The sequence below is a fragment of the Streptomyces sp. NPDC042346 genome, assembly GCF_055581845.1.
This window is the reverse complement of record NZ_JBVJEH010000014.1, coordinates 57,327-219,305: the sequence shown is the minus strand read 5'-3', so window position 1 is coordinate 219,305 and position 161,979 is coordinate 57,327. Positions and strand designations below refer to the sequence as shown.

Sequence of the window (161,979 nt, the reverse complement as noted above, 5' to 3'; positions counted from 1 at the left end):
CCGAGGCCGCGCCCCCCCCCCTGACGTCCACCGCCCCGGCCCCCGCTGGATACCCCGGCGGGGCGCCCCCCCCCCCCCCCCCGCCCCGGCCCCCCCCCCCCCCCCCCGGGGGGGGGGGGGGGCCCCCCCCCCCCCCGCGCCAGGGGGTTCGCCGTCAGGTCGCTTCGTTCAGAGAGTGGCCCGTACGACGACGAGCGAGCCCTCGTACGCGGGCTCGGAGCGCAGGTGGCCGAAGTGCCGGTCCCAGGCCCCGGATTCCAGGTCGCCGCGGAGGGTTCGGTCGAAGCGTTCGCGTACGCCGTCGTCGACGAAACTCCAGGCGGAGCACGCCTGGCGGGCACGGGGGTCGAGGAGCAACTCGGGGCGTCCGTAGTACGCCTCGTTGAAGCCGTCGGTGCAGTCGAGGGGGATGGGGACGGGGTCGACGGTGACCGTTCCGCCGAGGGCGGCGGCGATCCGGTCGACGGGCGGGTACCGGCGGGCCTCCGTGTCGAGGACCTCGGGGGCGTAGTCGTACAGCCAGAAGTGGCGTACGAGGGCCGGGTCGCAGGTGAGGACCACGACGGGGCCGCGGGTCACGCGCCGCATCTCCCGCAGGCCGGCGCTCACATCGCTCCACTGGTGCACGCTGAACAGCGTCATCGCGGCGTCGAACTCGCCGTCGGGGAAGGGCAGGTCCTCGGCGACGGCGTCGATCGCGCGGGGGAGTCGGTCCGACCGCTGGGCCCGCATCGAGGCGGACGGTTCGACGGCGGTCACCGCGCCGGCGACGCCCTCGTACGATCCGGCGCCGGCGCCGACGTTGAGGACGGTGCGCGCCTGCCCCAGGCTCTTGGCGAGGAGCCGGGCGATGCGTCCGTCCGGACGGCGGTAGGCGGAGTAGCCGGAGCTGATCGCGCCGTGGTCGACGTCGCCGGCGCTGCCGTCGTGCGTACGTGTCGTCATCTGCCTTACCTCGCCTCGTGAGCAGGAGCAGCGGAAGCGGACGCAGGGCTCACGCGGAGGAGCCTCGCTCGGCAGTCTCCGCTCGGACGGCCGCGACTCCCATCTTGCATCTGCTGATCTGATCTCACAATTGCCTCACGAATGCTTGGTTGATCACCTATGTGGGCAGGCAGATGTGGTTCATAGCTTTGGGGGTTCGGGTGCCCGGAGTGGTGGGGGCGGCGGGCTGTCAGCCGCGCAGCTCGGCGCGTGCCAGGAAGTGGCCGGCAGCGTCCTCGTACGCGTCCAGGTGCCAGCCCGTCGCCTCCAGCGCGGGGCGGAGGTTGTTCTCGTCGGCGCGATGCGTGAAGAAGGCCCGGGTCGCGGTGTGCTCGGACCGGGCCGCCACGAGCGCGGCGAACCGGTGGAGCAGACGTTCTCCCCAGGGCCCGAGCGGAGTGCCCGTCAGGAACCGCACGCCCCAGGCGCTGGATCCCCGGCGGAACGCCTGCTGTCCGTACCCGTCGCACGTCGCCAGGGCGACGCCGTCGGCGGAGGGTGTGAACGGTTCGTCGGCCGGGCGCAGCTCCGGAGGCAGCGGCCCGCTGCCCGCGAACAGAGGGTCGGCGTCGGCCGCCGGGGTGAGGGCGACCGCTCCGCGCGTCGCCGGCCTCTCGGAGACCGCCTCCACGGTCACGGTGTCGGCTCCCGCCAGCAGCCGGCCGGCCGGGCCCAGTGCCAGGACGGGAACCTCCGCCGCCAGGGCGTCCTGGAGCAGGGCGTGCGCGGCAGGGGCGGCGGACCGGGGCGTGGCCAGGAGGACCAGGCCCTCGACGCCGCTCAGGCCGGGGGAGAGAACCCCGTCGACCGTGGCGGACCGGACGGTCAGGCCGGCTCGGGCGAGGGCCTCGCTCACGGCGGCCGGAGTCTCCGTCGCCGGGTTCCGCACCACGACCACCGCCATTGCGTACTCCTCACGTTCCGGCCGCGTCGGGCCGGGGTAGGGCGGGGGCCCCTGCGCACCGAACACCGCGAGCGGTGCGCAGGGGCCTCTGGCAGGTCGTCCCGTCGCGGCGAGAGCCACTCCTCCGCCCCGGGCCGGTACCTGCCGGTCAGACAGCCCTCACCCCACCGGGGCGAGGGGGCTCGGACACAGAAGGCCTACGGCTTCTGGAAGCCGGCGTCCTGGAGGATCTTCTGGCCCTCGGGCGAGGACAGCCAGGCCACGAACGCGGCCGCGGCCTCGGCGTTCTTGGAGTCCTTGAGGGCCGCGGCCGGGTACTTCGCGATGGCGTTCTGCGCGTCGGGGATCTCGACGGCGTCGACCTTGTCGGCGGCGGAGGCGGCGTCCGTCTTGTAGACGAGACCGGCGTCGGCCTCGCCGAGCTCGACCTTGCTGAGCACGGCGCGGACGTTCGGCTCCTGGGAGACCGGCTTCACCGTGATCTTCTGGGCGTCCAGGACCTGCTTGCTGTACTTGCCCGCGGGCACCTCGGGGGCGGCGAGGACGACCTTGAGCTTGGTGTCGGCAAGGTCCTTCAGCTCGTCGACCTTGAAGGGGTTGCCCTCGCCGGTGGCGATGACGAGCCGGTTCTTCGCGATGATCGCCGGGGTGCCGGTCTCGGCCTTGACCTTGTCCATGCTCTTGGTGTCGGCGGTGACCAGGACGTCGGCGGGCGAGCCCTGCGACACCTGGGCGACGAGCTCCTGCGAGCCCGCGAACGAGAAGGTGACCTTCGTGCCCGGGTGGGACTTCTCGTAGGCGGCGCCGGCCGTCTTGAACACGTTGGTGAGGGACGCCGCCGCGAGGACCGTCAGGTTCGCCTGGGGCGCGGCGCTCGCGGAGCCGGAGGGCGTGGCCCCCGCGGCGTCGTTCTTCGTGTCGTCGTTGCCACCACAGGCGGCGAGGGGGACCAGCAGGGCCGCGGTGAGGGCGGCAGCGGCGGCACGACGTCTGGTGAACGTGAGGGTGTGGGTCATGAGGGTCTGAACTCCTTGGGGACGAACGGAGAGTACGGGGGAGGGCAGGCCGCGCCGGCTGCCTGGGTTTTGCGGTGTCGCGGTGCTGCTGTGCTGCGTGAGGGGTGGTCAGGTGCGGTCGATGTGCACGCTGGTCGACTTCACGCGGGCGGTGGCCTGCATGCCGACTTCCAGTCCCAGCTCTTCCACGGCCTCGCGGGTGAGGAGGGAGACCAGCCGGTGTGGTCCGGCCTGGATCTCCACCTGCGCCGCGATGTCGCCGAGCTTGATCGCGGTGACGATGCCCGGGAAGGCGTTGCGTGCCGAGGTGTACGACACGTCGTCGTCGCCCTGCGACGCGAGCTCCGCGGAGAACGCGGCCAACGACGTCCCGTCGATCACGCGCCTGCCGCTGTCGTCGCGGTGGGTCGCGACCCGGCCCGCGTCGGCCCAGCGCCGTGCGGTGTCGGGGCTGACGCCCAGCAGTCGCGCGGCCCGGCCGATGGTGTAGGACTGCATGTGCGACACCGTAGGGCGCATCTCATCTCATGTGCAACAAAGCTGTGGGACTCTCCATGGCGAATGAGAGGAGGGCTGGAGGAATTGACGAGGGGGTCGTTCGGCGGGTTCAGGCAGGCTCATGTGGCCTCAGGTGGGATCAGGACTCGGAGGGTGCGACTCCCGGGAGCCGGCAGCCGCCGATCCAGATGCCGGTGACCGCGCTGATGTAGCGGGCGCCGCAGCGGTCGGACGGGACGACGAGCTGGGCGCCGGCCGTGTCGAGCTCCTCGCCGTCGAGCCGGGTCGCGAGGAGGACGGGGGAGCCGCCGAAGTCGGGGTCGATCTCCGCCCAGGACAGGACCGCGTGGTGCCCGTCGCCGCCGTTCACGACCAGGAGGAAGCGGGAGCGCTCCTTGCGGCGGGCGGGGTCGAAGCCGGGGTGGGTGCGGTCGAGGACCTCGCGCAACAGGGGTCCGGCGAAGGTGTGGCGCTGCGGCCCCGCCGTGGCGCAGTCGAAGACGACCTCGGCGCGGTGCTGCTCCCAGCCCTGGCGCAGGTCGGAGACGGTGAGCGAAGTGGGGTGGGCCACCTCGCCCCAGACGGAGAGGACTCCGGCGCGTACAGGCATCGCGGGCGGTGCGGTGCTCGGTCGACTCATCGTCGGCCCCTTTCGGACGGTCGGTGCTGCGGCTGCGGCTGCGCGCAGTGATACCCGACCGCCGGGACGGGGAATCGTGTCTGCCACCCGTACTCGCCTTTTCTCGCAGCATTTGTGAGCTTGCTACGAGTCGAGGGCTCCCATCCTCCAGGTCTATGACCCAACACCCCGCCTCGCCCGGTCCAGGGCGAGCCAGACGCGGTCCCGGGTGACCGGCAGTTCGGTGAAGCGGATCCCGGTGGCGTCGCGCAGCGCGTTGGCGAAGGCGGGGGCGACGGGGTTGAAGGGGCTCTCGCTCATGGACTTGGCGCCGAGCGGGCCGATCGCGTCGCTGGTCTCCGTGAAGTGGACCTCGGTCCGGGGGACGTCCGCGTACTGGGGGAGGCGGTAGCGGCGGAACGCGGCCGTGGTGACCTCGCCGCGCCCGTCGATCCGGACCGTCTCGAAGAGGGTGGCCCCCAGGGCTTGGGCGACGCCGCCCTCGACCTGGCCCCGGCACTGCATCGGGTTCATGACCTTGCCGGCGTCGGCGGAGTGGACGCTGCGCAGGATGCGGATCTCGCCGGTGCCGGGGTCGACGGCGATCCGGAACCACTGGGCGTTGAAGGCGACCGAGCGCGGCGAGCCGCCCCAGTGCCCGTCCGCCGCGAGCTCCTCCACGGCGCCGAGGGCGTGCCCGGCCTCGTACAGCTCCTTGAGCGTCACCGTGCGGCCGGCGCAGTCGAAGGCCTCGGCGCCGAGCACGCACAGGTGCCGGGCGACGCCGGTGTGGCGGGCGGCGAGGGTGCGCAGCCGTTCCGCGAGGGACGTCGCGGCGAGCAGGACGGCCTTGCCGGCGACGACGGTGCCGGCGGATCCGAAGGCGCCGGTGTCGTGGCGTACGACGTCGGTGTCGGACTGGCGGATCGCGAGGCGGTCCTCGGTGGTGTTCAGGGCGCCGGCGGTGATCTGCTTGTGGACCGTGGTGGTGCCGTTGCCGAACTCGGCGGTACCGACGGCGATGTCGTACGTGCCGTCCTCGAGGAGCGAGACGCGTGCGTCGGCGTAGTGACCGCCGGGCGGCCCGGTGGCGATCATGGCCATGCCGGTGCCCTGTCCGACGAGCCAGCCTTCGGGAGCCTCCTCCGCGCTGCGGTCCTCCGCGATGGCCCGGCGGACGACCTCCAGGCACTGGTCGAGGCCGTACGAGGCGATGTACAGGTCCTCCTCCTCGCCGATCGGGCTGTGCATGCCTTCGCCCGGGCCGATGATGTTCCGCTCGCGGAAGGCCAGCGGGTCCATGCCGAGGCGGCGGGCCAGTTCGTCCATGACGGACTCGACGGCGAAGGTGACCTGGCCGAGGCCGTATCCCCGGAAGGCGCCGGCCGGAACGACGTTGGTGTACACGGAGTACGCGTCGACCTTCTTGTGCGGGGCGCGGTAGACCGCGAACGACTCGCCGACGCTGTGGAACATGACGGCGGGGCCGTGGTTGCCGTACGCCCCGGTGTTGGACACGACCCGCATCCGCACGGCGGTCAGCGTGCCGTCGGCGCGGGCGCCGACCTTGATGCCGATGGTGAAGGGGTGCCGGGTGGTCGCTCCGTAGAACTGCTCGGCGCGGGTGTACTCCAGCTTCACCGGGCGGCGCAGCTTCAGCGCGGCCAGGGTGACGATGTCCTCGGTGAGCATCTCCTGCTTGCCGCCGAACCCGCCGCCCACCCGGCCGGCGACCACCCGCACCTCGTCCTCGGGCAGCTCGTACAGGGCGCACAGGGCCCGCCGGGTCAGGAACGGCGTCTGGGTGGAGGAGCGGACGGTGAGGCGTTCGCCCGTGCCGTCCTCCTTGGGCTCGAAGTACGCGACGCAGCCGTGGGTTTCGAGGCTCGCGTGCTGCACGCGCTGCGTGCGGAACGTCTCCTCGTACACGACGTGCGCCTCGGCGAAGCCCGCCTCGACGTCACCGATCTCGCCGTGCACCTCGCCCGCCACGTTGTTCTCGACGCGGGCGATGCGCACTTCGGGGCCCTTACCGGCGTGGATGACCGGTGCGCCCGGCCGCATCGCCTCCTCCGGGTCGGTGACGTACGGCAGTTGCTCGTACACGACCTCGATCCGGCGGCAGCCCTCCTCGGCCGCCTGCTCGCTGTCGGCGACGACGGCGGCGACCCGCTGCCCGACGAAGCGGACGACGTCGTCCAGGACGCGCGTGTCGTCGGGGTCTTCGGTGGGGTGCTCGTGGCGGGCGCTGGAGTACAGGGTCGCGGGGGCGTCCTCATGGGTGAGGACGGTGTGCACGCCGGGCACGCGCAGGGCGGCGGCCGTGTCGATCGAGACGATCCGGGCGTGCGGGTGCGGAGAGCGCAGCAGCTTCATGTGGAGGAGGCCCGGGACCTCGACGTCGAAGGTGTAGCGGGCCCTGCCGGTGACCACGTCGGGACCGGCCGGGGCGCCGACGTTCCTGCCGACGGCCTGTCCCGCGCAGGGGCGTTCGGTGTGCTTCACGCCGCGTACGGCGTCCTCGATCGCCCGGTAGCCGGTGCAGCGGCAGATGTTGCCCTTGAACGCCCGCGGCAGGTCGTCGAGTTTGCCGTCGTCGTGCGCGGTGCCCCGCTCGGCCTCCAGGGCGGCCGTCGTCATCAGGAACCCGGCCGTGCACATGCCGCACTGGTAGCCCTGCGCGTCGAGGAACTTCTGCTGTACGGGGTGGAGTTCGCCGTCCCGGGAGGCGAGGCCCTCGACGGTGGTGACGGCGCGGCCCGCCGCCCGTACGGCCGGATACAGACAGCTGTGGACCGGCTCGCCGTCGACATGGACGGTGCAGGCACCGCAGTCCCCGGCGTCACAGCCCTTCTTCACCCCGAACCAGCCGCGCTCGCGGAGGTACGTGCGCAGACACTGGCCGCCGCGCGGCTCGTCGTCGTGGGACCGGTCGTTGACGCGGACGTGGAAGCTCATCGGGCACTCTTCTCCGGGCTGAGGGTCAGTTCGCGGCGGACTTCCTCGGCGAGGCGGAAGCCCATGTGCCGCCGCCACTCGGGCAGTCCGTGGATGTCGTCGAACCAGTCCTCCTCGCCGACGGCCGCCTCGATCGCCCGCCGCAGCTGCTCGGCGTCGGGCGGCAGCGGGAACCAGAACCGGAACGGCCGTACGGTCGCCGCGCTGATCGTCACCGCCAGCGAACCGTCCAACGGATCGAGCGTCCCGATGACCAGCGCACCCGAGCGGCCGAGCCCGTAGAGCGACGCCTGCCGGAACGCCGTACGGCACTCCAGCGCCCGGCCGGGGAGCGTGACGGAGCGCAGCAGCTCGCCCTCCGCGAGGTCCTTGCGACCCGCGCCGGTGATGAAGTCGACGACCTTCACCTCCCGCAGCGAGCCGTCCTGCGCCTGGAGAAGGCAGGACCCGTCGAGCGCGGCGGTCAGCGAGATCATCGGCCCCGCGGGCAGGCCGTTGCACAGGTTCCCGCCGACGGTCGCCATGTTCCAGATCTTGAACGAGGCGAGGAAGGCCCGGCAGCACTGCTCGAAGAGCGGCGCCGCCGGAGCGTCGAGGCTCTGCCTCCCGAAGCGGGACAGCTGGGCGATCGTGCAGGTCGCGGCGATCTCCAGGGAGCCGTCCGCGCGCCGGGTGAGCGGCTCCCACCCGGTCCGGCTCAGGTCGATCAGCCGCCGCAGACGCGGCTGCGGCTCGGAGAACAGATACGTGCCCCCGCCCAGCCACGCGTCGCCCGGGCGCCACGGCTCCCGGAACCGGGCGTCCCTCACATCCGTGATCGTGTTCAGATCCATCCCCACGCCTTCCGACCGTTGCCTTCAGGCCAGTGAAGCCCGGGGGAGGCAGGCGGCACGACTGGTCGCGAAGCCGGAAAAGCACCACCCCGGGACAGTGCGGGCTGGAGGATCAACCAAGAGCTGTTTTCTGCCTGTGCCCATGCATCTACGATGTCTCGACTCGCATTCGCCTCGTGAATGTGGGAAGCGGGCTCGCCCCGTGTTCGCGCAAGGAGCCCCGTATGCACGTCGATCACCTCCTCCGTCTCGACCGTCTCGACCTCTCGCTCGTGTGGGGCGACGAGGCGTTGCTCGGCCAGGAGATCCGCGGTGTGACGGCGACCGACCTGGAGGCTCCGGCGCGGTTTCTCCAGCCGGGGGAGGTCGTGCTCAGCGGACTCGTGTGGTGGAGCAGGGACGGCGGCTCGGACAAGGCCGACCGCTTCGTCTCCGCGTTGCGCGGCGCCGGAGCGGTGGCGCTCCTCGCCGGTGAGGAAACGCACGGCGCGGTGCCCGTGGAGCTGGCCGATGCCTGCCGGAGGCACCGGATCGCGCTGATCGCCGTACCGGCGCACACGAGCTTCCGGGCGATCACCGAAGCCGTCTACCTCCGCCAGTGGGGCGAGCTCAGCCGCCGGCCCGCCGACCACTTCGCACTGCCGGAGAACGTCCGCCTGGACCTCGACCGCGCGCTGGAAGCCGACGCGACGGCAGGCGAGTTGCTCGACCGGGCCTTCGGCCACCTCGGCACGCCGGCCTGTCACCTGCTGACCGGCAGCGGACGGACCGTCGCGCGGACGACCGGCTCGGCCGAACTGCCCGCCCACCGGGCTGCCGAACTCCTGCGCGGTGCGCACGGAACGACGGTGCGGGTCGAGGCGGACGACACGGTCTTCGACGCCTGGCACCTCTACCTGCCCGAGCCGGGGAAGGTCCCTCCGCGGGTCCTTCAGGAGATAGCCGAGCTCCTCGGCCGCCACCGGCGCCGCCAGGACCGCCACCGGGCGGCGCGCCTCGCGGCCTGCGCGGAGCTCATGGACGCCGCGGGTGCCCCGCGCCCCGATGCCCACCGGTTGCACGGCGCGTTGGCGTCCTGCGGTCTGGGCGACCGGGCGGCGTACACCGTGGTCGTCGCGGTCCTCGGGCCGCACGGGGGAGGCGGTGCGGATGCCGTCGCCGCGCTCACCGAGGCGCTGCGACACCTGCCGTCCGTCTCCTTCGCGGTCGCCGAGGGTCTCGGCGGCGAGGCGATGGCGGTCGTCGCGACGCACGAGGGCGCCGGGGACGAGCTGAGGGAAAGGCTCGGTGAGGCATGGCCGTTGGTCCATGCCTGCCGCCCGGTCGCCGCTCCGCGCGCCGGTGTGAGCGAGTCCGTCGCCGCCGAGAGGGGGTTGAACAGCGCACTGGTCCAGGCGCGTTACGCGCTGTCGGCGGCCCGCGCCGCGGCGACGTCGGAGGCCCGTGTCGCCGGCCTCGGCGACCTCGACGGGCTTGAGATGCTGATGGCCGGCATCCCCGTCGACGTACGGAACGCCTACCGCGAGACGGTCCTTGGCCCGCTGCTGGGCTCCGGGCGTGGTTCCCACGCGATGCTCCTGGAGACCCTGGAGACCTTCCTGGCGCACGACTGCTCATGGGCGAGGACCGCGGAGGCCCTGCACGTCCATGTGAACACGGTCCACTACCGCGTCGCCCGCATCGAGGCCCTCACCGGCCGTGACCTGTCCCGTATCGACCACAAGACGGATCTGCGCGCCGCGCTGCTCTGCCGCTGACGCTCCCTCCCGGAGTGGTCAGGGCACGTCGATGTGCACGCTCGTCGACTTCACCCGGGCGGTCACCGTGACGCCGACGTCGAGCCCCAGTTCCTCGACGGCCTCGCGCGTCACGAGCGACACCAGCCGGTGCGGACCGGACTGGACCTCCACCTGTGCGGCCACGTCGTCGACCCGTACGGCCGTCACGATCCCCACGAACGAGTTCCGGACGGAGGTCGGCACGTCGTCCTCCGGAACGGCGTGCAGTCCCGCACCCCGCTCCTTCGCGAAGCGGGCCAGGTCCGCACCCTCGATGATCCGTTTGCCGGCTCCGTCGCGCTCCATGCCCAGCCTGCCGCCGTCCGCCCACCGGCGAACGGTCTCCGAGCTCACTCCGAGCAGCTGCGCGGCCTGCCCAATGCTGTACGACGACACACCTGCACTCTAGGTCACGCGGGTGGTGGCGCTCGCGGTTCGTCGACATCGTCTCCGGCGGGGCTCACTCCGTTTCGGCCGGGGCGGGCATGGCGAGCTCGGAGTCCGCGGTAGGCGCCACCCCGGTGTGGCTGCTGCCGGCGGCGGGTGCGGTGAGCACGGCGGTCATCGGCGGTGCGTGCTGGATGTCGGGGCACGTCCACGCGGACGCCACCCTGCAGACCGGGGCCCGCTTCCTGCATGTGGCCTCGTGTTCGCCGTCACGGTCAACGGCCTGTACGCCCACTGGCTCGGCCGGCGCCTGGAGCGGTACCGCGGCCTGCCGGTTCCGCGCCACCTCCTGGTCCGGTCCGGAGCGGCCGCGACGGTCAGCCAGGCCGGCTGGTGGGGGGCCTCGCTGATCGGCTTCCTCAACAGCCGGACCTGAGGCGCCGGCCGCCGTCGCGGACGCATCGCCCGCATCGCACTGGACGCGGCGTCAGGTCAGCTGCTTGAGGACCTCGGCCGCGAGCGGGGTGGAGGAGGACGGGTTCTGGCCGGTGACGAGGTTGCGGTCGACGACGATGTTCGGGACCCACGGCTCGCCGACCTGTACGTCCACGCCTGCTTCGACGAGGCGGGTCTCCAGGAGCCATTTCGCCTTGTCGGCCAGGCCGGCCTGGGTCTCCTCCGCGTTGGTGAAGGCGGCGACCTTGTAGCCGGCGAAGGCGTTGGTGCCGTCGGCCTTCGTGGCGGCGAGCAGCGCGGCGGGGCCGTGGCAGACGACGGCGAGGGGCTTGCCCGAGGCGAGGGCGTCGACCAGGATCCGGCCCGAGACCGGGTCGACGGCGAGGTCCTCCATGGGGCCGTGGCCGCCGGGGTAGAAGACGGCCGCGTAGTCGTCGAGGCGCACGTCCTCCAGCGAGATCGGGTGCTGGAGCTCGGTGAGCGAGGCGAGGGCGACGGCGACCCTGGCGGCGCCTTCCTGGCCGCCGTTGAACTCGGGGGCGAGGCTGCCCCGGTCGACGGTGGGGACGACACCGCCGGGGGTGGCCACCACGATCTCGTGGCCGGCGGCCGTGAACGCCTCGTACGGCGCCACGGCCTCCTCGGCCCAGAAACCGGTGGGGTGCTCGGTGCCGTCGGCGAGCGTCCAGTGGTCGGCGCCCGTCATCACGAAGAGGATCTTGGACATGGTCGGGAGACTCCGAGGGGGCGGGGGCTGACGCTCCGGGTCCGGGGCGTCAGTGCGGTCATGCCCTCGACGCTACGCCCGCCTCAGGCTGCCGGAGCGGTGAGGCCCGCGAGGGCGAGGGCCCTGGCGACGGCCGGGAGGTCCAGCGGTTCGTGATCCGGGTTGGTGGGGCGCAGTCGTCCCAGCAGCAGGTCCGGATCCAGCCGGTGTGCCTCGGCTTCGGCCAGAAGAGTGTCCGCGCTCGGCCCGGCGGTGGTGCCGTCGAGGTACTCCGACAGGCCGCGCAATGCCTGGTCCCGGCCGACGAGCTCGCTCAAGCCGCAGTCCAGGCCGTCGTCGCCGAGGTCGTCGGGGTACGGGGCACGGGCCCAGGTCCCGTTCTCGTACCAGTAGACGCAGCCCAGCTCGTAGCCCTTGAGCCGGTCGTGCAGCTCGTCGTACGGGAGCCAGTCCGGGCCGCCCGCCAGCATGTCGATCGGCGGCTCGTGCCACTTGACCTCGCTCGCCTCGTCCTCGCCGTAGAGCACGAACCGGCCCTCGCCCATCCGCGACATGGTCCACCAGGTGCAGCCGGAGTCGTCGTGGTGGAGGCCTTCGTCGTCGATCCAGAGGCCGGTGCGGTAGCCGCTCGGGCGCTGCTCGTCGGCGGTGGTCGCGCTCATCGCGGCGAGCAGGGCCCACCGGGCCCACAGCGCCTCGCCGGCCGGAAGGTCCTCCGGCAGTCCCGGACGGTGAATGGTCATCCTTGCCCCCGTGCGTCGTCGTCCCGATGGTGATCGCGACAACCGTACGGCCGGCACCGGCGCCGGGTCCGGGCCGGGGCCGGCCGTACGAGGCCCGCGCCGTCAGTCCGTCGTCGCCGGGGCCGTACGGGCGAAGTGGCGGGCGGTGGGGACCAGCGCCGCCGCGGCCGGTACGAGGAAGCAGGCGGCGGCGCAGGCGCCGAGTACCGGCGTGACCCCGAAGGCGTCGATGGCCGGGGCCATCAGGGCCAGGCCGACGGGCGCGAGGCCGTAGGACACGAGGAAGTCCAGCGAGGAGACGCGGGCCAGCTTGTCCGGCGCGACCTCGCGCTGAGTCGCGGTGAACCAGGGCACGTTGAACAGCTCGATCCCGATCCCGGCGACGGCGTACGCGGCGACGACCACGAGCGGGTGCACGGGCAGCACCAGGCTCAGCGGTGCGACGCCGTACGCGGCGAGACCGGCGAAGGCGGCCCAGCCCTGGGAGCGAGGCCGCAGTCGGGCGATGACCAGCGCTCCGGCGAGCGCGCCCACGGTGTACGCGGTCATGGCCGCGGCCAGCACCCACTGGGTGTCGTACCGGTCCCTGCTGATCAGGGGCAGCGCGACGCTGGTGGCGGAGTAGCCGAGGGCGATGACCGCGACCAGGGCGGCGAGACCGGCGAGGAACCACGGGTGGCGCCGCGCCTCGCGTATGCCCTCCAGGAACTCGGCGCGGAAGCCTGCTCGCGGCGCGGGTGCGGCGGCGGGGTCCGTGGTGGCGGGGTCCGTGGAGGCGGCGGGGTCCGTCGCGGTGGCCGGGTCCGCCTTGGAGGCCCGGGCCTTGCCGGCCGCGCCCTTGCCCGGGACGAGTGCGGCGACCAGCCAGAGCAGGCCGATGCCGAGCAGCAGCGTCCCGATGTCGAGGAAGGCGGCGAGCAGCGCGGTCAGGGCGGGGCCGGCGAGCGTGGAACCGCGTACGGCCATGGTCATGGCGGCGTTGGCCTGTTGGCGGCGGTCGGGGTCGACGGTCTCGGCGGTGAGCGCCTGGAACGCCGGGCGGCAGGCGCCCTGTCCGGCGCCCGCGAGGGCGGCGGCGGCCGTCATCAGGACGAGCGAGCGGCCGAGCCCGGCGGCGAGGAGCGGTGCGGCCGTCGCCGCCGCGAGGCCCGACCAGAGGACGACCGCGCGGCGGGAGTGCCGGTCGGCCAGCACGCCGCCGACGGTGACGGCGGCGAGGAAGCCGACGGTGCGCGCGGCGAGGACCAGGCCGAGTCCGGCGGCGCCGAGGTCGCGGTGCAGGACGGCGAGTCCGAGGACGAACGGCAGGGCCCAGGTCGCGAGCCCGGAGGCGGTGGTGCCCGCCCACAGGCGCAGGAACGCGGTGTCGCGGAGGATCGAACGGGCGGGCGGTGTCGCGGACTTGGTCGTCGTGGGTGGGGGCGTGGTCGCCACGGTGTGGGTGCTCCTTGGGGCTGGGAGGGGGCTGGGAGGGGGGTTGTGAGAGCGCTGGGAGAGGGGGGTGGGTCGGTCGGTGGACCGGGCCCCCGGTGTGGTTAATGAAAATGAATACCATTACAGTACCCTTCGAACGCGGCACTCCTGCCGGGTGCACGACAACACCCACGCCCGTACCCCGCCCTCCCTTCGCAGACCGGAGACCCCATGCGCCACCCCGCCCGCCTCGGCATCGCCCTCACCGTCCTCCTCGCCACCGCGGGCTGCTCATCGGCGAGCGGCGACGGCCCCGCGCCGGACGCCAAGCCCGCCAACAGGTCCTCCGGCGCCGTGAATTCCGTCAGCAGCTGCGGTCGCCAGGTCTCCTTCGCCGAGCCCCCGAAGCGGGCCGTCGCCCTGGACCAGACCTCGACCGAGACCCTGCTCGAACTCGGCCTCCAGGACCGCATGGCGGGAACGGCCAACCTCAAGACGAAGATCCCGGCCCCGTACGCCGCCGCCTACGCCAAGGTCCCGGTGATCGCCCCGAAGATCGCCACCGGCGAGCAACTGCGCGCCGCCACACCCGACTTCGTCGTCGCCGGCTCCACGGACCTGTTCACCAAGGACCGGGTCGGCACCCGGGAGGAGCTGGGCACCCTCAAGGTCCCCACCTTCGTCAGCGCCGTGGACTGCCCGGAGCGGAATCCGGCCGGCACGACCCCCTTCGAGCTGCTCTTCGCCGACTACGAGAACCTCGGCAAGGTCTTCGGGGCCGAGGACCGGGCCGGCAAGCTCGCCGCCCGCCAGCGCGCCGCCGTCGCCAAGGCCGGGGCGAACGCCTCCAAGGTTCCCCAAGGCGCGGACCGGCCGACCGTCGTGTACCTCTACTCGGTCTTCAACGGCATGCCGTACGTGGCGGGCAAGACCGGCCTGCCCAGCGAGATGAGCCGGATCGTCGGCGCGAAGAACGCCTTCGACGACGTCGACGAGGACTGGCCGGAGGTCTCCTGGGAGGAAGTCGCCCGGCGCGACCCGGACTTCATCGTGATCGGCGACCTGTCCGAGCGCGGCCGGCCGGGCGACAGCGCCGCCGAGAAGCGCGCCTCGATGACCGCGCACCCCGTGATCTCCCGGCTGGCCGCGGTCCGCGACGACAGGATCCTCGAAGTGCCGGGCATCGAGCTGGATCCGTCGGTGCGCTCGGTGCACGCCCTGGGGCTGCTGGCGGACGGGATGAAGGAGCTCGGGTATGTCCGCTGACCCGGTCGCCCGGCCGGGGCCGGTGGATCTCCTGCTGCCCGCGGCCCGGGGATCCGCCGCGGGGGTCGCGGGTGCCGTGGGGGTCGCAGGTGCTGTGGGCGCCGCCGGAGCCTCCGGTCCCGCAGGCTCTTCCGGTTCCGCCGGTTCCGCCGGTTCCGCCGGTTCCGTTGAGACGTCCGACCCGTCCGATACGTCCGACCCGTCCGGCCCGCCCGTGGCGGTTCGGTCGGCGGCGGGCCGGGCGGTCCTCTTCCTCCTCGCCGTGGGCGTCCTGGCGGGCTCGGTGGCGGCGGCCGTCCGCCTCGGTACCGCCGACGTGGGCTGGACCGGCCTAGCCCGCGTCCTCGGCGCCCATCTCGGCCTGGACGTCGCTCCGTTGCCCCCGTTGGTGGACTCCCTCGTCTGGGACCTGCGCCTCCCGCGCGTGCTGATGGCCGCCCTCGTCGGCGCCTCGCTCGCCGTGTGCGGCGCGGTGCTCCAGGCGGTCACCCGCAACGCCCTCGCCGACCCCTACCTGCTCGGGGTCTCCTCGGGCGCCTCGACGGGAGCCGTCGCCGTCGTCGTGCTCGGGGTGGGCGCGAGCACGCTCGGGGTCACCGGCGGCGCGCTCGTCGGCGCCCTGGCGTCCTTCGCCCTGCTCCTCCTGCTCCTGCGGCGCAGCGGTCTCGACTCGGTCCGGATCGTGCTCACCGGTGTGGTCGTCGGCCAGCTGTTCACCGCCCTGACCTCGCTCGTCCTGATGGCCTCCGCGGACGCCGACACCACGCGGGCCGTCACCCACTGGCTCCTGGGCTCGATGGCGCCGGCCCGCTGGGACACCGTCGTCGTCTGCGCGATCGTCACCCCGCTGGGGCTCGCGGTGGCGTGGCTCTGCTCCACCGCCCTCGACGGGCTCTCCTTCGGCACCGACACCGCGGCCTCCCTGGGGATCGGTGTGCGGCACACCCGGATGCTGCTCCTCGTGGTCACGGCCGTGCTGACGGCGGTGGCGGTGGCCACGGTCGGAGCCATCGGCTTCGTCGGGCTGATCGTCCCGCACGGGGTGCGGTTCCTCGTCGGGCCGCTGCACCGGGTGCTGCTGCCCTACGCGGCGCTCGCCGGAGCGGTGTTCCTGGTCTGGACGGACGCGCTGGCGCGGATCGCCTTCGCGCCCCGCGAGGTTCCCGTGGGCGTCATCACGGCCCTCCTCGGCGTACCGCTCTTCCTCCTCGTCCTGCGCAGGAGGGGGGAACTGTGAGGATCACCGCCGAAGCGCTCAGCTGGTCGGTGGCCGGCACGACGGTCGTCCGCGAGGTCAGCGCCGACATCGCCCCCGGCGAGACCGTGGGCCTCCTTGGCCCCAACGGCTCCGGCAAGTCGTCGCTGCTGCGCTGCCTGGCCGGACTGCGCGCTCCCGGCGCGGGCGCGGTCCGGTACGACGGGGAGTCCGTACGCGACTGGAACGCGCGCCGGATCGCCCGCCACGTCGCCTTCGTCGAGCAGGACTCGGGAGCGGACAGCGACCTTCGGGTCCGCGACGTCGTGGGCCTGGGGCGGACACCGTTCCGGGACCGCTGGCGCGGACCGGACGCCACCGACCGGGCCGTGGTCGCCGCCGCCCTCGAACGCCTCGGACTCACCGCGCTCGCCGACCGCTCCTGGAAGACCCTGTCGGGCGGCGAGCGGCAGCGCGCACACATCGCCCGCGCGCTCGCCCAGCAGCCGTACGCCCTCCTGCTCGACGAGCCCACCAACCACCTCGACGTCAAACACCGGTTGGAGCTGATGGAGCTGCTGTCCGGCACCGGACAGACGGTCTTGGTCGCGCTCCACGACCTGTCGCTCGCCGCCCGGTACTGCGACCGGCTGCTCCTCCTCCACCACGGCCGGCTGATCGCCGCCGGCCCGCCCGCCGCCGTGCTGACCGCCGAACGGCTCGCCGACGTCTTCGAGGTCGACGCCGAACTCACCGCCGACGCCCTGGGGCACCCCCAGGTGACGTACCGAGGACCGCTCCGCGCGGCGGCACCGCGCCCCCCGGCGGCCCCCGCACCCCCACCCGCCCTGTGAAGAGGAAAACCATGACCCACACGATCCCCACCCCTCCCTCCATCCCCACCCCTTTCTCCATCCCCACCCCCACCCCCGGCGCCCGGGTCGCCGCGACGTCCGTCGACGGCCTCGTCGAGGCCGTCCTGGCCGGGGAACACGGACCCTTTCCCGCCGAGCTCGTCGCGACCAGCGTGTTCTGGATCCACCACGGCACCCGCCTGGCCGGCGGCGACACCACCTACCTCAACCAGTACGTCCTCGTCCGCCTCGGCGGATCGTTCGGCGGCTGCGCCTTCGAGGCCGGCGAGATCGACCCGTCGATCTGCCGCGACTCCTCCGGCACCCCGCTCGACGTGCTCCTGCGCGAGGCCCCGCGACCGCTGCGGATCGCCGCCCTCGACGCCTACCTCTCCGAGGTCCGCCCGCACCGGACGGCCGGCGAGGCGGGCGACGCCGAGCCGGTCACCCTCCCCGCCGGAACCCCGGAGGTCCGCGCCCGGGCCCGCGACGCGGCCATCGCCGGCCTGCTGGACATCGAGGAGGGCGCCGAGGTCGGCCTCATCGGCGTCGTCAACCCGCTCGTCGCCGCCATCCGCGAGCGCGGCGGCCGGCCGCTGCCCTGCGACCTCAACCTCAGGACCACCCAGTGGGGCGACCCCGTCACCGCCGACATGCACGAGGTGCTGGACCGGGCCGAGGCCGTCGTCGCCACCGGAATGACCCTGAGCAACGGCTCGTTCGACAACATCCTCGACCGCTGCCGCTCCCGTGGCATCCCGCTGGTCGTCTACGCGCAGACCGGCAGCGCCGTCGCCCGGGCCTTCCTCGGCTCCGGCGTCACCGCACTGTCCGCGGAACCGTTCCCCTTCTCCCAGTTCAGTGCCGAGGAGACGGTCCTGTACCGCTACCGGACGGTGGGCGGCGCGTGATCCCCGCCGGTACCGGGTACGCCCCCTGTCACCACGGCGAGATCCTCCAGGGCGTCTTCCTCGACGACGACGGGCGCCGATGCGCCGGACTGGTCACCCTTCCGATGGCCGGCCCGGGCAGCCGGGCCGAGTTCGTACGCGGCCCCGGCACGCCGCCCGAGGCCCTCACCGTCGTCCCCTCCGGCCGGAGGAAGGCCGCACAGGCCGCGGTCCTCGCCGTGGCCGCATGCGCGGAGAGAACCCATCAGCCGCCCTGTGGCGGGGAGTTGCGCCTCACCGGGGACATCCCGGTGGGGCTGGGCATGGGCAGCTCCACCAGCGACGTCATCGCCACCGTCCGGGCGGTCGCCGACGCGTACGGCCTGCGCCTGACGCCCGGGACGGTCGCCCGGCTGGCGGTCCGCGCCGAGCTGGCCTGCGATCCGCTGATGCTGGACGGCGGCCCCGTGCTCTTCGCCCAGCGGGAGGGCCGGGTCCTGGAAGCCTTCGGCCCCGCCCTGCCGCCGCTGGTCGTGGTGGGCTGCGTGCTCGGCGGCGGAGCGCCCGTCGACACGCTGGCCCTGCCCGCGTACGAGCCCGACGACAGCGACGTACGGGCCTACGAGCGGCTGCGCACGCTGCTGCGCCGGGCCGTGGCCACCGGCGACGTCGCGCTCCTCGGCGAGGTCGCCACCGCCAGCGCGCGGCGCGGCCAACAGGTGCTCGGACACCCGGAGTTCGACGCCCTGACCGGCATCGCCCACCGGGTCGGGGCGGCGGGCGTGCAGATCGCGCACAGCGGCGCGGTGGCGGGCGTGCTCTTCGACCCGGCCGCGCCCGGGGTGCGGCACCGAGTCCGGCGCTGCCTGCGCGCCCTGGACGCCCACGGCATCCCCGCCACCCGGACCTTCACGACCGCCACCACCACCAAGGAGACCTGGAATGGACCAGCACATCGCGGAGTCGATCGGCCGGCCGGACCTGATACGTCTCGACGACCGGCTCGTCTGCCTGCGCTTTGAGACGATGAAGGTGGTCTCGGCCCTCGCGGCGGTACGCCACCTCCTGGACACCGGAGTCGTACGGCGCGGGGACACCCTCCTCGACAGCTCCAGCGGCATCTACGCCTACGCCCTCGCCCTGGCCTGCCACCGGTACGGCATGTGCTGTCACATCGTCGGCTCGACCACCGTGGACCACACGCTGCGCACGCAACTCGCCGTACTCGGAGCGACGTTGGAGCAGATGGAACCGTGCAGCGACCTCAAGCTCGACCAGAAGCGGCGCGTCGAGCGGATCCACGAGATCCTCGCCGAGCACCCCGAGTACCACTGGATGCGGCAGTACCACGACGACATCCACTACCTCGGCTACCGCGCGATCGCCGACCGGATCCGGGAGGCGACCGGAGCGGACGGACTGACCGTCGTCGGCGGGGTCGGCTCGGGCGCCTCCACCGGCGCCCTGGCCCGCTACCTCCGCGCGGCGGACGACGGCCCGGACGGCGGTCCGGCAGCCGGCCCCGGCGGCCGCCCGGCCGACGTCGCACTCGTCGGCGTCCAGCCGTACGGCAGCGTCACCTTCGGCGCCGAACACGTCTCCGATCCCGAGATCATCATCGCCGGGATCGGCAGCTCGATCCCCTTCGGGAACGTCTCCCACGAGCTGTACGACACCCTGCACTGGATCTCCTTCGACGCGGCGCTGGCCGGCAGCGTCGACCTGCTGCGCCGCCACGCGGTCTTCGCGGGACTCTCGACCGGCGCCGGCTACCTCGCCGCCCGCCACGAACACGAACGCAGCCCCGAGCGCACGGTCCTCTTCCTCGCCGCCGACACCGGCCACCGCTACGTCGACACCGTCTACGCACGCCACCGCGAGGCCGTGCCCGTCGCGGGCCTCGCCCCGCGCGACGTGACCGACCGGAGCCAACTGGCCCTGCCGTGGTCCCGGATGCACTGGAACCGCGCCCGTGCGTGAACATTCGTACGTTCCAGCGAGGTGATCACTCGCTCCTCGGCGGCCTGGAGACCATCGAGGACCGCTCGCCGCTCGGCGCCGCCGACGCGGGGTCCCCGTGCTCCCGCCGGGCCGGCGGGAGCACGGGGACCCTCCTCGTCGCGGCGCGGTCAGGGGGTGGTGAGCTCGGTCCGGACGGTGCGGGCCGCCTCGACCAGGTTCTCCAGTGCGGCTCGGGTCTCGGGCCAGCCGCGGGTCTTCAGGCCGCAGTCGGGATTGACCCACAGCCGCTCGGCGGGGATGGCCCTGAGGCCGGTACGGAGCAGCTCGGCGGCTTCGTGGGCACTCGGGACGCGCGGCGAGTGGATGTCGTAGACACCCGGTCCCGCCTCGCGCGGGTAGCCGTGGGCGGCGAGTTCCCGGGCGACCTGCATGTGCGAGCGGGCGGCCTCCAGGCTGATGACGTCGGCGTCGAGGTCGTCGATGGCCTGGACGACGTCGCCGAACTCGGCGTAGCACATGTGGGTGTGGATCTGGGTCTCCGCGCGCACCCCGGCGGTCGTGAGGCGGAACGCCTCCGTCGCCCAGTCCAGGTAGGCACCGTGGTCGGCCGCGCGGAGCGGCAGGGTCTCGCGGAGGGCCGGCTCGTCCACCTGGATGACCGAAGTGCCCGCCGCCTCCAGGTCGTTCACCTCGTCCCGCAGGGCGAGCGCGACCTGGCGGGCGGTGTCGGCGAGCGGCTGGTCGTCACGGACGAAGGACCAGGCGAGCATGGTGACGGGTCCGGTGAGCATGCCCTTGACGGGCTTGGCGGTGAGGGACCGGGCGTACGCCGTCCAGCGGACCGTCATCGGCGCCGGCCGGGAGATGTCGCCGGCGAGGACCGGCGGCCGGACGTAGCGGGTGCCGTAGGACTGGACCCAGCCGTGCCGCGTGGCGAGGTAGCCCGTGAGCTGTTCGGCGAAGTACTGGACCATGTCGTTGCGTTCGGGCTCGCCGTGGACCAGGACGTCGAGGCCGGTCTTCTCCTGGAAGGAGATCACTTCCTGGATCTCGGACCTGATGCGCTCCTCGTACCCGGCGGTGTCGATCCGGCCGGCTCGCAGGTCGGCCCGGGCGGTCCGCAGCTCCGCGGTCTGCGGGAACGAGCCGATGGTCGTACTGGGGAGCAACGGAAGCCGGAGGGTGGCGTGTTGGGCGGCGGCCCGTTCGGCGTACGGCTGGGGGCGCCGGGTGTCGGAGGCGGTGACGGCGGCGGCGCGGGAACGGACGGCCGGGTCGCGGGTGATGGGGGAGCCGGCCCGCGAGGCGAGGTCGGCGCGGTTGGCGGCGAGCTCGGCGGTGATGGCCCCGGTGCCCTGTGACAGGCCCTTCGTCAGGGTCACGACCTCGGCGGTCTTCTGGCGGGCGAAGGCGAGCCAGCGCAGGATCTGCGGATCGATCTCGCGTTCGGCCGCCGCGTCGAGCGGGACGTGCAGCAGGGAGCAGGAGCCCGCCACGTCGACGCGGTCGGCGAGGCCGAGGAGGGTGCCGAGGGTGGTGAGCGACGCCGCGAGGTCGTTGACCCAGATGTTGCGGCCGTTGACCACACCGGCGACGAGCCGCTTGCCCGGCAGGCCGCCGGCGGCGGCGAGCGCGTCGAGGTTGGCGGCCGCCCGCTCCGTGAAGTCGAGCGCGAGCCCCTCGACCGGCGCCTTGGCCAACACCGGGAGGGCGTCGCCGAGTCGGTCGAAGTAGGAGGCGACCAGGAGCTTGGGCCGGTCCGTGAGCCCGCCGAGGTCGCGGTAGGCGCGGGTGGCGGCGTTCAGTTCCGCCGGGGTGCGGTCCTGGACGAGCGCGGGCTCGTCGAGCTGGATCCAGTCCGCGCCCGCCGCCCGCAGGTCGGCGAGGACCTCGGCGTACACCGGGAGCAGCCGGTCGAGGAGGGTGAGCGGATCGAAGTCGGCGGCCACGCCGGGCGCCGGCTTGGCGAGCAGCAGGTAGGTGACGGGGCCGACCAGGACGGGCCGGGCGGCGAGGCCCAGGGCGAGGGCCTCGCGGAGCGCGGTGACCTGCTGGGAGGAGTCGGTGGAGAAGACCGTGCCGGGCCCCAACTCCGGTACAAGATAGTGGTAGTTGGTGTCGAACCACTTGGTCATCTCCAGCGGTGCGACGTCCTGGGTGCCGCGCGCCATGGCGAAGTACCCGTCGAGCGGATCCGCGGCGACTGCCGCCCGGTGGCGCTCGGGGATCGCGCCCACCATGACGGTGGTGTCGAGGACGTGGTCGTAGTACGAGAAGTCGCCGGTGGGGACCTCGGTGATGCCGGCGGCGGCCAGCTGCCGCCAGGTGGTGGCGCGCAGGTCGGCGGCGGTGCTCCGGAGGGCGTCGGCGGTGACGCGGCCCTTCCAGTACCCCTCGACGGCCTTCTTCAGTTCCCGGTCGGGCCCTTGGCGGGGGTAGCCGTACAGGGTGGACTGCGCTGCCGCGGCTGCGGACTTGGTGGTCACGGAGATCTCCTTCGCGAGATGAATCCCTGAGATCCCGGAGACGGGACGCGGACGCGAAGGGGTGACGGAACGGACGGCGTGACCCGGCGCGGTGCGACGCGGTCGTCCTTCTCGCTCTGTACGCCGACCCGCCCACGAGGTCACCGGAATGTCCGCGCGCGGAATCGTCCGCGTGCGGGCAACGGGCAGGTCTTCGGACTCGCGGGCACGTCCTCACGGGGGAGGACTCCTAGTGGCCGTCGCTTCCCAGACCCGTCCCGGGTCCAGTGCTGATGACGGCGGTCGTTCCCGCTCACCGCTGCGGGGCAGTCCCGGATTCCCACCGGGTTCCCTCTTACGACGCATCCCGTCCGGCTGACGGGGCGAACCAGCTGCACCCGCAGCCTAGCCTGGTCGTCCGGTTGTTCGCACGCGACGGGACTCCGGAGCGCCACCGGGCCCCGGAGTCCGTCATGTCGGGTCGTACGTGCGTGTAGGTGTGCGTGCGTGTCGTGGTCAGGCGCCGCAGAAGGACTCGGTACGGACGAAGCCGCCGAGGTTCTCGTCGTCGGTGCCGAGCAGGGTGTCCGCGGACTCGGGCAGGCACTCCACCGCCTCGACCTTGTACTGGGGGTACGTCCCGAGCGCGGTCGGGGAGGCCGTGAGCGTGACCCGTACCCGGCCCGTCGCCGAGATCGTCACCCGGCCGGCGTCGCTCACCGCGGAGTCGAACGGGCCGTCGTCGCCGGCGTCCGCCGCCGACCCCACGACGAGCCGGCCGGCGGCGGTCACCGCGATGTCGGAGATGTGCCGTGTGCCGTCGTCGGCGGGGTGTGCGGCCCGGTAGGTCCGGTTCGTCACCGCCCCGAACAGCGGCTGCCCCCACGCGGCGAACGTCAGCGGCGCCGCGTACAGGGTGGCGGGACGGCCGGGGCCGGCGCCCCGGTCCGCCCACAGGGCGGCGAGCTTTCCGTTCTGGGCGACGATCGCGAAGCTCTCGAAGTCGTCGCCCTCGCCGATCGCCGGCAGCGGCGTGTAGTCGACGACCGTCGCCGTCGAGCCGGCGACCTTCAGGCGGAACAGGACTCCGCGGCTGGTGAGTGCCAGGTACTCGCCCGGCATCCCCGGGACGGCCTCGATGGCCTCCAGGTCGACCGGCTCCGGCCCGTCCCAGGTGAGCGGCGCGACGGTGTCGGAACCCTCCCGATGGGTGATCCGGGACAGCCGCTGTTGCCCGGACCGCTTGTTGTCATGGACGACCAGGACCCGCACGCCGGTGCCGTCGTCGGTACGGCCCTCGTACGCGAGACCGCTGACACCGCTGCGGACGTCGCCACCGACCTTCTGCCACTCTCCGGCGGCCCCGGCGGGGGCGGAGCCCAGCGTCGTCAGCAGCGCGGTCGCCGCGGTGAGCCAGGCCATGCGCTGCAACATCGAAAGTTTCACGGAGTCGCTTGCCTTCTCTGTCCGACAGACGCGAGATCACGCGCCGGACGTCAGGCTATGGATCTTGGTACGGGCGGCCCCAGCGCCCGTTGCTCCGTTCGCCGGAGCGTGCGGTCGGACAAGGGGCGCGTGGGCGGTAGGTGCGCGCCCCCTCAGTCCCCGAGACCTCTCACCGGGCCGGACGGGCGTCCGTACGAGGTTCGCCCGGCCCGCGGAACGGCAGCGTCCGGCTGAGGACCAGGTTCGTGGTCGTGCTCCCGAACTGCGCCAGCGCGTCGACGAGCTCCTCCAGATGGGACATCGACGTGGCCGCCACCTTCAGGACGTAGCAGTCGTCACCCGTGGTCCGCAGGCACTCCAGGTACTCCGGGCGCTCACCGAGCAGCCGGCGCAGCGGCTCGTGCCGGGTCCCCGGGTACTTCAGCCGCACCACCGCGAGCACCGGATAGCCGGTCCGCTCCAGGTCGACCTCCGCCCGGAACCCCGTGATCACCTCGGCGGCCTCCAGGCGCCGCACCCGCTCCTTGGTCGCCGACGCGCTCAGATTCACCCGCCGCGCCAACTCCGTGTACGCGATCCGGCCGTCCTTCTGGACCTCCGTCAGGATCGCCCAGTCCGTCGCGTCGAGAGTCTCGGTCATCCGGCCAGATTACCGGCGGATCCACGGCCGAAGGGCCCCGGAACAGGCGGGAATCCCTTCAGCGGCCCCCGGGCGCCGGACTAGCCTCGTCCTCGTGAAGATCGGAGTCAACATCCTCAATTTCGGGCCCGGGACCGACCCCGGAGTCCTGCGGGAATGGGCCCGGACCGTGGAAGGCCTGGGGTACGACCTCCTCATGGTCTCGGACCACATCGCCATCACCCCCGACGTCGCCGAGCGCTATCCGGCACCCTTCTACGAACCGTTCACCACCCTCTCCTGGCTCGCGGGCCTCACCACCCGGGTCCGGCTCGGTACGACCGTGCTCATCGCGCCCTACCGGCACCCGCTGCTCACCGCCCGCATGGCGGCCAACCTCGACCGGCTCAGCGGGGGCCGGCTCGTCCTCGGGGTGGGGGTGGGGTGGGCGCGCCAGGAGTTCGCCGCCCTCGGGATCCCCTTCGAGCGCCGCGGCCGGCTCACCGACGAGCACGTGCGCGGCGTCCGCGAGGCCTGGGAGAACACCGCGGACTACGGGGACCGGCGGATCCCGGTGTGGGTCGGCGGCAACAGCGATGCGGGGGTACGCCGTGCCGTACGCCTCGGCGACGCGTGGCATCCGCTGCGCTGCACCATGCCGTGGCTGCGCGAGGGCGTCGACCGGCTGAAGGCCGCCGCCGACGAGCAGCGGCTCCCCGTGCCCGCATTCGCCCCCCGGATCGCGCTCGGGATCACGGCGGCACCGGTCACCGCGGCGGACCGGCTCGCGGGGCACGGCACGCTCGACCAGATCCTGGACGACCTCGACCAACTGCGGCTGCTCGGCGCCGAGTCCGTCGTCCTCGACCCGTACGCCGGGGATCCGAGCGAGACGCTCCACCCGGAGAAGGCCTGGGAGGCACTCGCCGCCGTGGCCGCGCACCTCGACCTGAACGGAGCTCCCGCATGATCACGCCCGACGACCACACCCTCCTCCGCCGCGCCATCGCGCTCGCCGCCAAGGCGAAGGAGGGCGGCGACCCGCCCTACGGTTCGCTGCTCGCGGCACCGGACGGGACGGTCCTCGCGGAGGACCACAACACCACCCTCACGGACCGGGACATCACCGCTCACCCGGAGCTGAAGCTGGCGCGGTGGGCCGCGAAGGAGCTGGACGCGGCGACGGCGGCCGAGACCACGATGTACACCAGCTGCGAACCGTGCGGGATGTGCGAGCCCGTCATCCGGCTCGCGGGGCTGCGCCGGGTCGTCTTCGCCCTGTCCGGCGAGCAGCTCCTGGACATCAGGCCGGCGAGCGGGAAGCCGCCCGTACCCCAGGAAGGCCCCGCGCTCCTCGACGAGGTGCGGGCCGTCGTCGAGGGCTACTACCGCTGACCGGCGGGGCGTTGACCGCCCGGGCCGTCAGCCGTTGACCGCCCCGGCCGTCAGCCGGTGTCCGGGCTCGGCGGAGACGCCGGGAGCGGGATGTCGTAGACGTGGTCCGGGGTCACGATGCCGGTGATGGCCTTCCCGAGGCGGGTGCTGGGCGCGATTCCGCCCTTCGTGACGTCGGTGTTGAGGAGGACGACGAGGGTCGCCTGCGCCTCGGGCAGGTAGATCGTCAGCGACTGGTACCCCGGCAGGGAGCCGTTGTGGCCGATCCAGCCCTGGATGTTGAAGATGCCCAGACCGTAACCGTCGCCGCTGGTGGACGACGGGTAGACCTTGAGGCGTTCGGCCTGGGTCTTGGCGGTGAGCAGTGTGCCCGTGGCGACGGTCTTGGCCCAGGAGCGCATGTCCTGGAGGTTCGAGATCATCGCGCCTGCCGCCCAGCCCCAGGAGGGGTTCCAGTCGGCGGCGTTCTCGATCTCGCCCGACGCGGTCTGCTCGGTGTAGCCCTGGGCGTGCGGCTTGGGGAAGGCGGCGTCCGTGGGGAAGGAGGTGTGCCGCAGGCCCGCGGGCTCCACGACGTTCTTCTGGATGTACTCGTGCAGGGGCATGCCCCCGGCCTTCTCCACGACCAGACCGAGCAGGATCGTGTTCGTGTTGGAGTACTGGAACTCCGCGTCCGGCTGGAACTCCACCGGGTGTTTGAACGAGTAGTCCAGCAGCTGCTGCGGGGTGAAGGGGCGGTCGGGGTTCGAGGTCAGAGCCTTGTAGAAGTCCTCGTCCCCCGTGTAGTTGAACAGCCCGCTGCGCATGGCCGCGAGATTGCGAAGGGTGATCTTGTCGCCGTTCGGCACGCCGTCGACGTAGTCGGAGATGGGGTCGTCGAGGCCGATCTTGCCCTCGTCGACCAGTTCGAGCACGGCCGTCACCGTGAACGTCTTGGTCTCGCTGCCGATGCGCATGAAGAGACCGGGGCTCATGGCCGCGCCGGTCTCGGTGTCCGCCTCCCCGAAGGAGCGGAGGTACGTGCCCTTGCCCGGTGCCGACAGGGCGACCGAGACGCCCGGCACGTCCGCCTCCCGCATGACGTCCTGGATGGCCTTGTCCAGCTCGGCGGCGACCGCCGGGGTCAGCTCGGGGAAGTCGGTCTCCGCATCCGCCGATGGCGCGGCGGCGGAGGACGTCACGAACGCGGCGGGGCCCGGAGGCTCGGTGGCGACGGCGGTGCCCGCACCCAGCGGGGCCGCGAAGATCCCGAGCGCCGCGACACCGGCACAGACGCGCCGCCGACGGCTGAATGAGTACCTCACGGCGGGCCTCCTGCCGGCCGGGGACAACACTCCACCTCTCAGGCTAGGTCCGGCGGGCCGGGCTCGCACGGCGACCCGGGAGCCGTCTGTTAGGTTCCGTTGGCCTGTGAGTTCCGCTTGTCGAGAGGAAGAGACGCACGATGGCCGTCATCCACCGCACCACGATGCAGCCCACCAAACTGGAGCTCCTCGCCGCGTGGCTGCCCACCCGTGCCTGGTACGCCGGCCGGGCGGAGGGGCCGAGCCCGGCCAAGGCCGGTGGGTTCCGGCTCGACGACCCGGCCGGCGAGGTGGGCATCGAGTTCATGGTGGTGACCGACGGGCCGGAGGACGGGGCGACGGCCTATCTGGTGCCCCTCACCTACCGCGGGGCTCCGCTGGAAGGCGCCGAGCACGCCCTCGTCGGCACCTCCGAGCACGGCGTCCTCGGCACGCGCTGGATCTACGACGGCACCCACGACCCCGTTCTCGTCGGGCAGTTGCACGCCCTGCTGCGCGGGCAGGCGGTGGCGCAGGCCCAGTCCGTGAACGACACGCCGGATCCGACGGTCTCCGTCTCCCCGGCCGAGCACGCCGGTGCCGCCGACGCGTCCGGTACGGCCGACGCGTCCGACGCGTCCGACGTGGAACTCGTACGGGTCGCGGACCGGTCCGACCACACCGCCGCGGTGCTGCGGACGGCCGGTGCGGCCGGGGAACTGACGCTGCGTGTACGGCGGGTGCTGCGGGCCGCGGGAGAGGGCACCCTCCCGGAGCCGGGTCAGGTCACGGCCCAGTGGTCGCTGCCGGACGGGAGCACCGCTCGTGGTGCGTTCATCGAGGCGGAGGGCTCCCTCTAGACCCAGTTGACCTCCGCCCGGGCGAGCAGGGGGTCGTCGATCAGCTCCCACAGCGGGACCGCGAGGTTCCCGCTGCGGTAGCGGCCGCCGAAGTGCAGGCCGAGGACGCGATGGTCGTCGAGGTCGAACACGGGGGAGCCGCTGTTGCCGCCCAGCGTCGAGCAGTCGTGCTTCATCACCAGGCTGCCGGGGGTGAACTCGGTGGCCGCGCCCGGCTGGAGACGCTTCACGTTGTACACGTCCATGAAGATCCGGCGCATCGACTCGGGTTCGTTGCGCCGGCCGTCCCAGGCCGGGTAGCCGACCACGTACACCGGGCGGCCGGGCACGCTCGCGGGCGCGTCCGCGGCGACCGCGAGCGGGGTGGGCAGCCCGTCGGGCGACGAGGGTTCGATCCGCAGCAGGGCCATGTCGACGTCCGGGTGGATGCCGATGATCTCCGTGATCTCGTACGGGGCCGAGTACGGCGCGGAGGGTGGCGCCGCGACCGGGTCGCCGTCCACGGGGAGTTCCTCCGCCGGGTCCACCCGTGCCGACATCCCGAAGGTGAGCGTCCAGCGGTCGCGGTCCGCTTCGAAACTGCTGAACTCCGCCGCCACATGACGGTTCGTCATGACCGCGTGCGGGCCGACGAGGAAGGCCGTGCCGATCCAGTCCAGGCTGGGGTGGCCGGTGACCTCGACCCGTCCGACCCGGGCCAGGGACTCCTGGATGGCGGCCCGTTGACCGTCGAGCACCGCCCACTCGTCCCGCTGCGGTGCGAAGTCCTGGCGCTGGACCAGGATCGCCGGACGGCCCTGGAGGAGGACGATCGCCTCCACACCGAAGGACTCGTCATCGTCGATCTCGTCCTCGCGGTGGGCCGCCAGCTTCTCCAGGCCGCTGACCCCGGCCTCCAGGACGCGCGCCCGTTCCTCACGGGCGAAGCGGGAGATCTCGACCGCCGGTGCCACGTCGGCGGGCAGTTCGAGCGACGACTCGGCGATCTCCGCCTCCAGATCCGCCCGGACGCGGGCGGCGACCTCCTTCAGGTCCCCGAAGATCTGCTCGGCGCCGGTCGCGACCGGCGACCCGCCCCGCGCCCCGCCGCGTGCTCCGTTCGGCATGGTCACTCACCTCGGCTGCCCGTGCGTCCGGCCACCGGGGCGGCGGGCCGCCCCGACTGACCGGCCACGATCTCGTCGTACAACTCCGGTCGGGACTCCCGCAGATGGGCCATGATGCTGCTCATCTGGGTGCCGACGTTCACGAACTTCGTCTTTCCGCCCTGGAACTCGACCTCGTCCACCTTCTGCGTGCCGCGGTGCAGTCCCACCACCGTCCAGTCGTCGAGGCAGACGGGGGAGCCGGAGGAGCCGCCGCGCGTGTCGGTGAAGTACAGGATGTCCCGCTCGTCCGCCCGGTAGACCAGGTTGTTGCGCAGGGCGATCCGCTTCGGCAGGCCGCCCGGATGCTGGATGATGTTGACCGGTACGCGCTGGCGCTCCCGGACCAGCAGCGGGCGGGTGGCGACCTTGAGCGTCGGCCGCGGCGCCTGGTCGGCGGCGAGCCGCACGATGGCGTAGTCGAGCGCCTCGTCCCAGGCGGCGAGTTCACCGGCGGTCACCTCGGGCGAGGCCGTCGCGTCCTCGACGAAGTCGAAGCGGGAGCGGGACATCAGCGCCTGGAGCCGCAGGTCCTCGTCGCTCACGAACGGCCGGACGCCCGACTCCCACGAACGGGCCATCACCACATGGTGGTTGGTGATCAGCAGTCCGGGTGCCACCATCCAGCCCGTGCCGCCGTGCGGGTACGACGGGAGGAGCGGGGTCCCCGACTCGTACGGCGGGATCCTCAGCAGGGCGACGGAGGCGCCGGCCCGGATGCCGCCGTGGAGGAACTCGTACGGCACGGTGTCGTCCTGGAGGACGATCTCCTCCTTGAACTCCCCGGGCATCATGTCCGCCGGCAGGGCGGCCTCGCCGGTGATCTCCCGGGCCACGGTGTCGAGCGCGCCCTGGAGGACGGCGCGCGGGCCCTGCTCGTGGGTCTGCTCGATCGCGTTGTGCAGCCAGATCTCCAGCGGGACCAGGCCGTCGATGAGGCGCTCGACCTGGTTCATCGCGTTCAGGTCGGCGTGGGCCTGGTGCAGGGGGTCGCTCAGCGGCTGGAGCGTGGCGGTGAAGTGTGCCGGGATGCCCTTGAGCAGGGTGGGGCGCAGCGCGCGGTCGGCGAGTCCGGCCTCCATCGCGGCGTTGCGGACCCGGACGAGCTCCTCCTGGGCCAGGAACGGCTCCTTGCGGAGCGCGGCCCCCGCGGCGTCGGGAGGCGGCTGCGTCCACAGGCCGACGCTGCCGCGACGGGGGCGCGCGGCCATGAGGGGAGTCGCCCAGGAGCCCGTCGCGGAGTCGGGGAGGGAGCGGCCGGGAGGAAGCGGGCCGGGGGGCGGGTCGAGGGAGGAGGCGCTGTCGGGCGGGGGCGGGACGAGAGTCGTGGGGCCGGTTGGACTCGGGTCGTTCGGCGTCGGGTCGTACGGGGTCGGCTCGTGTGGGAGGGGCTCGTAGCCGCCCGGGTCGCGGGGGACCTGGCCGTACGGGGCCGGGGCCGGGCCCGCGTCCATGGCGGAGGCGACGCCGTGGAGCAGGTCCCCGCTGTCGTCGCGGAGCGTGAGCGCCTGCCGGGCCACGCTGTCCAGCGTGCCGCGCCGCCGGGCCTCCCGCAGGGCCAGCTCGATCCGTTCGCGGCCCATCCGGAGGCGGCCCGTCCCCGGCCCCGTCTCCGTCCCCGTCCCCGGCCCCGCGCGCGGGGGCTCGCCCGACGCCGTGTCCAGGATGCGGGCCAGCGGCTCGCGCAGCCGGGGCTCGTCGGTCATCGTCGTGTCGATCCAGTGGGCGAGCTCGCCCACGACCGCGTCCTCGTCCGCCGGGAGCCCCACGAGCCGCAGCGTGTGCTCCAGGAGCTGGGGATCCGCCCGGCAGGCCGTCGCGGCCGCCGTACGGGCGAGGGACGGCTGCCGGGCCAGCTCCGCGTCGGGCATCCCCCGCAGCGTCCGGGCGAGCCGCGCCTCCGCCGGGGCGGCGTCGCCGTCCGCCAGGGCCGCGAGCCGGGACCGCGCGACCAGGACGCCCAGGGACTCGTACCGCAGACCGAGCCCGGCGGCGATCTCCTCGGCCTCCTGGAGGTCGCGGTCCGCGTCGGCGAAGTCGCCCGCGTCCTGCGCGAGCCGGGCCGACAGCTGGAGCAGTTCGAGCTGGGTCTCCGCGCAGCCCGCCTCCGCCGCCCGGTCGACGGCCCGCTCGGCGCCGTCGCGGGCCTCCTCGCTCCGCCCCGAGCGGGCGAGGGTCTCCGCGAGCAGCGCGTGGAGCCTGCTGCACGGCGTCCACGGCCGCCGCTCGGACAGCCGCTGCGCCGCGGCCTCCACGTATCCCTGGGTGAGCAGGTCCTCGACCTCGCGCGCGGCGATCCGCTCCCAGTCCTCCTGATCGGCCCCGGTCATGACCTGGTCGGGGACGTGCCCGCCGATGAGGCCGAGGAGGAAGGCCGCCGACCGGTCCGGCATCTCGCGGTGGGTCGTCCCGCCCAGGAAGGCGGAGACGCCTCGCTCCCAACGCCCTTCCACCGTGCGGGGGTTATCGCCGAGCCGGAGCAGGTGGTAGATCTCCTCGGCGCGGTTCCTCGGCCCTTCGCGGGCCGAGTAGTACGCGACGGCGCTCTGGTCGACGGCCCGCATCAGGTCGGTGCGCGCGCGGTCCGACAGGCGCAGCATGATGGCCCGCAGGTCGGTCCGGTGCCGGATGGCCTCCGGGCCGGCCGACTCCATCAGGTCGACCCGGGACGTGAGCAGCCCGTAGAGGCGGCGGGCCTCCGCCGGGGTGTCGACCCGCAGCCCCGCCGGTCCGGCCAGGACGTGCCGCACGAGGTCGGGGGTGATGAGGCGGAGCGCGAGGCCCGCCTGGACCAGGGCCCGGACGTCGTCCTCCGCGATGTGCTTGAGGATGCGGTCGTACAGCGTGCCCTGGATGAGCATCTGGTCGACCTGGCGGTCGAAGTAGCGCCGCCGGTGCGGGAGTCCGCGCAGCAGCTCGCCGAGGGACGCGGAGTCGCCGCCCAGGGCGACCGCCGTACGCGCGGCCAGCTTGAGGCTCAGCGGGTGGCCGCCGATCCGGTCGACGAGGCTGTCGGCGACCGTCTCGTCGTCCACTCCTGACGACATCAGCAGCTCGACGGAGGCCTGCTGGTCCAGCTCGGTGAGCTCCATCGTCCGGGGGGTGAGGACGCGCGCCGGATGGTCGACGGGCGCGCGCCCGGCGACGACGAAGCGCAGGCGCGAGTACGCGGCGCGCAGCGCCGTCCAGATCGCCCACATGCGGGCGATCACCGGCGAACCCCGGTACTGGGCCTCCTCGAAGGAGTCCACGACGATGAGGAGCGGCGGGGCGGTCCCGCCCGGCGGGGGCCGGACGGCCTCGGCGACGAGGGCCGCGATCCGGCGGGCGAGCTCCTGCTCGTGGGCGCTGGCCCGGGCGTGGAAGTCCGCCGAGTAGTCGCGGCCGATCGTCGCCCGTGTCGTGGAGAGCTGGTGGAGCTCTTCGAGTTCGTTGCGTTCGCCGCGCTGGACCGCCGCCGTCTGCTCGCACTCGTCCGCGAGGGCGTCGAAGGCGGTGCGGTGTCCGGGGTGCTGGATGCCGAGCTGGCGTGCCATCTCCGCGATCACGGTGGCGGGTTCGTGGATGGAGAGCGTCGGCCGCTCGAAGTCGAGGTAGGCGAAGGGGAATCGGGTGGGGGCGGCCTTCAGTGCGTCGACGAGGAACCGGGCGAGCAGCATGCTCTTGCCGATGCCGCCCACGCCGTGGATGAGGACGGGGGGCTCGGCCGGCTCCTCGGGGAGTGCGAGATAGGTGTGCAGGGAGTCGAGTTCGGCGGTGCGGCCGTGGAAGGTCCCCTGGAGGAGGCGGTGCATGGGCTGGAGCAGCCGGGCCTCCTCCAGGCGCTGCTGGACGTCGTCGACGGCGGGCAGTCCGGTGACGCCGGGGACCCGGCGGAGCCAGAGCACGGCCTGGAGGGTGTCGCAGAGCGCGTCGGCGTCCGCCCCGCCGGGGAGGGCGTCGACGCCGTCGAGGGGGCCCGCGCCCAGGAGCAGGGCGAGGGCGGTGCGTTCCGGGCCGGGGCCGTCGGGGCGCTGGCCGATGTTGGTGCGCAGGGCCCGCAGGGCGGCGGCGGGTCCCGCGAGGCCCGCCAGGGCCGTCTCGCGGATCTCGGGCTTCAACGACCAGACCGTGGCCTCGGGGGAGGGCAGGGCCGCGCAGTCGTCGACGAGCTCCAGGACCGCCCGCCCGGTGGGGAACTCCTCGTCGGGGAGGCGCAGCAGCGCGGGGTCGAACTCCTGGAGGAGACAGGCCGCTTCGCGGTACGACGTGCGCAGGTCGGGCAGGGCCGGCGTGGGGGCGGCGAGGCTCGTGCGCAGGGCGTCGCGCAGCAGATGGCCGGCGTCCCCGGGCGGGGGAGGCTGCGGAGGGAACGCCCGGTGGAGCCGTACGACGTCCTCCACCGCCGTGCACACCCGGCGCATGTAACTGTCCTCGGTCCCGGGCCGGTCGGCGGCGCGCAGGACCTCGGCGACGGACGTCTCGACGAGGTCGCGCACGGCTCCCTCCTTCGCCGTTCCCCCCTCGCCCTCTCCGTCCTCATCGGCGTAGAACTCCCGGAAGAAGGCCCGGAGATCGTCCTCGTCGAGCAGCCGTGTGGTGTCGCGGCACTCGTTCTTGCGGATCTCGTACGGGAGTTGGCGCATCGTCGTCGAGTAGCCGAGGAGGACGAGGCGGGGCGCGGTCTCCTGCCGTACCGGGGTGTGTTCGTAGACCGCCCGGGCGAGGACGCCGATGCAGTCCCACACGTCGGAGTTCGGGTCGAGCCGGTCGCAGTCGTCGAGGACGATCCAGAAGCTGTCCGAGGCGGCGGTCGCCCGACCCACGATCCGGTGCGCGGCGTCCTCGAAGGCCGGCAGTGGATCGTTCAACCGTGTCGGGTCCACGACCAGGTCGTCGGCGTCGGCTCCGGGACCCGCGACGAAGGCGGCGAGGCGCTGCATGAGCCGCGCCGCCGTCGAGGTGCGGGACAGGGTGACCCGTACCGGCCGGAAGCCGCAGTGCTGGCCGAGATGGCGGATGAGCTCGTACGTGTAGGAGCGGCCGCTGTCCGGCGGGCCGTCGACGACCAGGACCGTCTGCTCCGGGTCGGCGAGGAAGCCCCGGAGCTTCTCCCGCAGCTCGGACCGGCCGAGGAACGCCTCCGTGCCGTGCTTCAGGAGCAGGCTGTCGAAGGGGTCCTGCGGGGAGCGGTCGAGCCGCTCGTCGTCCCGGAGCCGGGTGAGGAGGTTCCGGGCCTCCGCGCCCTGCTCGAAGGAGTGCGGATCGTCGATGGAGGCCAGGGCGTCGAGCCCGGCGAGGACCGTGAGCAGCCGGCGCTGGTGGGCGATGTCCCGGCGGGCCGCCCCGACCACCAGCAGGGCGTTTCGGTCGGGATCCGGGGTGAGCGGCAGGTCCTGGACGAGATCGGCGGGCAGTCCCGCGCGAAGGAGGTTCTCCCGCGGTTCGGGTGTGTCCAGGAGATGAGCCCGTACCCAACTGGCGACGAGCCCCCACTCCGTCTCGGTGAGCGGCATGCGACACCTGTCCGGCGAACTGGCTGGTCCTCCTCATCGTTTCACCGGGCCGTACCCGTCGCAATCGCTGGTCGGCGTGGCGGGCCGACGGGCCGACGGTGCGGTGGGCCGGCGGTGCGGCGGCACGGCTCAGGGGTGCAGCACGATGTCCCCGTACGACTCAAGGCGCCGCCAGCGCTCCTCGGGCCCGCGCGCCGGCGGCAGCACGTCCACGTCCGGCAGCGGCCCGAACTCCAGCTCGGTGATCTCCGCGACGTCCGAGACGGGCACCTGGTACGTACGGAAGGGGCCCAGCGGCGGCGGCGCGCCCGCCGTCGCCCCCGCGAGCGCCCGCTCGGCGTCCCGGCTCAGGTCGGGGCTCTGGTCGAGGACGTACGCGGCGGCGGCGAGCGCCCCGTCCTGCACGAACGCCGCCACCTTCCAGAAACGCAGCGGCACCTGGATCCCCCGGTACGGCGGATCGGAGTCCTGGAGCACGGGCCCGGTGAGAACGGTCAGCTTCCGGTCGAACTCGGCGGCATGGTCGAGGAGGTAGTTCTCCAGGCCCTGCCAGAGCTGTTTGCCCTGGTTGAAGACGTCGGCCTGCGGCGCGGCGTTGGTGAAGTGGAAGGTGTCGGTATTGGCCCGGGCCGCCACGGCCGCCGTGCCCCAGACCGGGTCGAGGCGGCGGACGAGATGGCCGCGGTCGAGACTGTTGTTCCGGTAGACCTCGTCGCCGGCCTGCTGCTCCCTGGGCAGCCGCGGGTCGAACTCCCAGACGTCGTCCCTGGGTACGTCCTCCTGGAGCTCGCGCCCGTCGATGCACACGGCGGTCGAGGCGGCGAGCCGCCGGTCCGGCCGGAAGACGACCGTGAAGTGCGTGTACGGCAGGACCACCGTCGCGACCGCGGCCCGGACCGGGAACGGCAGCGGGACGACGGGACCGAGGAAGGCCTCGTCGTAGCCCGTACGGTCGGCGAGCGCCTCGCGACGGGCGCCGGGGGCGGGACCGGGACCGGGCGCGGGACCGGGGGCGGGGGCCGCCGAGGCGGGCGGGGGATCGGAAGGGTTCATACGATGTAAGTACCGCGTGGAGAGGGTCGCGCTCGGCGCCGGACCGCAGGCCACTCGATCAGCCGCCCCCGGAAGCCGCCCCGGCATCCCCTCCCCTCCGTACGAGGAGGCACCCCATGGCCACCGGACTCTCCCTGCACGTCGGACTCAACGAGGTCGACCCAGGCCGCTACGAGGGCTGGTCGGGCACCCTGAACGCCTGCGAGAACGACGCCCACGACATGGCACGGATCGCCCGCACCGCGGGCTTCGAGTCCACCGTCCTGCTCACCCCGGACGGCACCGTCGCCAACGTCACCTCCGTCCTCGGCGAGGCCGCCGGCCGGCTCGGCGCCGGCGACATCCTGCTCTTCACCTACTCGGGCCACGGCGGACAGGTCCCCGACGAGACGGGGACGGACGCCGAGCCGGACGCCCTCGACGAGACCCTGGTCCTCTACGACCGCCAGTTCCTCGACGACGAGGTGCAGCGGGCCTTCCGCGCCTTCGCCGACGACGTACGGATCGTCGCCCTCCTCGACTGCTGCCACAGCGGCAGCAGCATCGAGATCCCCGGCGGCGCGGACGACGACCGGGGCCGCTACCTGCCCGAACCGCGGCAGCGGCAGCTGTACGAACGCGACCGGGTCTTCCTGGACGAGCTGCGCCGCTCGCTCGCCGGGGACGCGGCCGCCGACGGGACGGCCCCCGACGCCCTGCTCGTCTCGGCCTGCCAGGACAACCAGACCGCAGCCGACGGCGACGTCAACGGAGCCTTCACCGAGGCGCTGCTCAAGGTGTGGGACGGGGGTGCCTTCCAGGGCGGCTACCGAGAGTTCCACCGGGCGATCCAGCGCAGACTGCCCCCGAGCCAGAGCCCGAACCTCTACCTGACCGGCTCGCCGGGCCCGGACTTCCTGAACCAGCGGCCGTTCACGGTCTGAGCGCCGTCGCCAGCTGGGCGCGCGAGCGGACGTCGAGCTTCTGGTAGATCCGGGTCAGCCGGGCCTCGACGGTCTTCACGCTCAGATACAGCTTGGCCGCCGCCTCCTGGTTGCTGGCCCCCTGGCCCACCAGCCGGGCGAGCCGCAGCTCCGCCTCCGTGAGCACGGAGAGCGCGGGCGACGCCTCCTCCCCGCCCGAGCCGCCGCCGGGGCTCTCGCCCACCGCGCCCGCCGGGGGCTCGCCCGCCAGGGCCAGCCACGGCGCCGCTCCGGCCCGCTCGAACACCGAGGCGGCCTCGTGCAGGGCGCTCTGCGCCGCCGACCTGCGCCGCCTGCGGCGCTCCACCCGGGCCAGCGCGATCAGCGCCCGGCCCCGCTCCAGCGGCAGCCCGGCGCGACCGAAGCGCTCGGCCGTCCCCGTGAGGAGCTCGGCCGCCGCGTCCGTACGCCCCTCCGCCGCCAGGCAGAGGGCGTGCACCCGGTCGCAGCCGAGCAGCACGGTGCCGCGTCCCAACCGCTCCGCCACCGGCCGTACCTCCGCGAGGAGCGCGAGGGCCTCGTCGCCGGCGTCGTTGGCGAGCAGCGCCTCGGCCAGCTCCTCGTGCCAGCGCAGCATCGACGGATCCACGGTCGACTGGGCCCGCTCGTCGGCCTGGACGCGCCGCAGCGTCTCCAGGGCGGCGGCCACGTCCCCGTTGACGAGCTGGACCCGGCCGAGCGCGTACCGGCTGCGGGAGAGGAAGACCCGGTCGCCCTCCTCCTCCGAGGCCTGGACGCTGCGGCGGGCGTAGCTCGCGGCCCGCGCGAAGCTGCCGCCCGCGGTCTCCGCGAGCGCCAGCGCGTACCAGGCGGGACCGGGGGAGAGGCCCGCCTCCAGGGTGAGCGCGAGCGACTGCCCGGCGTGCGCGAGGGCCGCCTGGCACGGACCGATCCGGGACGCGATCTCGGCGAGGGTGCTGAGGAGTTCGATGGCGTCCTCCACCGAGCCGCGCCGCTGCACCAGCGGGAGAAGGGCGCCCAGTTCGTCACGGGCATCCGTCAACCGGCCGTCGAAGAGTGCGTGTCGGATCGTCAGGATCTGTGCGGCGTTGCGGATGCCGAGCGGGCGCTCGGCCAGCTCCAGGGCGCGGGCCTGGGCGAGGACCGTCTCCGCGTCCGGTGAACCGAGAGCCCGCTCCATCCGCGCCTGCACGGTCAGCGCCTGCGCCGCCGTGCGCGGATCACCCGTCGAGGCGGCCAGCGCGGCGGATTCTGCGGCGGCCTTCCGCGAGCGCTCCGGATCGCCGTCGGCGAGCACGTACTTGACGGCCAGGCGGAGCTGCACGGCGGCCCGCAGGGCGGTGTCCCCCTCCGAGTCCTCCATGGCGTGCACGTACATCTCGTCGAGCCCCGTCAGGCCCTGGCCCGCCGTGTCGAGGACGGCGAGGCGCGCCCTGACCCGGTCGGCCGGCGCCGCGTCCCGGGCGAGGAGGTCGGTGGCGGCCCGGATCGCGAGGTCGGCGCGGGCCGCGCGGGCGGCCTCCTCGGCTGCGTCGACGAGCCGGGCGATCCGCCGCTTCCCGTGCCGGCCGGGCGTCGACTCGGCGGCGAGCAGGGCCAGTTCGGCGGCGAGCGCGCTGTTCCCGCGCCCCCGGGCCAGATCGGCGGCGGCCGCGACCTCGGCGGCGAGCTCCTCGTCGGGGCTGTCGGTCGCGAGCGCCCGGTGGCGTACGGCCTCCACCGGGTCGTCGACGACCTCGGCGAGCGCCGCGTGCCCGGCGCTCCGCTCCGCCCAGCAGGCGTCGTGCACCAGGGTCGAGGGCAGCAGCCCGGCGGTGAACGTCACCGAGCCGTCCTCCGCGAGCGACACCAGATCGGCCCGCTCCGCCGCCGCCAGGTCCGCCTCCGCGGTGGGCCGGCCGGCCCGGCGCACCAGGGTCGCCGAGGGGCGCAGCGCCAGCGCGGCGAGCAGCAGCGTCTCGCGTACGGGAAGGGGCGCGGCGCCCAGGAGCTGGCGGGCCAGGTCGCGGGCGCGCCCGGAGAGCGTGAGCGCCTCCGCGTGGTGCACCGGGGTGCGGGCGTCGGCGAGCGAACGGCCCACGGCGAGCGCGAGCCGCGGATTGCCGCCGCTGGCCCGGTGGATGCGGCCGGCCATCCGGGAGGGCAGCCGGTGGTGGATGAGGAGTTCGGCGATCTCGTCGGCGTGCAGCGGGGGGACGAGCAGCACGTCCGCCTCCGACGGCACCCAGAGGTGGGTGGCGTGCGGGTCCTCGGGGCGGAAGGCCGCCCGATGGCTCTCGCCGTACGGCTCCTTGGCCTCGGCGTACGGTTCCGGCGTCTCGACGGCCACCACCCGCAGCGCGGGGGGCGCCAGATGGAGCGCGAAGCGCAGCAGGTCCGCGCTGTCCGCGTCGACGTGCTGCACCCCGTCGACGACGAGCAGGACGGGGCCGCGGCAGGCGAGGGCGCGCAGGATCCGGGCGATGCCGAGGCGCAGGGCGATCGGGTCCCAGCCGCCCGCGTCGATCGGCGCCTCGCGGCAGAGCATGGCGACGGCGGTGCGCTGGGGGCCGGGCAGTTCGTCGAAGACCCCGGAGGCGAGCACACCCGGCGCGAACTGTCCGGCGGACGACGGCCCGGCGGCGGACGGAGGTCCGGTGCCGGACGAAGGTCTGGTGCCGGACGAAGGCCGAGCGGCGGACGAGGGTCCGGCCGCGGACGGGGTCCTGGTGGCGGACGGCGAAGGACCGGCGGGCGATGCCCCGGCGGGAGACGACGGCGGCCCGGCGGCGTACGGCGGCGCGCCGGGGTGCGGGTCGGCGGCGGACGGATCCGGTACGGGTGTGCCGAGCCCCGGCCAGGTCACCGTCGCCGCCACGGAGGCGACGAGCGCGGCGGCCGCGGCCCCGGGTATCTCCCGGTCGGACGGCAGGGTCGCGAGCCACAGGACGGTCTCGCCGCGCGCCTCCGCACGGGCGGCCTCGGCGAGCGCGAGCTCGGTCTTGCCGACGCCGGCGGGTCCGGTGAGCAGGGCGCGGCCCCGTGCGTGCAGGACGCGTTCGAGGCGGGCGAGGAGTTCCTCCCGGCCGACCGGCGCCGGTGGGCCCCCCACGCCGGCGGGGCGCAGGGGACGGTGCGGTGCTGTCGTCACTGTCCACCACCTCCGGCGCTCGGGCCCCCGGCCCATGAGCCCCGTGGGCAGAGAATACGGAGCCCACACGTGGAGTCCAGGCCCCGTGTCCGGCATACGGACGGGGCCGCCCCTGCGGGTTCCGCCCGAACACGCCAGAACGCGCCCGTGGTGTAGACCACGAGCGCGTCGCTGACCAGCAATGATGCTGATGTGGGGGGTGGTTCAGAAGGGATTCAGCGGTCTATCAGAAGGTGAGGTTCCACGAGTCGATGTAGCCGGTGTCACCCGTGGCCACATCGCGGACCTGAAGCTTCCAGGTGCCGTTCGCGACCTCGCTCGACGCGTCGACCGTGTAGGTCGCCACGACGTTGTCGGCGCTGTCCGAGGAGGAGGACGCCTTCAGGTTGCGCACGGTGCCGTCGGGGGCGACCAGGTCGACGACCAGGTCCCCGCGCCAGGTGTGCTTGATGTCCACGCCGACCTTGAGGGCGGCGGGGGCGTTGCCGGTGCGGCCGGTGACGGCGATCGAGGACGACACGGTGGCGTTGTCGGCGATCGTGACGTCCGTCGCGTTCGTGAAGACGGTGCCGACCGGCGGGGTGGTGGTGACGGCGTCGACCGTCTTCGCGGAGTCGGCGATGCCGGTTCCGCAGCCGCCGGTGCAGGCGCCGGCCGCGAGCGGACGGGCGTTGGCCTTGATCGCGGTCTCGATCTCGGCCGGGGTGAGGGTGCTCTTGGCCGACTTGAGCAGCGCGGCGAGGCCGGCGATGTGCGGCGCGGCCATCGACGTGCCCTGGTAGGGCTTGTACGTCTCGGCGGACTGGGTCGTCGCACCCGAGTTCAGCGTGGAGTAGATCGCGTTCTCGGGGGTGGTGACGGTGCCGGGCGTGTCGGTGGCGTTGCGGGTCTCGCCGCCGGGCGCGGCCACGTCCACGATGGCGCCGTAGTTGGAGTAGTACGACCGGTTGGCCGCGCGGTTGGTCGACGCCACGGTGATGACGTTCGAGCAGTTCGCGGGAGTGAAGCCGGAGGCGTTGGCGTTGCTGTTGCCCGCGGCGACGACGACGGTGGTGCCGCGCGAGACGGCGCCGTTGATGGCGGTCTGGTAGACGCTCGGGCAGGTGGCGCTGGCGCCGCCCAGGCTCATGTTGATGACCTTGGCCGGGTTGGCGTTGACCGGGATGCCCGGCACGGTGCCGCCGGACGCCCAGGTGATGGCGTCGGCGATGTCGGAGGACGAGCCGCCGCACTTGCCGAGCACCCGCACGGGCTGGATCTTCGCGTTGTACGCGATGCCCGCGATGCCCTTGGTGTTGTTCGTGACGGCGCCGATGGTGCCGGCCACGTGGGTGCCGTGCCAGGAGGAGTTGGACGCCGTGGAGCCGGTGCCGCACTCGCCGGCGGTGGCGTTCCAGTCGCCCTCGTCCTTCGGGTCCGCGTCGCGGCCGTTGCCGTCGCGGGCGTCGGCGGACGTGGAGATGAAGTCGTAACCCGAGACGATGTTGGTCGCCAGGTCCGAGTGGGCGGCGTAGCCGGTGTCGATGACGGCGACGGTGACGCCGGAGCCCGTCGTCTTGTCCCAGGCCGCAGGAACGTTCATGCCGCCGGTGGGCTCGAAGAGGTCCCACTGCTTGGCGTAGTCGGTGTCGTTCGGCGCGGCCGCCATCGCGTAGGCGCGGATGTCGGGCTCGACCGAGGCGACGGACGGGTCGGCGCGGAACGCGTCCATGACCTCCGTCAGGTCCTGCTTGCTGGCGCTGTCGCCCAGGTCGACCAGGGCGCCACCGCCAGCGAGGCGGCGCTCGAAGGAGAGCTTCTCGCCCGTCTTCGCGGCCTTCTCGGCCGTGTCGCTCTTCGCGGCGGTGTTGGAACCGGCCTCGGCGGCCTGGCTCTTGTAGGTGACGATGACCTTCTCGACCGGGGCGCTCGGCAGCGCCCGCATCGTCTGCGAAGCCGGAGCCGGCTTCGGGGTGGCAGCGCCCGGGGCGGCGGCGAACGCCCCGGTGGTGGCAGCGGCGCCGAGGATCGCGGCGCTCGCGACCACGGATATGACTCTCCGCCTGGAACCGTTCAAGGTGTGGCCCTTTCGAGTACGACGTAACTGCGGAGCAGTGGCGGCGGCGCGGGACACACGGGGCGAAGTGGGGTCGCTGTCCGCCGGTCCCTGGGCTTGGGGAGCCCGTGCGCCGCCACCGGCGCGACGGCCCGGGTCAAGGCCGTCCCCGGCAGGCACCACCCTCCGCATGCACCTGTCAGGTGCAGCTCGGGGCATGTTATCTGCCGGTGCGGAGGACAATAGGGAACGGGGGAGTGAACCCGATACGGGGAAAACCCTTGTCACCCCTCATAGGGCGGCGGGGGTCCGGGGGAGGTGTGCCGGGGGCCGGCCGGGGAAGACGCGCGACGGGGCGACGTTTCGGCTGGTGGGGGCGGTGCGGGGACGGCGCGGGGGTGTTGCGGTGACAGCGCGAGGGCGTTGCGGTGACAGCGGAGGTAGGGCGTCCGTCTCTGGAGTGGATGTGGAGGCGGGGTGGAGAGGGTGCGGAGCCGCCGGGGAGGCCGTGCGCTGCGGCGGGCCGAAGTCCGAGGGGTGAGGACTTCGGTGGCGCGCGGCCGGACTCCGGCAGCGGTCAGCCGAGTTCGAGCGTCGTGACGCCGAAGACCCGCTCCCGCGCCACCGGCCGGACCGGCCCCGTGTACATCCGGGCCGTCTCGAACGTCGGCTCAAGACCCCGCTCCAGCGCCAGGCGGGCCGCCGCCGGATTCGCCTCCGGCATGTCGACGGCGATCCGCGTCGCGCCGAAGTCCCGTGCCTCGGCGGCGAGTGCGTCGAGCAGGACCGCCGCGTCCGCCGGGGTGTCGGCGAACAGCGGTCCGATACGCGCCTCGTCCCGCGCGGGGCGGACGACCCCGTACCCGGCGGTTCGGCCGTCGACGACCCGGACCAGCGCGCGGTGGCCGGGCGTGGTGAGCCACCTGGCGAGGAAACGCGGCCGGTCGGCGTGGTGGCAGGTGCTGTCGTACGCGACGACGGCCGCCGGGTCGAGCAGCCCGCCGGGCAGCACTCCGGCCACCGGACGGTCGGGCGCCGGGACCTCGCCCACGAAGCGCGCCGTGCGGTACGCCGTGCTGAAGCCGGAGCGCCGGTAGTTGTCCTGCTGCGCCGGCACCCCGTCGAGCCCGACGGACCGGTCACCGGCGTGGGCGAGCGCGGCGCGCCAGGTGGCCAGGCCGTGGCCGAGCCCGCGGAGTTCGGGGCGGACGAGGTAGAAGCCGAGGAAGGCGTACGTCTCGCTGTAGTTGACGACCGAGATGGCGGAGACCGGCTCCCCGTCGACGCGGCCGAGGAAGAAGCCGCCCGGATCCTGCGCGAAGAAGGCGGGGACGTCGGAGAGCCCGGGATTCCACCCCTCCTCGGCGGCCCACGAGCACACGAGCGCCCAGTCCCCGGGCGTGGCGGGGGCGACGGACAGAGAACCGGAGGAGGCGGGGGCCATGGGGTTCCTTCAACAGCCGGAGCCGGGCGTGGTCGGACGTCGGACGGGGCGGAGCGCGCCGAGCATAGTGCCGCCGAACACCTCGCCCACCCCACGCCGATCGATTCCGGCCGCGAGCCCTCGGGGGCCGGGGCCAGGCTCCCGGCTCCTGCCGAGGCTCCCGGCACGGCTGCTCCCGGCACGGCCGCTCCCGGCGGTCGAGGCGCCGCGACGGACGGCGGCCGTCAACCCACCAGACGCAGGCGGGCTTCCGCTGCCGTGAGGCGGATCGTCTGGCCCCACGTCAGGTGCAGGGCGTCCGATTCGACGCCGTCGCCGAAGGCCACCAGCCGGTCCGACTCGACGGTGAGGCGCAGGCTCTGGCCCGCGCCGAGGAGGCCCTCGACGCGGGTGGTGCCGGTCGTCGGCGACGGCCAGGCCTCGCGGACGAACCACGCGAGCCGGGCGTCCGCCGGTGCGGGCAGGGCGAGCGTGCTGGAGCGCTGTTCCCAGAGGGAGCGCAACCACCCCGTGGCCCCCGTGCCGGTGCCGACGAGGACGCCCGACGAGGCCTGCGGCTCGGGCTCCGGCCGGGCGTCACCGCCGTCGAGCCCCAGCGTGTAGCGCGCGGTCTGGTGGCCGGGCGGGCCGACGTAGATCTCGTTGAGGGCGAGGAGCCGCTGCGCGTCGTCGGTGACCGCCTCCACCATCGTCAGCTCGTCGACCGCCGCCCCGTCCCCCGCCGCGTACGGCAGCAGCCGCCGCGCCTGCGCCGCGCGGTGCCGTACGAGGACGCCCGCGTTCCGCCCGGGGTCCGCGTCGATCCCGATCACCGGCTGCCCCGTCAGGTACTTCGCCGCGTTGGCGACCAGACCGTCCTGGCCGACCACGACGACGACGTCCTCGGGGCCGAAGAGGAAGCGGTCCAGGTCGGCGCGCTCCACCCGGGTCTGCCGCCAGGACAGCGGAACCGCGCCCGCCACCTCGGCGAGCGCCTGCCGGACCCGCTCGTGCCGCTCCCGTACCGCCTCGACCGAGCGGCCGCGCGCGGAGAGGAAGAACGCGGCCTGGCCGTGCGTACCGTGCCGGGCGAGCAGCTCCTCGTACTCCGTGGTCCGGTGTACGAGGACCGCGCGCGGCGCGAGGCTCACGACCGGGCCCCGCCCTCGCCGCCCAGCTTCGCGAGGAGCCCGGTCAGCACGTCGGGGGAGAGCGTGAGGTGCTCGATGCGGGGCAGGTTCTCCGCGGCCCGGGTCACCGCCAGGGCGTGCAGCGTCGCCGGCTCCGCCTCCCCGTGCGCCCGCAGCCACGCCGACTGCGCGCCCGCGCGCGCCTCGCCGACCACGCGCGCCGCCTCGGCCTCGGCCCGGGCGAGCCGGACCTTCCGTACGGCCTCGGCCTCGGCCCGTACGGCGTCGGCGGCGGCGCTCTCCTCGGCCTCACGGCGCGCGTTGGTGCCGCGCTGCTCGACGAGCCGCTCCTCCTGGCGGGCCAGCTCGATCTTGCTGGCGAGCTCGTTCTCGGCGATGGCGCGTTCGCGCTCGACCGCGACGGCCCGGCGCTCGTACGTGGCGCGGTCCGCCTCCTGCTGGATCTGCTCGCGGGCGGGGGTGCGCAGGGCGCGCTCGACCTCCGGTTCCGGCCGGATCGCGACCACCCGAACGGCGACCAGTTCGATACCGGTGTCGGGCAGGCGCGGTTCGGCCGCGAGGCCGTCCGAGATCCGGTCGCGGACGGCCGAGACACCGTCGACGAGCGCCGCCGCGAGCGTGGTGCGGGCGAGGACGTCGAGGGCGTGCTGCTGGGCGGTCTCGGTGAGGAGGGTGGCGATCTGCTCCAGCGGCGTACCGCGCCAGGCGCCGGTGTCGGGGTCGATCGAGAAGTCGAGCCGGGTGGCCGCCGCGCCCGGGTCGCCGATCCGGTACGTGACGGTGGACTGCACGCTCACGTCCTGGAAGTCGGCCGTGCGGGCGTGGAACGCCATCGCCAGCTCCCGGTCGTTCACGGGAACCTCGGAGAGGGCGGCGGTACGCGGCCGGAACCAGAAGCTCAGCCCCTCGCCGTCGTGGACGATCTGTCCGCGGCGCTGGTGGCGGATGTGGGCGGTGGGCGCGGAGCGCAGATGGCGCCAGCCGGACCGCCGGGTGATGTCAGCCATGGAACCCCCTTGTCGTCACGCTGACGATAGAGGGTTCCATGGTTTTTCGTCAATATGACGAAAGTGATCGACGGGGATGTCGGCGGGGGGTGCTGGCGGGGATGTCGGTGGGGAAGCCGCCGGGGATGCCGGTGTGGGGATGTCAGCCGGGGATCGACGCGCGAGCCGGCTCCACCTCCGGAACCGAGAGGGGGACGGTGAGAGGGAGGGGTGTGGACAGGGGCGCGGGCAAGGGCGCGGGGAGTTCGGTGGCCCGGGGCGGCGGCACCGGCCGGGAACCCGTCACGACGACGGTGGACGAGGCCGGGTCCGCCTCGGGAGCCGGCGCGCCGCCCTTCGTCAGCAGCACCACGCCCCGCGCCGCGACCAGCGACGCGGCGGCCGCGATCGGCCAGCCCCACGTGCCCGCCCGGAAGGTCTCGCCGAGGAGGGCCACGCCGATGATCGCGGCGGCGGCCGGGTTGGAGAGGTTGACGACGGCCAGCGGCGCCGCGAGACCGCCCCGGTAGGCCGCCTGCGAGAGCAGGAGTCCGCCCACGGCGAAGCCCGAGATGAGGACCGCTAGCAGCGCGGTCTGCCACCAGACGGGTTCCCTGCCGGGCAGTTCGAGCGCGAGCGCGGCCGTCAGGGTCTGGGTCAGGGCGGAGCCGACCCCGGACGCGATGCCGGAGGCCGTCGCGTGCCCGAGCCCACGGGTTCCCGTGTCGCCGCGCCTCCGCGGCGCGCGACCCGATGCCAGCGCCGCGATGAGGAGCCCTGTCGCCGCGGCGACGATCAGTGCCTCGCGCAGGCTGAGGGCCTCGCCGGGCTCGGCGGGGCCGGTCATCGCGACCAGGCCGACGAGCCCGCCCAGTGTCAGGAGCGCTCCGCGCCACTCGGTCCGGGTGACGCGCCGGCGCGCGCAGTACGCGCCCAGCGGCAGCGCCGCCACGAGCGTCAGGGCGCCGAGCGGCTGGACCAGAGTCAGCGGCCCGTAGTGCAGGGCGGCCACGTGGGCGAGCGCCCCGGCGGCGTTCAGACCGACCGCCCACCACCACTGCCCGCGGGCGAGGAGCGCGCGGAGCGCCCCGCGTCCGGCCGGTGCCGCCGAGGCGGCCAGCCGTGCCTGGGCGACGGCGGCGAGCGCGTACCCGGCGGCGGAGACGAGCGAGAGGAGCACCGCGAGGACGGTGCCGGCGACGGGGCTCATCGCAGGGCTCCGGCCGGGAGGGCGGTCGCGCCGCGCTGGTGGGGCACGGTCGGCGGGGCCGTGCTGCTGCGGCCCGGGGCGCGGACGGCGAGCAGCGCGAGGCCGAGGATCGCGGCGGCGGCCAGAGCGTCGAACCAGTAGTGGTTGGCGGTGCCGACGATGACGAGCAGGGTGAGCAGCGGGTGCAGCAGCCACAGCACGCGCCAGCGGGAGCGGGTGGCGACGATCAGGCCGATCGCGACCATCAGGGCCCAGCCGAAGTGCAGGGACGGCATCGCGGCGAACTGGTTCGCCATCGAGTCCGTCTCGGGGGTGGCGCCGTACACGGACGGGCCGTAGACCCGCGCCGTGTCGACGAGGCCGGTGGCGGCGAGCATCCGCGGCGGGGCGAGCGGCATCAGCAGGTGCAGCGCGAGCGCGGCGGCGGTGACGAGCGCGAGGACGCGGCGCGACCACACGTAGTGGGCGGGGCGGCGCCAGTACAGCCAGCAGAGGAAGGCGATGGTGGCCGGGAAGTGCACGGCCGCGTAGTAGGTGTTGGCGGCCCGGATGAGCGGTTCGCCGTGCATGAGCAGCTGCTGGATCGTTCCCTCGCCGGGGAGGTGGAGCGCGCGCTCGGCGTCCCAGACGAGGTCGGCGTTGCGGAAGGCGCGGGCCTCGTGGCCGTTGGCGACGAGCCGGCCGAACTTGTAGACGAGGAAGAGCGCGGTGACGAGCACGAACTCGCGCAGGAGAGGCGGTCTCACGACCTCTTCGTGGCCCTCGGACCGGCCCTCGGACCGGTCACGGGATCCGCCCCCGGATCGGTCACGGGATCCGCCCTCGGGTCGGCCCTCGGGCCGGTCGCCGGACGCGTCGCCGGCCTCCTCGTGGTTTCCGGGCTCACCGGGGCCGGGGGTAGCCGTCGTCCCCGGTCCTGGAGGACGTCGTCCTCGTGTCCCGCGTATCCCGGCAGCCATCGCGCGGCCCCTCTAATCCGTCAAACCGGCAGCAAACGGAGTGAGCCTAGATCCGATTTCATCGAGACGCAAGCGTCTCGATACGTTTGCGTCTCGATTGTGCACCCCCTACTCTCGTATGTGCAGAGGCAGAGGTGTCCGGGAGGATTCGATGTCCACACAGGCCGCGACCGCCGCAGCCCGTCGCAGCAAGATCACGCCGGAGCGTGAGACGGAGCTGTACGACGCGGTGATCTGCCTCCTCAGGGAGGGCGGCTACGACTCGGTCACCATGGAGGGCGTCGCGGCCCGCACCAAGTGCGGCAAGGCCACCCTCTACCGCCAGTGGGGCACGAAGCCGCAGCTCGTCACCGCCGCCCTGGCCCGCCGCCGCTGCACCGTCTTCGCCGGCATCGACACCGGCACCCTCGCCGGCGACCTGCGCGAGGCCGCCCGCGTCGCCGCCTCCCACCGCGAGCGCGACGCCGAGCTGATGGAGGCCGTCGCCCAGGCCTACGTCCAGCACCCCGACCTGCGCGCCGCGCTCCGCGAGACCGTCATCGCCCCCGAGGTCGCGGCCATCGACGCGGTGGTGGCGCGCGCGGTCGAGCGGGGCGAGGTCGCCGCCGACAACCCCGCGATCGCCTTCGTCGCCCCCTGCTTCATGGGCATGCTCCGCATCGAGCGGATCTTCGAGGAGCGGTTCGCCGAGACCTCGACCATGCACGGCTTCGTGGACGCCGTCCTCCTTCCGGCGCTGCGCGCCGGGAGGTGAGCTCCCGGCCCGTCCGGCACCCTGGAGACATGCGCGCGAGCACCCCCGACGTCCGTGTCCGCCGGATCTACGAGACCCCGTCGCCCGACGACGGCGTTCGCGTCCTCGTCGACCGGCTCTGGCCGCGCGGACTCGCCAAGACGGACGCCCGCATCGACGAGTGGCCCAAGGCCCTGACGCCCTCCACCGAGCTGCGCCGCTGGTACCACGGTCCCGAGGGGGAGTACGCGGAGTTCTGCCGGCGGTACGAGGCCGAGCTCGCCGCCCCCGAGGCCGCGGCGGCCCTCGACCGGCTCCGGGAGCTGGCGGGCCGGGAGACCGTCACGCTCCTCACGGCCGCCAAGGACCCCTCGGTCAGCCACACTTCCGTACTGGAGCGCGAACTCGCCCCGCGGGCGGGGGAGTAGCAGGGTTCACGCGCCGGCGCGGCGCAGGCGCGGTGCCTCCGCCGCCGCGTCGACCTCCGTGCGGGACGCTTCGGTACGGTCCGCCAACTCCCGTGCCCACGCCACGAGTCCGCCGACGTCGATCCCGTAGGGACTCTCGGACGAGCTCTCGCGAGGACCCTCGTACGGACCCCCGAGAGAGTGCGCGAGCCGCTCCGCTCCCCGGCGCAACAGCCGCGCCCCGCCCTCCCGGTTCCCGCGCGCGGCGTGCGTCAGGCCGACCGCGAGCTGCGCGAGCCCCTGCCACAGATCGCGTTCCGCCTCCGGACCCGACTTCCAGGCGTCCTCGAAGACCTCGTGGGCGTGGAAGGGCATCCCGGCGTCCAGGAGCCGCTGCGCCTCGCGCAGGGACGCGTCGGGCGTGCGCACGACCCCCTCGGGCTGCCGGGGCACGCCCTCCGCCCCGTACGGCAGCGGTCGGCCGAGCCCGTCACGGGGACGCGCGCTCCGCGCCCGGCCCTCGTCGTCGCGATCCCTCGTCGTACCGTTCACCCGCCCATTGTCGCCCCCGGGACGATCAGGAACGGTAAACTTGTCGGCTCGACGTATCCCCGGTTCGCGTGGGTCGCACGGGCCAGGCGGGGCGTCGTGCCCGTAGCTCTTTTGGGGGAGTGAGTCGCCGGTGCCGTCGGAAGCCGAACAGCCGCTGCCCGTGGGGTCGTTCACGGCCCTCGCCCGCCCCGAGCGGGGTGCCCTGCTCGAACGCGGCCCGGAGCTCGCCGCGGCCTTCCACGCCGTCGACGCACTCGTCGCCGCCGCCGCGGCCGGCGGACCCGCCCGGGGCGGCGTCCTCGTCCTCCGGGGCGAGCCGGGCGTCGGCAAGACGGCGCTCCTCGCCGAGATCCACCGCATGGCCCGCGACCGGTGCACGGTCCTGACCGCCCGCGGCGGCGAGATCCTCACCTCGGTCCCCTTCCACGTCACCCGCCAGCTCCTCCAGCCCGCCCTGGACGGCTACGGCCCCGAGGACGTCCACCGCCTCTTCGGAGACCACTTCGCCCTCGTCGCCCCCGCGCTCGGGCTCGCACCGCCGCCCTCGCCGTCGGCCGCGCCCGCCAACCCGCAGGGCGTACGGGACGGACTCGTACGGCTCCTCGACCGCCTCGCGGACGGCCTGCGCGACCGGCCCCCGGTCCTGCTCGTGGACGACGCCCACTGGGTCGACGCCGAGACCCTGACCTGGCTCGACGCCTTCACCCGCACGCGCGGGGACGGCCGGCTGCCGGTCCTGGTCGTCCTGGCGCACCGCCCGTCGCCGGGCGCGGCGGGCGACGGACAGGCCGACGGAGCCGAGGGCGACGGTACGACGCTGCTCACCGGACTGGCCGACCGCGCCCTCCTGACGCTCGGGCTGCACGCCCTCACCTCCGAGGCCACCGCCGAACTCGCCCGCGAGGCTCTCGGCGCCCACGCGGACGAGCCGTTCTGCCGGGAGCTGTGGACGGTGACCGCCGGCAACCCGTACGAAACGGTCGAACTCCTCGCCAAGGTCCGCGACCGGACGCTCGAACCCGTCGAGGGCACGGCCGACCTCCGGAGCCTCGCCGCGGGCGCCCGCGGCGGCGGCCTCGTGGCGCGCCTCGAAGAGCTCGGCAGCGGCCCGACCCGCCTCGCCTGGGCCGTCGCGGTCCTCGGCGCGGACAGCACGCCGGACCTCCTCCCGAAGCTCACGGGCATGTCCGGGCCGGAGCTCGCCGACCACACGGAACGGCTCCGCCGGGCCAGGATCATCACGCCGCCGCCACGGAACGGGGCCGCGACCCCGCACCTGGAGTTCGCGCACCCGCTCATCGCGACCGCCGTCTACGGCTCGGTGCCGCCGGCCGTCCGTACCGCCCTGCACGGGCGCGCCGCCTGGGCGCTCGCCGAAGCGGGACGCGGACCGGCGGCCGCCTCCCGCCACCTCCTCGAAGTGCACCCGGACGAAGACGAGGACGTCGTCCGCCGGCTACGGGCCGCCGCCGTCGAGCACCTGGCCGTCGGCGCCCCCGACGCGGCCCGTCGCTGTCTGGAACGGGCCCTCGCCGAGCCGCCCGGCCCCGACACGTACGCCAGGGTCCTGTACGAACTCGGCTGCGCGTCCCTCCTCACCGCACCCGCCTCCACCGTCCTGCACCTGCGCTCCGCGCTCGCCCTGCCCGGCCTCGACGACGCCCTGCGCACCGACGCGACCTACCGGCTCGCGCAGGCCCTCGCCCACAACAACCAACTTCCGGAAGCCGCGCGGGCCGTCGCCGTCGAGTCGGCCCGTACCCCGCCCGGCACCGGCCGCCGCCGCCTCCAGGCGGCCCACTTCATGTACGAGGGGTTCCAGGCCACCGAGGAGGACGGACCCGGCCGCTCCGGCCGCCTGGCCGACCTCACCGCCGCCTTCACCGGCGCCGACAACTCCGAACGAGCCCTCCTCACCGTCCGGGGCTTCGACGCGATGCTCCGCGGCGAACCCGCCGACGAGGTCGTACGCCTCTGCGACAGCGCCCTCGTCGCCGGCAGGCCGGCCCGGGGCCTCGGCTGGACGGACCCGACCTGGGGCTTCGAGATCCCGGCCCTCACCGGCATCGCGTACGTGTTCGCCGACCGGCCCGACCGGGCCGAGGCCCTCTTCACCGAGGCGGTCCGGGCCTTCGAGATCTCCGGCTGGAGCGGCGCCCACCTGGCCTTCGCGCACACCCTCCTCGGCCTGGTCCGCCGACGCCGCGGCGACCTGCCGCGCGCCCAGCACCACCTGGAGGAAGGGCTGCGCCTCGCCGACCGGGTCGGCGACGGCCTCCCCGTCCACTGGGACACCGCGTGCCTCCTCGTCGACACCCTCCTCGCCCGGGGCCGTACCGCCGAGGCGCGGAGCGTCGCCGACCGGTACGCCTTCGGCCCGCCCTGGCCCGGCGCGATCGTGCTGCCCGACGGCCCCAGCGTCCTCGGCCGGCTGCTGCTCGCCGAAGGCCGTACCGAGGAGGCCGTACACACCCTCGAAGAGGCCGCCGAGGCGCTGACCACCCGCGCCCGCCACCACGTCGTCTGGGCCCCCTGGCCCTTCGACCTGGCCAGGGCCCTCGCCCCCGTCGACCCGGACCGCGCGGCCGGGATCGCCGCCGAGGCCACGGCCCACGCCGAACGCCTCGGCACCCCCACGGCCCTGGGCGAGGCCCTGCGCTGCGCCGCCCTCTTCGCGCCCCCATCGGAGAAGGCGAGCCTCCTCACCCGGGCCGTCACCCACCTCGCCGCCTCCCCGTCCCGCTACGAGGAGGCCCGGGCCCGCGTGGACCTCGCCCACGCCACGGGCTCCCCCGCGGCCCTGGCCCGAGCGGCCACCCTGGCCGCGACCTGCGGCGCAGACGCCCTCGCCGCGGCAGCGGTGACAGCCCGTGCGTCAGCCCACCCCCGCGAGTGAGGTAGTGTTTCTCCTGCACGCCGACGCGGGGGAAAACCCGCGGGGGACGAGCATCGGGACGTGGCGCAGCTTGGTAGCGCACTTGACTGGGGGTCAAGGGGTCGCAGGTTCAAATCCTGTCGTCCCGACTTTTCGAAGTCGCAGGTCAGGGGCCGTTTCAGAGAAATCTGAAACGGCCCCTGACTCGTTTCCGGGGAAGACGCCACCGTCGGCGTACACGGAAGAAGGGGCCTCCCCGGTGCGCATGGCACCGGGGAGGCCCCCTTCCTCATTCGCTCGCCATCAGTCGACCGGCGTTCCGTTGGCGTACGTGAAGCGCTTCGGGTAGACGCGCACGACGTTGCCCTCCGCGTTGGTCATCCACCACTCGATGGAGTCCCAGGTGCGGTACTCCATCCGGGTGGCCGCACGGAGTTTGGTCATCTCCCATGCGGTTCCGAAGCCACCCTTCTGGATCGCCTCCCAGTCGCCGGGCGTGATTCCTTCCCCTCGCTGCAGAAGCAGGTTCAGCGCCTCGTCGGCGTCCTTGGCGCCCGCGACACCGTCCAGAGACACCGAGATCTTCACGTGGGGATTGATCACTGCTCGCTCTACTCCCACCGTCCACAGGGCACGAGCGCCCATCCCCATGCTGGCCGGCATTTCGGTGCCGTACACCTTGTTGTTGAACGTGTCCGCGCCGCCGGCGATGGCCTTGGCCAGGTCGTCCGAGTACGGGTTGACTCCAAGGACGATGTGATCGCCGTCCTTGACTATGTCCTTGAGGACCTCCTGGCACTTCTTGATGACGTCTTCGTCGGCCGACGCGGCGGAGAACGACGCGGCGGAGAACGAAGCGGTGGAGAACGACGCGAGCTTGAGGGGCGCGGTGTCCGCGAGCTCGCACGCCTCGCCGACCTTGCGGAAGATCCGGCTGATGATGCCCTGGACGGCGGCCTCGGTCAGACCGATGGTGCGGAGCGCCCGGTAGGCGTCCATGAACCCGACGCCCGTCTTGAGGGCCGCGTCCAGCGCGTACACCGCGGCCTTGCCGGCCCGGAAGAGCGGGCCCGCGACGAACCAGCTGGCCGCCCAGGCGCAGTCGCCCCAACTGCCCGACGCGCCTCCCGGCGTGATCTTCTGGGCGCAGCCGATGAAGTCGCCGAGCAGGATGTCGACCGGGTCGATGCTCGAGTTGAACTCGACCATCGTCAGCGTGTAGCTGAGCTGTTCGGTCGTGGGGTCCGTCACCTCGCGGCCGAGGTAGACGGTGTCCGCCTGCGGGCAGCTGCCGAAGTACGTTTCCGGCGGGGCCACGCACATGAACAGGTCGACGTGCGACCTGTAGGTGACGTCGGCCGTGATCGTGCAGTCCCCGAAGTGGATGATCGGGTTGCAGTTGTCCTTCTTGACGTTGTTCGGCTCGCCGATGTACTCGATGTGGTCGAGGACCGCCCACACCCCGCCGACCCCGGTCGTGACGCCCTGTGAGATCTGCTCGTTGTCGCCGGTCGTCTCGGTGCGGTCGGCGGCGGCCTGGGCCTCCTCCGCCGCGTTCCTGGCACCGGCCGCGGCCGTCTCGGCCGCCGTCGCGTCCTCCTCCGCCTTGGTGGCGGTGGCACGGGCGCTTGCCGCGTCCTCCTCGGCCTTGGTGGCCACGGCACGGGCGTTGGCGGCGTCCTTCTCCGCCTCGGTCGCCGCCACGTCCGCCGCCGCCGCGTCGGACTCGGCATGCATCGCCGCCGACCCCGCCGCCATCGCGGCGGTTCCCGCCACCGTGGCGTAGCCGTCGGCACGGCCCGCCGCTGCCTGGGCCTCCTGGGCCTGCTCAGCGGCCTGGGTGGCCGAGGCCTGTGCGCGCTGGTACGCCTTGGCCGCGCGGGACGCGTCCGCAGCAGCGGCCGCGGAGGCCTCCGCCGCGAGCTTCATGTCACCGGCGGCCCGGTCGGCCAGGGCCTGCGCCTCGGCGGAGAACCCTTCGGCCTGGTTCGCCGTGGCCGCCGCTGCGGCGGCCTGCTGCTGTGCGATCGTCAGGGACTGCTGGCCGGTCAGGACCGCGAACGCGGCGGAGCTGTCGACCTCTTGGAAGGGGCCGCCGAGCGCGATCGCCTCGTTCGCCGGCTTGTTCACCGCGGCCGCGGAGTCACGCGCCGCGAGCGAGGACTGCACCGCCGCGAGCGCTCTGCCCGCGGTGGTCGCGGCCCAGGACGCGGTCTGCGTGGCCTCGGAACGGGCGGCAGCCGCCTCCGTCTTGGCGACCTTGGCCGCCGCCGAGGCCTTCTCCGACTGCTCCTCGGCGCTCTTTGCGTCGGCCGCCGCGTCCTCCGAGGCGTCGATGGCGTCGGCCGCGGCCGCGTGTGCCGCGGCGGCGGAACCGGCCGCGACCCAATAGGACGCCCAGGCGCTGTCGGACGCCGCCCTGGCGCGGGCCGCGGAGCCCTGCGCCTTGGTGGCCGCCTCGCGGGCGTTGGTGGCGGCGGTCGTGGCCGCGTTCGCCGACGCACGCGCGTTGGTGGCCGCCGTGGTCGCCGTGTTCGCGGCGGCCCGGGCATCGGTCGCGGCGGTACGGGAGGCCGTGGCCGCGCCCGTACCCTCGTCGGCGTCGGCCTTGGCCTCCATGGCCGCCGCCTTCGCGTTCAGCGAGTCCCGCCGCTGCTCGGCCTCACGGGCGCCGTCGCGGGCGGCGACCGCGTCGCGCTCCGCCTGCTCGGCGACGGCCCGCTTGGACGAGGCCGTGGTTCCCGCCGCCTCGGCCGAGGCGCGGGCCTCGCTCGCGATCCGGCCCTGCGCGACGGCGTCGGCCTCGTGGCCGGCCGCCTTGTCCCGCTCGCTCTCCGCGGTGGCCCGGTAGGCCGCCGCGTTGGCGCGCTCCAGCTCCGCGACGGCACGCGACGCCTGCGCGTCGGCCGCCGCCTTCTTGGCCTCCTGCTCCTCCGCGAGCGCGGTCTCCTTGGCCTTCTTGGCCTTCTCGGCGTTCGCCGCGGCGGAGGCCGCGTAGGCGTCGGCGCTGTCCGCGGCGGCCTTCGCCTGGGCGGCGGCCTCCTGCGCGGCGATCCGGCGGAACTCGGTGTTCACCGCGTGCGCCTCGGTCTGCGCCAGGGCGAGGAGCGCCTCCGACGTCGAGACCGTGGCGTTCGCCGCGTTCAGCGCGGTCTCCGTCGCCTTCGCGGCGGCCGTGGCAGCGGCGCCGGAAGCGCGCGCGACCTGGACCGACTGCTGGGCGTACATCAGGCCACGACCACGCGGGACCTCGGAGGCGTCCGCGATGGCCCAGGCCTGCTGCTGGCCGGTCACCGCGCGCTGCGAGGCGGCGTTGGCGGCGGCGGCCTGGTCCTTGGCGGTGGTGACCAGCGCCTGGACCTTGCCCCGGGCGTTCGCCAGGTCCGCCTTCGCCTTGTCGAAGAGGGCCTGCTCCGGCTTGAAGATGTGGTCCGGGTCCGCCTCCAGAAGGTCGTGCCAGTACTTCTGCCAGCGCAGGATCTGGTCCGCGCGCCACGCCTGGCCGATGGCCTCGATCATCGCCTCGGTGGCGGACCGGGTCGCGGCGGCCGCGTCGGCCTCCGCCTGCATGACGACGGCACGCGGAGCGGCCTGCCCGGCGTACTCCGTCTCCCACTCGGCCGAGGCCTGCGAGACGACCTGGCTCAGGGCGCTGCGCGGGTCGACCGGGTCCGCGTGGTCACACACGGACCAGGCCTGCTTGAGGTTCTCCACCTCGACGCGGAACCCAGGCGTCCCCTCGACGGGCTTCTTGTCGAGGAAGCCACCGTGCCGCAGGTAGGACGCGACGGTGCTGGCCGTGGTGCCGCCCGCGTGCTGGGTCCTGGTCACACTGGAATCCAGCAGCATGAAGTCCGCGGAGAAGTCGCGCCAGAGGTCCTTGCCGCGGTTCTGCTCGGTGATCTCCCGGGCCCTGGCGACCGCCTCGGGGCTCGCGTTGGTGTGACCGTCCCAGCCGAGCTGTGCGGCGACCTTCGGCTGAGTGGAGAGCGTGAACTCGAGGACGTCGGCGCCGAACCGCGGGGCGTGCAGCGTGATCCCGTCGTCGAACGAGCTCATCGCGTACGGCCTGTTGGCGTCCTCCAGAAGGGCCTCACGTGCCGCGAAGGCGTCCCGGTAGGCGTAACCGGCCCGCCGGTCCTGGTCGTAGGCCTGCCCCAAGGGGAAGAACCCGATCCAGTCGACATCGCCGACGACCGCCTGCAGGTCGTCGTTCGTACCCGTCAGGGCCTCGATGGCCCTGGCCTTCATGCTCGCGCCGCCCGCGTGCAGGGCGACACCCGCGAGGCACCGGTTGAGACGCGGGGTGCCGCGCACGTCACGGATGACGGCCGTCAGTTCGTTGAGCCGGCGCAGCGCGTTGTCGGCGTCGCGGAAGATCGTCCGCATGCCGTCGGCGACCTTCTCGATCGCCTGCGCGAGCGCGGGGATGCGCCCCACGATCACGGCGGACGAGGGGATGTCGACGAGCGCCCAGAGGCAGTCGTCGACGTCCTTCGAGGCCAGGCATTCCTTGACCTTCGCCGGGTCGAGCTGCTCGAAGAGGATCTGCCCGCCGTTCGCGGTCGCCCACTCGACGACGTTCACGGAGACGGCCGCGAGGCCCTTCCGGTAGTCGTCGACACAGGTCTGACCGCAGGCGTCAAGGAGGATCTGCTCCTCGCGCTCACCGAGCGCCGGCCAGTTGTCCGCGCCGCCCTCGATGGGCGTGACGCCCTCGGCGAGCGCCTCCTTGTGCGCCGCCTCGTTCCGCGTCTGCTGCGCCTTCTCCGCCTGTGCGGCGGCTTCCTCGGCGGCCGTGCTGTCGCCGGTGGCGTCGGATGCCTTCGACTCGGCGTCCTGGGCGGCGCGTTCCGACCCGGCCGCCTTGTTCGCGGCCTCCTCGGCGGCCTCGCCCGCCCGCCCGGACTTCTCGTTCGCCTCGGCCGCGCGCCGCTCGGAGTCCGTGGCCTCACGGTCCGCTTCGGCGGCGATGCCGCTCGTCGCCTGCGCGATGAGGCCGGCGCTCACCGCGTCGGCCCCTGCCTGTTCGGCGTGGCCCGTGGCGGCTTCGGAGGCGGCGACGGCGCCCTTCCGCGCCTCGGAGGCCTCGGCCGCGGACGACTGGGCGCGCGTCACGGCCTCGGCCGCGCGCACCGAATCGGTCGCCGCCGCGGCTGCGGCCTCGGCGGCGAGCTTCGCGTCACCCGTGGCCCGGGCGGCGGTCTGCTGTGCGGACTCCGCGGCCTCGGCCGCTTCGGTGGCCTTGGCCTCGGCCGCGGTGGCCTGCTGCTCCGCGATCGTCCTCGACGACTGGCCGACCAGCATCGCGAACGCCGCCGAGGAGTCCTTCTCCTTGTACGGGGAACCGATGGCGAGGACCTCGTCGGCGGCGGCGACCGCGCTCGTGGCGGCGTCTCGGGCAGCGAGTGCCGCCTGGCCGGCCGCATGGGCACGGCCCACCACGACGCCCGCCGACTTCACCGCTTCCGTGGCGTCGCTCTCGGCGGCGGCGGCTTCCTGCCGGGCCTTCCTGGCGAGCTCGTCGGCGTTCTTCGATGCCGTGGCGGCGTTGCCCGCACGGATCGCCGCGTCCTGGGACGCGTCGAGCGCGACGGCCGCGGCGGCGTGCGCGGCGGAGGCCGCGCGGATGGAGGCGTAATGCGCCGACCACGCCTTGCTCGCGTCGGCCTCGGCCCGCGCGGCCGCGCCCTCCGCCGTGGTCGCGGCCGAACGGGCGCTGACGGCGGCGGAGGTGGCCTGGTCCGCGGCGGTCTGCGCGGCGGTCGCGGCCTGTGCGGCCTCGGTGGCGGCCGTACGGGCGGCGGTGGCGGCCGCACGGGTCTCCGCGGCGGCTGCCGTGCCCTCGGCAGCCGCGGCAGCGGTCTCCAGCGCCGCCGCACGGGCCGCCGTGGCCTGCTTCGCCTGCGCCGCGGCGACGGCCTTCTCCCGACCGACCTGGGCGGCCTTCGCCTTCTCGTTCGCGAGCTTCCGCTTCGTCGCCGCCTCGGTGGCGGCGGTCCCGGCGGCCGTGTCGGAGCTCTTGGCCGAGGTCTGCTCGGCCGCGGCCCGCTCCTCTGCCTCCTGCGCCTTGGCACGCTCGGTCGCGGCCTTCGCCCGGGCGGCGACGGCCGCGACCTGCTCCGTCTGGGCCTTGGCCCGCTCGGTCGCGGCGGTGCCGGCGGCGGCCTTGGCCTTGTCGCGCTTGTCCTCGGCCGTCGTACGGGCGGCCTTGGCGGTCCGCGCGCTCTCGGCGGCGGCCGTGGCGTTGGCCTCGGCGCTGTCGGCGGCGGCCTTCGCCTGCGCGGCGGCCTCCTGAGCCGCCACCCGCCTGAACTCGGCGCCGACCGCGTGCGACTCGGTCTGCGCCTTGGCGAGCAGCGCGTCACTGGTGGCGACGGACGCGTTGGCCGCGGCGAGCGCGGTCTCGGTCGCCTTCGCGGCGGCCGTGGCGGCGGCCGCGGAAGCGCGGGCGACCTGCACGGACTGCTGGGCGTACATCAGACCGCGGCCACGCGGCACATGGGTCGTGTCAGCGACGGCCCAGGCCTCCTGCTGCGAGGTCACGGCCGTCTGCGCGGCGGTGGCCGCCGTGCCCGCGTGGGCCTGTGCCGACGTGACGAGGGCGGCGATGTTCGACCGGTAGCGCGCGAGGTCGGCGTCGGCCTTGTCGTAGAAGACCTGGTCGGGCTTCACGAAGATCGTGTTCGGGTCCTGGGCGAGCTTGTCCGTCCAGTACTTGCGCCAGGTCAGGATCTGGTCGACCGCCCATGCCTGGCCGATGGCCTCGATCATGTCGTCGGTGGCCTCGCGGGTCGCCGCGGCGGCATCCGCGTCCGCCCGCATGATCTTCGCGCGCTGGCCGGCCTGGCCGGCGTACTCCAGCTCCCACTCGACCATGGCGGTCATCACGGGCTCGTTGAGCACGCGGCGGGGGTCGAACGGGTTCTGGCTGTCACAGGCGGACCAGGCCTGCTTCTGGTCCTCGACCTCGACGCGGTATTCGGCGGAGTCCTTGAGGGGTGCCAGGGCCGGGAAACCGCCGCGCTTCAGGTAGGAGGCGATGTCGGTGGCGGTCGTCCCGTACGCGTAGCCCCTGACGTTGACCTGGTCGTCCGAGAGCATCCAGCCCGACGCCATGTCGTGGAAGGCGTCCGTGCCCTCGTTCTCCTTGGCCACCTGCTTGGCCTTGGCTATCGCCTCCGGGCTGGCGACGCTGTGCTCGTCCGAGCCCAGATTCGACATCCTGGCCTGGGTCTCGAGGGTGAAGTGCGTGACATCGGCGCCGAACGCCGGCGCGTGCCACTCCATGTCGTCGCTCTCCCACGCCGACCGGACGTAGGGGTCATTGGTGCTCTGTAGCGCGAAACGCCGGTCCGAGACCATCTCGCTGTACGCCTGGGCGGCGCGGCCGTCCTCGCCGAAAGCCTGGCCGAGCGGCCCGTACCCGATCGTGTCCGCGCTGATGACGGTCGCGCGGAGCTCCTCCTGCGTGCCGGTCAACCCCTGGATGGCGCGTGCCTTCTGCAGGGGACCGCCGTAGTGCAGCGCCTCGGCGGCCAGGCAGCGGTCGACCCGCCGTTGGTAGCCGACGCTGCTGCGGAACCAGCCGGTGTCCTCCTCCGGCACCGTGTCGGCCGCCGCCGGTACGGCCTGCACCAGGCCGGTCAGTACGGCCGAGGCGGTGAGGAGGGCTGTGGCGCTGGTGGTCCGGGCCACCAGGCTTCTGAAGCGATGTCTGCGTCTGCCGACGCCTCGAACCCATGACACTTCTCTGTCTGCCGATCTCTGCGAATGTTCGGCAGCATCGGGCATGAGGGTCACGGGCCGCATGGAGCATCCGGGCAGGGCAACGCCTGCGTGCTCGGCCCCTCCCCCACGAGACGCGGCTGCCGCTTACGCCGCGACGATGCCACGGCAGGTTCCGCGCGTGAAGATCAAAGAAACTCCGCGAACGCTGCCTTAGACCTCACTGACGAACAAAGTGATCGAATCCTTGATCATCTCTTTGCTGCCGCAGGGGCTGAGGTCTTCGACGTCCGTGTGGTGGTGTCCCGGGCCAACGGCGGCGCGGAACTCGTCCAGGGAGAGGACGACGAGGTCGAGCTCCGGGGTGCGGTGCCCGGTGAACCGGGTGAGGTCCGTCGTCGCGTCATCGGCGAGTACGACGTACAGATCGTGGTCGGAGTGCTCGGTGGTCATGCCCTCGTGAGCCCGGGAGCCCTTGAGGACGAGGCCGACGACAGCGGCGTCGGCGGTGGCGAGGTCGACGAACGCGTCATACGTCATGGGGTTTCGCGTGGTCATTGCGCTGTCTCCGGCGTGGGGTTACGGGCAGGGAAGCCGGGTGCCCCGACCGGTTGTTCAGACGAAGGCGGGAGCGGGAGCGGGAGCCGGCAGGTACGGGGCGATGTTGCGCCAGGCGCGCTCGATGTATTCCTCCTTCTCGCCGACCGGGGCGACATAGTGCAGCGCGCTTTCGGCGGCGTCGGTGTCCCGGAGGCGGGCGATGACCCAGGCGGCGAGGTAGGGCGAAGCCAGGCAGCCGCCGGCGGTGGCGATGTTGTCCTTGGCGTAGAAGGGCTGGTTCAGCACCTCGACGCCGGCGGCGACGACCCAGGGCTTGGTGGTCAGGTCGGTGCAGGCGGGGATGTCGTCGAGCAGGCCGAGCCTGGACAGTACGAGCGCGCCGGAGCACTGCGCCGCGATGAGCTGGCGCGAGGGGTCCAGGCGGCGAAGGACGTCCATGATCGCCGGGTCCTCGACGACCTCCCGGGTGGCGATACCGCTGCCGACGATGACGGCGTCAGCGGCACAGGCCTCCTCAAGGGTGGACATCTGCTCGATGACCACGCCGTTCATCGACGTCACCTTGGGGCCGGGGGTGGCGATGGTGACGCGCCAGTCGTCGGACTTGACGCGGTTGAGCACTCCGAGCGCGATGAGGGAGTCGAGTTCGTTGTAGCCCTCGAAGGTGAGGATGGCGATGTGCACGGCGGCTGTCCTTCCGGCTGGGGGGTGGGGGCTGGGTGGGTCGGTGGATGGATGGGTGGGTGCGTGAGTGGGGACGGTAGGGGCCCGCGAACAGGACAGTCAAAGAATTGTCATGCATACAATCCGTGCATGGCAGCCCCGCGGTACAAGACGCTCGTCGACGCGCTCGCATCCGACATCCGGAGCGGGCGGCTCGCCGCCGGCGTGCGGCTGCCGACACACCGCGGGCTCGCCGCCCGTGAGGGCATCGCCGTGGTGACCGCGACGCGGGTGTACGCCGAGCTGGAAACGATGGGGCTGGTGAGCCGGGAACAGGGCCGCGGCACGTTCGTGCGTGACGTCGCGGTGCCCTCAGGACACGGCATCGATCAGCAGGTCGTCGCCACCGGCGCGGTCGACCTCAACTTCAACTATCCGTCACTGCCCGGGCAGGCAGACCTCCTTCGGCAGGCCCTGCGAGAACTGTCCACCTCCGGTGATCTCGACACGCTCCTGCGCTACCAGCCACATGCGGGGCGGCCCCAGGACAGGGCTTCGATCGCACGGCACCTGAGGCGTCGAGGAATCACCGCCGACGCGGAGCGGATCCTCGTCGTCAACGGTGCGCAGCACGGCCTGGCCGCCACCGTCATGGCCGTGCTCAACGCCGGCGACGTCGTCGCGGTCGACACCCTCACCTACCCGGGGTTCAAGGTGCTCGCGCATGCCTTCCACCTCGACCTGGCGCCCGTCCCCTCGACTGCCGCCGGGCCGGACCTCGATGCCCTCGAGAAGCTGTGCGCGACCCGCCCCGTGCGCGCGATCTACACCATGCCCACCCTGCACAACCCGCTGGGCTGGGTCATGCCGGCAACCGACCGGAACCGCCTGATCGAGATCGCTCGACGGCACGGGTCGCTCGTCATCGAAGACGCCTCCTACGCCTACCTGGTCGAGGACCCGCCGGCGCCGCTGGTCGCCACCGCCCCGGACATCACCGTCTACGTCTCGGGACTGTCCAAGAGCATCGCCACCGGCCTCCGGGTCGGCTTCGTCGTCGCCCCGCCGCCCGTGGTGCCGCTTCTCGAACGAGCGATCCGGGCGACGACCTGGAACACCCCGGCGCTCACCACCGCGATCGCCTGCAGATGGCTCGACGACGGCACGGTGGATCACCTGGAGGCGCAGAAGCGCGACGACGCCAAGGCCCGCCAGGCGCTGGCCGGACGAGAGCTGACAGGTCTCCCTCTCATCGCCCACCCCTCGTCCTACTTCACCTGGCTGCCGCTGCCCGAGGACGCGCGTGCCGATCGCCTGACCGCCACCCTCGCGCGTCGGCACATCTCGGTATCCACAGCGGAGCCGTTCTCCACCTCGATGCACACACCGCAGGCCATCCGCCTCGCTCTGGGCTCGACCGATCTGGACAGCCTCCGGTCGACGCTGCGGACGGTGCGGCACGTCGTCGTCGAGGACGCCGGCGCCTGACGCCGTCGGTCGCTACGCGGTCTCTTCCTTCGACCATTCCGGCGTGCGGAACGTCCCGCCGCCGTACATCGGGAGCCGCACCGACTCGCCGTACCGGGCGAGCTGGCTCCACGGGCGATTCATTCCGGAGGAGCCGTAGCGGCGTACGCGAGTGACGGCGTCGAGGTCGAGGACGTCGACGAGGATCTCCTCGCCTCCTCCTGCCTGCTGACGGATGATCCCTTCGGGATCGACGACGACGCTTCCTCCGAGTCCGGTGGGGTCGGAGGCGTTGATGTTGACGACGTAGACCTGGTTGGTCCAGGCGTTGGCGCGGGCGCAGACGAGTTCCATCTCGCGGTCGCGGGTGGGGGTCAGGGTGGGCTGGATGATGATCTCCGCTCCGAGCCAGGCGAGCTGGCGGGCGGTCTCCGGGAAGGAGCCGTCGTAGCAGATGGCCAGGCCCACCCGGCCGACGCCGGGGATGTCGAAGACGGTGAACTCGTGCCCCGGCGCGGTCTTCTCGTACGGCTGCCAGGGGAAGACCTTGCGGTAGCGGGCGACCGTCTCGCCCTCGGGTGAGACGGCGATGGCGGTGTTGTGGATGCGCCCGTCCTCGGCCTGCTCGTAGAGGCTTCCCGGGATCAGCCACAGCCCGGTCTCCACGGCGAGGGCGCAGATCCGGTCGGTGAGCGGGCCCGGGATCGTGACGGCCGCCCGTTCCATCCAGTCGTCGGCGCTCGGCTGGAGCAGGGCGCCTTCGGCCGCGAGCAGCAGTTCGGGGACGACGACGAGCTGGACGTGGGGGAACGTCGCCCGCACGGCCCGGACCTGGTCGGCGAACCGCTGCCAGCTCGCTTCGAGGTCGTGGGGTACGGGGGTGGTCTGGATCGCGGCGATGGAGAGCGTGCGCATGGGGTGTCAGTCCTCGGTGAGGGTGGGTTCGGCGACCGTGGTGCGGCCGTCGCGGAAGAAGCGGGGGAAACGGGTGCGGGCGACGAGCAGGGCCAGGGCTCCGGCGGCGATGGAGCCGGCGCCGAGGAGGAAGACGCCGCCGACGCCGTGGAAGGAGGTGTTGCCGTAGGCCGGGTCGTACATGTCGTGGGCGCTGCGGGCGAAGGCGGCCAGCATCGTCAGGCCGCCGAGCAGGGGCAGGATCCCGCGCAGCAGGAGGTCGCGCGGGGAGTCGAGGAGCCGTCTGCGGAAGTACCAGACGCAGGCCAGCGCGGTGGTGCCGTAGTAGCAGGCGATGAGCAGTCCGATGCAGAGGATGGCGTCGCCGAGGAAGCGGTCGGAGGCGAGGGTGAGCAGGACGAGCAGGCAGGCCGCCGCCGCGCCGAAGAAGAGGGTTCCGAAGGCGGGGGTGCGGTGGCGGGGGTGGATGCGGGCGAAGGCGCGGGGCAGGGCGCCATGGGCGGCCATGGACAGGGTGCCGCGGGAGGAGCCGACGAGGCAGGTGAGCAGGGCCGCGGTGGCCGAGACGCAGACGGCCAGTTCCATCACCTTGGCCGGCGCCGTGCCGAGTACGGGCGGGGCGAGGGTGGCCAGGATGTCGGCGGCGTTGTCGGGGTTGCCCAGCCCGGTGCCGGTGGCGCCCGTGCCGGCGAAGGCGATCGCCGCGAAGGCGGTGAACAGGTAGGTCCCCAGCAGTACGAGGGTGGAGATGACGGCGGCCTGGCCGGCGACGCGGTCCCCGTCGCGGGTCTCCTCGTTCGCGGTGATCAGCGCGTCCCAGCCCCAGTAGATGAACAGGCACAACAGGACGGCCTCGGCGAACGAGCCGAGATCGGGGAACGCGAAGGGGTCGAGCCACGCCGGAGACGGGGTGGCGGCGCCGTCGCGGGCGAGGGCCGCGGCGCCGAAGCCGAGCAGGGCGACCAGTTGGAGTCCGAGCAGCACGTACTGGACGGCGGCCGCGAGATGCAGTCCCCGGTAGGCGACCGAGGTGACCGCGGCCAGCAGTACGACGGCGGTGATCGTCACGGCGGCGCTGCTGGAGGCGAGGGAGTGCAGGCCGAGCAGGTGGAGCAGGTAGGTGGCGCCGACCTGGGACAGGGCCGTCATCGCGATGAGGGTGGCGATCTGGACGACCCAGCCGCCGGTGAGCCAGCCGGCCGTCGGCCCGAAAGCGCGGGTGGTCCACACGAACGTGGTGCCGCAGTCCGGCATCTCGCGATTGAGCTCGCGGAAGGCGAAGGCGGTGAGCAGGATCGGGACGAAGCCCAGCAGCAGGGCGGCCGGGGCGAGGTCGCCGACGATCAGGGTCACGAAGCCGAGGGTGACGGCGATGCTGTAGGCCGGGGCGACGGAGGACAGCCCGAGGGTGACGGCGGCGAGCAGGCCCACCGAGCCGCCCCGCAGCCCCTTGCCCGCCGGGACGGGCTCGGGCCCGAGCCCGGTTCTCGCCTCGGCGTCTGTCGGGTTGGGCATGATGCCTCCGTAGGGCCGCAGGTTTGTTAAACGCAGATTTAAGACTTGGCTCACTGGCCCGTCAATAGCTGCGTAGCTATTGTTAAATCCGCATGTAACCGAAGAGGTGAGAGGACCGACCGACGTGGCGCCACGGAAGGGCATCGGCAAGGAGGCCCGTCGGGCCGAGCTCGGCAAGGCGGTGGAACGCGCGCTGGTGGCGCGCGGCCTGGAGGGCCTGCGCCTGCGCGACATCGCGGAGGCGGCCGGTGTCACGCCCGCCGCCGTGCTCTACTACGGAGACCTGGACGCCCTCGTCCACGACACGTACCAGCGGGCGATCGAGCGCTACAGCCAAGAACGCGAGCAGACCGCGAACCGCTTCGACGACGCCCGCGACAAGCTCAAGGCCTGCATCGACCAGGGCGTCGCCGGCGGACCCGACGACGCGCTGACCCGACTGCTCTTCGAGTACTGGCCCCGTTGCCTGCGCGACGCCAGGGCCGCCGCGCTCGACAGCGCGCTGACGGAACGGCAGATCGCCGTGTACTCGGCCATCCTGGTACTCGGACAGGCGCAAGGTCATTTCGCCCTTCAGGACCCGCCCCGTCTGCTCGCCGCCAGCTTCGTCGCGATGGAGGACGGCTACCAGATGGAGATCCTCGCCGGCCGACGCACCCGGACCGAAGTGATCACCGCTCTGCACGCCTACGCGCGTGCCGTCACGGGCCACGATCCGGCCGACCGCCCGTGACGATCCGCGCGGTCGCGTGTCGTCTCCTGTCTGCCGGGCCGGGCGCCCAAAACGATGCGCAACCGCTGCGTCTTGAGCCGGAGGCTCCGTTCGCCGGAGCCTGAGGGGGAAAGAGCACCCGTCCGTACACCGGGCGGGACCAGAACCCCACCCGGCGAGGCCTGCGGCGGTGCCGCCGCCGACTTCTCGCGGGCGCCGTGGACGTGCCCGGGGAACCCGTACCCATCCGGACGGCCGACGGCACCGAACCACTCATGGGGAGGCTCCGCACGGCAGGGCCGCGGGCGCCCCGTGACGCGAAGGAGGACGGATGAACCGGCGAAGCATCGCGGTCGTCGGGGCGGGAGTGGCCGGCCTGACAGCCGCTCATGTGCTGTCGCGGACCTGCGACGTGGTGCTCTACGAGGCGGACGCCCGCCTCGGCGGGCACGCCCACACCCACGAGCTGCCGACCCGGGAAGGCGGCACCGTGCGCGTGGACACCGGCTTCATCGTCCACAACGAGCGCACCTACCCGCACCTGCTGCGGCTCTTCCACGAACTCGGCGTCGCCACCCAGGACGCCGAGATGAGCATGTCCGTCCGGTGTGACGGCTGCGGCCTCGCGTACGCGGGAGCTCGCGGCCCGCGTGGTCTGCTCGGCGGCGGCAACCTGCGCCGCGGCCGCCATCTGCGGATGCTCGCCGACGTACCGCGCTTCCACCGGGCGGCCCGCCGGCTGCTCGCGTCCGGGGACGACGACCGGACCTTCGGCTCGTTCCTCGAACGCGGCGGGTTCTCGCCGTACTTCGTCGGTCACTTCGCCGTCCCGCTCGTGTCCGCCGTCTGGTCCTGCGCGCCGGACACCGCGCTGCTGTACCCGGCGGCGTACCTCTTCCGGTTCCTCGACCACCACGGGTTGCTCTCCACCACCGGCTCGCCGCGGTGGCGGACGGTCACGGGAGGCTCCGGCGCCTACGTGGAGAAGGTGGCCAAGGGACTCGCGGCCGTCCGCACCGCCACCCCGGTCCGCGCGATCCGACGCGGCACGGACCAGGTGCGCGTGACCACCGACGACGGGGAGTCCGAGGTCCACGCGGCCGTCGTCGTCGCCGTCCACCCCGACCAGGCGCTGCGGATGCTCGCCGACGCCACCCCCGACGAGCGCCGGGTCCTCGGCGCGTTCACCTACTCCCGCAACCCCACGGTGCTGCACCGGGACAGCACCGTGCTGCCGGCCGCGCCCCATGCCCGCGCCTCGTGGAACTACTGGCTCCCCTCCTGCGACGCGCGCCCCGAGGCCGTCAAGGTCAGCTACGACATGAACCGGCTCCAGCGCCTCCCGGTGGACGAGCCGCACATCGTGACCCTCAACGCGGACGGCCGCGTCGACGAGCGCACGGTGCTCGCCCGCATGGTGTACGAGCACCCGGTCTACACCCCCCGCTCCGTCGCCGCCCAGCGCGAACTGCCGGGCCTCGCCACGTCCGTGACCGCCTTCGCCGGCGCCTATCACGGCTGGGGATTCCACGAGGACGGGTGCCGCTCCGGAGTCGAGGCGGCCCGGGCCCTGGGGGTGACCTGGTGACCGACCGCGCCGCACCCGCCACCTCCGCCATACCGGCCGCACCCGTCTCACCCGTGCCGGCCGATCTGCCCGCGCTCTACCCCTGCGAGGTCGCCCACACCCGCGTCGGGCCGGTGCGCCACACCCTGCGGCAGCGCACGTACCTGTGGCTCGTCGACCTCGACGCCCTGCCCCGGCTGCCCCGCCTCCTGCGGCCGCTGGCCCGCTTCGACGCCCGTGACCACTTCGGCGGGCGGGCCCCCACCCTCCGCGCCGGCCTCGACGCCTACCTCGCCTCCCACGGCGTACGGAACGCCGACGGACGGGTGCTGATGCTCGCCCACGCGCGCGTGCTCGGCCACGTCTTCAACCCGCTCACCCTGTACTGGTGCCACGACCGGACCGGCGGCCCCGTCTGCGTCGTCGCCGAAGTCCACAACACCTACGGCGGCCGGCACTGCTACCTCCTGCGGCCCGACGCCGCCGGACTCGCCGACGTCGCCAAGGACTTCTACGTCTCCCCGTTCCTCGACGTCGAAGGCTCCTACCGGATGCGCCTCCCGCTCCCCGGCGAGCGCCTCGACCTCACCGTCCAACTGCGGCACGGCGACGGGAGCCGGCCGCTGACCGCCACGGTCCGCGGCCGTCGCCGCCCGGCCGACGCGCGCGGCCTGCTCAAGGCGGCGCTGCGACACCCGTGGTCCACCGCCGCCGTCAGCGCCGGCATCCGGTGGCACGGGATCCGCCTGTACCTCAAGGGACTTCCCGTCCGTCCCCGTCCCGTCCCGCCCACCCGAGAAGGCATGCTGTGACCCTCTCCGTCCCGCCGGTCGTCCCCCTCGTCGCGGCGTCCGGCCGTCCGCCCGTCGACCCGGAGCGCTGGCCCGACGTCGCCCGTCTCCCGCGCGCCTCGGGCCTGCGCACGGCCATCGCCCGGCGCGTCCTCGCCCGTGCCTTCGCCCGGCTGCCGCTGCGGACAGGTCCCGGAGGCCCGCCCGGCTCCGTTCCCCGTCCCACCACCGGCGAGGCCGGCCCGCCCACCCTGACCCTGAACGACCCGGCCGCCTTCCACCGGCGGATCGGTGCCGACGGGCTGATCGGCTTCGGTGAGTCGTACATGGCCGGCGAGTGGGACAGCGACGACCTCGTGGGCCTCCTCACCGTGCTCGCCGCCCACGTCGACGACCTCGTACCGGCGCCGCTGCGCCGGCTCCGGGGCGCCTGGGTGCGCCGCCGCCCGGCCCGCGACCGCAACACCCTCGACGGCGCGCGCGACAACATCCACCGCCACTACGACCTGTCGAACGACCTGTTCGCCCGCTTCCTCGACCCGAGCATGACCTACTCCTCGGCCGTGTTCGACACCCTCCCCGCCACACCGGGGGAGTTCACCCCGGCCCAGCACCGCAAGATCGACCGCCTGCTCGACCTGGCCGGGGTCGGCCAGGGGACCCGACTCCTGGAGATCGGCACCGGCTGGGGCGAACTCGCCGTACGTGCCGCCTCGCGAGGCGCCGACGTCCTGACCGTCACGCTCTCCGAGGAGCAGCGCGCGCTCGCCTTGCGCCGGATCGCCGACGCCGGGGTGGCACACCGCGTGAGCGTCGAACTGCTCGACTACCGGCAGGTCCAGGGCCGTTACGACGCGGTGGTCAGCGTCGAGATGATCGAGGCGGTCGGCGCCGAGTACTGGCCCACCTACTTCGCCACCCTGCGCCGCCTGCTCGCGCCCGGCGGGGCCGTCGCCCTCCAGGCCATCACCATGCCGCACGAACGGATGCTCCGCACCGCCCGGACGCACACCTGGATCAGCAAGTACGTCTTCCCCGGCGGCCTCATCCCGTCACGGGACGCCCTCGCCCGCGAGAGCGCGGCCGCCGGCCTCGGCATCACCCACGACACCGGCTTCGGCGCGCACTACGCCGAGACGCTCCGGCTCTGGCGGGAGGCGTTCGTCCAGGAGTCGGCGGCGGTCGGAGCACTCGGCTTCGACCGGGTCTTCCACCGCATGTGGGAGCTGTACCTGGCCTACTCGGAGGCGGGCTTCCGCGCGCACTACCTCGACGTCCGCCAGCTCCGGCTCGTCGCCACGGATTCCCCCGGGGCGACCCGATGACCGCGTCGGCACTGGCGGTCAATCTCGCCGCGTCGGCCGGTGCGGCCCTCGCGGTGATGCTGGTGACCTTCGTGATCGCCTCGGTGAAGGGCGTCCACCGGATCGTCGACGTCGCCTGGGGCCTCGCGTTCGCCGCGGTCGCCGTCGTCACCTGGGTGCTGTCCGCCGGGTACGGGGACGACGGCCGGCGGCTCGTCGTCGCCCTCGCCACCTGCCTGTGGGGGCTGCGACTCGCGTTCCACATCGCCCGCAGGGGCCGCGGCCACGGCGAGGACCCCCGCTACGCGAAGATGCTGGCCCGGGCACCCGGCAACCCGGCGTTCTACGCACTGCGCAAGGTCTATCTGCTCCAGGGCGCGCTGGTCTGGCTCGTCTCCCTGCCCGTCCAGGCGGCGTCGTACCTCCCTGAAGGCGTGGACCCCCTGCTCGTCCTCGGCGTCGTCCTCTGGGCGGCGGGCCTCGCCTTCGAAGCGGTGGGAGACCATCAACTCGCCCGCTTCAAGGCCGACCCCGCGCATCAGGGGCGGATCATGGACCGGGGGCTGTGGAGCTGGACCCGGCACCCCAACTACTTCGGCGACTTCCTGGTCTGGTGGGGGCTTTACCTGACAGCCTGCGCAAGCCGGCAGACGGCTCTCCTCAGCCTGGTGTCGCCCCTGGTGATGAGCGCACTGCTCATCTGGGGGAGCGGCAAGCGGCTGCTGGAGGCCCACATGGCGCACCGGCCCGGTTACGCCGCCTACGCCGCCCGCACGAGCGGCTTCCTGCCTCGACCGCCACGCCGGCGCACGCGCACCGAGGCCCGATGAGGCCCGCCGTCGCCCCCGCCGCCGCCCGTGCGCCCGGCCCGCGACCGAGCCCGAAGGGAACGGCCCCCCACGGCCTCAGCCGACAGGGTTCCGGTCGCCGGAGGGCGCGGCGGTGCAGCGGCGGGTCAGGATGTCGAGGGCTTCGCGCAGCCCCGCGGGCCGCAGCATGCCCGGTGCGACCGGACGGCCGGCCCAGCCGGGGCCCGCAAGGAGTACGAGGGGATGGGTCCGGGCACCCCTGACGCCGAACGAGGTGTCGGCCACGTGCCGGGCCAGAGCGTGGCCGGCGGTCGAGCGGGACTGCGACCAGAGGACCACGGCCGTCGGGCCCAGCCGTCGCACCGCCGCGTCCAGAGCCTCGGCCGGTACCGCCGCACCGAACATGCGGGCCGGCAGGCCTTGTTCGGCGAGGCCGGCGGCCAGGGCCTCCAGCGCGAGGGTGTGCTGCTCGCCCGGGACGCAGGCGAGCAGCACCGGTGTCGTGTAACCCGGATACGACCGGGCGGAGCCCGCCAACTGCCGCAGAGTCGTGGAGATGTGCCAGGACATGAGGTGCTCGACCTCGACGTACCGGTCGCCCGACGACTCCCACTTGCGTCCGACGGCGTGCAGGGTGGGCACGAGCACCTCTTCCCACGAGGTGACGAGCCCGTGTGTCGCGACCAACTCGCGCAGCAGCGTGTCCATGGTGGGGCTGTCGAGGCGTACGGCCGCCCGGGCCAGTCCCCGGAACTCCCGGTGGACCTCGCCCAGAGGCAGCCCGTTGCCGGACCCGGGGGCCCGTGCCGGCACGGAGGCGCCGGGCGGCGCGGACGACGGCACGGGCCGCTGTCCGGCGTGGGCCCTGGCCACCCGGGCCGCCTCGGCCGGTGGCATGCCCGATGTGGTGAGCCGGCACATCTCCTCAAGGACGGCGATGTCCGTCGGCGACCAGCGCCGATGCCGACCGTTCTCCCGGACCGCCGGACCGATCCCATAGCGCTGATCCCACGATCGCAGCGTGGTGGGGGAGACCCCCAGGCGTCGGGCCACGGTCCCCGTCGTGACCCCGACCCCGTGTGTCAGATCGGTCATGCATCCATGGTACGACGCACGAACGACGCGAGTGCGGCGTCATCACACCGGAGGACTCTCAGAGCACCCGTACGAGGTAACCGCTCCACAGTGCTGTCGTTGACACGGGCATGCAGTCGCACGCACGCCTTCCGGACACCGGCATATCCCCCACCGTGTCCACCCGCCCTACCCGCCCCACCCGCAACGACGCCGAGGCCGCCCTCGTCGAGCACTACCCACAGCTCGTCCGGCTCGCCCACCTGATCCTCCCGCCCTCCCTCGGGAGGCACCGCCGCCTGCTCACCGCGCACGCCCTCGCGCAGAAGTCCTTCTCGGCGGCGGCCCCTTCACCCTCGGGCCCGGCCCCCGACCCGACGGTTCCCGCGCAGCGCGGAGAGCCGGACCCGGTCCTCGCCTGGCTGCGGCAACGCGTCGTGTCCGCCGCCCTGCGTGCGGCGGCCCACCCCCTCCGGTCCCGCGGCCGGCACCCGCTCCCCGCCGTCCTCGGGCTCAGGCTCTTCCCACGGGCCGGTGCCGACGACGAAGTCGCGCTGGAATCCGCACTGGCCGCCGCGACCCCGGAGGTGCGGGCCGCCTTCGCCCTGCGCGTCCTCGAAGGACTGGGCGCGCAACCCACCGCCCGCCTTCTCGCCGCCGAGGGCGTCACCGCGCCGGACGACGCCGTCCGCGCCGCCGATCGCCTCCGCGCCGACCTCGGCACCGATGCCGAACTGCTGCTGCACGGCGCCGAGTTCGACCCGTGCACCGTGCAGGCGCGACCGACGGACCTGCTGCGCCGCCGGCACCGTACGCGCCTCGCCGGCCTCGCCGCCGTCGCCGCGCTGCTCGCCGCGTCCACCGTCGCCGTGCTCACCCCGCGGCCGGAGCCGGCGGCACCCGTACCGCCGCCCGCCACGGCCCTCGCCGCCGCGTCCGCCCGCGCGTCCGACCCCGGGCTCCTGGTCCGTACCCCCGGGGACCTGTGGGCCGACACCGGGCGCGTCGACTTCACCGCGTGGCCCGCCCGCGGGGGGCGGACCGGCGACACGGCCCTGCTGTCCCGCGCGCTCGACGCCTGGGCGCGGGGCCCCGGCGACCCGGCCGGGGTCCGGGTGACCGTCACGCCGGGTACGCCGACGACGCCACCCGCCGCCCCCGCCCGACTCCTCTTCGCCGGAACGGTCGACGACTCGGCCGTCGTCCTCCTCCACGACGGCGGCCGGCTCGTCCGGTACGCCGAGCCGCTCGCGGGCCGGGGCCGAGCGCTCCTCGAACTCGCCCGGGCCGACGAAGCGGACGTGACCTCCGGCGCGGCCGTGGCGGTCGGCAGGACGCCGGAGGGCGCGCGGTTCCTGCTGGCCCCCTGGATCGACGAGAGCGCGGTGCGCGACCTCCTGAGGCCCGAGGTGCCGGCCCGGCGGCTGGCCGTCTCCGGGGACGGCGTCACCGACCCCGTACCGAAGGCGTCGGGCGACTGCCGGCGCGTTCCGGCGCTCCAGGTGCGGTCGTCCACCCGGATCGTCGAGGACCACTCCTTCCTGCTGGCGGACCTCGGCGAGCCCGGCCCCGTGCACCTGACGTGGACCCCGGCGCCGGGGACCGGAGCTCCCGCGCGCCAGCCGCGCGAGGCGACGTCGGCGGCGGGGCTCGCCGCTTGGGCCCGGTCGGCGTGCGCGCTGCCGGGTCTTTCGGGGACGGGCGTACGGGCCGTGAACCGGTGGGAGTTCGCCCAGCAGACCCTGCCGGAGCGGGCCGGACGCGCCACCTGGACGTGCACCCGCGCGGAAGGCTGGGACGGGCGCGCCCGTGTGGCGGTGGCTTGGGAGGGTCCGGACGCGCGTACCCGGCCGACGCCGGTACGGGTGCCGGGCCGGACACCCGCGGACACGGCGGCGTGCAGCCGCTTCGGCCAGCACATGCTGGCGGGGACGTACTGGACGGCACCGTCGGGGACGCGCTGGTTCCTCGCCGCCGGCAGCCGTGCCCTGACCGCGGTCACCGCCCGGGGACCCGTCTCCGCCACCGCACGAGGACAGGTCCTGGCCGTCCGGGCGAACGCGGCCGGCCAGGTCCGGCTGACGGGCACGGTGCCCGGCTCCGCCGACCTTCACGGCTGGGGGGAGAACGAGCGGGAATCCGGCGGTTCTTGAGGCGGGCACGTTGACCGGAAAGACGGCGGCCATGAGGGCCGCCGTCGCGCGGGCACTCGCCCGACGTGTCCGCGGGACCGCGAGTCCGGCGGCCAGCGGGGCCGTGACGGCGGACCGCGACGGCGGATCCCGGCGGGCCGCTCATGCGAAGGTGAGGACGTCCGAGGCGGGCCTGCGAGGGGTGGCCCGGCCTTCGGGGCCGTAGCCCAGGCGGATCACCATGTGGACGAAGCCGACCGCCGAGTCGGGATCGCGTGCTTCGGTACGGAGTTCCGGCCATTCGAGCGGCTGCGACATGAGCGAGGTGGCGAGTCCGTCGAGGGTGGCTTGGAGCAGGACCCTCTGCATGGCCTGGCCGGCCTTCAGCCACGCCTCCGGGGTGTCCTCGGCCGTCCCGAGCAGCGCGATCTGCGGCCTCTTCTCGAAGCGCGCCGACGACCGGCCGGGTACCTGCTGCCGGGCGCCGAAGTCCCTGACCGGGGAGGTCACGTCGTACTGCCGCGGGCCGAAGGCGTACGAGGGGATGCCCTCGGTGTCGGGCCCTTCCCCCGCCGCACCCGTGCGGGTCCAGGCGGTGATCTCCGCGCGTACCGCCTCGTCCGCCGCCTCGAACAGTTCGGAGACGTGGACGAGATGCAGGACGGCGTCCGTGTGCCACGCCCCCGGGACGATCAGCCGGCAGCCCTCGAGCACGGCCGCGGCACAGAGCCCGTCGATGACCTCGGAGGGCACGCGCTCCTCGGTGTAGGGGAACCGGCTGGTATGCCGGCGAGCCAGAGCCGCATGGAGCGTGCCCAGGTCGCCGTCCCCGCCGGCGTCGTCGGGGACGTCGGGGCCGTCGAAACGTACGTCGGCGAGCCGCCAGGGGTCGCCGGGGGAGGGCAGCAGCCGGACCACCGGGCGCAGACCCCGGTGGACGGCGGAGACCCGCAGGCCGAACAGCGCGGCACCGCACCCGATGTGGAGGGACCGATGGTCGGGGTCCTGGCGCGGCATGCCGCGCGAGGGGTCGCCGTACAGCTCGATGGTGTCGGTGCCCGTTCGGTGGACGAACCTCCAGGGCTGGGCGTTGTGCATCGACGGGGCCGTGACGGCGTCCTCGATCAGCGAGGTCACGAGCGGCCTGGGCAGCGCGGTGGTGGACACGGGTCGTCCTGTCTGTGCGTGGGGGATCACGGGGAGTAGTCGTAGGCCGTCCGCGTGGACGGGGCGAGGCGCGTGTCGTCCTCACGGACGGACAGCCGGTCCGCGACGGCGACGACGCCGTCCACGCGCTCGGCCAGCCGCAGCAGCATCACGGCCCGGCTCCGCCGCCGGACCCCGCCGGTGAGGGTCACGACACCGTCCAGGACGTGCACGTCCACCGCGTCCTCCGGCAGCCCCATGGCATCCACGAGGACGTCGACCCGTATGCGGTGCCGAATCTCCGGGTCCGGGCGGAGGAAGACACAGAGCAGATCGCGGCGGGTCACGATGCCCACCAGCCGTTCCTCCTCGTCGACCACGGGAAGGCGTTCCACCCCGCGGCGCACCATCAGCCGGGCGGCGTCCGCCACCGGCTCCTCGGCGTGCACCGTGACGGCCGGGACGGTCATCAGATCCCGGGCGACGAGGGCCCGGCGGGCCAGGAGATCGCTCTCGGAGACGACTCCGACCACATGATCGTCCTCGTCCACGACGGGCAGCCCGCTGATGCCGTGCTCGGCGAGCAGCTTCGCCAGCTCCTTGAACGACGTGTCCGGGAGGGCCGTGACCACGTCGTCGGTCATCAGGCCACCGACCTTCAGGTGCTTCATCGCGTGCCTCCCGCTCCGGCCGTCGACGGTGGACCAACCCCCGTGTCACCACCGTCCACCGCCCGGCGGGCGTCCGCGAGGGGCCGAACGGTCCACCGTCGGGCCCGACCGGGCCTCGGCCGGGTGCCTCGCCGCCACCGAGGGGACCTTTGGCCCCACCTGTTTCCCCAGGAGGCCCTCCGGCCTCCCAGGGGGCAGGTGCGAGAGTGGAAGCAGCGCTCATGGACCCGACGAGGAGGAACCATGGCCGGAACGACGGGCCCGGGCCCTCAAGGCCTCGGAAGGGTCGCCGTCGGTGTCGACGGTTCACCGTCCGCGCAGGCGGCGGCTTTGTGGGCCGCGGATGAGGCGGCGCTGCGAGGCTCCGGACTCTCCGTGGTCCACGCGACGGACACGGACGCGCCGGCTCGCCTCCTCGTCCCCGCGGACATCGACCGGAGCCGACGGACCGGCCAGGAGATCCTCGACCGCACCGCCGACGCCGTCACCACGCGCCATCCCGACCTGCCGCTCGTCAAGGAACTCGGCAGGGGCTCGCCTGCCGACAGCCTGCGCCACGCCGCCGCACTGAGCGGCACGATCGTGGTCGGACACCGGGGCCTCGGCGGATTCTCCTCACTCATGCTCGGATCGGTCGGCCTCCGGGTCGCCGCCACCGCGACCACACCGGTGGTCGTGGTGCGCGGGCCCGCGGAGTCCGCCGAGCCCGGAGCCGTACTGACAGGGGTCCGGGACGACGCCGACCTCGGCTGCGCCCGGGCGGCGGCCCGCGAAGCCCTGCTCCGACAGGTGCCCCTGCGGCTCCTGCACGTGTGGAACACGGCCTCTCACCCCGGTACACGGCTGTTGCCGCGCAACGGCGCCGGAGGGAACGCTCAGGAACACGTGCGCGCGCTGACCGATGTCGCCGATCGCCTCCGGGGCGAGTTCCCCGCACTGACGATCGACATCGAGGGCGACAGGAACACCAGCGTGCCCGGAGCGCTCGTCGAAGCGTCCGGTCAGGCCGCCCTCGTCGTCGTCGGCGGCCGACGGGCCCCCGGGTACCTCGGACCGACGCTGGGCCGGACCACGCTCACCCTGCTGCAACACGCCCACTGCCCGGTGATGCTCATCCCCCGGCACGGACCCGGACACGGGAGCACCTCGTGACCGGCACCACGGAGGACCGGCCGCCGCGTGCGCTCGACTTGATCTGCTTGAGCACGTAGCCCGCCGCCCCCGCCGTGATCGCGTCCAGGAGCGCGTCCTCGTCGTCGAACGAGGTCAGCATCAGGCACGCCGGACCGGGCATCCGCGCGCGCAGTTCCCGGCACACGCCGATCCCGTCGCCGTCGGGCAGCCGTACGTCGAGGACGGCGACGTCCGGCCGCAGAGCGGGCCCCCTGGCCAAGGCCTGGTCGGCCGTGGCCGCCTCACCGACCACCTGCATGTCGGGCTCGTCGTCGATCAGATCGCGCAGGCCCCGCCGGACGACCTCGTGATCGTCCACGAGGAAGACCCGCGTGGGTGCGTCGCTTGCCGGCAGATCGGTCATGGCGATCCCTGTGGTCGATGGGCCCGTACAAGCCCTCACAAAGATCGTCTGTCCTCGGTCGCCCCGGCGCGAACGAGCCACGGACGAGACACGGACGAGCCACGGACGAGCCACAGACCAAGGGGCCGTTCCGGAGAGATCCGGAACGGCCCCGTCGAGCTGCTTACTTGGACTGCGTGGAGAGGCTCACTCCGCTGAAGTCCTGCGCGGCGGCGAGGCTGAAGTAGACCCAGCCGGACGGCGGGTTGTCGATCGTCAGGGTCTCGTTGTTGCCGGCGTTCGTGGACTTCGACTGGTAGCTGCCGGTGGTGGCCCAGCTGCCGCCGCCGTAGTACAGGTCGGCGTTGCCGGTGCCGCCGCTGCTGGTGATGGTCAGCTGCTTGGTGCCGGCCGGCAGGTACACGAAGTGGTAGCTGTAGTTGCCGGTGGCGGCAGCGAGGTTGTCCCGGCGGCAGTTCTTGTCGAACTGACGGGGGTCGCTGATGGTGCAGAGCGGGGTGGTCGGGGCGACGACCGAGGCCTCCGGCAGGGGGCCGCAGTCGGCGGTCGCGCAGGTGGTGGCCAGCCAGGTGGCGAAGCCGGCGTCGTAGCTGGTGCCGATGGTCTGCTTCAGGAAGGTGCGGGCACCGTTCCAGTCACCCGTGCGGTACTTGTTGAGGACCGTCTCCATGTCGGCGGGGTGCGCCTGGAGCATGTAGCGGACCGCGAGCCAGCCCCAGCGGTAGACGCGGTTCGAGTTGACCTCGGGGTCCTCGTCCTGGCCGTACACGGTGTCGAACAGGTCGCTCAGCTTGTACGTGTTCTTGCCGGCCTCGGCGATCGCGTCGGCGTTGCGCTCGTTGCGGTAGCCGTACGAGATGTTCTCGGCGATGCCCTCGACCCACCAGATGGTCGGCGTGACGATGCCGGCCTCGAAGTCGCCGTACATGTTGTAGCGGCCGTCGAGGTAGTGGGTGTACTCGTGGTTGAGGTTCCAGATCTGGAAGTCCGGGCGCAGCCAGTGGGCCTCGTGGGCGATGAAGCGGGCCTGGTTGCCGGGGACGGCCGGGTTGCCCTCCTCGTACATGCCGCCGTTGTCGACGTCGATGTTGTAGATCGCCCAGGCGTACAGCGAGTAGTTGGTGTAGTCGTCGAAGACGACGACCTCGAGGTTGGTGTTCACGTCACCGGGGATCGCGCCCTTGTCGCCGATGACCCGGTGGAAGTAGGCGTCCTGGTTGATCAGGCTGGTGCAGGTGCTCGCCAGCTGGTCCGGGGACACGTCCTGGGCGCGGATCTTCAGGCCCGCGTTGCAGGTGTGCTGGATCGGCAGGATCACCGGGAGCACGCGGTCGCCGAGGTCGCAGATGGCGTAGGCCGCGCAGTTGCCGCGGTCGTACTGGCGCGTGTACCAGCCCAGGTTCATGGTGATCGGCGCGGTGGGGCCGACGTTCGGGTAGCGGTTGATCAGGTCCTTCAGCAGCGGCCGGACCCGGTCCTTGAGCTCGGGGATGTCGAGGGCGTAGCCGAGGTAGCGGCCGACGTTGCTGACGACGTCCAGGCGGTTGAGCTGCGCGCCGTTGCGCGTGATGAAGCCGGCCCAGGTGTCGAGGATGGCGGGGTCGGCCTTGAGGGCGGCCCGCCAGCCGCGGTCGTCGTTCTTGGCCTTGAAGCCGTTCTCGACGACCCACTCGACGTGCTGCATCGAGAGGTTCATCTGGCTCGGCCAGGTGCCGTCGTAGCTGCCGAGCAGCCACTTGACGACGCCGGCGTAGCGGCCGGCGGCGTGGGTGCTGTCGATCAGCGTGACGACCTCGTTGAGGATCTCGCCGTTGGCGTCGGTGACGTCCTTGCTGCGCGGGGCGGCGAAGAACGCGTCCAGCGCGCCGCGGGCCGCGGTGTCCAGCGCCGTGCCGTAGTCGCCGACGACGTCCGCGTGGTTGTCCTGCACGTAGTAGCCGGCGCGCAGGAACAGCACCAGCTGGCCGATGTCGGCGTTGTTGTTGCCCGCGTACGTGGCGGAGGCGTCGCGCAGCGCGTTGGCGACGGTCACCATCTGGGGCTCGCGGAAGGCCTTGCGCGCGTCCTCGCCGGTGAGGTTGAACAGCGGGTAGGTACAGGTGATCTGGGGGAGCGCCTTGAGCTGCTGGACCAGCGCGCTGCCCGTGGCGTTGATGACGCCGGAGAGGTCGCCGCACTCGTCCGCGGCGAGGGCCGAGGACAGCCTGCCGGTCTTGTCGGTCTTGCCCGTCCTGGCGGACTTGACGGCCGGGGCGGGTGCCGGCGAGGTCTCCTCGGCGCTGTCCTGCGAGGAGATCCGGAAGCGGGAGCCGTTGCTCATCGCGTCGGGCGACTTGGGGACCGGGATCGACCGCGGTGCCGAGTCCGCGGATCCCTGGGCCTGCGACGGGGCCGGGGCCGTGGCGCCGACGGAGGCGGCCTGGCTCTGTGCCGTGAACAGGCCGAGGGTGAGGAAGACGGCCGCGCCGAGTGCAGGAAGTCTGCGCGCGTTGGCCTTCGATATCCGGAAGGGATGCATCTGTGGGGGCCTCCGGGGCCGTTGTGGCCGCGTGCTGGGACACGAGGCGACTGATGTGTGACGTGTAAAATTTCACATGTCGCATCGCACTGGAAGTCTTTCGGACACATTGGCCGGCTTCCGCAACTGAAACGTTGTCAACTCGGCGAGCCGGAAGCCGCGTCCCCCTCCCCTCCCTCGGCCGTTCTCGACGCCCACGCGTTGGACACGGTCTGGACGCTCGCCCGGTTGTCTGATCGGCTCGGCACGAACACTTCCGGACCGTGCGGGATCCGGAGCCGAGGAAAGCGGGACACAGCGGTGAACGTGAACGAACACATCGAGGCCGTCTACGCGGAGGTCTGCCGACGCAACCCCGGAGAGGTCGAGTTCCACCAGGCGGCGACCGAGGTGCTGGAGTCCCTCGGTCCCGCCCTGGAACGGCATCCCGAGTACGCCGAGACGGGAATCCTGGAACGGCTGGTCGAGCCCGAGCGGCAGCTGCTCTTCCGGGTCCCCTGGGTCGACGACCAGGGTGCGGTGCGGGTCAACCGGGGCTTCCGGGTGGAGTTCAACAGCGCCCTCGGCCCGTACAAGGGAGGCCTGCGGTTCCACCCCAGCGTCAACCTCGGCATCGTGAAGTTCCTCGGCTTCGAGCAGATCTTCAAGAACGCGCTGACCGGGATGGCGATCGGCGGCGGCAAGGGCGGGGCCGACTTCGATCCCAAGGGCCGCTCCGACGGCGAGATCATGCGTTTCTGTCAGTCCTTCATGACCGAGCTCTACCGTCACCTGGGCGAGCACACCGACGTGCCCGCCGGCGACATCGGTGTGGGCGGTCGTGAGATCGGCTACCTCTTCGGCCAGTACAAGCGGATCACCAACCGCTACGAGTCCGGCGTGCTCACCGGCAAGCCGGTCGGCTGGGGCGGCTCCCACGTCCGTACCGAGGCGACGGGCTACGGCGCGGTGTACTTCGCCGAGGAGATGCTCGCCACCCGCGGCGCCGCCTTCGACGGGCGCCGGGTGGTGGTCTCCGGATCCGGGAACGTGGCCGTGTACGCCGCGGAGAAGGTGCACGCCCTGGGCGGCCGCGTGGTGGCCTGCAGCGACTCCTCCGGATACCTCGTCGACGAGGACGGCATCGACCTGGACCTCCTGAAGGACATCAAGGAAGTGCGCCGGGTCCGGATCTCGGCCTACGCGGAGGCGAAGCCGACCGCGCGCTTCTCGGCCCGCGGCACGGTGTACGACGTCCCCTGCGACATCGCCCTGCCCTGCGCGACCCAGAACGAACTGGGTACCGACGATGCCGTCGCCCTGGTCAAGCACGGAGTCCTCGCGGTCGCCGAGGGCGCGAACATGCCCTGCACCCCCGAGGCGGTGAAGGTGTTCCGCGAGGCGGGGGTCCTCTTCGGCCCCGGCAAGGCCGCCAACGCCGGCGGGGTGGCCACCTCGGCGCTGGAGATGCAGCAGAACGCGGCCCGCGACAGCTGGTCCTTCGAGCAGACCGAGGCCCGGCTCGCCGCGGTCATGCGCGGCGTCCACGCCGAGTGCCGCGCCACCGCCGAGTCGTACGGCGGCCGCCCGGACGACTACGTGCTCGGCGCCAACGTGGCGGGCTTCCTGCGGGTGGCGGAGGCCATGGCGGCGCAGGGCGTCATCTGACCGGCCCCGCCCTGGGCTTCATCCGCACGGCCCCGCCGGGATGCCCCCCGGTCCGGTAGTGGGCAGGCTGGTGCCTCCGGACCGGCTCGTCGCCGACACGGCAGGGAGAGGACCCCATGGGCGGAACACGTGTGACGGGCGGCTCCGCCGGGGGTGGGGCGGCGCGACTCCTCGCACGTCTGGCGGTGCTCGCGGCGATCGGTTCGCTGGTCGCGCTCGTGCTCGCGGTGGGGGAGGGCGGTCTCGAGGTCATCGGAGCCGGACTCCTCGGCGTCGTCCTCTGCGCCGTCGGCGTGTGGTGGTTCGTGGCGCACCGCGGCGCGGTACGGCTGCTCGGCGCGGTCCTCGCGGTCGCGGCACCCGTCGGCGTCCTGGTGCTGTTCGCGTACGACGGACTGTGGCTGACGGCCCTGGTCCTGGCCCTGTGCTGGGGTGTGGCGCTGGCCTGCGCCCGCGCGGCGCTGCGCAGGTCACGGCCGGAGCGGTCGGTGCGGACGGTCGCCGCGGCCCGGCCGAGGCGACCGGTCCTGATCATGAACCCGAAGTCCGGGGGCGGGAAGGTCGGCCGCTTCGGTCTCGTCGAGCGGGCGGAGGAGCTCGGCGCGCGGGTGATCCTGCTCGACCCGTCCGCCCCCGCCGACGTCGCCGGGCTGGCCCGCGGGGCCGTGGCCGAGGGCGCGGACCTGCTCGGAGTCGCGGGCGGCGACGGCACCCAGGCCCTCGTCGCGGCGGTCGCCGCCGAGCACGACCTGCCGTTCCTCGTGGTCTCCGCCGGCACCCGCAACCACTTCGCCATGGACCTGGGCCTCGACCGCACCGACCCCTCGCGCTGTCTCGACGCGCTCACCGACGGCGAGGAGCTCCGGGTCGACCTCGGCGACGTCGCCGGCCGGGCCTTCGTCAACACCGTCTCCTTCGGGGTGTACGCCGACGTCGTGCAACGGCCCGAGTACCGCGACGCCAAGGCGGGCACGGCGCTGACCCTCATGCCGGACCTGCTGCTCGGCGAAGGGGTGCAGCGGCTCGACGTGCGGGCCGACGACACCTCCCTCTCCTCCCAGCAGGCCCTCCTCGTCAGCAACAATCCGTACGTCTCACCCGACGAGTTCAGCGGCGGCGGCCGCCGGCCCCGGCTCGACAGCGGCGAGCTGGGCGTGATCGGGATCCGGGTGGAGGACGCCGCGCAGGCCGCCGACCTGGCGGTGCGGGGCTCGCAGTCCACCGGACTCACCGTCACGACCGCACCCCGCGTCGAGGTGACCGCCGACGCGGCCGAGATCCCCGTGGCGGTCGACGGCGAGGCGCTGCGGCTGCCCACCCCGGTCGTCTGCACGCTGCGCGCGGGCGCGCTGCGGGTCCTGGTGCCGCGCGACCGCCCGGGCGTCGCCCTCCCCACGCCGCCGGTGCGGTGGCGACGGATCCTCGACCTCGCGTTCGGCCGCACCGGGTGAACTCCCACCGGCCCGCGCGGCCTCCCGGGCGGAGTCCCGCGCGGCTTCCCGGATGGAGTGCGTGAGAGCGCCGTCAGGAACCCGAGGGCGCCCGCCACGGCCACGGCCGAGGAGAGCTCGGCGCCGCAGCGGGCTTCCGCCGGAGCGCCGCCCCGACACCCACCGCCGCTGCCGCCGCCCCGTACGCGACGGTCGCCGATCCGTAGCCCACCAAGGGGCCCGCGAGGTAGGCGACCGCCCCCGCGAGGGCGACACCCAGCCACTCCCACCGGCCGTCCAAGGCGACCAGGGCGACGACCAGCAGGGCGTACCAGGAGTAGCCGGGGGTGAGGAGCAGGAAGGCCGATCCGGTGGTCACCAGGGCCCCGCTCCAGGGCCGTTCGGGGTCGCCGTACCACCACACGGCCACGGCGACCGCCGCCAGTGCGAGCATCAGGGCCGGTGGGGCCCACGCGTCCGGGAGGACGAGCCTGAGCAGGGCGTACCGGCCGCCCGCGGAGGCGTCGTCGTACCCCTCCTCCCGGGCGTATCCGCCCAGGTAGCCGAGGACGGAGGCGTCCGACAGCAGGACGTACGGCAGGTACAGCAGCAGGACGGTCACCACCGTCGGCACCAGCACCGTCAGGGCCGTCCGCGGCCTCCGCAGGCCGGACAGCGCGCCCGGCAACAGGACCACGGGCAGCAGTTTCGCCGCGACGGCGAGACCGAGGAGGACGCCGCCGGCGGCGCGGCGGCGGGCGACGACGGCGAGGGCGGCGACCGAGAACAGGACGGCGAGGACGTCGGCATGGGCGTTGTCGACGGCCTCTACGGGCACGGCCGGGCACCAGGCCCAGAGGGCCGCCCGCCGGGGATCGCCCCGGCGGCGCAGGACGACGACCAGCAGGCCGGTCACCGCGAGGGACAGGACGGCGGCGCCGCTCTGGAACGCCTTGTGCCGGGCGTCGGCCGGGGACAGGACGTGCACCAGGAAGAACCAGCCCTCGGCGGCCGGCGGGTAGATCGTGTGCACGGTGGGCCGGTTGATCCGCGTGCATCCGCCGTCCGGCAGCGGGGAGACGTCGAGGCCGCGCGCGCAGACGGCCGGCCCGGGGAAGAGCCAGGAGTCGCGCAGCTCCGCCAGCGCCGGGTCGGCGGGGGCGTGGTCGTACGGCGAGATCCCGGCCGCCTGCACCCTGGCGTCCCACGCGTACCGGTAGGAGTCCGTGCTCGTACGCGGCGCGGCGACCAGGCCCGTGGCGGTGACGGCGACCGCTCCCGCGAGGACCAGGGGGACGACCGCCCGGGCAGGGACGCGGCGCAGGGCGACCGCGGCCGCGGCGAACAGGGCCCAGCAGCCCGCGTACCCGGCCAGGAAACGGGCCCCGGGCGTGTCCCCGCGGAGCAGGAGGACCAGCGCGGCGGTCAGGGCCGTGAGGAGGAGCGCGGTGACGACGAGCGGGCGGGCACGGGCGATCATGGGCGCAGCCTGGCACCGGAGTCGCAGGACCGGGTGCCGACCCGTCGGGGCGTTCGTGTTTCGTAAGGTGTCGGACAGCCCGCGCGACCGCTCGCGGCGGTGTCATGGACGGCATGACCTCCCGTATGCCCAAGCTCCCGCGTTCCGTGCTGCCCGCCCTCCGGCTGCCCGCCGTCCGGCCGCCCGCCTTCACCGGCCGTCTGCACGACGCGAGAACGGCGACCTCGGTCGGCCGCTGGCTCGGTGCCGCCTTCGCCGTCTGCTTCGTGACCGGCATCGTCAGCCACTACCTGCAACACCCGCCGGACCGGCTCGCCGACCACCTGCCCACCCGGCCCGTGTGGGGCTACCGGCTCACGCAGGGGCTGCACGTCGCCACCGGTCTCGCGGCGATCGTGCTGCTCCTGGTCAAACTGTGGGCGGTGTACCCACGGCTCTTCGTCTGGCCGCCGGTGCGGTCCGTGCGGCACGCGCTGGAGCGGCTGTCCGTCGCGGTCCTGGTGGCCTCCGCCCTGTTCCAGGTGTTCACCGGGCTGCTCAACATCGCCGAGTGGTATCCGTGGCCGTTCTCCTTCGTACCGGTGCACTTCGCCGTGGCGTGGATCGCCACGGGCTCGATCCTGCTGCACATCGCGGTCAAGGCGCCCGAGATCAGGGCGCACTGGGGAAGGCGCTCGGAAGGGACGCTCGCGCTGCCCGCCGAGGACGCCGTCGACCGCCGGTCCCTCCTCCTCGGCACGGGCGCCGCGGTCGGCCTCGTCACGCTGACGACGGTGGGCCAGTCCTTCACCCCGCTCAAGCGCGTCGACCTGCTCGCCCCCCGGCACCCGGACCACGGCCCGCAAGGGCTGCCGGTGAACAGGACCGCCGCCGCGGCCGGCGTCTCGGAGCGGGGACTGCGGGCCTGGCGGCTCCAGGTCACCGGACCCAGCCCGTACGCGCTCACCCTGGAGCAACTGCGCGGGCTGCCGCAGCGACGGGTCCGGCTGCCGATCGCCTGCGTCGAGGGCTGGAGCGTCGACGCCCACTGGGAAGGGGTACGCGTGCGGGATCTCGTGGAGGCGGCGGGCGGACGGCCGGGCCGGGACGCCGTACGGGTCACCTCCCTGGAGGTGAGCGGCGCCTACCGGGTCATGGAGATGGGCGCGGGGTACGTGGAGGATCCGCTCACCCTCGTCGCCCTCGCCCTCAACGGGCAGGCCCTCTCGCTCGACCACGGCTTCCCGGCCCGGATCATCGCACCCGACCGGCCCGGGGTGCTCCAGACCAAGTGGGTCCACCGCCTGGAGGTGCTGTGAGGACGACGGACGTGGTGCGGTACGCGGCCGGTGCCGTCGGCGTCGCCCTCATCGGCGTCGGCGCGTGGCTCGTGGCGGCCGAGCCCGACCCGGCGGGCGTCCTGGTGTGGCTCGCCGGGGCGCTGGTCCTGCACGACGGGATCCTCGCGCCGCTGGTCCTCGCCGCGGGGCTGCTGCTCGTCGGGCGCCCCGACCGGGGCGTGCTGCGCGGGGCGCTGATCGTGGCGGGGAGCCTGGTGCTGATCACCCTGCCGCTGCTGATGCGGCCCGGCGACCCGCCCAACCCCTCCGCCCTTCCGCTGCCGTACGCGCGGAACCTCGCGATCGTCCTCGCCGCGGTGGCCGCGGCGACGGCGGCGGGGATGCTCCTGAGGCGGTGGCGGGCCCGTCCTCAGCCGAGCGCGGAGGACGACTGACGGGTGAGGGCCGCGAAGTGACGGCCGAGCAGGTCCCACCGCTCGGACACCGTCCAGCCCGCGGCGGCCGCGTGGGCACCCAGCGCGCGCATCCCGACCCGGGCCCACGGGAACGGCTCGCCCCGCCCGCCCCGGCCGTCGTCGACCCGTACCTCGCAGCGCTCGTCGACGTCCGCGGGCGCGCATTCGGCGATGACCTGGCCGGCGAGGGACACGCTCCGGCGCAGTCGGCGCAGCAGCGCGGCGGGATCACCGCCGATCCCGATGTTGCCGTCGATCAGGAGGGCCGTGTCCCAACGCCCCTCGCCGGGCAGGGGGTCGAAGACGGAGCGGCACAGGGCCGTACCGCCGAGCCGGAGGGTACGGGCGACCGCGTCCGGACTGACGTCGATGCCCAGAGCGCGGCGCCCTTCGGCGGCGAGGGCGGCGACGAGCCGCCCCGGACCGCAGCCGATGTCGAGGACGGTGCCGGGGCAGCGGTCCAGGACGGACAGGTCGGCCCGGTCGGGCGCCTCGCACCAGCGCTCGACCTCCAGCGGCAGCAGCCAACCGTCGTCACGGCGCAGGAAGAGCGGGCCCCGCCCGGTGCGCAGGGCGTCGGCGTACGGGTCGGCGCGCCAGGCGGTCGTCGCGGTCACGCGCCGGCTCCCGCCGTCGTCGCGGTCAGCTTGATCGCTCCCGTCGTCGTCGCGGTCACCCTGTTCGCTCCCGCCGCCGTCGTCGTGGTCACCTTGTTCGCTCCGGCCGTCGTTGCGGTCAGCGCGGAGTGCCGGGCGGCGAAGCGGGTGCCGGGCGACTCGGCGGCCACGAGGCGCGCGTCCTCGGCGGTGTCCACGTCCCGGAGGACGGGCAGGCCGCCGATGCGCAGCCCGGCCGCGCGCAGCCGCCGGTACTGGACGGCGCCGGTGTCGGGCGCCGACATGGGGACGCCGAGCAGGAGGGCGGGTGACGGGGAGGCGAGGCCGAGGGCCCAGAAGCCGCCGTCCACGGCCGGGCCGAACCAGGCGTCGTGCGCCTCCCAGCACAGCGCGGGAGCGAGGACGTCCGGTGTCACCTGAGGGGTGTCCATGCCGATGAGCAGGGCCGGCCCCGTACAGGCGGCGAACGCGGCGGCGAGCCGTACGTCGAGTCCCCCCGCCACCTGGGGGAGGACCTCGAAGCCCGACGGGAGCCAGGGCCCGGGCTCCCCGTCGAGTACCAGCACGTGCCGCTCCGCCGGGACGCGCGCGGCGGCGGCCAGGGTGTCGGCGAGGGCCGCCTCGGCGAGGGAAGCGGCCTCCTCGGGGGTGAACGGCGGCGTGAGGCGGGTCTTGACCCGCCCGGGGAGCGGCTGTTTGGCGATGACGAGGAGCGTGGTCACGGGCGGCCACCGCCGCTCGTCGCCGGCTCGTCGAGCACCCGGCGCATGTCGTGCACGGCCTGCCACGTGCCCTTCCAGGTGCCGGTGACCTTGGACCGGCCCGTCCGGGGGAGGTACGGCACGTCGACCTCGCGCACCCGCCAGCCCGCGTCCGCCGCCCGGACGACCATCTGGAGCGGGTAGCCGCTGCGCCGGTCCGACAGCTCAAGGGACAGCAGCGCCTCGCGGCGGGCCACTCGCATCGGTCCGAGATCGCGCAGCCGCAGCCCCGTCCGTCTGCGCAGCAGCCGGGACAGCGCCAGGTTCCCGGCCCGGGCCCGTACCGGCCAGACACCTCGACCGGTCGGGCGGCGGCGGCCCAGGACGAGATCCGCGGAGCCCTCGGACACCGTGCGCAGGAGTCCGGGGAGCAGGCCGGGGTCCAGGGACGCGTCGCAGTCGCAGAAGCAGACGAACTCGGCGTCGGCGGCCGCCAGTCCGGCATGGCAGGCGGCGCCGAAGCCGCGCCGGGGCTCGTGCACGACGGTGGCACCGAGGCCGGCCGCGATGGCGGCCGAGCCGTCGGAGGAGCCGTTGTCGACGACGATTGCCCGCCATCCGGAGGGGATGCGCGCCAGGACCCAGGGCAGGGCCTCGGCCTCGTCGAGACAGGGAAGGACGACATCTACGTTCAGGGAGGTCACGGCTCTCACCGTAGGAATCACGGGGCGGTTCGGGGCGGTGAAAGTCCTTACGAAACGCGGACGCCGTACGACGTCCGCCCGGCCGGCCGTGCCCGCCGCGCGGTGCGGATGCGAGGCTGTACGGCATGAGCGAGCGCAGCGCCGCCGGGAACGGGGGCCGGATCCTGGTGGTGGACGACGACCCGACGGTCGCCGAGGTCGTCACCGGATACCTGGAAAGGGCGGGCTTCGCCGTCGAGCACGCGGCCGACGGCTTCGACGCCGTGCGGCGCAGCGGCGAGCGCCGGCCCGACCTCGTCGTACTCGATCTGATGCTGCCGGGCCTCGACGGCCTGGAGGTGTGCAGGCGGCTGCGGGCCGCCGGGCCCGTACCGGTGATCATGCTGACGGCACGCGGTGACGAGGAGGACCGGATCACGGGGCTCGAAGTGGGCGCGGACGACTACGTCACGAAGCCGTTCAGCCCGCGCGAGCTCGTCCTGCGCGTCGAGTCCGTCCTCCGTCGCGGCCGCGCGGCGGCGACGACCGCGCCAAGGGGCGCGCTGCGCGCCGGCGACCTGGCCGTCGACCCCGGAACCCGCAGGGCCGTCAGGGCGGGCGGCGAACTCGCCCTCACCCTCCGCGAGTTCGACCTCCTGGCGTACTTCATGGAGCACCCGGGCGCGGCTCACAGCCGTGAGGCGCTGATGCGACAGGTGTGGGGCTGGGACTTCGGAGACCTCTCCACCGTCACGGTCCACGTCCGCCGCCTCCGCGCCAAGATCGAGGACGACCCGGCCCGGCCGACCCTGATCCAGACGGTGTGGGGCGTCGGCTACCGCTTCGAACCGGAATCCGCGAACGGCGCCACGCCATGAAGGACGCGACGGTAAAGGGCGCAACGCCATGAAGGACGTCCTGCTCATCGCCGCGTTCGCCCTCGCGGGAGCCGTCTGCGCCGGGCTGGCCGGGGCGCTCGTGCTCCGCCTCGTGCGCCACCGCTCGGTCGCGGTCTCGCTGACGGTCGTCGCCGCCGTGACCGTCACGGCCATGCTCGCCGGAACGCTCGCCGTCGCCCGGGCCATGTTCCTCTCCCCGCACGACCTGTGGGTGGTGACCGTCGTCGTCGCGATGGCCGCCCTGGTGTCCCTGGGCACCGCCCTCGTCCTGGGCCGGTGGGTCGTCGCCCGCAGCCGTGCGCTCGCCCGCGCCACGCGCGCGTTCGGCGACGGGGGCAGCTTCTCGGCGCCCGACGGGGCGGCCACCGCCGAACTCGCCGCGCTCACCCGGGAACTGGCCGCCACCAGCGCCAAGCTCGACGCCTCCCGCGGCCGTGAGCGTTCCCTGGAGGCGTCCCGCCGGGAGCTCGTCGCCTGGATCTCCCACGACCTGCGCACCCCGCTCGCCGGGCTGCGGGCCATGGCGGAGGCCTTGGAGGACGGCATCGCCGCGGACCCCGCCCGCTACCACCGCCAGATCCGTACCGAGGTCGAACGCCTCACCACCATGGTCGCCGACCTCTTCGAGCTCTCCCGCATCCACGCCGGCGCGCTGATCCTCAGCCCCAGCCGCATGTCCGTGTACGACCTGGTCGGCGACGCGCTGAGCGGCGCCGATCCGCTCGCCCGCGCTCACGGGGTCCGGCTGGTGGGGGAGGAGGTCGACGCCGTTCCCGTCGACGTGGACGGCAAGGAGATGACCCGCGTGCTCGCCAACCTCCTGGTCAACGCCATTCGTCACACCCCCGCCGACGGCACCGTGGCGGTGGCCGCCGAACGCCGGGACGGTGTCGTCGTCGTGTCCGTCACCGACGGCTGCGGCGGCATCTCCGACGAGGACCTGCCCCGCGTCTTCGACACCGGCTGGCGCGGCACCGAGGCCCGTACCCCGCCCGCCGGCGCCGGCCTGGGCCTCGCCATCGTCCGGGGCATCGTCGAGGCCCACGCGGGCCGCGCCGCCGTGCGCAACGTGCCGGGCGGCTGCCGCTTCGAGGTCACGCTGCCCGCCGCGGCGGGCTGAGAACAACTCCCGTACCGGACGCCGAGTCGAGCGGCAACGGCCACCGGACGGTGCCGTCGAGCCGAGCGGCGACGGCTACCGGACCACGGCCGCCGAGGCCCGTTGTCCGGCGCGGGCGAACTCCGTCATCCCCTCGCCGAAGCCGACCTCGGGACGCCAGCCGAGCTCCCGCCGCAGCCGCGACGAGTCGGCCGTGATGTGCCGTACGTCGCCGAGCCGGAACTCCCCGGTCACCACCGGCTCCGGGCCGCCGTGCGCCAGGGCCAGCGCCGTCGCCATCTCTCCCACGGTGTGGGGGTCCCCGCTGCCGGTGTTGTACGGGGTGAGGGCGCCGGCGGGCAGCTCCGCGGTGGCCTCCAGCGTGAGCACGTTGGCCGCCGCCACGTCCTGTACGTGGACGAAGTCCCGGCGCTGGCCGCCGTCCTCGAAGACGCGGGGCGCCTCGCCGCGGGCGAGCGCGGAGCGGAAGAAGGAGGCGACGCCCGCATAGGGCGTGTCCCGGGGCATCCCCGGGCCGTACACGTTGTGATAGCGCAGGGACACGGCCGTTCCCCCGACGGTCCGGGCCCAGGCGGCGGCCAGGTGCTCCTGGGCGAGCTTCGTCGTGGCGTACACGTTCCGGGGGTCGGCCGGTGCGTCCTCGCCGACCAGCCCGGGGCGCAGGGCGCACCCGCAGTCGGGGCAGTACGGCTCGAAGCGCGCCGCCGCCAGGTCCTCGGGGCGGCGGGCCTCCGGCCTGACCGGGCCGTGGCGGGGGCACTCGTACCGGCCCTCGCCGTACACGACCATCGATCCCGCGAGGACGAGCCGCCGCACCCCGGTCTCCGCCATGGCGGCGAGGAGGACGGCCGTACCCAGGTCGTTGCAGCTCACGTACGCGGGGGCGTCGGCGAAGTCCTTGCCGAGACCGACGATGGCGGCCTGGTGGCAGACCGCGTCCACACCGCGCAGCGCCTCCCGGACCCCGGCGGCGTCCCGGACGTCCGTACGGAGGAGCTCCGCGTCCGGCGGCTCGGGCAGGGACGGGTGGGCGCTGGCCAGCAGCGCGTCCAGGACGACCGGCTCGTGGCCCGCCCTTGCCAGCGCCGTGACGATGTGCGAGCCGATGAAACCGGCTCCTCCGGTGACGAGTACACGCATGCCGAGCACGCTACGGACCGCTGCCCCGCCGCGGGGCGGCACGCGCCGGGACGTAAGACTTCCGTCATGGGGCCGGATCTGCGCGTATCCGGCCACCCCTTCCTTTGGCCGGACCGTCCGACGATCCGGCTAAAGGAGCGGGCGGCCGTCGTAGACCGAGAGGGACGAGTGCGCGGCGGGTCCTCCGTCGGATCCCGCCGGGGGAGTCGTGCGGCTGCCCAGCATGACGGTGAGTATCAGGGCAAGCAGGGCGATGACGGCCAGTACCGCTGCCGCCACGACCCGTGGACTGCGTTTCGAGGTCCGGCCGCCGCCCGCGGAGGCCTCGGGCACCTCGGGTCCGCGGGGGGTGTGGGGTACGGGGGGCACGTGCGGGAACTGCTTGTTCAGCGCGTCGATCCGGGTGGCGAGGGCGGGGTCGTCGTGAGTGAGGCGGCGCTCGATCGCGTCGAGAATCCGCTGGTCATCGGTGGAATAGCTCATGGTGACCGCCCTGGTGCCGACCGGAGCAAGCGGACGAACCCGTACGGGGGACGTCCCTCCTCCTCCCAGTCTGCGCGCCTTGCCCGGTGATCACAGAAGGGCCGGCCCGGGTGCGGGCCGGCCCCTCGTCGGTGTCCGGGGAGCGGGTGCGGGGGCTCGGAAGCCCCGGCGCGGGGCTAGAAGCCCTTCACCACCCAGTCCTGGACCTCAGGAGTGGGGCTGCCCTGGGTCCACAGGGTCAGCCAGACGCCGTTGCCGAAGGAGTTGCCCTTCGGCGTGATGGCCTTGCCGTAGGCGTTGACGGCACTGCCGTCGGCCGACGGGGAGAACCGCTGGACGTCGCTGGAGGGGTTGCACGTCCACAGGGTCAGCAGCGCGCCGTTGGTGTTCGCGCCGTTCGCCTCGGGGGTGATGCACTTGCCGCTCGCCTTGTGGACGATCAGGCCGTTCTCGTACTTCCAGCGCTGGGCGTCCGCTCCCGTGCAGGTCCACACCGTGATCGGGGTGCCGTTGGCGGTGCCGTTGCCCTGGGGCGTCGCGCAGACGGAGCCCGCCTGGTGGTAGTTGGTGAGCCAGCTCCAGCCGTCGACGGGCTTGCCGGCGTCGGGCTCGATGTTGAAGACGACCCTGCGCGGTCCGCTGGAGTCCACCAGTGCCTCGTTGGCGCCCCAGAGCCGCTTGGCGAGGGGGTCCCAGGAGAGGCCCTGGGTCAGCTGCGGCGCCTGGGTGAGGACGTGCGGCGCCTCGCCGGGCTTGGCCACGTGGATGCAGGAGTAGAGCTCGGTGCCGCCCGGCCAGTAGGTCGGGCAGGTGCCGCTCATGTAGTAGTTGGTGCCGTCCGTGGCCGTGCCCTGGATGCCCCACACGGGAGAGGTGTAGCCCGTGGTCTCCGAGGCCACCGTGGTGGGAAGGCCGGTGCCGAGGGCCGACAGGGGCCAGCGGACGATGCGGGCACCCGCGCCGCTCCGGTTCTCCACCGAGACCAGGGCCGGCGTCGTGCCGGAACGGTCGACGCTCAGGCTGCTCAGGCACAGCTCCTGGTTGACGCCCGGACCGCAGGCACGGGGGCTGTTGTTGACCCAGGCCGTGGAGGGGTTGTCGACCGCGGCGGTGCTGATGGTGCTGTAGCGGGCGACGAGCGGCATGGCCCAGAGGTGGAACCGGGCGGAGGTCTTGCCCGCGTTCAGGCGGGTGAAGGAGCTCGTGGTGTCGTTCATGCGCCACATGCGGGTCAGGTCGAAGACCTGGAGCTCCGCACCGTTGGCGACGAACAGCCGGTTGCCGTACCAGGCGACGCCGTCCGAGTGCGAGGTGTACTCAAGGGGCTTGAAGTTGCCGCTGACCGGCTCCACCAGCGCGATGTGCCCGTACTTGACCTGGCCGCCGGTCGACTCCGTGATCGTGACCCGCGCGTAGTCCTCGACGGTCTCCGGGGTCCGGTCCTTGACCCACGTGCCGTGGTACCAGGCGGTGGCGGTGAGGGAGCGGCCCGCATACAGTCCGTCGGCGGTGGCGGCATGCGAACCCGCGAAGCCCTGCGGCATCCAGCCACCGCCGCCGTCCGCGTAGTTGGACCGGTCGTCCTCGTCGTCCCAGCAGAACCCGTCGGGCTTGAGGGCGCCGTTCAGTCCGGTGGCGTGACACAGTCCCGGTCGTCCCGTACGGGTGCCCAGGACGTCGGTGACGGACGCCTTGGCGACTCCGGCGGCCTCGGCGGAGTCGATGAGTCCTGTCTTGTCGCCGTCCACGCGGGTCAGCTTGAAGTTCGCGGTGAACGGGTCCAGGCCCGAGGCGGCCTGGGCGGGCTGCGCGGGGAGCAGGACGGAGGCGGCCACGGCCGCGCCGAGCGCGAGCTGGGCGAGGCGGTTTCTTCGTCCGAACGTAAGTTTCATTCGGGCAGGCTAAGCACCGCGGGCTTGTCATGATCATCTTCTTCACGGGGTCTTCACGCAGGTCACAGGGTCTTTCCAGGGTTCGCGGCGGATACCCGGCGGTACCTCCAAGGGCGCGGCGCGGCCGTTGGCGGATCGGCCGTGCGGGGCTCCGCGGGCGCGCCTCCTCTCCGCATTCGCCGCGCATCGGCCTGCCGCGGCCTGCACGGCCGCACATCGGCGCGTATCGGTGGGATGACCGATGTGCCGGGCGCGCGGCCGCGGCCATAGTCCTCGGGAGATCGTTTGCGGGCGCCCGGGTGCGCCCGGTTCTTCGAAGGGACCTTCTGTGGATACGTATGCGGACCTGGTGTTTCTCGGTGGACGGGTGGTCACGGTCGACGCGGACTTCTCCGTCGCCTCTGCCCTGGCGGTGACCGGCGGGATCATCAGCGCCGTCGGCGGACAGGACGACGTGGCGCCGTTCGTCGGACCCGCCACCCGCGTCGTCGACCTGCGGGGGGCGACGCTGCTTCCCGGGATCAATGACTCCCATCTGCACGGATGCGCCTTCGGCATGGCGACGCCGCCGCTCTCCCTCGACGTCGCCCACCCCGCCGTGTCCTCCCTCGCGGACGTGGCCGGCGTGGTGCGGGAGGCCGTCGGGCGGGTACCGGCCGGGCAGTGGATCACCGGGCACGGCTGGGACACGGGCTACCTCGACGAGTGCGTCGCCGACCCGTCGCGGCAGCCCTCGCTGCACGACCTCGACCAGGTGAGCCCGGACCACCCCGTCGTCCTGTACTCCTTCTCCGGCCACGCCACCTGGGTCAACTCCAAGGCGCTGGAGCTCATCGGCATCGACCGGCACACCGTCGCGCCTCCCGGCGGGGCCATCGTCGTGGACGAGGCCGGGGAACCGACCGGGCTGCTCCACGAGGGCGCCCAGGCCCTCGTCCAGAACGCGCTGCCCCCGCTCGGCCGGCAGGAGCGGACCGACGCGATCAGGTCGACCCTCGCCACGCTCGCCCGGCTCGGCGTGACCAGCTACACCGAGCCCGGGCTCGGCCCCGGCGGCGACGGCATCATGCGCGGAGCGCTCGGCGGGGAGACCCTCGACGTCTACCGGCGGCTCCTCGCCGACGGCGAACTGACCGCCCGCGTCGGCGTCCTCCTCCTGCCCACCGGCATGGCGAGCACCGCCGAGGAGTTCGCCCACACCCTCACCGCCCTCGGCGCCCCCGCGGACACCGGCGACGCCGATCCGCGCCGCCTCGCGATCCACGGCGTCAAGATCTTCGGCGACGGCATCGTCCCCAACAAGACGGCCTGGATGCACGAGCCGTACGTCGGCGGCGGCTGCGGCTCCCTCTGCGTCGGCGGCGAGACCGACGCCGACCGGATCGCCGAGATCGACGCCATGATCCGGCACGCCCACGCCGCCGGGTACCAGCTGGGCGTCCACGTCACCGGCGACCGGGCCGGCGACACCGTCGCGGAGGCCTTCGCCGCGGCCGTGACCGAACACCCGCGGGCCGACGCCCGCCACTACGTCATCCACGGCGACTTCCTCACCGCGCACAGCATGAAGCTCCTCGCCGCCCACGACTTCGGCGTCAACATGAACCCCACCATCAAGTGGACCGTCGCCGACATGGAGGAGGAGTTCGTCGGCACCGGACGCGCCGCGTACGCCTGGCCCTACCGCGACGCCCTCGACGCCGGCGTACGCGTCGCCAGCGGGTCCGACGCCCCCGTCACGCACCCGGACTGGCGCCAGGGCGTCGCCACCATGATGCTGCGCGAGTCGAAGGCCACCGGCCGGGTCAGCGGCCCCGAGCAGCGGATCGGCCTGGCCGAGGCGATCCGTACGTACACGATCGACGCGGCCTGGCAGGACTTCGCCGACGACTGGAAGGGCTCCCTGGAGCCGGGCAAGGCCGCCGACCTGTGCGTGCTCGACGGGGACCTGCTCACCGCCGACCCCCACGACATCCCGGACATGCCCGTCGTCCTCACCGTCATGGACGGGCGCGTCGTGCACGACACGCTGCGCGATTGACGTATTCCGGGCACATGATCATCCTGGGGGGATGGCAGCGGAGCGGAGCACGGCGGACATCCTGGACGCGGCCGTCCACGTCCGTGAGGCCGCCAGGAGCGCCACGAGCGGGGCGGCCGGCGTCGACACGGTCCTGGCGGCGCTCTCCGAGGTGATGGCGTACGACCACGCCTCGCTGGCCCGCTGGGATCCCCGGCGCCGGTGCCACACCACCCTCGCCGGGAGCTACCCCGACGACGTCACGGCCTACATCGAGACCCGCCTCCACCACGACCCGGTGTTCCCCGTGCTCCGCGGCCCGGACCGGGGCGGGCTCTGGCTCGGGGACGTCCCCCGGCACCTCCTCGCGGCGTCGCCGGGCTTCCAGGACGTGCTGAGTCCCCTCGGGATCGACGGCGGTGTGGCCCAGTGCCTGTTCGCCGCCGACGGCCGGTACGTCGGCATGCTGAACGTCAGCACCCGGGGGCGACGGCGCACCCCCGACCCGGCGCGCGCCGTGGTCACCCTGCTCACCGAGGCCCTCGCCGCGACCGTCGACGCGGCCGTCGACGATCGCGGGGGCGCGCGGCGGCCGGGCGGGCTCTCGCCGCGGGAGCTCCAGGTGCTCGCCGAGCTGACCGCCGGCCGCACCAACCGGGAGATCGCCGAACGGCTGTACATCACCCCGCGCACCGTGGGTACCCACATCGAGCACATCCTCGCCAAGCTCGACCTCCCCAACCGCGCGGCCGCCGCCGCCCGGGCCGCCGCCTGGGGAATCGAACCCCCGCGCTGACGCGAGCCCGCGGAGCGGGGGACGAGCTGACCTCCCGGCTGATCGTCCGGTCGTGTGCGGCCCGAAGAGGTGGTCGGGGGTTCGGCACCCTCCTCGACGAACGCCCCGGCATCGCCCGGAAGTTGCCGGCCCTGACCGCCGACCGTGCGCAGGCCAGGCCCTACCCCGTACCACCGGGCCCTGAGTCCTGGAAGGCGGCGGGCAGTGGGCGGCTCGTGGCCAGGGCCGCGCACACGAACGCCGAGGCGCGCCTGAGGAACGTGCGGCTCGTCATGCCCCAGCACAGAACCGGCGCTCGGCTCCCTGGAGTGGGCAGGCCCCCTCGCGGAGCCCCGGCGGGACGTGGCCGCTCCGGTCTCAGCCCAGCTGGATGTCGTCGCCCGAGTGCGCCACGCGCAGGAGTGCCGTCGTGATCACGGTGGCCTCCTCGTCCGTGAGGTACCGGCCGAAGTGCTCCCGGATGCCGCGCATGTAGGCGGGCGCGGTCGCGCGCAGGGCGGACCTGCCCTCGTCGGTGATGACCGCCCACGTCACGCGCTTGTCCGTGGCGTCGGGCTGCTTGCTCACCAGGCCTGAGCGGGCCATCTCGTCGACGAGGCGGCTCACCCGGGTCCTGCTGAGCACCACGCGCTCGGCGACCTCCTGCATGCGCAGGCCCTGCTCGCCGGCCCCGCGGAGCTCCAGGAGCACGTCGTACCAGGTGAGCGGGACACGCCCGTCGCGCTGCACATCGCTCTCGATGGCGCGTACGGCGGCGTTGTGGGCCAGCAGCAGGGCCCGCCATGCCTCGACCCGGTACTCACCTTCTCTCATGACCATGACGAGAAGTATAGCTTGTGTGCGCACGCACGGACTATTAGAGTGTGTGCAGACGCACGGACTATTTCATGATTGAGGGAGGCCACCCATGGCTCAGCGGATCTCGCGTGACGAGCTGAAGAAGAAGATCGACGAGAACCTGGTGACGGTGCTCGAGGCGCTGCCGGCGCAGTACTACAACGACAAGCACCTGCCCGGAGCGCTCAACCTGCCGCACGACCAGGTGGACGCGCTCGCGCCGACCCTGCTTCCGAACAAGGACGCGGAGATCGCCGTCTACTGCGCCAACAGCCCCTGCCCGAACTCGGGCATCGCGGCCGACCGCCTGGTCGAGCTGGGCTACACCAACGTGTTCGAGTACTACGAGGGCAAGGACGACTGGGTCGAGGCGGGCCTGCCGACCGAGTCCGTCGCCTGACCGAAGGAGCGTACGGATCATGACCACCGCACCCACTCGTACCGTCGACGGCGTGGAGCTGCCCGCCGCCGGCTCGTGGAAGGTCGACCCGGGTCACACCGAGGTCGGCTTCGTCGGGCGACACTTCATGCTGACCAAGGTCCGCGGGCGTTTCACCGGAGTCGACGCCACTCTCGTCATCGGCGAGCGTCCCGAGGACAGCAAGGTCACCGCGGTCATCGACGTGGCCAGCGTCGAGAGCGGTGACGCCACGCGCGACGAGCACCTGCGTTCCGCGGACCTCTTCGACGTGGAGAAGTACCCCAAGGCCACCTTCGTCTCCACCTCGGTGACGTGGGACGGCAAGGCCGGCACGCTCGTCGGCGACCTGACCATCAAGGACGTCACCCGCCCGGTGACGCTCGCGGTGGACTACCTCGGCTACGCGCGCGACCCGTGGGGCAACGACCGTACGGTCTTCTCCGCCCACGGCAAGGTCAACCGCGAGGACTGGGGCCTGACCTGGAACATGGTCCTGGAGACCGGCGGCATCCTCGTCTCCAAGGAGATCGAGCTGTCCCTCGACTTCGAGGCGATCCGGGAGAGCTGACCGCTCGGTGAGGGGCCTCGGTGCGGTGGTACCCCCGCACCGGGGCGCCTTCGTCGTGCCCTGACGTGTCGGGGCGGGAGGCCGCGTCAGCGGTCGATGACGCGTCTCACCAGGGTGAGCAGCGAGTTCCGGATGCGTTCGGGGCTGAACTGCCCCTGTCGCAGGGCGTGCTGGAGATCGGAGTCCAGGGGCGCGAGCAGCAGGTGGGCCGTGCAGTCGGCGTCGAGATCCGGGCAGGCCTCGCGGAGCATCAGCGCCAGGTGGACGCGCCAGAAGCCGTACGACCCTATCCGGTAGCGGGCGCCCGGCGCGGCCGTCTCGGAGAGCCTCAGCAGCTCCAGGTTGTCGTCCAGGAGGTCCAGGTACGCGTCGAAGAACGCCACGACGCGATCGGCGGCCGGGGCGTCGGGCCCCAGCGGCGGCGGTCCGAAGAGGATGCGCTCCTGGAGCCGGCTGTCCTGGGTGTCGAGCAGCGCGGCGGCGAGCCCCGCCTTGCTGCCGAACCTGCGGAACAGCGTGCCCTTTCCTACGCCCGCCTCGGCCGCGATGCGGTCCATGGACACGCTCTCGACCCCGTGGAGGTCGAACAGCGTCCGGGCCGCGGCCAGGATGCGCAGCCGGTTGCGCGCGGCGTCCGACCGCTCCGGTGCCGCCTCGGGGACGGCAAGGGGACAGCTGTCCGGCGACGCGTGCTGCACCTGGGGGCCTCTCGGTTCACGCTCCGTGGGGGTCCCGGTGGGGGCCGGGTGGCGTCTGCGCAGTTTACGGCCAGGAGCCCCCGGGCGGCCGCTGAGTGGTCGCGACCCGCCCGGCTCCGGATCGCTTGTCCCGCCGCCGCCGCATGTGGCAGAGTCGCCCCCAATCGGACCGCAGTCCGTTTACGGGGGAGATACATGTCTGGAACCGGTTTCCGATATTGCATCGCAGCCGTCGATGAGCGCCTCGGCCCCTGCCCGTAGCGGCAGTTCCCCCACCGTCCGTCTGTGACGGTCCTCCGTGTGCCCTGGGGCCGCGGCTCGCGGCAGCAGCCCCCGGCGCACGAGCAGAACCGTGGCGCCCCGCGCCACGCCGGCACGTTCCCGCACGCGCTCACCCGTATGCCGTACGCATGGAGGAACCATGACCGCGCACGCCGGCACGACCATGAGCAGCCAGGAACTCCTCGACCTCACGCAGCACGAGATCCAGGCCCTGCTCACCGAGTTCAACCTCGCCGACGCCCACACCCACCAGCGCCAGTCCGCCGCCCAGCACAAGATCGTGGCCCGGCTGCCCGAGCTGTGGTACGAGGCGGAAGAGGGGCTCCAGGCCACCTACGAGCAGCGGTTCATGGAGGCGTTCTTCCGCCTCCACCGCCAGCCCACCGCGCTCGCCAAGAAGAAGACCCTGCTGTCGTACGCCGCCTCCATCTCCACCATGGTCGTGGCGATGTACCTCAAGCAGCAGCGCATGGCCGTGACCCTCGTCGAGCCCTGCTTCGACAACCTCCACGACGTCCTGTCGAACATGGGCGTCCCGCTGTACCCCGTCGAGGAGTCGGCACTGCACGACCCCGACCGGATCTACGCCGAGCTCAAGCGCCGGGTCCGCACCGACGCGCTCTTCCTCGTCGACCCCAACAACCCCACGGGGTTCAGCCTGATGCAGCACGGGCGCAAGGGCTTCGAGGAGGTCGTCCGGTTCTGCAAGGACCACAACAAGCTGCTCGTCATCGACTTCTGCTTCGCCTCCTTCACCCTCTACGACCCCGAGCTCGCGCGGTTCGACGTCTACGAACTGCTCGAAGAGTCCGGGGTGCGGTATCTGGCCATCGAGGACACCGGCAAGACCTGGCCGGTGCAGGACGCGAAGGCGGCCATGCTCACGGCCAGCGACGACATCAAGGAGGAGGTGTACAACCTCCACACCAGCGTGCTCCTGAACGTCTCGCCGTTCGTGCTCAACATGCTGACCCAGTACGTGGAGAACTCCGAGGCGGACAGCCTGGCCTCGATCCGCGACGTCCTCGACGTCAACCGGGCGGCCGTCAGGGAAGCCCTCCGGGGCACGATCCTCGAATACCAGGAGCCGGTCGCGAAGACCAGCGTGGCCTGGGCCAGGATCCAGCACCCCGACCTGACCGCGACGGAACTCCAGCGGGAGCTGCGGGAGGTGGGCGTGTACGTCCTGCCCGGGCGGTTCTTCTACTGGAGCCAGCCGGGCCGCGGCGAGCCCTTCGTCCGCATGGCCCTCGCGCGCGAGCCGCAGATGTTCGCCGGCGCCATGAAGCGGCTGCGGGAGGTGCTGGACCGTCATGCCCACTGACCGCACCGGCGCCGAAGGCGCGGAGGACCCGGCCTGTGAGGCCGCCCGGGACGACTTCATCGACGCGGCGCTCTTCCTCGGCATGCACAGCGCCGACGACGGCCTGCGCATCGCCGCCAAGGCCTTCTTCGTACGCCACCTCGAAGGGCGCGTCGTGATGAGCCTGGAACAGGTCGGCCGCTGCGACGACGTGATCTGGGGCTTCTCGCGCGAACTCCAGGACCTCTACTACCCGTTCATGGACCACCTCCACACGGTCATGGACATCAGCCGGGAGGGATACGACCGGGCGGACGTCCACCTGGCCCTCTCCGACTCCGACACCCCGCAGCGACTCCCCTTCATCGACCGGATGCTGCTCGGCCAGGTGATCAACCGCAAGGGACTGCTGCACACCGTCGCCCCCAGGGAGTCCGCCTTCGAGGGGCTGCCCGTCCGCGCCGTGGCCGCCTGGCCCGCCGGAGCGCCGGAGCCGTCCTTCCCCGAGCCGCTGGAGCGGCTCTACCAGGAATCGCTCGCCCTGCGCCTGCCCCTCGGGCACGGCGCCGCACCCGAGGGAGTCTGAGATGAACCAGGGAGTGATCACGGCCCTGGTGACGCCCCTCTCCGAGACCGGCGAGGTCTCCGAGAGCGGGGTCGCCCGACTGCTCGACACCCTCCGCCCCCACGTCGACGGCCTGCTGCCCAACCTCAGCACCGGCGAGGGCCGGTGGCTCACGGACCACCAGTGGGAGGCGATGCTCGGGGCCACGGTGCGGCACGCCGGCGGACTGCCCGTCCTCGCGGGCGTCCTGCGGCCCACCACGGAACAGGTCGTCGAACGGGCCCGCGTGGCCGCCGACCTCGGCGCCCACGGGCTCGTCGCGACCAGCCCGTACGGCACCGGCGTCACCCAGGGCGAGATCTACCGCCACTTCGCGGACCTCGCCGAGCACAGCGGCCTACCCGTGATCGTCTACCACGGCACCGAAGTCTCCGGGAACGCCGCCGACTTCGACACGCTGCTGCGGATCTGCGAGATCCCCTCGGTCGTCGGCGTCAAGGACTCCTCGGGCAGCGCCGCCTTCACCCGGCGCCTCGTCGAGGCCCGGCCAGGCGCCCGCGTCCTCGCCGGCCTCGAACACCTCCTGCTCGACTCCGGCCCCGTCGACGGATACGTGGTGGCACTCGCCAACGTCGAACCGGCCCTGTGCGCCGACCTGTTCGCCGGCCGGCTGGCGCATGCGGAAGAGACCCTCGCCGACGCCTGCACGCGCTACGGCCTGGAGAAGGACGACTGGTACCGCTGGGTCAAGGCCGCGCTGTACCGCAGCGGGGTACTGGAGACCGACAGGACCGTGAACACCGGGGAGGCCACGTCGTGAGCACGGCAACGGACAACGCCCAGACCTCCCCCCGCACCGCCGGCGCGGAGTCGGCGCACCGCGAGCTGTTCCGGCACAACCGCGGGCTCCTCGACTCCCGCCTGCTCGCCCGCGTCGAGGAGATCGAGCGGGACTGGATCCTCCCGCTCGTGGACTCCCTCGACTCCACCGGCGAACCGGTCCCCGACCGGGCCGCCTGGCAGCGACTCCTCGACGGCCTGCTCGCGGAGGAGCGGACGGGCAGCCCGTCCGCCGAGTACCTCGCCGAGCACGCCACCCGGGAGGAATTCACCTTCGTCGTAAGGGAGTTCGCGCTCGACGGGCTCACCGAGGCGCAGAACTTCTTCCCGGCCGTCCCCCGGCTCCCGATCAAGGCCCAGATGGCCGTGATGCGGGTCCTCATCGACGAGTTCGGCTGCGGCAACCTCCAGCAGGCACACTCCCAGCTCTACCGGCTGCTCCTGGCCGAGCTGGGCCTGCCGCAGGAACCCGAGGGCTTCCTCGACACCACCGGCGACGAGACCTTCCAGTTCCTCAACGTCTTCTACTGGCTCACGCAGCGCGCCCCGCACGTCGAGTACTTCCTGGGCGCCCTCGCGTACCTGGAGGCGTCCATCCCCGACGCGTTCACCCACCAGGCCCGGGCCTGCGAGCGGCTCGGCATCCGGCAGGGCCGCTACTACACCGAGCACCTGCACATCGACACCTTCCACATGCAGGAGATGCAGCTGGCCATCAAGGAGTGCGAGGCGGCGTACGGCCTCGACCCGGCCCGCCTGTGGACCGGGGCCCGGCTGCTCTCCCGGCTGATCGGCGGCGCCTTCGACGCCGCCGTGGCGCGGGCCAGGGAGCTCACCGACCGGGCGGCGGCATGACGGGCCGCGATCCGGCCGCCGAGCCGCCGTCCCTCAGGGAACTCCCCGGCGACCGGCTGCGCGTCCGCGCCGCCGGCCAGGAGTTCGTGATCGACGCCTCCTGTCCGCACCGCAAGGGCCGGCTCGTCCACGGTCACGTGAACGAAGGCACCCTGCGCATCAGTTGTCCGCTCCACCACAGCAGCTTCGACCTCACGACCGGCTGTCCGGTCCGCGGTCCCGGCGACGACCCGCTGACCGTGTACCGGTCGGGGATCTGGCCCGGCTACTACGGAGCCGAGCAGGTCTGGCTCCCCGCCTCCGAGCAACTCCTCGAATGGGGCGAGGAGTTCCACGAGCTGATGCTCGGGGACGATCTCCGGATGGCCGCGTTCAGAACCGCGATCACCGAGGCCGTACGCCCCGGGGACGTCGTCCTCGACCTCGGCACCGGCACCGGCATCCTGGCCCGGTGGGCCCTGGAGGCCGGGGCGGCCCGGGTGTACGGGATCGACCTCAACGAGAAGGTGCTCGCCACGGCGACCGAGCGGCTCGCCGAGGCGGGCTACGCCGACCGCTTCGTCCCGCTGTCCGGGCTCTCCTTCGACCTGGAGCTGCCGGAGCGGGTGGACATCGTCATCTCCGAGATCATGGGGAACCTCGCCGACAACGAGAACTTCTCCGCGATCCTCGACGACGCCCGGGAGCGCTTCCTGCGGCCCGGGGGCGTGATGCTGCCGAGCCTGGTGGACAGCTTCCTGGTCCCGGTGACCGCCGAGTCCGCCCACGCGCAGCTGACCGCAGAGGGGCCGCGGGACGCGGGCGGGCCGGAGGCCTTCGCGGCCCTGCTCGCCGCCCGGGGCGCGGCGGACCCCTTCTCCCTGTACTACGACACCGTCCTGCCGATCACCGGCCACCTCGCCTCGCCCCGGCTGATCCGGCGCTACGCGCCGATGGGGACCCCGGAGACGGGGACCCCGGAGACGGGCACCGAGACCTCGTACCGGGTGCCGCTGGCGTACACGGTCCAGCGGGGCGGGGTGTTCACCGGCTTCAAGGGCTACTTCGTCGCCGAGCTCTCGGACTCCGTCGCCCTCGACATCTCCGGGGACGACATCGAGGGGCGCACCACGTCCGACAGCTGGAAGCACTGCTACCTGCCGGTCGAGCGGCCGGTACGGGTGCGGCGCGGCGACCGGATCGCGCTGACGTTCAGCCGCCGGGGCGGCCGGGACGGCAACCCCTTCGGGCAGACCTACAGCTGGGAGGGGCAGGTCCTCTCCGGCTCCCGGGTGGTGGACCGGTTCGCCCACAGAACCGGCCCCGCCGCCGACTGATCAGCGCGAGACTGGTCACCGCACGACCGATCACCGCGAAGAAGCATTCGAGTTTCGAGTACGGGGGAGTACCGCAGAACATGAACAGCAGCACAGCATTACCGACCGAGCGCCACGGGGACGGCAGGCCGGTCCGGACGTACGACGTCGTCGCCCTCCATGTGCCCATCGCGTACAACGAGTTCGGCGACCACGACCGCAACGGCGCCCTGTACGTCCTGGCCTCGGACGCACCGGAGCTGAGGGAGGTCGCGGCCACCTGGCCGGAGCCCTTCCCCAGCTATCTGGAGCACCCCGAGCTGGTGCCGGGGCCGAACCCGCTCGCCCGCCCGCTGGTCCTGCGGGTCCGGCGCGGCGAGCGGCTGCGGGTCCGGCTGACCAACGAGCTCGCGCGGCCCGCCGGCATCACCCTCCAGGGAGTCCGGTACGACGTCCGCACCATGGACGGACTCGCCGCGGGCGCCAACCCGGACAGCAGCGTGCCGCCGGGCGGCACCCGCGTGTACGAGTGGGTGTGCGAGCACGAGGGGGTGTTCCACTTCGGGGACATGTCCGACGCCCGGGGCGAGGGGACGCAGAGCCACGGCATGGTCGGCGCGGTGGTCGTCGAGGCCGCCGAGGCCACCTGGACCGACCCGGAGACGGGCGGACCGCTGGCGACGGGCCTGTACGCGGACATCCATCTGGCGGACCGCAGCTTCCGCGAGTTCGTGATCTTCATGATGGAGTACCCGAGCAACGACAACCCGGCGGTCCCGCCGCCGATGCCCGGACACGGGCACGGCGGGGGACACGACGGGGGTCATGACGGCGGCCACGCGGCCGCCGCCGCGGCCGGGATCTACCGGCCCTCCGCCGCCGGCTCCCCGGCGGCCGGACCCGGCACCTCCGACACCGTCGACGACCTGACACCGCTCAACATGGCGATGCTCCCGGTCAACCACCGCATCGAGCCGATGGAATGGCGGATGCACCGCTACCAGCAGCTCCTCGACGAGGGCCGCATCGACCCGGTGCGGGACGCGGTGCTCGGGGAGGAGGTGCACCACAGCTCCTGGCTGTTCGGCGACCCCTCCACGCCCGTCCTGCGCGGCTACTCCGGCGACCCCACGGTCATCCGGCTCGTCCACGGCGGCATGCGCGACACCCATGTCTTCCACACCCACCTGCACCAGTGGCGGGTGCGGCCGGACGACGAGAACGCCCCGATCGTCGACTCCGTCAGCATCGGCCCGCAGGAGGCCATGACCCTCGAACTGCTCGGCGGGCTCGGCTCGGCGCAGGGCGCGGTCGGCGACTCCATCTGGCACTGCCACATGTACGTCCACTTCCACATGGGCATGTGGGGGATGTTCCGGATCTTCGACACCCTCCAGGACGGCACCGGCGGCTACCCCGACGGCCGGCCGATCCAGCGGCTCGTCCCCCTGCCCCACCGCGAGGCGCCACCGGTCCCGACGCCCGAGCGCCCCGGATTCCCCGGGTTCCTCGCCGAGTCGGCCACCTACCCGCAGAAGAACCCCCGGCCGCCGCGGACCCCGCTCCAGCCGCCGGGCATGGGACGCGAGCCCACCCCGCTCGAAGCGGCCGCGTTCGTGGCGGACCCGCAGCCCGGCGAGGCCTTCACCAAGGTCGGGCCGCCCGACGCGCCGGTCCGCCGCTACGACCTGGTCGTCACCAACGGCACCCTGCACTACTACGGCGACCCGACCGACGAGCACGCCACGACCTGGCACGACCACAACGCCCACTTCTACGTCCTCGCCGAGGAGATCGAGGAAGCGGGCGGTCTCGTCGAGTTCAAGCGCCAACTGGCCGCGGGTGAGAGGACCCTTGAGCCGCTGGTCATCCGGGCCAACAAGGGCGAGGTCCTCGAACTCACCCTGACCAACTCCCTGCCGACCGGCCCCCAGGAGGAATCCGCCTTCGACCCGAAGCTGCCCTTCCAGCCCGAGTGCGGACTCCACACCCACCTCGTCAAGTACGACCCGCTCGTCTCCGACGGATCCGCCGTGGGCTGGAACTACCTCTCGGCGACCACCACCGCCGACCAGGGAGCCGAGGCGAACGGGCAGTACAACTCCTGGACCTACCGCTGGTACGTCGACGAGGACTTCGGCACCGTCCTCTTCCACGACCACCTGCTCGCCAACTACCGCCAGCGACACGGGCTGTTCGGCGCGCTCATGACCGAACCGGAGGGCGCCGTCTGGGTCTCGCCCGACGACCACGAGAAGGAACTGCGGCGCGGCACCCAGGCCGTCATCAAGACCGCCGACGGGTCGGCGCACCGCGAAATGGTCCTGGCCATCGGCGACTTCGTCCCCATGGTCAAGCACGGACACGGCGATCACGGCGGCCCGATCAACCCGCCACCGTCCCCCGGGGCCCCCGACGACCAGGGCTCGATGGGCGTCAACTACCGCAGCGCTCCGCTGTCCGAGCGGGGCGGCGACCCGGCCCACTGGTTCTCCAGCGCCGTCCACGGCGACCCCGGCACCCCGCTGCTCCGCGGCTACCCCGGTGAGGACCTGCGGGTCCACGTCCTCCAGGGCTCCCACGACCTCCAGCACAGCTTCACCCTCTCCGGGGCCCGCTGGCGCGAGTGGGCGGGCCGCGAGGACACGGCCTGGCGCAACCAGCAGACCTTCGGCATCTCCAACGTCGCCGAACTCGCCCTCGCCCCCACCCTCGGTCCCGGCGACCACCTGTGGTCGTTCGGCGCGGCCAACGACCTGTGGCTGGGCTGCTGGGGACTGCTGCGCCTGTACGGGCGTCCGCAGGCCGACCTGCCGCCGCTGCCCGGCCGGACCCCCGACGCCCCGCCGCTGCCCCCGCGCCGCCGGGTCCGCCGGCACACGGTCCGGGCCCGCGCCGAGGTCATCGCGTACAGCCCGCTCCGTACCGACCCGTACGGGCTCGTCTTCACGGCCGACGGCGACGGCGGCCCCGAGGAAGGCCCGCTGGTCCTGCGCTGCCGGGCCGGCGAGTGGGTGGAGGTCACCCTGATCAACGAGCTGGACGGGCCGCCGCCCGCGAGCCCGCTGGACCCGCGGCTGATGAACGAGGCGGACCCCGGGGCCAGGACGATCTCCGGCCGCGTCTCCCTGCACCCCACCCTGCTCGACTTCGACGTGCGCACCGACGACGGCGCCCACGTCGGCCGCAACGCCGACACCACCGTCAAGCCGGGGGCCTCCCGCACGTACCGCTGGTACGCGGGCGAGCCCGGTGTGGTGCTGCTCCGCTCCCACGCGGACGTGATCTCCCACCCGCGCCGCGGCCTGGTCGGCGTGCTCGTGGTGGAGGAGGCCGACGCCACCCCGTACGACCCCGACACCGGCCTGGAGCGCTGGACCGGCGAGCGGGCCGTGGTCCGCAGGCCGGATGCCGAGCCCGTACGGGAACTCGTCCTGGTCTCGCAGGACGGCCTGCGGCTCTACCACGACGGGGACCTCACCCAGCCGGTCACCGACTTGTTCTCGGACAGCCCCGACGACGCGGGCCAGAAGGCGTACAACTACCGCAGCGCCGCCCTGCACCCGCTGGACCCGGTGCTGTCCGACCCGGAGCCGCCGACCCCGCTGCTCACCTGCCGCGCCGGCGACCGGGTGGCCGTCCATCTGGCCGTCGCCTCGCACCGGATGCGCAACCAGGGCTTCACCGTGCACGGCCAGGTGTGGGACGCCTCGGAGACGGGTCTCGGCTGGTACGTGTCGACCCTCGGCGCGCTGGCCTCCGGGAGCACCCGGACGGTGCGCTTCCGCGCCCAGCATCCGGGCGACCATGTGTACCGCACCGGGAACCTCCACTGGGGTGTCAGTGAGGGCTGGTGGGGGCTGATCCGCGTCGAGGAGGCACCATGACCGACACCATCACCGACAGCACGACCGGCGGCACGCCGGGCACGGACGGGCAGGCCGATCCCCGGCTGCCCGCCGCACCCGACACGATCGCCGTGTACACCGACCTCAACTGCTCCTTCGCGCACGTCGCCGTGCACCGGCTGCACGAGACCCGGCGGCGCCTCGGTCTCGAAGGGCGCGTCTGGTTCGACCTGCGGGCGTTCCCGCTGGAGCTGTTCAACCTGGAGGTCAACGCCCGGCCCGGGGTGGACTCGGAGATCTCCGTCCTCGGCGCGCTGGAGCCGGAGGCCGGCTGGCGGCTCTGGCAGGGCCCGGACTGGACGTACCCGGTGACCACGCTGCCGGCCCTGGAGGCGGTCCACGCCGCCAAGGCCCAGAGCTGGCACGCCAGTGAACAGCTCGACCGGGCCCTGCGCCGTGCCTTCTGGGCCGAGGGCCGGTGCATCTCCCAGCGTCACGTGATCCTCGACGTGGCCGAGGAGACGGGCGCGGTGGACGTGACGGCCCTCGCCGAGGCCTTCGACGGCGGCACCGCCCGGCCGGAGATCATGGCCCAGTACGAGTCGGCGCGCGACGGGCGGGTCAACTGCAGCCCGCACGTGTTCCTGCACGACGGCACGGACAGCGCCAACCCGGGCATCCGGGCGCGCTGGGTCAACGGCGACTTCGGCGTCGGCTTCCCCGTCATCGACGAGGACCGCCCCGAGGTCTACGAGAAACTCCTGACCCAGGCCGCGGGCCTGCTGTAACACCGGTGGGCGCTCTCGGTCCCGTGCCCCGGGACCGAGGGCGCCCACCTTCGCGTGGGGCGGGTGACCCGATCCGCCGGGGAATGGCTGGGCGGGCGTCGCCCCGCGTTCACCGGCGGGACATCGAGGCCCTCCGTAATGCAGGAGTTGTATGGACAACAGTTGTTCATACAGCTTGGCCTCGCCCCCACCCCTCATGGAGTACGCGTGACCTCCGCTGCCCGCGCCGCGATCCTCGTCGGCGCCCTCGGCCTGACCGCCCTGTCCCTCACCGCCTGTGGCGCCGCCCCCACGAAGGACGCCGCAGGCGCCGACGGGAAGAACCTCGCCACCGCGGCCTCCGCCGCCGACGCCGGCGGCATGGAGGCCCTGGTCGCCGCCGCGAAGAAGGAAGGCACGCTCAACGCGATCGCCATCCCCCGGGACTGGGCGAACTACGGCGCGATCATCGACGGCTTCACCGCCGAGTACGGCATCAAGGTGAACGTCGAGAACCCCGACGGCTCCAGCCAGGACGAGATCAACGCGGTGAAGTCCCGCAAGGGCCAGGACCGCGCGCCCGACGTCCTCGACCTCGGCGCCTCCTTCGCCCAGGCGGCGGGCGAACAGGGCCTCACCGCCCCCTACAAGGTCGCCGCCTTCGACAAGATCCCCGCGACGCAGCGCGACCCGCAGGGCCGCTGGTTCAACGACTACGGCGGCTACGTCTCCATCGGCTGCGACGCCAAGCGCGTCAAGGTCTGCCCGCAGACCTTCGCCGACCTGCTCAAGCCCGAGTACAAGGGACAGGTCGCCCTCAACGGCAACCCGACCAAGTCGGGCTCCGCCTTCGGCGGCGTGTACGCGGCGGCCCTCGCCAACGGCGGCTCGTTCGACGACATCAAGCCGGGCATCGACTTCTTCGGCAAGCTGAAGAAGAACGGCAACTACAACCCGGTCGAGTCGACCCCCGCCACCGTCGAGAAGGGCGAGACGCCCATCTCCATCGACTGGGACTACCTGAACGCCGGCTACGCCGAGCAGTTCGCGTCCAAGGGCGTCGACTGGAAGGTCGCCGTCCCCACCGACGGCGTCTACGCCCAGTTCTACTCGCAGGCCGTCAACAAGGACGCCCCGCACCCGGCGGCCGCCCGCCTGTGGCAGGAGTACCTCTACAGCGCCGAAGGCCAGAACCTGTGGCTCAAGGGCTACGCCCGGCCCGTCCTGATGCCGGCCATGGAGGCCGACGGCACCCTCGACAAGACGGCCGCCGCCGCGCTGCCGAAGGTCACGGGCACGCCGGCGTTCCCCACCGAGCAGCAGACGTCGAAGGCCAAGGAGACCCTGTCGCAGGGCTGGTCCGCGGCCGTCTCCGGGTGACCCGTCGATGACTCCGCACTCCACCACCACCCCGTCCGGGGCCGTCCGCGCGCACGACGCGCGGCCGGCCCCGGCGGGCCCCGGGACCGCCGGTTCCCCCATGACCGACGGCACCCCGGGTCGCCCGTCCGGCACCGCGGGGCGCAAGGCCGGGGCCGCGCCCGCGCGCCGGGCCCGCCGCCGCCCGCGCGCCGGCGGCTGGCTCGCCGCCCTGCCCCTCTTCCTCCTCGTCGGCCTTGCCTTCGGGCTGCCCGCGCTCGCCATGACCGACGGCGCCTTCACCGTCGCCGACGGCTCGTACGGCCTCGACAACCTCACCCGCTCGGTCGACGGCGCCTACCGCACCGCCCTGCTCGGCAGCATCGAACTCTCCGCGCTCACCGCCGCCGTCGGCACCCTCTTCGGGCTGCTCCTCGCCCAGGCCGTGGTCTCCTCGCGCGGCCGGGCCCTGCGCGAGGCCGTGCTCACCGCCTCCGGCGTGCTCGCCAACTTCGGCGGCGTACCCCTCGCCTTCGCGTTCGTCGCGACCCTCGGCAACGCCGGCGTCCTCACCACGAGCCTCGGCCTCGACGACCACGGCTGGTCGCTGTACAGCTTCTGGGGACTCGCCCTCACCTACCTGTACTTCCTGGTGCCGCTCATGGTGCTGACCGTCGCGCCCGCCCTCGACGGGCTGCGCGTCCAGTGGCGGGAGGCCGCCCGCGACTGCGGCGCCTCGGCCTGGCAGTACTGGCGCCACGTCGGCCTCCCCGTGCTGCTGCCGTCCCTCCTCGGCGGGTTCGTGCTGCTCTTCGGCAGCGCCTTCGCCGCGTACGCGACCGCCGCCGCCATGGTCGGCAGCTCCGTCCCCCTCGTGACGCTCCAGATCGCCGACGCGCTCTCCGGCAACGTCCTGGTCGGCCAGGAGAACGTCGCCCTCGCCCTCAGCCTCGACATGGTCGTCGTCGCGGCACTCGTCATGGCCGTCCACCTCCCCCTCCAGCGAAGGAGCACCCGATGGCTCGCCTAGGGGACGTCTCGCCGATCCGGCCGGGCTCGCGGGGACTGGGACGGCTCCTCGTCCTCCTGCTCGCCGGGGTCTACTTCCTGGTGCCGCTGCTCGCCTCCACCGTCTTCACCGTGAACGTCCCCGGACAGGGCCTCACCCTCTCCTCGTACACCCGGATCTTCACGGCGCCCGGCTTCACCGGCAGCCTGCTGCTCTCCCTGGGGCTCGCCGCGGCGACCGTCGCCCTCGTCCTCCTCGTCACCGTGCCCGCGGCCGTCGCGGCCCGCCTCTCGGCGCCCCGGCTGCGCCCGGTCCTGGAGGTCGTCTGCACCCTGCCGCTGGTGGTGCCGCCGGTCGCGCTGACCGCCGGGCTCGGCACCGTCCTGCGCTGGGGCCCCGAGAAATTGTCGACGACCCCGCTCTACCAGACCTTCGTGGCCGTGCAGAACCCGGACTTCCCCCTCGTCCTCGTCCTCGCCTACGCCGTGATGGCGCTGCCCTTCGTCTACCGGGCGCTCGACGCCGGGCTGCGTTCCGTCGACGTGCGCACCCTGGTCGAGGCCGCGCGGGACTGCGGGGCGTCCTGGCCGCGCGCGCTCGTCTCGGCCGTCCTGCCCAACCTCCGGGGCGCCCTCCTGAACGCCTCGTTCCTGACGCTCGCGCTGGTGCTCGGCGAGTTCACGGTCGCCTCGCTCCTCGGCTTCCAGCCCTTCGCGGTCTGGATCGTGCAGGCGTCCGGCTCGGACGCCCGGCTCTCCGTGGCCGTCTCGCTGCTGAGCCTGCTGCTGACCTGGGTGCTGCTGCTGGCCCTCACGACCGTGGGCAACCGCCGCCGCGCACCGCGCTCCTCCCGTACGTCCGAAGCCTCCGCGGCTTCCCGAGGAAAGACCTCCCGATGACCGTGCTCGACCAGCCGGTGCGCACCGGCGCCGACCTCCGCATCCGTGGCCTGCGCCGGTCCTTCGGCTCCGCCGTCGCGCTCGACGGCCTCGACCTCGACGTCGCACCCGGCGAACTCCTCGCCCTGCTCGGCCCGTCCGGCTGCGGCAAGACGACCGCGCTGCGCGTCCTCGCCGGATTCGAGCGGCCCGACGAGGGCCAGGTCCTGCTCGACGGCGAGGACATCGTGCCGGTGCCCGCCGATCGCCGCGACACGGCGATGGTGTTCCAGTCGTACAGCCTCTTCCCGCACCTCACCGCCGCCGACAACGTGGCCTTCGGGCTGCGGATGCGCAAGGTCCGCACCGCCGAACGCCGGACGCGCGCCGCCGAACTGCTCGAACTCGTCGGCCTCGCCGGGCACGGCGACCGCTTCCCGCACCAGCTCTCCGGCGGCCAGCAGCAGCGCGTCGCGCTCGCCCGGGCGCTCGCGCTCCGCCCCCGGCTGCTGCTGCTCGACGAACCGCTGTCGGCGCTCGACGCGCGGGTGCGGCTGACGCTGCGCGAGGAGATCCGCCGGCTCCAGCTGGAGCTCGGCATCACCACCGTGTTCGTCACCCACGACCAGGAGGAGGCGCTGTCGATGGCCGACCGGGTCGCGGTGATGAACGGCGGCCGGCTGGAGCAGTGCGCCTCGCCGACCGAGCTGTACGAGCGTCCCGCGACGGACTTCGTCGCGGAGTTCATCGGCACCATGAACCGGCTGCCGGGCCACGCCGACGGCGACGGCTCGGTCGACGTCCTCGGGGTGCGGCTGCCGGTCGACGGCCCCGCCGGCTCCGGCCGGGTCACCGCACTCGTCCGCCCCGAGGCCCTGGAGATCGAGGAGGGCGGTACGGGACGCATCGTCGCCACCTCCTTCCACGGCCCCACCACCCGCGTGCGCGTGGCACTCGCCGACGGTACGGACGTCAAGGCCGACGTGCCGACGCACGCCGCCACCGCGCTCACGCCCGGCACGGCCGTCACCGTACGGCCCGTGCGGCGGCCCGTCGTCCTCGCCGCCGCGGGCGGTGCCCGATGACCCGCCTCCAAGCCGTCCTCTTCGACATGGACGGGACGCTCGTCGACACCGAGGGCGTCTGGCTCGACGTGGTCGAGGCGGCCGCCGCGCGCCGGGGCCGCACCCTGGACGCCGAGCACCGCACGGCGGTGACCGGCCGCTCGGTGGAGGACACGGCCGCCCTGCTCCGGGACCACCTCGGAGCGCCGGCGGCGGAGCTCGCCGCCGAGCTGGGCGCCGACTTCGCCGCACGCCTCGAAGTGGCCGCCGTGCCCCGGCCGGGCGCGCTGCGGCTGCTCGCCGCGCTGCGTGCCCGCCGGGTCCCGACCGCCCTGGTGTCGGCCTCGCCCCGGGCGGTCGTCGCCCAGGTCGCGGGCACCCTGGACGGGCACCGCTTCGACGCGCTGTTCGGCGCCGAGGACACCGTCCGCACGAAGCCCGAGCCCGACCCGTACCTGGCGGCCGCGCTGGCGCTCGGCGTCGAACCGGCCCGGTGCGTCGCCGTGGAGGACAGCCCGACCGGCGTGGCCTCGGCGGTCGCCGCGGGCTGCCGGGTGCTCGCCGTGCCGTCGACGGAACCGCTCGCGGACTTCGCCGGGACCGAAGGCGTCACGCTCGCGGACTCGTTGACCGAGGTGGACCCCGAGATGTTGATCTCCCTGGTTCGTTGAGCCCGGTCCGTGACAGGGTGGGGCGTGTGAGTGTGAGTGAGGGACGGGCCAGGACGCCGCTGTATCTGAAGGTCGCCGCCGATCTGCGGACCGCCATCACGGCGGGCGAGTACGGCTCGGGGGCCAAGCTGCCCGCCGAGGACGAACTGGCCCGCCGGTACGGCGTGTCCAGGGGGACGGTCCGTCAGGCGCTGGCCGCGCTGCGGACCGACGGGCTCATCACCTCACGCCGCGGTTCCCGCCGGGTCGTGCTCGGCGGGCCCCGGCTGCACAGCTTCGGCGAGCTGCGCTCGTTCACCCGCTGGGCGCGCTCGCTCGGCGAGACGCCCGGCGGCCGGATCGTGGCCGTCGACCGGGTCCCGGCGGACGCGGAGGAGGCCGAGAAGCTCCGCGTCGCGGAAGGCGCGCCCGTCTACCGGGTGCGGCGGCTGCGGACGCTCGCGGGCACGCCCGTGATGGTGGAGCGGACGACGTACCCGGAGCGGATCGGGGAGCTGGTGGCCGGGATGCCGCTGGACACGGTCTCGCACTCGGAGCAACTGGAGCTGCACGGCGTGCTGTTCTCCGACGCCCGGCACACCATCGACCTCGTGCCGGCCGACGCCGACGACGCGGAGCTGCTCGGCTGCCCGGTCGGCGAGTCGCTGCTGCGGGAGCGGCGGCACTCCACCGACCCGGCCGGCACCCCGGTGGAGTGGTCCCAGGACCGCTATCTGCCGGGGACGGTGGCCTTCACGATGCAGAGTTCGACGGCGACGAGCGCGCTGGGACGCCGGCTCGGGTCCTGAACCGGCGCCCCGGCGCCTGCCACGGGGTACTTCGGCCGCTACGGGGTGAGCAGCCCGGCCAGCAGGGGCCGGAAGTGCGCGAAGCCAGGGGTGTCCATGTCCGGGTCCTTCGCCTGCTCGTCCCAGCGGCGTACGGCCACGGCGTCGGCGGCCCCCGGGTGCGCCTCGAAGGCGCGCGCCTGCGCCTCGGTCATCGGCCCGCCCTGCACGGCCAGGGTGTGGACGGACGCCTCGGAGAGCAGGGCGAAGTAGCCGGGCTCGACGGCGCAGAGATAGCGCTTGGCGGCGACGTGCAGCCGTACGGGCTCGGTGACGTCGGGCCCGAACCACCGGCCGAGCCAGTCGGCTCCGGTGTGGCTGTGCCGGTTGTCGGTGCCGTTCTCCATCAGGTCGCGGCCGGTGACGGCGCCCTGGAAGTGGCCGACGTCGTGCAGGAGCGCGGCGGCGACCAGGTGCGGCGCGGCGCCCGCGGCCTCGGCGAGGGCGCCGGCCTGGAGCATGTGCTCGGCCTGGGTGACGGCTTCGCCGAGGTACTCGGCGCTGCCCTCGCCCTCGAAGAGCCGGGCGAGGAGATCGAGCGGGTCCACCGGGGTCGTGGTCACTTCGCGCTCGCCTCCCGGCGCAGGACGGCGAGGGTGGAGGCGAGGCCGTCGATGTCGGCGTAGGCGCCCTGGAGGTGGCGGTCGCCCGACTCGGCGAACGCCGTCCTGGCGTGCAGCAGCCGGGTGTTGTCGAAGATGAGGCAGTCGCCGGGCGCGAGCCGGAAGTCCAGCTGGAGCTCATTCCGGAGCAGCAGCTCGCCGAAGCGCCGGTAGGCGGCGTAGAAGGCGTCGAGTCGGTCGGCGGGCAGCCGCAGCGTGCCGATGGAACGGTTGTTGAAGCGGATCTCGCGGATCCGGCCGTCCGGGTCGGTGCCGATCAGCGGTCGGTGGGCGCGGAGTTCGGTGTGCTCGTCGGCGAACGCGAAGGGGACGGGGACGCGCGTGAGGATCTCGTACGCCTCCGGTGACTCGGCGCGCAGCAGGGCCGCCGCGTGGAAGCCGTCGACGAGCCCCGAGTCGCCTCCCTGGGCCGCGTTGACGAGGCAGTGGAGCAACTGGAGGGTGGGGACGGGGTCGCGGTAGGGGTTGTCGGTGTGCGGGGTGATGCGGGCACCCGTGAAGGCGAGGTTGTTGGGGTCGGCCTCGACCCGCACCTCGAAGAGCTCGCCGTAGTTGGTCTCGCGGACGTAGCCGAAGGTGCGTGCCACATCGAGGACTTGGCGGTCGCGGACGGGGACCCCGCGCAGCAGGACGAAGCCGAGGCGCAGGACGGAGTCGAGGGCGGCGGCCCGGACGGCCGGGTCGCCGCTGTAGGCGTCCCAGTCGGCCTCGGGCAGCCCGCCGTCGAAGCGGCTCGCGGCCCACGTCTCCTTGTCGTCCTCCGCGCGGCCGTCACCCGGGGAGGCGGAGGCCCCGGGGAGGTGCTCGCCCAGCCAGGCGTCGGGGTAGACGGACCGGTGTCCGTCGGGGGACCAGACGACCTCGCGCGCGGGGGAGCCGTCGGGGGTGCGGACGTCGTGGACGGCGTCGACGGCGAGCGCGCCGGGGAGTTCGGTGATCTGGAACAGCTTCTGGCCGTTGCGGGGGTCCCGGCAGTCCGCGCAGGGGCAGTTGTCGCGCAGCCAGAGGGGGGAGGCGGAGGCGAGTGACACCATGAGGATCTCCAAGTTGTACAGACAACTTTCGTTCGGGCGTGAGCCTCTCAGCCGCGGGTGGCCGAGGGGTTACGGCCGGATGGACGGCGCCGCCGCGGCCCCGCCACCGGCGTGAGTACGCGTACTCAGGTGCCGCCCACCGGACTCCTCCATGCTGGTGCGCGAAGCCGGACCGTCTCAGGGGGACACACATGGACCACGCCTTACAGCTGCGCGCCGCCACGCCTCGGGATCTCGACTGGATCCACGAACTGCGCCATCGCGTGTACGCGGAGGAGCTGGGGCAGCACCCGGTGAATCCGGCGGGGCGGCTGAGCGACGGGCTCGACGGCGACAACGTGTACCTCGTGGCCGCGCGCGGGGAGACGCGGATCGGCTTCGTCGGCCTCACCCCGCCGTGGGTCGGCCGCTACGCGCTGGACAAGTACCTGACGCGCGAGGAGCTGCCCGTCCTGACGGAGGAGGCGCCGTTCGAGATCCGTGTCCTGACCGTCGAGCCGCGCCGGCGGTCCACCGCCGCGGCGCCCCTCCTCATGTACGCGGCGCTGCGCTGGGTCGCGGCGCGCGGCGGCCGCCGGGTGGTGGCCATGGGACGTACCGAGCTGCTCGGCATGTACCTCGCCACCGGGCTGCGTCCGGTGGGACGCACGGTCCGCTCGGGTGCCGTCTCGTTCGAGGTGCTGAGCGGCTCCGTGGCCGAGCTGACGAGGACGGTCGGGGAGCGCCACGGCCGGACCCTGGAGCGGCTGCGGGCGGACCTCGACTGGCGGCTGGACGTGCCGTTCGCCCCGCGCGCGGACGGCTGCGAGCACGGCGGCGCCTTCTTCTCGGCGATCGGTACGGACTTCCGGACGCTGAGCCGCCGTCACGAGGTGGTCGCGGCCGATGTGCTGGACGCCTGGTACCCGCCCTCCCCGGAGGTCCGCGCCGTCCTGGCGGAGGACCCGGGGTGGGCGGCACGGACCTCACCGCCGACCGGCGCGGAAGGGCTGATCGCGGAGATCGCCCGGGTCCGCGGCCTCCCGGAGAGCTCACTGGTCGTCGGGGCGGGCTCGTCCGACCTGATCTTCCGGGCGTTCGGCCGGTGGCTCACGCCGGGCAGCCGGGTGCTCCTGCTCGATCCGAGCTACGGCGAGTATGCCCATGTCACCGAGCGGGTGATCGGCTGCCGGGTCGACCGGCTCCGGCTGAGCAGGGAGGACGGCTGGCTGCTCGACCCGGACCGGCTCGCCGCCGCGACCCGCGGCGGACGGTACGACCTCGTCGTGGTGGTCAATCCGAACAACCCCACCGGCCGCCACGCCCCCGCCGACGCCCTGCGCGCGGTGATCGAGGCCTCGCCCGCGCGGACCCGCTGGTGGATCGACGAGGCGTACCTGGGCTACGTCGACCCGGCGGACTCCCTGGCCGGGCTCGCCTCGACCGACCCCCGGGTCGTGGTCTGCACCTCGCTGTCGAAGATGTACGCCCTGTCGGGCATGCGCGCCGCGTATCTGGTGGCCGCCCCGGACACGGCCGGGGAGCTGCGCCGCTGGACGCCGCCGTGGCCCGTGAGCCTGCCGGCCCAGCTGGCCGCCGTGACGGCGCTGCGCGACCCCGCGTACTACGCGGAACGCTGGGCGCGCACCGCCGTGCTGCGCCGGGAGCTCGCCGCCGGGCTCGCGGAGCTCGACGGGTTCTCCTCGGTCGACGAGGGGGTGGCGAACTTCCTCACCGTGACCCTGCGGCCGGACGGGCCGAGCGCGGCCCGGCTGGTGCGCGAGTGCCGCCGCCACGACGTGTACCTGCGGGACCTGTCGCCGATGTCCCCGGCGTACGAGGGGCGGACCGTCCGCGTCGCCGTCCGCGACACGGCGGAGAACGCGCGGATCGTGGCGGCCTGCCGGAGCGCCCTGGAAGCCTTGGAAGCCCTGGAGGTACGGGGCGAGCCGGATGTACGGGGCGAGCTGGACGCCCGGGATGCCCGGGACGCGCTGAGCGTGCCGGGCGGGCGGGGCTCCCGGTGACGGTCCCGGTGACGACCGTTGCCGGTCTCGTGCCGTACCTCGGCGGGGCCCTGGCGGTCGGCGGGCTCGCGGTGGCGGCGACCCGGCGGCGCGAGCTGATGATCCGCTGGTGCGTGTGGGCGATCGGCGTACCCCTGGTCACCGCCGCGTTCTGGCTCGGCCCGCCGGGGATCGCGGCCCTCGCGGCCGTGGTCGCCGTCGTCGCGGTGGCGGAGTTCGGCGGACTGCTGCGGCTCGGCCCGGTGGACCGGGCGGTGCTCGGCGCGGCGGTCGTCGGGCTCGTCCTGACCGCCTGGCTGGCGCCGGGGGAGGTGCTCCGGGCAGCGGCGGTCGGGGCGCTCGCGATCGCCGGGGTGCCCCTGCTGTCGGGCGACGCGGAGCACGGACTGCGCCGCCTGGGCGCGGGGCTGCTCGGGCTCGTGTGGCTGGGGGCCCTGGCCGGTCTCGTGCGGGCGGGCGCCCTCGGCCTCGTCCTGTTCGTGGCCGTGTCGATCGCCGACATCGTCGCGTACGCGGCGGGCAGCCGGTTCGGCGGCCCCCGGCTCTCCCCGCTGTCGCCCGCCAAGCGGTGGAGCGGCACGCTGGCCGGGGCGGCGGCCGGTCTCGGCGCGCTCGCCGTGCTGTCGTCCCTGACCTGGCACGCGGCGGTGGCCGTGGCGGTCGGCGGCCCGCTCGGGGACCTGCTGGAGTCGATGGTCAAACGGGGCGCCGGTGCCAAGGACGCCGGCCGGTGGCTGGCCGGCTCCGGAGGTCTCCTGGACCGGATCGACTCCCTGCTCGTCGCCCTGGCGGTGTTCCTGGTGCTGAGCTGAGCGACGGTTCCGCCGCCCCGCGCGGGTCGGGGTTGTCCACAGGTTCCGGCGGACGGCGTCGGGGTGTCGGTGGAGGCCGCTAGGCTTCACGAATGGTCCTTTCCGACGCATCCGCCCAGGTCTCCGACGCCTCGCAGGTGCTCCACCGCGTCTTCGGCTACAGCTCCTTCCGCGGGGAGCAGCAGGAGATCATCGAGCAGGTCGTCGGCGGCGGCGACGCGCTCGTCCTGATGCCGACCGGCGGCGGCAAGTCGCTCTGCTACCAGATCCCCGCGCTCGTCAGAGACGGCACGGGCGTCGTGATCTCGCCGCTCATCGCCCTGATGCAGGACCAGGTGGACGCGCTCAGGGCCCTCGGGGTGCGGGCCGGATTCCTGAACTCGACGCAGGATCAGTACGAGCGGCAGGCCGTCGAGCAGGCCTTCCTCGCGGACGAGCTCGACCTGCTCTACCTGGCCCCCGAGCGGCTGCGGACCGAGGGCACGCAGCGGCTCCTCGACCGGGGCAAGGTGTCGCTCTTCGCGATCGACGAGGCGCACTGCGTCGCCCAGTGGGGTCACGACTTCCGGCCCGACTACCTGGCCCTCTCGATGCTCCACGAGCGCTGGCCCAAGGTGCCGCGGATCGCGCTGACCGCGACGGCCACCGAGGCCACCCACGCCGAGATCGCGGCGCGACTGGGCCTGGAGGACGCCCGGCACTTCGTCGCCGGCTTCGACCGGCCGAACATCCAGTACCGCATCGTGCCGAAGAACAACCCGCTCAAGCAGCTCCTCGACCTGATCAGGACCGAGCACGACGGGGACGCCGGAGTCGTCTACTGCCTCTCGCGGTCCTCGGTGGAGAAGACCGCGGCGGCCCTCGTCGAGCAGGGCATCGACGCCGTGCCGTACCACGCGGGCATGGACGCCCGTACGCGTGCCGCGAACCAGTCCCGGTTCCTCCGCGAGGACGGGGTCGTCGTGGTGGCGACGATCGCCTTCGGCATGGGCATCGACAAGCCGGACGTGCGCTTCGTGGCCCACCTCGACCTGCCGAAGTCGGTCGAGGGCTACTACCAGGAGACCGGCCGCGCCGGCCGTGACGGCGAGCCGGCCACGGCCTGGCTGGCGTACGGCCTCCAGGACGTGGTCCAGCAGCGCAAGCTCATCGACGGCTCCGAGGGCGACGAGGCGCACCGCCGGGGCCTGGGCATGCACCTGGACGCGATGCTCGCGCTCTGCGAGACGGTCGACTGCCGCCGCGTGCGGCTCCTCGCGTACTTCGGGCAGTCGGGCGAGCCCTGCGGCAACTGCGACACCTGCCTGACCCCAGCCGAGTCCTGGGACGGGACGGTCGCGGCGCAGAAGCTGCTGTCCACGGTGTGGCGGCTGGCCAAGGAGCGGCGCCAGAAGTTCGGCGCCGGCCAGATCATCGACATCCTCCAGGGCAAGAAGACGGCCAAGGTCATCCAGTTCGACCACGACGGCCTCTCAGTGTTCGGCGTCGGCTCCGACCTGGGCACCGCGGAGTGGCGCGGCGTCGTCCGTCAGCTCCTCGCCCAGGGTCTGCTGACCGTGGAGGGCGACTACGGCACGCTCGTGCTGACGGAGAACAGCGGCGAGGTGCTGGGAGGCCGGCGCAGCGTCCCGATGCGCAAGGAGAAGGCGCCCGCCGCTCCGTCCCGCAAGGAGTCCGGGGCGCGCTCGGGCAAGGGCGCCCGCGTGCCGGTCGACCTGCCGGCCGCCGCCGTGCCGGTCTTCGAGGCCCTCCGCGCCTGGCGGGCGGCGACGGCCCGCGAGCAGGGCGTCCCGGCGTACGTCGTCTTCCACGACGCGACGCTGCGCGAGATCGCGACGCTGTTCCCCGGCACGGTCGCGGAGCTGGGCACGGTCGGCGGTGTCGGCGAGGCCAAGCTCACGAAGTACGCCGAGGGTGTCCTCGCCACCCTGGCGGAGTGCGAGGGCGGCGCCCCGGCGACCGGGGCCGTCTCGTCCGCAGAGTCTGCCGCCGCTCCCGCCCCCGCCCCCGCCCCCGCCTCCGCCCCTGCCCCCGCTCCCGCGCCGCGCGCGGCGGCCGGGCGCGGGGCGCGGTACGAGGACGAGCCGCCGTTCGACCTCGACGAGCCGCCCGCCGACATGGACGAGTTCGAGCCGCCCTGGGACGAGTGACGCGGGAACGGGGTTCACCCGCCGGGCAGTTCCTCCGCCCGGCGGGCGTAACAGAAGACGTGTTCCTCAGGACCCGCCTGTGCGTCGTCCGGCTGGAAGACGGAGACGGCGTGGTGGAGGACGTCGAGCCCGCACTCCTCGCGGACCTGACGCACGTACTCCTCGGCCGAGAAGCTGGAGACCCTGACCCGGCGTCCCATCCACTCGATCTCCACGTCCTCGACGTCCGCGGGGACGGTGGCCGTCACGAGGTAGCCGCCGGGGGCCAGCCAGCCGGCCATCCGGCGCAGCGCGGCGGACACCTCCGCCCGGCTCATGACGAGCAGCGGGAAGAACGCGCACACGGCGTCGAAACTGCCCTCGGGCGCCTCGAAGTCGTGGACGCCGCACTGCTCGAACCGCGCCCCCGGCACCTGCTCGCGGGCCAGCTCGACCATCGTCCGGGACACGTCGATCCCCGTCACGTCGCAGCCGGACCGGACCAGCAGGTCGGCCACCGGGCGGCCGGTGCCGCTGCCGACGTCGAGGACACGGGCCCCCGTGTCCAGCCGGCCGGTGAGCCACTCGATCGCCTCCAGCTGCGCCGGAAGGTGCCCGAAGGCCCGCTCGTACTCGATCCCCATACCGTCGAACAACTCCGCCGCCGACAACGTCTTCGGCTCCGCACCGTTCTCCCGCACGCCGCTTCCCTTTCCTCGCACCGTGGCCCGCCGGAACGGCCTCCGTACGGGCCGTCCGGCTGACCCACTACCCTTCTGTGGCGATCCCTACCACCCGGATCGCCGGTACCGACATCGGAGGCTGTGAATGACGGGGAACGGGCGAAGGGCCCTGCGAGGGTGCGTCGCGACGGCGCTCGTCGGCGTCCTCGGCGCCGGAGCCGCCGCCTGCGGCGACGACCCCGCGGACGCGGCCGGCGGGTCGCGGACCGGACTCACCGCCGCGCTCGGCACCGCACCCGAGGCGGACGCCGGCGGGATCCTCACCTACACGGACGTGACGGCCACCCGACGGCTGGTGGAACAGGACGAGAAGCTGTACGGCGGCCTCGCCACGTACGGCATCCCCGAGGTCGCGCAGGCGGGCTACGAGAAGCGCCCCCTGAAGGAGACCCACGGGTTCGACGAGAACGACGTGAACACCTCGCTCCAGATCGGCTCCGACCGCTGGCGCCTCACCGGCCGCTTCGACGTGAACGCCGTCACCGACGGCATGAAGAAGCTCGGGTACACCGAGGGCGCGACCGACGGCGGAGTGCTCCTGAAGGACCCCGACGGCGGACAGGTCGCCGTATCGGCATCCGTACGCTCGCTGTCCATGTCGCCGGACGCGCCCCCGCCCGCGCTCGCCGCGCCGAAGGCATCGGTCGCGGACGACGCCGCCTACCGGGCCGTCGCCCGCTGCATCGGCGACGGTACGTACTACGCGACCTTCTACGGCAAGGGCCGCGAGGGCCAGTCGCCCGACGTCACGCTGTACGCCATCGGCGCCACCGCCACAGCCGACGGCACGTCACGCGAGCGGCTGTGCGCGCTGACCGCCTCCGCCGCGGGCGCCACGCGCACGGCCGACAAGCTGCGCGCCACCACCGCCTCCGGCGAGCGGTTCGCCGGGGCCACCGTCGACGCGGGCAGCGGCGCGACCCCCGTCGTCACCATGGAGTGGGCCAACGGCCCCCGGGCGCTTCCCGGCGACCAGAACCGCACCATGCAGCTTCCCAAGCTGTTCATGGGCGAGCGCTGAGGTGGCGATGACGACGCTCGCGGAGGTCGACGCACTCGTCGCCGAGGCGCACGCCGGGCAGGTCGACCTGATCGGCGTCCCGTACGTCGAGCACGTCCGGGCCGTCGCCGCGGGGCTCGAACCCTTCGGCGAGGACCTCGTGATGGCCGGTCTCCTGCACGACGTCATCGAGGACACCCCGTGGACGGCCGAGCGGCTCCGGGCCGCCGGCGTCCCCGACCGGGTCGTCGCCGTCGTCGAGGCCGTCACCAACCGGCCGGGCGTCTCCTACGAGGCGAAGCTCCACCTCATCGCCGAGGACCCCGACGCCACCCTCGTCAAGATCGCCGACAACGCGCACAACAGCCGCCCGGACCGCGCCGCCGAGCTTCCGCCCGCCCGCCGCGAACGGCTCGCCGCCAAGTACCGCGGCGCGCGGGACATCCTGTGGGCGCGGGCCGACGCCGCACGGATCGCCACGATCCTGACGGTCGTCAACCCCGCCCTCCTGGCGGAGCTCCGCACCCGGACCACCCCTCAGGTGTGACCCAGGTCACGGGAACCCGCCCCGTGAGCCGGACAGACGACAGTCGTGAACACCGACACACGCGCACGCATCAGGGCCGGGGACCCCTCGGCCTTCGCCGAACTCTTCGACTCCCATGCCCGGAGCGTCTACAACCACGCCTTCCGGCTGACCGGTGACTGGTCGGTCGCCGAGGACGTGATGGCCGCGACCTATCTGGAGGCCTGGCGGCTGCGGCAGAAGGTCGACCCCGACGGGGGATCGCTCCGGCCCTGGCTCCTGGGCGTCGCCACCAACGTCGCCCGCAACCACTGCCGCGGCAACCGGCGGTACCGGGCGGCGGCCTCCGCGTACGCCGCGGCGGGCGCCGCCGGGGCCGCGATGCCCGACCACGCCTCCGAGGTCGCGGGCCGGATCGACGACCGGCGCCGCATCGCGGCCACGCTCCGGGCCCTCGGCACGCTCCGCCGCCCCGAACGCGAAGTCCTCGTGCTCTGCCTCTGGGAGGGCCTCGCCTACACCGAGGTCGCCGCCGCCCTGGGCGTCCCCGTCGGCACCGTCCGCTCCCGGCTCTCCCGCGCCCGCGCCAAGCTCCGTACCGGAGCCGAGGAAGAACTCGCCCGGGAAATCCGGGAACCCGCTCCTCGCATCCGACAGACAACAGGTGATCGCACGAACGCGGTCCGGCCCGCACAGGAGGGAATCCGATGAACCCCGACCCGACCGACCCCCGCACGGCACCCCGGCACGAGGCCGGTGACCTCCCGCCCATCGAGGAGCGCGAGCTTCCTCCGGGCCGTCACCAGTTCCACAAGGAGCGCCTGATGAGCCAGATCCACGACGACCGACGCACCACCGCCGAAGCACAGGCCGCACGCACCGCGCGCCCCCCGCGCGAGCGCAACCCCTTCCTGCGGAAGGCGATCCTCCTCCCTGCCGTGACCGCGCTCGCGGGCGCCCTCGCGGTCGGTGTCCTCGTCCTCACCCCCGGCGGCACCCCCGGCGCCGGGGACGACCGCGCCACCGGCCCCGCCCTCACCACCCGGATCGGCGCCGTCGACCCGCAGGGCGCACCCCGGCTCCTGGACCGCATCTCGCTGGCCGCCGCCGAGGTCGACGCCCCGACCGGACACGCCGGACAGTACGTCTACATCGAGACCCGGTCCGCGAACACGTACGTGCGGACCGACCACGGAGAGAGCACCCTCGTCAGCGAGCCCCTCCACACCCGGAAGTCCTGGCGGTCCCCCGACGGCCGCGAGGGCTGGCTGATCGAACCGGGCACCACCGGCCCCGAGGGCATCACGCTCGCCGGACCCGACGAGACCGGCAACGCCCCGAAGCCGCACCTCGGCGCGCCCACGCACGACTACCTCGCCGCGCTGCCCACCGACCCCGACGCGCTGCTGAAGAAGATCTACAAGGAGACCGCGGGCCAGGGCAGCGGTCCTGACCAGCAGGCCTTCACCGCCATCGGCGACCTCCTCGTCGAGAGCTGGCCGTCGCCCAAGCTGACCGCCGCCCTCTACCGCGCCGCCGCGAAGATCCCCGGTGTCGTCACCGTCGACAGCGCCACCGACGCCGCCGGCCGCAAGGGCGTCGCGGTCGCGCGGCTCGACGAGAGCAGCGGCGTGCGCACGGAATGGATCTTCGACAGCAAGACCCTGACCTTCCTGGGGGAGCGCACGGTCCAGGTCGAGGGCGAGGGAGGCGAGGGCGGACTGATCAAGCCCGGGACCGTCATCTTCACCAACGCGGTGATGACCAGGGCCTTCGTCGACGACATGAAGGTCACCCCGTAGGGGTCCGACCGGCGATCCATCCGGTGAGCTCGGCCGGCCGGTTGGTGATGATCCCGTCCACACCGAGGGCGTCCAGCGCCTTCCAGCGGGCGGGACTGTCGACCGTCCAGACGTTCACGGCCACGCCCGCGGCGTGCAGTTCACCGACCACCTGGGGGCGGGTGGCGAGCGCGGTGTCCGAGATATTGTACGCCGTGAGGCCCAGCTCCTGGGCGAGCGCGACCGGGTCCGCGTCGAGGGTGGAGCGCAGCAGCCCGACGGGCAGCTCGGGCGCGAGGTCGCGGGTGTGCTTGAGCGACGGGATGTCGAAGCTCTGGACGAAGACCCGGCTGCTCATGGACTGCTCCCGGACGTCCTGGACGATCCGGGCGACCTCGGCGTGGCTGTGGCGGCCCTTGATCTCCAGGAGCAGGTTCCCGCCGCGCTCGCGCAGGTCCGCCAACTGGGCGGCGAGCGTCGGGATCCGGGCCCCGGCGTAGGCGGGCGCGAACCACGAGCCGGCGTCCAGCGCGTCGAGGCGATCGGCGGTGAGGGAGCGGATCGGGCCCGTCCCGTCGGTCGTCCGGTCGACGGTCGTGTCGTGCAGGATGTACGGCACGCCGTCCTGGCTGGGCTGGACGTCGTTCTCGATCCACTTCGCCCCGCCCCGCCGGGCGACCTCGTCGGAGACCAGCGTGTTCTCGGGGGCGGCGGAGGACGCGCCCCGGTGGGCGATGACGGTCGGGGCCGCCCCGGGCGCCGACTTCCCCGCGGAATCGCCGACCGGCTCGGCGAAGAGGGCGGAGGGAGCGGCCAGCACCAGAACGGCGGCGAGCGCCGTCGAACCGTAGGTGACGCGCCCGGGGCGCAGGGACCGGGGCGCGGTCGTTCGTCCGTCGTTCATGAACGCACAGCTTAGGTACGGAGAGTGACGCCGAGGAAACCACACACCGGACCGCGCCCGACGAATCGGCGACACCGATCTCCGGCACCGCTCACCGACCCCCGGCGCTCACGCGCGCTCGCGCAGGTACGCCTCCAGCTCCGCGGCCCCGGCCAGCATCGCCCGCCCGCGGGCGGACAACCGGCCGTGCCAGTCGCCCAGCGCGGCCTCCAGCGGCTCCAACCCGCCGGCCGCCCGCACCTGGGCGATCACCGGGGCGATCCGCTCCAGCGGATAGCCCCCGCGCCTGAGTTGGTGGGCCAGCCGGGCGTCCCGTACATCGGCCTCGTCGTACACGCGGTACCCGGTCAGCGGGTCGCGGCGCGGGTGCACGACCCCGGCGCGCTCCCAGGCGCGCAGCGTCGCGGGCCGGATGCCGAGCTTCCCCGCCAGCGGCCCGATGAACAGGCCGCCGGACACGGGGGCCGGGGCGGGGTCCAGGTCGCGCAGAGCGTCCTCCACCGCCCGCAGGGTCCGCCGGTCGTCCAAGAGCTGGACGTGACTCTCGTCGATCAGGCGGAACGCCTCGTCGACCGCGCCCCGGTTCACGGCCCGCAGGATCGCCGTCGCCGTCGCGTGACCGTGACCGGGCACCAGCGCGAGGAACGCGCGCAGGGCCACCGCGTGCACCGAGGTGTAGGTGCGGTAGCCGTGGGCCGTGCGGTCGGCGGCCGGAAGGATGCCGGCCTCCTCGTAGTTCCTGACCGCCTGCGTGGACAGACCGTGCCCGCGCGCCAGATCGATCGGCCTGAGCCGCTCACCGCTTTGAAGCTTTCTCCCCATGTCAGGGACGATATCCGGGAAAAGTCTCAACCGAGTGTTCAACGATAGCGTTGAGGCATGGCGACCGATATCAAGGACACCGTCCATGCCGTCGAGGCTGCCGCCGTCATGCGGCTGCTCCCGACCAGGCCCCGACTGCTCGCCCTGGGCGAGCCCACCCACGGCGAGGACGCTCTGCTCGACGTGCGCAACGACCTCTTCCGGCAGCTCGTCGAGCAGGAGGGCTACCGGACGATCGCGATCGAGAGCGACTGCCTGAAGGGCCTGGTCGTGGACGACCACGTCACCTCGGGCACGGGCACCCTCGACGAGGTCATGGAGCACGGATTCAGCCACGGCTGGGGCGCCTCCGCCGCCAACCGCGAGCTCGTGCGCTGGATGCGCGCCCACAACGACGGCCGGCCCGCGTCGGAGCGGGTCCGCTTCGCCGGAATCGACGGCCCGCTGGAGACCGCCGCCCCCGCGAGCCCCCGGCAGGCCCTCACCGCACTCCACGACTACCTCGCGGCCCACGTGGACGCGGACCTCTTCCCCTGCACGGCGGACACCCTCGACCGCCTGCTCGGCGCCGACGGCCGGTGGACCGAACCCGCCGCCATGATGGACCCGTCCCGGTCCATCGGGCAGTCGGCCGACGCCCGTGAGCTGCGGCTGCTCGCCGACGACCTGGTGACCCTCCTTGACGCGCAGCGACCTCTCCTGCGCGCCGCGACCTCGCGGGAGGAATGGGACCGCGCGTGCCTCTCCGGCCGCACCGTCACCGGCCTGCTGCGCTACCACCACTGGATGGCCGACACCTCACCGGGCCGCCTGAACCGGCTGGTGGGCCTGCGGGACCGGATGATGGCCGAGAACCTCCTCGCCGTCACCGCACGCGGCCCGGTACTCGTGCACGCTCACAACGCCCATCTCCAGCGGGAGAAGAGCTCGATGCGGATGGCCGGGATGCGGCTGGAATGGTGGAGCGCCGGAGCACTGGTGAGCGCCGAACTCGGCGAGGAGTACGCCTTCGTGGCCACGGCCCTCGGCACCATCCGGCACCAGGGCGTGGACACGCCGCCGCCGGACACCCTCGAAGGACTCCTGTACGCACTCCCCGAGGACCGCTGCGTCGTCGACGCCCGACGGCTGGCCGCCGCCTTCGGCGACACCCGCCCCGCACCCCGCGTGTCCCCCTGGTTCGGCTACGCCCCGTTCGTCCCGGACCACCTCGCGGACAGCGACGGGCTCGTCTTCGTCAAGGACATGCCGGACAGGGGCTGACCGGTTCACGGCACCGGCCGGGCGAAACCGATTCCGTAGCGCCGCTCCAACTCGTGGATGCGGGGGATCACCGTCCGTCGCAGCGCGAGCAGCTCGTCCCGGTGCGATGCCTGAAAGGCGGTGCGGCGACCGATGAGCAACGGCTCGCGTACCGCCTCCACCGGCGCCATGCACGCGGAGTAGGCGTAGAGGTCCTTGAACTGCCGGGTGACTGCCTGGGCGTCCTTCGGACCCGGTGCGGAGGACCCGCAGGCCGTCAGGCCGGTCGACACGACGACCGTTCTCAGGACCGCGGCGATGATCCGCCTCTTCTTCACGGCACCTCACGTCCGTGGCTGCCGGGCCGAGTCGAAGTCTTGCCGGGAGGAGGCGAGTTGGATCTGTCCTGCCCCTCTGTCGGGATGCCTCCGGGACGAACGGGATGCCCAGGGACGGCGACAGGCCGTGCCGGTGGTCCGGCACGGCCTGGTCGGGGTTGCGTCTCAGTCGCTGTACGGGAGGTGCAGCTCGCCCGAGCGCGCCACCCGCGCGTACCAGCGGGCACTGGACTTCGGGGTGCGCTCCAGGGTGTCGTAGTCCACCCGCACCGCGCCGAACCGCTTCGCGTAGCCGTACGCCCACTCGAAGTTGTCGAGCAGCGACCAGAGGAAGTAGCCGCGCACGTCCACCCCGTCCGCGAGCGCGCGGTGCACGGCCTCCAGGTGCGCGTGCACGTAGGCGGCGCGCTCCGGGTCGTGCACCGTGCCGTCCGCGGCGACCTCGTCCTCGTACGCGGCGCCGTTCTCGCTGATCACCAGCGGAAGGTCCGGGTACGCGGCGGAGACCCGGCGCAGCAGGTCGTACAGCGCGCTCGCGTCGACCGGCCAGCCCATCGCCGTCCGCTCCCCGGGCGCGCGGTGGAAGGCGACGGAGTCCGCGCCGGGCCACGGCGAGTGCTCGCTGTTGCCGTGGCCGTCGTCCTGCGGCTTCTCCGCACCCTCCGGTACCTGCGAAACCACCGTCGGCGTGTAGTAGTTGACGGCCAGGAGGTCCAGCGGCTGCCGCGCCGTCGCCGTGTCGCCGTCCCGGACGAAGGACCAGTCGGTGAGGTGCGCGGTGTCGGCGAGCAGGTCCTCGGGATAGGCGCCGTCCAGCATGGGGCCCAGCCAGATCCGGTTGCCGACGGCGTCGATGCGGCGGGCCGCGTCCCGGTCCTCGGCCGACTCGGTCAGCGGGCGCACCTCGTGGAGGTTGAGGGAGACCGCGATCTGCCGGTCGGCCGGGAGGGCGGACCGCAGGGCCTGGACGGCGAGGCCGTGCCCCAGGTTCAGGTGATGGGCGGCGCGCAGGGAGTCGACCGGGTCGGTGCGGCCGGGGGCGTGGACCCCGGAGCCGTACCCCAGGAAGGCGCTGCACCAGGGCTCGTTGAGCGTGGTCCACCGGGTGACCCGGTCGCCGAGGGCGTCGGCGACGATCCCCGCGTACTCGGCGAACCGCTCCGCGGTCGCCCGCTCCGGCCAGCCGCCGGCGTCCTCCAACTCCTGGGGCAGGTCCCAGTGGTAGAGCGTCAGGGCCGGGGCGATCCCGGCGGCGAGCAGCTCGTCGACGAGCCGCCGGTAGAAGTCCAGGCCCTGCTGGACGGCCGGGCCCCGGCCGGTGGGCTGGACGCGGGACCAGGAGACGGAGAACCGGTAGGCGTTCAGGCCCAGTTCGGACATGATGCCGACGTCTTCGCGGAACCGGTGGTAGTGGTCGACGGCCACGTCACCGGTGTGGCCCTCGAAGACCTTGCCGGGGGTGTGCGAGAAGGTGTCCCAGATGGACGGGGTGCGGCCGTCCTCCGCCGCCGCCCCTTCGATCTGGTACGCGGCGGTGGCGGCGCCCCAGAGGAAGTCGGACGGGAACGAGCGGGTGGCGGTGAGCGGCCGGGTTTCGGACGCGGTCATAGGAGAGCGCTCCCAACGCGGGTACGGGGTAGGTACGTTCGGTACGTGCGGTACGGAGAGGGCGTGGCCGGTCAGCTCTTGACGGCGCCGGCCGTGATGCCGCCCACGATGTGCTTGCCGAGGAAGGCGAAGACGAGCAGCAGCGGCACGGTGGATATGAGGGCGCCCGTCAGGACGACGGCGTGGTCCACCGTGTGGTTTCCCGCTCCCAGGCCGGCGAGGGCCACCTGGAGGGTCGGGTTGCCGTCCTGGGTGAGTGCGATGAACGGCCAGAAGAAGTCGTTCCACGCCTGGACGAAGACGAGCATGCCGAGCACGGCCATCGCGGGCCGGGCCACGGGGAAGACCACGTGCCAGATCACCCGGAGGCTGTGCGCCCCGTCCATGCGGGCCGCCTCGACGAGCTCGACGGGCAGGGCCTCGACGAGGAACTGGCGCATGAAGAACACACCGAAGGCGGCGACCAGCGAGGGCAGGACGACCGACTGCAGCTGGTCGAACCAGCCGAGGTCGGTGATGATCTGGTACAGCGGGATGACGCTGAGCTGCGGCGGGATCGTCATCGTGGCGACCACGAGCGAGAGCAGCATGCCGCGCCCCCGGAAGGGCAGCTTGGCGAAGGCGAAGCCGGCGAGCGTGGAGAAGACGACGGTGGACACGGCCACGAGGCCGGCGACGATCGTGGTGTTGACCAGCGCCTCGCCCATGTGGACCTGGTTCCAGGCGAAGCTGAGGTTGTCCAGGAGGCGCGGGCCCGGCAGCAGCGGCGCCGGGGCCTGGACGACGCGCTCGCCGCTGTGGGACGCGGCGACCAGGTTCCAGTACAGCGGGAAGAGCGAGACCACGGCGGCCACGGTCAGCAGGACGTAGGTCAGGGGCCCCGCGTGGTGCTGGCGGCCGGCCGATTGGCGGAAACGGCGCCCGGAAAGGGGCGTCGTGTCGAGAGTGCGGGCCATGGGGTCAGCCTCCCAGCTTCGTGCGGTTGTGACGGGAGACGAGCGCCTGGACACCGCCGACGACCAGCAGGAGCAGCAGCATGATCCAGGCGATGGCGGAGGCCTGGCCCAGCGCGTTGTTCACCCACCCCTTCTCGTACATCAGCAGGCTCAGCGTCTGGAACTGGTTGCCGCTGCCGCCGCTGATGCCGACACTGCCGCCGTAGAGCATCGGCTCGCCGAACAGCTGCGTGGCGCCGATCGTGGAGACGACGACGGTGAAGAGGATCGTCGGCCGGATCGAGGGGATGGTGACGCTGAGGAACTGACGCCACCGCGATGCCCCGTCGAGCGAGGCGGCCTCGTACAGGTCCTGGGGCACGGCCTGCATGGCGGCCAGGTAGATCAGCGCGTTGTAGCCGGTCCAGCGCCAGGTGACGATCACGGAGATCGCGATCTGCGCCGGCCACTTGGACGACTCCCAGTGGACGGGGCCGACGCCGATCCAGTCGAGGACGGTGTTGATCATCCCGTAGTCGGTGTTGAACAGCTGGGCGAAGACCAGCGTCGCCGCCGCGATCGACGTGGCGTACGGGGCGAGGATCGCGATCCGGAAGAAGCCGCGGCCGCGCAGCTTGTAGTTCAGCAGGTGCGCCAGGCCCAGGGCCATGAGCAGCTGGGGGACCGTCGAGATGACCCCGATGGTGAAGGTGTTGCCGAGGGCGTTCCAGAAGAACTCGCTGGTCGCCAGGTCGGTGTAGTTCTCCAGGCCCTTCCACTGCGGTTCACCGCCGAGCTCGACCCGGTTGAGCGAGAGCCAGCCCGTGTAGATCAGCGGGAAGAGGCCGAAGGCGGCGAACGTGAGGAAGAAGGGGGCGATGAAGACGTACGGCGTCGCCTTGATGTCCCAGCGGTAGAGGGTGCTGCGCCAGCTGCCCGAGGCGGAGTGGTGGCTCCGGGGGCCGGTGGAGGAGGGCGGTGCGGCGGGCGGCGGGGAGCCGTCAGGCCTCGCCCGAACGGAGGTGGCCACGGGGGCGTCCTTCCAGGGTCGATGCGTGCGGTGGTGCGGGCGGTGCCGGTCCGCCGCCGCCCGCGGGCGGCGGCGGACCGGCAGGCGCCCCCGCTACTGGTCGATCTTGTCGTCGACCAGCTTCTTGACGTTCTCCCAGGCCTTGGCCGGGTCCGTGCCGCGCTGCTCGATGTCGAGGATGCCGTTGTCGGTGAGGAAGGTCTTCACCTGGCCGTCCCAGCGGCTGATGACGGCGGGCGTGATTCCGGCGGCGGCGGACGAGAAGATCTTGCCGACCGGGGTGTCGCCGAAGTACGGAAGCTTGGCGTCCTGGACGGCCGCGGAGGTGAGCGTGTCCTTGGACGAGGGGATGTTGCCGTTGACCGCGAAGACCTTGGCGTGCTGCTCAGGGGCCGTCAGCCAGGCGGCGAGCTCGGCCGCCTCCTTGGTGTGCTTGCCGGACTTCGGCACGGCGAGGAAGGCGCCGCCCCAGTTGCCGGCGACCGGCGGCGCGGCGATGTCCCACTTGCCCTGGTTGGCGGGTCCGGCCTGGTCCTTGATGATGCCGGTCATCCAGCTGGGGCAGGCGACGGTGGCGAACTTGGAGTTCTTGAAGGCGGCGTTCCAGGTGCCCTTCTCGTCGAACTGGCGGAGCTTGGCGGTGAGTCCGTCCTTGCTCGCCGCGACGGCGGTGTCCCAGGCCTTCTTCACGCCGGGGCTGTTCTCCCAGTCGAGCTTGCCGCTCGCGTTGGCGTACTGGACCGGGTCGCTGGAGATCACGGCGTTGAAGAGGCCGCTCGCCGAGTCGTGGAAGGCGGTGCCGGCGGGAGCGCTCTTCTTGTACGTGTTCCCGGTCTCGATGAACTTGGCCCAGTCGCCGGCCCACAGCTTGGCGACGGCCTCGCGCTCGGTCGGCAGCTTGGCCTTGGCGAAGAGGTCCTTGTTGTAGCAGATGGCCATGGGACCGATGTCGGTGCCGAGGCCGATGACGCTGCCGCTCGCCGTCGTCGCCTGCTTGACCTTCCAGTCGAGGAAGGCACCGATGTCCGCGCCGCCCTCCTTGCTCAGGTCGACCCACTTGTCCGCCATGGTCTCGCCGGTCGCCTCGGCGATGTAGCCGACCTCGACGGCCTGGATGTCGGCGAGACCGTTGTTCTGGGCGAGGCGCAGCTTCAGCGTGTCCCAGTACTTCTGGCCGTCGGAGACGTTCGTCTCCTCGATCTTGATGTTCGGGTGGGACTTCTCGTACTCGGCGTAGAGCTTGGCGCCGGTCTTGTCGTCGTACCCGAAGGAACCGAAGGTCCCGACCCGCAGGGTGATCGTGCCGCCGCCCTGGGCGTCGCCGCCGCCGTTGTCGTCGCTGTCGCTGCCGCAACCGGTGAGCAGGGTCGTACCGGTCACGACGACGGCGACCGTCGCGATCGCCGCCCGGCGTCCGCGTCTGCTGCTGGAAGTGCGCATTCCACTCTCCTCGTCCAAGGTGGTGCTCGTTGTGCGCCGAGAGGTCCGGCCGGCTGATCGCGGCTCGGCGGCTGCCCGCCAGGACCTGATGCAGGCTGTGTGCGCTCTGATGGGAGCGCTCCCACGTCGTTGCCGGAAGGTTGCTGCCTGGCGGGTGCGGGTGTCAAGAGATGAACGCGGATTCGTTACCGGAAGGTTTTCCGGGGGTTTCGCCGGGGCCTTGCGGGGGTGGGGCCGTCATCTCCTGAACGCACGCTCGTGGCGTGAAGGGATGCGCGTGGACTAGTGTGGGAGCGCTCCCATCCCTGTCGTGGCATGAGTGAGCAGCACGTTGTCCTACGAGGGGAGTTCGGCGGTTGTGAACGGACGGCAGAGCGGCAGACCGACCCTGGAGCAGGTCGCGGCCAGGGCCGGGGTCGGCCGGGGAACGGTCTCCCGGGTGATCAACGGCTCTCCCCGGGTGAGCGAACAGACCAGAACGGCCGTCGCCAGAGCCGTCGCCGAACTCGGCTACGTCCCCAACCAGGCCGCCCGCGCCCTCGCCGGCAGCCGCACCGACGCCATCGCGCTCGTCATCCCCGAAGTCGAGGCCCGGCTCTTCGCGGAGCCGTACTTCCTCGACCTCATCCGCGGCGTCAGCGCCGAACTGGCCGACGCCGACAAACAGTTGCTGCTCACCCTGGTCCGCAGCGAGCAGGAGCGGCAGCGCTTCGAGCAGTACCTCGCCGCCCAGCGCGTCGACGGGGTGCTGCTCGCCTCGGTCCACGGCGACGACCCGCTGCCCGACCGGATCCGCGAGCTGGGCCTCCCGGTCGTCATGAACGGGCGCCGCTCGGAGGCCGAGCCCGTGCCGTACGTCGACTCCGACAACATCGGCGCCGGGCGCGCGGCCGTCGCGCACCTCGTGGGGGGAGGCCGGAACCGTATCGCGACCGTCACCGGGCCGCTCGACATGTACGTGGCCCGCGCCCGGCTCGGCGGCTACCGCGCCGGGCTCGCCGAGGCCGGCCACGCCCCGGACGAGGCCCTCGTCTCCGCGGGCGACTTCACCGAGGAGGGCGGCCGGCGGGCCATGCGGCTGCTGCTCGACCGCAGGCCGGACCTGGACGCCGTCTTCGTCGCCTCCGACGTGATGGCGGCCGGGGCGCGCGGGGTACTGCGGGAGGCGGGCCGCCGGGTCCCGGAGGACGTGGCGCTCGTGGGGGTGGACGACTCGGCGGTGGCCCGGCTGATGGACCCGCCGCTGACGAGCGTGCGGCAGCCGATCGAGGAGATGGGGCGCACGATGGCGCGGATGCTGATCGAGGAGATCCAGGAGATCCATGGGATCCAGGGCATCCAGGGGACGGCGGCGGCGCCGGAGGAGCCGCGGCGGCACGTCCTGCCGACGGAGCTGATCGTGCGCGAGTCCTGCTGATCTCCGGCTGCGGGGAGGGCTCGCGGGTACGGGAAAGGCTCCTGCGGCCGGCCGGGACCCTGGGGGTCCGGGCCGGCCGCAGGCCTCATGCGAGGCGTCTCGCGAGGTCTCTCACGAGGTGTCTCGCGAGGGGTGTTACAGCGCCGGGTAGGCGTTCTTCAGGAGCTCCTGGAACTGGGCCGAGAACCACTGGCCCGAGATCGGCGCGTCCGGCAGCGCGCCCGACATGCTGTTCCCGTTCCGGGCGTTGCCCGTGTAGGTCGGGTCGCACATCCGGTCGAAGCCCTTGCCCTCGTTGTTCGGGATCTCCTTGCTGGCGCCGTCGGACTCGCCCGGGGGCTTCATCCAGACGTACGCGTCGATGCCCGCGGCGGGCGCCGCCTGGGGCCGCTCGCCGAGTCCCGCGCCGGCCTGGTTGCACCAGTTGCCGAGGTGGATGCGACGGTCGTAGCGGCCGCCGTTGACGTACGTGTCGACGCTGGTCGTCGCGCCCGGGGCGGTGGGCCGTGCGGTGCCGCCCCAGCCGTTGCGGGAGGTGTCGATCAGCATGCCGAGGTTGCTGTCGAAGCCGATCGAGACCAGCTTGGCGCGCATCGCCTGGGCGTAGGACAGCTCGTCGGTGTAGCGGTTCCAGTCGACCCACTTCGACTGGCGCACGGAGGTGCCGTTGACGCTGTCGTTGATGGTGAAGTGGTCCTCCTTCAGGGCGCTGTAGTTGGCGGTGTTGACGATGAAGCCGTGCACCTTGGAGACCGTGGAGCCCTCGGCCGTGGCGGCCTGCTTGAACAGCTCGGCGGAGGGGCCGAAGTTGTCGTCCCAGCCCAGCCAGCCGTGGTGACCGGCGTCGATGTAGTTGTAGACGTTGCCGATCGAGCCCAGCTTGTTGAGGGCGTAGCCGACACCGGTGATGTAGTTGCCGTTCGCCTTCATGACGTCGCAGTTGGGCGTGGCCGTCGGGCGCCCGGAGACGTTGGTGACCAGGTTGGGCAGCGAGTCGATCTCGACCGTGGTGACGATCCGCAGGCCCGCGTACTTCGCGTCGCCGAGGATCGCGGCGATCGGGTCGATGTACTCGGTCTTGTAGCGGTTGATCTCCGTCGGGCCCAGCTCGCCGTTGGAGGCGAGTGCGGCACAGTCGCGGCCGGGCAGGTTGTAGATGACCAGCTGGACGACGAGCTCGCCGGAGCCCTTCTGCTCCAGGGCCTTGTCGAGGTGGGCGCGCAGGCCCATCGAGGTCGCGGAGCCGTTGACGGCGGCGATGCGGTCCAGCCAGACGCCGGTGGGCTGGTTCGAGATCCTGGTGCCGCCCGGCTCGGCCGCGGCCTTCGCCGCCCACTCGGGGTTCACGTACACCTTGGCGCCGGCGTACGGGTTGTCGGCCTTGGTCCCGGCCGGCGGCGTGGTGGGAGGTGTGGTCGGCGGAGTGGTCGGGGGAGTCGTGGGCGGGGTGGTCGGCGGCGTCGTGGGAGGCGTCGTCGGCTCGGTGGCGCCGTTGCAGACGACGCCGTTCAGCTTGAAGGTGGCCGGTACGGCGTTCGTGCCGCTGTACGAGCCGTTGAAGCCGAAGGAGGTCGAACCGCCCGTGGTGAGCGTCCCGTTGTAGGAGAGGTTCTTGGCGGTGACGGCGGCACCGGACTGGGTGATGGTGGCGTTCCAGCCCTGCGTGACCTGCTGGTTGCCGGCGTAGGACCATTCGAGGGTCCAGGAGGCCACCGGGTCACCGGTGTTGGTGACCGTCACGTTGGTGCCGAAGCCGGTGCTCCACTGGTTGGTGATCTGGTAGTCGACCTTGCAGCCCGGGGCGGCGGCGCCGGCGGTGGCGGTGCCGAGGACGGTGGCGGTCGCGCCGGTGGCCGTGATGAGGCCGAGGGCCGCCAGGAGGGCGGTACGACTGGTGCTTCTGGTGCGGCTCATGCGGGTGTGGATTCCTTTCGGAGATCTTTCAGGGATCGTTCAGGGATCTTTGAGGGGGCTTTCAAGGGGTTTCAGGGGTTTTCAGGGAGTGAGGGTGCGCAGGTGGTCGCGCAGCCCGATGCCGAATGCGGTGGGGGTGCCGTCGTACGAAGTGATCAGCGCGGGACCGGAGTTGCAGTTCCAGGTGTTCCAGGTCCAGCCCAGGTACGAGAGGCCGCGGTCGTCGAACCACTTCATGACGCGGTCGATGAACGCGTGTCCGCAGGTGTTCTCACCGATCTCGCCCGCGAGGAGGGGAACCTCGGCGGCCACCGGGGCGAGGGTGTTGTTCCAGCACGTCTCGTCGGCGCAGGTGTTGAAGTTGTAGACGTGCCAGGCGGCGGCCAGATTGCCCGCCGGGTCCGTGGGGCGGTACGTGAGCCACTGGCTCAGGTCGTTGGAGTACGCGATGCCCGGGACGAGAACGAGGTTCTTCGCTCCCGTGGCGCGGACCGCGTCCACCAGGTCCTGCATGCCGGCGACCTCGTAGCCGATGCCGGGGCAGGTGCCGCCGTCGCGCCAGCAGGACCAGGCCTGCGTCGCGGTGGAGGTCGCCCGGTCCGGGTAGGGCTCGTTGAACAGGTCGAAGACGACCCGCTTGTCGTTCTTGAAGGTGTTCGCCACCGAGGTCCAGAACGCCGGGGTGTACTGGGCGCCGGGCATCGGCTTCTGGCAGGAGGCGTGCACGTCGGAGCAGCCGGCCGAGTTGCCCGTGTACTGGCCGTGTGTCCAGTGCAGTTCGACGACCGGGGTCATGCCGTGGGCGAGGACCTTGGCGACCAGGTCCTTGACCGCGTTGACGTAATTCGTGCCCCGGTACTCGGGCTTGATGTTGTCCAGGCCGAGCCAGCACTCCTCGTTGAGGGGAATGCGGACCGTGTTGGCCTTCCAGTCGGCGATGGCCTGGACCGAGGCGTCGTCGACGGGACCGTCGAAGAAGCCGTAGCCCTGGACGCACATGAACTCGCCGCCGGAGCGGTTGACGCCGAGGAGACGGCGGACCGCGCCGTTCTGGTCGGTGAACTTGTTGCCGGTCACGCTCAGTTGGGGCGCGCCGGTGACCGGGGTCGGCGGTGGCGAGGTCGGGGGAGTGGTCGGCGGGGTGGTCGGGGGAGTCGTGGGTGGTGTGGTCGGCGGGGTGGTCGGGTCGGTGGGCGTGGGCGTGGGCGTCGGCGTCGTGGTCGTCGGCGTCGGCGTGGGTGTCGGCGTCGGAGGCGCGTCCGTGGTGCAGGGCGTGCCGTTGAGCGTGAAGGCGGTGGGGGCCGTGTTGGCGCCCGTCCAGGAGGCGATGAAGCCGCCCGTCACCTTCGCGCCCGTGCCGAGGGCGGCGTTCCAGCCTTCGTTCACGACCGTGACGGAGGCCCCGGACTGGGACCACTTGCCGCCCCAGCCCTGGCTGACGACCTGGCCGGCCGGGAAGGCGAAGCCGAGGCTCCAACCGTTCAGCGCGGCACTGTTGTTGGTGACGGTGACGGCACCCTGGTAGCCGCCGGCCCACTGGCCGACGACCGAGTACTCCACCGTGCAGACGGGTGCGGCCGCGGCTCCTGAGGCCGCACCCATGAGGGCGAGCGCGGTGCTCGCCGTCGTGAGCGCTGCTCCTGCGAGCAGCGCGGACAGACGTGGGGGATGTCGCATGAGCGAGTCCTCGCAGCGAGGGCACACCTCTGGCGGTGTGCCGACCGGACGGATTCGCTCCCACTGGTCGGGCAGACCGTAGCGTCAACAGCCGCCAAGCAAAAGAGGGGTTGAGTAAATTCCCCGGTCATCTGCCTTCGACTCTTCGCAGACCTTGACGCCGATGCGCCCCAACTGCACAGTGGGAGCGCTCCCACTGGTTCAGGGCTTGTCCCCACAGGCTCATCCGCTCTTCGCATCCCCATCCTCCCGAGCCGCGAGGAGAACCACCCGTATGCCGCGACCACGACCACGCCGGCCGCTGACCGCGCTGGCCGCAGCCCTCTCCCTCCCCCTCGGCCTCACGGCCGTCGGTGCCGTCTCCACCGCCCAGGCCGCGACCGTGCAGTGCAGCGTCGACTACAAGACCAACGACTGGGGTTCGGGCTTCACCGCCGAACTCACGCTCACCAACCGGGCGGCCGAAGCCCTCGACGGCTGGACCCTGACCTACTCCTACGCCGGAGACCAGAAGCTCACCAACGGCTGGAACGGCACCTGGTCCCAGTCCGGCAAGAACGTCACGGTGACCAACGCGTCCTGGAACGGCACGCTCGCCCCGGGCGCCGCCGCCACCACCGGCGGTCAGTTCACCTACAGCGGGACCAACGCCGCCCCGACCGCCTTCGCGGTCAACGGCACCCCCTGCACCGGCGCCCACCAGCCGCCGGTCGCCGTCCTGACCAGCCCGGCCCCGGGCGCCGTCTTCACGGCGGGCGACGCGGTGCCGCTGGCCGCCACGGCCGCCGCGGCGGACGGCGCCACCGTCGGCAAGGTGGAGTTCTACAGCGACACCACCCTCCTCGGTACGGACACCACCGCGCCGTTCGCCGTCAGCGCGGCCGGCCTCGCCGCCGGGTCCCACTCCCTCTACGCCAAGGCCTACGACAGTCTCGGCGCCTCCGCCGAGTCCGCGCCGGTCGGCATCACCGTCGCCGCCGGACCCGCGCTCGTCGCCTCCCCGAGTCAGCTCGGGGTCCGCCAGGGCGCCACCGGCACCTTCGACCTGAAGCTCTCGACCGCCCCCACCGCCAACGTCACGGTGAGCGTCGCCCGCACCTCGGGCAACACCAGCCTCACCGCGACCCCGGCCTCCCTCACCTTCACCCCGGCGAACTGGAACACCGCCCAGAAGGTGACCGTCGCCGCCGCGGCCACCGGCACCGGCTCGGCCGTCTTCACCGCGACCGCCCCCGGCCACGCCAAGGCCGAGGTCACCGTCGCCCAGCTGGCCGCGAACTCCACGTACGACGCCCGCTTCCTCGACCTCCACGGGAAGATCACCAACCCGGCCAACGGCTACTTCTCGCCCGAGGGCATCCCGTACCACTCCGTCGAGACCCTGATCGTCGAGGCCCCCGACCACGGGCACGAGACGACCTCGGAGGCGTACAGCTACCTCATCTGGCTCCAGGCCATGTACGGGAAGATCACCGGGGACTGGACCAAGTTCAACGGAGCCTGGGACACCATGGAGAAATTCATGATCCCCACCCACGCCGACCAGCCCACCGGCTCCTCCTACAACGCCTCGAAGCCGGCGACGTACGCACCCGAGTGGGACCTCCCGTCCCAGTACCCGGCGAAGCTCGACTCCGGCGTCACCTCGGGCTCCGACCCGATCGCCGCCGAGCTCAAGAGCGCCTACGGCACGGACGACGTCTACGGCATGCACTGGATCCAGGACGTCGACAACGTCTACGGCTTCGGCAACGAGCCCGGCAAGTGCTCCGCAGGACCGACGGCGACCGGCCCCTCGTACATCAACACCTTCCAGCGCGGACCGCAGGAGTCCGTCTGGGAGACCGTCACCCACCCCACCTGCGACAACTTCTCCTACGGCGGGAAGAACGGCTACCTCGACCTCTTCACCGGGGACGCCTCCTACGCCAAGCAGTGGAAGTTCACCAACGCCCCCGACGCCGACGCCCGCGCCGTCCAGGCCGCCTACTGGGCCGACCTGTGGGCCAAGCAGCAGGGCAAGGGGGGCCAGGTCACCGCGACCGTCGGCAAGGCCGCCAAGATGGGCGACTACCTGCGGTACGCGATGTTCGACAAGTACTTCAAGAAGGCCGGGAACTGCGTCGGCCCGACCGTCTGCCCGGCCGGCACCGGCAAGGACAGCGCGCACTACCTGATGTCCTGGTACTACGCCTGGGGCGGCGCCACCGACACCTCCGCCGGCTGGTCCTGGCGCATCGGCTCCAGCCACGCCCACGGCGGCTACCAGAATCCGCTGGCCGCGTACGCGCTCAGCGAGTACGCGCCGCTCAAGCCCAAGTCGGCGACGGGTGCGGCGGACTGGGCGACCAGCCTCGACCGGCAGCTGGAGTTCTACCGCTGGCTCCAGTCCGACGAGGGCGCCATCGCCGGCGGTGCCACCAACAGCTGGCAGGGCCGCTACGCCACCCCGCCGGCCGGCACCCCCACCTTCCACGGCCTCTTCTACGACGAGAAGCCCGTCTACCACGACCCCGCGTCCAACCAGTGGTTCGGCTTCCAGGCCTGGTCCATGGAGCGGGTCGCCGAGTACTACCAGCAGACCGGTGACGCCGGGGCGAAGACCGTCCTCGACAAGTGGGTCTCCTGGGCGCTGTCCAAGACCACGGTCAACCCGGACGGCACCTACCGCATCCCCTCCACCCTCCAGTGGTCCGGCGCGCCCGACACCTGGAACGCGGCGAACCCCGGCGCCAACGCCGGGCTGCACGTCACCGTCGCCGACTACACGAACGACGTCGGTGTGGCCGCCGCCTACGCCAAGACCCTCACCTACTACGCGGCCAAGTCCGGCCACACCGAGGCCAAGCGCGTCGCGAAGGCCCTGCTCGACGGCATGTGGGACCACCACCAGGACCCGCTGGGCATCGCCGTCGAGGAGACCCGCGCCGACTACAACCGCTTCGACGACCCCGTGTACGTACCGAGCGGCTGGACCGGCACCATGCCGAACGGCGACGCGGTGAACGGCACGTCCACCTTCGCCTCGATCCGCACCTTCTACCAGGACGACCCGGCCTGGCCGAAGATCGAGGCCTACCTGGCGGGCGGCGCGGCCCCCGTCTTCACCTACCACCGGTTCTGGGCCCAGGCGGACATCGCCCTGGCCATGGGCTCGTACGCGGAGCTGCTCGAGTAACAGCCCGCCCCGCATGGAGACGGCTCCGCGTACGACGAGGCCGGGTGGATCCCGAGAGGGACCCACCCGGCCTTCGGCTGTCCCCGGCCTCAGGGCCTGTCCGGCGGATCATGGCCGGGGCCCCTTCGGTGATCCATTGACGCGCGAAGTCCCGGCTCCTACCTTCTCGTTCGGACACACGACCAGTGGTCGATATTTCGAACGAAAGGGATCCGCGTGTCACTCCCCGAGCACACCGCCCGCTTCACCCTCGACCCCGACTTCACCGTCGCCCCCGTCGACCCCCGCCTCTTCGGCTCCTTCGTCGAGCACCTCGGGCGCTGCGTCTACACCGGCATCCACGAGCCCGGCCACCCGGCCGCCGACGAGGACGGCCTGCGCACCGACGTCCTGGAGCTCGTCCGCGAGCTGGGCGTCACCGCGATCCGCTACCCCGGCGGCAACTTCGTCTCCGGCTACCGCTGGGAGGACGGCGTCGGCCCCGTCGACCGCCGGCCGCGCCGGCTCGACGTGGCCTGGCGGTCCACCGAGACCAACCGCTTCGGCCTGAGCGAGTTCATGACCTTCCTGCGGAAGGCGGGTCCGGAGACCGAGCCGATGATGGCGCTCAACCTCGGCACCCGCGGCATCACCGAGGCCATGGACCTGGTCGAGTACGCCAACCACCCCGGCGGCACCGAGCTGTCCGACCGCCGCGCCGCCCACGGCGACAAGGACCCCTTCGGCATCCGCCTGTGGTGCCTGGGCAACGAGATGGACGGCACCTGGCAGACCGGCCAGAAGACCGCCGAGGAGTACGGCAGGCTCGCCGCCCAGACCGCGCGCGCCCTGCGGAGCATCGACCCGGGCTTCGAACTCGTCGCCTGCGGCAGCTCCGCGCGCGGGCTGCCGACCTTCGCCGCCTGGGAGGCGACGGTCCTCGCGGAGACGTACGAGGTCGTCGACCACGTCTCGCTGCACGCCTACTACGAGGAGGTGGACGGCGACCGCGACTCCTTCCTCGCCTCCGCCGTCGAGATGGAGGCCTTCATCGAGGAGGTCGTCGCGACCTGCGACCACGTCGGCGCCCGGCTGAAGTCCGCGAAGAGGCTGACGCTCTCCTTCGACGAGTGGAACGTCTGGTACCAGCGCCGGCCCAATCCGCACGCGGTGGAGGACTGGCAGGAGGCCCCGCGCCTCCTGGAGGACGTCTACACCGTCACCGACGCCGTCGTCCTCGGCACCCTCCTGATCGCCCTGCTCCGCCACGCCGACCGGGTCGCGGTGGCCTGTCTCGCCCAGCTCGTCAACGTGATCGCCCCGATCATGACCGAGCCGGGTGGTCCCGCCTGGCGCCAGACCACCTTCTTCCCCTTCGCCCAGGCCTCCCGGCACGGCCGCGGCACCGTCCTCGACGTCCGCGTGGACGCGCCCGCACACCCCACGGCGCGGTACGGGGAGGTGCCCCTGCTGCACGCCACGGCCGTTCGCGCCGACGACGGCACGGTGACCGTCTTCGCCGTCAACCGCGACCGGCACGCGCCGCTGCCCCTGGAGGTCACCCTGCGCGGCCTCGGTCTCGACCGGGTCGTCGGGCACAGCGCGCTTGCCGACGCCGACCCCGAGGCCCGCAACACGCTCGACGAACCGGACCGGGTCGTGCCGCACCCGGTGGACGGTTCGACGCTCGACGGCGGGCTGCTGCGGGCGGTCCTGGAGCCGATGTCCTGGAACGTCATCCGGCTGGCCTGACCGGCCCGTTGTTGAATCCTTTCACAAGGTCGCCATCGCGCACGGTTCGAAGCGCTTCGAAAGATCCCGTCCGAAGCGTTGACGTGGCTGGCCGACGACCCTACTTTGGCCCAGCAAGCGCTTTCCTGAAACGTTCCATTAACGCGCGGAGGACGAACTGTGCGTACTCAAAGCACTGTTGACCGTCGGAGCATGCTGAAGGTCGCCGGCGGCTCCCTTGCGGCTCTCGGCCTGACCGCGGCGGGCTGCGGATCCGGCTCGGGCTCCGGAGACGGCACCGTCACCATTCGGTACACGTGGTGGGGCTCCGACGACCGGGCCAAGCGGATCAACCGGTCGATCGCCCTCTTCGAGAAGAAGTTCCCGAAGATCAAGGTCAAGACCGACTTCCAGCCCTACGCCGACTTCTGGAAGAAGTTCAACACCCAGGCGTCGGGCGGCAACGCACCGGACGTCTTCCAGAACGCCATCGGCTTCCTGCGCAAGTACGACGCGAAGAACGTCCTCCTCGACCTGCGCGAGCAGGCCGAGGCGGGACACCTCCGCCTCGACGGCTTCCGGGCCGGCCTGGAGAAGTTCGGCGAGGTCGACGGCAAGCTGCTCGGCGTCCCCGTCGGCAGCAACTCGATGGCCCTCGTCGTCGACCGGACCGTCTTCGCCAGGGCCGGCGTCACCCCGAAGCCGGGCTGGACCTGGGACGAGTACCACGCGGCCCTCGCCAGGATCCGGGAGACCCAGGGCCGGGCCGGCGACGCGGGCCCGTACGGGATCATGTACCTGTACGACCTCTACCTCCGCCAGCACGGCAAGGCCTTCTTCACCACCTCCGGACTCGGCTTCACCGAGGCGGACCTGACGGACTGGTGGACCAAGGCGTTCCAGCGGGTGAAGGCCGGTGTCTACGCCGACCCGAAGAAGACCATCCAGGCCAAGCCCAAGTCGGCGGTCACCGCCGAACTCGCCGGCTCCGAGTTCACCTGGGACAACTTCGCCGTCCGCTACACCGCCGAGGGCAAGAGCCGGTACGGGCTCGCCCCCATCCCCACCACCGACGGCCGCAAGACCGGCCAGTACCTCGGCTCCCTCATGCTCAGCGCGTCCAAGCGCACCAAGCACCCCAAGGAGGCCGCCCAGTTCATCGACTTCATGGTCCACGACCCCGAGGTCGGGAAGATCATGGGCTACGACCGGGGCGTCCCGGCCACCGAGGCCCAGTACCGGGCGTACGTGCCGACCGACGAGGTCGGGAAGCAGATCGCCGCGTACGAGAAGCAGCTCGTCGAGTCCCGCGTCCTGGAGCCCATCACCCCGCACCCGGCCGGCGCCGATGTGTGCGAGGCCGCCTTCCTGCGGCTCTCCGAGGAGATGTCGCTGGGCGAACGGCCGGTCGCGGACGCGGTGAAGCAGTACTTCACCGAGGCGAAGACGGCGCTCTCCTCCTGATGGACGCCGCCGTGACCTCCGCACCGACTCCCGCACCGCACCCCGTACGGGACGCCCGCCCGGCCGGGGAGGCCGCCCCCGCGGGCTCCCCGGCCGGCGGCGGACGCCCGCCCCGGACGGCGGGCCGCCCCGCCCGCCCCCGCCGAGCCCGCCGCGAGAACCTCGCCGGCTACCTCTTCATGTCCCCGTGGATCGCGGGCTTCCTCCTGCTCACCGCAGGGCCCATGGTGGCCTCGCTCTACTTCGCCTTCACCGACTACAACCTCTTCGACGCCCCGCGGTGGATCGGCTTCGACAACTTCACCGAGATGTTCGGCGACCCCCGCTGGCGCACCTCCGTCGAGATCACCGGCTGGTACGTGGTGATCGGCACCCCGCTGAAACTGGCCGCCGCACTCGGCGTCGCCCTGCTGCTGAACCAGAGCCGGCGCGGACAGGCCTTCTACCGGGCCGCGTTCTACGCGCCCTCGCTCATCGGGGCCAGCGTCTCGATCGCCATCGTCTGGCGCGCGATCTTCTCCGACGGCGCCGCCGTCGACCGCACGCAGCAGCTCTTCGGCATGGCCGCCGGAGGCTGGATCGGCGACCCCGACCGCATCATCTACGCCCTCGTCGCGCTCACGGTCTGGCAGTTCGGCGCCCCGATGGTCATCTTCCTGGCCGGACTCAAGCAGGTGCCACGGGAGTTGTACGAGGCGGCCCAGGTCGACGGAGCGAGCCCGTGGCGGCGCTTCTGGCACATCACGCTGCCGATGATCTCCCCGGTCCTCTTCTTCAACGTGCTCCTGGAGACCATCCACTCCTTCCAGATCTTCGGTTCCGCCTACATCATCGGCAGCCAGGGCAACGCCTGCGGGCCGGCCGACGGCACGCTCGTCTACACCTGCTACCTCTACATCCAGGGCTTCGAGAACAGCCGGATGGGTCTCGCCTCGGCGATGGCCTGGATGCTGCTGCTCGCCGTCGGCCTGGTCACGGCGGTGCTGTTCTGGTCCCAGCGGCGCTGGGTGCACTACGAGGAGGGGGGCCGATGAGCCTCGCACGCACCGGCACGCGGACCGCGAGGCCGCGCACGGCGGGCTCGGTCGCCTGGCACCTCGGGGCGCTGGCCGTCCTCGCGGTCATCCTCTACCCCGTGGTCTGGGTCATCGGCGGCTCCTTCAAGCCGAACGACGAGATCGTCGGCAGCCTGACCCTCTTCCCCGCCGAGCCCATCACCGACAACTACCGGCGGCTCGCCGACGGCATCGCCGACATCCCCATCTCCACCTTCTTCGGCAACTCCCTCTTCCTGGCGGTCGGTTCGGTGGTGGGCGTGCTGATCTCCAGCTCGCTCTCCGCCTACGCCTTCGCCAAGATCGGCTTCGCCGGCCGCGGAGTGCTCTTCACCCTGATGATCGGCACGCTGCTCCTGCCATACCACGTCCTGCTCATCCCGCAGTACGTCCTCTTCCAGAAGCTCGAACTGATCAACACCTACACGCCGTTGCTCCTCGGCAAGTACCTGGCCACGGACGCCTTCTTCGTCTTCCTGATGCTCCAGTTCATGCGCGGGCTGCCGAAGGAGCTCGACGAGGCCGCCCGCCTCGACGGCTGCGGTCACCTGCGGACGTACTGGTCGATCGTGCTGCCGCTGTGCCGCCCCGCCCTCATCACCAGCGCGATCTTCACCTTCATCAACGCGTGGAACGACTTCATGGGTCCGCTGATCTACCTCAACGAACCCGAGAAGTACACGGTCTCGCTCGGCCTGAAGATGTTCGTCGACCAGGACGGCGTCGCCAACTACGGCGGAATGATCGCGATGTCGCTCGTGGCGCTGCTCCCCGTGGTCGCCTTCTTCCTCGCCTTCCAGCGGTACCTCATCGACGGCATGGCCACCTCGGGCCTCAAGGGCTGAGGGGGTGGCCGGCGAGATGAGAACACGCACCCGGGCCCGATTCCTGGCCAGCTTCGGGGTCTTCGCGGAGTGCCTCCTCGTGGGGGTGTGGATCGCCGTCGCCTCGCTCCCGCTCGTCACCCTGCCGGCGGCGCTCGCGGCGGGCGCGGCCCACCTGCGGCGCTGGACGGACGACGAGGAGGCCGGCCTGCGGTTCTTCGCCGCCGACCTGCGCGCCGCCGTCCGCCGGGGCTGGCTCGTGGGGCTCGCCGTCTGGGCGACCCTCGCCCTGCTGTGGGCCGACCTCGCCGTCGTACGGGCGGGGCTGCTGCCCGGCGCCCGGTTCGTCGGCGCGGTCGGGGTCCTGATGGCCCTCGGGCTCGCCGTCACCCTGCTGCGGGCCTGCGCGGCCTGGCGCCCGGGCGCCCGCTGGCGGGAGCTCCTCGCCCCGGCGGGCCGCCGGACCCTGCGGGATCCGGCAGGTTCCCTGCTCGTCGTCTGCGGCTTCGCCGTGATCGCGGCCTCCGCCTGGTTCTCGGCCCCGCTCGCGATCCCCGCGCTCGGCATCGTGGTCGCCGCGGCGCTGGCGGTCGAGCGCCGGGCCACGGCCCCGGCGACCGCGTAGCCACCGGGGGCGTACCCCGCCCTCTTCCCCCGCCCTCTTCCCCCCTGCCTCTGCCTCCTCTTCCTCCGCTGTCCCCGCACACCGCCGCGACAGCGCTCTCCGCCATGCGCACGAAGGGATTCCGATGTCCGCGATACCTCGCCGCTCCCTCCTCAAGGCCGCCGCCGTCGCCGGAGCCGCCGCACAGTTCAGCTGGGTCCTCGGCCGCGGGGACGCCCAGGCCGTCGCACCCGCCGAGACCCCGGCGGCCGACCGGCCCTCCGCCGTCACCTGGCTGGAGCCCGGCGGGCTCGGGGCCGCCGCCGGATCCACCTTCGGCGCCGCCTGGCCCCAGGGCGTCCACCCCGCCGACCAGGCCTTCGCCCTCACCACCGCCGACGGCGCGCACGTCCCCGTACAGACCTGGACCACCGCCCGCTGGCCCGACGGCTCCCTCAAGTGGACCGCGCACGCCGTCGGACCCGAAGCCGCCGGGGCCGAGCGCTTCACCCTCGCCCCCGGAACCCCCGCCACCGCCGCCAGTACCGTCTCCGTCACCGAGACCGGCCGCCGGATCACCGTCGACACCGGCACCGTCCGCGCCGTGATCGCGAAGGACGGCGGGAAGCTCGTCGAATCCGTCACCCGCGACGGAGTGAAGATCGCCACCGACGGCCGGCTCGTCCTGCTCCGGCAGAGCGACCTCGACGACGGCGACCACGGCAACGCCAAGTGGGAGCGGTTCGACGGCGAGATCTCCGCCGCCACCGTCGAACAGCGCGGCCCCGTCCGCGCCGTGGTCCGCATCGACGGCAAGCACCGCAAGGGCAGCCGCAGTTGGCTGCCGTTCTCCGTACGCCTCTACTTCTACGCGGGCTCCGAGTCCTTCCGCATGGTCCACACCATCACCTACGACGGCGACCAGAACAAGGACTTCATCCGCGGCCTCGGCGTCCGCTTCACCGTCCCGATGCGCGACGCCGCCTACGACCGGCACGTCCGGATCGCCGGCGAGGGCGCCGGCTTCCTCACCGAGGCCGTCCAGGGCATCACCGGCCTGCGCCGCGACCCCGGCGCCGCCGTCCGCACGGCCCAGGTCAAGGGCGAGAAGCTGCCCGACCCCGCCACCTGGGACCAGCGCGTCACCACCCGCCTGCAGTACGTCCCCACCTGGGGCGACTACACCCTCTCCCAGCTCTCCGCCGACGGCTTCGCCCTCCGCAAGCGCACCAAGCCCGGCCACGGCTGGATCCCGGCCGGCGGCGGCCGCCGCGCGAACGGCTTCGGCTACGTAGGCGGCGTCAGCGGCGGACTCTCCTTCGGACTACGGGACTTCTGGCAGAAGCACCCCGCCCAGCTCGACGTCCGGAACGCCGCCGGCGACGAGGCCGAGGTCACCCTCTGGCTCTGGTCGCCCGAGGCACAGCCCATGGACCTGCGCTTCTACCACGACGGCATGGGCCAGGACACCTTCCCCGAGCAGCTCGAAGGCCTCAACATCACCTACGAGGACCACGGACCCGGCTTCGGCACCCCGTACGGCATCGCCCGCACCAGCGAGCTGATGTTCTGGGCCAACGCCGCCACCCCGGCCGCCGACACCCTCGTCGCCCAGGCCGCCGCCGTCCGCACCCCGCCACAGCTCGCCGTCGGCCCCGAAGACCTCGTCCGCGCCCGGGTGTTCGGCGGACTCTTCTCGCCCGTCGACCGCTCCACCCCCGCCAAGGCGAAGATCGAGGACCACCTCGACTACCTCTTCACCTACTACAAGGACCAGGCGGAGCAGCGCCGTTGGTACGGCTTCTGGGACTACGGCGACATCATGCACACCTACGACGAGGACCGTCACCAGTGGCGGTACGACGTCGGCGGCTATGCCTGGGACAACTCCGAGCTCTCGCCCGACCTGTGGCTCTGGTACGCCTACCTGCGCTCCGGCCGCGCCGACGTCTTCCGCTTCGCCGAGGCCATGACCCGCCACACCGGCGAGGTCGACGTCTACCACCTCGGCACCTGGGCCGGACTCGGCACCCGCCACGGCGTCCAGCACTTCGCCGACAGCGCGAAGCAGCAGCGGATCTCCACCGCCGTCTACCGGCGTCCCTACTACTTCCTCACCGCCGACGAACGCGTCGGCGACCTCATGCACGACCTCGTCGACTCCGACGAGACCTTCCTGGTCCTCGACCCCATCCGCAAGATCCGCACCGAGCCCTACACCCCCGACCGCCACGCCCTCTCCATCGGCTTCGGCACCGACTGGAGCGGCCTCGCCGCCGCCTGGCTCACCGAGTGGGAGCGCGGCGGCCCCAAGGCCGCCAAGGCCGAGGCCCGGCTGCGCTCCACCATGGAGACCATCGCGGCCCAGCCGAACGGCTTCGTCCAGGGCACCGGCCTCTACGACCTCGACACCGGCCGTTTCGCCGTCGCGGCCGAACCCGTCGTCGGCGTCTCCCACCTCTCCGCCATGTTCGGCCTGGTCGAGATGTGCGCCGAGCTCATCGACCTCGTCGACATGCCGCGGTTCAAGGCGGCCTGGCTCGACTACTGCCGCTACTTCAACGCCTCCAAGACGGAACAGGCCGCCCGCTACGGCAAGAACTTCGGCACCCTCCTCCTCTTCCAGGGCCACTCGCGCCAGGACGCCTACGCGGCCGCCCAGTTGAACGACACCGCGCTCGCCCAGCGCGCCTGGGCCAGGTTCGACAAGAGCGACGGCTACACGGCGGCCATGGTCTGGGACAAGACGCCCGTCCAGGGCGCCGCCGCCCTCGAACCCGGCTACGAGCACCTCTGGATCAGCACCAACACCACCGCCCTGTACGGACTGGCCGCCATCCAAAACCTCGCCCTGGTCGGCGACCACCTCCCCGAGTGAGAACCGAGAGGAACAGGACCATGCGCAGGACCGCACTCCTCGCCGCCGCCGCGACCCTCCTCGGGTCGCTCGCCGCGGCCCCCGCCGCCCACGCCGACGGGCCCTACGGTCAGGGCCTCGACCACTGCTCCGCCACCGCCGGCGGCGGGCTCGCCTGCCACTTCGACGTCGCCCCCGGCACGTACGACGTCACCGTCACCCTCGGCGGTGACGAGGCCGGGTCCACCGCCGTCATAGGCGAGACCAGGCGGGCGCTGCTCGCCGAGACCGCCACCGGGGCCGGACAGCGCGTCCGGCGCTCGTTCACCGTGGACGTACGCGACCCGGAGGGCGAACCCACCGGGCCCGCCGGCAGCCCCGGCCTCGACCTGGTCCTCGGCGGGGCGGCCCCGCGCGTCACCGCGCTCCGGGTCACCCCCGCCCCCGCCGCCCGGCGCCTCTTCCTCGTGGGCGACTCCACCGTCTGCGACCAGCCGGGAGACCCGTACACCGGCTGGGGGCAGCGGCTTCCCGTCCACCTCGCGCGCGGGATCGCGGTCGCCAACCACGCCGACTCCGGCGAGAGCACCGTCACCTTCCTGGCGAACCCGGCGCTCTTCGACGCGGTCGAGGCGGCGATCCGCCCCGGCGATCCCGTCCTGATCCAGCTCGCCCACAACGACAAGCAGACGGACGCGGCCACCTACCGCGCCAACCTGACGAGCCTGGTCGAGCGCGTACGGGCCCGGGGCGGCGAACCCGTCCTGGTCACCCCGATCGTGCGCCGCTGGTTCAACGCCGACGGCACCCTGGACAACGGCACGGCCCTGCTCGTCAACGGCCTCGGCGTGGACCACCCGGCGGAGATCCGCGCCCTCGCGGTCACCCTCGGGACCCCGCTGATCGACCTCACCGCCCTCACCAAGGCGCGGGTCGAACAGCTGGGGCCCGAGGCCTCCAAGGCGCTCTACCTGACCACCGAGAAGCGGGACAACACCCACACCTCGGTCCGCGGGGCCACGGAGTACGCGGCCCTCGTCGCCCAGGAGCTGCGGGCCCGGGACATCGTCCCGGACCGGCTGCTCCGCTGAGCGAGGCCATGCGAGGCCGGGCGAGGCCGGGCGAGGTCGAGCGAGGTACGGCGAGGCCACATGACGTCGCCTGGCGTCAGCTGACGTCAGGCGACGTCCACCGGGGTGAAGGTGAGGGCGAACGTGGCCGGGGCCGCGTCCAGCCGGTACGCGGGCAGCACTCCCGGTCCGCAGGACTGGGAGCCGATGCCGTGCTGGGCGTGGTCCAGGTGCAGCCAGAGCGTGTCCCCCGGCATCAGATCGGTGCGGTGGGCGGCGGCGTCCAGCTGCTCGGTGGTCCACGGGCGGGCCGTGAACGAGAACGCCGGGTCGCCCTCCACCCGTACACCCGGTCCGTCCCCGGCGGAGTCCGTCAGGACCAGCCACCGGGTGTCGATCCGGGCCCCGTTCTCCTGCGGTCGCAGGTACGGGGTCCGGAGCGCGTCCACCGCGGCCTCCCAGCGGCCGAGCCGCGCGGCGGCCCGGGTGTCGGGGTACGCCTCGCCGGGACCGGCGCCGTACCAGGCGGCCCGGTCCAGCGCGGTCGGCAGGCCGAGCCGGACCCCGAGCCGGGGCAGCGGCACCCGCCACTCGCCCTCGGGTTCGACCTCGACGCCGAGCCGCAGCGCGGTGCCGTCCGAGGTCCACCGGTACGTGGCGCGCAGACCGAGGTCCCGGGCGGCGGGCGCCACCCGCGTCCGTACGGTCAAGGAGTCCTCGGTCAGGGCGACGTCGTCGAGGCGGTGGCGCATCCGGTGCAGGCCCAGCTCGCGCCAGAGCGGCCCGTGGCGTTCGTCGGGCTGCCAGGGCGCGCCCTCGTCGTTGTCCGTCGGCGCCCGCCAGACGTCGAGGCGCGGACCGGTGACAGGGAGGGCGCCGATGGCGAGCGGTGCGCCGGTGCGGGCGTCGAAGACCCCGGGGCCGAGGGCGATCCGGTCGGCCGTGCGGACAGGCCGCGCACCGGTCGCCTTCCGGGGCGCGGGCGCCGGCCCGGAGACCGGGATCTGTCCCCAGGCGATCTCGTGCCCGGCGGGCGCCCAGGCCGTGTCGTCCGCGAGCAACGCCCGTACCGTCCACAGGGTTTCGGCCCCCGCCGGATGTGCGGGCGGTGCGGGCAGGGCCACCCGCGTGCTCGCTCCGGCGGCGAGCGGCGGCACGTCGAGCGGACCGGTGGCGAGGGTCTCGCCGTCGGCCAGGAAGGACCAGGTGAAGACGAGATGCGCGAGATCGACGACATCGTGGCCGTTGCCCACCAGGACCGCGCCCGGACCGCCGGGCGCGATCCGGACCGGCTCGATCACCTTCTTGTACTCCAGGAGCCCCGGCGACGGCGTCCGGTCCGGGAAGAGCAGCCCGTCGCAGACGAAGTTGCCGTCGTGCACCTCCTCCCCGAAGTCGCCGCCGTAGCCGTGGCCGTACACCGGGTGGACGAGGCCGTGGTCGATCCACTCCCAGACGAAGCCGCCCTGGCAGCGCTCGTACGTCTCGAAGAGCCGCTGGTACTCGGAGAGGCCGCCCGGCCCGTTGCCCATGGCGTGCCCGTACTCGCAGAGGACGAAGGGGAGCCGGCTCCTCTCCTCGGGTCCGCCGTCGGCCCTGCGGCCGATCGCGTCGACCTCCGCGTGCGGCGGGTACATCCGCGAGTAGAGGTCGGTGTCCGCGCAGGACCGGTCGCCCTCGTAGTGGACGAGCCGGGACGGGTCGCGGTCGCGGATCCACCGCGCCATCGCGGTCAGACCGGAGCCGGTGCCGCATTCGTTGCCCAGCGACCAGACGACCACCGAGGGGTGGTTCTTGTCCCGCTCGACGAGCCGGGCCGCCCGGTCGAGCAGGGCCGGGGTCCAGCGCTCGTCGTCGACCGGGTTGCCCCGCCAGGCCAGGTCCTCGAAGCCGTGGGTCTCCAGGTCGCCCTCGTCGACGACCCAGAGCCCGTACGTGTCGCACAGGTCGAGGAAGGCGGGGTGCGGCGGGTAGTGGGAGGTGCGGACGGCGTTGATGTTGTGCCGTTTCATCAGCTCCACGTCCTCGCGCATGGTCGCGAGGTCCAGGCTGCGGCCGTGCTCCGGGTGGAACTCGTGGCGGTTCACGCCGCGGAAGAGGATCCGGCGGCCGTTCACCGTCATGACGCCGTTCTCCACGGCGACGGTGCGGAAGCCGATCCGCAGCGGGATCCGCTCGCCGCCGGCCGTGAGCTCGCCCTCGTACAGCCGGGGCGTCTCGGCGCTCCACGGCTCGACCGGCAGCGTCGCCGACGCGCCGGTGGCGAGGTCGAGGCCGAGCTCGGGCACGGTGACCCGGCCGGGCACGTCGCAGTCGACGCGCAGGGTGCCGGTGGCGGTGGTGTGGTCGTACGAGGCGTGCGTGAAGAAGTCGCCGGGGGAGCCCTCCGGCCGGTGCAGCAGGGTCACGTCACGGAAGACGCCCGGCAGCCACCACTGGTCCTGGTCCTCCAGGTAGGAGCCGGAGGACCACTGGTGGACGCGGAGCGCGAGGACGTTGTCCCGTGCCTTCAGGAGGTGCCCGACGGCGAACTCGTGGGCCAGCCGCGAACCCTTGAAGTCGCCGAGCTCCGTGCCGTTGAGCCAGACCCGGGCGCAGGACTCGACCCCGTCGAGGCGGAGGACGGCCCCGCCGTCCGCCGGCCAGTCGGCGGGCAGGTCGAAGCGGCGCAGATGGTCGCCGGTCGGGTTCTCGGTGGGGACGCGGGGCGGGTCGACGGGGAAGGGGTACTGGACGTTGGTGTAGGCGGGACCGCCGTACTCGCGCTCCTTGCCCTGGAGCACCCAGTGGCCCGGGACCGTGATCGCGCCCCAGGCGCTCGCGTCGAAGTCCGGGGCGGCGAAGGAGTCGTCCTCGGCGTCGGCGGTGGGGGAGAGGCGGAAGCCCCAGGAACCGTTCAGGGAGAGGGCGGCGGCGTCGGAGCCGGCGTACCAGGCGCGGGGCGGCAGCGTGCCGCGGCCGGGGGAGAGGTCTTCGTACCAGGGCAGGGCGGACATGGTCCTCCTGACGGAGTGAGGGAGAGGAAGGGGAGATCCGTGATGCGGAAAGCGCTCTCTGTCCGGAGTTCATCCCATCGCGCGGGAGGTCCGCGCACAACCCCGGGCGGCCATCCGACCCTTGGACTCTTCGAGACGCGTCTGGACAGCCCGTCGAGCGGCCGCTTAGGGTCGGGGTACCTGTCGAGATTGCCGAGGAGCGCGCACGTGGTCACCCTCGCCGACGTCGCCCGCCACGCCGGGGTGTCGGCCAGCACCGTCAGCTACGTGCTCAGCGGCAAGCGCTCCATATCCGCCCCCACGCGCGAGCGGATCCAGCACAGCATCGACGCCCTCGGCTACCGCCCGCACGCCGGCGCCCGCGCGCTCGCCAGCAGCCGGACCGACATCCTCGCCCTGATGATGCCGCTCCGCACCGGGCTCTACATGCCGGTGATGATGGAGATCGCGATGGCCGTCACCACCACGGCCCGCGCCCACGGCTACGACGTGCTGCTGCTCACCGGCGAGGAGGGCCCCGAGGCCGTCCGCCGCGTCGAGGGCAGCGCCATCGCCGACGGCATGATCGTCATGGACGTCGAACTCGACGACCCGCGGCTGCCCTGCCTCCGGGAGGCCGAACGGCCCGCCGTCCTCATCGGACTGCCGACCGAGACGGCCGGGACCACCGGGACCGTCGAGACGGCTGGGACCACCGGGACCGTCGAGACGGCCGGGATGGCCGGGACGGCCGCGTCTGTCGATACCGCTGCCCCCACCGACATCGCCGCCGACCCGGCCGGGCTCGCAGTCGACCTCGACTGCGTCGATCTCGACTTCGAGGCCGCCGGAGCGCGCTGCGTCGACCACCTCGCGGGCCTCGGCCACACCGGGATCGCCGTCCTCGGCGAGCCGCCCGCCGTCTACGCGCGGGGCACCGGCTTCGCCGCCCGCACGCTCACCGGCCTCCGCGCCGCCGCCGACGCGCACGGCGTCGGCCTGCTCCACCGGCCGGTCGACGGCACCTACGCGGCCGTCGCCGCCGCCGTCACCCGCGTCTTCGAGGAGCGCCCCGGCACCACGGCCCTCGTCGTCCAGAACGAGGCCGCCGTCGAACCGCTGCTCGCGCTCCTGCGCCACCAGGGCCGCGCGGTCCCCGAGGACGTCTCCGTCGTCGCCATCTGCCCCGACCAGGTCGCGGTCCACGCCTCCGTACCGCTCACCGCCGTCTCCGTACCCGCCCAGGACATGGGGCGGCGCGCCGTGGAGCGGCTTGTCGCCCGCCTCGCGGGAGAGGCCGCGCGCGGTACGGAACTCATCGCGCCCCGGCTGACCGAGCGCGCGAGCACGGGACGGGCGGCGGGCGCCGCGGCCCCGGCCCCCTCGCCGATCCCGGCCACCGAGGGCCGCCGTGGTCACGGTGGACGCTGACCCCGACGACGGCGCGACGGAGTTCCGGGCCTTCTTCGCGCGCCACTACGCCGAACTCGCCCGCCTCGCGCACCTGCTGACCGGCGAGACCGACGCCGCCGACGACCTCGCGGCCGACGCCATGCTCGCCCTCTGGCACCGCTGGGACCGGGTCCGCGCCGCCGACCACCCCGCCGCCTACGCCCGGGGCGTCGTCGCCAACCTCGTCCGCACCCGGATCCGGGGCACCGTGCGCGAGCGGCGCCGCATCGCCGCGTTCTGGGACCGGCGCCCGGACCACGTCGAGGACCCCGACGTGCCGGCCGTCCTCGACGTACGGACGGCGCTGCGCGCCCTCCCCTTCCGCAAGCGCGCCTGTGTCGTGCTGCGGCACGCCTTCGACCTCTCCGAACGCGACACCGCGCTCGCCCTGGGGATCTCGGTCGGCACGGTCAAGAGCCAGACCGCCAAGGGGATGGCGGAGCTCCAGCGCCTCCTGGGCGAGCGGGCCGTCACCGAACTCGTCGCGGGGAGGCACTGATGGACGAGGCACAGCTGCGCCGCGAGCTGCGGGAGGCCGGGCTGGCCCACCGGCCCGACCGCGCCCGCATGCTCGCCCGGGTGGAACGCGGCCTCGCCGCCCCGCCGCAGCAGGCGTCCCTGCGCGCCCGCGCGACCGCCCCGTGGACCGGCAGGCGGTGGACTGTGGCCGCGGCCGTGGCGGTGGCCGTCGCCGGGGTGGTCGGCGTCGGCGGGCTCGCCGTGACCACGCTGGACCGGGGGCCGGCCGCGCCCGCGTCGCAGCCGCCCGCGCCGGGGCCGGTCGCCGAGGCGACGGGCACCCTCGATCCCGGCAGCAACCGCTGGTGGGCGCAGGGCGATCTCACGGTCACGACGCGGACGCCGGTGGCGGGCCTGGTCGTCGACGTGCGGGTCGCCCGCACGGCCGGCGTCGTGAGCACGGGCCACTGGCGCACGCGCCCCGCAGAGGACTTCACCGTCACGGTCACCGAGGAACCGGGGGCCCTGCTCTACCGGTGGACCCTCAAGCCGGGCCGTACGGTCCCGCCGGGCCGCCATGTCTTCGCGGTCCAGTACAACCACGCCGAGGGGGTACGGGACGCCTCGGCCGACACGTACACCGTCGTCCTCACGGGCGGCGACGGCGGCCGCTCCACCCTGCGGGGCGGCTTCGGGGCGACGGCCCCCGCGACGTAGCGGCGACCCCGCGAGGTAGCGGCGACCCTCGCGAGGGGACGGCGACCCCCGCGACGTGACGGGCCGGGTGACCGGGGCCGCCGTTGCTGCGCCTCGCGTCGTAGCGCCGTCTCGGCCGTGCGGGGGAGCGGGCTCGGTCCGGAGCGTGATTCCCCGGCCCTCGCCGTCCGCGATCGTCGAGAGCGAGCGGGCCGCACGGCGGCCCACCGGAACCGAGGACCGCGCATGCAGCAGCGCATCCAGCACACCGAAGCCACGCTCGCCGAGGCAACGCCCGCCGACCTCCACGCCCCGCCTCGCCCCGGCCGGGTCCGCGCCGCCTGGCGGGCCGCCCACGTGCCCGTGCCCGGGGTGTCCCGGCGGACCCGACTCCTCGCCTACGCCGTGCCGTTCACCGTCCTGCCCTCCAGCATCTGGCGGCTCCCCGCGGCCTTCGACGCCGGGATCGGGATCGGCGAGAGGCTGTACGTCGTCCTCCTCTCCGTCCTCTCCGAGGCGGTCGCGTTCACCGCGATCGGGCTGATCGCCCGCTGGGGCGAGGTGGTCCCGGGCTGGATCCCGCTCCTGCGGGGCCGCCGCATCCCTCCGGCGGCGGTGCTCGTCCCGGCCGCCCTCGGCGCCACGGCCCTCACGCTCCTGTGGACCGTTCTCAGCTTCGTCACCGAGGTCATGGGGACCACGATCCGCGGCGACGCCCTGTCCGCCGACTTCCCGGGCCAGGCCGGCGGCTGGGAGTCCGCCTTCTACTACGTCTGCTACGCCCCGCTCGTCCTGTGGGGGCCGCTGCTCGCCGTGGTCACCGTCGCGTACGGGAAGCGGCGCCTGCGGGCTCGCGGGTGAGGCCCCCGGTCGGGAGCCTCACCCCCGTCAGGGAGTCACGCGCCCGTCGTGGAACCGGGGCGGACGATCATCAGGACGACGACGACCGCCCAGACGAGGTTGAAGATCCCGGTGAGCATGGCCAGTCGGGTCGCGACGGGGCGCGCCTCCTCCTCCGTGGACGCGCCCTCGGCCAGGGCGAGCAGGCGCCGCTGGCCGGGCAGGACGACGAGCCCGAGGAGGGCCGCGGCGATCACGGTCAGGACGATCGACACGATCAGCCAGGCGTCGGTCAGGACGCCGAGCTGGGCGCCGGTCGCCACCCCGAAGACCGGGACGACGACACCGGCGACGGCGTACCCGGTGCAGACGCGGTGGAGGAAGACGGCCGTCCCGGTCCCCTCGGAACTCCCCGCGGACCCCCCTTCCCGTTCCTCGCCGCCGCCGAAGGCCTTCAGCGCGTAGCGCGGGAACGCCGAGGCGGCCACGGTGATCGACCCGACCGTGACGATCGCCACCAGGACGTGGACGGACAACAGGAATTCGGTCACAGCGCATGCCTCCGCACGGGAGCTCGGGAGCTCGACGAACTGGCCGCCGATGCGTTGGCTGCCAATATGTTGGTCACCCATACATACACTGCCTACCGATCCTTTGGGTAGGCTGCCTACCTATGAAGGCGGATGCGGTACGAGGGCACCTGGACGGACTGCTGCTCGCGGTGCTCGAACAGGGCCCCCTGCACGGGTACGCGATCATCGCCGCGGTCCAGCAGCGCAGCGGGGGCGTACTCGAACTGCGGACGGGCACGATCTATCCGGCGCTCCAGCGCCTGGAGCGGATCGGCCTCCTGAGCAGCAGCTGGCAGTCCTCCGGCGAACGGCGCCGGCGCTGCTACGAGCTCACCGACGCGGGCCGGCAGACCCTGGCGGGCGAGCGGACGGCGTGGAGCGAGTTCACCGCCGCGATCGGCTCGGTCCTCAACCCGACCACGCCGCCGCCCGGGCTCGCCACGTGACCGCCCCCGACACCGAGCCCGGCACCGACCCCCTTGAGGCGTACGCCGCCGAACTGTCCGCCGCTCTGTACGGACCGGCCCGCGCCAAGGCCCGGCTGGTCGACGAGATCAGCGGCGGGCTCGCCGACACGGCGGACGCCCGGGCCGAGCCGGGCGGCTCGTATCCGGACGCGATCCGCGCGGCGGTGCGGGAGTTCGGGACCGTCGAGGAGCTCGTGCCGAGCTGCCAGCGGGAGCTGACCCTCGCCCAGGCCCGGCACACCGCCCGGGCCGTCGCGCTCACCGCCCCCTTCCTCATCGCCTGCTGGTACGTGGCCGGGACTCCCGACCACGACGAGGCCGCGCTGATCCCCCGTACCGCACAGCTCCTCGCCACCCACCTGGCCGGAGTGGCGATCGCGGCCGCGCTGCTCGCCGCCGCGACTCTCGCCGTCACCGGCACTCTCGCCCGCCGGCTGCCCACCCCGCCCCGGCTGCCGCTCGTCGTCGCCTGGACCGGGACCACCGCCGGCATCGCCCTGGCCGTCACGACCCTCGCGCTCGCCGTCGCCTCGGCCCTCACCACGAACTGGCCGCTGCTCGCCTTCGCCGGAGCCCTCGCCGCCGCCTCGCACGCCGTCGTGGCGACCTCGGCCCGCGCCTGCCGCCGCTGCGCCCGCCTGCCGGTGTCCCGGACGCCACGGCTCGGCTGACGCTCCCCTCGCCGCCGGCCAGGCGCTCGACCCGTTCCTCAGTCCCGCCACCGCGATCGACTGCCTCGACCTGCCGGTCCGACCGGCTCGGGGGTCCAGTCGCCCAGGTACACCGCCGGGGTCGCGGACGCGGCCCCGGCCGCCGTCAGTTGGGGGCGGTTCTCCGGGACGGTGATCGTGGCGCCCGGGCCGGAGTTGCGGTACTCCGCGAAGCGCTGGGCCTGCCACGGGTAGGCGTCGCGCATGTTCGCGTACGGGGCGACGGCGTCGATCCCGGGGCCGAGGACACTCTCCCGGACCACGAGCGACGGGCGGGCGGTCGGGTCCGAGCTCGGGACCCAGGGCCTGGCCAGCTTGTAGAAGCCGTCGGGTGCCTCGCTGGTGATCCGGCAGCGGGAGGCCAGGAAGCCGTACGGGCCGGCGCCCGCCGTCGACGGGGCGAAGACGAAGCCGTACGGGGCGCCCGGCAGATCGGTGCGGGCCAGCGTACGGAAGTGGCATTGCTCGAAGACCGCCGTGGCCCGGCCGAAGACGAAGTCGACGTCACCCTCCACGTAACAGTGCGCGAAGTACTGCCGGGCGAAGGCCGACAGGGACATCGAGTCCGCGTACAGCGTGTCCTGGTGGCCGAGGAATCGGCAGTGGAGGAACGCCGAGCGGTCCCCCTGCACCTTGAGCGCCACGGCCTGCGTGCCGGGGTTCCCCGGGAGGTCGGTACGGAGGAAGTCATTGGCGAAGGTGACCCCCTGCGCGGTGAAGCCGTCCGCCTGCACGGTGGTCGTCGCCGAACCGCTCGTGCCGTAGGTGCCGCCCTCGGGGCGGGGCGTCCCGGCCGCGTTGGCGTACACCACGACGACGTCCCGGGCGTCCCCGCTCGCGCCGATCCACGTCATCTCGGTACGGGCGGAGCTCACCGTGACCGTCTCCCGGTACGTCCCGGCGGCGAGCACCAGCGTCCAGCCGGTGCCGTTCGCGGTGGTGACGGCGGCCTGGACCGTGGTGTGGTCGCCGAGCCCGCCGGGGTGCACGTACAGCGTCCGCTCGGTGAGCCGGGCGGCGGGCGAACCGAAGCGTCCGAAGGGGCGGTTCGGCGACGCCGCCGTCGCCGTTCCGGCGGGCAGGGCCAGGGCGAGGGCCGCGCCGGCACCGGCGGTGAGGAGGGTACGGCGGCCGATCGCATCGGCTCCGGGGTGGTGCGAGGGCATGCGGGTGCTCCTTCGCTGGTGGGTGGGTGGGAGGGAGGGAGGGAAAGGGGGGCCGGGGGGAGTGCCCCCCGGCCCCCTGCCGAGAAGGCTCAGCGCAGGCGGCCGGCGCCCGCGTGGTGGTCGACCAGGGCCGGGACGGCCTTCGGGTGGTCGACGCGGGTGCGCAGCACCGGCGTCCAGCCCGCGTCCCCGCGCAGCGCTTCCGCGGGGTACTGCTCGTTGTGGACGGCGAGCAGGTCGACCGGGCGGCCGTTGACGTGGTTGCCCGAGGTCGTGACGGGCGCGTCCTTCCACTTCTTCAGGATCTGCCCGGCGGGGACGTCCGCGGCGAGCGTGAACGCGTTCTTCTCGGCGACGAGCTGGGACTCCTGACCGATGCCCAGGCTGTACACGTACGAAGGACCCGCCACCACGAAGTGGTTGTTGTACGCGTCGACCTGTCCGAAGCGCACCCGGGGCGCCCGCTCCACGACCTTGTCGAAGAGGTTGTGGTGGAGGGTGACGCGCAGCCTGCCCCGGTCGGTGGCGCCCGCGCTGTCGCTGTTGCCGATCATCAGGGTCTTGTCGTGGTCGGTGAAGACGTTCCAGGAGGCCGTGACGAGGTCGGCGCCGCGCACGACGTCCAGCTCGCCGTCGTGCTGCTGGTAGACCTCCCCGTAGTACGAGGGCAGCGAACTGTCCGGGTGGGCCCCGTCGGTGAAGGTGTTGTGGTCGATCCAGACGTGGGTGGAGCCGTACACGACGAGGCTGTCGTACTCGGAGTTCCACGCCCCGGTCGCGCCGTCCGTCGGGTCCCACTGGGGGAAGCAGTCGAGCGGGCTCTCCAGGGTGAGGTTCCGGACGATGACGTTGTCCACGCCCTGCACCTGGAGGCTGCCGCCGGTGATCCCCGCGTGCCGGCCGACGCCGATGATCGTGGTGTCGGCCGGCACCTTCACCTTGATCGCCTCGCCCTGCGCCCTGGCGGAGGCGGCCCGCAGCTCCTCCTGGGGGCCGCTGACCTCGTGCTCGTACCCCCAGACCGCCGGGTCGTAGTCGGCGAGGTAGCGGGCGAAGTCGTAGCCGGGGGCCTCGAAGGCGGCGCAGCCGTCGGCCGTCGCGTCGAGCGTCCCCACCACCTTGACGATGCGGGGTCCGGCGCCGGGCGCTTCGAGCGCGGCCCGGAACTCCGCCCAGGTGGTGACGGTGACGACCCGGGTGGCGTCGGCGGCGGACCCGCCGGTGGTGCCGGTGCCCTCGGCCGCCCAGCCGTCGCCGGCCGGCAGGGTCGCCCTGGCCGGGTCGGCGGCCGGGCGGTGGCCGGTGTGGGCACCGGCGGCGGGCGCGGTGACCGCCAGGGCGAGGGCGGTCGCGGCCACCACTCCCAGCTGCTTGCGTCGGTTCACGGTCAGCTCTCCTCGGAAACGGGCCAGGTGATCCGGTCGGTGGGGATCTCGTCGTCCAGGCGGCGCGTCTCGCGCGGCGCGAGGACGTGCGTGCGGAGCAGTTCGGCGGCGACGAGACGGGCCACCTCGATCGCGCCGGGCGGGTTGAAGTGGGTGTTGTCCTGCTCGGCCGCGGTCCAGTTGAAGTACGTCTTCGTGGCCTCGGGGCCGAGCTTCTGCCACAGGGCCAGGGACAGCGTCTCGATGTCGAGGAGCGGGACGTCCGCCTCCAGGGCGGTCTCCCGCATCGCCGCCGGGTAGGCGCCGTGGGTGCGCAGGGCGGTGCCGTCGGCGGCGAACTTCCGCCGCTCGACGGAGGTGGCGAGCACCGGGAGGGCGCCCCGGGAACGCGCGCCCTCGACGAAGACCCGCAGGTTGTCCTGGTAGGTGGTCCACGGTTCGGTGTAGCGGGTGGGATCGGTGGTCTTCTCGTCGTTGTGGCCGAACTGGACGAGGAGCAGGTCGCCGGGGCGGATCGCCGCGAGGATCGCGTCGAGCCTGCCCTCGTCGAGGAAGCTCTTGGTGCTGCGTCCGTTGACCGCGTGGTTGGCGACGGTCAGGCCCTGGTGCAGGAAGAAGGGGAGCGCCATGCCCCAGCCGGTCTCGGGTGCGGCGTCGGCGTACTTCTGGGCGGCCGTGGAGTCGCCCGCGAGGAAGACGGTGCGCATACGGGGGTGTCCTTGGGGAGGGTGTCCTGGGGAAGGAAGTCCTTGGGAACGGGCGGCGGGCGCCCCTGCCAGGGCGGGCGTCCCGGCCAGGGCGAGCGCGAGGCCCGCCCCGGCCGTGACCACCGCGCGGCGGCCGACGCTCACTTGTTCTGCTGCTTCCACTCGGCCTGGGCCGCGTTCAGCTGCTCGGCGAGGGTGTCGAGGAACTCCTTGGCCGTGGCCTTGCCGAGGAGGACCTTCTGGAAGGCGGCCTCGTTGTCGGCCTTGGAGATCGTGTTCCAGTCGGGCAGGTAGTAGGGCAGCTGCACGATCGTGGCCTTGCCGCTGAAGAGGACGTCG

Annotated in this window: 130 protein-coding genes, 1 tRNA gene, 2 pseudogenes and 1 riboswitch (1 of these 134 cut by a window edge); of the genes and pseudogenes, 70 read left to right on the top strand and 63 right to left on the bottom strand. The window is 73.1% G+C overall.

Features of this window, described 5'->3' with window-relative positions; genetic code table 11:
* Nucleotides 1–168: 168 nt before the first annotated feature.
* The 7 genes from ACZ6K0_RS39700 to ACZ6K0_RS39670 form a co-directional block, all read right to left on the bottom strand.
* Nucleotides 169–945, bottom strand: a complete 777-nt coding sequence (locus tag ACZ6K0_RS39700) for a class I SAM-dependent methyltransferase (protein WP_376408321.1) — start codon at nucleotides 943–945, stop codon at nucleotides 169–171.
* Between the two features lie 229 nt (nucleotides 946–1,174).
* On the bottom strand, nucleotides 1,175–1,888 hold the full coding sequence (locus ACZ6K0_RS39695) for a type 1 glutamine amidotransferase family protein (protein ID WP_469234919.1): 714 nt from the start codon (nucleotides 1,886–1,888) through the stop codon (nucleotides 1,175–1,177).
* Nucleotides 1,889–2,085: 197 nt separating this feature from the next.
* Nucleotides 2,086–2,904 (bottom strand): molybdate ABC transporter substrate-binding protein, encoded by an 819-nt coding sequence (gene modA / locus ACZ6K0_RS39690; RefSeq protein ID WP_376408324.1) that lies wholly within the window; start codon nucleotides 2,902–2,904, stop codon nucleotides 2,086–2,088.
* Nucleotides 2,905–3,012: 108 nt separating this feature from the next.
* Complete coding sequence (locus ACZ6K0_RS39685; protein ID WP_469234917.1) at nucleotides 3,013–3,402, bottom strand: TOBE domain-containing protein; 390 nt, start codon at nucleotides 3,400–3,402, stop codon at nucleotides 3,013–3,015.
* A gap of 139 nt (nucleotides 3,403–3,541) precedes the next feature.
* A complete protein-coding gene (locus ACZ6K0_RS39680; protein WP_469234915.1) occupies nucleotides 3,542–4,042 on the bottom strand; it encodes a molybdopterin-dependent oxidoreductase in 501 nt (166 codons plus the stop codon).
* 153 nt (nucleotides 4,043–4,195) lie between these two features.
* Nucleotides 4,196–6,979 (bottom strand): molybdopterin-dependent oxidoreductase, encoded by a 2,784-nt coding sequence (locus ACZ6K0_RS39675; protein ID WP_376408333.1) that lies wholly within the window; start codon nucleotides 6,977–6,979, stop codon nucleotides 4,196–4,198.
* Complete coding sequence (locus ACZ6K0_RS39670; protein WP_469234913.1) at nucleotides 6,976–7,812, bottom strand: FAD binding domain-containing protein; 837 nt, start codon at nucleotides 7,810–7,812, stop codon at nucleotides 6,976–6,978. The genes ACZ6K0_RS39675 and ACZ6K0_RS39670 overlap by 4 nt, the downstream gene beginning before the upstream one ends.
* Before the next feature lie 224 nt (nucleotides 7,813–8,036).
* On the opposite strand from ACZ6K0_RS39670, the gene ACZ6K0_RS39665 reads away from it, so the two are divergent.
* Entirely contained in the window at nucleotides 8,037–9,569 is a 1,533-nt protein-coding gene (locus ACZ6K0_RS39665; RefSeq protein WP_469234911.1) for a PucR family transcriptional regulator, read from the top strand.
* A gap of 18 nt (nucleotides 9,570–9,587) precedes the next feature.
* Here the strand turns inward: ACZ6K0_RS39665 and ACZ6K0_RS39660 are convergent, their stop codons facing one another.
* The gene (locus ACZ6K0_RS39660; protein WP_376408342.1) at nucleotides 9,588–9,986 is read right to left on the bottom strand and encodes a TOBE domain-containing protein; all 399 of its coding nucleotides are present in this window, start codon (nucleotides 9,984–9,986) and stop codon (nucleotides 9,588–9,590) included.
* Nucleotides 9,987–10,236: 250 nt separating this feature from the next.
* On the opposite strand from ACZ6K0_RS39660, the gene ACZ6K0_RS39655 reads away from it, so the two are divergent.
* Nucleotides 10,237–10,413 carry a hypothetical protein gene (locus tag ACZ6K0_RS39655; RefSeq protein WP_376408346.1) on the top strand — a complete coding sequence of 59 codons (177 nt, stop codon included), beginning with the start codon at nucleotides 10,237–10,239 and terminating at the stop codon, nucleotides 10,411–10,413.
* 51 nt (nucleotides 10,414–10,464) lie between these two features.
* Here the strand turns inward: ACZ6K0_RS39655 and ACZ6K0_RS39650 are convergent, their stop codons facing one another.
* The 3 genes from ACZ6K0_RS39650 to ACZ6K0_RS39640 form a co-directional block, all read right to left on the bottom strand.
* On the bottom strand, nucleotides 10,465–11,160 hold the full coding sequence (locus ACZ6K0_RS39650; protein ID WP_469234909.1) for a type 1 glutamine amidotransferase domain-containing protein: 696 nt from the start codon (nucleotides 11,158–11,160) through the stop codon (nucleotides 10,465–10,467).
* 83 nt (nucleotides 11,161–11,243) lie between these two features.
* A complete protein-coding gene (locus ACZ6K0_RS39645) occupies nucleotides 11,244–11,903 on the bottom strand; it encodes a hypothetical protein (protein ID WP_376408352.1) in 660 nt (219 codons plus the stop codon).
* A 102-nt stretch (nucleotides 11,904–12,005) separates the two neighbouring features.
* Nucleotides 12,006–13,337 carry an MFS transporter gene (locus ACZ6K0_RS39640; RefSeq protein ID WP_376408355.1) on the bottom strand — a complete coding sequence of 444 codons (1,332 nt, stop codon included), beginning with the start codon at nucleotides 13,335–13,337 and terminating at the stop codon, nucleotides 12,006–12,008.
* A gap of 210 nt (nucleotides 13,338–13,547) precedes the next feature.
* On the opposite strand from ACZ6K0_RS39640, the gene ACZ6K0_RS39635 reads away from it, so the two are divergent.
* Genes ACZ6K0_RS39635 through ACZ6K0_RS39610 form a run of 6 tightly spaced genes read left to right on the top strand, consistent with a single transcriptional unit; the run spans nucleotide 13,548 to nucleotide 19,501 of the window.
* Nucleotides 13,548–14,582, top strand: coding sequence for an ABC transporter substrate-binding protein (locus tag ACZ6K0_RS39635; RefSeq protein ID WP_376408358.1), 1,035 nt, complete (start codon nucleotides 13,548–13,550; stop codon nucleotides 14,580–14,582).
* Nucleotides 14,572–15,819 (top strand): FecCD family ABC transporter permease, encoded by a 1,248-nt coding sequence (locus ACZ6K0_RS39630; protein ID WP_376408361.1) that lies wholly within the window; start codon nucleotides 14,572–14,574, stop codon nucleotides 15,817–15,819. Before ACZ6K0_RS39635 ends, ACZ6K0_RS39630 begins: the two co-directional genes overlap by 11 nt.
* Nucleotides 15,816–16,631, top strand: coding sequence for an ABC transporter ATP-binding protein (locus ACZ6K0_RS39625; RefSeq protein ID WP_469234907.1), 816 nt, complete (start codon nucleotides 15,816–15,818; stop codon nucleotides 16,629–16,631). The genes ACZ6K0_RS39630 and ACZ6K0_RS39625 overlap by 4 nt, the downstream gene beginning before the upstream one ends.
* Before the next feature lie 11 nt (nucleotides 16,632–16,642).
* Nucleotides 16,643–17,542, top strand: a complete 900-nt coding sequence (locus ACZ6K0_RS39620) for a Rossmann-like domain-containing protein (protein ID WP_469234905.1) — start codon at nucleotides 16,643–16,645, stop codon at nucleotides 17,540–17,542.
* Nucleotides 17,539–18,543 (top strand): GHMP family kinase ATP-binding protein, encoded by a 1,005-nt coding sequence (locus tag ACZ6K0_RS39615; RefSeq protein WP_469234903.1) that lies wholly within the window; start codon nucleotides 17,539–17,541, stop codon nucleotides 18,541–18,543. Before ACZ6K0_RS39620 ends, ACZ6K0_RS39615 begins: the two co-directional genes overlap by 4 nt.
* A complete protein-coding gene (locus ACZ6K0_RS39610) occupies nucleotides 18,464–19,501 on the top strand; it encodes a pyridoxal-phosphate dependent enzyme (RefSeq protein ID WP_469234901.1) in 1,038 nt (345 codons plus the stop codon). The genes ACZ6K0_RS39615 and ACZ6K0_RS39610 overlap by 80 nt, the downstream gene beginning before the upstream one ends.
* A gap of 149 nt (nucleotides 19,502–19,650) precedes the next feature.
* On the opposite strand, the gene metE is transcribed toward ACZ6K0_RS39610, so the two are convergent.
* From metE to ACZ6K0_RS39595, 3 genes are all read right to left on the bottom strand, one after another.
* Complete coding sequence (metE, locus tag ACZ6K0_RS39605) at nucleotides 19,651–21,969, bottom strand: 5-methyltetrahydropteroyltriglutamate--homocysteine S-methyltransferase (protein WP_469234899.1); 2,319 nt, start codon at nucleotides 21,967–21,969, stop codon at nucleotides 19,651–19,653.
* Between the two features lie 167 nt (nucleotides 21,970–22,136).
* A riboswitch (cobalamin riboswitch) is annotated at nucleotides 22,137–22,356 on the bottom strand.
* Between the two features lie 108 nt (nucleotides 22,357–22,464).
* The gene (locus tag ACZ6K0_RS39600; protein ID WP_469234897.1) at nucleotides 22,465–23,370 is read right to left on the bottom strand and encodes an SdiA-regulated/phytase-like domain-containing protein; all 906 of its coding nucleotides are present in this window, start codon (nucleotides 23,368–23,370) and stop codon (nucleotides 22,465–22,467) included.
* 193 nt (nucleotides 23,371–23,563) lie between these two features.
* Complete coding sequence (locus ACZ6K0_RS39595) at nucleotides 23,564–24,034, bottom strand: Lrp/AsnC family transcriptional regulator (RefSeq protein WP_376408380.1); 471 nt, start codon at nucleotides 24,032–24,034, stop codon at nucleotides 23,564–23,566.
* Nucleotides 24,035–24,128: 94 nt separating this feature from the next.
* Here ACZ6K0_RS39595 and ACZ6K0_RS39590 point away from each other — a divergent pair, with 94 nt between their 5' ends.
* Both ACZ6K0_RS39590 and ACZ6K0_RS39585 read left to right on the top strand, forming a co-directional pair.
* Nucleotides 24,129–24,983, top strand: a complete 855-nt coding sequence (locus ACZ6K0_RS39590) for an LLM class flavin-dependent oxidoreductase (protein WP_376408383.1) — start codon at nucleotides 24,129–24,131, stop codon at nucleotides 24,981–24,983.
* Nucleotides 24,980–25,408, top strand: coding sequence for a nucleoside deaminase (locus ACZ6K0_RS39585; protein ID WP_469234895.1), 429 nt, complete (start codon nucleotides 24,980–24,982; stop codon nucleotides 25,406–25,408). The genes ACZ6K0_RS39590 and ACZ6K0_RS39585 overlap by 4 nt, the downstream gene beginning before the upstream one ends.
* A gap of 50 nt (nucleotides 25,409–25,458) precedes the next feature.
* On the opposite strand, the gene ACZ6K0_RS39580 is transcribed toward ACZ6K0_RS39585, so the two are convergent.
* A complete protein-coding gene (locus ACZ6K0_RS39580) occupies nucleotides 25,459–26,712 on the bottom strand; it encodes a serine hydrolase domain-containing protein (RefSeq protein ID WP_376408389.1) in 1,254 nt (417 codons plus the stop codon).
* A gap of 140 nt (nucleotides 26,713–26,852) precedes the next feature.
* Between ACZ6K0_RS39580 and ACZ6K0_RS39575 the strand changes: the two genes are divergently transcribed.
* Complete coding sequence (locus ACZ6K0_RS39575; protein ID WP_469234893.1) at nucleotides 26,853–27,551, top strand: maltokinase N-terminal cap-like domain-containing protein; 699 nt, start codon at nucleotides 26,853–26,855, stop codon at nucleotides 27,549–27,551.
* Here the strand turns inward: ACZ6K0_RS39575 and ACZ6K0_RS39570 are convergent.
* The 3 genes from ACZ6K0_RS39570 to ACZ6K0_RS39560 form a co-directional block, all read right to left on the bottom strand.
* Nucleotides 27,548–28,657, bottom strand: a complete 1,110-nt coding sequence (locus tag ACZ6K0_RS39570) for a trypsin-like serine peptidase (protein WP_376408394.1) — start codon at nucleotides 28,655–28,657, stop codon at nucleotides 27,548–27,550. The two genes, ACZ6K0_RS39575 and ACZ6K0_RS39570, sit on opposite strands and share 4 nt — an antisense overlap.
* A 2-nt stretch (nucleotides 28,658–28,659) precedes the next feature.
* The gene (locus tag ACZ6K0_RS39565; RefSeq protein ID WP_469234891.1) at nucleotides 28,660–34,191 is read right to left on the bottom strand and encodes a trypsin-like peptidase domain-containing protein; all 5,532 of its coding nucleotides are present in this window, start codon (nucleotides 34,189–34,191) and stop codon (nucleotides 28,660–28,662) included.
* A gap of 129 nt (nucleotides 34,192–34,320) precedes the next feature.
* The gene (locus ACZ6K0_RS39560) at nucleotides 34,321–35,244 is read right to left on the bottom strand and encodes a DNA/RNA non-specific endonuclease (protein ID WP_376408400.1); all 924 of its coding nucleotides are present in this window, start codon (nucleotides 35,242–35,244) and stop codon (nucleotides 34,321–34,323) included.
* A 116-nt stretch (nucleotides 35,245–35,360) separates the two neighbouring features.
* On the opposite strand from ACZ6K0_RS39560, the gene ACZ6K0_RS39555 reads away from it, so the two are divergent.
* Nucleotides 35,361–36,167, top strand: a complete 807-nt coding sequence (locus ACZ6K0_RS39555) for a caspase family protein (protein ID WP_469234889.1) — start codon at nucleotides 35,361–35,363, stop codon at nucleotides 36,165–36,167.
* Here ACZ6K0_RS39555 and ACZ6K0_RS39550 read toward each other — a convergent pair.
* The 7 genes from ACZ6K0_RS39550 to ACZ6K0_RS39520 all read right to left on the bottom strand — a co-directional run bounded on the left by ACZ6K0_RS39550 (nucleotide 36,157) and on the right by ACZ6K0_RS39520 (nucleotide 46,848).
* Entirely contained in the window at nucleotides 36,157–39,258 is a 3,102-nt protein-coding gene (locus ACZ6K0_RS39550) for a helix-turn-helix transcriptional regulator (RefSeq protein WP_469234928.1), read from the bottom strand. The genes ACZ6K0_RS39555 and ACZ6K0_RS39550 overlap by 11 nt on opposite strands.
* Nucleotides 39,259–39,523: 265 nt before the next feature.
* The gene (locus tag ACZ6K0_RS39545; RefSeq protein ID WP_469234888.1) at nucleotides 39,524–41,323 is read right to left on the bottom strand and encodes a S8 family serine peptidase; all 1,800 of its coding nucleotides are present in this window, start codon (nucleotides 41,321–41,323) and stop codon (nucleotides 39,524–39,526) included.
* 586 nt (nucleotides 41,324–41,909) lie between these two features.
* On the bottom strand, nucleotides 41,910–42,776 hold the full coding sequence (locus ACZ6K0_RS39540; RefSeq protein WP_469234886.1) for a GNAT family N-acetyltransferase: 867 nt from the start codon (nucleotides 42,774–42,776) through the stop codon (nucleotides 41,910–41,912).
* 224 nt (nucleotides 42,777–43,000) lie between these two features.
* Nucleotides 43,001–43,906, bottom strand: a complete 906-nt coding sequence (locus ACZ6K0_RS39535) for a hypothetical protein (RefSeq protein ID WP_469234884.1) — start codon at nucleotides 43,904–43,906, stop codon at nucleotides 43,001–43,003.
* The gene (locus ACZ6K0_RS39530; protein WP_376408411.1) at nucleotides 43,903–44,913 is read right to left on the bottom strand and encodes an SPFH domain-containing protein; all 1,011 of its coding nucleotides are present in this window, start codon (nucleotides 44,911–44,913) and stop codon (nucleotides 43,903–43,905) included. Before ACZ6K0_RS39530 ends, ACZ6K0_RS39535 begins: the two co-directional genes overlap by 4 nt.
* A 142-nt stretch (nucleotides 44,914–45,055) precedes the next feature.
* Entirely contained in the window at nucleotides 45,056–46,102 is a 1,047-nt protein-coding gene (locus tag ACZ6K0_RS39525; protein WP_469234882.1) for a DMT family transporter, read from the bottom strand.
* Complete coding sequence (locus tag ACZ6K0_RS39520) at nucleotides 46,099–46,848, bottom strand: phosphatase PAP2 family protein (protein ID WP_469234880.1); 750 nt, start codon at nucleotides 46,846–46,848, stop codon at nucleotides 46,099–46,101. The genes ACZ6K0_RS39525 and ACZ6K0_RS39520 overlap by 4 nt, the downstream gene beginning before the upstream one ends.
* A gap of 364 nt (nucleotides 46,849–47,212) precedes the next feature.
* Here ACZ6K0_RS39520 and ACZ6K0_RS39515 point away from each other — a divergent pair, with 364 nt between their 5' ends.
* Nucleotides 47,213–47,815: a TetR/AcrR family transcriptional regulator gene (locus ACZ6K0_RS39515; RefSeq protein WP_376408420.1), complete on the top strand. Its 603-nt coding sequence runs from the start codon at nucleotides 47,213–47,215 to the stop codon at nucleotides 47,813–47,815.
* Nucleotides 47,816–47,844: 29 nt separating this feature from the next.
* Nucleotides 47,845–48,222 carry a DUF488 domain-containing protein gene (locus tag ACZ6K0_RS39510; RefSeq protein ID WP_376408422.1) on the top strand — a complete coding sequence of 126 codons (378 nt, stop codon included), beginning with the start codon at nucleotides 47,845–47,847 and terminating at the stop codon, nucleotides 48,220–48,222.
* Nucleotides 48,223–48,228: 6 nt separating this feature from the next.
* On the opposite strand, the gene ACZ6K0_RS39505 is transcribed toward ACZ6K0_RS39510, so the two are convergent.
* Nucleotides 48,229–48,753, bottom strand: coding sequence for a DUF309 domain-containing protein (locus ACZ6K0_RS39505; RefSeq protein WP_469234878.1), 525 nt, complete (start codon nucleotides 48,751–48,753; stop codon nucleotides 48,229–48,231).
* A gap of 130 nt (nucleotides 48,754–48,883) precedes the next feature.
* On the opposite strand from ACZ6K0_RS39505, the gene ACZ6K0_RS39500 reads away from it, so the two are divergent.
* Nucleotides 48,884–51,649 carry an ATP-binding protein gene (locus tag ACZ6K0_RS39500; RefSeq protein WP_469234876.1) on the top strand — a complete coding sequence of 922 codons (2,766 nt, stop codon included), beginning with the start codon at nucleotides 48,884–48,886 and terminating at the stop codon, nucleotides 51,647–51,649.
* 54 nt (nucleotides 51,650–51,703) lie between these two features.
* Nucleotides 51,704–51,777: transfer RNA gene (locus ACZ6K0_RS39495), tRNA-Pro, on the top strand.
* A 154-nt stretch (nucleotides 51,778–51,931) separates the two neighbouring features.
* Here the strand turns inward: ACZ6K0_RS39495 and ACZ6K0_RS39490 are convergent.
* From ACZ6K0_RS39490 to ACZ6K0_RS39480, 3 genes and pseudogenes are all read right to left on the bottom strand, one after another.
* Nucleotides 51,932–59,326, bottom strand: a complete 7,395-nt coding sequence (locus tag ACZ6K0_RS39490; protein WP_469234874.1) for a polymorphic toxin type 27 domain-containing protein — start codon at nucleotides 59,324–59,326, stop codon at nucleotides 51,932–51,934.
* 333 nt (nucleotides 59,327–59,659) lie between these two features.
* Nucleotides 59,660–59,914 (bottom strand): annotated as a pseudogene (locus tag ACZ6K0_RS39485) (hypothetical protein); the annotation flags it as partial.
* Between the two features lie 57 nt (nucleotides 59,915–59,971).
* Nucleotides 59,972–60,601, bottom strand: a complete 630-nt coding sequence (locus ACZ6K0_RS39480) for a DJ-1/PfpI family protein (protein WP_469234872.1) — start codon at nucleotides 60,599–60,601, stop codon at nucleotides 59,972–59,974.
* Nucleotides 60,602–60,730: 129 nt separating this feature from the next.
* On the opposite strand from ACZ6K0_RS39480, the gene ACZ6K0_RS39475 reads away from it, so the two are divergent.
* Nucleotides 60,731–62,068, top strand: coding sequence for an aminotransferase-like domain-containing protein (locus tag ACZ6K0_RS39475; RefSeq protein WP_469234870.1), 1,338 nt, complete (start codon nucleotides 60,731–60,733; stop codon nucleotides 62,066–62,068).
* Between the two features lie 12 nt (nucleotides 62,069–62,080).
* Here the strand turns inward: ACZ6K0_RS39475 and ACZ6K0_RS39470 are convergent, their stop codons facing one another.
* Nucleotides 62,081–62,962 carry a carbon-nitrogen hydrolase family protein gene (locus ACZ6K0_RS39470; protein WP_376408437.1) on the bottom strand — a complete coding sequence of 294 codons (882 nt, stop codon included), beginning with the start codon at nucleotides 62,960–62,962 and terminating at the stop codon, nucleotides 62,081–62,083.
* 6 nt (nucleotides 62,963–62,968) lie between these two features.
* Nucleotides 62,969–64,477, bottom strand: a complete 1,509-nt coding sequence (locus tag ACZ6K0_RS39465) for an APC family permease (protein WP_469234868.1) — start codon at nucleotides 64,475–64,477, stop codon at nucleotides 62,969–62,971.
* A 124-nt stretch (nucleotides 64,478–64,601) separates the two neighbouring features.
* On the opposite strand from ACZ6K0_RS39465, the gene ACZ6K0_RS39460 reads away from it, so the two are divergent.
* The 5 genes from ACZ6K0_RS39460 (at nucleotide 64,602) to ACZ6K0_RS39440 (ending at nucleotide 69,681) form a co-directional block, all read left to right on the top strand.
* Nucleotides 64,602–65,210 (top strand): TetR/AcrR family transcriptional regulator, encoded by a 609-nt coding sequence (locus tag ACZ6K0_RS39460; protein ID WP_376408442.1) that lies wholly within the window; start codon nucleotides 64,602–64,604, stop codon nucleotides 65,208–65,210.
* Between the two features lie 310 nt (nucleotides 65,211–65,520).
* Entirely contained in the window at nucleotides 65,521–66,777 is a 1,257-nt protein-coding gene (locus ACZ6K0_RS39455; RefSeq protein WP_469234866.1) for an NAD(P)/FAD-dependent oxidoreductase, read from the top strand.
* A gap of 29 nt (nucleotides 66,778–66,806) precedes the next feature.
* The gene (locus tag ACZ6K0_RS39450) at nucleotides 66,807–67,568 is read left to right on the top strand and encodes a DUF1365 domain-containing protein (protein ID WP_376408562.1); all 762 of its coding nucleotides are present in this window, start codon (nucleotides 66,807–66,809) and stop codon (nucleotides 67,566–67,568) included.
* Nucleotides 67,565–68,872 carry a class I SAM-dependent methyltransferase gene (locus tag ACZ6K0_RS39445; RefSeq protein ID WP_469234864.1) on the top strand — a complete coding sequence of 436 codons (1,308 nt, stop codon included), beginning with the start codon at nucleotides 67,565–67,567 and terminating at the stop codon, nucleotides 68,870–68,872. The genes ACZ6K0_RS39450 and ACZ6K0_RS39445 overlap by 4 nt, the downstream gene beginning before the upstream one ends.
* Nucleotides 68,869–69,681 carry a DUF1295 domain-containing protein gene (locus ACZ6K0_RS39440; protein ID WP_376408451.1) on the top strand — a complete coding sequence of 271 codons (813 nt, stop codon included), beginning with the start codon at nucleotides 68,869–68,871 and terminating at the stop codon, nucleotides 69,679–69,681. The genes ACZ6K0_RS39445 and ACZ6K0_RS39440 overlap by 4 nt, the downstream gene beginning before the upstream one ends.
* Before the next feature lie 75 nt (nucleotides 69,682–69,756).
* On the opposite strand, the gene ACZ6K0_RS39435 is transcribed toward ACZ6K0_RS39440, so the two are convergent.
* Nucleotides 69,757–70,755, bottom strand: coding sequence for a MerR family transcriptional regulator (locus ACZ6K0_RS39435; RefSeq protein WP_469234862.1), 999 nt, complete (start codon nucleotides 70,753–70,755; stop codon nucleotides 69,757–69,759).
* A 155-nt stretch (nucleotides 70,756–70,910) separates the two neighbouring features.
* Between ACZ6K0_RS39435 and ACZ6K0_RS39430 the strand changes: the two genes are divergently transcribed.
* Nucleotides 70,911–72,887, top strand: coding sequence for a hypothetical protein (locus tag ACZ6K0_RS39430; RefSeq protein ID WP_469234861.1), 1,977 nt, complete (start codon nucleotides 70,911–70,913; stop codon nucleotides 72,885–72,887).
* Nucleotides 72,888–73,028: 141 nt separating this feature from the next.
* Here the strand turns inward: ACZ6K0_RS39430 and ACZ6K0_RS39425 are convergent, their stop codons facing one another.
* A complete protein-coding gene (locus ACZ6K0_RS39425) occupies nucleotides 73,029–74,033 on the bottom strand; it encodes an Acg family FMN-binding oxidoreductase (RefSeq protein ID WP_469234859.1) in 1,005 nt (334 codons plus the stop codon).
* 26 nt (nucleotides 74,034–74,059) lie between these two features.
* Nucleotides 74,060–74,683 carry a CBS domain-containing protein gene (locus ACZ6K0_RS39420; RefSeq protein ID WP_469234857.1) on the bottom strand — a complete coding sequence of 208 codons (624 nt, stop codon included), beginning with the start codon at nucleotides 74,681–74,683 and terminating at the stop codon, nucleotides 74,060–74,062.
* A gap of 243 nt (nucleotides 74,684–74,926) precedes the next feature.
* Between ACZ6K0_RS39420 and ACZ6K0_RS39415 the strand changes: the two genes are divergently transcribed.
* Nucleotides 74,927–75,835, top strand: coding sequence for a universal stress protein (locus ACZ6K0_RS39415; protein WP_469234855.1), 909 nt, complete (start codon nucleotides 74,927–74,929; stop codon nucleotides 75,833–75,835).
* Nucleotides 75,836–75,866: 31 nt separating this feature from the next.
* On the opposite strand, the pseudogene ACZ6K0_RS39410 reads toward ACZ6K0_RS39415, so the two are convergent.
* Together ACZ6K0_RS39410 and ACZ6K0_RS39405 are read right to left on the bottom strand one after the other, a co-directional pair.
* Nucleotides 75,867–76,220, bottom strand: a pseudogene (locus ACZ6K0_RS39410) (response regulator); the annotation flags it as partial.
* A gap of 163 nt (nucleotides 76,221–76,383) precedes the next feature.
* On the bottom strand, nucleotides 76,384–78,738 hold the full coding sequence (locus tag ACZ6K0_RS39405) for a M9 family metallopeptidase (protein WP_469234853.1): 2,355 nt from the start codon (nucleotides 78,736–78,738) through the stop codon (nucleotides 76,384–76,386).
* A gap of 300 nt (nucleotides 78,739–79,038) precedes the next feature.
* On the opposite strand from ACZ6K0_RS39405, the gene gdhA reads away from it, so the two are divergent.
* Together gdhA and ACZ6K0_RS39395 are read left to right on the top strand one after the other, a co-directional pair.
* A complete protein-coding gene (gdhA, locus tag ACZ6K0_RS39400; RefSeq protein ID WP_469234851.1) occupies nucleotides 79,039–80,385 on the top strand; it encodes an NADP-specific glutamate dehydrogenase in 1,347 nt (448 codons plus the stop codon).
* A 116-nt stretch (nucleotides 80,386–80,501) separates the two neighbouring features.
* Complete coding sequence (locus tag ACZ6K0_RS39395) at nucleotides 80,502–81,836, top strand: diacylglycerol/lipid kinase family protein (RefSeq protein ID WP_376408475.1); 1,335 nt, start codon at nucleotides 80,502–80,504, stop codon at nucleotides 81,834–81,836.
* A 73-nt stretch (nucleotides 81,837–81,909) separates the two neighbouring features.
* On the opposite strand, the gene ACZ6K0_RS39390 is transcribed toward ACZ6K0_RS39395, so the two are convergent.
* Nucleotides 81,910–83,295, bottom strand: a complete 1,386-nt coding sequence (locus ACZ6K0_RS39390; RefSeq protein ID WP_469234849.1) for a glycosyltransferase 87 family protein — start codon at nucleotides 83,293–83,295, stop codon at nucleotides 81,910–81,912.
* Nucleotides 83,296–83,408: 113 nt separating this feature from the next.
* On the opposite strand from ACZ6K0_RS39390, the gene ACZ6K0_RS39385 reads away from it, so the two are divergent.
* Both ACZ6K0_RS39385 and ACZ6K0_RS39380 read left to right on the top strand, forming a co-directional pair.
* On the top strand, nucleotides 83,409–84,593 hold the full coding sequence (locus ACZ6K0_RS39385; protein WP_469234848.1) for a molybdopterin-dependent oxidoreductase: 1,185 nt from the start codon (nucleotides 83,409–83,411) through the stop codon (nucleotides 84,591–84,593).
* Nucleotides 84,590–85,009, top strand: a complete 420-nt coding sequence (locus tag ACZ6K0_RS39380) for a hypothetical protein (protein WP_376408483.1) — start codon at nucleotides 84,590–84,592, stop codon at nucleotides 85,007–85,009. The genes ACZ6K0_RS39385 and ACZ6K0_RS39380 overlap by 4 nt, the downstream gene beginning before the upstream one ends.
* Here ACZ6K0_RS39380 and ACZ6K0_RS39375 read toward each other — a convergent pair.
* The 3 genes from ACZ6K0_RS39375 to ACZ6K0_RS39365 are packed head-to-tail and all read right to left on the bottom strand — an operon-like array spanning nucleotide 84,985 to nucleotide 87,061.
* Nucleotides 84,985–85,647: a class I SAM-dependent methyltransferase gene (locus tag ACZ6K0_RS39375; RefSeq protein ID WP_376408486.1), complete on the bottom strand. Its 663-nt coding sequence runs from the start codon at nucleotides 85,645–85,647 to the stop codon at nucleotides 84,985–84,987. The genes ACZ6K0_RS39380 and ACZ6K0_RS39375 overlap by 25 nt on opposite strands.
* Complete coding sequence (locus tag ACZ6K0_RS39370) at nucleotides 85,644–86,369, bottom strand: TIGR04282 family arsenosugar biosynthesis glycosyltransferase (RefSeq protein ID WP_469234845.1); 726 nt, start codon at nucleotides 86,367–86,369, stop codon at nucleotides 85,644–85,646. Before ACZ6K0_RS39370 ends, ACZ6K0_RS39375 begins: the two co-directional genes overlap by 4 nt.
* A complete protein-coding gene (locus ACZ6K0_RS39365; RefSeq protein ID WP_376408491.1) occupies nucleotides 86,366–87,061 on the bottom strand; it encodes a glycosyltransferase family 2 protein in 696 nt (231 codons plus the stop codon). The genes ACZ6K0_RS39370 and ACZ6K0_RS39365 overlap by 4 nt, the downstream gene beginning before the upstream one ends.
* Before the next feature lie 116 nt (nucleotides 87,062–87,177).
* On the opposite strand from ACZ6K0_RS39365, the gene ACZ6K0_RS39360 reads away from it, so the two are divergent.
* Together ACZ6K0_RS39360 and ACZ6K0_RS39355 are read left to right on the top strand one after the other, a co-directional pair.
* Nucleotides 87,178–87,909 (top strand): response regulator transcription factor, encoded by a 732-nt coding sequence (locus tag ACZ6K0_RS39360; RefSeq protein WP_376408494.1) that lies wholly within the window; start codon nucleotides 87,178–87,180, stop codon nucleotides 87,907–87,909.
* A gap of 28 nt (nucleotides 87,910–87,937) precedes the next feature.
* A complete protein-coding gene (locus ACZ6K0_RS39355) occupies nucleotides 87,938–89,050 on the top strand; it encodes a sensor histidine kinase (RefSeq protein WP_469234843.1) in 1,113 nt (370 codons plus the stop codon).
* A gap of 75 nt (nucleotides 89,051–89,125) precedes the next feature.
* Here ACZ6K0_RS39355 and ACZ6K0_RS39350 read toward each other — a convergent pair whose 3' ends face one another.
* The 3 genes from ACZ6K0_RS39350 to ACZ6K0_RS39340 form a co-directional block, all read right to left on the bottom strand.
* Nucleotides 89,126–90,190 (bottom strand): NAD-dependent epimerase/dehydratase family protein, encoded by a 1,065-nt coding sequence (locus ACZ6K0_RS39350; RefSeq protein ID WP_469234841.1) that lies wholly within the window; start codon nucleotides 90,188–90,190, stop codon nucleotides 89,126–89,128.
* A gap of 129 nt (nucleotides 90,191–90,319) precedes the next feature.
* Nucleotides 90,320–90,673 (bottom strand): DUF3040 domain-containing protein, encoded by a 354-nt coding sequence (locus tag ACZ6K0_RS39345; RefSeq protein ID WP_376408502.1) that lies wholly within the window; start codon nucleotides 90,671–90,673, stop codon nucleotides 90,320–90,322.
* A gap of 176 nt (nucleotides 90,674–90,849) precedes the next feature.
* Nucleotides 90,850–92,565, bottom strand: coding sequence for an RICIN domain-containing protein (locus ACZ6K0_RS39340; protein WP_469234839.1), 1,716 nt, complete (start codon nucleotides 92,563–92,565; stop codon nucleotides 90,850–90,852).
* 328 nt (nucleotides 92,566–92,893) lie between these two features.
* Here ACZ6K0_RS39340 and ACZ6K0_RS39335 point away from each other — a divergent pair, with 328 nt between their 5' ends.
* Complete coding sequence (locus ACZ6K0_RS39335) at nucleotides 92,894–94,606, top strand: amidohydrolase (protein WP_469234837.1); 1,713 nt, start codon at nucleotides 92,894–92,896, stop codon at nucleotides 94,604–94,606.
* A gap of 31 nt (nucleotides 94,607–94,637) precedes the next feature.
* Nucleotides 94,638–95,381 (top strand): helix-turn-helix transcriptional regulator, encoded by a 744-nt coding sequence (locus ACZ6K0_RS39330; protein WP_469234835.1) that lies wholly within the window; start codon nucleotides 94,638–94,640, stop codon nucleotides 95,379–95,381.
* Nucleotides 95,382–95,738: 357 nt separating this feature from the next.
* Here ACZ6K0_RS39330 and ACZ6K0_RS39325 read toward each other — a convergent pair whose 3' ends face one another.
* A complete protein-coding gene (locus ACZ6K0_RS39325; RefSeq protein WP_376408511.1) occupies nucleotides 95,739–96,200 on the bottom strand; it encodes a MarR family winged helix-turn-helix transcriptional regulator in 462 nt (153 codons plus the stop codon).
* 88 nt (nucleotides 96,201–96,288) lie between these two features.
* Here ACZ6K0_RS39325 and ACZ6K0_RS39320 point away from each other — a divergent pair, with 88 nt between their 5' ends.
* Together ACZ6K0_RS39320 and ACZ6K0_RS39315 are read left to right on the top strand one after the other, a co-directional pair.
* A complete protein-coding gene (locus ACZ6K0_RS39320; protein ID WP_024754989.1) occupies nucleotides 96,289–96,618 on the top strand; it encodes a rhodanese-like domain-containing protein in 330 nt (109 codons plus the stop codon).
* A gap of 19 nt (nucleotides 96,619–96,637) precedes the next feature.
* On the top strand, nucleotides 96,638–97,207 hold the full coding sequence (locus tag ACZ6K0_RS39315; RefSeq protein WP_376408514.1) for a YceI family protein: 570 nt from the start codon (nucleotides 96,638–96,640) through the stop codon (nucleotides 97,205–97,207).
* 86 nt (nucleotides 97,208–97,293) lie between these two features.
* Here ACZ6K0_RS39315 and ACZ6K0_RS39310 read toward each other — a convergent pair whose 3' ends face one another.
* Nucleotides 97,294–97,905 carry a TetR/AcrR family transcriptional regulator gene (locus ACZ6K0_RS39310; RefSeq protein ID WP_376408517.1) on the bottom strand — a complete coding sequence of 204 codons (612 nt, stop codon included), beginning with the start codon at nucleotides 97,903–97,905 and terminating at the stop codon, nucleotides 97,294–97,296.
* Nucleotides 97,906–98,326: 421 nt separating this feature from the next.
* On the opposite strand from ACZ6K0_RS39310, the gene ACZ6K0_RS39305 reads away from it, so the two are divergent.
* The 13 genes from ACZ6K0_RS39305 (at nucleotide 98,327) to ACZ6K0_RS39245 (ending at nucleotide 113,429) form a co-directional block, all read left to right on the top strand.
* Nucleotides 98,327–99,511 (top strand): aminotransferase class I/II-fold pyridoxal phosphate-dependent enzyme, encoded by a 1,185-nt coding sequence (locus tag ACZ6K0_RS39305; protein WP_376408520.1) that lies wholly within the window; start codon nucleotides 98,327–98,329, stop codon nucleotides 99,509–99,511.
* Nucleotides 99,501–100,076, top strand: a complete 576-nt coding sequence (locus tag ACZ6K0_RS39300) for a DUF6190 family protein (protein ID WP_469234832.1) — start codon at nucleotides 99,501–99,503, stop codon at nucleotides 100,074–100,076. Before ACZ6K0_RS39305 ends, ACZ6K0_RS39300 begins: the two co-directional genes overlap by 11 nt.
* Before the next feature lies 1 nt (nucleotide 100,077).
* Nucleotides 100,078–100,875, top strand: a complete 798-nt coding sequence (locus ACZ6K0_RS39295; RefSeq protein ID WP_376408526.1) for a dihydrodipicolinate synthase family protein — start codon at nucleotides 100,078–100,080, stop codon at nucleotides 100,873–100,875.
* The gene (locus ACZ6K0_RS39290; protein ID WP_469234830.1) at nucleotides 100,872–101,750 is read left to right on the top strand and encodes an iron-containing redox enzyme family protein; all 879 of its coding nucleotides are present in this window, start codon (nucleotides 100,872–100,874) and stop codon (nucleotides 101,748–101,750) included. Before ACZ6K0_RS39295 ends, ACZ6K0_RS39290 begins: the two co-directional genes overlap by 4 nt.
* Nucleotides 101,747–103,066, top strand: coding sequence for a methyltransferase domain-containing protein (locus ACZ6K0_RS39285; protein WP_469234828.1), 1,320 nt, complete (start codon nucleotides 101,747–101,749; stop codon nucleotides 103,064–103,066). Before ACZ6K0_RS39290 ends, ACZ6K0_RS39285 begins: the two co-directional genes overlap by 4 nt.
* 80 nt (nucleotides 103,067–103,146) lie before the next feature.
* Complete coding sequence (locus ACZ6K0_RS39280) at nucleotides 103,147–106,932, top strand: multicopper oxidase domain-containing protein (protein ID WP_469234826.1); 3,786 nt, start codon at nucleotides 103,147–103,149, stop codon at nucleotides 106,930–106,932.
* A complete protein-coding gene (locus ACZ6K0_RS39275) occupies nucleotides 106,929–107,681 on the top strand; it encodes a DsbA family oxidoreductase (RefSeq protein ID WP_376408536.1) in 753 nt (250 codons plus the stop codon). The genes ACZ6K0_RS39280 and ACZ6K0_RS39275 overlap by 4 nt, the downstream gene beginning before the upstream one ends.
* Before the next feature lie 138 nt (nucleotides 107,682–107,819).
* On the top strand, nucleotides 107,820–109,040 hold the full coding sequence (locus ACZ6K0_RS39270; RefSeq protein ID WP_469234824.1) for an ABC transporter substrate-binding protein: 1,221 nt from the start codon (nucleotides 107,820–107,822) through the stop codon (nucleotides 109,038–109,040).
* A 100-nt stretch (nucleotides 109,041–109,140) separates the two neighbouring features.
* Nucleotides 109,141–110,049 carry an ABC transporter permease gene (locus tag ACZ6K0_RS39265; protein ID WP_469234927.1) on the top strand — a complete coding sequence of 303 codons (909 nt, stop codon included), beginning with the start codon at nucleotides 109,141–109,143 and terminating at the stop codon, nucleotides 110,047–110,049.
* Nucleotides 110,037–110,927: an ABC transporter permease gene (locus ACZ6K0_RS39260; RefSeq protein ID WP_469234822.1), complete on the top strand. Its 891-nt coding sequence runs from the start codon at nucleotides 110,037–110,039 to the stop codon at nucleotides 110,925–110,927. The genes ACZ6K0_RS39265 and ACZ6K0_RS39260 overlap by 13 nt, the downstream gene beginning before the upstream one ends.
* Nucleotides 110,924–111,991 (top strand): ABC transporter ATP-binding protein, encoded by a 1,068-nt coding sequence (locus ACZ6K0_RS39255; RefSeq protein ID WP_376413513.1) that lies wholly within the window; start codon nucleotides 110,924–110,926, stop codon nucleotides 111,989–111,991. Before ACZ6K0_RS39260 ends, ACZ6K0_RS39255 begins: the two co-directional genes overlap by 4 nt.
* Nucleotides 111,988–112,641 carry an HAD family hydrolase gene (locus tag ACZ6K0_RS39250; protein ID WP_376413515.1) on the top strand — a complete coding sequence of 218 codons (654 nt, stop codon included), beginning with the start codon at nucleotides 111,988–111,990 and terminating at the stop codon, nucleotides 112,639–112,641. Before ACZ6K0_RS39255 ends, ACZ6K0_RS39250 begins: the two co-directional genes overlap by 4 nt.
* 26 nt (nucleotides 112,642–112,667) lie before the next feature.
* On the top strand, nucleotides 112,668–113,429 hold the full coding sequence (locus tag ACZ6K0_RS39245) for a GntR family transcriptional regulator (protein WP_376413517.1): 762 nt from the start codon (nucleotides 112,668–112,670) through the stop codon (nucleotides 113,427–113,429).
* Nucleotides 113,430–113,467: 38 nt separating this feature from the next.
* Here the strand turns inward: ACZ6K0_RS39245 and ACZ6K0_RS39240 are convergent, their stop codons facing one another.
* Together ACZ6K0_RS39240 and tmpA are read right to left on the bottom strand one after the other, a co-directional pair.
* Complete coding sequence (locus tag ACZ6K0_RS39240) at nucleotides 113,468–114,031, bottom strand: phosphonate degradation HD-domain oxygenase (protein WP_376413519.1); 564 nt, start codon at nucleotides 114,029–114,031, stop codon at nucleotides 113,468–113,470.
* Nucleotides 114,028–115,125, bottom strand: coding sequence for a 2-trimethylaminoethylphosphonate dioxygenase (gene tmpA / locus ACZ6K0_RS39235; protein WP_469234818.1), 1,098 nt, complete (start codon nucleotides 115,123–115,125; stop codon nucleotides 114,028–114,030). Before tmpA ends, ACZ6K0_RS39240 begins: the two co-directional genes overlap by 4 nt.
* Nucleotides 115,126–115,316: 191 nt before the next feature.
* Here tmpA and ACZ6K0_RS39230 point away from each other — a divergent pair, with 191 nt between their 5' ends.
* The 3 genes from ACZ6K0_RS39230 to recQ all read left to right on the top strand — a co-directional run bounded on the left by ACZ6K0_RS39230 (nucleotide 115,317) and on the right by recQ (nucleotide 120,093).
* Nucleotides 115,317–117,131 (top strand): aminotransferase class I/II-fold pyridoxal phosphate-dependent enzyme, encoded by a 1,815-nt coding sequence (locus ACZ6K0_RS39230; RefSeq protein ID WP_469234816.1) that lies wholly within the window; start codon nucleotides 115,317–115,319, stop codon nucleotides 117,129–117,131.
* 8 nt (nucleotides 117,132–117,139) lie between these two features.
* The gene (locus tag ACZ6K0_RS39225) at nucleotides 117,140–117,943 is read left to right on the top strand and encodes a phosphatidate cytidylyltransferase (RefSeq protein ID WP_469234815.1); all 804 of its coding nucleotides are present in this window, start codon (nucleotides 117,140–117,142) and stop codon (nucleotides 117,941–117,943) included.
* A gap of 92 nt (nucleotides 117,944–118,035) precedes the next feature.
* Nucleotides 118,036–120,093 (top strand): DNA helicase RecQ, encoded by a 2,058-nt coding sequence (gene recQ / locus ACZ6K0_RS39220; protein WP_469234813.1) that lies wholly within the window; start codon nucleotides 118,036–118,038, stop codon nucleotides 120,091–120,093.
* Nucleotides 120,094–120,107: 14 nt separating this feature from the next.
* Here recQ and ACZ6K0_RS39215 read toward each other — a convergent pair whose 3' ends face one another.
* Nucleotides 120,108–120,773 (bottom strand): class I SAM-dependent methyltransferase, encoded by a 666-nt coding sequence (locus ACZ6K0_RS39215; RefSeq protein WP_469234811.1) that lies wholly within the window; start codon nucleotides 120,771–120,773, stop codon nucleotides 120,108–120,110.
* A 127-nt stretch (nucleotides 120,774–120,900) separates the two neighbouring features.
* On the opposite strand from ACZ6K0_RS39215, the gene ACZ6K0_RS39210 reads away from it, so the two are divergent.
* From ACZ6K0_RS39210 to ACZ6K0_RS39195, 4 genes are read left to right on the top strand one after another with little or no spacing between them, the layout of a single operon-like run.
* Nucleotides 120,901–121,836 carry a hypothetical protein gene (locus ACZ6K0_RS39210; protein WP_469234810.1) on the top strand — a complete coding sequence of 312 codons (936 nt, stop codon included), beginning with the start codon at nucleotides 120,901–120,903 and terminating at the stop codon, nucleotides 121,834–121,836.
* A 7-nt stretch (nucleotides 121,837–121,843) separates the two neighbouring features.
* The gene (locus ACZ6K0_RS39205; protein ID WP_376413530.1) at nucleotides 121,844–122,362 is read left to right on the top strand and encodes an HD domain-containing protein; all 519 of its coding nucleotides are present in this window, start codon (nucleotides 121,844–121,846) and stop codon (nucleotides 122,360–122,362) included.
* Nucleotides 122,363–122,407: 45 nt separating this feature from the next.
* On the top strand, nucleotides 122,408–123,052 hold the full coding sequence (locus ACZ6K0_RS39200; RefSeq protein ID WP_376413531.1) for an RNA polymerase sigma factor: 645 nt from the start codon (nucleotides 122,408–122,410) through the stop codon (nucleotides 123,050–123,052).
* Entirely contained in the window at nucleotides 123,049–124,143 is a 1,095-nt protein-coding gene (locus ACZ6K0_RS39195) for a CU044_5270 family protein (RefSeq protein ID WP_376413533.1), read from the top strand. The genes ACZ6K0_RS39200 and ACZ6K0_RS39195 overlap by 4 nt, the downstream gene beginning before the upstream one ends.
* Here the strand turns inward: ACZ6K0_RS39195 and ACZ6K0_RS39190 are convergent.
* Nucleotides 124,133–125,026, bottom strand: a complete 894-nt coding sequence (locus ACZ6K0_RS39190; protein WP_376413535.1) for a glycerophosphodiester phosphodiesterase — start codon at nucleotides 125,024–125,026, stop codon at nucleotides 124,133–124,135. The genes ACZ6K0_RS39195 and ACZ6K0_RS39190 overlap by 11 nt on opposite strands.
* A 108-nt stretch (nucleotides 125,027–125,134) precedes the next feature.
* Nucleotides 125,135–125,848 (bottom strand): TioE family transcriptional regulator, encoded by a 714-nt coding sequence (locus tag ACZ6K0_RS39185; protein ID WP_376413537.1) that lies wholly within the window; start codon nucleotides 125,846–125,848, stop codon nucleotides 125,135–125,137.
* A gap of 57 nt (nucleotides 125,849–125,905) precedes the next feature.
* Between ACZ6K0_RS39185 and ACZ6K0_RS39180 the strand changes: the two genes are divergently transcribed.
* The gene (locus ACZ6K0_RS39180; protein ID WP_469234805.1) at nucleotides 125,906–127,111 is read left to right on the top strand and encodes an erythromycin esterase family protein; all 1,206 of its coding nucleotides are present in this window, start codon (nucleotides 125,906–125,908) and stop codon (nucleotides 127,109–127,111) included.
* A 5-nt stretch (nucleotides 127,112–127,116) separates the two neighbouring features.
* Here the strand turns inward: ACZ6K0_RS39180 and ACZ6K0_RS39175 are convergent, their stop codons facing one another.
* The 5 genes from ACZ6K0_RS39175 to ACZ6K0_RS39155 all read right to left on the bottom strand — a co-directional run bounded on the left by ACZ6K0_RS39175 (nucleotide 127,117) and on the right by ACZ6K0_RS39155 (nucleotide 132,441).
* Nucleotides 127,117–127,428: a hypothetical protein gene (locus ACZ6K0_RS39175; protein ID WP_376413541.1), complete on the bottom strand. Its 312-nt coding sequence runs from the start codon at nucleotides 127,426–127,428 to the stop codon at nucleotides 127,117–127,119.
* Between the two features lie 165 nt (nucleotides 127,429–127,593).
* Entirely contained in the window at nucleotides 127,594–129,036 is a 1,443-nt protein-coding gene (locus ACZ6K0_RS39170) for a GH1 family beta-glucosidase (RefSeq protein WP_469234803.1), read from the bottom strand.
* Between the two features lie 71 nt (nucleotides 129,037–129,107).
* Nucleotides 129,108–129,992 (bottom strand): carbohydrate ABC transporter permease, encoded by an 885-nt coding sequence (locus ACZ6K0_RS39165; RefSeq protein ID WP_469234801.1) that lies wholly within the window; start codon nucleotides 129,990–129,992, stop codon nucleotides 129,108–129,110.
* Nucleotides 129,993–129,996: 4 nt separating this feature from the next.
* A complete protein-coding gene (locus ACZ6K0_RS39160; RefSeq protein WP_469234799.1) occupies nucleotides 129,997–131,001 on the bottom strand; it encodes a carbohydrate ABC transporter permease in 1,005 nt (334 codons plus the stop codon).
* A 93-nt stretch (nucleotides 131,002–131,094) separates the two neighbouring features.
* The gene (locus tag ACZ6K0_RS39155; protein WP_469234797.1) at nucleotides 131,095–132,441 is read right to left on the bottom strand and encodes an ABC transporter substrate-binding protein; all 1,347 of its coding nucleotides are present in this window, start codon (nucleotides 132,439–132,441) and stop codon (nucleotides 131,095–131,097) included.
* Nucleotides 132,442–132,799: 358 nt separating this feature from the next.
* Here ACZ6K0_RS39155 and ACZ6K0_RS39150 point away from each other — a divergent pair, with 358 nt between their 5' ends.
* Nucleotides 132,800–133,858, top strand: a complete 1,059-nt coding sequence (locus tag ACZ6K0_RS39150; RefSeq protein WP_376410227.1) for a LacI family DNA-binding transcriptional regulator — start codon at nucleotides 132,800–132,802, stop codon at nucleotides 133,856–133,858.
* 135 nt (nucleotides 133,859–133,993) lie between these two features.
* Here ACZ6K0_RS39150 and ACZ6K0_RS39145 read toward each other — a convergent pair whose 3' ends face one another.
* Both ACZ6K0_RS39145 and ACZ6K0_RS39140 read right to left on the bottom strand, forming a co-directional pair.
* Complete coding sequence (locus tag ACZ6K0_RS39145; RefSeq protein WP_469234795.1) at nucleotides 133,994–135,772, bottom strand: glycoside hydrolase family 6 protein; 1,779 nt, start codon at nucleotides 135,770–135,772, stop codon at nucleotides 133,994–133,996.
* 81 nt (nucleotides 135,773–135,853) lie between these two features.
* The gene (locus ACZ6K0_RS39140) at nucleotides 135,854–137,449 is read right to left on the bottom strand and encodes a cellulase family glycosylhydrolase (RefSeq protein ID WP_469234793.1); all 1,596 of its coding nucleotides are present in this window, start codon (nucleotides 137,447–137,449) and stop codon (nucleotides 135,854–135,856) included.
* Between the two features lie 274 nt (nucleotides 137,450–137,723).
* On the opposite strand from ACZ6K0_RS39140, the gene ACZ6K0_RS39135 reads away from it, so the two are divergent.
* The 8 genes from ACZ6K0_RS39135 (at nucleotide 137,724) to ACZ6K0_RS39100 (ending at nucleotide 150,232) form a co-directional block, all read left to right on the top strand.
* Nucleotides 137,724–140,627, top strand: a complete 2,904-nt coding sequence (locus ACZ6K0_RS39135) for a glycoside hydrolase family 48 protein (protein ID WP_469234791.1) — start codon at nucleotides 137,724–137,726, stop codon at nucleotides 140,625–140,627.
* A 216-nt stretch (nucleotides 140,628–140,843) separates the two neighbouring features.
* On the top strand, nucleotides 140,844–142,358 hold the full coding sequence (arfA, locus tag ACZ6K0_RS39130; protein ID WP_469234789.1) for an arabinosylfuranosidase ArfA: 1,515 nt from the start codon (nucleotides 140,844–140,846) through the stop codon (nucleotides 142,356–142,358).
* A gap of 192 nt (nucleotides 142,359–142,550) precedes the next feature.
* Complete coding sequence (locus ACZ6K0_RS39125) at nucleotides 142,551–143,801, top strand: ABC transporter substrate-binding protein (protein WP_469234787.1); 1,251 nt, start codon at nucleotides 142,551–142,553, stop codon at nucleotides 143,799–143,801.
* Nucleotides 143,801–144,835: a carbohydrate ABC transporter permease gene (locus ACZ6K0_RS39120; RefSeq protein WP_376410179.1), complete on the top strand. Its 1,035-nt coding sequence runs from the start codon at nucleotides 143,801–143,803 to the stop codon at nucleotides 144,833–144,835. The genes ACZ6K0_RS39125 and ACZ6K0_RS39120 overlap by 1 nt, the downstream gene beginning before the upstream one ends.
* A complete protein-coding gene (locus ACZ6K0_RS39115; RefSeq protein WP_376410176.1) occupies nucleotides 144,832–145,701 on the top strand; it encodes a carbohydrate ABC transporter permease in 870 nt (289 codons plus the stop codon). Before ACZ6K0_RS39120 ends, ACZ6K0_RS39115 begins: the two co-directional genes overlap by 4 nt.
* A 16-nt stretch (nucleotides 145,702–145,717) precedes the next feature.
* On the top strand, nucleotides 145,718–146,305 hold the full coding sequence (locus ACZ6K0_RS39110) for a hypothetical protein (protein WP_469234785.1): 588 nt from the start codon (nucleotides 145,718–145,720) through the stop codon (nucleotides 146,303–146,305).
* A 124-nt stretch (nucleotides 146,306–146,429) separates the two neighbouring features.
* A complete protein-coding gene (locus ACZ6K0_RS39105) occupies nucleotides 146,430–149,162 on the top strand; it encodes an exo-rhamnogalacturonan lyase family protein (RefSeq protein WP_469234783.1) in 2,733 nt (910 codons plus the stop codon).
* Between the two features lie 20 nt (nucleotides 149,163–149,182).
* Entirely contained in the window at nucleotides 149,183–150,232 is a 1,050-nt protein-coding gene (locus ACZ6K0_RS39100; protein WP_469234781.1) for a rhamnogalacturonan acetylesterase, read from the top strand.
* Nucleotides 150,233–150,318: 86 nt separating this feature from the next.
* On the opposite strand, the gene ACZ6K0_RS39095 is transcribed toward ACZ6K0_RS39100, so the two are convergent.
* On the bottom strand, nucleotides 150,319–153,207 hold the full coding sequence (locus tag ACZ6K0_RS39095; RefSeq protein ID WP_469234779.1) for a glycoside hydrolase family 2 TIM barrel-domain containing protein: 2,889 nt from the start codon (nucleotides 153,205–153,207) through the stop codon (nucleotides 150,319–150,321).
* Nucleotides 153,208–153,414: 207 nt separating this feature from the next.
* Here ACZ6K0_RS39095 and ACZ6K0_RS39090 point away from each other — a divergent pair, with 207 nt between their 5' ends.
* From ACZ6K0_RS39090 to ACZ6K0_RS39075, 4 genes are all read left to right on the top strand, one after another.
* Nucleotides 153,415–154,617 carry a LacI family DNA-binding transcriptional regulator gene (locus ACZ6K0_RS39090; protein WP_469234777.1) on the top strand — a complete coding sequence of 401 codons (1,203 nt, stop codon included), beginning with the start codon at nucleotides 153,415–153,417 and terminating at the stop codon, nucleotides 154,615–154,617.
* Nucleotides 154,598–155,137 (top strand): SigE family RNA polymerase sigma factor, encoded by a 540-nt coding sequence (locus ACZ6K0_RS39085; protein WP_469234775.1) that lies wholly within the window; start codon nucleotides 154,598–154,600, stop codon nucleotides 155,135–155,137. Before ACZ6K0_RS39090 ends, ACZ6K0_RS39085 begins: the two co-directional genes overlap by 20 nt.
* Complete coding sequence (locus tag ACZ6K0_RS39080; RefSeq protein ID WP_469234773.1) at nucleotides 155,137–155,814, top strand: hypothetical protein; 678 nt, start codon at nucleotides 155,137–155,139, stop codon at nucleotides 155,812–155,814. Before ACZ6K0_RS39085 ends, ACZ6K0_RS39080 begins: the two co-directional genes overlap by 1 nt.
* A 225-nt stretch (nucleotides 155,815–156,039) precedes the next feature.
* The gene (locus ACZ6K0_RS39075; RefSeq protein WP_376410152.1) at nucleotides 156,040–156,654 is read left to right on the top strand and encodes a hypothetical protein; all 615 of its coding nucleotides are present in this window, start codon (nucleotides 156,040–156,042) and stop codon (nucleotides 156,652–156,654) included.
* A 35-nt stretch (nucleotides 156,655–156,689) separates the two neighbouring features.
* On the opposite strand, the gene ACZ6K0_RS39070 is transcribed toward ACZ6K0_RS39075, so the two are convergent.
* Complete coding sequence (locus ACZ6K0_RS39070) at nucleotides 156,690–157,184, bottom strand: hypothetical protein (RefSeq protein WP_469234771.1); 495 nt, start codon at nucleotides 157,182–157,184, stop codon at nucleotides 156,690–156,692.
* Between the two features lie 122 nt (nucleotides 157,185–157,306).
* Here ACZ6K0_RS39070 and ACZ6K0_RS39065 point away from each other — a divergent pair, with 122 nt between their 5' ends.
* Together ACZ6K0_RS39065 and ACZ6K0_RS39060 are read left to right on the top strand one after the other, a co-directional pair.
* On the top strand, nucleotides 157,307–157,651 hold the full coding sequence (locus ACZ6K0_RS39065) for a PadR family transcriptional regulator (RefSeq protein WP_469234770.1): 345 nt from the start codon (nucleotides 157,307–157,309) through the stop codon (nucleotides 157,649–157,651).
* Entirely contained in the window at nucleotides 157,648–158,343 is a 696-nt protein-coding gene (locus ACZ6K0_RS39060; protein WP_469234767.1) for a permease prefix domain 1-containing protein, read from the top strand. Before ACZ6K0_RS39065 ends, ACZ6K0_RS39060 begins: the two co-directional genes overlap by 4 nt.
* A gap of 38 nt (nucleotides 158,344–158,381) precedes the next feature.
* Here ACZ6K0_RS39060 and ACZ6K0_RS39055 read toward each other — a convergent pair whose 3' ends face one another.
* The 4 genes from ACZ6K0_RS39055 to ACZ6K0_RS39040 all read right to left on the bottom strand — a co-directional run.
* Nucleotides 158,382–159,548: a pectinesterase family protein gene (locus ACZ6K0_RS39055; RefSeq protein WP_469234765.1), complete on the bottom strand. Its 1,167-nt coding sequence runs from the start codon at nucleotides 159,546–159,548 to the stop codon at nucleotides 158,382–158,384.
* An 89-nt stretch (nucleotides 159,549–159,637) separates the two neighbouring features.
* Complete coding sequence (locus ACZ6K0_RS39050; RefSeq protein ID WP_469234764.1) at nucleotides 159,638–160,933, bottom strand: pectate lyase family protein; 1,296 nt, start codon at nucleotides 160,931–160,933, stop codon at nucleotides 159,638–159,640.
* A 2-nt stretch (nucleotides 160,934–160,935) separates the two neighbouring features.
* Nucleotides 160,936–161,784, bottom strand: a complete 849-nt coding sequence (locus ACZ6K0_RS39045; protein WP_469234762.1) for a rhamnogalacturonan acetylesterase — start codon at nucleotides 161,782–161,784, stop codon at nucleotides 160,936–160,938.
* Nucleotides 161,781–161,979, bottom strand: the 3' end of a protein-coding gene (locus tag ACZ6K0_RS39040; RefSeq protein WP_469234760.1) for an ABC transporter substrate-binding protein. 1,142 nt of this gene lie beyond the right edge of the window; 199 of the gene's 1,341 nt are visible here — the last part of the coding sequence; its start codon lies off the right edge, out of view — the gene reads right to left on this strand; the stop codon is at nucleotides 161,781–161,783. The genes ACZ6K0_RS39045 and ACZ6K0_RS39040 overlap by 4 nt, the downstream gene beginning before the upstream one ends.

Coding starts and splice junctions, on each gene's coding strand:
- ACZ6K0_RS39145 (WP_469234795.1), bottom strand. CDS start 135,772: ATGAGCCGCACCAGAAGCACCAGTCGTACCGCCCTCCTGGCGGCCCTC.
- ACZ6K0_RS39675 (WP_376408333.1), bottom strand. CDS start 6,979: ATGAGCTTCCACGTCCGCGTCAACGACCGGTCCCACGACGACGAGCCG.
- ACZ6K0_RS39120 (WP_376410179.1), top strand. CDS start 143,801: ATGGACGCCGCCGTGACCTCCGCACCGACTCCCGCACCGCACCCCGTA.
- ACZ6K0_RS39065 (WP_469234770.1), top strand. CDS start 157,307: ATGAAGGCGGATGCGGTACGAGGGCACCTGGACGGACTGCTGCTCGCG.
- ACZ6K0_RS39695 (WP_469234919.1), bottom strand. CDS start 1,888: ATGGCGGTGGTCGTGGTGCGGAACCCGGCGACGGAGACTCCGGCCGCC.
- ACZ6K0_RS39195 (WP_376413533.1), top strand. CDS start 123,049: ATGAACCCCGACCCGACCGACCCCCGCACGGCACCCCGGCACGAGGCC.
- ACZ6K0_RS39390 (WP_469234849.1), bottom strand. CDS start 83,295: ATGATCGCCCGTGCCCGCCCGCTCGTCGTCACCGCGCTCCTCCTCACG.
- ACZ6K0_RS39105 (WP_469234783.1), top strand. CDS start 146,430: ATGTCCGCGATACCTCGCCGCTCCCTCCTCAAGGCCGCCGCCGTCGCC.
- ACZ6K0_RS39255 (WP_376413513.1), top strand. CDS start 110,924: ATGACCGTGCTCGACCAGCCGGTGCGCACCGGCGCCGACCTCCGCATC.
- ACZ6K0_RS39560 (WP_376408400.1), bottom strand. CDS start 35,244: ATGAACCCTTCCGATCCCCCGCCCGCCTCGGCGGCCCCCGCCCCCGGT.
- ACZ6K0_RS39300 (WP_469234832.1), top strand. CDS start 99,501: ATGCCCACTGACCGCACCGGCGCCGAAGGCGCGGAGGACCCGGCCTGT.
- ACZ6K0_RS39565 (WP_469234891.1), bottom strand. CDS start 34,191: ATGCCGCTCACCGAGACGGAGTGGGGGCTCGTCGCCAGTTGGGTACGG.
- ACZ6K0_RS39320 (WP_024754989.1), top strand. CDS start 96,289: ATGGCTCAGCGGATCTCGCGTGACGAGCTGAAGAAGAAGATCGACGAG.
- ACZ6K0_RS39345 (WP_376408502.1), bottom strand. CDS start 90,673: ATGAGCTATTCCACCGATGACCAGCGGATTCTCGACGCGATCGAGCGC.
- ACZ6K0_RS39125 (WP_469234787.1), top strand. CDS start 142,551: ATGCTGAAGGTCGCCGGCGGCTCCCTTGCGGCTCTCGGCCTGACCGCG.
- ACZ6K0_RS39135 (WP_469234791.1), top strand. CDS start 137,724: ATGCCGCGACCACGACCACGCCGGCCGCTGACCGCGCTGGCCGCAGCC.
- ACZ6K0_RS39635 (WP_376408358.1), top strand. CDS start 13,548: ATGCGCCACCCCGCCCGCCTCGGCATCGCCCTCACCGTCCTCCTCGCC.
- ACZ6K0_RS39170 (WP_469234803.1), bottom strand. CDS start 129,036: ATGACCGCGTCCGAAACCCGGCCGCTCACCGCCACCCGCTCGTTCCCG.
- ACZ6K0_RS39385 (WP_469234848.1), top strand. CDS start 83,409: ATGACCTCCCGTATGCCCAAGCTCCCGCGTTCCGTGCTGCCCGCCCTC.
- ACZ6K0_RS39680 (WP_469234915.1), bottom strand. CDS start 4,042: ATGAGTCGACCGAGCACCGCACCGCCCGCGATGCCTGTACGCGCCGGA.
- ACZ6K0_RS39100 (WP_469234781.1), top strand. CDS start 149,183: ATGCGCAGGACCGCACTCCTCGCCGCCGCCGCGACCCTCCTCGGGTCG.
- ACZ6K0_RS39110 (WP_469234785.1), top strand. CDS start 145,718: ATGAGAACACGCACCCGGGCCCGATTCCTGGCCAGCTTCGGGGTCTTC.
- ACZ6K0_RS39420 (WP_469234857.1), bottom strand. CDS start 74,683: ATGAAGCACCTGAAGGTCGGTGGCCTGATGACCGACGACGTGGTCACG.
- ACZ6K0_RS39275 (WP_376408536.1), top strand. CDS start 106,929: ATGACCGACACCATCACCGACAGCACGACCGGCGGCACGCCGGGCACG.
- ACZ6K0_RS39555 (WP_469234889.1), top strand. CDS start 35,361: ATGGCCACCGGACTCTCCCTGCACGTCGGACTCAACGAGGTCGACCCA.
- ACZ6K0_RS39435 (WP_469234862.1), bottom strand. CDS start 70,755: ATGACCGATCTGACACACGGGGTCGGGGTCACGACGGGGACCGTGGCC.
- ACZ6K0_RS39055 (WP_469234765.1), bottom strand. CDS start 159,548: ATGCCCTCGCACCACCCCGGAGCCGATGCGATCGGCCGCCGTACCCTC.
- ACZ6K0_RS39265 (WP_469234927.1), top strand. CDS start 109,141: ATGACCGACGGCACCCCGGGTCGCCCGTCCGGCACCGCGGGGCGCAAG.
- ACZ6K0_RS39645 (WP_376408352.1), bottom strand. CDS start 11,903: ATGACCATTCACCGTCCGGGACTGCCGGAGGACCTTCCGGCCGGCGAG.
- ACZ6K0_RS39515 (WP_376408420.1), top strand. CDS start 47,213: ATGTCCACACAGGCCGCGACCGCCGCAGCCCGTCGCAGCAAGATCACG.
- ACZ6K0_RS39475 (WP_469234870.1), top strand. CDS start 60,731: ATGGCAGCCCCGCGGTACAAGACGCTCGTCGACGCGCTCGCATCCGAC.
- ACZ6K0_RS39080 (WP_469234773.1), top strand. CDS start 155,137: ATGGACGAGGCACAGCTGCGCCGCGAGCTGCGGGAGGCCGGGCTGGCC.
- ACZ6K0_RS39540 (WP_469234886.1), bottom strand. CDS start 42,776: ATGGCCCCCGCCTCCTCCGGTTCTCTGTCCGTCGCCCCCGCCACGCCC.
- ACZ6K0_RS39315 (WP_376408514.1), top strand. CDS start 96,638: ATGACCACCGCACCCACTCGTACCGTCGACGGCGTGGAGCTGCCCGCC.
- ACZ6K0_RS39405 (WP_469234853.1), bottom strand. CDS start 78,738: ATGCATCCCTTCCGGATATCGAAGGCCAACGCGCGCAGACTTCCTGCA.
- ACZ6K0_RS39155 (WP_469234797.1), bottom strand. CDS start 132,441: ATGCGCACTTCCAGCAGCAGACGCGGACGCCGGGCGGCGATCGCGACG.
- ACZ6K0_RS39075 (WP_376410152.1), top strand. CDS start 156,040: ATGCAGCAGCGCATCCAGCACACCGAAGCCACGCTCGCCGAGGCAACG.
- ACZ6K0_RS39525 (WP_469234882.1), bottom strand. CDS start 46,102: ATGAGCCCCGTCGCCGGCACCGTCCTCGCGGTGCTCCTCTCGCTCGTC.
- ACZ6K0_RS39685 (WP_469234917.1), bottom strand. CDS start 3,402: ATGCAGTCCTACACCATCGGCCGGGCCGCGCGACTGCTGGGCGTCAGC.
- ACZ6K0_RS39455 (WP_469234866.1), top strand. CDS start 65,521: ATGAACCGGCGAAGCATCGCGGTCGTCGGGGCGGGAGTGGCCGGCCTG.
- ACZ6K0_RS39575 (WP_469234893.1), top strand. CDS start 26,853: ATGGCCGTCATCCACCGCACCACGATGCAGCCCACCAAACTGGAGCTC.
- ACZ6K0_RS39250 (WP_376413515.1), top strand. CDS start 111,988: ATGACCCGCCTCCAAGCCGTCCTCTTCGACATGGACGGGACGCTCGTC.
- ACZ6K0_RS39585 (WP_469234895.1), top strand. CDS start 24,980: ATGATCACGCCCGACGACCACACCCTCCTCCGCCGCGCCATCGCGCTC.
- ACZ6K0_RS39610 (WP_469234901.1), top strand. CDS start 18,464: ATGGACCAGCACATCGCGGAGTCGATCGGCCGGCCGGACCTGATACGT.
- ACZ6K0_RS39185 (WP_376413537.1), bottom strand. CDS start 125,848: ATGGGGAGAAAGCTTCAAAGCGGTGAGCGGCTCAGGCCGATCGATCTG.
- recQ (WP_469234813.1), top strand. CDS start 118,036: ATGGTCCTTTCCGACGCATCCGCCCAGGTCTCCGACGCCTCGCAGGTG.
- ACZ6K0_RS39415 (WP_469234855.1), top strand. CDS start 74,927: ATGGCCGGAACGACGGGCCCGGGCCCTCAAGGCCTCGGAAGGGTCGCC.
- ACZ6K0_RS39115 (WP_376410176.1), top strand. CDS start 144,832: ATGAGCCTCGCACGCACCGGCACGCGGACCGCGAGGCCGCGCACGGCG.
- ACZ6K0_RS39700 (WP_376408321.1), bottom strand. CDS start 945: ATGACGACACGTACGCACGACGGCAGCGCCGGCGACGTCGACCACGGC.
- ACZ6K0_RS39190 (WP_376413535.1), bottom strand. CDS start 125,026: ATGAACGACGGACGAACGACCGCGCCCCGGTCCCTGCGCCCCGGGCGC.
- ACZ6K0_RS39140 (WP_469234793.1), bottom strand. CDS start 137,449: ATGCGACATCCCCCACGTCTGTCCGCGCTGCTCGCAGGAGCAGCGCTC.
- ACZ6K0_RS39355 (WP_469234843.1), top strand. CDS start 87,938: ATGAAGGACGTCCTGCTCATCGCCGCGTTCGCCCTCGCGGGAGCCGTC.
- ACZ6K0_RS39280 (WP_469234826.1), top strand. CDS start 103,147: ATGAACAGCAGCACAGCATTACCGACCGAGCGCCACGGGGACGGCAGG.
- ACZ6K0_RS39165 (WP_469234801.1), bottom strand. CDS start 129,992: ATGGCCCGCACTCTCGACACGACGCCCCTTTCCGGGCGCCGTTTCCGC.
- ACZ6K0_RS39360 (WP_376408494.1), top strand. CDS start 87,178: ATGAGCGAGCGCAGCGCCGCCGGGAACGGGGGCCGGATCCTGGTGGTG.
- ACZ6K0_RS39330 (WP_469234835.1), top strand. CDS start 94,638: ATGGCAGCGGAGCGGAGCACGGCGGACATCCTGGACGCGGCCGTCCAC.
- ACZ6K0_RS39670 (WP_469234913.1), bottom strand. CDS start 7,812: ATGGATCTGAACACGATCACGGATGTGAGGGACGCCCGGTTCCGGGAG.
- ACZ6K0_RS39205 (WP_376413530.1), top strand. CDS start 121,844: ATGACGACGCTCGCGGAGGTCGACGCACTCGTCGCCGAGGCGCACGCC.
- ACZ6K0_RS39620 (WP_469234905.1), top strand. CDS start 16,643: ATGACCCACACGATCCCCACCCCTCCCTCCATCCCCACCCCTTTCTCC.
- ACZ6K0_RS39285 (WP_469234828.1), top strand. CDS start 101,747: ATGACGGGCCGCGATCCGGCCGCCGAGCCGCCGTCCCTCAGGGAACTC.
- ACZ6K0_RS39595 (WP_376408380.1), bottom strand. CDS start 24,034: ATGACCGAGACTCTCGACGCGACGGACTGGGCGATCCTGACGGAGGTC.
- ACZ6K0_RS39325 (WP_376408511.1), bottom strand. CDS start 96,200: ATGGTCATGAGAGAAGGTGAGTACCGGGTCGAGGCATGGCGGGCCCTG.
- ACZ6K0_RS39440 (WP_376408451.1), top strand. CDS start 68,869: ATGACCGCGTCGGCACTGGCGGTCAATCTCGCCGCGTCGGCCGGTGCG.
- ACZ6K0_RS39210 (WP_469234810.1), top strand. CDS start 120,901: ATGACGGGGAACGGGCGAAGGGCCCTGCGAGGGTGCGTCGCGACGGCG.
- tmpA (WP_469234818.1), bottom strand. CDS start 115,125: ATGGTGTCACTCGCCTCCGCCTCCCCCCTCTGGCTGCGCGACAACTGC.
- ACZ6K0_RS39270 (WP_469234824.1), top strand. CDS start 107,820: ATGCAGGAGTTGTATGGACAACAGTTGTTCATACAGCTTGGCCTCGCC.
- ACZ6K0_RS39230 (WP_469234816.1), top strand. CDS start 115,317: ATGGACCACGCCTTACAGCTGCGCGCCGCCACGCCTCGGGATCTCGAC.
- ACZ6K0_RS39630 (WP_376408361.1), top strand. CDS start 14,572: ATGTCCGCTGACCCGGTCGCCCGGCCGGGGCCGGTGGATCTCCTGCTG.
- ACZ6K0_RS39340 (WP_469234839.1), bottom strand. CDS start 92,565: ATGAAACTTACGTTCGGACGAAGAAACCGCCTCGCCCAGCTCGCGCTC.
- ACZ6K0_RS39570 (WP_376408394.1), bottom strand. CDS start 28,657: ATGCCGAACGGAGCACGCGGCGGGGCGCGGGGCGGGTCGCCGGTCGCG.
- ACZ6K0_RS39465 (WP_469234868.1), bottom strand. CDS start 64,477: ATGCCCAACCCGACAGACGCCGAGGCGAGAACCGGGCTCGGGCCCGAG.
- ACZ6K0_RS39510 (WP_376408422.1), top strand. CDS start 47,845: ATGCGCGCGAGCACCCCCGACGTCCGTGTCCGCCGGATCTACGAGACC.
- ACZ6K0_RS39095 (WP_469234779.1), bottom strand. CDS start 153,207: ATGTCCGCCCTGCCCTGGTACGAAGACCTCTCCCCCGGCCGCGGCACG.
- modA (WP_376408324.1), bottom strand. CDS start 2,904: ATGACCCACACCCTCACGTTCACCAGACGTCGTGCCGCCGCTGCCGCC.
- ACZ6K0_RS39530 (WP_376408411.1), bottom strand. CDS start 44,913: ATGGCTGACATCACCCGGCGGTCCGGCTGGCGCCATCTGCGCTCCGCG.
- ACZ6K0_RS39305 (WP_376408520.1), top strand. CDS start 98,327: ATGACCGCGCACGCCGGCACGACCATGAGCAGCCAGGAACTCCTCGAC.
- ACZ6K0_RS39665 (WP_469234911.1), top strand. CDS start 8,037: ATGCACGTCGATCACCTCCTCCGTCTCGACCGTCTCGACCTCTCGCTC.
- ACZ6K0_RS39180 (WP_469234805.1), top strand. CDS start 125,906: ATGGCGACCGATATCAAGGACACCGTCCATGCCGTCGAGGCTGCCGCC.
- ACZ6K0_RS39470 (WP_376408437.1), bottom strand. CDS start 62,962: ATGCGCACGCTCTCCATCGCCGCGATCCAGACCACCCCCGTACCCCAC.
- ACZ6K0_RS39650 (WP_469234909.1), bottom strand. CDS start 11,160: ATGTCCAAGATCCTCTTCGTGATGACGGGCGCCGACCACTGGACGCTC.
- ACZ6K0_RS39600 (WP_469234897.1), bottom strand. CDS start 23,370: ATGGCCTGGCTCACCGCGGCGACCGCGCTGCTGACGACGCTGGGCTCC.
- ACZ6K0_RS39260 (WP_469234822.1), top strand. CDS start 110,037: ATGGCTCGCCTAGGGGACGTCTCGCCGATCCGGCCGGGCTCGCGGGGA.
- ACZ6K0_RS39295 (WP_376408526.1), top strand. CDS start 100,078: ATGAACCAGGGAGTGATCACGGCCCTGGTGACGCCCCTCTCCGAGACC.
- ACZ6K0_RS39395 (WP_376408475.1), top strand. CDS start 80,502: ATGGGCGGAACACGTGTGACGGGCGGCTCCGCCGGGGGTGGGGCGGCG.
- ACZ6K0_RS39350 (WP_469234841.1), bottom strand. CDS start 90,190: ATGCGTGTACTCGTCACCGGAGGAGCCGGTTTCATCGGCTCGCACATC.